The following is a 230,686-nucleotide window of genomic DNA, read 5'->3' on the forward strand; positions in this document are numbered from 1 at the left end:
ACCTGGTAGGAATAAAAGTTATCGTATTCAATACCATTGTTGTCAACTACTATGGTCATGATCTTTGTTTCGGGGTTGAAAGACCAGCCACCTTTTTCCAGTTTGCTTACTGTCTGTGTGCCATAATTCAGTTTATCGCAGGTCGAATTGTCCATCACCACACGGGAGAGTGTAGCAGAGAATAACTCACTGTATTCATTCTGGTCTGTGAACATCAGGTCATATTTGGTTACCGCCGTTATAGCTGCAATGCCTTCAAAACAGCTCTGCTGGTTATTCAGGCAATATTGCACCTTACCGCTCTCGCAGGCAAAATGGGTACGGGATGTATCGGGAACGTAATAGTTCTGCCATACGCCATTTGCATCCGTTTTCCTGTTCACTTTCCAGCTTCCCACAAAGTCCTGGTAGTCAGCAATGCCGTTCTGGCTGTGAATACGTACATGCGCCAACACCTTGTTGCTGATATGGCCCAGTGAGTCGTATGCGGCGTAGGAAAGCGATAATGTGTCTCCTACAATATACTTGGGGAGCTTAACGATAATAGAGGAATCTACATAGTCTCCCTCACGGAAAAGGGAGTTTTGCACCTGGGGCGCCTGTCTGTAAAAACCGCGACCATTGGAATAATCCACTTCAAAATGTACGCTACTTCCAACGATGGATACATAATAGCCCTTGATCGTCGACTCATAATAACTGAAGTTTGGTTTGATAACGATGTAGCGGCCGCTGATAGCGTCTACAATGTTTTTGTTTTCAACCAGAACAGGGGTGCCGCTTGCAGTTGTTGCCGCAGGTATCATTCCCGGGGTGGAAATACCGAAGGCAACCTTTACTTTGGAGGCCAGTGCCACTCTGTCGTTCAGATAAACGGTGTCGATTTTTACCGGTTCCTCGGTGTCGCCGCCCTGGTCGTCCGAGCTCTTTTTACAGGCGTTGAATGCAAGAATGCATGCCAGTATTCCGAAAAATAGAATTTTTTTCATCAGGTATCAGGGTTTGAATTAAAGATCAGATATATAATTACTGTTATTTAAAATAGTATGATCTAATGCTCATCGTTCGTTTACAAGTGTCTTTTATGCTCTAAAGTATTGCCACCCATTTATCTCATAAGTATAATATGATTGATTAATCATATTAATATACGGCGGTATCCTTCTTCGGGATTTAGCCACACTATTCAGGAATTAAGTTTTTTCATACCGGGTAGAAAAAGCGCAATAACAGTTTCGCCATAAATATATGTGTTTTTCGGGATATGTGAGAGGTCTCCTTACAGAAACATGGAAGCGTCAGGAAATATGTGTATTAATATTATTCGTCGGGCTAAGGGCTTGTCAGTAAAGGATTTGCAGATTTGACCTTCGGAAGGCGTTAAATTTTATTGCAACAATAAACTTTGAAACCCTTAATTTTGCACGATTTTTTTGTCTGGTGAATGGTATTAAAATCAGTTAGGTTTTAAATTTTTCAATAGAATACGCAAATGCCGAAAGATTCTTCTATCAAATCTGTTCTTATTATTGGTTCTGGTCCTATTATTATTGGCCAGGCTTGTGAATTTGACTATTCCGGTTCCCAGGCAGCCCGTTCGCTGCGTGAGGAAGGTATCAGGGTAGTATTGATCAATTCCAATCCGGCTACTATCATGACTGACCCTATGATGGCCGATAAGGTATACCTGTTGCCGTTGACGGTAGAAAGTATAGAACAGATACTGGAAGAACAGCAGATCGATGCCGTACTGCCTACCATGGGTGGACAGACAGCCCTGAACCTCTGTAAAGAAGTGGATGAGCTGGGAATATGGCAGAAATACAATGTTCGCCTGATCGGTGTGGATATCAAGGCCATAGACAAGGCTGAAGACCGTGAACAGTTCCGTCAGTGGATGATCCGGCTGGGTGTGCCCGTAGCGCCGGCCAGAACTGCCAACTCCTTCCTGGAAGGAAAAGAGTTTGCACAGGAAATAGGATTCCCGCTGGTTATCCGTCCGTCCTTTACCCTGGGTGGGACCGGAGGTGGTTTCGTACACAGTAAGGATGAACTGGACGAAGCACTCCAACGTGGTTTACAGGCGTCTCCGATACATGAAGTACTCGTAGAAAAAGCGGTACTGGGATGGAAAGAGTTCGAACTGGAACTGCTGCGCGACGCCAATGATAATGTGGTGATCATTTGTACTGTAGAGAACCTGGACCCAATGGGCGTCCATACTGGTGACTCTATCACCGTGGCGCCAGCGATGACCCTGAGCGATACCGCTTTCCAGGACATGCGTAACAAGGCCCAGATGATGATGCGCGACCTCGGTAACTTTGCCGGTGGTTGTAACGTACAGTTCTCATTGAACCCTGAAAACGAAGAGCTGATCGCCATTGAGATCAACCCTCGTGTAAGCCGGTCTTCTGCACTGGCATCCAAAGCTACCGGTTATCCTATCGCGAAGATCGCTGCGAAATTGGCTATCGGTTACACACTGGATGAACTGGAAAACCAGATCACCAAAACTACTTCCGCTTTCTTTGAACCTGCGCTGGACTACGTGATCGTAAAAATGCCACGCTGGAACTTCGATAAATTTAAAGGTGCTGACCAGACACTGGGACTTCAGATGAAGTCAGTAGGTGAGGTAATGGCTATCGGCCGTACCTTCCCTGAAGCTTTGCAGAAAGCCTGCCAGAGCCTGGAGAATGATGCACTGGGTCTCGGTTACTACGGTAAGTCTGCCATGAAGAGTGAGCAGCTGCTGGAAAGACTGAAAACGCCTACCTGGGACCGTATCTTCCGTATCAAGGACGCCCTGATGGAAGGTGTTTCTGTGAAACACATCCACCAGATGACCTATATCGATAAATGGTTCCTCAACCAGATCAACGACATCGTGACCATGGAAAAGCAGCTGCAGGAACACGATCTGGAATCTGTACCTGAACAACTGCTGAAAGATGCCAAGAAAATGGGCTTCTCCGATATGCAGCTGGTACACCTGTTCGGTAACTGCGAGGAACACGAAGTATACGAAAAACGTAAAGCCCTCGGCATCACCCGTACTTATAAAATGGTAGATACCTGCAGCGCTGAGTTTGAAGCTATCACTCCTTACTTCTATTCTGCATTTGATACCGTAAACGAAAGCAAACCGTCCGACAGGAAGAAGGTGATCGTACTGGGTTCCGGTCCTAACCGCATCGGTCAGGGGATTGAATTCGATTACTGCTGTACGCATGGCTTACAGGCTATCCAGGAAGCAGGTTTCGACGCTATCATGGTGAACTGTAACCCCGAAACCGTATCTACCGACTTCGACATGGCGAACAAGCTGTACTTCGAACCGGTATTCTGGGAGCATCTGTGGGAGATCATCGAGCTGGAAAAACCAGAAGGTGTGATCGTACAGCTGGGTGGGCAGACAGCCCTGAAGCTGGCTAAACGCCTGGAAGAAAAAGGGATCAGGATCATCGGTACTTCTTTTGATAACATGGATATCGCTGAAGACCGTGGCCGTTTCTCAGATCTGCTGAAAGAACTGGGGATCCCTTATCCAAACTACGGTACTGCCTATAATACAGATGAAGCAATAGAAGTAGCGAAAGAAGTAGGTTATCCTGTACTGGTTCGTCCTTCTTATGTGTTGGGTGGTCAGCGTATGCGTATCGTGATCAACGAAGAAGAACTGGAATCGTCTGTACTCAGCCTGCTGAAGCACCTGCCGGGCAATAAGATCCTGATCGACCACTTCCTGGATCGTTGCCAGGAGGCGGAGATCGACGGTATCTTTGACGGAGAGAACTTCCACGTAATGGGCGTAATGGAGCATATCGAACCTGCTGGTATCCACAGTGGCGACAGTAATGCGGTATTACCTGCGTTCAACCTGAGCCCACTGGAGGTGACCACTATGGAATATTACGCAGAGAAGATCGCCCGTGCGCTCGATATCCGCGGTCTGATCAATATTCAGTTTGCTATCAAAGGCGGACAGGTATACGTGATCGAGGCTAACCCACGTGCTTCCCGTACTACGCCGTTCATTGCAAAAGCATACCAGGTGCCTTACCTGAATATTGCTACCAAAATAATGCTGGGTGTGAAGAAGCTGACAGATTTCAAGATAGAGAAGAAACTGAACGGTTTTGCTATCAAGGAGCCTGTGTTCTCCTTCAACAAGTTCCCGGGTGTGAACAAAGAGCTCGGTCCTGAAATGAAATCTACCGGTGAAGCTATCCGTTTTATCAAAGATCTCAGGGACCCATACTTCAGAACCCTGTATAAGGAGAAAAGCATGTATCTGAGTAACAAATAAGGGCAACCTTTTGGTATACTAAAGAGGGCGTCGCGCAGTAGCGGACGCCCTCTTCCTATATATTATATTAGCCAGTTCCTGTTCGAATCAATCCACTTCAGGTCCAGCTTAAATCCATGTCAAAGGCACTGTAAAGCTCTCTATGGTAGAGGGGAACAGCAGTTTTCTGCCGATGAAGGGCCTTCCGAAATCCTCCTCTGCTAAAGGGACATCATTTTCAGAATGCTGGTTCATGGCGCGCGTCATGGTACCGGTATCATCTGTGAAAAGCCAGGCTATCAAACCAAACATCCGGACTGTCACGGCAAGCCCTTATTCAGCTCTTACGGGTCCGTTTGGCTTCTTCACAACGGGAACATCTTTTATCTCCTTCATCAGCAATTCCACCGTCTTTTCCAGCTGCGGATCTTTGCCTGCAATCACATCAGCCGGGCTCATTTCCACCTGCACATCGGGCTCTACGCCTTTGTTTTCGATGATCCATTTGCCGTCTTTACTGAAGATGCCTAATCGCGGCGCAGTCACAAAACCGCCATCCATCAGCTGCGGATAATTATAGATGCCCACGAGGATGCCCATGGTGGTAGTGCCTACCAATGGTCCCAGCTTCTTTTCATGGAACATGAATGGCATCAGGTCTCCGCCGGAGCCGGCATAGCCATTTATGATCATGGCTTTGGGGCCGAATATGGCATTGCCGGGAGTGGTCATAGGCTGACCTTCGCGAGTACCCCAATAGTTCAGCAGGTCGCGATTCAGGAGGTCAATCACATAGTCAGCCGCCGATCCGCCACCATTAAAGCGCTCGTCTATGATCACACCTTTCTTGTCCAGCTGTGAGAAGTAATAACGGTTGAAATAATTATAGCCATCGCCACCGGTATTAGGCATATAGACATATGCCAGTTTACCATTGCTCAGTTGATCTACCCTTTTACGGTTACCTTCTACCCAGTTCATATGACGAAGCATTACCTCATTGGTAACAGGCACCACCGTATATTCTTTTGCGCCGGTGGTATCGGCCCGCTGATTCACCAGTATGCGTACCTGTTTGCCCGCAGTGGCCTGAAACAGGCTGTAAAGATTGGTCCTGGCATCCAGGGGTACGCCATTCACCGCCAGCAGATAATCTCCTTCTTTCACATTGATGCCTGGCTGTGTAAGAGGAGACTGGAACTGTGGATTCCAGTTCAATCCGGAATAGATCTTCGCAAAACGGAAACGACCATTTTCAATGCTATAATCTGCACCGAGCAAACCTACAGATTCAGTGATCGGTTTTGGAAAATCGCCCTGACTTACATAGCTATGACCTATCACCAGTTCTCCCATCATTTCGCTGAAGAGGTAGTTGAGGTCTTCCCTATGGCCCACATAAGGCAGAAAGCGCTGGTATTTCTTTTTCACGGCCTTCCAGTCGGCGCCATGCATATTGTCTACATAAAAGAAATCGCGTTCGATGCGCCATAGTTCGTCAAACATCTGGTTCCATTCTGCAGCGGGATCTACGAGGGTACGAATATTCCCAATATTCAGCGTGCCTTCGCCTACATTCGATTTACTGGCAGTACCTACAATGCCGGCAGCTATAGCGGTGACATACAATAGTTTCTCACCATTCTGGCTCACGGTATAGCTATTGATCCCATTCAGGAGTACATCACTTTTACGCTTCGCGATATCGTAACTGTAAAGGATATTGTCTGAGCGGTATAACAATTTGCCGTTTACAAGGCCATTCAGCTGGCTATAGTTTTGTGCCGGCAAGGGAAGCGCTACTATGCGCTGGTCAATGTTCTCCAGATCTATACGGGTCAGCTTTGAAGTGTCTTTTGCAGGAGCCTCTTTTTTCTCCTGTTCGTCATCACTCTCAGGTGAAAGTGGGGAAGGGAGGTTGTTGGCCAGTACCACCGCATAGATATTGCTAAGCGTGTTACGCTCGAAGGAGGTCATATCCAGCCAGCCTGTGTTCTGTGCATAGTTAGTGCTGGCATAGAAGAAGAGGTATTTGCCGTCCCTGCTGAATACCGGCTCATTGGCTTCACTGCGGCCATCAGTGAGTTGATAGCTTTTCTTATCAGCAAGATTGTACAGGAAGACTGCCTGCAGATTGTTAGGAAGCCTTTTGTTGTATGTAATCCAACGGGAGTCAGGGCTCCAGTTGGCATCGAAGTTCTGGTCAGGGCGATCGTAGGTGTCTTCATCTATCTGGGAGATCTTTTTACTGTCGACATCCACATACAGCAGGCGCAGACGTTTATCCCGGAATACGATCTTTTTACTGTCCGGCGACCACACTGGGCTATAGTAAAAGCCGGGATCCAGGGGAATGATAACTGCAGGTTTCTCCGCTTTCTGATCGCGGATATGCAGGGCATACTCACCGCTCGCATCAGAGAAATAAGCAATAGATTTCCCATCGGCAGACCATGCCGGCGTGCGTTCGTGAATACCGGGTGTTGCGGTAAGATTACGCATATCGCCCTTTTCAAGGGGCAGCGTCAATACATCGCCTCTGAACTGTACCACAGCCCTTACGCCGGTGGGAGAAAGGCTGATCCCGCCAAGTGTATTGAGAGATGCATTGACATAGTGGGGGCGCTTGTAAGGCAGATCTGCCTGCAGGTTAATACTGAGCGCTGTGCTTTTGCCTGAAGCGGCGTCCCATTTGTTGATGCGGCCACCTTGCTCATATACCAACGTTTTTCCGTCAGAGAAAAGCGTCTTTACATCAAAGTCTTTGTGATTCGTTAGCTGTGTAACTGTCTTGGTAGAGAGGGAATACCGAAACACATTCATGGTGCCGTTACGGTCGCTCAAAAAGCATACATCATTGCCAAGCCACACCGGACGGATGTTGTTGGAGCCTGCATCGGGGATCTCTGTCACGGCATTTGTCTGGTTATTGAATATCCAGATACGTGGCATATTACCGCCCCGGTAGTGTTTAAATGGATGATATGTACCGCCTCTTTCTGTTGGATCGGGTTGTTTAATATAGGCAGTATATAATCCGTCAGGCGAGATGTTACCCTGGTGAGCTTCCGGCATTTTCAACTTTACCGGCATACCTCCTGCTATATCGGCTTCATACAGCTGTTGAAAACGGGGCGAAATAGATTGACGTGTAGAGGCGAAAATGATCTTATCGTTACCGTGCCATCCGCGTATAATATCAGCATCCGGATGGTAGGTGATACGGCGAGGAATGCCGCCATTTGCGGCCACTACATAGATGTCGACATTGCCTTCATAGTTGCCGCTGAAGGCGATCCATTTGCCGTCGGGCGACAACATAGGCTCAAGTTCCACGTCTGGATTGACAGTGATACGCTGTGGGTGCTGCCCGTTTTCATCCGTGGTCCATATGTCGCCTGCATAGTTAAATGCGATCTGATGTTGGCTGATAGATGGGGAACGCAGTAACAGGGTTTCTGTTGATTGTGCCCTGGCCGTCAGGCAGGTTATGCCTGTCAACATAAGCAGGGTAATAGGTCTTCTGAGCATTTTGTTGGTGTTAAGCAGTTTGAAGAGTATGTACTAATTTATACTTTTTAGCCGGGAATAAAGGGGGAAATAGGTTTACCTATAGTGTTGGTATTCGCTTCGGGTTCGGTGGAAGTTCCTACCTACAGGCACTCTGCTATAGCATTATAGGCACTGTTCTATAGCGAACGCTATAGAATAGTAGGTGAAATGTAGGACCATAGCGCCTATAGGTAGGAATCGGTAGTATAGCTGAAGCGAATACATACCGAAGAGATGACCCGGTCCCGAATCATTTTAAGCCCGGATAAAGGCGTACTTAATACCGAAACGTCATTAACAAACCACAATAGGACTCCGCCAGGAGTCACTGTGTTAATAACCCCGGGTTTTAAACCGGGGGATCAGCGTTTGTAATGCGGGATAACCCCGGGAGCAACTTTTGTAGCGCGGGTTTAACCGGGTAACGATGTTTATAACGCAGAGGTAATTCCCAGGCAGATACGCCCGATATATATGTAATACATTAATTAAAGCCAGAGAAATCTACAGGGCTTCCACCTGTGCATAATTGCCTTGAAGAAGTATAGGAAAGTCTTAAAATAATCAGAGCCTGATGAAGATCAGGCTCTTTCTTTTCCCTCAAAATAACCATTAAAGACACGACTATTTATGTGTATAAATAGCGTGACCGGTAATGCAGTTTACTATAAATATTAAATATTAAAAAGATGTTAACTAATCAATAACAGATGTGGAAATGTGTAATTTATTAGTTGGTTCAAAATCAATGATTTAACAATTATCGAAAAATATGAATATGTAAAAAGCATCCTATTTTAAAAATATTTTTTGCCTGCTAAACTTATCAAGGGGGTAGATATTTATCATACCTTAAAAACATATTTCATGTGTGAAAGCCTTACTTTCACTACTTGAATTCGTTAACCATATAAAGTTGTCATGTTTGTAGCCTTTCTTAAACGTGCGCCATTTCTGCGCCTGATTTTATCCTTATCCGCCGGTATATCAGTACAGTTATATATACCGTTTAATCCGCTGATACTTCTTACTGCAGCGGGTTTGCCAGGATTGGTACTACTTGCGTTCAAAAAACTGCCTTTTCGTATCCGCTATCAGTACGATTGGCTACGCGGTGCAGCACTGCAATTGTTGGTTGTTTGCTGTGGAAGTTTACTGGTGTATTACGCTGACATCCGCCATAGCAGCCATTATTTCGATACCCTGGCAAGGCCGGGAGACCTGCTGCAGGTAACAATACGGGAACCATTACAGCCCAAAGCGCGGTCGTATAAGACCGTTGTCAGTGTAGATCATATAATACGCAATGACAGCAGCATACCGGCGAAGGGTAAATTGTTAGTATACCTAACAAAAGACAGCGCAGCAGGGAGTTTACAATACGGGGACCGATTACTGATACGATTGCAGACAACACCGGTGCAGTACAGTGGTAACCCCGGTGCCTTTAACTACAGGCGTTATTGCGCGAGCCAGCAGATATACCATCAGGCTTTCCTGTCATCAGCGGAATGGAGGCGCCTGCCGGAAGGGGAGAACCAGGTCATCATGCAATGGGTACTGCAATGCCGCGCATATTGTCTGCATACGTTGCAGCAATACATTGGCGGCCGGGAAGCAGGACTGGCAGCGGCTTTACTAATAGGCTACCGTTATGATCTGGACCGGGCAATGGTGCAGGAATACACCAACACCGGCATCGTGCATATCATCGCTATTTCAGGAATGCACCTGGCGCTTATCTACGGCGCATTACTATGGATACTGCGCTGGTGGCCAAAGCACCGTTTTTCAGAGGAGCTCAAAGGAGTTCTTATCATTCTCTTATTATGGGCCTTCACCTTATTGACCGGAGGCGCTGCATCTGTATTACGTGCAACCGTGATGTTTAGTTTCATTACCCTTGGGAAATTTATGCTGGACCGCTATACGAACATCTACAACACACTGGCGGCATCTGCTTTTCTGCTGCTGTGCTATGAACCGCGGTTGCTTGTTGATGCAGGCTTTCAGCTATCTTACCTGGCGGTATTAAGTATTGTCATTTGTTACCGGCGAACATATCATCTGTTCCAGAGCAGCAGGAAGTGGGTGGATAAGTTGTGGGATATGATAGCACTCACAATTGCAGCACAGGTAATGACCTTGCCGCTTTGTCTTTATTACTTCCATCAGTTCCCGGTTTTCTTTCTTCCTGCCAATGTGCTCGTCGTGCCGCTATCGACTATTGTATTGTATGGTGAGATCCTGCTGATGATAGTTGGAGGTGTACCAGTGCTTGCACATGGTACAGGACTGGCCTTACAGCTGCTGATGCAATGGATGAACAGGGCCGTTAGCTGGATAGGGCATCTGCCGGGCGCATTGATCACAGACATCAATATGCATCCGGTGAGTGTTGGCTGCCTGTACATCTGCATTGCCGGCCTGCTCGGCTACTGGCTGCACAAATGGCGGCGGGGATGGCTGGTGGCCCTGACAGGGGCCGCGGTATGGAGTATCAGCAACATGTTATGGCGGGTGGATGAACTGTACCAGCATAAAATGGTTGTCTACAACATACCGGAACATACCTGGTTAGATATCGTTGAGGGACGTAGGATAAGCATGACCGGCGATAGGGAACTGATGAACAATGATTCTTTATACAATTACTATTTGCGGCCAGCCCAAGTGTTGTATGGTATAAAACAACGCGTGTATACAGACATTGATAGTGCTGCATTTGCCGGTTTACGTATCCTTTCTTTAGGGCAAAAACGGCTGGTTATTGTGGACAGGGTACTTCCAGGGGCTCGTCTGCAGAAAAAGTTGCGGACAGATTATCTTTTACTATCACATAATCCACACCTGGATATCAGACAATTGGAACAGATGTTCGTTGTAGGGTGTTATATTTTTGATGCTTCCAGTACACTGCGGAACATTCGACAATGGAAAAGTGATTGTTACATGCTAACTTTGCGCTTCTTTTCGGTTCCGGACCAGGGAGCCTATGTTGTAAATTTCTAATGATTTCCATACATGCAAAAGCAAATTAAATCAGCATTGATCTCCGTTTTCTATAAAGATAACCTGGAGAACATTGTAAAAAAGTTAGGTGAACAGGGAGTAACTATTTATTCGACTGGAGGTACCCAGAAGTTCATTGAGGACCAGGGTGTGAAGTGTGTAGCGGTGGAAGATTTGACAGCGTATCCATCTATTCTGGGTGGACGTGTAAAGACCCTGCATCCGAAGGTATTCGGAGGTATTCTGGCGCGTCGTGAGAACCCGCAGGACCTTGAGCAACTGCAACAGTATGCTATTCCTGAGCTGGACCTGGTGATCGTAGACCTGTATCCTTTCGAGGAAACTGTAAAGAGCACCAAAGAAGAACAAACAATAATTGAGAAAATAGACATCGGCGGTGTATCCCTGATCAGGGCGGCAGCCAAGAACTACAAAGATGTAGTGATCGTTGCTTCCAAAGATCAGTATGCTGACCTGGAAAAAGTGCTGACAGATAATAGCGGCGCTACCAGCATAGAAGAGCGCAGGGCGTTTGCTGCAAAAGCGTTTGAAGTATGTGCTAACTACGATGTGGCAATTGCACAGTATTTCCTGAACAATGAGCCTGCTGCCTACTTCCAGGTATCCGCTCCACAGGGCCAGGTAATGCGTTATGGAGAGAATCCTCACCAGAAAGGCGTGTTCTACGGTGACCTGTCTGAGATCTTCAACAAACTGCACGGTAAGGAACTGTCTTACAACAACCTTGTAGATGTAGACGCTGCCTGCCAGCTGATCCAGGAGTTTACAGAAACCACCTTTGCAGTGATCAAACACACGAACGTATGTGGTATTGCCAGCCGTTCTACCTTAAAGGCGGCATGGGATGCAGCACTGGCGGGTGATAAAGAAAGTGCCTTTGGTGGCGTATTGGTAACCAATGCTGTGATTGACAAAACCACCGCGGAATCTATCAGCGAGATCTTCTTCGAAATATTGATCGCTCCCGGCTTTGATGCAGATGCGCTGACAGTACTGCAGGCGAAAAAGAACCGCATCCTGCTGCAACAATTGCAGCCGGTGAAGGCGCCTTATGTATACAAGAATGTCCTGAACGGCGTACTGCTGCAGGAAAATGATAAGGGTAACTACCAGGAGTGGAATGAAGCCGGTGCAAGACCAGCAACGGCTGCTGAGAAGGCAGACCTCGAATTTGCCAACATCGTATGTAAACACCTGAAATCCAATGCTATTGCTTTGGTAAAAGATAAACAGCTGATTGGTAAAGGTTGTGGCCAGACTTCCCGCATTGATTCATTACGTCATGCCATCGCCAAGGCCAACCAGTTTAGCTTCGATCTGAAAGGCGCAGCAATGGCTTCTGATGCATTCTTCCCATTCGATGACTGTGTGCGTATTGCCCACGAGGAAGGTATCACGTCAGTGATCCAGCCAGGCGGTTCTGTAAGGGACAATGATTCAATAGAATTCTGTAAGCAGAACGGTATGGTAATGGTGATGACCGGTACCCGTCACTTCAGACACTAAGCCTTTTGGGTATTAAAGTATAAAAAAAGCACTGGCAATACGCCAGTGCTTTTTTGCTAAAAATTCTTTACTATTGTTCATCTAAGCTATGGCATTTTTACACCATAATATCATGAAGGATGCAGATGATGCAGTGTTGATACAGGAGTTCAAACGCTCCGGTCAGCTGGATTATCTGGCTGCGCTATACCAGCGCTACATGAATCTGGTGTATGGAGTATGCCTGCGTTACTTTGATGAAGAGGCCAGCAAAGACGCTGTCATGCAGATCTTTGAGGAGTTGATCGGAAAGTTACAGCAGCATGAGGTGCAGAACTTTAAGAGCTGGTTGCATGTACTTACCAGGAACCATTGCCTGATGAAGTTGCGTGCTATGAAGAACAGGGAGGGAAGGGAAATTTCTCTCGAAGGACTGCCCGTTATGGAAAATGACTCTTTTGCACATCATGAGAACGGAGTAAGCATAGAGATACATCTGCAGGGCATGGAAAAATGCCTGGAAACTTTGCCGGAAGAGCAAAAGCGTAGTGTAGACCTCTTTTACCTCAAGGAAAAAAGTTATCGTGAAGTAGCTGATATTACAGGATATGATATGAAGAAAGTGAAAAGCTATATTCAGAACGGTAAGCGAAACCTGAAAATTTGTATGGAACAACAAGATGCCTGATAAGCACAGTCATATGAACCGTAATGTGGATCCTGAGCTGATCCGCCGGTATCTGGCAGGAGAGCTGGATAACAAGGCGATGCATGCCCTGGAGAAACAGGCCCTGGACGATCCCTTCCTGGCCGATGCACTGGAAGGCTTTGCTGAGCGCAGGCCGGACCAGCGCGTTCATCTGGCTGATCTGAACAGGCGCCTTGAAGCGAGAGTGCAGGGTAGGGATGAAAAGAAAGGAGGGCTGTTTGTGCTCAATTACCGCTGGCTGGCGGCAGCCGGTGTGCTGTTGCTGGTCTGCACCGGATTGATCTGGCTCCTGCAGGTAAACAAAGGAAAGTATAATAGCATTGCCTCTCAGCTGCCTAATATTTCTGACAGCTCTATTACAGATACATTACAATATTATAACCGGGAAGAACCGGTAGCCTGGGGAAAAGCCACACCCGAGAAGCCGCTTGCAGTATCCATTCCGGCAGATACCGGCTTGCTGGCAGCCAGGGAACCCAGAGCAGGTGCATTTGCCGCTGAAACGCCTCTGGCAAGCGTAATGAGAAGAGACGATTCTATCAGGCCTATGGCCGCAGCGCCTTCAATGGCCGATAGTCTGGAGGGAAGAGTAACTGAAGTTGCCGCTGTCCCGGCTTATAAAGCAGCCGCGGAGGAAATGGCTACCAGGAATGCTGCTGCCACTGCCCCCGCTGCAGCGCCCACAGTAACAACCCGCCTGATCCAGGGAAGGGTGAAAGCATTGAGCAACGCAGAAGGAATGCCAGGCGTAGCCGTTAGTGTTGAAGGCACCGGTAAAGGTGTAATAACGGATAATGAAGGTAATTTTTCTATCCGCGTAGCCGATACTGTAAAAGATGTAAAACTGGTGGTAGCTGCCGTCGGCTTCAAATCAAAGAAGCTGGACCTGAACCAGGCAGACGCTAACCTTGATATCACATTGAATGAACAGACAAGTGCATTATCAGATGTGGTCGTAACTGGTTACGGCAGCGGAAAAAAGGCGATCCACTATAGTCAGGACAGAGTTGTTTACCAGCCTCCTAGCCCGGTGAACGGGTACGAACAGTACAGGGAATACCTGGCTAAAAATGTCCAGTATCCTGCATCGGCGGCCGCCGCGAACATCACCGGAAGGGTGCGGGTATCTGTACGAGTGATGCCTGACGGTACACTGGAAGACATCAAAATAACAAGAAGGCTACAACCGGACTGCGATGCGGAAGCATTAAGAGCAGTAAAGGAAGGCCCGGAATGGAAACCCGCTTCCGATGGGAGGGCCACCCGCGTTCAGATAGATGTACCTTTCGGCCCTAAATAAGATAACTATTTTTCTTTCATCGCCCTGATCAGTTTCCTGGTCCTTTTATCTTCCCGGGCGTTCTGTAATGATATACAAGCCCAGACAGCTGCAGGTATCCAGCCGATCAGCGTGATCTGTAAAATGAGGCATAGAAGGCCCGTGAGTATCCTTCCCCTTAGTATAAAGGAAAGCCAGGGCAACAGTATAGCGATAAGTGTCATATTAAAAAGATACTATTTTTTTCTCTCTTTCCACAGCTGGTTGAAAGATTTGGGTGCAAACACCGGCAATTCCCTGTTGTCTCCCCATGCCCTGGCGAAGAACTTCTTCATGAACAGGTTTTTGGTCCTGCCGCCCACAAGGTTCATCATCCTGCGGCTCAGACTAGCCTGTTTCCAGCCAAACCAGGACATTTTTTCGCCGCCGGAGGTATAGTTCTCCTCAACGGCTTTATGGCGATTATGGAGCAGTAATTCGTGGATATTGATCCTTACAGGACATACCTCTGTACAGTTACCACAAAGGGAAGAGGCATAGCTGAGGTGCATAAAGTTGTCCATCCCCTGCAGATGAGGGGTAATAACAGCGCCAATGGGGCCGCTGTAAGTAGTTCCATAACTATGGCCGCCGATATTTTTATAAACAGGACAGGCATTCAGGCAGGAGCCGCAGCGGATGCAATAAAGGCTCTCTCTGGCTTCTGTGTCTTCCAATATGTTGGTACGGCCGTTGTCCATCAGTATCACATACATTTCTTCCGGACCGTCTATTTCGTTTTCCTGGCGCGGGCCACTGAAGATGGAATTGTATACCGTTACCTGCTGACCGGTACCATAAGTAGCCAGCAATGGCCAGAACAGCGCCAGATCATTGATAGAGGGCAGCATCTTTTCAATGCCGACCAGCACGATATGGGTTTTGGGGAATGCGGTACTGAGCCTTGCATTGCCCTCGTTCTCAGTCACCGCTACGCCTCCGATATCGGCAATGATAAAGTTGGCGCCGGTAATGCCTATTTCGGCATCCAGGTATTTCTGCCGCAGCTTTTCCCGCGCTACCATGGTTAGTTCCTGAGGTGTCAGGTTTGGGGGGGTGCCCAGTTTGTCGGCAAACAGTTGAGCTACGTCTTCCTTGCTCTTATGCATGGCCGGCGTAACAATGTGATAGGGAGGCTCGCCGTCCAGTTGCTGGATATATTCACCGAGGTCCGTTTCTACACATTCAATATTATGCTGTGCCAGGAAGTGGTTCAGGTGTACCTCTTCCGTGGCCATAGATTTGCTCTTTACGATACTTTTGCATTGTTTGGCCTCACAGATGGCCAGGATCTCGTCCAGTACCTGTTGTGCATTTTCTGCCCAGATCACTTTACCGCCACGGCGGGTGAAGTTTGACTCAAATTCTTCCAGGTGTTTATCGAGGTTCTCCAGCGCCCGCCACTTGATGTTCTTCGCCCTTTCCCGTGCAGTATTCAGATCGGAAAACTGTTGTTTCCCCGCTTTAACAGCCGTGTTATACTTACCAATGTTATAATTGATCGTTTGGCGATGACTGAGGCTTGTCGCTTTCTTCTCACTATTTTCAAGAAAAGTGGAGGCATTCTGGTGCATAAGTTGTCGGATTGCTGATTCGGAATTACAAAACCCATACCGGCTTTGCTATACGCCGGAAATGATTAAACAACAATTAGTACTGGTAAAGATAGGGAAATGAAGGGATAGCATCAGCAGATACTATTTCTCCGCCTTATATTGCTTTGTGGCGATCTTGTCCAGCACCTGGTAGAACTCCTCACCATACTTCCGGATAAGCGCATCGCGCAGGAAACGGTACACCGGCACGCGCAGGCTTCTTCCGTTCTTGCAGGCGGGTTTGCACACGTCCCAGCGGTCATAGTTCAACGCCTCAAAAGATTCGTATTTCTTAACCCTGATGGGGTAGAGGTGGCAGGAGATTGGTTTCTTGTAGTCAATTACGCCGTCATTAAACGCTTTTTCGATACCACAACCTACAATACCATGGGCGTCGATATTGGCGTAGGCGCAGATGCCTTTATTGACAATGGGGGTAACATACCCATATTCATCGTCTATGGTGTTTGTACCGGTTTGCTCTATTTCAGCGATGCCATCGGGACGGAGGTAAGACTTGATTTTCGGATAGATCTTCTTCAGGATCTTTACTTCCTCCTTATCCAGCGGCGCCCCGCAATCGCCCGCAACGCAGCAGGCGCCTTTACAGGCCCCCAGGTTGCAAACGAACTGTTCCTCAATTAATTCGTCGCTGATGTACTTGTCGTCAATGATGATCATATAAAAACGATGACCGGCCGGGTGTGTTGGCATGAGTGCCCCGGGCCGGGTATTCCTTTAAAGACGCAAAGGTACGAAAATAGTAAATGGTCTATCTCCACTTCAGTGTTTCCACCAGGTGCCACATGTCCTGCTGCAGGAACTGTTGTACCGGGGCGAGGGAATCGGCATTGGGGGTGGCGTCAAAATAAAGGGCGCCCCTGAGGAAGTGCCGGACAGAGTCGGTGGCATAAAATTGCTTTGCGGAGGCCGCATTGCCACCTACGTCATAGAACTGCCCTGTTACATGGAATGGCGTATTGATGGCCTTTTCTTCTATATATTCTGCCTTATAGGTGTGTTTATAGGTCATTTTGAAGGCGTCGTTCACCAGCTGCTGGAAATTGTTCTTCCCGCCTTTGCCGATCTCTTTATAGCTCATATAGATCTTGCCATTCAGAGACGGGAACTCCACGTTGATCCAGTAGGGATTTTCCGTTTTCTCACCGAAGAAGAGGCTATCCTTTACGACATTGGCATATACAGGGTACTCGAAGGTGTATGGATAGCCGGGAACATCAAACAGGCGGTATTCCCGTTTGGGAAAATTGATCTGGAAGTAGCCGCGCGGCTTGGGTGTATAGGTTTGCTGACAGGCGGAAAACGCCAGCAGTAAAAGCAGACAAAGAGTATTCCCGGTTAATTTCATAGTAGCTTCTTGTAATTAAAAGTGCTGCACTAGTTCTCGTCTTCCACATTCTGCCTGATGGTCACCTGTACCTTCTGGATACGCATCTTGCTTACTTCCAGCACAGTGAAATCATAGTCCTCGTGGGATATGACGCTGTTCTCCTCCGGGAATTTACCCGCCAGTTCCAGGATCAGGCCCCCGATAGAGTCACTTTCGCCCTTTACGACCTCGAAGGTATCTGGTGCGATGTTCATGATACGGCAGACGTCATTGAGCATGGTCTTGCCTTCAAATACGTAGGTATAGTTATCTACTTTACTGTAGTTGAACTCTTCTTCGTCAAATTCATCTTTGATATCGCCGATCACTTCTTCCACAATATCTTCCAGGGTCACGATACCGGAGGTACCCCCGAATTCGTCCACGACAACCGCAAAATGCATACGCCTGGTCTGGAATTCAGACAGCAGGTCTTCGATCAGTTTATGACCGTGTACAAAGAAAGGCTGCCGCATTACGGTATGCCAGTCGAAGTTTTTGCCTTTGTCGAGGTGGGGCAGGAGGTCTTTGGTGTGGATGACGCCCACGATATTATCAAGGTTGCCTTTGTAGACGGGGAGGCGGGAATAATGAAGGTCGGCCACCCTTTTTACAACGACGTCAAAGGAGTCTTCATACTCTATACCTGACACATCCAGGCGGGTATGCATGATCTGTTTAACGGTGATATTGCCAAATTTGAGGATGCCTTTCAGGATGTTCTTTTCTTCCTGGGAGGCGGTAGGATCTACGCTCATTTCAATGGCCTCGTCTATCTCCTGGTAGTTCACGGCGCCGCTGCCCCGGTGGAAGAAACGGGCCTCTATACTTTCGCTAAGGCTTACATAGAAGTCGCTTACCGGTTCCAGGGTAGCATGTACGATGCTTACAAACCAGGCAAAGTAGGTGGCAAACCGGATATTATTCTGGGCCGCCCATACACGGGGAAGTACCTGCCCGAAGAAAAGCAGCACAAAAATGATAATGGCTATACGTACTACCAGGGACACCACCGGGAAGGTCTGAAGGTCTTCCATCTGGGTGATGAGGTAGCTGGTTACCATAATAAATGCCAGGGACAGTAGGATACCAGCTATCTGGAGGGAAGCCAGCAGGGAGCGGGGCTTTTCCAGGAGTTTGGTAATCAGCTTACCACTGGTATTTTGCCTCGTTTTCAGGGCATTCAGGTCTTTATAGTTCAGGGAGAAGAAAGCCACTTCGGCACCGGAAACAATAAAAGCCATGAGTAGGAGTATGAATATTACAAGCAGATAAATAACCACGTTCGGAGTGGCGATTGGCGCCGCTGCTTGCAACAGGGTAAGCTTACCAGGTAGAATGCTTGCCGGATAGGTGTACAAATTGTTCAACTTTGACGTGAGAAATATTAGAACTCCCAGCTTATAGCAAAGTAAGTTCCAAAAAAAGGGGAAAGTAATTCAGGTCTTACATTGAATCGCTTTCCCTATATGCAAATATAAGTAATGTCCCATAATGGGATTATCAATCAAAAAAGAATTAGTATTTTTTACCGGATAGTTAAAAAGGAAGATCGTCCGCTGTATCGTTTAATTGGGGGGGGATTTCCATATTGGGGAAATTGTCACCAGTGCTACTACCTGTATTGCTATGATGTATGGCGTGTTCAGAGTTGTTCAGATCCATACGTTTGTCCAGCATAACCAGGTTGTCGCCCACTACTTCTGTGGCAAATTTCTTATTACCCTCTTTGTCTTCCCAGCTGCGTGTGCGGAGGCGTCCTTCAATATAAACGAGACTTCCTTTGTGCAGGTACTTTTGAGCCAGTTCAGCCAGTCCGCGCCATAATACTACCGTATGCCATTCTGTTTGGGATATAAGCTTGCCAGCCCGGTCTTTGAATGTTTCTGTAGTTGCCAGAGAGAATTTGGCTACAGCAATATTACCTTCTAAGAACTGTACGTCTGGATCTCTGCCCAAGTTGCCAATCAGGATTACTTTATTAACACCTCTCATTGTTGCAGGTTTTAATCTATTGATTTTAAACTATTGAAAATATACGCTTCTTTTAAATGAACAACCTTTCTAAAGTTAATGTTTTTTTCAAATCGACAGTGAAAATTTTAACGTATACTTTAGCTCAAATACCTTGCCGCAGCAAGTTGGGCGCTGTTGGTAAACAGCAGGTTTTCGTATCAGAACAGGGTAAGTTCCCTGTTCCCGAGGAAGTCTGTGATGGTTTTAGGGAATGCGTAATGATCCAGTTGATTCCGTGGAACGGCCATATAGCCGGGCATTTCAGGCTTTTTACTCACCGATAGCATCAGGAACTGGCTATAGATCGTCTGGTGTGTAAGCTGTTGTTTGAATGTCCCGGAAACCGCATCTGTGTTGTAACGTATATCTTTCATAATATTTTTAAAGGCGGCTGTAGACTGTAACGCTGTTACGTCTTCCGGAGCGGGAGCTTCTATCAGAATGAACTCGTGGAGGTTCTGCCAGATGTCACTTTCCGTGCGTTTGCGGATGAATACCTGGTCTTTGTACTGTAATACAAGGTAGTAGAAATAGCGCTTTCTGATGACCAGTTTCTTTGCCTTGACAGGCAGCAGGCCGGTGAGTCCCAGCTGGAAGGCTTTACATTTACCGGCAAGAGGACAGGTATGGCAGGCGGGTTGCTGATGCTTACATACTACGGCGCCAAAATCCATAATGGACTGGTTATACGAAGCAGACAGGCCATGAGGCAACAACTCCTGAGCCAGTTCAGCAAATTGCTTTTTGCCGGCGGTACTGTCTATAGGCGTGTCTATATCAAAGAAGCGGGACAGCACACGGAATACGTTGCCGTCCAGAACGGCATGTGGCAGGTTGAATGCGAAGGAGGCAATAGCTGCGGCTGTGTAGGGGCCAATACCTTTGAGCGATTGTATGGTTTCGTATGTATTGGGAAAGTGGCCGTGATAGGCAGACACGATCTGCCGTGCAGCAGCCAGCATATTTTTACAGCGTGCATAGTAACCCAGTCCCTGCCACAGGCGGAATACCGCTTCTTCCGGCGCTGCCGCCAGTTCTTTTACTGTCGGGTAGTTCAATATAAACTTCTCGTAATAGGCCCATCCCTGTTCTACACGTGTTTGTTGGAGAATAATTTCAGACAGCCATATCCGGTAGGGGTCTTTCTCACCTTTCCATGGCATGGAGCGGGTGTTCTCATTTTTGTTCCATTCCAGCAAGGTGTTCGTAAAAAACTGCTTCATTTCTGCAAATATAAAGGGATCAATGAAAAAGGGTGCATCCGGGTAGAGGGCACCTTTTTGTATATGCCGGGTGATGAAAAAATTGTAGTGGCAGGACTGTTGGAAAAATAACAGGATTGCATTAGATTTATTTTTGATAATATTCAGCTGTAGCGATTTAGCAGTGAACATTAACAGAACTTGTTGATCAGTAGACGAATATGCCGGAAAATGCGTTATAATAGGCAAAGACCTTTTATCTGTTAGTGCCTGATCCCGATGGATCTTTTTTCGTTAAGTGAAGAAAAAAAAGACTAAATGAATATTATTTTTTGTATATTCGTTAATGAGTGGTTTAGTGAAATATTGTGATTACCCTAATGAAAGTGTACTTGTACTGGGTTAGAGCATGGTGTCCCTCTCTTTTTCCGGTTGCCCGTTACTAGCGTTTAGAGATTATTACTAAGTGATTTACAGATAGATATATTATATAAAACCTTGGTATAAGAAAAAAAGATAAAATTTATTTGCTTAAAATTCAGCAATTAAAAAAAATTAAATAATTTTGGGACAAGTAATCCTTCGCTTCAATTATGAGAAAAGCTGACTTAATTAACAATATTGCTGAAAAAACCGGCATACCTAAAGTAGATGTGTTAGTAACACTAGAGGCCATGTTTAAGGAGGTCAAGGAAGCGTTGGCTAATGGCGAGCATATCTATATAAGGGGCTTTGGTAGCTTCATTACAAAAAAGAGAGCTGCTAAAATTGGCCGTAACATCAAGAAGAACGTTGCCGTTGAGATTCCGGAGCATTTCATTCCTGCCTTTAAGCCGTCTAAAGAATTCGTTGCAGAAGTAAAGAAGCTTAAAAGTTCGTAATTTTGCAGCCTAATATTTAAGGCGTGCAAAAATCACAGATTCTCCTGGTCGGTGCCGCGACGGCAATACTTATTGTATTGGTAGCGTTTGGCCGCACCGTACCTCATTCGGATAAAAAAGCGATGCCAACTGCCACTCATATGCATGAGGGTCAGGAGGGAAAAACTATTGCCTTCGACGAATTGCTGGCTTCCGCCAAGCAAAAGGTCCCAGCTGATAAATTAATTTCTATTGCCCGCCTGGAGAATATTGTCCGGGGCGATGTTAAGAACCAGCAGATAGCCGCTTACAAAGAATTATATGCCTCCTGGGATAGCCTTAACCAACTACCCATAGCTGCGTATTATCTTGGCGAATCCGCCAAGTTGGAAAATTCCGAAAAAAGCCTCACCTTTGCAGCCAATTTATTTTTAGAACATCTGGAACACGCAGAGGACCCTGCTGTAATGAACTGGGAGACCAAACAGGCCATTACCCTACTGGATCAGGCAATAAAGCTTAGTCCGGGTAATGATTCCCTTAAAATAAAACAGGCCCTTCTGTATATGAATACAGAGCCTATGGTAGGCGTCCAAAAACTCAGGGATGTGGTGGCAACCAATCCTGACAATGCAGAAGCTCAGATCACATTGGCAAGTCTTGCTATTCAGTCAAACCAGTTTGATAAAGCCATAGACAGGATGGAGTCATTCACTCAGAAACATCCTGAGGAGGCTAAAGCGCTATTTGTGCTGGCCGAGGCCTACAAGGGCAAAGGCGATTTCAAAAAGGCTGTTGAACTGGCTGAAAAATGTAAGGCGCTCGTGAAGGATCCTTCACTGAAGGCCGAAATAGATGATTATATCAAGAGTATTAAATAATATTCATTTTTTAAACATTTAAAAACTTATTAGCGTATGCCTTGCGGTAAGAAAAGAAAAAGACATAAGATTGCTACTCACAAACGTAAAAAAAGACTGAGAAAGAACCGGCATAAGAAGAATAAGAAATAATTTTCTCCTGTTTCCCGCCATTTATACTAACCAGGTTTTATTTGCGGCGCGGTGATCGGACAAAAATTTTTATATATCCTGCATGATTTTGGCGATTATTATTAAATTGCTGGAGTCATGCAGGTTTTTCCACAAATCCCGCTTAGAATTCCGGATATTACCTGCTGATCGCTAAACCCTTAAGCAATCCATCATCTACGTAGGCTGGCGTTTCGCCAGCTGTAATCTGGTATGCAGTAAGCTGTTATTAAATAGCCGTGCATAACTCAAGGTGAAGTTATAATGGTTAAAATTTTGGACGCTTGAACAAGGAACTTATTATAAATGCGGCACCAACTGGTGTGGAAATAGCGTTGCTGGAAGATAAGAAACTGGTGGAATTGCATCACGAAAGCGGCAATCCCAACTTTTCTGTAGGGGATTTATACCTGGGGCGGGTGAAAAAGTTGATCCCGGGCCTTAATGCGGCTTTTGTCGATGTAGGATTTGAAAAAGATGCCTTCTTACATTACACAGATCTTAGCCCATATATACGTTCTATACTAAAATTTACCCAGCAGGCTATTTCAGATAAAACCCCGGAGGGGTTTGATTTTACAAAGTTTAAGAATGAGCCGGAGATTGTAAAGACCGGCAAGATCACAGATGTGCTGGGCGGAAAGCCCAACATCCTGGTGCAGATACTAAAAGAGCCTATTTCTTCTAAAGGTCCCCGTCTTAGTTGCGAAATTTCTCTACCCGGAAGGTTTATCGTGTTAACACCCTTTAATGACATTGTTGCTGTATCTAAAAAGATACATTCTTCCGAAGAAAGAAAAAGATTGCAGAAGATCGTAGAGGCTATCAAAACACCCAACTTCGGTGTTATTGTCCGTACGGCGGCTGAAGGAAAGAAAACGGCAGAACTGCATGAGGATCTGACCACTCTCGTTGAAACCTGGAAGAATATACAGGCTAACCTGCGCGCGGCACAGCCTCCGCAGAAAATATTGAGTGAACAGGCAAAAACAACCAGCATACTGCGTGACCTTCTTAACGAGAGCTTTAACAAGATCGTTATCAATGACAGGAATATGTTCACTGACACGAGGGCCTATATACAGAAAATAGCCCCCGAGAAGCAGGACATCGTTCAGCATTACCATAACGGCGCTCCTATCTTTGATCACTATGGCGTTACCCGCCAGGTGAAAGCTTCCTTCGGGAAGACCGTCAACCTGGACAGCGGCGTATACCTGATCATAGAAGCTACTGAAGCATTGCATGTCATCGACGTCAACAGCGGTTATAAAAGCTCCAGCAATAACCAGGAACAGAATGCCCTCGCATCCAACCTGGAAGCTGCAGCAGAAATAGCCCGCCAGCTGAGGCTCCGCGACCTGGGAGGTATCATCATCATCGACTTCATTGACATGAAGTTGCCGGAGAATAAGAAGGTAGTCTACGAAGCCATGGAGAAATTCATGTCGCAGGACAGGGCCAAACATACCATCCTGCCTATCTCTAAATTCGGTTTGATGCAGATCACCCGCCAACGGGTGAAACCTGAAGTGACCATCTCCGTAGCAGAAGATTGCCCTACCTGTCATGGTACCGGTAAGATCGGAGCCTCCGTACTGATCATCGACGAGATCGAAAAGAACCTGCAATACCTCATTAATCACCAGCATAAAGGGCTTACCATCAGGGTACATCCTATATTTTATGCCTACCTGGCTAAAGGCTTCCTGACCTCCCGCCGGTGGAAGTGGTACTTCCAGTATAAGAAATGGGTGAAGATCAAAGCCGACTCTAACTACCACCTTACTGAATATCGTTTCTTTGACGCCAACGAAGAAGAAATCAAATTATAATTCCAGCCTCACTGCTTTATCTAAAACGCTTAACACAAAATCGTGTTAAGCGTTTTACATTTGTGCCTTCAAACATTTTACCGGGATCGCTGTTGTTCTACAAAACAACGACCTACAGGGGAACAATCAGACTGCTTATTAAAACTCCGTTGCGTTTATGTCTTTACGTTACATGTGCCTTTTTTTGTTGTTAGCGACCGTATTACTCTCCTCCTGTGGTGAGAGCCACAGACGAAGGAAAGGACGGGACAGGGATACCAGCCATTACACCGGACAGGAATACATCGATCTTAAACTGGACAGTAACCAGGTGATCAGTTTTCTGCAACACGATACCGCCTATGCAGAATATATCCGTGATTTCTACCGTCAGCGCGACTTCCACTATGCCTGGATCGGAAACGATGGCCGGCTGACGGAGCAGGCAGGTAACTTTATCAATATGATGAAAGCCGATGCCGACTATGGCCTGAACGACAGTACCATCATCAGTAAACCACTGCGGGCCCTGTATGATACGCTGGTAATGGAAGGAGAGAAGTTCCGCAGGAATGACAAGGCTATGCCCAGGGCGGAACTGCTGTTGACTGCCCAGTTTTTTGCCTATGGCAATAAAGTATGGAGCGGCCTGACCTCAGACAGCGCCAAGTCGCTGGAGTGGTTCATTCCCCGGAAGAAGATCAACATGCAAAGCCTGCTCGATACTATGCTGAGCCGCCCGGCCAACACTTTTGAAGAGCCGGTGAACAAACAATACAAACTACTGCGGGACCAGCTGAAAAAACTGGCCGCGCTGGAGAAAGCGCCCTGGGATTCACTGAAAGCATCCCGCAAGCTTTATAAACCGGGCGAGCGCGATACCATTGTTGCCGCTGTAAAACAGCGCCTGCATATACTGGGCGACCTGGCAATTGCCGATACTTCGCAACTCTTTACGCCGCTGCTCGACACAGCAATACGCAATTTCCAGGACCGTATGGGGCTGAAGAAGGATGGCACCATCCAGCCTTCCCTGCTCAATGCGCTGAATGTGTCTCCGCAGAAACGTATCCAGCAGATCCTGATCAATATGGAGCGCATCCGCTGGATACCGGCAGAATCACCGGCCGAATACCTGCTGGTAAATATTCCTGCGTTTAAGCTGTATGTCTACGACAATAATAAACTGGACTGGAGCTGTAATGTAGTAGTGGGAAAACCGGGCACAAACACGGTCATTTTCAGCAATGAGATGAGGTATATCGTGTTCAGTCCCTATTGGAATGTACCTCCCGGCATATTGGTACACGAGGTATTACCAGCCATGAAAAGGAATGCCGGTTATCTTGCCCACCAGAATATGGAAGTGGTGACAGGCAGCGGTAGTCCTGTGAATACAGGCTCGCTCAACTGGGCTAAATATTCCGGCGCTAATTTCCCATATATTATTCGCCAGAAGCCGGGTGGGAAAAATGCGCTGGGTAAGGTCAAGTTCCTGTTCCCGAACGAGTATAACATTTACCTGCACGATACGCCTTCCAAAGGGCTCTTCGGAGAAAGTAAACGTACTTTCAGCCATGGCTGCATACGCGTGTCGGAACCACAGCGCCTGGCGGAATGGCTGCTGCGTAAGGATTCTGCCTGGACGCAGCAGAAGATAGTAGCAGCAATGAACGCGGGCAAGGAGAAGTTCATCACTCTGAAAGAGAAGGTGCCTGTATATATAGGATATTTTACCGCCTTCGTGGACAGTGAGGGCAGGCTGAACTTCCGGGATGATGTGTATGGACACGACGCAAGACTGGCGGCTACATTATTTGGAACCAGATAGCCGCTTAACGCGATGGAAGGGGCTGACCAAAAAGGCAAATAAGTGGTGGAGAAGGAAGATCCCTTTTAGTCAGCCTCCGGAAATTACTTGCTGGCGATCACGGAGATCTCCACATTCACACCTTTGGGCAGCGCAGCTACCTGAACGGTTTCACGGGCAGGATAATCGCCGGTAAAATAAGAACCGTATACTTCGTTGATCTGTGCGAAATCGTTCATATTCATAATGAAGATGGTCGTCTTCAGTACATTATCGAAGTCCATACCCGCCTCGGAAAGAATACCTTTCAGGTTCTTCATTACCTGGTGGGTTTCGGTTTTGATATCATCCAGTACCAGTTGGTTGGTGTCCGGATTCAGTGCTATTTGCCCGGATACAAACAGCAGGTTGCCTTTCTGTATGGCCTGATTGTAGGGGCCGATCGGAGCAGGCGCATTCTTTGTGTTGATGATCTGTTTTTCCATGACCGTAAAAATAGGGTCTTATTATTAGTTATTAATTAATAGGTTTGCGAAAATTTTGCACATGAATATCCTCGTTATAGGAGAAGAGCAACATTATGCTGCTTTCCTTCAAAAGGGTGGTTTGAGTGGGCACCGGGTGCAGCAGGTTAGTACAGCAGAGCGCATAGGGACGCTGGAAGATTACGGGCTGGTAATAGACCTGGATTTTGATGAACATACCGACCGTGCACGTATCTATGCAAAATATCCGCAGGTGCCTGTGCTGGCGGCCATTGTAAGAACTTCCCTGGCAGACGTAATGAATAATTACGCTTTTGAACAGGGATTTAACCTGGTGGGTTGTAACTGGCTGCCGGGATTTGTGGCGATGCCTGTTACAGAAGTTTCTGTAATGGAAGAAGAGCAAAAGCCTTTGCTGGCAGACATTATGAAGGAATTGGGCTGGGAGTATGAAATAGTGGAAGACAGGGTAGGGCTGGTCACCCCGAGAGTTGTTTGCATGATCATCAACGAAGCATACATGGCAGCTGAAGAAGGTACTGCATCGCGTGAAGATATTAATGTTGCAATGCGGCTGGGGACCAATTACCCGAAAGGACCTTTTGAATGGTGCGGGGAAATTGGCGTCACAAGGGTATATAAGGTGCTGGACGCCGTGTATAAGGCTACGGGGAATGAACGGTATAAAATAAGTGCGCTGCTGGCACAGGAAGCAGGCATAGATATGAAAATTGTGAGAAAAAATTAAACTATATACATTGCCTCTGATACTGCATATCGATACTGCTACTACGATCGGGTCTGTTTGTCTGTCGAAAGACGGGCAACCTTTACAGACATTGGTAAATGATAAACAACAGGACCATGCGGCCAGTATGGTATTGTTTGTACAGGAGATCATGCGGGAGCAGCAGGTGAAGCCTGAAGATCTCGATGCTATTGCTGTCAGTGCAGGTCCCGGTTCATATACAGGACTACGTGTAGGCGTGGCTACAGCAAAGGGGCTGTGTTATAGCTGGGAGAAACCATTGATCGCTGTATCTACCTTACAGATGATGGCACAGGGCCTGCTATCGCGGGTGGAGGATACGGATGCATTATATTGTCCTATGCTGGACGCAAGAAGAATGGAAGTATACACCGCCGTATATGATGCATCCTTACATACAATAGTAGCTCCCCATGCGTTAATACTCAGCCCTGAAGCATTCAGCGAACAGGTATCAGCAAAGAAGACATATTTTTTCGGTAATGGAAGCGATAAATGGCAGCAATTAATGCCTCCTCATTCCAACGCCTTATTCGTTCCTTATATATTAAACGCTGCGGATATGGTGCCGCTGGCAACAGCAGCCTACGAGCGCAAAGCTTTTGAAGATGTAGCCTATTTTAGCCCCTTTTACCTCAAACCCTTTCATTCTACAATGAAAAAATAGGTCGTTTGTAATGTAAAAAATGACCTCCATCCCCATGATAACGGGCTTTTTATGTCTTATTAAGAAGCGTAATCCTTACACTTACCTCAGTTTGTGTCATGAAACTGTCAAATTATGTTTATTTGGCAAGTAAACGGCATCCATATATTAAAAAATAAGGTATAGAAGTTTTTTTTATTACGACTAATATTATATTTTTGTATAAATCGATACCCGGTTATTGTTTTCTAACAAGTTATGGGTTTACTGTCCGTTGATCCCTTTCATTTCATCATTTTTTAAAACTATTATGCGATGGAAAAAACATTATTAACGACCTCTTCTAATACTCTTATTATTTCTAGAGGTACCAATGAAAAAGACCAAATTAAATTGGATTACATTGCCGTTAAGAAGGCTGCTATGGTTTTGCGTGCAATAAACCATAAGCTGCGCCAGCAAATGATTAAGTTGCTGGAAGATCATAAGAAAATGACAGTAACTGAAATCTACGTTAAGCTGCGTCTTGAGCAGTCAGTAGCGTCACAGCACCTGGCTATTCTGCGCCGTGCCGGCATTGTGATTACAGAGAGAGATGGTAAATTCATCCACTATACGATCAATAAACAACGTATAGCTGAAGTTGCCAAATTCGTGGAGGAGCTGGTTGGCTAATCTGGTTTTGGAGTACTGGTCAAACAGAGTACAAAAAAATATTCGGGCCTAACTAAGAGTATATTGAAGAAACTTTTAGTTAGGCCCTTATTTTTCCGGAGGTATTTGCATGTACGTGCCTAAACGTATATCAAATACTTGCGTGCGTTGACTGGTTCTGCAGATATCGGGGGTAATAAAGACATGCTAACGCTATATATATATGGCTATTTGTCAGACGTTCCTCCTGCGGATAAATCCGTAAATTTGCAGAAATCAAAAACCATGTTCGTCAAGCAACTTTATACCAATTGCTTATCAGAAGCTGCCTACTTTATTGAGTCTGAAGGAGAAGCTGTTGTGATAGATCCCCTGAGGGATATAGACGCTTACCTTGACCTGGCCAAAGAGCGCAACGCTACCATTAAGTATATTTTTGAGACACACTTCCATGCTGACTTTGTGTCTGGTCATCTTGACCTCGCTGCTGCTACCAATGCTCCCATTGTATATGGTCCTGAAGCAGTTACCAACTTCCCGATATATCTTGCTAAGGACAGGGAGAAATTTACGATTGGTAAGCTCACACTCGAAGTATTACATACTCCAGGTCATACACTGGAATCTACCTGCTACCTGCTGAGCGATGAAGCAGGACAGCCACATAGCCTCTTCACCGGCGATACGCTTTTTGTAGGTGATGTAGGCCGTCCTGATCTGTTCAGTGGCAACCTTACAAAAGAAGAACTGGCAGGATACCTGTACGATTCTCTCAATAACAAGATCAAAGTATTGCCCGATAATGTGATCGTATATCCGGCCCATGGTCCGGGCTCTTCCTGTGGTAAAAACCTGGGACCTCATACCTATAGCACACTGGGTGATGAAAAGAGCTCCAACTATGCGCTGAAGGCCGCCAGTAAAGAAGAGTTTATCAAAGAAGTAACAGATGGCCTCAACACACCGCCTTCTTACTTCCCTATCAATGCCCGCATCAACAAAGAAGGATACGATGCTTTGCAGGCGGTGATGGAAAAAAGTAACCGTCCACTGTCTATAGCTGAATTCAAAGAGAAAATGAAGGAAGAGGTGCTCATCCTGGATACACGTCCGGCAAACGAATTTGCGGAAGGATTCGTACCAGGCTCTCTCAGCATAGGCCTGGAAGGACGTTTTGCGGAATGGGCCGGCAGCCTGCTGCCTTTTGGTGAAGAGATCATACTGGTGACCAGCCCCGGGAAAGAAGAAGAAACCATCGTACGTCTGGCCCGTGTTGGATTCGACCATGTAGCAGGTTATCTTAAAGGCGGTTATGAAGCCTGGGTTGCTGCCGGTGAAGAACGTGACCTCATCATCACTGTGGAAGCTGATGAACTGGCAATGGACCTGCCGCACGATGAAAACCTCGTCATTGTTGATGTACGCAAGCCTGCAGAGTATGCAGACGGTCATATTGAAGGGGCAATGAACATCACCCTCAGCGATATGACAGACCCCGGGAATCTGGCTGATTTTGACGATAATCACAATCTGTATGTACACTGTCAGGGTGGTTACCGTAGTATCATAGCATGTTCTATCATGAAACGGGAAGGTATCCATAACCTTCGCAATGTGGAAGGCGGTTTCAACGCCATGAAAGCACAGAAAGGCCTGAAGGTGGTAAAGGAAAAGAACGTATTAAACTAAGGTTACAGATACTTAAATAAAGACCCCGTGGTTCTACCACGGGGTCTTTTTGTTTTTGCAGGTATGCTTTTTGACCGCCTAAAGGAAAAACCTTGCAATGGGAAAATTCTTAGACGGACAAATAGCACTTGTTACCGGCAGCAGCAGCGGCATAGGGGCCGCCATTGCCCGGGCATTTGGCGAAGCTGGCGCTAAAGTAGTGGTGAACCACCACAGCGATAAAAGCGTGAAAGACGCCGAACAAGTGCTGGAAAAGATCAGGGCGGCCGGCAGCGATGGCTTTATCCGGCAATGCGACATCAGTAAGGAGGAAGAGGTAAAGGCGATGTTTGCGGAAATCTTTTCCCGCTTTGGTACGGTGGATATAGTGGTTGCTAATGCAGGCATTCAGCAGGATGCTTCCCTGTTCGACATGACTATAGAGCAATGGAATAAGGTGATCAATACAAATCTTACCGGTCAGTTTATCTGTGCAAGGGAAGCCGCACGTGAATTCAAAAGAAGAGGTGTTGTTGCGGAGCGCTCAAAGGCTGCGGGAAAGATCATCTGTATGAGCAGTGTTCATGAAGTAATACCCTGGGCGGGACATGTGAATTATGCCGCCAGCAAAGGCGGGGTGAAACTCCTGATGCAGTCCATGGCGCAGGAACTGGCCCCACATAAAATAAGGGTCAACAGCATCGCTCCCGGGGCCATTAAAACCCGCATTAACGAAGATGCATGGGATACCCCGGAAGATGAGAAAAAGCTGCTGGAACTGATCCCATACGGCAGGGTAGGCGTGGCCGAAGATGTGGCCAAAGCCGCGGTATGGCTGGCCAGCGACGAAAGTGATTATGTAACAGGAACCACTCTTTTCGTGGATGGAGGCATGACATTATATCCCGGGTTTGCAGATAATGGCTGATTAACAATCTTTTGTGTCCGAACAATCCCACAGTTTAGCATGTTATTTGTTTTAAATTGTTAAACTTTTAACCATGAAATGTAAAACTTTCCTGATGGCGGGAATGATGTTCCTGGCCGTATGCTTGTTTGCCTGTCAGCCTAGCGATAGTAATGTTCAGCAGGCAGTAAATGAAAAACTAACGGCTACTCCGGGAGTAAGTGCTGAAGTGAAAGAAGGGGTTGTAACCCTTAATGGTGAAGTGCCGGATGAAGCAGCGAAAATGGCTGCCGAAGATGCCGTTAAAGGCGTGAACGGGGTAAAGGCCGTTACGAATAACATTATGGTGCAGGCAGCAGTACCTCCTCCACCGCCCCCACCGGCAGCCACTGATACTACAATGAAGAAAGACAGTGCTGCTGTGAAATAGATTGACAGGCTGAATTGATCAGGAACACCTCAGCAGTTACGCTGGTCAGTTCAGCCTTTTATTGTTCCCCTTTGTACTCATGTTTCCACCTTCTGTGGCTCCATACCCATACTTCGGGTTGTTCCCGGATATTCTGTTCCAGATATTTTACAAATGATTCCGTAATTGTTCCCTCCGGCACAGCGGATGGTTCCTCAAACGCCAGTTTTAAGGTGGCATGATAATATCCTCTCTTTGTTTTCCTGATATCCACAAATACCACAGGTATATCACTCCTTCTTGCCGTCATTTCCGGTCCCTTATAAAAAGCGGTCATCCTGTTCAGGAAGGGATACCAGTAGCTGCGGCGCGGATTGCCGGGATTCTGGTCTGCTACCAGCGCTATCAGGTACTGCCGGTTGATCCATGGTTGCATACTCTCCTTAATGTCGTTGGCCGGCAGTAATATACTGCCCGACTTTTCACGGAAATGCCTGAACATACGATCGCCTGCTTTATTGGTCAGCGGCATATAAACTACAAGAAAAGGATATTTAACGCCCTGCATACAGAACAGGTTGGCCCACTCCCAGTTGAAATTATGGCCCAGGTGCATCTGGCAGCTTTTGCCTTTGGCATATAGCTCATGTAATACGGTAAGGTCGCAGGTGAAGCGGCGCTGCAGTTCTTTGGGTCGCATGGTCAGCAGTTTGACGGTTTCCACCATCATATCTGTCAGGTTGAGATAGTATTTCTTTGCCAGCCGGGTGATCTCTTCTGATGTCTTTTCCGGAAATGCCTGGCGCAGATTATCAAACACTACTGCTTTCCGGTAACCAACAATGTGATAAACGATCAGGTATAAAACATCACTTATGCGATATAATAACCATAACGGCAGTATTGAAATGCCGTACATAAATACCAGTAACAAATAATACATGTCATCAATTTCTATAACACAATATTCTGTACCAGGGAACTCTTTTCAGGATAGTCAGTATTAAAGTGCAAGCCACGGCTTTCCTTACGGAAGGCGGCGCCTTTTACAATGAGGTAGCCAACGGTGATCAGGTTTCTTAATTCACACAATTGCGGCGATACCTCTGTTCTTTCGTATAATAATTCAGTTTCTTCATGCAGGATATCCAGGCGGCGGATAGCGCGTTGCATACGTTCATTGGTACGCACAATACCCAGGTAATCGCTCATGATCTGTTTCAGCTCTTTAAGGCTCTGTGTAATGAGGATCATCTCTTTTGGAGCAGTGGTACCTGCCGCATTCCAGTCCGGTACATTGACCTTGTGGGAGGTGCTGTCAATTCTGTTCACACCATCCAGGTAACAACGATGCGCAAATACCATCGCTTCCAGCAGGGAATTGGAGGCGAGCCTGTTGGCTCCATGCAGCCCTGTGCTGGAACATTCCCCGCAGGCATACAGGTTATTGATGGATGTACGGCCAAACTCATTGACCTTGATGCCTCCGCAGCTGTAATGGGCGGCCGGGGCCACCGGGATCATATCCTTCTTCACATCGATACCTACAGAAAGGCATTTCTCATAGATGTTCGGAAAATGATGGACGAACTTTTCCTGGTCCATATGCCGGCAGTCGAGGTACACATATTCCGTACCCGTGATCTTCATCTCACTGTCTATAGCTCTCGCTACAATATCGCGTGGCGCAAGGGAAAGGCGTGGATCATACTTATGCATGAAATCCTCCCCGTGGATATTCCGGAGAATACCCCCATCGCCGCGTACTGCTTCCGTGATCAGGAAGGCATTGTTAACCCCTGGCTGATATAGCGCAGTAGGATGGAACTGGATAAACTCCATATTCTCTATCCTTCCCTTGGCACGGTACACCATTGCCACCCCATCGCCGGTAGCAATGGTGGGATTGGTAGTACTACGGTATACCTGTCCGTTCCCGCCTGTTGCCAGTACGGTAATGCGGCTGAGGATCTTTTCAATCTTATTGGTAAGGAGGTTCAGTACGTATACACCATAACACTCTATATCCGGTGTCGCCTTTGTAATAAGATAACCTAAATGGTGCTGTGTAATGAGGTCTACCACGAAGCAGTGGGTAACCAGCTCAATATTCGGGTTTTTATGTACAGCATCCAGCAGGGCGCGTTCTATTTCCTTCCCGGTAACGTCTTTATAGTGGATCACCCTGAACTCGGAATGGCCTCCTTCCTTACCAAGGGAGAAGTCTCCCGCTGCGTTCTTGTCAAAGTTGGCGCCCCATTCTATGATCTCATTGACACGTTCCGGTCCTTCCTTCACGACGATCTCCACGATCTGCTCATTGCACAGGCCATCGCCGGCAATCAGCGTGTCTTCAATATGCTTTTCAAAGCTGTCATTCTCAAGATCGTTCACTACAGCTACTCCACCCTGTGCGTATTTTGTATTGGTCTCGTCCTCACGTGTTTTCGTGATGATGGTAATTTTTTTATCAGGACATGCGGCTGCCACTTTAAGGGCATAAGTAAGTCCGGCAATACCAGAACCAATCACTAAGAAATCTGTCTGTTGCATAAGTACTCAAGCGAACACCAAATGTACGGTTTAATTTGTTCCCATTCATTGCGGACTGGCATAGCCCCGGCGCATCTGCAGGTAACGGAGCCCGCCGGTCACCAGTCCCCATTGTGCTATCCCGTACGTCAGCATAATAAAGAACGTACCCATCTCCAGGTGATGGTAAAAATAGTGGATGGCAATCAGCATACAGGAAACAATATAAACACCGGCGCCTGCCAGTGCGTACCAGCCGGATGGCTGATCCGCGAGCCGGAAGGCATGCATGACCGATTGCAGCATGATATAGGCAATGATGGCAAAAAAGAGTATCGGCAGCGTCATCCGGCCCAGGTAAGGCAGCATCACGAAAATGAACGCGATGATACCGGCTGCCGCCACTAGAATGAAGGGCCATTTACATAGCGGAAGAGGGTAATTCGTATACCTGATCTTCAGGAAAAAGGCAATATAGAAAAGCAATGAGAGCATGAAGGTGAACAGTCCGCAGGCAAAGAAAAGCGGGCTTTGTTCGGAAAATAACAGGAACATATCACCAAAACCTGAAAAGAACAGGGCGCCCAGCAATGATATACGGAAAATAGCAGGAATGCCCTCCGTACCTGTAATGAAATAAGCTTCTAAAATGAATGGCAACAGGAACTTGGAAACGTAACTAAGAATGTCCAGGTGGAAAAAGACGGCAGACAGGTGAACAAATAAGGTAGTAGCATATAGCAGATGAAAAGAGCTTGCTTTGCGCATAGACTAACATTAATGTACTTAAAGTACGATTTCTGTGTCTGAATGGTTTCATGCAACAGGCAGTAAAACGGAAAAGGTGGTGCCATTGTTGCCGGATCGGCTCACTTTCAGTTGTCCGCCATGGGATTGTATGATCTGCTGCGACAGGCTTAACCCGATGCCACTGCCTTTCTTCTTGGTGGTATAGAATGGGATGAAGATCTTATTCATAGCGTCTGCATCAATACCCGGGCCATTATCAGTGATCTCAATATGCACCTGATTAGGATTGTTCATGCTGGCCTTCACCTGTATGGATGGTGTTTGCGTCTGCTCAAGTGCATCCATGGCATTTTTGATGAGGTTGATAAGCACCATCTGCAGCTGGGCTACGTCTGCATGTATCTCTGTACTGGCAGATTCAATCTCATAATGATAATAAATACCGGCCTGTTTCAGTTCTGGCAACAGCAGGCTGCTTACCCCCGTCAGCAACTCTTTGATATTCACATGGGTAAACTGCGGTTTGGGCAGGGTGGTATAGTCACGGTATGCATTCACAAAGTTCATGATCCCCTTACTGCGGCTCTTGATCGTTTCCAGCGCCTCCTGCAGGTCGGCGATGGCCTCTTTCTGTGCTGCTTCCGGCGAAATGTCCTGCTCCACAATATCCTGCATGGTGCCAATCAGCGATACAATTGGCGTAACGGAGTTCATGATCTCATGACGGAGTATTTTGGTAAGGTTCTGCCACGCTTCCAGCTCTTTCTGCTGCAGCTCGGCATGGATGTTCTGGATGGATATGAGTTTGACCAGGCGGCCCTGCAGGCGTACGCTGGCAGCATGAATAGACAGCTGCTGTTCCTGCCGGGTGCGGTACAGCAATTTGTTGCCCGAGCGTATTTCCATCAGGTATTCCGGCAGGGCGGGATGACTGGTCTTCAGCTCTGAAATATTCCGCAGTCGGTATATGCCCAGCAGGCGAAAAGCTGCCGGGTTGATCAGCTCTATCCGTCCCTCGGCATCGAACGACAGGACGCCGATGCTGATATGCTGTACGATGGTATCTATGTATTTCAGATTTGCTTCTTTTTCAGCCCTCGTCTGGCGGAAAGCTTCCAGTACTTCATTGAACTGATGGTTCAGCGCCTGGAAACTTTTCCCTAATTTATTATCGGCGCTGAAGCGGATAGAAAAGTCTTCATAGCGGATAGATTCCAGGAATAAGGTCAGCTTCCTGTTCACCCGGTTGATATAATAGTACATGCCATATATCTGCATACAGATAAGAATGCCCATGGCTACTCCCGGAAAGGCGCCAAGTGCTGTCCATACCCACACACTGGTGATGGTGCTGAGCGTGAGTAAAATGATACGCAGTAATATATTGACACTGAACCTGTTCATTGTAAGCGCTAAATATTATACTTTTCCAGTCTTCTGTAAAGGGCGGCCCTGCTCAAACCTAGTTCCCTGGCGGCTTCTGTAATATTGCCATTACATTTTCTCATGGCCTGGGTAATGATGTTGCGTTCCATTTCCTCCAGGTTGTAGCCGGTGTTAAGGGATTGATCCTGTACGGGATTTTTCACGAATACATCTTTGGGCATGAGCGTCTTGCTTTGCGAAAGGATCACCGCTCTTTCCATGGCATGCTGCAGCTCACGGATGTTGCCCGGCCAGTCGTACTGGCGCAGTTGCTGTATCAGCGATTCGTGGAGGGCAGTTACCGGCCGTTTATACTTCGCAGCATATAGATGCAGGAAGTATTCTGCCAGCGGAACGATATCCTCCTGGCGCTCTCTTAGCGGAGGCAGTTGAATCTCAATAGTGTTGATACGATAAAGAAGGTCCTGCCGGAATTGATACTCGGCGGCCATACGTTGTATGTTCCTGTTGGTGGCGGTGATCAGACGCACATCTATCGGGATGGCTTTATTGCTTCCTACCTTAGTCACGGCCCTGTTCTGCAACACTGTCAACAGTTTGGCCTGCAGGGGCAGGGAAATGTTTCCCAGTTCGTCGAGGAAAATAGTGCCTCCGTTTGCCTCCTCAAAACGGCCGCTCCGGTCTTCACGGGCGTCAGTAAAAGCGCCTTTTACATGGCCGAACAGTTCACTTTCAAACAGCGTTTCGCTGATGGCGCCCAGGTCCACACTCACGAAGGGCTTTTTACTCCGGAGTGACAGCTGGTGGATGTGCCGGGCCAGCAGGTCCTTTCCTGTACCGTTCTCCCCCAGTATCAGCACGTTGGCGTCTGTGGCGGCAACCCTGGTCACGGTGTCGAGCACCTGTAGCATGGCAGGGCTGTTGCCGATAATATGTACATCCGACTGTGCTGCCGCTGGCGCCGCGTTGATCTTATCCTTATTGCCATGCTTCTTATTGTAAGCCCCCTGCATGGTAGCCAGGAGTTTTTCATTTTCCCAGGGCTTGAGTACAAAGTCTACTGCACCGGCCTTAATAGCCCTTACCGCCATCTCAACATCGCCATAAGCTGTAAACAACACTACCGCCACCTCCGGACGGATGTCCAGGATGCGGTCCAGCCATTCAAATCCTTCCTTGCCGCTACTCAGATCGCGGGTGAAGTTCATATCCAGGAGAATTACATCATACTCGAAATTGGACACCAGGTAGGGGATCTTTTGCGGATTACGTTCAAAGTCTACCTGTTCGAAGTGACGTTTCAATAACAGCCGGGCGGCTCGGAGCACGTCCATGTCATCATCTACAATAAGAATTTTACCGGGCAACGGTGTAGTCATAATAAGATCTTGTCTATTGTTTTTGCAAATGATCCGCAAACAGTGTTCCTGACAGGCGGAGTGGAATGACAGCCCTGGCGGATGCGGCCACTGGCAATATTATAAAAAGATTTCGGTTTTACTGCGGTCCGGAAAAGGCCTGGGAGAAATTGTCCGGAAATGAACGTCCTGTGTGCGCTACAGGACGATAAAAATCCGCATACTTGCCGGAATCCCTTTGTGGTATTGAGTTTCCCGCTTTGGCATGCCGGTTGTCTTACCTGGGACAGGAATTTAGTTTAACCTATGGACAGAAAAATAGAAAAGAAGTACTGGTCAAAAAAAAGGATCTCCTTTATCAGCGGGGGGGCCATTGTCGCGATGTTACTTCTGTATAACCTGATATTTGCTGATCACCGCTCGAAACTCAATGTCGAGAAGGATAAAATCACCGTGTCTACTGTTACAAAAGGGACCTTTGATCAATATATCGCCGTAACGGCAGTAGTATTGCCATTGAAAACCATCCGTCTGGATGCCATCGTAGGGGGATATGTGAGCCAGAAATACCTCGAAGGGGGTAATATGGTCAAAAAAGGAGACAGCATCCTCCTGCTTGAAAACCAGAACCTGATGATGGACTTCGTGAACCATGAGACAGAGATCTACCGCCTGATCAACGAGTTGCAGAATACCAGGCAGTCCCTCAAACAGAATCGTTACACCATGCAACAAACGGTGGCCGACCTGGATTACCAGATAGAGCAGGCTAAAGACCTCTACGATCGTACGAAGCAACTGGTGGACGACAAGATCGTATCCCGCCAGGAATTCAATAAGAATAAGATTGATTATGAGCGCCTTGTAAAGAAGCGCCAGATAGAGATAGAAAGTCAGCGCTTCCAGGAAGAGAACGCCATGATCCAGATAAGCCGCCTGGAATCTACCATCGCCCGCACACAGCGTAACCTGCAGATGATGAAAGATAACCTGAGCAACCTGGTGTTAAGAGCTCCTATTGATGGACAATTGTCCTCTGTGGACGCGGAAGTAGGCGGTAGCATCACCGCTGGTCAGAACATCGGCCAGATAGATGACCTGAATGGGTTTAAGATGCGCGCTGAGGTAGATGAACATTACGTTTCCAGGGTATTCCCCGGATTGAAAGCTACTTTTGATTTCAATAACAAAAGTTATCCCCTGTCTATCATCAAAGTATATCCGGAAATAAAGAATGCCCGTTTTAATGTAGATATGCGCTTTGAAGGGGAAACACCGGAAGGCATCCGCCGCGGACAATCTTCTCCTATCCGCCTGGAGCTGGGCAAGTCTTCATCGGCTATCCTGCTGCCGGTAGGCGGTTTCTTCTCTGACACCGGCGGTAACTGGGTATACGTGCTGGACAAGAGTGGTAAGAGAGCGGTGAAACGTAATATTTCCCTGGGACAGAAAAACCCTCAGTATTTCGAGGTGTTGGAAGGCTTGCAGGAAGGCGAACAGGTGATCACCTCATCATATGAGAATTTCGGAGACAAAGAGGTTTTAGTATTTTAAGCCGGCAGTTACAGTTGTTTTAGTTCCGGTGCCAACCTCTGCAAGCAGGCAGAGGTGGCGCCATGGACAATCACCTGAAAAAATATATACAGCATGACAGGCATGTACATCACTATAGCATTGAGGCACCTGGCCAAGCGAAAGCTGTTTTCTTTCATCAATATTGCCGGTCTGGCCATTGGTATTACCTTCTCTTTGCTGATAGCTGTATACATCTGGGAAGAGAAGCAGGTGAACAGTAACCTGAAAGATCTGCCCCAACAATATTATCTGCAATCCGCCTCGAGGGAAGAGAATATGTACATGCCCCTGGTTACGCCCGCGCCACTGGCCAAAGCGCTAAAGGATGATTACCCGTCCCTCGTGGCCAATTACTACAGGACTTTCCCCTGTAGCGCAAATGCTTCCTATAAAGACCGCCATTTCCGTATGTCGCTGCAGCCGGGCGATACGACAGCGATAATCGCTTTTGGACTGCCTCTCATACAGGGTGATCCTGTGCATCCCTTCCGGGATAACAATTCCATTGTGATCACGGCCGAAACGGCAATGAAATTTTTCGGCAGAACGGATGTACTGGATGAAGTACTGACTATTGATACCCGTAAAGATGGCAAAAAGAACTATGCTATTACCGGCGTGCTGAAAAGGGAAACACGTCTCAATACCGTAACCACCATCAATGGTTTTAAGACAGACATTTTCCTGCCAATGCAGAATGTGGCCTACTTCCTTGCTCCCGACGTTGACAAAGACTGGAACAGTGTGAGTATGGCTTCTTACATAACACTGCAACCAGGTGTAAAACCCGAACAACTGGCTGCTCCTATCAAAAAGCTGATGGCCATGCATTGCAATCAGCAACTGAAAGATAACCTGAGTATTCAACTGGTAGGAATGGACACCTTCTACCTGGATACGAATAACGGACTGGTAAGAAAGATGTGCTACATCCTGGCTGTAATTGCATTTTTCGTCCTGCTGATGGCTGTGATCAATTATGTGAATATCAGTATAGGTACCTCTGTATACAGGTTGAAAGAGATCGGTTTGCGGAAAGTGTTTGGTGGCAGACGCCAGCAGCTGATAACTCAATTTCTCGCAGAATCACTTGTACTTACTTTTATAGCGGCCTTTCTTTCCATTGTGTTCTTTGAACTGTTGCGCCCACTGTTCGGACAGGTGCTGAATAAAACCCTACCTCATGTATGGTCCTTTTCGGGAACGATGGTTTTATTTTACCTGTTGCTGGTAGCACTTGTAGGAATAATTGCCGGTGTCTATCCTGCTTTCGTACTCACAGCCAGTCATCTGTTGAAAATTCTGAAAGGGAAAGTCTCTGTAGGCAAAGGCGAATTATTGTTTAGAAAAGGCTCACTTATCATACAGTTTTCCCTGGCTGTGCTGGTGTTCGTATGCACATTGTACATCTCCAGGCAGGTTGATTATTTCTTCAAAAAAGAACTGGGATATAACAAGGAACAGGTATTGGTCATCTCTTCCGTACCGAGGCAGTGGGATACCGCAGGTTTAAAACGTGTAGCGCAGGTAAGGGATGAAATAATGAGAAATGCCGCAGTGAAGAGCGCTACCATTTCCTATGAAGTACCGGATGGGATGAATGGAGGAGGTTTACCCATTATACCTTCCGGCGGAAGCAGCGATGCTCCGGTGAATGTGGGAACCCTGGTTACTGATGGGAATTATGCAGCCACCTTCGGACTCAGGATGCTGGCTGGTTCTTTCTTTACGGACCAGGACAATCCTCAGGATGTGGTGCTCAATGAAGCTGCTGTGAAGGCTTTACATCTGAAAACAGGCATAGGAGAGGAGATAGTAGCTGCGGGTCCCCAGGGTGGTACCTTCACGGTAAAGGGCATTGTGAAGGATTTTCACTTCACAAGTATGCAGCAGAAAATTGCGCCTATGATATTCTTTTCCCAGAATACAGGGGCACTCTATCGCTTCCTCAGCATCAAACTGCAGACTACTGATGTCAGGAAAACCATAGCCGGTGTCGAATCTGTGTGGAAGGCCCGCTTTCCGGACGCCCCGTTTGAGTATTTCTTTATGGATGATAAGTTTCAATCAATGTATGACACTGAAACCCGTCTGAAACAGGCGGCCAATGTGGCAACTGCACTGAACTTTGTCATTATCCTGCTGGGAGCTGCCGGCGTGGTGGCATTCAGCCTTAACCGCCGCACCAAAGAGATTGGTGTAAGAAAAGTGTTAGGGGCCGATACCCGCAATATTATTTACCTCTTTCTGAAAGAATATACATCAGTTATATTGATCGCCAATCTCATTGCCTGGCCGGTAGCCTATGTGGTAGCCGATCGCTGGCTGGATGATTATGCTTATCGCACCAGTATGAGTGTAGTGCCATTTATAATTGCAGGTATCATTACCTTCAGTTTAACCTATATTCTGATTGCTTTACAATGCTTCCGAACCGCCAGTGCAAACCCTACCGGGCTGTTGAGAAGTGAATAATAAACACCCGATTTAAAAATTATTAAACCGAAGTCGATGATACGTACAGTCAATCTGCAAAAGATTTTTACAACAGAAGAAATAGAAACTTCTGCCCTGAATGGGATCAATATGGAAGTGAAAGATGGAGAATTTGTTGCCATTATGGGCCCCTCAGGTTGCGGGAAATCTACTTTACTGAACATCCTCGGACTGCTGGACAATCCCAGTGGCGGAGAATACCATTTCTGGGACCACGAAGTAGCCAAAATGAGTGAGCGGCAGCGTGCACAACTCAGAAAAGGGTCTATTGGTTTCGTATTCCAGAGTTTTAACCTGATCGACGAGCTGACCGTATTCGAAAATGTGGAACTACCCCTGCTGTACCTGAAAGTGCCTGCCAGTGAAAGAAAGGAGAAAGTGGAGAAGGTACTGGAACGTATGAACATTATGCACCGCCGTAATCACTTCCCGCAACAGTTGTCCGGTGGTCAGCAGCAACGTGTGGCCATTGCCCGTGCCGTGGTAGCAAACCCTAAAATGATCCTGGCGGATGAGCCTACAGGTAACCTGGATTCTACCAATGGTGAAGAAGTAATGAAACTATTGCAGGAGCTGAATGAAGCAGGCACCACCATGATCATGGTAACACACAGCCCTTATGATGCAGGTTTCGCTCATCGCGTGATCAACCTGTTCGATGGCCGCGTCGTAACTGAGAACATCAAGGAGCAATTTCATGTCTGATCATCTGTGCTGATATTAATCGTCATTCAAACTTAATCATATGCTTAACAACTATCTGCGGATTGGCTGGCGTAACCTGCGCCGCTATAAGATGTACAGTAGTATTAATATAGGCGGCCTCGCTATTGGCCTCGCAGTCGGTATCCTGATACTGGTATGGGTGCAGGACGAGTTAAGTTATGACAGGTTTCACGAGAAGGGAGAAAGCCTGTATAAACTGAGTGTGAGCTTTAGTTCGGGTACCGACGTGCAAACCTGGAGCGGTATGCCGGGGCCCATAGCAGTACATGCCGTGAAGGATATTCCTGGTGTGCAGGCAGCAACGCGCATGAGAGATAACTGGGGCAACATCGGGAAGTTTACATACAATAACAATGACTTTTTCGATGTTAATCTGGCTTATGTCGAGCCTTCCTTTTTTACCATATTTACATTCCCCCTCCTGAAAGGGAACGTACAGCATCCATTTCCTGACAACAACTCCGTGATTGTGACACGGAGCGCTGCCCTGAAATATTTTGGTACTGCTGATGTAATGGGCAAGGTGATACAGGGAGATGGAAAAAATTATGCGGTCAGCGGTGTCGTGGAGGATTTCCCGGAACAATCAAGTATCAAATATGATTTTCTGATGCCCTTTAGTATACTCCAGGCCAGCTTTGGAGGAAACGGGCTTTGGAAGACCGTGGATGAAGATTGGGGTAATTTTTATTACAATACCTATCTGCAGCTGGCGCCAAATGCGTCACCGTCAAAGGTAGCAGCTGCAATAGCCAAATTACGTCCTGATGGGAACCAGGAGCCAGGCATCAAGTATAACGTACAGCCATTGCATGACATACATCTGTATAACGCTGACCTGAGTGAGGGTGGTATTAAAGTGGTACGGATATTCCTGATCATTGCAATTGTGATACTCCTGATAGCTTGTGTGAACTATGTGAATCTTTCCACTGCAAGAGCCATGCAAAGGGCTGCTGAAGTAGGCGTCCGTAAAATAGTAGGTGCCAGCAGAAGGCAGCTGTTCATCCAGTTTGTATGGGAATCGGTGCTGGTATTTATGCTGGCATTGGTGCTTGCTATAGCGATTGTCGTGGTAATGATCCCCTTCTATAACAATCTTACTGAGAAACACCTTTCTTTCGGCCTGCAGAACCTGCAAATGGTGTTTGCAATAGGCTTGTCCATGCTGGTGACCCTAATAGTAGCCGGTATTTACCCCGCAGTCATATTGTCTTCTTTTAACCCCTTGAAAACATTAAAAGGAGGACTGAACCTTTCAGGCAGCAACATTTCGTTTCGTCGCGCTTTGGTAGTGATACAGTTTGTCATTGCTACGGTACTGATCGTCAGTACGCTGGTAGTAGGACAACAGCTTCGGTACATAAAATCAAAGGCACTGGGGTACGATAAGGAGAATATCTTTTTCTTCTACTCCGGCCAGATGTATAATCACCTGGAAGCTGCCGTACAGGAGTTGGCAACCTCACCAGGGATAGCAACCGCATCAACCAGCAACCAGAAGATGACCAGCATCGATAATAGTACAGGAGATACCTACTGGGAAGGTAAAGAAAAGGATGAAACGCTGATTGCACACGCATTCTCCGCGGACAAGAACTTTTTGGAAATGATGAAGTTCAAGTTTGTCAGAGGCGGCAACTTTAGCAATTCAAGGGCTGACTCCGCACATTTCATCATTAATGAAACGGCAGCAAAAATGATGAGAATGGAAGACCCTATAGGAAAGAAATTCAGGCTCTGGAGCATGGAGGGTACCATCATTGGCGTCGTAAAAGATTTTCATTACGCCTCTCTCCATGAAAAGATCGGTCCACTGGTGATTCATTACCGTCCCAGCAGCGATATCGTGTATGTGAAAACAAAGCCTGGTGAAATAGACAAGGCTGTGGCATCGGCAGAGCGACTCTACAAACGCTATAATACGGGCTTTCCGTTCAGATATGATTTCATCGATGATAACCTGAATAAACTGTATAAACTGGACAAACGCACGGGTAAACTATTTAACTATTTCGCCGGTATAGCCATCTTCATCAGTTGTCTCGGACTGTTTGGCCTGGCTACATTTGCCACAGGACAAAGAGTGAAGGAAATAGGGGTAAGAAAAGTGCTGGGCGCCTCAGTGACCAATATTGTTACATTACTGACCAGCGATTTCCTGAAGATCGTAATAGTATCGATAGTGCTGTCTGTTCCCATTGCCTGGTATATTATGAACAGGTGGCTGGAAGACTATGCTTATCGTATCACCATCAACTGGGGGGTCTTTATACTGGCTGGTGGCCTGGCTGTAATAGTCGCGATACTGACAGTGAGTTTCCAGGCCATTAAGGCTGCATTGGCAAACCCCGTACGCTCTTTAAAAACTGAATAGCCAACCATAAAAAGAATTGTATGATCAAGAATTATCTGAAGATAGCCTGGAGAAATATCAGAAAGCAGAAATTCTATTCCTTTATCAATATACTGGGCCTGACAATAGGCATGACCTGCTGTTTCCTGATATTTATGTATGTGCGTTTTGAGTTGAGCTATGATTCATTCCACAAGAATAAAGACAGGATCTATAGGGTCGTGACTGATGTGAAGACGCCAACCGAACTGATAGAAGCAGAGATCACGTCGGCTCCTATGGGCCCCAATATTAAGGCTGATTTCCCGGAAGTCGTGTCTGCTGTCAGGCTCAATTTGTCAAATACCCTTGTCACCATCGGTACTAACAAGTATGATGAGGATAAACTGGCAATGGCTGATTCTACTTTATTTGAAGTATTCTCCTTCCCGCTAACGAGAGGGACGGCAAAACAGGCATTGACAGAACCTTTCACCGCTGTGTTGAGTGAAAGTAAAGCAAAGAAATATTTCGGTTCGGCAGATCCTTTAGGGAAGACTTTTCAGATAGACGGCGGAAAAGCTACAATCCGGGTAACAGGCGTGATGAAGGATGTCCCTGAAAATTCCCATCTGCCTTTTGATATGGTCCTCTCCCTGGCGACAGCCGAAAAGATGGGGCAGAACCTCACCGAATCATGGGGCAATTTTGGTATGATGACATACCTGCTGCTGGCGCCGGGTACTGATGCTTCCAAACTGGAGAAGAAACTGCCTGGCTTTATGGAAAGGCATGTAGGAAGCACGATGAAGAAGAATAACATGTATTACACCTTACACCTGGAACATCTGAAAGATGTATACATGAACTCCAAGCGGAATGCACCTGTAAAGGGAAGCATTACCAATGTATACATATTCTCCATCGTGGCTATTTTCATCCTCCTGATAGCAGTTATCAACTTTGTGAACCTGGCTACAGCCAGGGCAACAGAGCGGGCGAGAGAAGTAGGCGTGCGGAAGTCGATTGGGGCTTATGAGTCGCAACTCACATTTCAGTTCCTGTGCGAAACGCTCTTACTCAGTTTATTCGCTTTTATATTGTCAGTAGCCTTAAGCCAGTTGCTGCTACCAGGATTTAACCTGTTGGCCGGAAAAGAAATAGCATACAATATATTCAGTACAGGCGCTATCGTATGGTTCCTGCTCATATCTATAGGCGTTGGGTTACTGGCAGGTATTTATCCTGCAATCGTCTTGTCCTCCTACAAACCCGTGGTTGTGTTGAAAGGTGCTTTCAGCAGCAGTAACAAAGGCTTGTTACTGAGAAGGGGATTGGTGGTGTTCCAGTTTGTTATCACCATCGTGCTGATAGCAGGTGTAATGATCGTTTATTACCAGTTATTATACCTGCAGGGCCGTGACCTCGGGTTTAAAAAGGAGCAGCAGCTGGTAGTGGAGTTTGGTGGTATGCCCAATATGAAAGAGAAATGGTTTGACATCAGGCAGCAGGTATTGAATATACCAGGTGTTGAGGGCGCCACCTTCTCGTCTGCTATACCGGGCCGGTTCCAGAACTCTGCATATAGTCATATCGAGATGAAGAATGGAGAAATGCAGGCGAGCAATATTAACCTGTACTTTGTAGACTACGACTTCATTAAGCAATATGGCATTAAATTGTTGGCAGGACGAGCATTTTCGCCCCAAATGGCTACTGACAGCACACAGGCAATGCTGGTAAATGAAGCGGTTGCATCCTCCCTGGGTTATAGCAAGCCGGAAGAGATCATCGGAAAGAAGTTTGACCAGTGGGGAAGAAAAGGGACCATTATCGGGGTGATTAAGAATTTTAATTACCGTTCACTGAAAGAGGCGGTATCTCCGCTGACAATGCGTATCGAACCCGAAGCGTTCGCCCCGCTGACAATGACTGTTGATCCGAAAAATGTCAAAAAGGTGATTGCCGGTGTAGAAGCTATATACAACAGGTATATACCGGAAGGAAGGTTTAACTACTTCTTTGTAGATGATGATTTCGATCGCCAATACAGGGGCGACTTCCGTTTCGGCCAGCTGGTACTGACCTTCGCTATCCTGGCTATTTTCCTGGCCACATTAGGATTGCTGGGACTGATCTCCTACATCGTGATCCAGCGTACGAAAGAGATTGGTATCCGGAAAGTATTAGGAGCTTCCGTTAATAATATTCTTCTGTTGCTGTCTACAGATTTCATTAAACTGATAGCCATTGCCCTGCTGGTAGCCACGCCATTGGCCTGGTACCTGATGTACCGGTGGCTGCAGGATTTTGCATATCGTATCGATGTGCCATGGTGGGTATTCCTGGCAGCTGGTTGTGTGGCGGTATTCATTGCGCTGGTTACGGTCAGCATCCAGACCATGAAGGCAGCAATGACAAACCCGGTGAAGTCATTGAGAACCGAGTAAGAAAGTTTCTTTAGTAGTTACGTTTAAATATGACAAGTGAAATGTGTCATGGGCAGGTGTCTACCCGCCCATAGCTTTTAATTACTTACAAAAAGGGAATTTTATGATAAAGAACTATCTGAGAATGGCCCGAAGGAATATATAGAGGCGCCGTGTGTTGTTGCGATAATGTTTGCTGATGGCGGGTATGCAGTTGCTAAAGCAGCGGCAATGAATCCGGTAAAAGTATTAAGAAGAGAATAGATTATATTGAAATAATAAACGACCGGCAACCGGGGAGGACTGGACCGGGTAAACAAATAAAACAGTATACAGTAATGATACAGTTAAGACATATCTCCAAGTATTATCCCGTAGGATTTGGTAAGAATGAAATATTAAAAGATATTGATCTCAGGATCTTTGAAGGAGAGTTTGTATCCATTATGGGCCCTTCGGGTTCAGGTAAATCCACCCTCTTACATATTTTGGGATTGCTGGAAGAACCTTCTCAGGGAGAGTACCTGTTTGACGGGGAGCCGGTACATAAAATGAATGAAAAGAAACGTACACAGTTGCACCGGGGCGCAATAGGATTTGTTTTCCAGGCTTACCACCTGATAGACGAGCTGACGGTGTATGAAAATATCGAGACGCCTTTATTGTATAAGAACATGCCGGCAGCTGAACGGAAAAGTCGTGTAGCCGACATCCTGGACCGCTTCAATATTGTGGCCAAGAAAGACCTGTTTCCCAACCAGTTATCAGGCGGACAGCAACAGTTGGTGGGCATCGCCCGCGCATTGGTAGGCGAACCGAAGGTGATACTGGCAGACGAGCCGACAGGCAATCTCCATTCAGACCAGGCAAAGGAGATCATGGAACTGTTCAAGCAGTTGAATGAAAAGGATAAGATTACGATAGTGCAGGTAACACACTCCGAACTTAATGCAACTTATGGTCACAGGATCATACAGATCCGTGACGGGAAAATCGCATAATTTCTTACAGGTAATTCCCGACGTCAGGTAATCTTATCAAGCTGTTGTGCGCAGGCACGGGGTCTGATAGGGATCCCGGTGTCGGGAATTGTTTGTTTGCGAATATTTTACGCCATTCATAAAGAATTTATTTATGTTATCATCACAATTATTATATTTTTGGAAGGTCATGAAAATATCCAAAATCCCGGGATGTATCCTGGCACTGTGCATCTTGTTTGCTAACTCTGCGACCTTAAAGGCGCAGGACACCTGGACACTGCAACGTTCTGTTGATTACGCGCTGGCAAACAACATATCGATCAAGCAACAAGACGTGCAGAAACGTTTTGCGGCACTGACATACCAGCAGAGTAAGTTGGCGCAGATCCCTACCCTCAGCACAGGCGTGCAGGCTACATATGGTTCCGGCCGTAACATTGACCCGTATACCAATACGATCATTACCCAATCTTACTTCAACGTTGGCGCGGGGGTGAATGCCAATGTTAATATCTTCAACTGGTTCTACCGCCGTAACCTGATAGCTGCCAACAGCTACGAGGCGAAAGCACAGGATAATTTCCTGGAGAAGGCCAAGAATAACGTGGCGTTCAATATTGCTGCCGCCTTCCTTCAGATCCTGCTCAATATGGAACAGGTACACATCAGTGAGCTACAGGTAAAACTGACCGCGTCTCAGCTGGAGAACACCAAAAAGCTGGTGATCGCCGGTTCCAAACCGGAGAGTGACCAGGCTGACCTGGAAACCAAACTGGCAAATGACAGCGTGAACCTGATCACCGCACAGAATAATGTGATCATGTCCACATTGGAAATGAAGGCCTATCTGAACCTGGGATTTGACGTACCATATGTACCGCAGGTGCCCGCCAATATTGCTGAAATTCCTATTCCCCGCCTGGATGAAGTAGACCCGGAAATGGTCTTCAGCGCGGCGCAGAACAATAACCCCGGCATAAAAGGAGATCTGTTAAGGATAAAATCCATGGAACGTACATACGCTTCCCAGAAAGGCCTCCTGTATCCGAGCCTGTCAGCATCCGGTAACCTGAATACCAGTTATGCCAACAGTGCGAAAAACCAGGTGATCACAGGATATACTCCTTTTACACAGGATATCGGTGAGGTTGCTATAGGTGGAAACACCTATACGGTAAAAGCTACCGGTCAGACACCCAGTTATAAACTGGTAACTATCCCGTTCAGCGATCAGATCAACAATAACTTCCGTCAGTCCGTAGGTCTTTCTCTGAATATTCCTATCCTGAACGGATGGTCACAGAGAACGGCTGTAAAGCAGGCTAAACTGAATATTGAAACACAAAAGCTGACTTTAGACCAGGACCTTCAACAATTACGCAGGGATATTTATACCGCTCATGCGAACGCAATGGCCGCTATCCAGAAGTTTTCAGCCTCCTCAAAAGGAGTGGAGTCTTCTCAGCGTGCATACGATTTTGCCACGAAGCGTTTCGATCTGGGTTTAATGAATACAATTGACTATATTACTACCCAGAACAACCTGTTCCGAGCGCAGATCGATAAGGTATCAGCCCAATACGAATATATATTTAGAATGAAACTACTGGAGTTTTACAGGGACCAGAAGGTCTCGCTGTAGCAGCTCCCTTCCTTTTGAAATACGCCGTTTTATATGAAGAGAAAGACACTTTTCTGGATCTTGGGGATCATTATTTTGCTGATTGTCATTGTGGCTGTAAGCAGAGCTGGCAAAGACGACAGCATTAAAGTGGCGGTAGATAACGCCGCTGAAAAAACTATTATAGAGGTAGTTTCTGCCAGTGGTAAGATCTACCCTGAAACAGAAGTAAAGGTCAGCTCTGACGTATCCGGTGAAATCGTAGATCTTCCCGTACTGGAGGGAGACTCTGTACAGAAAGGCCAGGTGCTGGTACGCATCTATGCCGATGTATATGGCTCCGTGCGTGATAAGGCAACAGCCTCCCTCAGCCAGGCACAGGCCCAGCTGGCTAATACCGCCGCTTCACTGAATGCATTTAAAGCCAAACTGGAACAGAGTAAAGCTGCTTACGACCGTAACAAGGAACTGCTGGCACAGAAAGTAGTGTCGCGTAGTGAATTTGAAACCGCCGAAGCCACTTACCGCTCTGCCCTGGCAGATTATAACGCCGCTGCCGAGCAGGTGAACAGCAACCGTTATGCTGTACAAAGCGCAAAGGCCGGGCTGACAGAAGCCAACACTAACCTGAAACGTACTACTATCGTAGCGCCGATGAGTGGCGTGGTATCACTGCTGCCTGTTAAAAAAGGGGAACGTGTGGTTGGTACCGGTCAGATGAGCGGTACAGAAATCATGCGCATCGCTGACCTGAATGTGATGGAAGTGCAGGTAGATGTAGGCGAAAATGACATTCCCCGTGTAAAATATAATGACACAGCTATCGTAGAAGTAGATGCTTACAGCGATCGTAAATTCAAGGGAATTGTAACCCAGATCGCGAGTTCAAGTAAAGGTGCGGCTACCAGCAGTGCATCCACATCAACTTCCTCTGCAGAACAGGTGACCAGCTATATTGTCCATATCCGCATTCTGCCGGATAGTTATAAAGATCTGATCGATCCTACACATCCGAAGAATTTCCCTTTCCGTCCGGGTATGAGCGCCAGCGTAGATATTCAGACACGCAGGAAGAACAATGTACTGGCAGTGCCTATCAATGCAGTGACCACCCGCGATATTGTTGACAGCTCCAAAGCAGTAGGCGCCAAAAAAGAAGACCTGGCGGCTGCAAAAGAAAGTGGTAAAGACCTGAAGGAAGTTGTTTTTGTATTGCAACCGGATAAAACAGTGAAACTGGTAACAGTTACTACCGGTGTGCAGGATGATACCAACATTGAAGTATTGTCAGGACTAAAAGCGGGCGATCAGGTGATCAGCGCTCCTTATTCCGCAGTGTCAAAAGATCTCGACCAGGGGAAAAAAGTGAGAGTGGTTCCGAAGAAAGAGTTGTTCGAGAACAAAGGCAAATAAAGATATTCCGGTATAAAGGAGAGGAGGGTGTATCATTGTACGATGCACCCTCTTTTTATTTGAGTATCTGATAGCGTCAGGTAGTCATTTAAGCAATTCTCAGCGCCTGTTTTTACTTCTGAGCCTACCCATTTTGGGTTTTTTAGGATGTAAACAGGACTATCACGATTAAAAAATGATAAGTAGTTTATGCATCAACGCCTGTGCTTTCCGATAAGCGCTGTTTAACTGGTTACGTACGGTTTGTTCCGCTGTCCCCGTCTTTGACGCTATCTCCCGGATGCTTAACTCATCAAAATGTGACCAGGTAAATACCTGCCGTTCCTTTTCAGGAAGTGCCTGCAGATCATCCTGTAACTGGGCTATGATGTCCCTGTGTATGATCATACTCATAGTAAGTTCAGAACCCTGTTCTTTATACTGTTCGTACTTCTCCAGGTATCTCTCTTTTACACCGTCATCCCTGAACTTACGGAGTATCATTTTCCTGGCAGCGCTGAACAGGTAATAACGGATGTGGGAGTTAATGTGCAGGGTATGCCTTCTTTCCCAGAGATCAGTGAACAGGTCCTGAATCAGGTCCTGTGCGTCTGCCTCGTTACACAATACGCGGGTTGTATACTGGTATAATGAATCCCAGTAAGTGTTAAATAGCTTCTCAAAAGAAAGAGACTCTCCGGTATGAGGGATGTCTGACAGTCTCTCGCGTTGATCTGTTGTCATATGTCCAGGCGGCTGCTAAAAATAGAATGTTGAAGCGAGCTGAAAGAAGGGTCTGTCAAATTATCATGAAGACTTAACATTGGAGGCCGGTGGGTAATTATACACAACGGGGAAATTGTTGTCGGGATCATCGTACTGCGAAAACTTAACATTGGCCTATGTTAATTTAAGATTAAATTTATGTTATCATATTTAACCAACGTTTAATAAGTTATGTCAAGTACAGATACAGCGAAGACCGCTAAGCCTGCCAAGGCATCCCGCAAAGAAGCACGCACCACCATAGAAAAGAAATTAGACCTGTTATTAGTAGACCTGAAGAAAGAACTGGGAGAAACAAAGTTCAAAAACAGGATCAGGAAAGCTGCCAAACTATTGAGTAAAGGTCTGGACAAGCCTAAAAAGAAAGCCCTTGCCAAGAAAAAGGTAGCTAAGAAAGCCGCTAAACTCGCAAAGCCTGCAAAAGTGGAATCCACAACAAAAGCAGCAGAATAAATACATTTCATCAGGAACAAATACTGGTAATATATATTTAACAGCCCGCCTGTAACAGTTAACTGTTATATGCGGGCTGTGTGCTATATATTTAAGGCTTTTGTATGAAAAAGAGTCTTATATATTTACTGGGCCTGCTCTCTTTGTCAGCAGCCGCTCAACAAACTGGTCAGGTGAATGTGTTCCTGGGTTCTTCCGGGGATCATGGGCAAATGTCGCCCGCCGCTTGCTATCCTTTCAGCATGTTAAGCATTGGCCCGGAAACCTATCCTGATACCCATACGGGCTATGAATACCTGGCCAAAGAATTCCTGGGCTTCACCCACAACCGCATGGAGGGAGTGGGTTGCCAGGGATGTGGCGGTAACCTGCTGGTGCGCCCTTTTCTCGGTGATGGTCCTGTAAAGGCAGACCTGATCAAATATGAGGAACAGGCATCGCCGGGTTATTATCACGTTGGGTTTACCAATGGTATCAATGCCTCATTCACAGTATACAAAAATGGCGGCCTCCACCAATACCATTTTCCCGCAGGTAAAAAAGGTCTGCTTGTTGACCTGGGACATGCACACGTGGGTCGTTTTGTGGCAGAGGAACATGCTATCGACGGAAATGCCGTTAGCGGCTGGATCGAGTCAAAAACTACCTGTAGCGCCGGTGTATACAGGATCTACTATTACCTGGAAACAGACCATCCCGTAAAATGGACAGCGACTCAGGCCCATGAACTGGTAGCAACTACTACAGACAACGATCTTGGGGTGCGGGTAGGATTATCGTCTGTGGGTACTTCCTATGCCAAAGCGGCCATCACCCGCGATGCTTTTGATGTAGTAAAACGGCAAAGTGAACAGGACTGGAACAAGGCGCTGGGCCATATCAAAGTGAAAGGAGATCCCGCCAGGGAAAAGTTATTCTATTCCCTGTTTTACAGGTCTATACAGTCGCCTTACGTGGTATCAGCGCCTGATGGCGCTTATATAGCCACCGATGGTACCCTGCAGCATACCAGTACTAAGATCTACAATGGTTGGGCCATCTGGGATAACTATAGGACACAATTGCCTTTGCTATCTATCGCCTTCCCTCAGGAGTACCAGGATATGACCACTTCTGTCGCCGGACTATACCGGCATGGAAAAAAAGATTATGCCACCCTGCATGAGCCTTCTATTACCGTAAGAACAGAACATGCCATCGTCGTGCTGCTGGACGCCATGAAAAAGGGTTACAAACTGGATTTTAAGGCCATTGCCGATTCAGTTGAAAAGGAAATAAAGAACCTCGACTATGCACATCCTGATAAGGCATTGGAGTCCTCTTACGATGCCTGGGCATTGTCAGAGATCTATTACGCGTTCAAGGACAACGCCCGCGGCGACCAGTACAGGCAACAGGCAGCGGAATATAAAAAGTACTGGCAGAAAGATTTCCAGGACCTTACCCGCAAGGACGTAGACCGTATGCAGGCCAGGGGATTATACCAGGGTACCATCTGGCAATACCGCTGGTTCGTGCCGTTTGATCTGAAAGGTTTGATGGAGCTGTGCGGCGGTGAGCAGGCTTACATTTCTCAGCTGGATGAATTTTTCGGGAATGACTATTACTGTCATGCTAACCAGCCGGACCTGCAGGTGCCCTTCATGTACAATGTGACCAGCCAGCCATGGAAATCGCAGGCCCTGGTGCACAAGATCGCTGTAGACACCATGGTTCAGCATTATTTTAACGATAATAGCCGCGGTATCGGCTCAGAGATAGATGTCATTTATAAGAACCAGCCGGCAGCCTATGTCAGAACGATGGACGATGATGCCGGAACGATGTCGTCGTGGTTTGTACTGGTATCCACCGGTGTCTTCCCTGCCTGTATAGGATCGCCGATATACTACCTGAATGTTCCCCTGTTTGAGTCAGTAGAGTGGCAATGGCCAGGCGCTAAACCTTTCTCTGTGCACGTAAAGAACTTCGGCGACTGTAATGTGTATATCCGCGAGGTATGGTTGAACGGGAAGAAACTGGATCGTAACTGGATCACACATGCTGAGATCTCCAATGGCGGAAAACTGGAAATTGTGGCGACCGGCAAACCAGCTGAGGAGCAGGGGCCGGGTAATAAATGGATCTCAGCAATTGGTAGCCAACAATAGATATAGCACATTCCTGGATATAAGCCATATATGACGCATATTATAACCCATACTTAGAAGATATGGGTTATAATAGGTCGTATATGGCTTATATATGAGTAACCTCAGTATCCCGGTCCTTTTAGAATCAGTTGATCCCTTTATATTGGTTGTAAATATAGGTCAGATCGAATGTACCGAGGTTCTTGTAGTAGATGTTGAACATCTTGGCAGGATCGGTTGCGATCTCGCCCCCCTGAACATCTCCATCATCTCCGTCGTTCCATGCCCATGGAGCATTGGCGCCGCCATCGCCGTAACTGCTAACCAGACCGCCTGAAGGGCTGTTAAACAGCTGCGTGTTGTTGCGCTGTTCCCATAAGCCACCGGCAGTGAATACGTCCACCAGTTTGTAGGATACGTTACGGTCGTCCGGATTGGTTGGAACTCCGGCAGTACGACCCGGCACATAGCGGATACCATCGCCGACAATGTTTACATAAGGATAGGCTTTCAGGCCATGACCTTTCGCCTCATGACCGGTAGTTGGGTGAGATTCGTTGTTGTAGTTTTCCATTGTGATGGTACCGTCGTTGGTTTCGTGGTTGTTCTGCCATGAGCTGCCCGATACGGTATAACTATAGAAATCTTTGTGGAAGGTGGTTACCATTGCCTGCAGGGCGCCGTAGGTAGTACCATCCTTTCTTACTACCACCTCCATGCCTTCGAAGTCGTTCTCGTGCTGGTCCAGGTAATAACCGAAAGGGTTATCTGTCCAGTCGCGTGGGTGGAAGAAGGCATAGTTGATGAACCAGTGTGTGCTGGTTTCTGCTACTGAATAGTATACGTGGGCAGCAGCTGCATAGTTACCTGCAATGTTGTTCCAGTTGTTGGTACCAACCCAGTCGCCATCGAAATTGATCGCGGTGATGTAATCGGCTTTGCCGCCAACAGCATAGTCGCCGGTCTGGTCAACGTCCTGGTAATGAACAGGCGCCCAGCGGTAGGCCAGTTCTTCATTGAAGTTTACAGCAGCGGCTTGTGTGGCGCCGAGCGTTTCAGGTTTCATTTGCTGTACATCTTCTTTGCTACAGGAAACGAGGATCGTGGATGCCAGCAGGAGCATGAGCGCTGGCAGGCTCAGTTTGTGGAAGAGCGTCTTCATAGGTCCGTAATTGTTGTCTTTTAATAAATAGTGCCGGGATAATAAGCGACTACGGAAATAAGTTTCGCTGAGGGGGCATTTTAACCATTGGGGGGTATGGGCTTAACGATATGGTAATATTAGCCTGTAAATTCCTTACTTTGCGTGAAAAAGACAGATACGTGAAAGCAGGTATTATCGGTAGCGGCAGTTGGGCAACAGCGTTGGCCAAGATTTTAACGGATAATGGGAACAGGATCTCCTGGTGGATCAGGAATGAAGATACGATCCGTTATATGCAGCTGCGTCATCATAACAGGCATTATCTCACTTCAGTATATTTTGATACCACTTTGGTAGACCTGAGCAGCAACCTGGAACAGGTCGTTGCCGCCAGTGATGTACTGGTGCTGGCAGTACCTTCTGCTTTCCTGGAAGAAGTGATGCTGCAGTTGTCGCCGGAGGCGCTGAAAGGTAAGAAGATCGTTTCCGCGGTAAAAGGACTGGTGCCGGGCAGCAACCTGTTGATCAATGATTACCTGTCTGAAATGTTCGATTTTCCACTGGAGCAGTACTTTGCGATCACGGGCCCTTGTCATGCGGAAGAAGTAGCGAATGAAAAGCTGTCTTACCTGACCTTTTCCGGGCAGCAGGAAAAGTCAGCACAGGGCATAGCAGATATGTTCACCAACAGTTACCTGCAGACAATCGTGAACCGTGATGTGATCGGTGTGCAGCTGGCGGCAGTGCTGAAGAATATTTATGCAATGGGCGCAGGTATTGCCCATGGCCTGGAATACGGAGACAATTTCCTGAGTGTATATATCACCAACTGCTTCCGGGAAATGCAGCAGTTCCTCGATGCCTATGGCAAAGACCATACAGAAGCAGGCACCCATAATTATAACGCGAGCGCTTATCTGGGCGATCTGTTGGTAACCTGTTATTCCCTCCACAGCCGTAACCGCACTTTCGGCAATATGATCGGTAAAGGGTATTCTGTAAAAGCGGCCCAACTGGAATTAAATATGGTGGCCGAAGGATATTATGCCAGCAAGTGTTTATTTGAAATGAACATGGAGGTCGGCGCCTATATGCCTGTGGCTCAGGCAGTTTATACAATGCTATGGCAACATTTAAATCCACGGGAGGTCTTCCTCTCCCTGGAGAAGGGATTTATTTAACTGATTGTTAACTCTTTGTTAAAGCCTCGATAAGATTGGATTGTAACCTTCGCAGCAGATTTATCAACTTACTAAAACCGATATTCTGCTATGACCGCAACCAGTCTGCGCCTGAAGACATTTCTTGCAGGTATTTTCCTCCTTTTATTTTCCTTTGGTGCGATGGCCCAGCAGGTCATCACCGGGAAAGTAATATCCGGAGATGACCGTCAACCATTACCTGGCGCCACTATTCAAGTTAAAGGGGGGAACAAGAAAACAATTACAGACAATGCCGGCAATTTCAGCCTCTCCGCCGGCAATGAAGACATCCTTATTATCAGCAGTATTGGCTTCACTACGCAGGAAGTAAAAGGTAGCGCTGCGGCCAGTATCGTACTGGCTACAGATACCAGGGGCCTGGGGGAGGTTGTTGTAACCGCCCTGGGCATCAAAAAAGAACGTAAAAAGCTGGGATACGCCTTACAGGAAGTGAAAGGTGAAGACCTGACCGTGGCCAGAGAATCCAATGTCGTGAACCAGCTGGCCGGCAAAGTGGCTGGTGTAACGGTGATCGGCAGCCCGTCGGGAGTAGGCGGCTCGGCAAGGGTATCCATCCGTGGCGAGCGTTCGGTAGATTTGAATAAGAACCAGCCGCTGTACGTAGTGGATGGCGTTCCTATCAGCAATGCCATTAACGGTGGATCTGGCAGTAACAATACCGAAGTGGATTTCGGTAATGGCGCCAGCTTTATCAATCCTGATGATGTGGAAAGCATGAGCGTACTGAAAGGCCCTGCCGCTGCTGCGTTGTACGGTTCTCGTGCCGCAAACGGTGTTGTAATGATCAAAACCAAATCGGGCCGTAAACAGAAAGGGCTGGGTGTGGAAGTGAACAGTAACGTTACTTTTGAATCGGCCTTAAAGCTACCTGAGTATCAGAAGACATATGGCCAGGGTAATGCCAGCGGTAAGGATTTTGCCTTCGTAAACGGCGCTGGTGCTGGTGCATCCGATGGTACTGACGAAGGCTGGGGACCAGCATTCAAAGGACAGCTCTTCCCGCAGTTCAATTCTCCCCGTACCCTGAATGGTCAACCCATTCCTTTTACCGGTGGTGATATGAATGCGCCGGCAGGTAGCGCGATCACGCCTTCCAAATGGGAGCCTGACAATGATAACCTGAAGAACTTCCTGCAAACCGGCAATACTATTACCAATAATGTAGCCCTGGTAGGCGGTAATGATAACGGTGATTTCCGTCTGAGTTATACCAACCTGCATCAGAAGGGTATCGTACCAAATACTGGTCTTGACAGGCATACCACCAGTTTCTCTGCAGGTTATCACCTGACGCCAAAGTTCACCGCAAGGGCTTTTGTAAGTTATATCAAAGGAGAAAGCGATAACCGTCCTTCTATCAGCTATGGTACAGAAAGCATCATGTACCTGTTCAACTGCTGGTTGCCCGCCTCAGTGCGTGTAAGCGATCTGAAACGCCTCTGGCAGCGTGGCCTGGAAGGCAAGCAGCAGTACAACTGGAACTACAATTATCACGATAACCCATATTTCACCGTTTACCAGAATACCAATGGTCAGTATTATGACCGTATCATCGGGAATATCATCTTAAGATACGACCTGACTAACTGGCTGAACCTGCAGGTACGTACTGCTACAGACTGGAGCAGCGAGCGAAGGGAATACCGCAGGGCATTCAGTACCCAGCGTTTCCCATTTGGTGAGTACCGCGAGGTGAACATCATTAACCAGGAGCGTAACACAGATTTCCTGTTCACGGCGGATAAGGAGATCAACAGTAACTTCTCTGTGAATGCCACTTTGGGTGGTAACCAGATGCGCCAGACTTCCCGCTTCAATGAAGACGTAGCAGGACAATTGAATCTTCCTGGTATCTATCGTCTGACCAACGCCAGGATTGCACTGGTCAATAACCAGAACAATGTTGGTAAACGCATCAACAGTTTCTATGGATCAGCAGGTGTTTCCTATAAGAACAGGTTGTTCCTGGACGTAACCGGCCGTAACGACTGGAGTAGCGCCCTGACCCTGCCGGAAGATCTGAAGGCTTTCGGTGATGAGCAGAATTCTTATTTCTATTCTTCTGTAGCATTGAGCGGTATTATCAGTGATATGGTAAAACTGCCGGCTGTGATCAGCTTTGCTAAATTAAGGGCCAGCTTTGCGCAGGTGGGTAATGACACCGATCCTTTTGCATTTACACAAACCTTCAACCGTAGCGATCCGTATGGCGCATACCAGGTATATGAAGAGACTAACCGTTTATCTAACCTGAATCTGAAACCAGAGATCAGTTCTGCATTTGAATTTGGTGCAGATATCCGCTTCCTGCACAACAGGATCGGTTTGGATGTGACCTATTATCAAAGTAATACAAAGAACCAGATCCTCAATATTCCGCTGTCTAATACCAGCGGTTACGAAAGACGTGTGATCAATGCCGGTTCTATCCGTAACAATGGCTGGGAAGTGATGCTGAACGTTACACCTGTGAAGACCAAAGACTTCGCCTGGGATGCTTACGTGAACTTCTCTGCTAACCGTAGTAAAGTCATTGAACTGACTGATGGTCTGAAGAACTATGTAATGGCAGACAGGAGCGTATCTGTAGAAGCGAGGGTAGGAGAGCGTATGGGAGATCTCTATGGTATTGGTTTCGCAAGAGTCCAAAGCTCAGATCCGAAGGCAGCGTATTATGATCCAAGCGGTAAGTTCACCGGTCAGATGGTATTCGCGGCAAATGGTCGCCCGGTAGCTACTACGGAAAGGATCAGGTTAGGTAACTATAACCCCGATTGGTTAATGGGTGTTGGCAATAGTTTCACTTACAAAGGTGTAAAACTGAGTGCGCTGTTCGATATCCGTCACGGTGGTAAGCTGTATTCCCATACACAGACAGTAGGTCGTGAAGGGGGGATCATTAAAGAGACGCTGGAAGGCCGGGCAGACGGTTACGACATGAGTAAGCCGGGTAATGGCGTAATTGGTAATGGCGTAGTACAGACTGCAGATGGTGCTTTCGTTCAGAATACTACCAAGGTGGGTGTGCGCGAATGGCACAGTGCCTGGACCGGAGGCCGTAATATAGCCGAGGGAGTAATGTACGATGCTTCTTTTGTGAAGCTGCGTGAATTGCAGATCGGTTATTCTTTCCCGGGTTCTTTCAAAAAGGGGATCATTAAAGGTATGAACGTATCGCTGGTGGGCCGTAATCTCTTCCTGTGGGATAACGTACCACACGTAGATCCTGAGGTAATGTCCTATTCCGGAGGAACTGCATTGCCAGGTATTGAATACATGAGTTTACCGAGCAGCCGTAGTTATGGTGTGAACCTGAGCTTCAAATTATGATGATCATCCAAAACAAGCAATTATGAAATTCTTAAAGATATTTTTACTGGCCGGCCTTTTATCTGCCTGCACGCATGATTTCAGTGAGACGAACACGAACGAGAACAGCCCCACTAACGTAACGCCGGACCTGCTGCTGAGTGGTGTGATCAGGAATATGATGAATCAGCAGGTGAACTCCGCCTGGGGCATTGGTAATATCGTTGCGCAGCATCATGCGAAGATCCAGTTTGTGAATGAAGACCGTTATCTCTGGGGAGAACAGAATGGTACCTGGGACGCGGTGTATAATAACTATCGTAACCTGCAGAACATCTTTACGGCGGTAGGTACTGACTCCACAAACCCTTACCTGGGCGTTGCCCTGGTGCTGAAGTCCTGGATGTTTGCCCAGGTAACAGATGCTTATGGTGATGTGCCTTTTTCACAGGCAGGAAGGGCAAAACTGGAAGGCATTTATCAGCCGGAGTATGACAAGCAGGAAGACATCTATGCAGGTATCCTGAAAGACCTGAAGCTGGCCAATACTGTGCTGGCAAAGGCCACACCTAACCTGGAGGGAGATGTCCTGTATGGTGGTGGCGCTAATGCAATCGCGAAATGGCGTAAACTGGCAAACACACTACGCTTGCGCTACCTGCTGCGTTTGTCAAAGCAGAAGGATGTAAGTACGGAAATGGCCGGTATTGTTGCTGATCCTGCTACCTATCCTGTATTTACCGGGAATGAAGACAATGCGGAATTGAAATACCTCTCCGCAGCGCCTAACCAATGGCCGATGTATACTGCCCGTGTAGGTTCATTTGATGAGTTCAGGGTAAGTAAGACCTTGGTTGACCGTCTGACAGCATTGGGCGATACCCGTCTGAAAGTGTTTGGCCGTCCTACGCAGAAATCAGTTGCAGAGGGTAATCCGGTAATTGCCGGTATTCCTAACGGACTGAGCGACGCTGACGCGTTGAACTATAACGGTGGTGTACAAAGCGTCTCAAGGGTGGGTTATACCTTTGCCTGCCTGGTATGTAATGACATTGGCCAGGCTCCACCAGACCCCGCAGCGCCAAGAGCCTTACTCATGACCTATGCTGAGTTGCAGTTTACACTGGCAGAAGCAAGAGAGCGTAATATGATAAATACCGGAGATGCTGCTACTTATTACGCCAATGGTATTACTGCTAACTTCAATTACTGGAAGAGCATCGTGCCATCTCAATATGGCATTGATGTGACCATGCCTGCCAACTACCTGACGCAGGCGGCTGTAGCCTATACCGGCAGTCAGGCGGAGAAACTGGCCAAGATCGCATTGCAGAAATGGATCGCTTATTACTTCAACGGGCTGGAAGCATGGTTTGACTGGAGACGGACGGGGATGCCGGAAATTGTTCCGGGACCTTCCAACCTGAATAATGGCAAGGTGCCTGTAAGATTTATTTATCCTCAGAAAGAGCAATCATTGAATGGCACTAACCGTACCAAAGCCGTTGAACGGCAGGGTGCGGATGACCAGAACACGCGCCCGTGGATCGCGAAATGATTTCTTTTTGCATTGTCCGGCCGTTCACTTGTTAGTGAGCGGCCGGATTTTTTATTTCGCTACGTCGATCTTGACTTTTTTATTCTTGATCTTTTCTTTCTGGATGAGTGCAAGCGTGTGAGCGGCCTTGCTTTTACGGATGGCTACGAAGGAGAAGAAGTCTTTTACTTCAATGAGGCCCACATCTTCTTTTTTTAGCTGTCCTCTGTTGGTGAGGAAGCCGACGATGTCAACCTTGTTCACTTTGTCCTTTTTGCCGGCGCCGATGAAGAAGGTGGTCCATTTTGGTTTTTCCGGCAGTTCGTAATTGTCTTCCAGTGTAATTTTTGTTACTTCTTCTTCTACATAGGCCGGCATTTTTTCATCTGGTCCGATGATCAGGATAGCGGTACCACTGGCGTCCATTCTGGCGGTACGGCCATTACGGTGGGTATATGTCTCAGCTGTATGTGGCAGGTGGTAATGGACAATATACCTGATGTTCGGAATGTCCAGTCCGCGGGCGGCCAGGTCAGTAGTGACAAGTATATTCGAAGTGCCGTTCCGGAACTTGCACAATGCAGCGTCTCTTTCCTGTTGTTCCATGGCGCCGTGGTAGAATACTGTTGTCAGGCCTTTGTCTTTCAACAGGCCATTTGTCCGTTCAACTGCTTCTCTGTGGTTACAGAAGACGATCGTTGAACGGTTGCCCAGGTGGCAGATGAGCCTGAACAGGGTGTCTATTTTATCCTTGTCTTCGCTCTCTACATATTGAATAGCCAGTGCTTCAGACTTTTCTTCTGTCAGGAAGTTCAGTTTTACCGGATCTTGTAGTCCAACAAAATCGGGAATGTCTACCGTTTCTGTAGCTGAGGTCAGGATACGTTTTTTCAGGTTGGGCAAGGATTCGATGATGAATTCGATCTCTTCCTGGAAGCCGAGCTCCAGTGATTTGTCAAATTCATCCAATACCAAAGTTGTGATACCAGCTGTTTTGATATTTTCCCTGCGGATGTGATCCCCCAGTCTGCCCGGCGTACCCACTATCAATGCAGGCGCCTCGAGGAGGTTGTTTTCTTCAGTTTCTCTCAGATGTCCGCCATAACAGCAGGTTACTTTGTACCCTGTGCTCATGGTCTTCCAGACTTTTTCGATCTGTATGGCCAGTTCGCGGGAAGGAGCGATGACGAGTGCCTGGGTGCCGGGCGTATTTTTATCGAGGCCTTCCAGTACGGGGAGGAGGAAACCAAGGGTTTTTCCAGAGCCGGTATTGGAAAGGAGAATTACGTTGTCAGCCTGTTGATTGGCTTCAATACTCGCGAGCTGCATTTCGTTGAGCGCGTCGATTTTGAAGGCGGAGAGTATGTTAGCGTATTTTTGCATTGGGGCAAAAGTACGGAATTCTTCGGGGAGAGATGAGATTGACGGGTTTCCGTGTTATCAGTGGATATGTAAAACGCCATTTTTATAGTAAGATTCCGCTCCGGTAGTTAACTTAATTGCGTCGAGAAACTCCTGGATGGGCTCTGATTTCAGTATAGTTCCTGTAAAGCGTTTTTCAGCTATTTCCTGGTTGTCGATTACCACCTGTACTCCATACCAGCGGGGTAACACCTTAGTAATTTCTTTCATGGGAATATTATCCAGCTTATATCGTCCCCTGATCCAGAGCAACTCATTTTCATTTAAAGCGGATACCGTAGCTCCTTCCGTTTCGATATAGGTAATAGCCTGGCCCGGTCGAAGGATTGTCTTTTTATCAGCAGATTCGAAAGAAACAGCGCCGTCTACCAGGGAAACTCTTACTGTCCCTGAGTCGTAGGTGTTCACATTAAATGTAGTGCCCAGTACATGTACACTGCCGTTGCGGGTGTGAAGTATAAAAGGTCGGTTAGGATCTTTGGCAACTTGCAGGTAAGCTTCTCCGTCCACGGTAATCTCTCTGGTGTTGCCGGTAAAATTGAATGGGAATTTAAGACTTGTAGCACTGTTTAGAAACACGAGGGTGCCATCAGATAACTTGATGTGATAATCCATGCCTGGAGGTATCCATAGGTTATTTACCTGTTCTTCTGATGCTGTATTGCCATTGATGGTATATGTCAGTGCCTTGTTGGTATTGTTGAGTTGAGTGCCACTATTCAGCGTAATACTGTTTTGTTTGGTTGAGAGATCTATTATTTCTCCGTTTGACAATTGCAGTTGAAGAGTTCTGTTAAACGTCAATTTGGGCACTGAACTTGATCTGCCGGATTGGTTTATAAAAAGAGGATATACAAAGAATATAAGTAGTACCACAGTCGCTGCTACAGAAAGGGCACTATAGGTAATCCATCTCTTTTTACGAAGTTGTTTTCTTCGTATCAGTTCATCCTCTATTAAAGCGAAAGCGGCTTCACTGTTTATTTGCTTTATGGCAGGCTGATCTAACCAGCTAGTGTATTCCAGTTCGAGCTTATCTAATTCGGCTTGTAGTTCCGGATACTCTTTTAATGCATTTTGAAGGTGTTGCTCATCAGTTTCGCTAATAACCCCCATCACCTTTTCATTCATCAGTTGATGAATATGGTCCCTGTCTAATTCCATCGAGTGATTATTAATTCAAGTATAAGAGTATCTTGCTCTCCAAATGGGTGAGATAATAATATGAGATTATAACAATTTTTCCCGAATTGTTTTAATAGCAGTGGCAAGATGTGTTTTCACTGTATTGTCGCTGAGCCCCATGACATTGGCTACTTCTTTTCTTTTCAGTCCCTGTAATACGTAGAGTTGGAATGCTTTGCTTCTCTGTGCTGGCATACATTGTAAAATATCGTTCACTTTTTTGTCTATCAAATCGTAAATGCTTGGTTCCTGTTCTTCCTCCAGGTGTACGGTTGGCTCTTCCTGAAAGTTAAAGTACTCCTGTATTGTCTTATGCAGGCTTTTCTGCCGCTTTAAGATCAGCATGCAGTTATATCTTATGGACATGAACAGGTAACCCTTCAGATTTGTATGTATGTTCTTATATCGCTGTTTCTCAAAAAAGTCGATAAAAAAATCCTGGACTACGTCTTTGGCTTCTTCCAAATTGCCAAGAAGCCGATTTGCTTCAAACAGCAATGGTTTTTCAAAACGCATATATATCGTTTTGTAAGCCTTTATGTCTCCGGATTTCAGCTCTTTTAACAGCAGTTCTTCATTCGCATCGATGTGCATGCTGGCTGAAAAGTTCAGGTGTGAAATTAATATGGTAAAAGCACGTGTAAACTTAGCCCCCTTTAAGTTAATATCATAGCATTTTCCATTAATTTATTGTTGCGAGTCCTGACATTATGATGCTTTAATTTACACAGTTTCTTTGGTTTTTTTTCTTAATAATCAGTTAACATAGCCCGGAGTCCCACATTTTTCAAGGGGTTCAGAGAATAGCCGGCCTCCCTGACAGATTTTTTTAGCACAACGACTCACCCAATGACTGGTGTTTATAATCATTACGGGTATAAAGGGTATCAGCTATGTCTTACCTAAAATTCATTACCAATAAAACGTCAGGTGACTGTAGTTGTAATTAACTAACCATTTTTAGTCTTGTCCTTATGCAACAAAACTTTACTCACTGCTATGCGAGGCGTAGCTTAATGGCCTTGCTTTGGCTGTTACTTCCCTGTATTTACTTGCATGCACAGAAGAGTGCGCAACCTGGTCGTAATGTGACTATTACGAACAGCCATATTTCATTGAGAGACGTGTTTAATGTTATTGAGAAACAAACCGGAGTTGTATTGTTTTTCGGCGATCTGAATATAAGTCAGCTTGTTGGTGTTAAGTTTGTTGCGACGCCGGTTGAAGAAGCGTTAGCAGAAATGTTGCCGCCACTGGGGTTGACGTATGAGTATGTGAAAGGGAACAGGGATAAGATATTTATCCGGTCGATTGTTGGGGAGAGAAAGAAGGATACTGTGATGGTGATAAGCGTAAGTGGTATAGTAACAGATGACAAAGGTGCGCCATTGCCGGGCGCTACTGTGCGTGTAAAGGGCACCCGGTTAGGGACCGCGACAAAAGCTAATGGGATGTTCACATTAAGTCGCGCGGGTGCGGACGATGTGATACAGGTGAGTTATACCGGTTTCATAATGGCGGAAGTAGCGTTGGATGGACGGGCGAGTGTAAGGGTACAGCTGAAGCCGGGAGATAACAATTTAGACGAGACGGTAGTGACGGCATATGGAACATCAACGCAGCGGGCATTGACAGGAGCCATCTCAATTGTGAAGGGAGAGGAGATCCAAACATTGCCTAATAGAAGTTTTGATAAAAGTTTACAGGGACTCGTTCCTGGATTGCTGGTTACAAGCGGAACAGGACAACCCGGTGGAGGTGTAAGTAACTTTGTATTAAGGGGAATAGCCACTGCCGGCGATTTTCAAAACGGCAGTACGGTTCGTAATCCATTAATAATAATAGACGGTATACCGATTTCACAAGACCAAAATCAAATATACATTGATGGTACCAAAACCCCAATTAATAATCCCCTGGCCCAAATAAACACATCTGACGTTGAAACCATAAACGTTTTGAAGGATGCATCCGCCATTGCCTTGTATGGTTCGCGAGCCAGCAACGGAGTAATTGTCATCACAACGAAAAAAGGGAGAATTGGTAAGCCGGTATTTAGTTTTCGCACGCAGGTTGATATCGCGACCAGATCACAGGGAAAGGTGAAGCCCTTAAATCAAAGGCAATATCTTGAGTTATTGTATGAAACGTACAGGAACTCGAATCCCGCTTCCTGGACTGATGCAGCAATTAAGGCAGACCTGTTAACCAAATTCCCCTATTTGATAAATGCGGCAGGGGACTCCAGTTTTTATCCGGAGCAGGACTGGAACAAAGAACTTTTTTCAAGTCATGCATTGACAACTTCAAATGAATTGTCAATGTCCGGAGGGAATGAAAAAAGTAATTATTATCTGAATCTCGAATACACCAAACAGAATGGTGTTGTCAGGAAAACCGGGTACGACAGGAAATCTGTCCGTTTCAATTTTGAGAGCTATCCGGAAAAGTGGCTGAAGGTAGGGATTAATACGAGTTTGTCTTACAATGTCCAGGATTATCAGGGTGCATTAAATGGAAGTGCCGGGGGGCCGCTCAGCATGATGATGTCGCCCTTAAACCCTGTAAGGTTGCAAGATGGAACACTTATTATGAATTATAAATGGGGAAATGTGTATTCAAGTCCCATGTTTGCCAATCCGGTTGCCGAAATGCAATACAACCTATATAATAATACGTCCTACAGGGGAATAAGTAGAGTATATGGAGAAGTAAGCCTGTTAAAATATTTCAAGTGGAATTCCAGTTTAGGGGTGGATTACACAATGACGGAAGCAAAGGAAAAAATCGATCCGCGTTTGTATGACATAAGCTTGAATGGAATGGGGGGAAGGATCGAGGAAAGGGATGCCCGCAATGCAAACATCATCACAACAAATATCCTGAGGTTTGAGAGGACTTTTAATGCTGATCATGTCATCAGTGTATTATTAGGTCAGGAAGCCCAGATCCGGACACAAAAAGTCTTAGCGGTCGCAGTTACCGGTCTGGCGTTTCCTTTTTACGATCAGATAAATAGCCCCGGGGTAGTTCCGTTAAGACAAAGTGGTTATACAAACAAGGAGACATTGCAGTCGTTTTTCGGACAGGCCAATTACGGGTTTAAGAATAAGTACTTTCTTTCGGCAAGCACCAGAACAGACGGCTCTTCCAGATTTGGAGACGATAGACGCTACGGTTTATACTGGTCCGCGGGAGCAGGTTGGTTAGCAAGTTCTGAACATTTTATGAAGAAAGCGCTTCCTGTTATAAGTTATCTGAAACTGCGGGGTAGCATAGGGGCTGCGGGTAATGCAGGTGCTATCAATGCAGTGACACGGTTCGATGCTTTGCAGGCGGGTAAGTATAATGGTGGGACTGCGGTTTTCCCTATAACAACGCCGGGGAACCAGGACGTGCGCTGGGAACAGACTTTTACCTGGGATGCTGGTGTGGACGCTAAACTGTTGAATGACAGGTTTAGTGTTGCAGCCGATTTTTATGAACGTAATACCTCTGACCTTCTATATACTATACAACTGCCCCAAAGCAGCGGCTACTATCAGGTATTGGCCAACATCGGGAAAATGAGAAACCGGGGAGTAGAATTCGCGTTTGCGGTGGACATTATCAAGCGGAGGGATTTTACATGGAGTATCGCCGGGAATTGGGCGACCAACAAAAACTTGCTGGTAAAAGCAAATACTAATACGGAGTCCTTTTCTACAGCTGAACTTTATAATAAAGAGGGCGAGAACTTTAACTCATTCTACCTCCGGAAATGGGCGGGAGTTAACCCTGAAAATGGGTTGCCGCAGTGGATTGATTCAACGGGGAAACCAACTGAAGACTATAACGCAGCCAAACGGGAATTTGTAGGAAAGCCCCAGCCGGATGGTTTTGGGTCTGTTACCAACAGTTTCAGTTATAAGGGAGTAGAGTTGTCGGTGAATTTCTATTATCAGTATGGGTATCAGATTTACAATGCCGATCGCATGGTGGGGGACGGGTATATTCCCTACATGAACCAGGATGTCCGGGCATTGGACCGATGGAGGAGAAAAGGTGATATCGCAAGTAACCCGCTAAGGAAACTGAACAACAGTGCAGGTCGCAGGGCCTCCAGCCGCTATTTGTATTCAGGAGACCATATTCGCCTGCAAAATGCAACTATCGCATATAGTTTCCCTAAAACAGTTACGGAGCGTTTGCATATAAATATGCTAAGAGTGTTTGTTCAGGGATATAACCTGGCTTTGTGGAGTAGATACCCGGGACAGGATCCGAACAATGTAAATAGCGGAGGAACCACAGGCTATGCGTACCCTATGCAGCGATCTTATTCGGCTGGATTAAACGTGAATTTTTAAGAAGTTATGAAATCAAGGAAAATTAAGAATATGAGACATTATTTACATATAGCCCTGGTCCTGGCTTTACTAGGCACTGTTTCCTGCAGGAAGGACTTCCTGGATGTGCAGGATAAAACATCTATTCTTCGGCAGGCATATGTGAAAGATTTGGCAACTACAGGTGAATATCTAAACGGGATTTATATCGAATTGTCTTCTAATTTTTATAGTGCCGCTACCATTATTTATCCAGACCTGGTAGCTGATAATATTAAACCAGTGGCAGGCGGATCACTGTTAGCATCGCATTACAGCTGGAATCAGCTTACAGATAATGAGCAAATGCTGCGATTCGATGTTGGGGCGCAGAATGCTAACGGGTTATGGCTTAGTGGTTATAGGATAATAAGGGACTGTAACTTTATTATTGAGACAATTGACCAGTACAGATCACAGAATCCTGCAAGAGCAGACGATTTTAAAGGACAGGCTTTCGCATTGAGGGCACTGGTGCATTCTGTGCTGGTTAACACTTTTGCGCAACCATTTAGTTATACAGCAAATGCATCACATTTGGGTGTTCCTTATATTGTGAGTTCCGATTATAGGCAGACGATCTCAAGAGCATCAGTAGCGGAAGTCTATTCAAAAATGATTGAAGACCTTGGCAGCGCCATACAACTGTTGCCTGCTGTATCGGAAAATACTTTGTTTGTCAGCCGAAATGCTGCAATGGCATTATTGGCGCGGATAATGCTTGCAAAAGGTGATTTTTCTGCTGCCAAGAACCTGGCTGCTGGTCTGGCTACCCATGTGCCGGCAATGAAAATAGAAGAAGGATATCCTTCCAGGCTATTTACGTTGGAAGAAAAAGAGGCGCTATTCCAGCTCCCCCCTGCGGCGTTTGGTCATGATGGAGCAACATATACATCTCTTTATGCGGCATACTATTTTTCGTCTTCCAGTTACTTTTTTATGCCTACAGATGATGTTGTCCGTCTTTTGACGGAAGATGCAAGGGATGTAAGATCTGCCTGGGTAAATCAAAGCAATGGATCATGGAGCATTACAAAATATCCAGCGGGAGTTGTGGAAGGATTTCCCATACCTGAAATAGCATACTATCAGACAGTTCTCAGATCTTCAGAGATGTATCTGGTTGCAGCAGAAGCGTACGCTCAGTTAAGTAATGAGGATAGTGCAAGGTTTTATCTGGATGCCATTAGGATGCGGGCTAACTCATATGCTTTGCCAGTTAATGCAACCGGAGCTTCATTGTTGGACTCAATATATAAGGAACGGCGAAAAGAATTTGCATTTGAAGGAAATAGGATGTTTGATCTCCTCAGATGGCAAAGGAAGGTTTTTCGATCAGATGAATCAGATCCCTCTGTTAAAGAGTTGCCATTTCCCAGTAATAGGGCTATCTGCCCGATCCCTCTCTCCGACGTCACCACGGCAGGCTTACAGCAAAACCCTGGTTATTAAGTCAGATGCCGGGCATTAAAGCATCTTCCTTCCGGAGCGTTGCCTGGCAGAACGTAATGTGAATGGTCCTGGGGCCAGGCCTGTAGCACTGATGGGGGGAAATCTATACTAAGTAATTAAAAATATACGATGATAAAAATGAGATACAGTATATTATCTGTCTGTTTTATGATGTATTGTTTGTCAATCGTTGCACAGAAAAAGCCTTCCGTTAAAAGGAATCCGCCTGGTAATTTAAACCGGTACATTTCGTTGCATGTTCAGGTTGATACCTTAAGTAAATCAGATTCTTTAAATCTCCAATACACGTCCTTTGCATATATGGTTCCACCACGTGTTTGGAAATTCTCTGCTCAGAAAATAAAAAATGGAGTGGCAGGATGGACAATACCGGCTGACGATTTGATGTACATTTATTTGGGTAGTTTAAGCAGGAAGCAAAGAATCTATATGATTGCGGAGCCCGGAGATAGTATCATAGTTGCCTTCAAGGGCGACAATCTTTTATTTGCAGGCGCGGGCAGTTCGAAATTCGAGTTGCAATACAAACTAAAAAAATTATTACGCGCAGAACGACTACCCCTTGATTACGTGAATAAAATATCGCCCGGATTTTTTTTAGAGCGGAACCAAAAACTAAACCGGTTAACAGAGAATGCCCTGGTCCTGCTGGATATCTATAAGGAACGAATTACGCCCCTGGCTTTCCGCGCAATAAAAGCATTGACTATTAGTTCTATTGAGGAAGATCGCCTGGATCTTTTCTGGGCGCTTCGCGCCAATGCTGAAAAGTGGCATATAACGTCCAAAAATTTAAGTGAAATTTTCGATACCTGTTTCTACAAGCCCTCGGCGGTTTGGATGAGATCACAGCCTGATGGTTTTATTACAGGGTCTTATTCATTTATCCGGGCTGAAGTCTTTAGAAAGTTTGAGTTTAAGAACGATATTGATGTAATACAATCGCAAAGTGCCAGGAGGTTCTTATATTATGATCAGGCCAGGCGGACCTACAGTGGCTTGACCCTGCAAAAATATTATATTGACTTAATGACATCTCAGACACTTAAGGAGATAGGGCTTACTAAGGAAACCGAAGAGTTGTTGGCTAAATATTATTCAGAACCAGGGCACGAGGAGTATAAACAATACGTTAGGACCTATGAAAGTAAGACAAGGGAATTGAGGAAGAATATGGATGCACCTCCGTTTACATTGACTGATGTAAATGGAAAAGCTGTGACAAAGGAAACGTTTAAAGGCAAAGTAACGTTAATAGATTTCTGGTTTAGCGGTTGCAAGGGCTGTGCTCAGCTTACTCCCTCATTAAGCATAATAGAGCAGCAATTCGGACAATCTCCGGACGTACAAATGGTTAGTGTTTCTATAGATGATGAAAAGGTGAAATGGCTAAAGAGCCTCAATGAAAAGAAATATACAACCGGGGCCGGAATCAACCTGTATACGAGTGGTAAGGGAATAAATCATCCAATGATGAAGGCTTATAATATTTCATCCTTTCCAAGCCTGGTATTGTTGGATCCATATGGTCGAATCGTGGAGAATCCGATACCAGATCCGAGAGAAGATAATGGGAAGAAAGTGATTGATCTGATTAACAGGGAATTGGTGAAAATGATCGATGGGCCTTACGTTTTCTATAAGGACGATTCAATAATTACATACTCTATCCATGGGTCATCTGTCATAAGTAAGAGACAAGGTAGAAAAGATAACATAACGCTTGAAACTCAGGGAATAAATTATGGGAACAGGTTTGGATTCAGATTAAAGCCGCAGTTGAAGGTTGAGCCGTCTGAATTCGCTGCGGTTGATAAAATCTTTGCCTTATCAGATATAGAGGGAAACCTGGAGGTATTGATAAGATTATTGAAAAATAACAATGTTATCGACAATGATCTGAATTGGACTTTTGGAAAAGGGCATATGGTGTTCGTGGGCGATATATTTGACCGGGGGGAACAGGTGACGGAGTGTTTATGGTTGCTATATGCCCTGGAAGGAAAGGCCAGGGATGCGGGAGGATACGTACACTTTATTTTGGGTAATCATGAGATTATGAATTTGAGTGGAAATATGTCCTATGTAAAAGAAAAGTATAAGCAGAATGCTGCTCGCCTGGGAAAATCGTATAAAGAGCTTTATGGTAAAGATTCCGAACTCGGCCAATGGCTAAGGACCAAGAACATTATTGAGAAGATAGGGGATAAACTATTCGTTCACGGAGGTGTAAGTAAAGAAGTGAATGATTTACCCCTTTCAATCGCCCAGATAAACGAGTTGGCGCGACAATATTACGATAATGCAGAAATCGCATCAAAATCTCCTGATAGCGTCGTAAATGTTTTATATAATGTATCCGATAAATTGTCCCCTTTCTGGTACCGTTCTTATTATTTAGACCAGGGGATGAAGTTAAAGTATGATAATATCAAAGGGCGGTTGGACACAATTTATAAAGCATCAGATGCATTAGTAGATGACGTATTGGGTAATTTAGGTGTAAAGAATATTATAACAGGACATACTATTGTGAGCGATACAATTAGTGTTCATTATGATGGTAAGGTTATAAATACAGATACTAAACACGCAGAGGGAAAATCGGAAGCTCTTTTGATCGAGCATAATAATTTTTATCGCGTTAACGATTATGGTAAGCGCGTATTTTTGTTTGAGAGAAGCCAGGGTGTTGCGGGGACGGGGCGTAAACAGGCGGTATCCTACAATTGAAAGCTTTTTTTGACACTTCATTGTTTGTTCGGTAGTATAATATTGGAGCAGTTATCTGGTACAGATAACTGCTCTTTTTTTGGGATTACATTCCTAAGATGCACAACTGGGAATAGTGCAAATTTTTTGCATTCGAGCCATGTAATTTAGTATAGCGACTAAATGATCATTAGTGCATATCGTTCATAATTAAAAAAAAGTACTATGCAAAAGTTATCAATTCAAAAAATTTCCCTGTTGGGATTAGTGTTAATGGCTGCCTCCGCTGTAACCGCAGCTGTATTGCCCTCACACTCAAAGTCAGATAAAGTACGTCTGGAAAACGGTAGCCTTACAAATAGCACAACTGCTGCCGTAGGTGGTGTTATTCAACAGACTTGTACTCCAACTGCTGTAATCGACGAAGGCGCCTGCAACGACACCGCCATTGGTACAGCTTCAGGAACAACATTGAACGGTGGTACAAAAAGTGATAATACTACTGTTGGGGATGCCTGATCACGGTAGTTGACCATTAAAGCAACTTTAACAAGGTTGCTTTAATGGTTATTCAAGGCAGTTAACTCACTATATGGCAATAGAATTATCACATCTGAATCTCAATTCCAGAATTTGTTGGATGAAAATGTATAGATCGTATACGCTTGAAAAGGCCTTTTGGGCCATTCTCCTTTTGTTGGCAATGGCAGGCTGTAATTCTTCTTATTCCTTTCCGGACCCTATCTTTAAGGATACAGCCCCCGCCTCTTATACCACAGAAATTTATGTAACGAGTGATAGCCTGTATTTTCCATTAGATGAAAATACCTATAATGATATTAAGTCATTTAACTTATTTGCGGAGCATGGAACTGAGTATATATCTTTTTATGATCGTCGCTCTGAGGCTATCGTTATTTACGAGTTTGCCTCAAGAAAGATAATAAGGCATATCTCCCTGAAAAATATATTCAAGCAACAGCGGGCTTACAAAACATCTGTTTTTGTAAAGACATTTGATAGCATTTTCATGACGAATCAAATGACTTTATATCAGCTGGATGGCAAAGGCAGAATAAAGAGGAAGATAGACTTTTTGGAAGAACCACGATATGAATGGGCATATTTTGATAATGTAGTGCCCCCTGTCTTTAAAGACGGTTATTTGTACACGGGAATCCGTCCATACGTAAACGGTGTCTCTTTTAAGGCCTTACGGCAATGGAGAGTGCTATACGCGTTTGATTTGGTGAGAGGCGAGGCGAGTCTTCACTATTTACTTCCAAAAAACTACAGAGAAAACCTGTACGGCGATAATTTCCTTGCCTATAATTACTGTTTGAATGACCGGGGAAATTTTGTCTTTAATTTTCCTGCCGATACAAATATTTATGAAACCGACCTGCGGGAGACGCATTTTGCTTACAAAGCAAAAAGTGCGTTTCAGGCCAATCCTATTACACCCGTTTCAAAGGAACTATTAGAGACAGATAAGGGGTCTCTTGAATATGCATTTAGACATGCATATAGTAGTATCTATTTTGATCCGTACAGCAAAAGATACTGGCGGATAAGTAAGCAAAAGATAAATCTGGAGGAATATAAGAACAGGCAGAGGAAACTTAGCATTATTATTTTGGATGAGGCAATGAACGTAATTGGCGAGTCGGAGCTTAATGAACCGATTGTTATTAATTCGATTTTCTTTACACCCGATGGTGCCATTTATGCACGTGTGGAACCGCAGAATGAATATGCGATAAAATATATACGACTAAGGTATAGGGAAAGAGTACATGAACCAGGTAAAACAGGTAACACATGAAAGCAAATAATTCAACTTCTTCTTTTTTTCGAATCGCCTGTATCTTTTTGTTATTAGCATGCATTGACATTTCCTGCAGCAGGTTTAAAAGAGAAAAGGCAACTTCTACTTTGTCAATCGAACCCGGTAAAGAGGATTCCATTTTTTTAAATCTTTTGGCCCTTACCAAATATACTATTGCAGATAGCTTACGGGAGGATTCATTAGGGTTTCTTATATTGCCACTACATGCAAGTTGTCCTGCCTGCCGCGATAAGACGATCGATAGTATTTCCAGCCATACACAAGATCTTCCCGCTAATCGTTTCATTATCCTCTCCACCTATGGAGGACGAAAAACCTTCAGAAGCTATTTTCGGGAACACGATAAGGATTTGCCGGTTATCAATGGGCAACTATTTCTCGATAGCACGAATGAAGCGGGTAAATATTTACTCTATGATAAGAAACCTACTTTTTATTATACCTCTCGACGCAGGGCTTTTAAAAAAATCGGGGCCTTGCCGGCTACAGTCAGAAAGGATCTGAATGATTTTTTTTCCAAGAAATAATTGAGTGATGAAAAGGCCCAAAATATCAATGTTGGTACCAGGTAAAAGCAATGCCAACAAATTTTTTTCCATAGTTCTGAAAAAGGAGCTGCTTAAAATGCCGGAATACTTTACAACCTGGAGTAAGATATTTGTTGTTTCTGGTATCAATGGCGATTTTCATACCCTAAAGAAAATCTTGATAAAAAACGGAATCATAAATACTAAATACCAGTGGACATTTGAAGATGGGAGATTGGTCATATTGGGTAACTGTTTTGATGAGAAGAAACTGGAATGCCTTTGGTTGATCTATTCACTTGAAGAGAAGGCTGAGAAGTTAGGAGGGCATGTTCATTTTATACCTGGTAAGAAGGAACTTGAAAATTTAAATGGCGGCTGGCGGGATAAGCACCCACGATATGCCATGCGGGCCAGCAAGTATGGTAAAAGATTATGTGTGTTGTATGATGGGAATGGTGAGTTATACCGCTGGCTCAGGGTAAAAAATGTAGCTGAAAGGATTGGTGACTTCCTTTTTACTCATGGTACACTGGATCCTTACGATCTGGCAGCTGAATTTCCTGACCGGTTAGAAGAGGTTTTACGCAGTTCCGGTGCAAGGTTGATTGTCGCTGGAAATGTCTCATATCCGGGTGTCACCTGCTTTTTGAATGGAAAGTTGATAAATGTCAACACTGGCAGAAATGAAGGTATATCAAGAGGTTTACTTATTTATCCCGAAAGTTTCTGTATTGCTGATTCAAATGGGACGATGGAAGAATTGGGCCTCCGATAACAAGAGGAGAACTCAAAAGTAAAAATAAGCGCTGAGAATCGCTTACAGGACTACCTTACTCAATCAGGTATCCGAATAAAACCAGGGTGTATCATACTTTTGATACGCCCTGTTGTTTTACGGAACCATCAGAGGAAGTCCCAGCTTATTATTGCAGTATCTTACCAAGAAATGGATGACGCCTGCATTGCCCGTCATAAAACTGCTTATCGGTTGCTTTTCATCCTGAACGAGCCAGTAATTACCATATTTGGGGTGCGTCTTTTTGAGTTGCATAACTACCTGTGCAATCCAGCTGGCCCGGTTTAGCCAGCATTGATCTTCAAGCACTTTGTATGCTTCCAGGTATATTTCTCCAAGGCCGCTTAGGCCTTCCTGCTGGCTTAGATTGTCGTCGACTATTTCGATAGGATTAGCATTTAGCGCCTTGATGGCAGCATCTTTATACATGGTATTACGGGTGATCTCATAACCCTTGATGAACGATAACGCGATACCTGGGCTTCCCTCACTGAACCAGTCGGCTAGTGGTTGGCCAGATGCGGACTTCCATCGTAAGATGTCATTTTTACTAACAGCGTTTTTCATGAGCCAGTTAAGTCCCTTTTTCCCGGCTTCAAGTGCATTGGTGTCTTGATAATGCTGGGCATACGTGAGAAGAAAGTGAATAATTCCAGACACTCCATTGATGTAGCCTTTTGTAATTCTTTGCTTTCTGCCTTTATAGGAACGTACCCAGCTGCCGTTATCTTGCTGTTCGTTGATAAGGCGACTGGCGTATCGCCCGAGCCTGGCTTGTGTTACCGGCATAGCTAAGATTTCGTTACAATACATATTGGCAAATCCCTGGCCTGCGATACCCGAAGCGTAATTATGTACCTGGCTTTCTTTTTCAAGCAACTTCCCAATCCATTCAATAGGAAATACCGGTAATAGCTGGGTGCGATATCCTTCACTCAATGCGGCCGCGATACCGTCTGCACCTCTGTGTAAGCCACTTGCAGCCTGGTCTGGTCTTGAAATGTATTTTAATTCAATCCTATCCAGCGCCTTTTGCACCTGCTCAGATACGCATGAAATGTCGAAGCCTGAGCTTTTAGCTTTGGCGAGGGTATATAAAATACCACTATCACCGAGGCTAAAACTGGCGTATCGGGCCTTTAATAGTTTGTTTTTTTCATCGAACGGTGTTTCAATATTTGCCGAGAACCAGCCTTCGTCATCTGAGAATAAAGGGGTTGAGAAAGCATTGATACCTGATTGCACCACCTTGCGAATGTCATCTTTTGTGAAGGTGTGATATGTTGACGTGCCTTTGTTGCGTTTAATATGCTGTCGGAACATTAACAGTTCGCTCCGGATGTGGCTGAGGCCTGGCCGCTTCTCTGGTATAGGATCGAGGCATTGCGCAATGACTTCTCCAAGGCGTTTGTCGGGTATGAAGAAGTTAATTCGATTTACAATGTCTTCATATGGGCCTTCAGTAAGTTTCATTGGGTGTATTCCTCCGAATATCTGCGATAATATGGCTCCGGCAGAAAAAATATCTTCATAGATGGTGGGAATGTTCACTGCTATCTGCTCGGGCGACATGTAGCCATAGGTGCCAAGTGTGAACGCGGGAGTAGGATATTGATGCTTAATCGAATAACTTAGTTCCAGATCAATTAACGCTAATTTGCCATTGGGCATAATCATAAAATTGGCGGGGGTTACATCCCTATGTACTACTTGTTGCTGATGGAGATTGTCGAGTAATGAAATCATTTGTATCATATAATCAATGATCTTATGCGCTCCTTTCCTTCCGGTCATAAGCATCTCCCGTGTGTCTTTCCCCGTCGATTTGATGAATTTACTCAAGGAAATACCTTTGATTGTCTCAACCACAAGGTAATAGTTTCCATTTTCCTCAAAACTGCCGACCAGCTTTGGTACCCTGACCTTGCCCTGTAATTCTTCATGTAGTCTGTACTGCCATTTAAGACGATCTGTAATGTCTCTTCCATGTTTATCTTTGCTATCACCCGGCGAGCCTTCCTTGATTACACAAAGGCCAAAATTTAATAGTCCCTTGATATAAAAGCATTTAACAACGTCATTTTTCTGGCTTTGTTTCAGGCTTTTATATATAACATAGTAATAACCGATTCGTTGTCCACTCTTCTTGCTTGCCTTTTGATTAGGAGTTATTTCCGGCGAAGGAATGACTGTTTTTATTGTCGTGATTTGCATAAGTACCAATAAATTATTGTTATCAATAGACTTTATCGAATCTGCTGGAAGACCTGGAAAGGCCCCTTTCAAGTAAGGACGCTTGCGTTGCACCAATCCACAAATAATGTCTTATAGATTGATAATACATCGGCAATTTCCTGGTCCACGGAATCAAATGTTGCAAGTGCAAGCCTTCTGATTAATCCGTTATCCTGAATTCCATAATAAATATGATTTTCGGACTGGAGGGAAAATCCGCTTTTTATGAAACATCCATTCGATAAAGCAATATTCCCCTTTCCTTTAATGTTTAACAATGAGCAGAAATTGGGGAGATCGATTTCAAGTAAATGATATAAGTTGTCTCTTGTGTGCTGAATGGAATATCCCAGCAAAGCGTTCTCATCATCTGCTGTATTTATAATTGAATCTATTATTGCAGCAGTTTTTTGAACAGTAGCTATATTTTCAAATGCCAGGAATTCCAATTGGAGCCAGTCTTCACGCTTGATCCGTAAATTAAAATCGTTAAATGCAGGTGGTTCGTTAGTTATTTCAAGCTCATTCAGCGCAGCCAGTGTAGGCAGGAAGAATCTGCCCCGACTCTCAAAACTATCATCGGGAACAACATGTAGTGAAATTCTTGCGCTTTTGAAATAATGACCAGCCCTTCGATGTTCTGCTTTAACAATCCGCCATTTGATGCTTTCAATCTCCAGTATCGTTGGTTTGTTAAATGCTTCAGGCAGTTCGGAGTACTTGAGTACATGGGTTGCAATATGATGCCCTGTCTCTCCGTGGATCAATGTTACGGTAACTTTTTCTGGGAATAAACCTGATGCTGCATTCAGGACCTGTAATATATTCATGTGGTCAGAATATTTGATAGATCAGTGATGAATATTGGTATTGCAGTTTACATGGTGAGTTCTTGTGCCTCTTCTTTAAAGGCACACATCGCCATAAAACGACCTTCTGTTTCATAGTAGTAACTTTGGCGCTGTGAGCAGTATTTAATTGGCGCCCCATATTCCTTCATCAGGTTCAGATAATCGAACAGGCTCCTTCTTGACATGCCTAACCTGTGCGCTAATTGATCAGGAGTCCCTGTCCCTTTAATGCGAATGAGATTGTCTATATGTTTCAGGCGATATAAAATGTCGATTGTCATATGCTTGATTGGATTATTATAATGGAATAGGTTTTATGAAGGTCAGTTATGGTAACTCAAAAGGGATTTTAGTAGTACAGCGTTTACACAGCTTTTCTCATAACAGGATAGCTGGCTGGAACATAGCTATATACATGTTGATCTATATCGTCCCTCCTTACAAGGCGATCTGGTATCTGGGTTACCATATAAAGAATGTATGGTTAAACAAAAAGGAACAACGTCTGATGATGTTGCGGGCTAACGGGGTGGAAATACTATTCCCTGCCCGGTGGGCTTTGCATGAATATCATAAGCTGTTACTTATTCCGGTTAGAAATATACAATGGTACTATAACAGGGTTAAAATGCTCTTTCGTTGGGTTCTGAATTCGTCTATAGGCTGAGTACAATACTGTCGCAATATTAAAGTTAGGTTAATAATTGTTCGCTAAATTATCCGGGGAGGCATATTTACTTATCCTCAGTAGCAATTTCCGCAGTCGTTTGTTGTTGAGATTATTTAATTACTAATCCATTCTTTCTCGTCTCACTAGGTGTCTCTCCATAATAATTCTTATACACCTTGGTAAGTGCTGATGGGTTCTTATACCCCAGTACATACGCAATATGTGCGATGCTCACTTCATTCTCCAAACACAGGGCTCTGGCTCTTTCCATCCTTACCTTTAACTGATAGTCGCTAAACGACATACCGCAGTACTTAATAAAGCTTTGCCGTAGTTTGGATGCACTGACAAAGTACGTAGCCGCCAATTGGGAGATGGTCAGTTCCTTGTCTACATTATTACGGATAAACGTTTTAATAGTATTAAAGGTCACATCATGCGAGGAGGATATGGTGTTATTATCCTGTTGTTCGAGAATCAGGATTAACAGCTCCTGTAGTTTACCTAATAGCCATGTCTTGCGTAAGCCCGTATTTACAACAGAAAATTTCAGCTCATGATTCAGGTGATGCAGGCCTTCCCAGATGATCCCCGGGGTAGGAGTGAGAAGCATGGGCATGCCCATATCCATCTTATATAACCATAATTTGGCTAGTTTGGAATGATGGGTATAGATTGCCAGCATGTCCCGGCTGAAGCCGTAATATTGTATTTCGTAGATTCCCGGACTGAGCAGGACCGCCTGTTGTGGCCCGACAATATGAAAGCAGCCATACTGCCCCTGAAGCAGGGGGACGGTTGTCATATCTGTATGAGAAAGATTGATACTGCCTTCTATCATGCAGCACACCACACTCAGACCTTCTTGGACCTTCGGCAACAGTTGCACAGGCTCTCTTACGATGAAAATGTTATTACTCAGGCTGGAGCCATCAGCTACCGTTGTATGGTATATAATATCTACCGGCGGACTGGTCACAAGCACAGGCTCCGCGAAATCACAACGGTAAGCGGCATACTGTGGGGGCAACTGGTGGGTGATTTTAATATGGTGCTCAGGAATACCGACTATACCATATTCGATAGTCACGTTCATATAGGTAACATTTACTTTGAGGGATGTTGGCTCGTTTGGCTTCAGGTCAACATACGGGCTAATTGATAGACAACTAATATTAACTGTAATAAAAAGGAAAGCAAAAAAAAGCAGGTTAAGAAATTATTAAGAATAAAAGGAGCCAGGCTAAACAACCTGGCTCTTCACTTAAAACAAGAAAACAACCTGTTAAATATTTGACATCTGCACTTTGCAGATGCGTTGGATTAAACATTGGATGATCAAATGTAGATGGTTGAAATAAGAAAAGTGTGAATGAGATGTTAATGAAAAAAAATTGTCCCGGGAATCGCTACCCGGGACAATAACTAAAACAACAGCTATGAATGAAAAAATCTTTATTCAATGAGAAAGATTCAATTACCATACCATCTGACTATAGCCGGGGCAACGATGACAGATCTTATCGCATTTAGGGGAGTGTCTACAAATAGTGTGGAAATTATTCCACAATTTTGTGATCGGGTGGGATATAACACCTATGGAAATCATGTGGTTGGTCATGGATTGATATTTGACAGCATAGTATCTGGGTATTTTGGACGAATTAGGGAGGATCTAATATTGATATAGAACCGGTTTTTGTACGAATACATCTTCAAGCATTTGATAATCAATTTAATGGTACAAGTGAACGCATGGCACAGCATATAAAAACGGACGTGGACCGTCCGTCTGACAAAATATTGACAACCGAGGGGGAAAAAGGGTCGTTTATTTTGATCATTGACGATGAACCTGATATTTGTCGACTATTGCAATTAAGTCTGGTTAAACATGGATATAAAGTAAAATATGTTCACGCACTGACAGAAGGGATGCAATATTTACAACAGCAACAACCGGATTTGCTTTTCCTGGACATACACTTGCCAGATGGCTCCGGCCTCGAGGCATTGCCAGCAATCAAAAAGAAATGCCCCGCCCTGCCGGTGATAACGATTAGTGCATATGACAACGGCATGGAAAAGCAAAAAGCATTGAATGCCGGAGCCAGTTATTTTATGGCAAAACCATTTAATGTGACGAACCTGGATGAGCTAATGAGCGATATGTTAAGACGAAAATAAGATCGGTGATAAATTTGTAAATTTAATTTAGCAGTTGTCAAACACCACATATAAATATTATGAGAAATATTCTGATAATTGACGATGAGATCAATATTTGTACGTTATTAAGCAAGTTTTTAGGTAAACATGGCTTCAAGGTGGATACTACCATGAGCGGTGCAACTGCTTTGAAGATGATGAAGGAAAAAACTTTCGACCTGGTGTTGTGCGACTACCGGCTGAAAGACACAGATGGTGCGCAGTTGCTGCAGGACATTCTTCAGATCAACCCACGTACTATCGTAATCATCATTACCGGGTATACCGATGTCAGAGTTGCAGTGGATATGGTGAAGAACGGGGCTTACGATTACCTTTCCAAACCGCTTTATCCGGACGAAATATTGAACCTGGTACACAAAGCATTTGCACACATGGACGCTGAGCGCGAACGCGAAGAATCTATGCCAATACGTACAGTAAACGGAGCCTCCACAGGCAACGGGTCTGTACAGGATTCCCGGGATAGTGACCCGGACGGTGAGATGCTGGACAAAAACCATAAATACGTATACGGTGAAAGTAATGGCGCAAAGGAATTGTTCCGCCAGATCAAACTGGTGGCGCCCACTGACTACAGTGTGATCATTTTCGGGGAAACCGGTACAGGTAAAGAGTCTGTAGCACACCTCATTCACCATCATAGTAAACGGCAAAACCAGCCTTTCGTAGCGCTGGACTGCGGCAGCCTTTCCAAAGAACTGGCTGCAAGTGAACTGTTCGGTCATGAGAAAGGATCTTTTACAGGCGCTATCAATACTAAGATAGGCGCCTTCGAACAGGCCCATGGCGGTACCCTGTTCCTGGACGAAGTAGCAAATCTCTCTTATGATATCCAGGTAGCTTTATTGCGTGTCATCCAGGAAAAGGTGATCCGCAGAGTAGGCAGCCTGAAAGAAATACCGATAGATGTACGCATCATCGTAGCATCCAATGAAAAACTTTCTGAATCTGTAGCGAAGGGCCGCTTCCGTGAAGACCTGTTCCACAGGTTCAATGAGTTCACAATCTATATTCCGCCATTACGTGAAAGGGTCGAAGACCTTCCGCTGTTTGTAGATGCATTCATGCGCCAGGTGGAAAGAGAATTGCAAAAGAATTGTGGTAAGATCACGAACGAAGTATGGGAATGCTTCAGCAGGTACAACTGGCCAGGCAATATCCGTGAACTGAAGAACGTGATACGCCGTGCCTGCCTGCTCACTCCGGAACATGAAGACATTACCTTGTCAACATTGCCGCTGGAAATGAAAGAGTCGTTTGCACAGCAACCATATGAGGAAGATCACCAGGTGAATATGTCGGGTGAACTGATCTCCATCACAAATGAAAATGACTTAAAAACAGTAGCGCTACAGGCAGAGTACAATAAGATCATTAATGTGCTCAAAGAAGTGAAATATAATAAGACGAAAGCAGCACAGCTACTGAACATAGACCGTAAAACCTTATACAACAAACTAAGGTTACTCAATATTAATTACTAGCGATATCAATATAATGTTTGTTTATACTCAACACAGGCCCGTTATCCAGCGGGCCTTTTCTATGCGGTATACTATTTGCACTTTTAGACACTATAAAACCTTGCATTTATGGATCCGCAAAATAATCAACAACAAACAGATAACGGAGAAAAGAAAACCGCCGGTTTCTTTGAGCGCTTTTCCTCCAAAGTGGCCCAGGCTACCGGATCGCAATGGGCCTTCTTTATCGCCCTGGCAGCGATCATCGTGTGGGGCGCTACAGGCCCTGTGTTCGGCTATTCGGATACCTGGCAGCTGGTGATCAATACGGGTACAACTATCATCACTTTCCTGATGGTATTCATTATCCAGAAATCACAGAATAAAGATTCAAAATCTGTACAGCTGAAGCTGAATGAATTGATCGCGGCTAATAAGCAGGCCAGTAACCGCCTCATTGTAGTGGAAGATCTCACAGAAGAGGAACTTGATACACTGCATAACTACTATACAAGACTGGCTGAAGAAACGAAGAAACGACTGGCCATGAAGGAATCCCACTCTGTGGAAGAAGCCATTGAAAATACAGATGAAAAGCTGGAAGCCAGATAATATAAAATCAGGAAATGAATGCTATGGCATGGTATACAGCATCCATTTCCTGATGATTAATAATGCGCTTAGTTCAGCGGCAATACGATCGTAAACACACTTCCTTCCCCGATCTCACTTTCCACGTGCACAGTACCTTTGTGGTTCATGATGATATTCTGTGTACTTGTTAATCCTAAGCCTGTTCCTTTCGGTTTATTGGTGAAGAATGGATCAAAAAGCCGTGTCCTGGTCTCTTCGGGAATACCCGGGCCATTATCGATGATGGTGATCACGGCTTTGTCCCGCTGTTTGGTTGTTTGTAAGGTTAGCAATCCTTTACCCGGCGTCATCGCCTCCACTGCATTGATAATGATATTCAACAGGGCTATGACTACCTTATCTTCATCCGCAGGGATCATTACATCCTGTTTGATATAATCTTTCTTTACATTGATCTCATTGAGCTGCAGCCGGTCCTGGGCCAGCGCAAGGGCTTTGTCTGTCAGCTCATTGATGCCGTGAGGGCGGATGTTCAGTTCTATCATTCTCGTGGAGTGCAGCAGCTCTGTGATCAGCTGATTGATGCGGGTACAGTTCCGTTCAATAATATCGACATATATCTGGCTGTCTTCCACGCTGACAGGCTCTCCCTTGAACTGGCTGACTGCCAGCAGAATATTGGTTAGCGGATTGCGCACTTCGTGCGCTATCACACGCGCAATGCGGCCGGTCACCACAAATTTCTGCTGTTGCTGTTTCTCCAGCTCTTCCCGTTTCCTTTCCGTAATATCCTGTACTACGCACAGGAATATCTGTTCCTGCTCATCCAGCATTACTGCGCTGACCATCACATCGAGTTTTTTTCCATGCTTGGTCACGAAGTTGTATTCCGTGCGCAGGCTGGATTCTTCCCCGCAGATGTGATCGAAGAAATGTTTACACTGGTCTTCCTGGAAGAAGAGTTGCTTGAGGTTCAGTTGTAACATCTCTTCCTTACTGTATTGTAAGGTCCTGATAGCAGAAGGATTGGCGTCAATCACATTCTTATCGCAGTCTGCCAGAATAATGAGGTCATGTGCCTTTTCGAACACGCCGAAATACTTCTTCTCATTTTCCTCTATGATGCGAAGATGGCGTGCTTCGTCCAGCGCATAACGGATGGAGCGTTCCAGCAGGTCGGCACTGATCTCGCCTTTTACCAGGTAGTCAGAGGCCCCGGCCTGCATCGCTTCCTTATCTATCGTGTAATCGCCCTTACCGGTAAGCATGATCACCGGTGCTTTGTAATCCAGTTGCTGGAAGTGGTGAAGGATGTCGATACCTGTATAAGGTCCCAGCCGGTAGTCGGCCAGGTAAATGTCATGTACCTTCCTGTCTATTTCCTCTACAGCTTTGGAATAAGTAGGCGCCCAGTCCAACTGGTACTGGCCAGGGGAAATGTCCTGCAATAACTGGCTAACGAGAAAGAAGTCATCCTCGTCATCGTCTATCATCAATATGTGTACTGGTTGATCTGTCATTCTTAAGCATTTGGCAGTTTCATGTTTGAACCAATATTCCCCAATGTGCGGGTAAATTCAACTCAGCAATAAGAATGCTAATTTTTCCGGCGCTCTATTTTTCTTCATTGTAGAGGGTTTGGGTAAGCGGCAATGTGACAATAAATGTAGCGCCCTGGCCGGGTGTTCCCAGCGCGCTGATATGTCCGTGATGGCTATCCACTATTTTCTTGCAAATGGCCAACCCTATACCAGTGCCGGAATATTCGCTCATACCGTGTAGCCTTTGAAATAATAAAAAGATGCGCTCGGCATATACCGGGTCAAAACCTATCCCGTTATCTTCTACATAGATCCTGCAGGTGTTATTTTCCTGCTCCGACCGGATATTGATCACCAGCTGCCTCTCAGGATGGGCAAATTTGATGGCATTGGCAATAATGTTCTGAAACAACTGGTGAAACGAGGTAGGCGTTCCATCAATAGTTGGAAGGGATGAAATATTGACCACCGCCCTCTTTTCCTGCAGGCTTACTTCCAGGTCGCCGACCACCTCCTGCAAGAGCTGGGTCATATCCACTTTCACAATATTCTCAGGGGTGATACGGCCTGCTCTCGAAAAAAGCAGCAGGTCATTGATCAGTACCCGCATCCTCCCTACGGCGCCCACCATACGGTGTATCAGATCAGTGGCGTCGGGAGGCAGCTGGTCGCCATATTTGGTCTGCAGGCGGTCGCTGAAGGTGGATATCTTCCGCAAGGGCTCCTGCAGGTCATGAGAAGCCACATAGGCAAACTGTTCCAGTTCCTCGTTGGATTTGTTCAGCAACTTGATGTTCTGCTGCAGGTCGTGCTGATAAGACTTGAGCCTCGATTCAATATGCAGTTGCAGCCGGAATTCCCGCGTAAGGGTGACGTATGAATAAATGCCAATGAGGATCGCCATGAGCGAGGAAATAAAGATCACCGGTATCCAGATGGCCGAAAAGAAGCTCTGTAGCCTCGATTTCTGGCGCAATTTGGTGTTTTCTATGTTTAACATGTCCTGGACCTTGCGGTCTATCTTGTCCATAGATTTTTCCCCTTCCAGTACGGCCGAGGCGTCTTTCTGGAGAGAGGTCAGTTTTGCCTCTCCGGTTATCAGCTGCTGGTATTTTGTGTCCAGCAGTTTTTTCAGAGTGTCCAGGTGCAATTGCTGCTGCCGGTTATCCGCAGTTATCCTGCGGAGCATCATATATTCCTCTTCTATCTTGACACTGCGTTGCTGCATGGTAGGGCGCAAAAAGGCAGTATCCCGGGTAATATTGTACCCCCGGATAGCCGATTCCGCGTCCTTTAGCTGTTTCGTGATCACCTCCAGGCTTTTGGAGATCTCAATGGTGTGATTTAGCCACCGGGCATTGTCCAGCAGGTTCTTTGTTACCAGGAACGAACAAATAGAGGCAACTATGATAACAGTAAAAGCAATGAAGAATCCTAATCTTATCTTCTTTTGTACAGGTATGTGCATTTTTCCCGCTGATTGTAGTAAGTCTTCGAATTTACAACTATCCAACAATTTCCACACAGTGAAATGCATATTCTACACGCATTCCTGCCGTGGCTGCTAAATCGCTTCATATACTCATTACAGTAAGTGTTGAGTGTGTGAAACGCTTTACAGTAAGGCGTTTCGACATAATAGAGCTATGTCTGATATGTATCTTACAGGTATGCCGGCAGCTCATGGAATGAACTTTGTCTTTTACATGAAACAGCACATTGTTGAAAAAACGTTCCGGCTACTACTGCACATTGTAAAGTAATCATTCACGAAAAAAATCAGACTATGCAATATTATCATATGTCGGCCGGTAATCCTTCTCCAGGTGGGGTGCCCGAAAAGCAGCCCCCTCCGAAAGAGGAACCGCCAAGACCAACAGGTCCGGAAATAACACCTCCTCCGTCACCGCCGGGGCCTCCGCCTCCCGTGCCGAACGAGGTTCCTGATCACGATATCAAACGTTCCCCTCCTAATCCGAAAGCTAAGAAAAAGAGACAGGAAGAAACGATAGAAGAAAGAGCGGAGCTCATAGCGGAACAGGACAGGGAAGATGTACAGGAAAGGTCGCCCGATCTCTTCCCCGACAAAACGATCATGGAAAGCTTCAATAGTTACGACGAAGAAGATTCAAGGGTCATTCCGGAAGAATAAATAATCACTATTAAACTCCAAATAATATGGCAACAAGAACCCAATCCAAATCACGGACAGGCAGCCAGTCCAGAACATCAGGTAGAAGCGCTGCAGGTAGTAAATCCATGTCCACCTCCCGTACTGCCGCTAAAACAAGCAACTCTTCCCGTTCCAGGGGAAGCAAAAGCCAGAATGAAGATATGCCTAACTCCAAGTTTCATCAACTGTTTGTAGATCAGTTAAAAGACATATACTGGGCGGAAAAAGCGTTGGTGAAAGCCCTGGGTAAAATGCAAAAGGCTGCTACTTCAGAAGAACTGGCAGATGCCATCACTACTCACCAGGAGCAAACAAGAGAACATGTAGCCCGCCTGGAAAGGGTATTTGAATCAATTGGTCAGACTGCAAAGGCTAAAAAATGCCCGGCTATGGAAGGATTAATAGAGGAAGGACAGGAAGTTATAGATGACACAGAAGAAGATAGCGCTGTAAGAGACGCAGGCCTGATCGTATGCGCTCAGAAGATCGAGCACTATGAGATCGCCACTTACGGTAGTCTCCGTACACTGGCAAACAGAATGGGCCATGAAGAAGCAGTACAGTTGCTGGAACAAACACTGAATGAAGAAAAGGAAACAGACGTATTACTTACCCAACTGGCAGAATCTTCAGTAAATGAAGAAGCTGCTGCTGAATAGGAAAGAACATTTAGATGGGAACCCGGAAGGCCTCTGCATTGCAACATGTAAGAGGCCTTTCTTACATCCGTTGGCGTTTGGCAAAATAAACCAAACCACGGGGAAGGGAAAGATATTGTGAACAGACAGAAAAACGGATTGACGATGGACCTGATTGCTGAAGCGATGGCTACCGCAAAAGCGGTAAAACTACGATATGTGAAGTCTGGTACTAAAGGATATAGCCGGGAAAGAGTGAAAGACGGCTTTCAGTACCGCGATCAGCATGGAGATATAATTACGGATGAAGAGGTGCTGGCAAGGATCCGGGGCCTTGTACTGCCGCCTGCATGGGAAAACGTATGGATATGCCCCTATGCCAATGGCCATTTACAGGCTACAGGCACCGATGCCCTGGGAAGAAGGCAGTACCGCTACCATTCCACCTGGGCGCGGGTGCGTAACGAAACCAAATACGACCGCCTGCTACATTTTGGGGAGAAACTACCGCAACTACGCAGGCATATTGCAGTTGCGCTCCGTAAGAAAAACCTTGATAAAGAGAAGGTTACAGCTATCGCGCTCAGCGTTATGCAGGAAACCCTGATCCGCGTCGGCAATGCTTCCTATGAAAAATTATATGGGTCATACGGACTTACGACATTGCATGTGCAACACGTCAAAATAGACGGAAATACGGCCTTTTTTAAGTTCAAGGGGAAGAAGGGCGTCCTGCATAAAATAACGCTAAAACACGCCCAATTGGCCAAATTATTACAGAAGGTCAGGGATATTCCGGGGCAGGAATTATTTCAATATTATGAAGGGGAGGAGCATAAGAGCCTGGATTCGGGGGATATTAACGAATACCTGAAACTATGGACGGGGGAGGACTATACCTGTAAAGATTTCAGGACATGGTCCGGTACCGTGCATGCCCTTAATTTGCTCGCTGATCTTACTCCTTTCGGCTCTGCAACAGAATGTAAACAGAACCTGGTGCAGATTATCGACAGTGTGGCCGGGAAACTGGGCAATACAAGGGCTGTCTGCAAAAAATACTATATTCATCCGAAGATACTGGAAGCCTATGAACAATGTGAACTTGAGCCCTACCTGGAAGAATTGCGGGCCGGAAGGAACAATGCCTCCAGCGGAGGCTTGCATAACGATGAAAAAATACTCCTGAAATTCATGAAATCACAACAGAAGAAAACTGTTAAAATGAAGGCAGGGATCAGGAATTAAGCCGATATCACCCTGTTGCTTAATTCTGATCCCTGCTTCTTTTAATAAGTTATGTCATGCGAAGATCAGCTGATCTTCCCTGTCTTCCACTGGTATCTTCTGAAGAAATTCGTCAAATCCGGATTCCTCATGGGTACTATAAGCACCGTAAGCATCCAGTACATAGCCTATCTCGCCTTCCTGGTCTTCTATCAGGTACAGCACTGACATGTCGGCCGGATCAGATTCCCCTTCAAAACGGTAAGTTTTAATGATCTTTAGTTCTTCCGGATTGTATATTTTTTGTTTTTCGACATTCTGCATTCTGCCATGGTCACTCATCTTTAATTCATGATCAAGGCCTTTTTCATGTAGTTTTTGCATCACCCGGCTGAGGGTGGTCATTTCGCCTGGCTTTTCCATAAACAAAGGTTTTAGTTATAGCGTATAAAAAACCAAATCGCGTGCCATGGCATGTAGTTTGGTTTTCATTCAACATCACCCTTAAATTAATTTTTTATGAGAGCTGTTTGGTCAGGAACAATCGGTTTTGGGTTGGTGAATATACCCATCAAATTGTACAGCGCAGTACAGGACAGCAGACTGGACCTGGACATGCTGGATAAAAAAGATCACGCCCATATTAAGTTTAAACGTGTGAATGAAGACACGGGAAAGGAAGTGCCCTGGGAACAGATCGTGAAAGGATACCTGTACAACGATGAATATGTTATCCTGGAAGACGAAGATTTTCAGGAGGCCGCGCCAGAAAAAAGCAAGATCATCACGATTGAATCTTTTGTGGATCAGGCGGAGATAGATGACATTTATTTTGAGACGCCTTACTATATAGAACCGGACAAAGCGGGCGTGAAAGCATATGAACTCTTGTTAAAAACTTTGCAGAAAACAGGTAAGGCCGGACTGGGGCGTTTTGTACTCAGAACGAGTGAACATCTCGTCATTATCCGACCGCGTGATAATTACCTGATGTTGCAACAATTGAGGTTTGAACAGGAAATACGTTCGCCCGAAGAATTATCTCTTCCTTCCGATAGCAAGATCAGCAAACGAGAACTGGATATGGCCGTGCAACTGGTAGACAGTTATACTACTGAATTTGACATCAGCCAGTTTAAAGATACTTATCATGAAGAACTGTTGAAGATCATTAAAGCCAAGGCCAGCGGTAAGCGTCGTACTGTAAAGAAGATGAAGATCGTACATACGAAAAGTTCTGACCTGTTCGACCAGCTGAAGGCCAGTCTTGGCGGTAACGGCCGCAACGGCAGCAGTAATAAAAAACGTGCATCATGAGCCTGAGAACCTACGATGAGAAACGCAATTTCAATGTCACTTCCGAGCCTAAAGGCGCGAAGAAAAAGAGTGCGGGCAAACAGCACATCTTCGTCATCCAGCGGCACCATGCTTCCCGCCTGCACTACGATTTTCGCCTGGAAGTAGATGGCGTGCTGAAAAGCTGGGCAGTACCTAAAGGCCCCTCCATGAACCCGTCCGATAAAAGACTGGCCATGCAGGTGGAAGACCACCCATACGATTATAAAGACTTTGAAGGCGTCATCCCCGAGGGAAATTACGGCGCAGGCTTCGTCTATGTATGGGATAAAGGGAATTACGAACTGCTGCATGAAGATGGAAAAGATTTCGATAAAGAAGCTAATAAAGAGATCAGGGAAGGCAATCTGAAAATACGCCTGAAGGGAAAGAAAGTGAAGGGAGAATTTGCCCTCGTCAAAATGAAGAACTCAGACGATAATGCCTGGTTGTTGCTGAAACATAAAGACGACTACGCTGTAAAGGAAGCGTACGACAGTGAGAACTATACGCCGCAGCGTATTAAGGACAGAGGCCTGAAGGAAAAAGAAAAGATGAAGTCCACTAAAAAAAAAGTATCACCGGCAAAAGTAAAGGCAGCGCCCACTAAGAAAGAGCAGTTTACGCCCATGATGGCCACATTGGTGGATAAACCCTTCAGCCGGGAAGGCTGGCTGTTTGAAACCAAGTGGGATGGTTACCGGGCTATTGCTGACGTGCGTAAAGGGAAAGTGGAACTGTATTCAAGGAATCATTTGTCTTTTAATAAAGACTATTCCAAAATAGTAAGTGCGCTGGAAGACCTGTCGCACGATGTTGTACTGGATGGTGAAGTGGTGATCCTGAAGAAAGACGGTACTTCCGACTTCCAGTCATTACAGAACTATAAGAACGACGCTTCCGGCAACCTGGTGTACGTGGTTTTTGACATGCTGCAGCTGGATGGGCAGGACCTGAAGGCCTTGCCGCTTATTCAGCGTAAAGAGCTGTTGAAGGATGTGGTTAAACAGCTCGGCAGCAAAACGGTGATCTACTCAGAGCATGTGCTGGACGATAGTGAAAAATTGTACAAAACGGCACAACAGAAAGGCTGGGAAGGTATCATTGCCAAAGAGGCTGAAAGCCTCTATGCCGAAGGCCGCAGGTCTTTGTCATGGCTGAAGATTAAGATCGTGGATGAACAGGAAGCTATCATCTGTGGATATACAGATCCGCAGGGTAGCAGAAAGAAAATAGGATCACTGGTGCTCGGCGTTTATGATGATAACAACGAACTGAAATATGTCGGTAATTGTGGTGGCGGACTAAATGGTGCACTGATCAATGAGCTGTATGATAAGATGCAGCCTTACCGGCAAAAGACTTCCCCGTTCAGGGAAAAGGTAAAGACGAACACGCCTGTTACCTGGATAAAACCGGAACTGGTATGCCAGGTGAAATTCTCGTCCTGGACGAGCGACAGGCACCTGCGTCAGCCAATATTCCTGGGACTAAGAAAGGATAAACCGGCAACAGAGGTGCATAAGGAAACTGCAAAATCTACCAGGATGGCCACGAAGAAAGCCGCAGCGCAGGCTGCTCCCCCTCCCGCACGTACACATGAAAAGGAACGTGTAGTAACGCTGAATAGCAAAAAGGTTACATTGACCAACCAGCAGAAAATATTCTGGCCGGATGAAAAGATTACGAAAGGTACGCTGCTGGACTATTATATTGAGATGGCCGATTATGTACTGCCTTTCCTGAAAGACCGGCCATTAAGCCTGCATCGTTTCCCCAATGGTATTAATGATCCCGGCTTCTATCAAAAGGATATTGATACGGCAGCGGCTCCCGACTGGCTGAAGACGGTACAGTTGCATGCGGCATCTGCCTCACGGGACGTGGATTACCTGGTATGCAACAATGCTGCTACACTGGCGTATATGGTCAACCTGGGATGTATAGAGATCAATCCCTGGTTGTCGCGGATAAAAAATCTCGACAACCCGGATTACCTGGTATTAGACCTCGATCCTGAAAATATCGCTTTTAAACATGTGGTGGAAACGGCACAGGCTATTAAGGCCCTGCTGGATCAATTGGGGCTGACTGCATTTTGTAAAACATCAGGCGCCTCAGGCCTGCATGTTTATGTGCCGACAGGGGCTAAATACAATTATGACACCTGCCGCCTGTTTGCCGAATATGTAGCAAAGCAGGTACAGCAGGAGTTGCCAGACATCACGAGCGTGATCCGCAATAAATCGAAACGGAATAAAAAAGTGTATATAGACTATATGCAGAACAGCCGCGGGCAGACCATCGCCTCTCCATATTCCGTACGTCCGAAGCCGGGAGCTACCGTTTCCGCACCGTTGAAATGGGATGAGCTGACCGATGATCTTGCCATTGCTGATTTTCATATCGGGAACATGGCAGACAGGATCAGGGACGTGGGCGACTTATGGAAAGACATAGACAAAACAAAGAATGATCTGCGTAAAGTGATCCAGCAGATTGAGGCTGCCGCACAATGATTTTCTCACCTTTAAAACGGAACCGTTATGCAAACAGCAAATCATCGTCACCATGTTAACCTGGGCCCTGTTTATGGAATCATTATAGCAGTTGTATCCATTGTATTCACTGTTATCTTTTATTTCACGAACATGGCAGGCGCCTTATGGACAGGATATTTTGGGAATCTGCTGATGTTCCTGGGAGTATTATTCTCCGTTATTCATTACAATAGCCAGCATCATGAAAGAACATCTGCTATGGCATTATTTGCTATGGGATTCAGGACAACGCTCTGGGCGGTGCTTATCGTTACCCTGTTTACAATAGCGCTGCACTTCATTTCCGGATCGCAGACGGAAGATAATTTCTGGATCTACCTGTTCGGTAATGTATTTTTCACGAATGGTATTGTCGGCTTGCTGGCAGCTGTCCTGGCTGCAATGGTCTTCAAAAGGAACCAGACAACGACCAGGCCCAAATAAGACGTTACATCAGCCAGCCTAAGAGCAGGCAGGCAAGTACAATAAAAGGGGATGGTATACGTGATGTGCAGAGTATTACGAGCGTTGCGATGGTAATGGTAACGTTATACCAGGTAAGTGGGATGGCCAGGAACAGGATGATCGTGGCCGCCCACATGATCCCTACTACAGTGGCATTAATACCTTCCAGTGCCCGGTAGATGACCACGTATTTCTTCAGGTTGTGCCAGATGGGGAAAAAGAAAAGCACCAGCAGCAGGCTGGGTAGAAAAATGGCAACAGGCGCCAGCATACATCCCAGCAACTGATAACCCGGCCCCAGGTTGCGCATTACCATGCCACCCACATATGCGGTAATAGAAAAAGTAGGACCAGGTAAAGCCCGCATGATACCCGCTCCCGTCAGTAGCTCTTCCGCATTCATAAAGCGTGTATTGGAACGCGATACATATTGTTCCAGCATCATCGCTATCAGGATATCTCCTCCGCCAAACACCAAGCTGCCGAAACGGTAAAAGTTCTCAAACAGGTTGAAGGGGCGGCGTGTGATCCAGTCGTGCGTACGCGCCAGCTCGGAAAAGAAACCCGCCAGGATGAACAGCAGGGCAAACAGCCAGATGTTCGTCCATTGTATCTTTTTAGGCTTATCTTGAATGTCGGGAATACGCTTATTGCTGAAATTCGATACGATCCCTCCCAGGATGATCAATAGGGGAAAGGTCCACGGAGACTTGAAAAAGTAAGCCGTCAGCAGGGACACCGCCATAATGATGGCAGTAGCCAGGCTGCGAATGCTGATCTTAAATGCCCGCAAACTGCCATATATCAGAAAACCAACGGCCATTGGCTGTACGTACTTAAATATATCGGTGTTCAGGGCTTTTTGATCAAAATATTGCAACAGGAAGCTGAGCGATCCCATTAAGAGGCAGGCGGGAGCTATCCAGATAAGGAGTGTGGCCACGGCCAGTGTTACACCGCCCCGCTTGTAGCCAATGAGTGTCAGCGTCTGTGAGGAAGACGCGCCGGGTAAAAGCTGGCAGAAAGCGTTATATTCCATCAGCTCCTGCTCGGTAATATCCCTTCTCTGGTGTACGAATGTTTTCAACATCATGGCCAGGTGACCCTGGGGTCCCCCATACGCGGTGATGCTGTGCATAAAAACAGCCCGTAAGAAAGGAATGTGACGAAGAAACACTTTATGACAATTAAACGGCTGCCCGAATTTCAATAAATTCCTGACAATATCAAACAGGAAAACGACAAACCATTGATTTTCTTCTGTTAAGCCGAAAGCGTACAGGCATAATCCTTGTTGTAAATAAACAATACTTTCAGGTCAATCAATATTCCCACCCTAGTATGATAGCCTTTAAGGAGTTGGTATTGAATGGTTTAATAACACAATAGTTTATGAGAAGATTCCTCATTCTCCTATGCATAACAATTTCATTCGGCGCACATGCACAATTGTCTTACTACAACAGTGATGCTTATTGGGGCAACTTTTGCCTGCAGACCGATTGTATAAAGCCAGCCTTGACAGACACCTGTCTCGTATTTGTGACTAACAGGCACTTCTACAAGGATAGTTTACGCTTTGTGGATGAATTTGTAGATACGGCAGGGCTAAAATACTTTGTACTGCAAAAGCAGGCTGACAAATGGAATGTGTTCCAGGTACGAACCCTGGCAGACGCTATGCAGCTGATGCCCGAAAAGCGGGATATAGTCGTATATGCGGAAGGGATGGGAAAGATCTTCACGTCTAATGTGGAACGGGCTTTATTAATGCGTTCACAGTACAACGTGAATGTGGTGATGTTTGACTATGCCAGCATTAATACCACTTATAAGCCTTCCAGGAACTTCAGGTTTGCCCGTACCAATGCCCGCCTGTCGGCCCCGCAATATTTCCGGCTGCTGCAGCTCATCCAGCAGGCCCGCCGGGACAGGCAAGATTGGGTGGAACACATAAAAGTCTCTACATTCTGTCACAGCATGGGAAACATCATTTTCATGGAAATGATGAAACACCAGCCTTATGATCAGTTGAACAAAGAGCCTTTTATCGACAATGTGGTGCTGAATGCCGCGTGCGTGCCCTCAAAAGGGCACAAGGAGTGGGTAGAGCGTATCCGCTTTGCGAATAAGATCTATATCAACTACAACAGGTCCGACTGGCAGCTGAAGGGGGCTCACCTGCTTACCCTGGCGCCACAGCTGGGAGAGAAGGTAAAACGCCCCCGGGCTATGAATGCGAGTTATGTCAATTTTCGTGAGCAGGTAGGCGGGCAGCATAGTTACTTCCTGAACTTCCCGCAAAATGAATATCGTATGACGCAGGAAATGAAGGATTATTTTACGCAATTGTTCAGTGGTAATAATGCCGTACTGGAAGAAGAAAAGACCCTGGCTAAAAAACAGCCGGGAGTGCAGGAAAGCGTGAATTAAAAAGATAGGATGTATATGAGTATAAACAGGGCTGAAAAAAGCAGATGATCTGTCTTTTCAGCCCTGTTGCTATTTTTGAGCGCCTATTATTTCTTCAGGCCTATCTCTCTCAGTCTTTCATCCAGGTATTCACCGGCCGTGATCGGTTCGTATGCCAGCGGATTATCTTCCGTTACACAGCTTTCCAGTGCGTTCAGCGGCATCTCTGATTTAGGATGCAGGAAGAATGGAATAGAGAAGCGGCTCGTATGCCACATGTCGCGCGGTGGGTTCACTACACGGTGTGTGGTCGATTTCAGGCGATTGTTGGTCAGTCTTTGCAGCATATCGCCTACATTCACAACGATCTGCTCGGGCAATGACGTGACAGGTACCCAGTTGTCCTGTTTATCCAGTATCTGCAAACCGTCAGCAGAAGCGCCCACCAGCAGGGTGATAAGGTTAATATCCTCATGTTGCTCCGCACGGATAGCAGAAGCAGGTTCCTGCGTGATAGGAGGGTAGTGAATGGCCCTCAGTATGGAGTTGCCATTGTGTATATACTCGTCAAAATAATGCTCATCCAGTCCCAGGTAGAGCGCGATCGCCTGTAGCAGTGCTTTACCGGATTTTTCGAAGGCACGGTACGCATCGTAAAAGGTCGGTGAAAAAGCCGGAATCTCTTTTACGGCTACATTTGGCGGATACTCGTTGCTGATCGGATCTTCATCTTCAACAGTTTGTCCGAACTGGAAGAATTCTTTCAGATCAGGGGCATCATATCCTTTCGCATGTTCTTTACCGAAAGATGTATATCCGCGCTGGCCGGCCAGTTCCGGGATCTCATAGGAACGCTTGATATCTGCCGGTAATGTGAAGAACAGTTGTACGTATTTGTACAGTTTTGCGATAAGGTCGTCGGAAATACCGTGATTTTTTACCGCCACAAAACCTACTTCTTCGTAAGCTTTACCAAGCTGCTCCACAAAAGCGGCTTTACTGGCAGCGTCGCCCGAAGTAAAGGCGGCGAGGTCCACAACTGGAATGGATTGAGTTAGTGCCATAGTAATGAGTTTTACCTTACTAAGTTAACTCATTTTAAGTAAGCTGCGTCTTCAGGGGTGATGTCTACCATGGCATATCTTTCCACATGATTGATCAGCATCTCATCCATGATGTCCACCACGTTTTTATAATTGGCAGATTTATCTGCTTTGATCAGGACCATCAGGCCATCTTCCCCATGTTGTTTGTTGACGCGCTCACGTTTATCTATAATGACGTCACGTATACCCCTGTTGTTGGCAAAGGATGAACGCTTCACCACCGGAGGATGCAGCGGATCATTACCTATACCTTCGTAGTAACTGACACTGTTGTTAGCTCCCAGGAGGATGGTGAGAGATTTACTTTCAGGCAGCGCCTGTGGGTGTTCCTTATCGTCTGCAGGCATCTTCAGGTCCATTGTCTGAGGTTGTGTCAACACAGTGGTGAGCATGAAAAACGTAATGAGCAGGAAGCCCAGGTCTACCATAGGTGTCATATCTACACGGGTACTTAATTTCCTGGAACGGGTTCCTCTTTTGTGGCCGCGATCAGAGCTGCCGGTATTTATTTCAGCCATTGTGAATAGGTTTTGCGGGTATAAGAATATATGACTGAAAGCGCTTTCATAGATATAGATGCGGAGGAGGAGAATTTCCATAAAGGATATTTTGTCGCATTGGGACTATATCATCGTTTTAATAGCATACACAATCAACAAAACACAATAGGACTCCGTCAGGCTCCCTATGTTTGTAACCCCGGGTGCAACGCACCCGGGGCACGTAATATTCACCACGGCATGTGATAATCCCCCGGAAACGCATGACAATCCTGACAATATGCGATATTCGGTGATGGCATCCTCCATAACCAACAAAACATAATAGGACTCCGTCAGGAGTCCCTGTGTTTGTAGCCCCGGGTGCAACGCGCCCGGGGGCACGTGATATTCACGACGGCGCGTGATATCCACAACGGCACGCGATAATCCCCGGGAACATATGATATTCCCGGCACATGATATCCACAACGACACGCGATAATCCCCGGAAGCACATAATATTCCCCGACATGCAATATTCACGACGGCATGTGATAATCCCCTGCAAACACATGATATCTCCAACATACGATCGGATAACACGCGATGCCGCCGGGAACATATAATATTCCGACGATGACACCCAATATTTCCCTCAACCACATACCCTAAAAAAAAAAACGCCGTCCCTGTCGAGACGGCGTATTATATCATGACGCAATAAGTTCAGAATTCCTTTAGAATTCAGCGCTCTTAGGTGTTCTTGGGAATGGAATGACGTCCCTGATATTACCCATGCCGGTTACGAACAGCACAAGCCTTTCGAAACCAAGGCCGAAACCTGCATGTGGCGCAGTTCCGAAACGGCGGGTATCGAGGTACCAGCTCATTTCTTCAACGGGCAGATGCATTTCCTGCATGCGGGTAACGAGTTTATCGTAGTTCTCTTCACGCTGTGAGCCACCTACTATCTCACCGATGCCAGGGAAGAGGATATCCATTGCCCTTACAGTTTTGCCATCTTCATTCTGCTTCATGTAGAAGGCTTTGATAGCCTTTGGATAATCCGTCAGGATCACTGGTTTCTTGAAGTGTTTCTCTACGAGGTAACGTTCGTGCTCGCTCTGGAGGTCAGCGCCCCAGTCTTCTATCAGGTAGTTGAATTTCTTGGTTTTGTTAGGTTTGCTGTTCTTCAGGATGTCGATGGCCTCGGTATAGGTAATGCGTACGAACTCGTTGTTCAGTACGAATTCCAGCTTTTCGATCAGTCCCATGTCACTGCGTTCCTGCTGTGGCTTCTGTTTTTCTTCGTCTGCCAGGCGTTGAGCCAGGAATTCCAGGTCTTCCCTGTTGTTTTCCAGCGCATAGCCTATCACATATTTAATGAATGCCTCTGCCAGGTTCATGTTGTCTTCCAGGTCATAGAACGCCATTTCCGGCTCTATCATCCAGAATTCCGCCAGGTGACGGGCGGTGTTGGAGTTCTCTGCACGGAAGGTAGGGCCGAAGGTGTAAATATCCCCGAAGGCCATGGCACCGAGTTCTCCTTCCAGCTGACCGGATACGGTCAGGTTGGTGGCACGGCCAAAGAAGTCTTCTTTATAGTCAATTTCGCCGCTTTCTGTCAGTGGCGGATTTTTAAGATCGAAGGAAGTGACATGGAACATTTCTCCCGCACCTTCTGCGTCAGAAGCCGTGATGATAGGCGTATGCAGGTATACGAAGCCCTTTTCGTTGAAGAACTTATGTACTGCAAATGCCAGGGAATGACGGAGACGGAAGATGGCGCCGAAAGTATTGGTACGGAAACGGAGATGCGCTATTTCCCGCAGGTATTCCAGGCTGGGGCGGTTTTTCAGCTGCAGCGGATATTTTTCCGGATCACAGTCGCCCAGTATTTCCAGTTCTATTGCCTTTACTTCCACACGCTGACCCTTGCCCAGGGAAGGGATCACCTGTCCGGACACGCTGATAGCAGCCCCGGTGGTCAGACGTTTTAATAATTCAGGTGTAACAGATTCCATATCCAGTACTACCTGGATATTATTATTGGTAGAGCCATCATTCAACGCTATGAACTGATTGTTACGGAAAGACCGTATCCAACCTTTTACCACAACAGGATAATCTGTTTTTTCGTCCTGCAGTATCTGCTTGACTTTCACTCTTTGGCTCATATTAATATAAATTTTGGTGTGCAAATTTAAGAGATATACAGCATACTGCATAGTGACGAATTGGGTAATAGCCCCCGGGTACCAAATAAAATGTTAAAATAAATAGCGACCTGTTAAGCGCTGTTTGGCAGGAATGTTGATAGATATTCTGCGCCAAGACCATAAATAGGCTATGGGACGGGGTTCTATAAGGGGAAGTACCGCATGGAAGCTTATCTGGCTGCTGTTGTAAGGGGTTAGAGCAGTGCATTTTTTTTGGATAATAGCGAAACTTGTTTTAATCTTGCGTTATAATCTGCCTGATTAAGTTCTAATTTCCATCTTCATCGGCAGTCCTAAACTCAACATTCCCTATCAGATTTAATAACCAGATTAAATTTATTGGACTCAAAAAACAATTATTTGTAATTGGTGTATGTTGGTATGTAGTGGTACCCACCTCACAACACTTTTAAATTTGACAACACACGATGATGTACGACATCTTACAATTGAACGACATGCTCGTTCCTGAGCTGCTTGACATTGCAGAGAAACTTGATGTGCCAAACGCCAAAAAACTGAGCAAACAGGATCTTATCTACAAAATACTCGATAAGCAGGCAGTAATGGCCTCTGAAGGTAACCCGGCAAATGGAGAAGAAAAGAAAACACGTAAGCGGAAATCAAAGAAAGACGAAGAAGCTGAAGAAGCACATGTAGCAGAAGCCACAGCTGCAGACGAAAAACCCAAACGCGGCAGGAAACCAGCTGCCAGCGGCGTAAAAACCAAAGAGTCTGAATTGGAAGAACCTAAAACACAGGAAACCAAACCAAAGAAAAAGAACTTCGATATAGACCTTGACATCCCCTCTCTTACTTTCGATGACGATGACGATGTGATCATTCCACAATTCACAGAAGATGCTGAAGAAGAAGAAGAGGAAGATGTAATTACAGCTTTACCAGTAGCTGAAGAAGAAGAGGAAGAAGAGGACGAAGATGATTTCGTAATACCGGAAGAACCGGTACTGGCGCAGAAACAGCGCTTCCAGTCAAATAAGAAAGAACCTGCTTTTAATATAGAATTTGATGGTATAATTATCAGCGAAGGCGTGCTGGAGATGATGCCTGATGGCTACGGTTTCCTGCGTTCCTCCGACTATAACTACCTCAGTTCACCAGACGATATCTATGTTTCTCCTTCACAGATCAAGTTGTTCGGACTGAAAACAGGCGATACTGTGAAAGGTTCTGTACGCCCGCCGAAAGAAGGTGAGAAATACTTTGCGCTGCTGAAAGTTGAAACTATCAATGGTAAGTCTCCTGAAGAAGTTCGCGACCGTGTACCGTTCGATTACCTGACGCCTTTGTTCCCTTTCGAGAAATTGCGTTTGACCACTACTTCAAATAACTACTCAACCCGTATCATGGACCTGTTTACCCCAATAGGTAAAGGTCAGCGTGGTTTGATCGTAGCACAGCCTAAAGTCGGTAAAACGATGTTGCTGAAAGAAGTAGCCAATGCTATCGCAACAAACCATCCTGAAGTGTACCTCATGGTAGTACTGATCGATGAACGTCCGGAAGAGGTGACCGATATGGAACGTAGTGTGAAAGCGGAAGTAATTGCTTCTACCTTCGACGAACCGGCTGAAAAACACGTAAAAGTATCTGCTATTGCGCTGCAAAAAGCAAAACGCCTGGTAGAATGCGGGCACGATGTAGTGATCCTGCTGGATTCCATCACCCGTCTGGCCCGTGCACACAATACCGTTGCTCCTGCTTCCGGTAAAGTATTGAGCGGTGGTGTGGAAGCAAACGCTATGCAGAAACCTAAACAGTTCTTTGGCGCTGCCCGTAAAATTGAGAACGGTGGCTCTTTAACAATACTTGCTACCGCATTGATCGATACAGGTTCCAAAATGGATGAGGTGATCTTTGAAGAGTTCAAAGGTACCGGTAACATGGAACTGCAACTGGACCGTAAACTGGCCAACAGGCGTATCTTCCCTGCTATTGACGTATCTGCTTCCTCCACCCGTCGTGATGACCTCTTGCTGGAAAAAGATATCCTGAAGCGCATCCACATCCTGCGCAATCACCTGGCAGACATGAACACAGAAGAATCTATGCACTTCATGCTGCAACACATGAGGGGCACCAAGAACAATGAAGAGTTCCTGATCTCCATGAATGGATAATATCTCCTTCAACAGATAAAAGAAAAGAGGCTGTATCGCAAGTGGTGATACAGCCTCTTTTTGTTTGGATAGCGGATGGAAACTATCTGTACTGCTTCCAGTGACTGACAAGATCTTTCTTCCTTCGGTCGGCCACCTCCAGCTTAACGCCATTTTTCAACAACACTTTGTTGCCGTCATGTTCAATACTACTGATCTGAGATAACTGCACCATCTGGTGATTATTGATCTGGTAAAAACGTAATGCGCCAAACAGATCGGTATAGTAACGGAATGAACGCTCAGCCTGCAATTGCTCTTTATCCACCAGGTGAATAGTACACTTTTCGGTGTTCGCCTCGAGATAGGCGATCGTATTCAGCGGAACGATCATGTCATCCTGCTGTGTAAGCGGGATGACGAGGTCCATATTGATATTTTTCCCACTGTTGAAGTTTTCGAGGAGCACCTTATAGCGGGTGGTGCTGGCATTTGCATGAATACGGCCGGTGATCTTGCTGACGGCCGTCATCAGGCTCTCCCTGTCAATAGGTTTCAGAATGATCTCCACTTCGCTGAAGCGGATAGTGTGGAGGAATTTCTTCTCAAAGGCAGTCACAAACACTGCTTCAAAAGGGGGCACGTCTTTAGTGCCAAGCAACACGTCAAAGCCGGTTCCGTCGGGCATTTCAAGATCGAGGAATACCAATTGCGGCTGATGTTCGCGGATGGTGGCAATACCGTCCGCACAGTCAGAAGCAGTCGCTGCGATCTGCACATCGGGGCAATATTTTTCCAGCATCAGGGATATGATGTCCCGGCTATTGCGTTCATCATCTATAATAACAGCTTTTATCATAGTCCAATATGCTTGTATGGCTAGAGTTGGGGAATCAGGATCCTTACAATAGTACCACTTTCTGTATTATTATTTTCTGATTTGTCTATGACATCGATATGTATACCCGTGTTGTACATCTTGTTCAGTAGTTCGGCCCGGTTAAAGCTGATCTCCATCCCGGACGACTGATGATGTTTGGGGAGCGTACGTAATGTTTTAGAGCGGATGATGCCAATACCATTGTCTTCTATCAGGCATTCCAACATATCCGGGTCTGTCTGGTTGAATTGGATCAGCAGTTTGCCGATCGGATAATTACTGTTGGTCATCCCATATTTCACCGCATTTTCTACATAAGGTTGCAGCAGCATGGCAGGTACTTCCAGCTCTGAAGTGGCAATGGCAGGATCGACAATGATCTCGTATTCCATCTTATGCTCAAAACGCATCTTTTCTAACCCAAGATAAGTATTCAGATAGGCAATTTCATCTGCCAGGGAAATAAAGTTGCGCCTTGAGAAGTCAAGTGTTTTGCGGATCAGGTAAGAGAAGTCCGACAGGTATTTCTGTGCGTATTCAAAATCCCGCTGCATCACAAAGAGCTGAATGGAGTTCAGACAGTTGAAAATGAAGTGGGGATTGATCTGCGCACGGATAGCCTTTAGTTCGATCTCTGTCAGCTTTTTATCGTATTCCGTTTCCAGGTGCATCTTGCGTTGCTCTTCCAGCTCCTGTTTCTTGCGTAATATTTCAGTGGTCTGCTCTTTCACCAGTTCTTCCAGTTGCTCATTCAGTTTGTGTTGCAGCTCTTTATTCTTATTCAGTTGTTTGATGAGCAGTTCCTGTGTACGGGTCCTTTCATGGTGTACCAGCTTGTTCCGGTAGCTAAGACCGGCCAGGAAAAACATGGATTGCAGCAATACACCTGCCACGATGAGCAGGGAAGGGGCAGACATCTCTCCCAATGCATTGATCAGCCCCAGCGGACGGATAAGCATCAGGAAGGAGCCAAAACTGGCCATATAAAAACAAAGAGAGCCAAACAGGAAAAAGCGAACCAGCGGATGATGCCGGGAGCGCCTGGCCAGCGCTATGAATACCACCAGCAGTGGTAATAAGGTGGAAATATATACATAGCTGTAGATCATTGCCGGTACCTGGTATTGTTCCTGGGCAATGCAGTAGAAACAGATAATGATGATACCACCGATAACGGCGGAAACCGTTGTAAACAGTTTCTCCATGAAAGGATACCGCTCCTGCAGGTTCAGGAACGTATTCCCGAATGCCAGGTACATCAGGTAAAAGCAGAACAGCAGCGCCGGAACATCCCAGTAATATTTCAGCATGGGCCAGCGATAGAAGACAGACAGCTGGTAAGGCTGACTTTCCAGTCGCAATGTGAAGAAAAAGATCAACCCCAGCATGTATGCCGCAAAATACATGTACGACTTGTCCGGCAGCTGTATGTAGTTGATAACGGCAATAGCCAGGCATACCAGCAACATACCCATCAAAACATGGATCAGGATGCTTTCTCCACGGAAATACTCCAGTTGACCGCTGCGGAACTCACTATATTGAAGGGCATTGAACAGTACGGGCATCAACCCGTTCTCGTTGTAATACTTGTTATTGATATGAAGATAGAAAGTGCGGGTTTGCCCTGGAGGCACCATCAGGTTGAACCCATAATGCTCCCAGCGGCGTACATCGCCACGGTCTTTCATCAGCCCTGTTTGCATCAGCAGGCGAAGGCGGTTCCTGCCGGAATCCTGTACATACCAGCTCATATCGTCATGCCAGCCGGTGAAGAGCGTCAACACAGAATCATGGCTGCCTGCATTTTTTACATGCAGTTTCAGCCAGCAATTATTGCCTTTTCCAATATGCTTTTTCTCTACATGGAACAGGTGATAGTTGTGGTTAAAAGATGCCGGAATAATCTGTTGTGGTGTCAGTAATCCCCCCTTATCCTCCAGGCTCATAACGTATGGCCGCAAATCAACAGTTGAAGGCAGATAGTCGAAATCTGCTACCAGTGTATCTTTTGCGGGTGTATTCGCCGAAGCATTAATGGAGTAACAAAACAACAGGAAAAGTAAATAAATACGAATCACTGTTTGCTAATATATTTTTACAACAAGCCATCTATGGCTTTCGCCAGCTTATGGTCCTTTTCTGTGATCACATCTCCCGCGTCATGTGTACATAGGTATATTTCTACCTTATTATAAACATTTGTCCAGTTAGGGTGATGGTCCATCTTTTCAGCAACAAGGGCAACTTTTGTCATAAATGCGAACGCTTCTCTGAAGTTTTTAAATTCGAAGGAACGGTACAGTTGGTTCTTTTTTTCTTCCCACATAACAAAAGGATTTAATCATGAAACAAAGCCTTGTTCACGGGTGCAATTCGGTGAAGGAACGGACCGGGGTATACCGGTCAAAAGATGAGATTCATCTTATTTTTAATCTCTCTAATATCCAATAAAGATACTAATTGTACAAGCTCTACGTGGCGTAATTGATCTATTAATTTCTTAACGTCATCTAACTGGTAATAATCGCCTTTGACCATCCAGAGATAGTTTACATTCTTTAATTCTGGCAACAGGTACTCTGCCTGGCAGTGATTATTATAGAAATAGTGAACAGACGATTTTGTCGGTTCTTCAAACTCAAAAACGCTGAAATAGAAAGCCCTGTTGTTTTTGGACAGGTTAATTTCCAGGGAATTATTCACCCGGAAATCAAGGTGCATGTAGTTATTAATCTGCCAGCACAGTTGGTAGTCGCGGGCGGAAGACACAATACCAATAACGTGGGTCGATTCGAAAAAATCTTCCAGCAGTTGATCCTGGTCCAGCTTTAACTTTAATACCGACATATAATAATTTCTAATACAGTATGCGCCAGGGGCTTAGTTTTTTAGTCTGTTTGTTGCCTGTTGCTTTCCTGGAAGCCAAAGTACGGCTTTAAAATTTAATATTCTGCCCTCCTTTATTAGTGCCTTCGGTTTCGTCCATTCCTTATCAGGAATCCGACCCCTCCCGGTTTCCGGCCTGCCGGCTGGCAAGAAGGTCGCTACGCCTGGGTTCCGGTACTTTTTCATACCCATACGGGCAATGCTTGCAGCCATTACCACAGCAAAAACCCCGTTCGAGGAGGAAATGTTCGGTGAGCACCATGTAGCCGTGCTCATTATAATAGAAATCAATCCCCTCCTTCAACGGCTTCGGCATCGGATGGTAATTTTATAGCGCGCCAGTCGAGCGGAGCTTCCGGCAGTCTGAATTTCAGGTACCGGATGGTACGGCCGTCTTCCAGGTGCATGCCTTCGTAAAAGGTCTTGATCTGCAGCAGGGCAGGTACTTCCGTCATGGCATAGATGTCCGGAATATCTTCCACTAAGGTACAGCCGCTCGCTGCGATCACTTCCTGCGTGAAGGCATATAATTCCGCCGAGTCTGTTTTCAGGTTGATCGTCCCGTCTTTTGCCAGCAGTGGTTGGTACAGCTGCAGGAACCTGGGATGCGTCAGGCGCTTTTTCGACTTGGAATTGCGCAGGAACGGATCGGGAAAGGTGATCCATATCTCTGATATCTCGCCGGGGGCGAAATAGTTGGCTAGTTTGTCTATCTGGGTGCGGAGGAAGCCGGCATTGGGTATTGGCTCCTCCAGGGCAGTTTTGGCGCCACGCCAGATGCGGTTACCTTTCAGGTCCACACCGAGAAAGTTCCTTTCAGGGAAGCGGCGGGCCAGCCCCAGTGTATAATCTCCTTTACCACAGGCCAGTTCCAGCGTCAGCGGATGGCTATTCCTGAAGAACGTATGCCATTTTCCGGGCATGCCTTCCGGGTATATCAATACATTCGGAAACGTCTCAATTTCTGCAAAGCGTTGTAATTTCTTTTGTCCCATCGCTGCAAAAATAATGTTTTCCCCGGACGCCCTAAAATCCCCGGGAACAGGGAACCACTTCACTTGCTGTTCGGTGCGCTCTTCTGTCACCCAGGCAGGTACCGGACACAATAACAAATAAAGTAATGGAATGAGATCGCCGTCAGGTGATGCGTACAGCCCTGGCATGCCTTCCCACCGGTTGTTACACCTGTTCATTCTCTGTAATTATCCTTTTATAAGCCATACTCCTCTCATATATAACCCATATATAACCCATATCTCTTAAATATGGGTTATATATGGGTCATATATGGCTTATATATGGGTTATATATGGGTTATCTCGGGTAATACGCTATAGTAGTGGCTTTACAATGACTGTTTAATTAATCTATTATGTACTAACCTATACCAGAACAAAAATTATAGTAAATGAAAATGATATATCAGACAATGCGCTGGCAAAATGCAAGGAACCTTCGTTGAAACAGGTTTTAACCTGAAGGTGCAGCAGGGATCATTTTCAGATTGGAAAGGGTAGTACTGGATGCCAGGAAGGGATGGCAGGGGGAGAGCGGACATCATAAAAACAAAAAAGCCTGCTCCGCTTTAAACGGAACAGGCTTTTAATTTCGCTGTAGGGGAAGGAGTCGAACCTTCACGAGGCAGTTAGCCGCAACACAAATAAGATTAGTGGTCAACCCATTATGTTGTGTTTATCCTGTGATCCCCACCCCCGAGACAAGAGGGCATGTCTGCCAGTTTCATCACCCCACAATTTAAAGAGCTAGTTATTCAATAATTTGCAGTGGTTTTTTAATTATATTCAGTTTTTTAGGCTGAGTGTTTGTTGAAAAACGCCGTTTGAAGAACTATTATGATGCAAATCTAAAGACATAACCGTTTTCTTGCAAATTTTTTAAGAAAAATTTTTGAATTTTCGAAATTTTTCAAATATTTGCATATAGGTTTAAAACATTCCAAAACAAATTGTAAAAATGAGCCACAATTTGAATATTGACAAACTAGATTTGCAGATCATCAGTGAAATGATGCATAATGCAGAAATCTCCTACGCTGACCTCGGGAAGAAGCTTTTCGTTTCCGGTGGCACGATCCACGTTAGAATGAAGAAATTGCAAGAACTGGGTATCGTTAAAGGTACAAAATTGCATGTAGATTTAAAAATGATTGGTTATGACGTCATTGCCTTCATCGGAATCTACCTCGAAAAAAGTTCCATGTATGACACTGTGGCTAAAGAATTGCGCAAGATCCCTGAAATGGTTCGTCTGAATTACACCACCGGTAGTTATAGTATGTTTGCAGAGATCATTTGTAAGGACATTACCCAGCTGAGAAGGATACTACACGACGAGTTACAGAAAATAAAGGGTATAGAAAGGACCGAGACGCTGATATCACTGGAAGAAAGCTTTTACCGCACCATCAACGTTGTGGAATAAGGGGATCCCCCGCAACCCCTTCCTGTCTGCTTATCTTGTAGTGTAGCATCTGATGATCTGGCGGCCGGGAAGGGATCACTAATTTTATTACTATGGTTACAACAGAAATTGCCGATAAAATAAAGCGGCTGGAAGAGAAGTATGCCGCTATGGGTCAGGATCTATCCTCTTATCTTGACGGGCTCCTGTATGCGGATTACCTTACCTATTGGGATTATATTCAACTGGATGTTTTATTAAACCTGCAGCATCCCCGTACGCCTATACCCGATGAGAACATTTTCATTATTTACCACCAGATCACGGAACTGTATTTCAAGCTGACCTTACAGGCTATTGAGCAGGTATGCCAGGCGCCGGTGTTAACGGCCGACCTGTTCAAAACACAGCTGAAGCGTATCAATAACTATTTCCGCAACCTGATCAACTCTTTTGAGATCATGGTAGATGGAATGGACAAACAGCAGTTCCTGCAGTTCAGGATGGCGCTGTTGCCGGCCAGTGGCTTCCAGAGCGGCCAGTTCCGTAAGATAGAGATCTGTTCCACCAGCCTGGTAAACCTGGTGTATGAACCGCAACGGGAAGGCCTGAAGGGAAAAGAACTGTCTGAAGTACTGGATAACATCTACTGGCGGAGCGGGGCTACTGAGCTGGCTACCGGCAAGAAGACGCTGACCCTTCGACAGTTTGAGCAGAAGTATATGCATGAATTCCTTTTCCTGGCAGAGCGTTACAGGGAGAATAACATGCAGCTGCGCTACAAGCAACTGGCACCCGAAGTGCAACAGGAAGTAATGCCTTTGCTGAAGGAATATGACCTGAACATTAATGTGAAATGGCCATTGATGCATTATAAATCCGCTGTGAGATACCTCAACCGCAAGCCGGAAGACATTGCCGCAACAGGGGGAACCAACTGGCAGCAGTACCTTCCTCCCCGCCATAAACGGATTGTGTTCTTCCCTGAGATCTGGACAGAAGAAGAGCTTGAGAACTGGGGGAAACTGGCGTTCGAATAATTCTTAATTAGTATTTTTTTTGGTATGTTTGCATAGAACGGTAGCTTTCACATTAAAAGTCATTCCGTCCTGGAAGAAGACCAGGTACAAAGATGTTCTCCAATCAGCTTTTTGTTGCTTTGTGAATGCGCAAGCAGATCTTACCTTTCAAAATTTACACAGATATTATTTTTTTTAATTAGCCATATGGAATACAATACAACCCGTAACCATTTGATAATGAAGGAGTACGGAAGGAATATCCAGAAGATGATAGAATACGTGCTGAGTATCGAGGATGTAGACCACCGTCAAAGGAATGCCATGTCATTGATCGAGCTGATGGGTACGCTGAATCCTCACCTGCGCAATGTGGAGGACTTCAGGCATAAATTATGGGACCATTTGTTTTTAATATCCGATTTCAAACTGGATGTGGAATCTCCGTATCCAATCCCAACCAGGGAAACCCTGAGGGCAAAACCAGAGCGTTTGGCCTATCCTAAGAAATATCCCCGTAACCGTCACTTTGGTAAAAACCTGGAGATGGTGATCGATAAAGCGATCAATGAGGATAATCCTGAAAAGAAAGAAGGGTTCACCCAATGTATAGGCAACTACATGAAACTGGCTTATAGCAACTGGCACAAGGAAAGTGTGCATGATGATGCTATCAAGGCGGAATTAAACAGCATCACAGACGGCAAGCTGGAATTCCAGCCGGGTTATACCCCTCCTCCAAGTGCTGCTGCAATTGCCAACGCGCCTAACTTCAATACAAGCGCTGAGTTCCTGCCACGCACCGGCGGCAGCGGTGGTAGCGGCGGTGGAAGTAACAAACGTAAGAACTTCCAGCAGAACAAGTTCAAGAACAACAGCGGTAAAAGCAGTAACAAGCACAGTAACAACAAATACAATAAAAACAGGAACAAGTGAGTAGTGCTTTTGAAGTAAGAGGCGGCAACCGTCTGAAAGGGGAAATTGTGCCCCAGGGTGCCAAGAACGAAGCTTTACAGATTATCAGCGCTGTCCTCCTGACAGCCGAAAAAGTAACCATCAGCAACATACCCGATATCCTTGACGTGAATCTGCTCATCGAGTTGCTGGGAGACATGGGAGTGAAAACCAACAGGATCAGCCGCGATACCTGCGAGTTCCAGGCTGACCAGATCAATCTTCCTTACCTGGAGAGTGCAGAATTCAAAAAGAAATCAGGCCGGCTGAGAGGTTCGGTAATGATAGCGGGGCCTTTACTGGCGCGCTTTGGGAAAGCATATATCCCCAAACCGGGCGGCGATAAAATAGGACGTCGCAGGCTGGATACCCATATCATCGGTTTTGAGAAGCTGGGTGTCAGATTTGTATACGATAATGATGATAATTACTTCCGCCTGGAAGCCGGAGACGGTGGCCTGAAAGGAGCTTATATGCTGCTGGACGAGCCTTCAGTGACCGGAACTGCCAATATTGTAATGGCGGCGGTTATGGCCAGCGGAGTGACCACTATTTATAACGCAGCATGCGAGCCTTACCTGCAGCAGTTGTGCAAGATGCTGAACAGCATGGGCGCCAACATTACAGGTGTAGGGTCAAACCTGCTGACCATCCAGGGAGTACCATCCCTGAAAGGATGCAGCCATGCTATGTTGCCGGATATGATCGAGATCGGTTCCTTCATCGGGCTGGCGGCCATGACCCAGTCTGAGATCACCATCAAGAACGCCGGTGTACAACACCTGGGCATCATTCCTGAAAAGTTCCGTCAGCTGGGTATTCAGCTGGAGATCAGGGATAATGATATTTATATCCCCGCGCAGGACAAGTACGAGATCCAGACTTTCCTGGATGGATCTATTCTCACCATATCCGACCATCCGTGGCCCGGATTCACGCCAGACCTGCTGAGTATTGTACTGGTAGTAGCTACCCAGGCAAAAGGCAGCGTGATGATCCACCAGAAGATGTTTGAAAGCAGGTTGTTCTTCGTGGATAAACTGATAGATATGGGTGCACAGATCGTATTGTGCGATCCGCACCGTGCAGTAGTGATAGGCCTGGGAAGACAGCATGCCCTGAGAGGTATTACCATGTCATCACCGGATATCCGTGCAGGTGTATCCCTCCTGATCGCTGCATTGAGCGCAGAAGGAAAGAGCACTATTCAAAACATTGAACAGATAGACCGCGGTTACCAATATATCGACGAACGATTGAGAAAACTGGGTGCAGATATCAAAAGAGTCTGACAATATTAAGGAATACTGCAAGCTGCAAGAGATTGGCGCGAACGATCATATTTCATATGGTAATGCCCGCACCAATCGCTTGCAGCTTGTGATTTATAGCGGAACCAGGATAATTAGCAGCAGAACATGACCAATAAGATCATCATTATCACTGCTCCCTCCGGAGCAGGTAAAACCACCATTGTAAAGAAGCTGTTGTCTGAACTGCCACAGCTTGCATTTTCTATTTCAGCTACTACCCGTACTGCCAGGGAAACAGAAGTACATGGGAAAGATTATTATTTCCTGTCCCTGGACGATTTCCATCAGAAAATAGACGATAACGCTTTTGCGGAGTATGAAATGGTGTATGCAGGGAAATATTATGGTACCCTGAAAAGCGAGTTACAACGTATATGGGATGAAGGGAAAGTTCCTATGGTGGATATTGATGTGAAGGGCGCCTTGTCAATAAAGGAGAAATACCATAACGGCGTACTCACTATTTTCATTGCACCGCCAACGTTGGACACCCTACGGGTACGCCTCAGCGAACGCGGCACGGAAACGCAGGCCTCCCTGGAGGAAAGGCTGGGAAAGGCACGGTATGAGATGTCTTTCTCCCATGAATTTGACGAAATTGTAGTGAACGATGACCTGGAAACGGCATATACTGCTGTAAAGAAGCTGGTAACAGGATTCCTGCAGTAACAGGTAATGTTCCGGTGCAATCTTTGTATAAGGAATGACCGTACTTATTATGTGGAATCTATAATTCCTTATTTTTGAACTATATTATGGATACTTATACACTCCTGATCCTGGCTATACTGGTATTGCTGGCAGGTTTCTTTGCCGGGTTGGAAACGGCTTTCGCCAATGTGAACAAGTTGAGCATTGAGCTGAAAAAGAAACAGGGCCGTGCTACCGGTAAAATACTGGCCAGCTTCAATGACAACCCCTCCCGCTTTCTGGCCACCAGTCTGTTGGGATTAACTATTGTTGTGGTGATATACGGGATTATGTTCCATAGCTTCCTGCAGCCAATATGGAACCTGATGTTGCCCCCACAGCAGAACACTATCCAGCAGCCAATATTCCTGTTTATTGACGTGATATTTGGTACGCTGATCCTGCTGACGTTTGGCTTCTTTATTCCCCGTGCTATTTTCCGTTCCCGCCCGGAAGGATTACTAAGCTTTTTTGCCTTACCCATTTCCGTGATCTCCAAACCACTGTATGTGATAGGCAGTCTGCTCGTATCTATTTCGGAGTGGATCCTGAAGTACCTGTTCAATGTGCGTATCGTGGAAAGCGCTACCAGCTTCCCACGTGTCGATGTAGAGCATTTCATCCGCCAATCGCAACAGCATGTAACGGAGAACCAGGAACTGAACACAGAGCTGTTTGAAAATGCATTGTCGCTCGCACATGTGAAGATCCGCGGATGCCTGATACCCCGTAAGGAAATTGAAGCGCTGGAGATCAGCAGCCCGATCTCAGATGCACAGCGAAAATTCATGGAGACCAAACTCTCCAAGATCATCATTTACGAGAACACGATCGACAATATCCTCGGGTACATTCATCAGCTGGACATGTTTAAAAGTCCTGCTGAAATATCAGCCATTCTTCACCCGATACTGGCAGTGCCTGAAACGATGAGCGCCATTGACCTGCTGAGCAAATTCAACAAAGAGCGCAGAAGCATTGCCTGGGTAGTGGATGAATTTGGTGGAACGGCCGGTATTGTAACTATTGAGGACGTTTTAGAGGAGATCTTCGGAGAGATCAAGGATGAGCATGACGTAGAAGAATTCGTGGAAAAGCAGATAGCTGAAAAAGAATATATTTTTTCCGGAAGGCTGGAGCTCGATTACCTGAATGAAAAATACGGTTTTGATTTTCCGGAAGATGAGAGTGAAACTTTATCCGGGTATATCATCAATCACCATGAAAAAATTCCCCGCCTGAAGGAGAGAATAATCATCGACGATTATGAGTTTGACGTGCTGAATGTGACAGAAACGCGGATAGAAATGGTAAAAATGAAGGTTCTCTAACGAAATTCAGGATAAATTAACTTTTTATATCTTCGGATTGCATTTTTTAGTTGCTTAAATGTCAACTATTTAGGAGAACTTACTACTTTTTATAAAAGAAAAGAAATCAAGAATTGATATTCTTATTATTTTTTTAATATATTTGCAGTGTCGTTAAACATCGCGCCTGCTAAAACGATTTAAAAAAAGTAGTAGGTAATTAACACGAATTTTATACATTTGCTGCAGATGATGTAACACAATGATTTGATTTTTGTTAAAAGGATGTAAAAAAAATTGTTACAACATTGATAATAACATATTTCTTTCTATTTTTGTGATAGAAATTTAAAAGTAACCAGAAACACTAACATCTTGAAAGCTTGCCATCAATCGGATGCAATGTGAATCTGGAAACAAAGACATTCTCGAATTCAACTTTTTTGGGGTTAACAAACAATGGATGAAAGGCCGGCTCTTGATTCTTCTCGGGCTGGCTCTTTTTTTTGCCCTATTCGGAACAAATGCGCTTTTTGACCCTCCCCTGAGTTTTCAACCTGATCACCTTTTTTGCGTTGCAACCCGGGCTAGAATACATCCGCCGGTAGGCGAGCGGTATCCAACCTTTCCGGTTTACAATTTAATGCACTGTTTTACAGAATTGTCCCTTGTTGTTTTGAGCCCTTTATCCCCTGCATTTTATCATTGATGTGGCATAACTGCCGCTTACCTTTAATTTCCCTTAAAACTTTCTACTAATAGGGGTACTTGCTCTGTTTTGTTGGATGCAACAGCTATATTTGTGCCCTTAGGATAAAACATTCAGCCCGACTAAAGATATGTTCAAGAAAATTTTTGCAAATAATGAGGAGAAAGCAGAGATGTCTTTCTTTGACCACCTGGAAGACCTGCGCTGGCATATAGTGCGTTCGATCATTGCGCTGATAGTAGTAAGCATTTTTGGATTTGTATATACCAAAGAAATACTGGATGATGTGATCTTTGGCCCCACAAACGCTAATTTCCCTTCATATGTGGCGCTATGTAAGCTGGGCCACCTGGTTGGATTAGGCGATAAACTGTGTATCACTCCTGTACCCATCGTCTTCCAGAACCACGTGCTGGTAGGCCAGGTGATGTTGCAGTTTAAACTGGCCTTTATATTCGGCCTGGTAGTGGCATTCCCTTATATTTTCTGGGAGTTCTGGCGCTTTATAAAACCTGCGCTGAAAGAGCGTGAACTAAGAGGGGCGAGAGGGATCATTTTCTGGGTATCTTTCCAGTTCTTCCTGGGTATTGCCTTCAGTTATTTCCTGATGGCGCCTTTTACCATCAACTTCCTGGCAGGATATACTGTTACAGATAAAGCGGTCAACCAATTCTTCATTGACGATTATTTCGGCTTGATGACCCAGATCGTATTAGGGATGGGTATTTTATTTGAGTTACCGATCCTGGTTTTCTTCCTGACGAAGATCGGTTTTATCACACCGTCTTTCCTGCGTACTTACAGAAGACATGCGATAGTGGTGATACTGGTGCTGGCTGCTGTTATTACGCCTCCGGATGTAATAGACCAGCTGATCGTATTTACACCTTTGTATCTTTTATACGAAATAAGTATTTATATTTCGGGCAGAGCGTTGAAAGGAATGGAGAAAGCAGAGAATGAAGTAGAAGAATGGTCTTGATCTGACGCGTGTTAATGAGGCATAACGCGGAATGTCCCTTGTAACATACATAGGATATTCCGCGTTGGGCTTTCAGACTTTGCTTCACTTTTTAAATTTTTGATTTATGTCATCACAACCATTATTTAATCTTACGTTGCCGGTAGCCATAGGCTCTGACCATGCGGGATTTGAACATAAAGAAGAGATCATCTCTTACCTGGAAGGGAAGGGGCTGAAAGTGAAAGATGTCGGAGCGCATTCGGGCGATTCGGCGGATTATCCTGATTTTGCGCATCCGGTGGCTACACTCGTGGAGAGAGAGCAGGCTGCTTTTGGTATCCTGGTATGTGGCAGTGGTAATGGAGTTGCTATCACGGCAAACAAACACCAGGGCATAAGGGCCGCTATCTGCTGGGGCGAGGAATTGTCGCGCCTGGCGCGTGCTCACAACAATGCAAATGTGCTGTGTATCCCTGCACGTTTTGTTGATGATAGTGTTGCAAAACAAATTGTAGATGTATTCATCGGGACGCAATTTGAAGGTGGCCGTCATGAGAACAGAGTAAGAAAAATAGCCTGTTTGTAGGCATAACAAGGTCAGCCTTACAAAGAAATAAACGCTGATTACCGCTATATAGAAAAAGCGATAATCAGCGTTTATTATTTATATGTTATACCCCCTTGTTTTTTTGGTAAATACAATTGCTTTCATTAAATTGTGTTAAGAGTCAGTCAGTTGGATGTTTTTCGTTCGTATTTTATCTAGCATTTTCGATGTGTGTGTTTAAGTATTTGATTACCCAATAAAGTAAAACTAAGAGATCAATTTTCGTCGCTAACCATCAGATACTTGCAAATCGAAAAAAGGAAATCAATTAACAATTAAGAAATAAGAAAACAATTCAGGAACCGTAAGAGAGAGTCACAGTATTTCCCCAGTACACTAACCAAAAAACAAATTTATGGAAACACCTCTATTCACCAGGTGGCGTAGTCCCGACTTTTCCGGAAAGTTGAGGGTGGGTCATGTTCGAACGGGATCGCAGTTGCAACCTATTCTCTGTATTACTTAACATGTGAACAATGTAGCAAAGTGTACTATTAGTTTGAGAAAGCAGCCTTTTTTATACCCCCAGGTATCATTCGAATGTTCATTTCTGCGCACATGAATAACTAACTGTTTGTATCAACTGTTTGTAACATTTAACACCCTTACATATGATAATCGACATTTACAACAATAACTGTTTCCCTTAAAGCAGGTTTATCAGCTGAATCAACAATTATTTCAGATGCTTAAACTATCACCATTATGTCATCCACAGAATTTAATACGTTGCTCCTTGGAAATGCCGATTTCCTCAGACCGTATGCAGTTACCTTGACAAAAGATTCGGAATCTGCGAAAGACCTTTACCAGGAAACGCTGTTCCGCGCGCTGGCCAACCGTGACAAGTACCTGGCGGGTACCAATATCCGGGCATGGCTGTATACCATTATGCGCAATATCTTCATCAACAATTACCGGCGTGGTAACAGGCAGTTCCGTTTGCTGGACAATTCCGCCGGAGAATACCTGCTGCATCAGCAACAACCATGCATCGGCAATTCCGCAGAAACCAACCTGCGTATCAAAGATGTACATATGGCGGTGTATAACCTCCCCGTAATATTTAAACAACCTTTCATGCTTTATTTTGAAGGGTATAAGTATTATGAAATAGCTGCTATGCTGAACGAGCCGCTGGGAACCGTAAAAAGCCGCATTCACTTTGCCCGTAAAATGCTGAAATCCCGTATTGCAAGATATTGACCCCTTCCGGAAAAAGGGGAGAGGATATGCTCGCGGAAACCACGCGTAGCGGCAGGTCCATGTCCTTTCTCCTTTTCCTTTTCTCCCTTTATGCTTTCTTTCGTAATTTTATGCCTTCCCTTTTAAATATTCAAACATCATTTCCCGGGTGAAAGACAGGGATCTTTAATAAATCGAATGAAGGCAAATTATTTAGACGAATTGAATGAGCGGCAACGCGCAGCGGTAGAACATATCAACGGACCGCTGATGATCGTGGCGGGCGCCGGCTCCGGTAAAACCAAAGTGCTGACTACCCGTATCGCACACCTGTTGCGCAACGGCGTGGATGCGTTTAATATTCTCTCGCTTACATTTACGAATAAGGCCGCCCGCGAAATGAAAGAGCGTGTGGAAAAGATCCTTGGAGGTACGGAAGCCCGCAATCTCTATATTGGTACATTCCACTCCGTGTTTGCCCGCCTGCTGAGAGCGGAAGCACACCGCCTCGGTTATCCGAACGATTTTACCATCTACGACTCTGACGATGCTAAAAGCGTGCTTAAAACCATCATAAACGAGCAGAATCTGGACGATAAGCACTATAAGCCTGCCCTGGTATATAACCGCATTTCCGCGGCTAAAAACAGCCTTATGGGGCCTGAGGAGTATCAGCATGACTATGCCGTTCAGCAGGAAGATATGAGGGCTAACAGGCCGCTTACCGGAAAGCTGTACGATATGTACGCCAAACGCTGCTTTAAGAACGGCGCAATGGACTTTGACGACTTGCTGTTCAAAATGTATGTGTTACTGAAGAGCTTCCCGGAAGTACTGCACAAATACCAGCACAAGTTCAAATATATCATGATCGATGAGTACCAGGATACCAACCCTGCCCAGTACGAGATCATCAAACTGTTAGGTGCTGCCCACGAAAATATCTGCGTGGTGGGAGACGATGCCCAGAGTATCTATTCCTTCCGTGGCGCTACCATCCAGAATATCCTCCAGTTCGAAAAGGACTATGAAGATGCCAAGGTGGTGAAGCTGGAGCAGAACTATCGTAGTACCAAGTCCATCCTCAATGTGGCCAACGAGGTGATCGCCAACAACAAGGGCCAGATCGAAAAGAACCTGTGGACAGACAATGCCGATGGGGAAAAGATCAAGCTGGTGCGTACCATGACGGATAATGAGGAAGGTAAGTTCGTTGCCGATACCATCGCCGAGCAAAAATTGCGCAACCATTACGCCAACAGGGATTTCGCCATCCTGTACCGCACAAATGCCCAGAGCCGTGCATTTGAGGAAAACCTGCGCCGTAAAGCCATCCCTTACCGCATCTTCGGAGGCCTGTCCTTCTATCAGCGTAAGGAGATCAAGGACTTCATCGCGTACCTGCGCATCGTTACCAATCCGCAGGAAGAGGAAAGCCTGAAACGAATCATCAATTACCCTGTACGTGGTATCGGTAAAACTACGCTGGACAAAGTATCTGTCCTGGCCAATGAACATAATATCACGTTCTGGAATGTGCTGGAAAGGGCGCAGGAGTTCGGGTTTAAGTCCGGTACCCTGGAAGCGATCGAGAATTTCGTGATGATGATACGCAGTTTCCAGGCCATGCTCGGTAAGCATAATGCTTATGACATCGCTTTGCAGGTTGGTAAATCTACCAACATCGTAAAGGAACTGTTCAATGATAAAACAACAGAGGGCCTGGCCCGTTACGAGAATATCCAGGAATTGCTGAACTCCATCAAGGAATTTACAGAAACACCTACTGAAGATGGTGAACTGGTGGAAGCAGAGAAATCACTGGGTAGCTACCTGCAGCAGATCACGCTGCTGACGGATGCCGATAAAGGAAACGATGAGGACAGCGACGTGGTGAAACTGATGACCATCCACGCGGCGAAGGGACTGGAATTCCCGGTGGTATTCTCCGTTGGGCTGGAAGAAAACCTTTTCCCCAGCGGCCTGTCTATCAATTCCAGGGAAGAACTGGAGGAAGAACGCCGCCTGTTCTACGTGGTGATCACCCGCGCAAAGTCCCGTCTGTACCTCACATATGCCAACAGCAGGTACCGTTTCGGACAGCTGGTGAACAATGAGTCCAGCCGTTTCCTGGAGGAGATGCCTGAAAAGTACATCGACCGCAGCTATGCAGGCGGCGGTAATGTGAACCGTAGTCCTATCAACAGCGGCAACGGTTTATGGGGTAACAATGGCGGCGGCAACATGTTTGACCGCATGCAGAAGAAGTCGCCCCAGGCAACGCAACAGCCTTCAGGTCCGCGTCCTGCGCCAAGACCAGTGCCTAATGCGGCGCCCGGCAACCATGTACCTTCTCCGAACTTTACCCCCGATGATCCGGCTACTATGGAGCCAGGTATGGAAGTGGAACACCAGAAGTTTGGTTTTGGCACCATCCAGACGCTGGAAGGGCCTATGAACAACCGCATTGCTACGGTGAACTTCCCTAAGGGCGGTGGCGAGAAGAAGATCATGCTGAACTACGCCCGCCTGATGATCGTTAAAAAATAACCGTACTATAACTGGCTGCAAGAGAAGGAATCCCCGTCTCTTGCAGCTTTTATTTATACTGATATGTCTTCCGCCATACTGAAACTGCGTCATTACTGTGCTTACCAGGAGCGCTGCCACAGCGAGGTAAAATACAAGTGTATCGAGCTGGGATTGCGTGGTGAGGAGATTGATGCAGCAATTGCCGACCTGATCTCGGAGAACTTCCTGAACGAGGAACGCTTTGCCCGCGCCTTTGCCGGCGGGAAATTCCGTACAAAGCAGTGGGGACGAAAGAAGATCGTACAGGAGCTGAAGCAGCGGCAGGTGTCTGAATATTGTATCAGGAAGGGCATGACGGAGATCGATGGTGACGATTATGACAAGACCTTAAACAATCTGGCGGCAAAAAAATACGCATCTCTCAGAGGGGAACAGTATCTCAAAAGGAAGTATAAGACGATGCAATACCTCCTGCAAAAGGGGTATGAACCCGAGCTGATACAGGAAATAGTTGAACAAATTGCAAAAGAACCCGGATAGATAGCGGATAATTTTCATAGTTTTTAAACGAAGTCATCGTAATTTGCGAGAAGGAATTTAATTAGAAAAATATGTCAGATCTGAAGGTAACGCTTATACAGACCAACCTGCACTGGGAAAATATAGAGGAAAATCTTCGCATGTTCGATGAAAAGATCAATGCTATTCAGGAACGGACAGAAGTAGTGGTATTGCCGGAAATGTTCAGTACAGGCTTTAGTATGGCCCCGGAAAGACTGGCACAGACCATGGATGGCAGCGCTGTACAGTGGATGAAGAAGAAAGCGGCCGAGAAGAATATAATCCTGACCGGAAGCCTGATCATCGAAGAGAACGGACAATACTGGAACCGCCTGCTCTGGATGCAGCCTAACGGTGTATACGGCACCTACGATAAACGTCACCTTTTTGGTTATGGCGGAGAGCACGAGCATTACCAGCCGGGCGATAAACGCCTGATAGCCCAGGTAAAAGGCTGGAAGGTCTGCCTGACTGTTTGTTATGACCTTCGCTTCCCGGTATGGTCGAGGAATGTGATCTCACCGGAAACCGGCGAGCCGGCATATGATGTGCTGATCAATGTAGCCAACTGGCCGGAGCGGAGAAGTACCCCATGGAAGACCTTAATCCATGCCCGCGCCATTGAAAATCAATGCTATACCATTGGCGTGAACAGGGTTGGCAATGACGGCAACAATATTTACCACAGCGGCGACTCCAGCCTGATCGATCCCCTGGGAGAGATCATTTACAGGAAATCGCACGATGAGGATATTTTTACTACTACACTAGAACGCTCCCGCCTGGAAGAGGTAAGGAAGAACTTTCCTTTCCTGAAGGATGCAGATAAATTCCAGGTATTTTAATTAATGTTGAACGGTATACATCATATTGCTATCATTTGCGCTGACTATGAACGAAGTAAGCGTTTTTATACAGAAGTGCTTGGACTGAAGATCATCCGTGAGGTATACCGGCTGGAACGCCGGTCGTACAAGCTGGACCTGGCTCTCAACGGGCACTACGTGATAGAATTGTTTTCTTTTCCCGACCCGCCGCCAAGAGTAAGCGGTCCGGAAGCCGTTGGATTGAGGCACCTGGCCTTTTCAGTGAGTAATATTGAACAGGTGGTAGCTCATCTTAAAACCCATAATGTAACTCCCGAGCCTATACGCACAGATCCTTACACCGGCAGGCGGTTCACCTTTTTCACGGACCCTGACGGCCTGCCGCTGGAATTATACGAAGTGTAACGCAGTTCATAGCGCTTGCCGGCTGGTATTGACTATGGCTGTTATCATAGATACTTAAAACATTGTCAATGCTTAGGGCTTACATTAACACTCGGATTTTCACAGGCGATTTATGGCTGGATGGTTATGCTGTTGTTACAGACGAGGGGCGTATACAACAGGTATTACCACAGGCGCAGATACCAACAGACGCTGAACTGACCGATCTGAAAGGCGCTATCCTGGCGCCGGCTTTCATTGATCTGCAGATCTATGGCGGCAATGGCAAACTGTTCCCTTTTACACCCGATAGCGCTACTTTAAAGGCTACCTATGAATATTGCAGCGCCGGTGGCGCCGCTTTTTTTCTGCCAACCATTCCTACACATTCTCCCGAAGTGATACGGAAATCTATCGAAGCCGTACGGCAGTACTGGCAGGAAGGCGGTAAAGGCGTATTGGGCCTCCACCTGGAAGGGCCCTTCATTAATCCCGAGAAAAAAGGAGCACATCTCTCCCGATATATCAAACAACCTACCGCGGCAGATATCGATGAACTGCTGGCTGTAGGCAAAGGCATCATTAAAATGATGACCCTTGCGCCTGAATGCTGCGATCCCGCGCTGGTAAAGCAATTACAGGATGCCGGCGTGGTGGTTTCCGCCGGCCATAGCAATGCCGATTATGCTACTGCGTACAAATCGTTTGATGATGGCATTACTACCACCACACACCTGTTCAATGCCATGTCTCCCCTGCAGAGCCGTGCCCCTGGCATGGTGGGCGCTATTTACGACCATCCGGCAGTACATGCCAGCATCGTAGCAGACGGGATACATGTGGACTTTAATGCGGTCCGCATCAGTAAAAAAGTAATGGGGGAACGCCTCTTCCTGATCACGGACGCCGTGGTGGCCTGCGCGGAAGGCGACTATATATACGTGGAAGAGCCGGACCGTTACGTGAATGCCCAGGGTGTACTGGCTGGTTCCAGGCTTACCATGCATAAGGCTGTAAAGAATTGTATAACGAAGGTGGGTATCTTACCTGAAGAAGCGCTACGAATGGCTTCTACCTATCCTGCTATTGTTGCCGGCGTATCCCATGAGTTGGGTAAAATAGCACCCGGCTACCTGGACACAATGGTAGTTTTGGATACTGACTGGGAGTTGAAACATTTAATTGGGTTATCTTAGCGGTTTCAACCTGTAATTTTCATGGGCATCATACATTACTTTAAAAAAGACCAATACAAGAATTTATTTCTCCTGGTATGGCTTTTACTGGCGTTGATACAGGCTGGGTTTACCGAGTTGATGGATGATGAGGCCTATTACTGGGTGTACTCCCGCCATCTTGACTGGGGCTATTTTGATCATCCGCCGATGGTGGCGCTGCTGATCAAAATCGGGTATGGATTGTTCCATAATGAGTTCGGCGTTCGTTTGTGCATGGTAATCCTTAATGTGCTGACACTGGTTATTACGGACAAGCTGATACCACGCAGGGATAACCGCTTATTCTACCTGTTGCTCTGTGTGATGGCGGCGATGCAATTAGGCGGTATGTTGGCTGTACCTGATGTGCCACTGGTCTTTTTTGCCGCCCTCTATTTTCTCTTCTACCGCGATTTCCTGGAGCAGCAGAGCTGGAAGAATACCTTGTTGCTGGCCCTGAGTATGGCCCTGATGTTCTACAGCAAATACCATGGTATTCTGCTGGTAGCCTTCACGGTTATCTCTAATCTGAACCTGCTGCGGGTGTTTAAGTTTTATGTTGCCTGTATCATTACCACCATATTATTCCTGCCGCATCTTTACTGGCAGTATGCACATGACTTTCCTTCCCTGCAGTACCACCTGGTGGAAAGGAATGCCAGCACTTACCAGTTTAGTTTTACCATTGAATACATCCTGGGGCAGTTAGCTTTATTCGGCCCTGTTGCCGGATGGCTGGTGTTATACTATGCTTTTGTTTGCCCTATCCAGAGCGCTTTTGAAAGGGCATTGAAGTATTGTATGATAGGTGTACTGGCCTTCTTCCTGTTCAGTACTTTTAAAGGCAGGGTGGAGACCAACTGGACAGTGATGCTGTTTACACCGGTAATGGTGCTGGCACATCAGTCGGTGCGCCGTAAGCGGTCCCTGAAATGGTCGCTCAAAATACTGCCCTATCTGGCTGCATTCACACTGATCCTTGTACTGGCTACCCGCGTTTATATGATATGGGATTTTATGCCGGGTGTTGAAATACGTCCGGAAATACATCACAATAAGCCCTGGGCTGAAGAGATCAAAAAACATGCGGCTGGCCGTCCGGTGGTGTTCATCAACAGTTATCAATGGCCTTCAAAGTATATGTTCTATAGTGGAGAACAGGCTTACGTGGTGAACAACCGCTATACCCGCCGGAACCAGTACAACTATTGGGATACGGAAAAACAACTCTGGGGCAAACCGGCGCTGATCGTTTTTACGCCAGATAACAAGTTGCCGGTAACGGATAGTTTCAATACCGTTAAAGGGCCCTGGAGTGCTTACGATGAGGATCATTATTATTCCTATTCACTGATCACGCTGGTGCCTGCCATGAAATATGTAAAGGTGAAACGGGGTGAACGCATGCCATTCATCCTGCAGTTGAAGAATGGTTATCATGTACCGGTACCGGTCGATAAGGAACATGAGGCTGTAATAGGGTATGGATTTGCAAAGAAGGAGGAAGTATTGGGGGGAGTGAAGTCAGATCTGTCTTTAAGCCGTGCAATTGAGCGGCGTATTATCCGTATGGAGGTGATCATGCCGGACAAACCGGGCACCTATCAATTAAAATTCTGTGTATTTGCCGGCATATTTTTTCCAACGCATAACAGCCAGACAGTAACAGTAGTGGTAGAATAAAACCATAAAAAAGGATCAGGGATTGAATGAATGCGAATACCGCAACACTCAATCCCTGATCTTTTTTACTTTTATTGCTTACTGCTGGAAGGCATTCCAGCCCTGTGCTACAAGTTTGAATTTGTTACCACCTTTAGTATGGATATGCGCGCCCTCACTGATATCTGTCATATACCCGATCACACTGATCTGCTCAGATAGAACGATCTTATCATAGTCCGCCTGTTTCATGGTAAAGAGCAGCTCATAATCTTCGCCACCGCTAAGCGCTGCCGCTGTGGGGTCGAGAGAGAATTTCAGTGCCATTTCCTTCGTCTCACTGGCAATAGGGATCTTCTCTTCGTACAACACCACACCGAGGTTACTCTGTTTACAGATATGCAGGATCTCCGAACTGAGGCCATCACTCACATCCATCATCGCCGTGGGCTGGATATCCTGTTCCTGGAGGAATTCAATGATATCGCGACGGGCCTCCGGTTTTAACTGGCGACCGATAATATAGGTCTGATCTTCCAGGTCTGGTTGCAGCTGCGGACTTTCAAGGTAGATCCTCTTTTCTCTTTCCAGCAGCGTCAGTCCGAGGTAAGCGGCACCCAGGTCGCCCGATACGCAAAGCAGGTCTCCTTTCTGAGCGGTGGAGCGTTTTACAAATTTGTCAGGCGCCACTTCACCGATAGCTGTTACGCTGATCACGAAGCCTTTCTGGGAAGAAGTGGTATCTCCCCCGATGAGGTCTACGCCATATTTTTCGCAGGCAGCATATACGCCTTCATAAAATTCGTTGAGCGCATCTACGGAGAAGCGGTTGCTGAACGCAATACTCATAGTGATCTGAGTAGGGTTAGCGTTCATGGCATATATGTCGGAGAGGTTTACCACCACTGATTTATAGCCGAGGTGTTTCAGCGGCGTATACATCAGGTCAAAGTGAATGCCTTCCACCAGCATATCGGTGGATATGACCGTCTGGCGGCCAAAATGGTCAATGACAGCAGCGTCATCACCTACACCCAGGATCGTGCTGGCCTGCTGGATCTCAATATTTTTAGTAAGCAGTTCTATTAGTCCGAACTCGCCAAGCGAGTTGATCTCTGTTCTTTCTTCACTCATGGTGTATGATATTAGATCAGTATTTTCCATTTACAATGTCCACCAGTGGCTCATGAATAAGTCCATTGGTAGCGATCAGCGTACGCTGGTAAGGAGAGTAGCGGTGGCCTTTGAAGTCGGTTACTTTACCTCCTGCTTCCTCTACAATAAGGAATCCTGCGGCAGCGTCCCATGCATTGAGGCTATGTTCGTAGTATCCGTCAAAGCGGCCGGCAGCTACCCAGCAGAGATCGATAGCGGCAGATCCGAGCCGGCGTACCGGTTGTCCCCGTTTTACGAAGTACTCAAATACATCGATGGGGCTATGAGTATATTCCTTCCAGGTGTAGGGGAAACCCGTTACCATACAGGCTTTTTTCATATCGTCTTTAGTGGATACCCTGATACGTTTGTCGTTGAGGGTAGCGCCCTGTCCCTTTTCTGCAAAGAAGAATTCGTCGAGGAAAGGGTTGTATACAGCACCCAGGATCATCTCTCCATCCTGCTCGATACCAATAGAAACGCAGCAGATGGGAATGCCATGGGCAAAGTTCACGGTGCCGTCCAGGGGATCAATGATCCATTTGATGTTGGAATCTGAAGTGATCTCGCCAGACTCTTCACTGAGTATAAAGTGATGCGGGAAGTTTTCCCTTATCACGCTGAAAATGGCAGTCTCTGCATTCTTATCAGCTTCTGTTACCAGATCATTCACGGAACTTTTGCTGGATATCTCGAAAGAGCCGTTAAAGTATTGCTTTAGAACATCTCCGCCGGCTTTTGTTGCTTTGAGTAGGGTTGCTTTTAACATGTGGCAAAGGTACGCGGGAATTTTTTTTCTAACCATATCGTTTTTAGTAATATGTTTGTGTAAGATTGCCAGAGGTAAGGTACCTGTAATTCAAAATCAAACCGTAGCAATCCGAAATTCGGCGTATTTTTGCAGCTAATAAATGAGAAGGTAAATTAATGGCCATTTTAGGAAATCTTATATCCAGGTCACTGCGCATCAGGAAGAAATTTACATTTAAGTTAGGGACACCTCGCCAATATCAGCTGCAGGTATTACACAGACTGCTGGCGAAGGCAAAGGACACGCAATTCGGACAACATTATAAATTTCAGGAGATCCTGAACAGTCCGAATGTAATGGCTCAGTACCGGGCTATAGTGCCTGTACATAACTACAATAAAATGCATGCGGAATGGTGGCATAAGTGTCTGGAGGGGCAGGCTAATGTCAGCTGGCCGGAAAAAATAAAGTACTTCGCGCTTAGCTCCGGCACATCGGAGTCGGCGAGTAAACACATACCCGTTACCCGGGATATGCTGAAAAACGTCAAGAAAGTGGGCGTGAAGCAGCTTTATTCCATGGCTAACTTCAACATCCCTCCTAAATCCTTCACCAAGGGGATCCTGATGCTGGGCGGTACTACTGCCCTCTACGAGAAAGGAGACTACTATGAGGGAGATATGAGTGGTATCCAGGCCAAGAACATTCCCCGCTGGTTCAGACGTTTCTACAAACCGGGCGGTAATATCTCGAAGAAGCCAAACTGGGAGCAACGTATCAGGCTGATCGTGCGTAAGGCGCCTCAGTGGGACGTTGGTACCGTATGTGGTGTACCTGCCTGGGTACAGATCGTGCTGGCCGAGATCATCAAATACCACGGCGTTAAGAATATTCATGAAATCTGGCCGAACCTGGCCGTATATATCCATGGTGGGGTGTCTTTTGAGCCTTACCGGGATAGCTTCCAGAAATTACTGGGAAAGCCGATCAATTTCATTGAAACCTATATGGCCTCCGAAGGCTCTTTTGGTTTCCAGGCAAGGCCTGGCGTAAAGGGCATCAAGCTGGTGCTGAACACCGGTATCTTCTATGAGTTCATTCCCTTCAATGAAGAGAATTTTACATCTGATGGTGAAGTAAAGCCTAATCCGAAGGCATATATGATCCATGAAGTGGTGGAAGATGTGGAATATGCAGTGATGCTTTCTACCTGTGCCGGTGCATGGCGTTACCTGATCGGCGACGTGGTGAAGTTTACTTCCGTAAAGGAACACGAGATCGTGATCGTAGGCCGTACAAAGCAGTTCCTGAGCCTGTGCGGGGAGCATATGAGTATCGACAATATGAACAAGGCGATCGATATGGTGCAGAAGAAGATGGGTATTACCATCAAGGAATTCACCGTAGCGGGTTTCCCTTACGAAAGCCTGTTTGCGCACCGTTGGTATATTGGTACTGACGATGTGAATGTAGACGCTGGCCGTGTCCGTGAGATCATTGATCAGACATTGTCTGAAGTGAACGACGATTACGCGGTAGAAAGGACTTCAGCCCTGAAGGAATTGTTTGTGGAAGTACTGCCTAATGAGGTGTTCATCGATTATATGAGGGCGAAAGGAAAAGAAGGCGCTATGAACAAATTCCCGCGTGTATTGAAAGGCGACAAGCTAAAAGACTGGGAGCAGTTCCTGAGTGTAAAATCAGTCTGAGAAATTTAACGATTCTATAAATAAAAAGAGGGGTAACTTCAGCAACTAAGGTTACCCTTTATTTTTTACATAAAGATAGCCGTGGCAGCAACGGCGACGGAATTTTGTAGCGCATGATAACAGCACTGGCACAGGGTATGGCGTTGGGCTTATTTCTATCAATTTCTGTAGGTCCCGTTATCTTCGCCATCATAAAGTACAGCATTAATAATGGATTCAAGGCAGGCGTGAGCTTCGCTTTAGGAGTATCTTTCAGCGATATATTTTTTGTATTGACCGGCAACCTGGCAACGGCTTTCATTACCGGTCTTGAAGAATATAAAAAGTACATCGGCATCGTGGGTGGTATCATGCTTGTATGTATGGGCATATATGGGCTATTTTTCAAGAAGGTGATGATCAGCACAGGCGATGAACGACCGGAAATGTTCCGTACGCACGACTACCTGAAGATCTGGCTGGCCGGCTTCCTGATGAATACACTGAACCCTGGTGTGATCATCTTCTGGCTGGGGGTTTGCGTATCGTCCAGTTCTACTACGGTAGGGCACCGTATCATGATGTACGCCACGGCGCTGGTCTGGGTACTGTCTACAGATATTCTGAAAGTGTTTGTGGCAGATAAGATCAGGCACAAGCTGACCTTAAGCAATGTGGTATGGCTGAATAAGATAGCAGGGGCGAGCCTGATCCTGTTTGGGGTGATCCTTTTGTATAAGGTGCTGCTCGACCCGGGAAGCATCACACATTGATGAATAAAGCAATTACAGATAAAAGAAAAGCCATTCATTGCGAATGGGCTTTTTCTTTTTATTGGTGGTGATAAATTTCCTATTTAATAGTCCAGGTCTCTCTGCCTGCCAGGAGCTTGTCCAGATCGCCAGGGCCTTTTTGGGAAATGGCACTTTCTACCTGGAAGTTCAGTTGTTCTTCGTAAGTAGGACGGAAAGCCTGGTAGAACACACCGAAAGGACGGGGAAGATGACCTTCTATACGTGGATCGTCAAACATACGGGTCAGGATCTGCGCTTTATAGAAGTCTTTCTCGTCATGGATCCAGAGGTCGCTGGCGCTGTATTCTCCACCCAGTTCCACTACTACCGGCTTTAAGCCGTCGAGGCGGATACCTTTATTCTTCTGGGCGCCGAATATCAGCGGCTGACCTTGTTCCAGGAAGAGAGTTTCTTCCATTTTGCTGCCCTTCTCTGTAAAGATCTCAAATGCACCATCGTTGAAGATGTTACAGTTCTGGTATATTTCCAGGAAGGAAGCGCCTTTGTGAGCATGGCTGCGTTTCAGCAGTTCCTGCAGGTGTTTCGGATCGCGGTCCATACTGCGGGCAATGAAGGTAGCATCTGCACCTAATGCCAGCGCGAGTGGATTGAAGGGATGGTCGATGCTGCCGAAAGGAGTGGATTTGGTCACTTTGTTCTCTTCTGAGGTAGGAGAGTACTGGCCTTTCGTCAAACCATAGATCTGGTTATTGAACAGCATAACATTGATGTCGAAGTTACGGCGCAGCAGATGGATGGTATGGTTACCACCAATGGAGAGCCCGTCACCGTCGCCAGTTACTACCCAAACGCTGAGCTCGGGGCGTACGGCTTTCAATCCGGAAGCAATAGCGGTAGCACGGCCATGGATCGAGTGCATACCGTATGTGTTCATATAGTAAGGAAAACGCGACGAGCAGCCGATGCCGGATACGATCACGATGTTTTCCTTTGGAATGCCCAGACCGGGCATGATAGTCTGTACCTGTTTTAAGATCGAATAATCTCCGCAACCCGGGCACCAGCGTACTTCCTGGTCCGTTGCAAAATCCTTCGCCGTTAACGCCTGCGGAGCTATAGTAGCTGTTGACATTTGAATGTTTTAAAGAAAAAGTGAAAAACGGTTGGCAAAGTTACGAATTGTTTGTCCTATGCGGTTTACGCAATAAGGAATACTTCTAACTGTTCCCTTTTAAGCCTGTTCCTGCTGCAGTAACGCCTCCCAGTATTCGGCTGCTCTCCTGGTGTGTGGGATCACTATTGTACCGCCAACGATGTTGGCTACAGCAAAGATCTCATACATTTCATCGGTAGTAACCCCCTGTTCATGGCATTTTCCCAGGTGATATTTGATACAATCATCGCAACGAAGCACCATGGACGATACCAATCCCAGCATTTCCTTCACTTTGGTACTTAATGCCCCTTCTGCGTAGGTGTTTGTATCAAGATTAAATAAACGGTTAATGACCTTGTTCTGTTTACCCAGGATTACCTCGTTCATTTTGGCCCGGTAATCATTAAAAGCTTTTATCTCGTCTGCCATTTTATTGTTTGTTTACACACCTTAAAGCTATGAAACGATTCCCAAATATAAATCAATCTACTTGTTCAGTAGACTATGGCTCAGGGGGACTAAAGCACTGGTTTATTTATTGTCTGTATATTAATGAGTTATGTGATGTGGGATAACCCCAGGTTATTGCTCATAACAAGAAGTGATGAGGACCGCGGCGCTGCACCGGCCTTTGATAGGCTGCGGGATATCCGGATTGCTGGCTCCGGTTAACAGTAAGATAACATTAAACCCTTTCCTTTGCGCTTTACCCGTTGATTATGTTTGTGATGCGTTCTCTTTTACTGCTGATATTAAGTGGGCTGCTGTCTGGCGGACTGTTTGCGCAAAGCGATAAACTCACTAAACTGCAGCTGCCTGATCAGGACGACTATGAGCAGATAGCGCCGGATTCTACATTCCTGGCCTTAAAGGAAGCCTACAACCGGGCCGTGGAGAAAAAAGAATCCCTGGCGGCTGCCCGGTGTCTTGTTCAGATGGGACAGATCTGTTTCCATCTGGGGCACTTTCCCCAGGCACTGGAATACCATCTCCAGGCCGGCAACATTTTCCGGAAAGAAGGGGCGCAACAGCAACTGGCTGACAATCTGAACGATATAGGGATGCTGTATTATTACAACAAACAGCCTGAACTGTCCCGCAGGCAATATGAAGAGGCCCTCGCCATCTTCCGTCAGCTGAACAATAAGACGGGGGTGGCGCTGACCTACGGAAAGATCGGCCACCTCTATGAGAAGCAACAACAATACGATAGTGCCTTCCTGTACCAGCGCCGCGCATTGGCCGCTTACCTGTCTGCAGACGATAAGGCGGGTATGTCTAAGATCTACGAAAATATCGGCAGCATTTATGAAGACCTTGCCCGCTATGATTCAGCATCTTTCTATTTCAACAAGGCCCTGGAGCTGAACATACAGGGTGAGGATAAGATAGCCCGCATCGAGATCCTGAACAACCTGGGCGATGTGTGCCGGAAAACAGGGCAATATGCCGGGGCGCTTATGCAAACCCGCCGCGCCTTGCTGCTGGCACTGGAGCTGCATGAGCAGCGGCAGCTGAGCGGCGCCTACCGGGATATTGCCAAGGCGCATCACCTGGCGGGAGCTAACGATAGCGCTTTCTATTACCTGGAGCTGAGCCGCCAATACCTCCTGGAAACGTATTCTGAAGAAAATAGCAAGCAGGTGGCTCTGTTACAAACGGTCTATGATATTGAAAAGAAGAACAATGAGATAGAACGGTTGCAGAATGCCCGCAAAACAACGCGTATAATTACCGCTGCAACCGTTATCGTCATCCTGTTACTGGTTGCCCTGGGGATCCTGGTTATTAGCCGCCAGCGACTGAAGCTGCGCAACGAGCAGATACTCCGGCAACAGCACCGCCAGATATTTGAAACGGAGAAGGAGCTGATGGAGGCGGCTTTGCAGAATAAGCAGTTACAGGAGGGAAAACTGAAGGAGGAATTGGAAGTCCGGTCCAGGGAGCTCACCACGCATACGCTACATCTTATTCAGAAGAACCAGTTGCTGGAAGAGTTGCGTGTCAGGCTGGATGAAATGGTGAAGGACGAGAAGCGGGATCAGAAGAAACAGCTCAAACAGTTGCTCGGCCAGATCAATCATAGTTTCAATCATGACCAGTACTGGGTCGATTTCAGGAATATCTTCGAACAGGTGCATCAGGCTTTCTTCGATAACCTGAAAAAATATTGTGATACACTTACCTCCAACGACCTCCGGGTTGTAGCCCTCCTCAAAATGAATATTGAATCGCAGGATATCGCCACTTTGCTGGGGATATCGCAGGATAGTTTGCGTGTGGTGAGATACCGTCTTCGCAAAAAGCTAAATCTTCAGCAGGGGGAGAGCCTGACGGCGTTTATCCAGAGTTTGTGAGTTGCCGTCAACCCGGCGTTATAACTACTATTCGCTCTGGCGACTTGATATTCTGTGAGATATATTATATAAAATGACTATGTCAACTAAACACTTGACTAAGTCAGAAATTAAAATATTGGCGATGTTATGTTCAATGATACAGATAAATCTGGCGACCCTATAAGGCCAAAGGGGAGAAGTTGACATAGATAATGATCGCCCAAAAAAGACGAAATCAATTAAGCACTTGACTAAGTCAGGGTTAAAATATTAGCTATGTATGTTCAATGAGACAGGCAAATTTTGCGACTTAAAAGGCCCAAAGAGGAGAAGTTAACATAGTTAATGATCGCCAGAAAAGAAGAAATCAAAGCAGCAGACGAATGGGTAAAAGCACAAACAGTGGCACTTAACATTCCCTTAATGTTACGGTAATATTTTCTTAACTGACATTCTGTTACGCTAGTGTGTATTGATAATCACGTCGTTATGCTCGTTTTGTTTCGCATGTTGCCTTGTTGTTTACGCTCTTTGTAACGGTGTATCCTTTTTGTATACCCCACTGATTTGGCTTCAGGAACTCCCAAATGCACCTTTGCGGAACAAACGGATTAACTCTCTACCAATATGCAAAAACTGTTATTCACTGTTTTCTTTTCCTGGCTAAGCATCATCTGCTTCGGACAGACTACCGGGCTGGTGACCGGTAACATTGTTGACAAAAACCAGCAATTGTCATTACCGGGTGCAACACTAAAATTGAAACCGGGCAATCATTACACAGTCTCTAATCAACAAGGTAAATTCGAATTCCTAAGCGTACCTGCCGGTACTTATACCCTGGAAGTAACTTATATCGGTTATCAGACCTTCAGCCAGGAAGTTATTGTAGCTCCCGGCAAGGCAACTGATCTGAAACTGAAAATGGAAGCCGGCGGCGTAGCCGGAAAAGAGGTGCTGGTGATCGGGGACCGTCTCCGCGGACAGGCAAAGGCCCTGAACCAGCAGCGGAATAATCCTAATATTACCAATATCGTATCGGCCGACCAGATAGGTCGTTTCCCGGATGCGAACGTGGGAGACGCTATCAAGCGTATCCCTGGTATCACGATGCAGAACGATCAGGGGGAAGCCCGTAATATTATTATCCGGGGGCTGGCTCCGGAACTGAACTCCGTAAGCCTGAACGGCGACCGTATCCCCTCTGCGGAAGGTGACAACCGTCGTGTACAAATGGACCTCATCCCTTCAGATATGGTCCAGACCATAGAGGTGAACAAGACCCTGACACCCGATATGGATGCAGATGCGATCGGTGGATCCGTAAACCTGGTAACCCGCGCCGCTCCAAACGGTCCTCGTGTTTCTGCCACCCTCTCCGGTGGTGTGAACCCCATCCGTAACAAGGCATTGTATACAGGTAGCCTCGTACTGGCTAACCGTTTCTTTGACAGCAAACTGGGTGCTGTGCTGAGTGCTTCCTACAATAATAATGACTACGGTTCCGATGACATGGAAGCTACCTGGAGTAAAGATGATTTCGGGCATATCTACACTTCCGAATCAGAGGTACGTAAATATAATGTACAGCGTATCCGCAGGAGTATGTCTGCTGCACTGGATTATAAGATCAATGCTAAAAATACCCTTTATGCAAATGCTATGTACAACTGGCGCGATGACAGGGAAAACCGCTACCGCCTGCGTATTACAGACATAAAGCCTGAATATGATGATAATGACGCTATCACCGGTTATGGGGGTTCTGTACGTCGCCAAACAAAAGGTGGTATCGACAATGGCCGTAATAAGAACCGGAGGCTGGAAGATCAGCGCGTGCAGAACTACTCTCTGCGTGGTGAGCACCTGCTGGGTAGTAAGGTAGACCTGGATTGGGCGGCAAGTTTCTCCACAGCCAGCGAAGACAGGCCTCATGAGCGTTATATTGAATACAGGGCAGGTAAGAGTCCGCTGAACCTGGATCTGTCGGACGCCCGTTTTCCCCTGGTAACTGCCAACTCGCTGACCGACCAGGATTTCAGTTTTAAATCACTGACAGAGAATCATGACTACACCCGTGAAAATGAACTGGGGTTGAAAATGAACCTGCGTTTCCCTTTCAGCGTAGTGCCGGGGCAGAAAGGCCGTTTGCGTGTAGGTGGAAGACTGCGTCTGAAAGACAAAAAGAGGGAGAATAACTTCTTCGAATATGAACCGATCACCGAATTCAGTAATCTCGCGGAGATCTCCAATATCCATATCAGCGGAAAAGGATATCAGCCAGGTGAAAAATATACGCCGGGTACATTTGTGATCAACACGTTCCTGGGCGCCCAGCAGCTGGATGACGCTGCAAAGTTTGAGAAGAGCGACAATCCGGCTGAATATCTCGCCGTTAACTTCAATGCAAAGGAAAGGATCACCGCAGGTTATATCCGCTGGGATCAGGACCTGACAAAACAGTTGTCAGTAATTGCCGGTGTGCGTATTGAGAATACACATATCGATTATGAAGGTAACATTGTAGCGGAAGAAGAAGAGCTGGAAGGATCCCGTAAGGTGCAGAACAGCTATACCAATGTATTGCCTGGTATCACTTTTAAATACAACGTGAATAATGACCTGGTACTGCGTGCGGCCGCTACTACTTCTATAGCCCGTCCTAATTATTATGACATCGCACCGTATGTCAGCAGCGTTGCCGACGATGCAGCATTGAGTGCAGGTAATCCGGATCTGAAAGCTGCACGTGCACTGAACTTTGACCTGATGGCAGAGCAATACTTTAAGTCAGTAGGTATCCTGTCGGGTGGTGTTTTCTACAAGCGTATCAGTGACTTTATCTATACTTACAGGGATAATGCCTATACACTGGAAAAATTTGCAGCAGACTATAAGGATGTAGCTACCAATCCTATTCCTGCAGGAGAAGAGTGGACTTATAAACAGGCCCGTAACGGCGATAACGTCAAAGTATATGGATTTGAAGTAGCCCTGCAACGGCAGCTGGATTTCCTGCCAGGCTTCCTCAAAGGATTTGGTGTATATGTGAACTACACTTATACCAAATCCAAAGCAGATGGTATTTACAATGCGGATGGCGACAAACGTACTGATGTAACTTTACCGGGAACAGCTCCGCACATGTTCAATGCCTCTCTTTCTTATGAAAGCAGGCGTTTCACAGGAAGATTGTCTGGTAACTACACCGCGTCTTACCTCGATGAACTGGGTGGTGATAATTTCGACGACCGTTTCTATGATAAACAATTCTTCCTGGATCTGAATGCTTCCTTCAGGCTGACAAAACAGTTAAGGGTATTCGGTGAAGCCAATAACCTGACTAATCAGCCACTGCGTTATTATCAGGGTATATCCTCCAGAACGATGCAGGCAGAATACTATCGTCCAAGGTATAACTTCGGTCTGAAGTTCGATCTGTAATCACCCGGGGTTTGTTGTTTATAAAAGGATAAAATACATGTTAAAAAATATATTGGCGCCATTAAGTGGTCTGGTGTTGTTCTCTGCCTGTCAGATGAACCCTGCAAAGACTGTGGTAAGGCAGGATGGTTTAAAGCCCGTAATTATTACACAGGAAACAGGATACGATACCGATGATCCTGCCATCTGGATCAACAAGGCAGATACTTTAAAAAGCCTGGTCATTGGTACCGACAAGAATAGTGAAGGCGGATTGTATGCCTTTGACCTGGAAGGCAAGATCGTCAACAAAGTATTGGGGCTAAAGCGTCCGAATAATGTGGACATCGCTTATGGATTTAAATTGAATGGTCAGCCGGTAGATATTGCTGTGCTGACAGAACGGGAAACAAACAGTATCCGCGTGTTCCGTCTTCCTGATCTTACCCCCCTGGATAATGGCGGTATACCCGTATTCACAGGAGAAAAAGAAAGATCGCCTATGGGCATCGCCGTATATACCCGTCCTGAAGACGCCGCGATCTTTGCCGTGGTAGGTCGTAAAAATGGGCCTGCAGATGGTTATCTCTGGCAATACCGCCTGACAGATGAAGGCGGTGTAGTGAAAGGCCGGCTTGTACGCAGGTTTGGCGCTTACAGTGGTAAGAAGGAAATTGAGGCTATCGCAGTAGATAATAAGCTGGGGTATATCTATTATTCCGATGAAACAGTAGGTGTACGTAAGTATATTGCAGACCCTTCAAAATGGGATAACACGGAACTGGCGCTGTTTGCAAAGGAAGGATTTGTGTCAGATCATGAAGGTATTTCTATTTATCCCGCTACTGATTCCACTGGTTATATACTGGTGTCCAATCAACAGAACAACTCTTTCATGATATACAGAAGAGAAGGAGAGAATGGGCATGCGAATGAACATACACTTATCGCTGAAGTGCCGGTATCTACGCTGGAAAGCGATGGTTCAGATGTGACAGCGGTACCGTTGGGGAATAAGTTCTCAAAAGGTTTGTTTGTGGCAATGAGCAATGGAAAGGTATTTCATTATTATTCCTGGGAGGATGTTGCAGGGAAGATTGAAAGGAAATAACAGGCAGGGGGAAATATAAAGCAAAGAGCCGTCTCATATTTGAGGCGGCTATTTCTTACAGCATGTGTTATTAAGAATAGCGCGTGTAACCTCAATTACATCATCTTCAATCTCATGGTAGAAGGAGCCGAATGTTCTATCTTAAATATTTTTTCTGTGGTAGCCAGGAAGGTTCTCAGAGAAATAATATGCTTCCATTCTCACAGCATACAATCTATTCCCCACGCCATAGCTTTCAACATCGCTTATTGTAAAATAAGCCTGATCGCGTCTAGGCAGATTTGATGGGGTATAAAGTCACTCGAGAGATGGTAGTTCGTTGGAGCTAAAGTGTAATATCATTTACAAGCTCGGGTGAAGAGATATGGGAAATTGACCTGTATTCTTGCGGTTTATTATTGTTGATTAGGTAGGGTAAACTGGGTAGGTATTACTTTAGTGGATCCCTCCTTCACAGTACCAACCTGTACCTTAATCAGCTTGTTATTATCAACACCAGGGAACCTGTTCACTGTGCTGGTAGCTTTTTTGGCATGGGCGGGTTTCTTATTACTATTTGTTTTCATTTCTTATTGGCTTTTAGTTGCGATTTTAGAGTTGAATCAATATGAGAACTCACCTCTAACACTTTAACTGTATCTATGACTAAGATACTACTTTTATTTGAGTCTACAATTTTGACAGAAGTCGGCTCGTCGGGTTTTAGCAAATGGAATACCATGCAAACGAAGAAGGGGAATATACAAAATATTGCGAATTTGAAGGCTTTGAAATAATGGGCTTGTTTTTTAGTGACGAGGTCGGTGTTTATGTCTATAGCGTCCTCCAATTCAGTGATATATGCGGTTTTAAGCTGGACATCTATCTGCTCTTTCTCCGCTTGGGTAGGTGCTGCTGGGTGAGTTGGCAACGCCGCTTCAAGCTGTGACCGTAAATCAGTATAGTATTCTTTAGGTGGGGCCAGTACAGGCGTATTTTTGGGATATAGGAATAAAATTGTATATGCGAATGAGATTATAAAGCAAAGGACGAATATTCCTAAGGAAAGAAGATACCAGCCATTGACAGGCGGAGTGAAAAAATCCTTACAAATCGCAATCAAAAAAACGGAAACACCGGAATAGACGATCAGGATATTTGAAACCTTTCCAAGAATTTTATCGTATTCCTCTTTCAGGCTTGCGTCTCTTTTCTCATTGACCTCGATATCATAATCAAGATCATAAAATGATTTTGGCATTCTTTAGAATGTTTTGGTGGTTAACTCTGCTCAGTTTCAGAAGACTGCAATATACATTTTTCAGGTAGATAATGTGTGCGTAATAAAACATGCTTAGTAAAAAAGCAAAAGTCATTTTGCTCAAGTACTGCCGGGAGTATAATATCAGTTGCCATGCAAGTACTTGTTTTTAATTTTTTCAGCTGTTTCCCAGGTACGGCTATCTGTGCCCGCCAGTAATTCCGCGTAGATAATTAGCGGAGGCGCAATACCTTCAGGAAGATTATAATCTTTCAGCAATGAGTCGTCCCAATACTGTTCAAGTACTTCTATATTACCCTCGATATCCGGAATTAATTTTAGTTGTTTTATCAATTCATTAGTGATCCGGGTTGAATATATAGTGAAGGTCTCTGGCTCAAGGTAGTTTGTAAGCAGATCCGCTCCTGCTTCTCCACTCCAGCAGAATCCTGTGGGCGGAACACTTTTCCATTTACCCTGTTGTTCTTTATCGAAAAAGCGGAATCTGCCTTTGATGAGTTTAGGCCTTAGCGTTACATGAAACAGTTCGATCCAACGGCGAATCAGTTTTTCTTTGTCAAGCAATCGTGGCGAGTCGTCAGTACTTTCAATGTATCCACCTTGTTTTAGTTCCTCCAGCAGCGGACCAATGTTACCTAATGCAATGCCGGCAGCCTGCGCAATTTGCCTGTAGGATGCCCTTATCAGTGCGTTTTTAGATAATATGGCAAACAGAAATTTTAATCCCGTAGCGCTCCATAATTTACCGCTATCTGTTTGTCTGCTTGGAGTGACTTCTTTATCGTTTATATAAATAAACATGCCCGGCACGTTGATATAACAGTTACCTGCCGTCTCGAGATAGTTGATAGACGCTGCCCTCAGACGTTCCTTTTGTGTAACAGGAATATATCTCGCTATCAACAGCCATTTTTCTTTGTCGCGGCCAAATAGCTGAATAATGGCAGGAAGATGAGTTTGACGGATCTCGTTTTTCAACTCTACCAGGAAATCACAACGCTGATCACCAAGGGTAATTTGAACATATGCGTCTGCAAACGGATTGGGGGAAGGCTTTGTTTTTATTTTCCCTCCGGTCAGCTTGCTGAAATTGGACGTAGTATCCTTTAATACACTATGTTCAGGTAGTTTGTTCATATTTAGTACATGTTCATGAATCATGAACAATCAAATTTATTGAACAAAAAAGGAACTACCAAATTTTGATTTGCAACGATTGTTGTTGATAATGAATTTGTTGTGGATTTTCAAGAGTCTCCTCAGGTGATTGGGGCGGCTCTTCCAGGTAATAGCTGTCGGTTGCGGAGAGAATGTCATTTAAAACAAAACGCCGCCTCGAAATGATCGGGACGGCGTTTCTTTATATACCTAGTGAGGGTATTAGAATTTAAAAGCAATACTTCCGGTAATGCTTCTTGTCTTCTGAGGATTCATGGTAGAATAACCGATCCAGTAATGTTTATCTGTCAGGTTATCTACTTTGGCGCCGATGCGGAACTTGTTAGTGTCATAAGATACGGTTGCATTCAGCACAGTGTATTCAGGCAGCGTGAAAATACCGGTGGAAACCGAGTTCACTACTTTGGTCTCGCTCGCATAGTTACCACCGAAGCCGAAGTTCACTGCGCGGGTAGCACTGACAGGCAGGCGGTAGTTCAACCAAAGGTTGGCAAGAACCGGAGAACCTGCGGTAGTCGGACGACGGCCTTCTACATCAGCAGATGACTTTTCATATTTGGAATCATTATAGGCAAAGCCAGCTATAATGTTCAGTCCCTGGATGGGATTTGCGATGATCTGTGCTTCAAAGCCCTTACTGAGCTGTGTTCCATCCTGGATACTGCGGAGTGGATGTTCAGGATCTGTACGTACGATATCTTTTACCTTGATGTCGTAGTAGCTGAATGTACCGGTCAGTCTACCCTCGAAGAGGTCCATTTTTACACCACCTTCGATCTGGTTGGCCTGCTCAGGTGTAAAGGCTTTTCTCTTGCTGGAATCATATCCCGCTACATTTTTGAAGCCGTTCTGATAGTTACCGAATACAGACAACTTGTCTTTAATGATCTGGTAAACAACACCAAATTTCGGAGATAAAGCCGTCTGTGTATAACCATCGTTTCCTGTCTTACCTGAAGTATTATCATACGTACCCTTACGATCGAAATGATCGATGCGTAATGCTGCCTGTACCGCCAGTTTATCTGTGATGTTCAGTACATCAGATGCATAAGCGCTGTAAGTATAAGCTTTGTAGATGACAGGATATGTAAAGGTGTAACCGCCATTCTGATAGATCTTATCCATATTGGCGCGGTTGAAGCCGTTGTAATCAGCAATAGTTCCGTGAGAAGGAACGATGTCATAAGTACCGCCGGAATAGTATTCATCTTCATTCAGGAAGAAGAAGTCCAGACCACCAACAAAACGATTTCTCATGTTACCGATCTTAAAATCGCCGCTGAAATTCTGCTGTATTTCGGTTACACCTACTTTGCTGTTGTCGGTGAACTGGTCATTGCGGGAGATTGAATCGCCAGGCAGCAGGTAAAAATAAGGACCTGCGCCATCAGAATAACTGTTGGTGTTGGTAAAGATTGTCTGGGATGTCCACTGACCGGAGATCTTATAGTTCATCGTAGCGAAGAAGTTCATGTTCCTTGACTTCTGTATAAGATCTTCATTGAAGAAAGAGCGTTTGTAGTCGATGTTCAGCTTATCAGCGCTCTGGCCACTCAACCTGGACATGTTCAGGCCCCATGGGAAGAAGAAGATAGTGTTACCTGTTCCTTCTCCGCTATAGTATTCAGCATCAAATTGGAAAGAGAGCCTGTCACTTACTTTGTAGGAAACGCTTGGCGCGAACGCAATGGTTTTATTGAAACCATTATCCTGCCAGCTGTTTTCATAAGTATATGCGGTATTGAGGCGCAGGGCTACTTTGCCGGTGGAGTCAAGGGGAGTGTTGATATCTGCCTGAAGTCGGTTGTAGGAAAAGCTACCACCGGCGTAGGTGATCTCTCCACCAAAATGATCATAAGGCTTTTTAGTGACACGGTTGATCAGGCCTCCATAAGAGGTGAGTGTGCTACCGAAAAGTGTTGCGGAAGGGCCTTTGATCACCTCAAGCCTTTCCAGGTTGGCAGCATCGATCTTGGTAGCCACATTACCGGCTACACCGTTGCGTAACTGGCTCTGTACGATAAAGCCGCGAGAGCTGTAATAAGAACCTCCATCACCGCTGCGGCCGGTAGATTCCCATAAGCGGGCAATACCAGGAGCATTCCTCATTGCATCGTCTACGGAATATACCAGCTGGTTAGCCATCAGGTCTTTCGTGATGGTAGTATATATCTGTGGGTTCTCGATATTGGCCAGTGGCAGTTTGGATACATATTCACTGCTGCGTTTCACCAGTTTATTCTGAGTACCGGTGATCACCACCTCGTTCAGCTCCTGGCGGGAGATGTCCAGCTGGAAGTCCAGCGTAATAGTCTGTCCTGAGCTTACAGTAACCTCTTTTATAATATTCGCGAAGCCTGGTTGTGAAATGATGATCTGGTAATTGCCTGCCGGAACACCACGGAAAGCGAAGCTGCCTGCCCCGTCTGTAGTGGTGGCCTGAGCCGTTCCCTGCAGGATCACCGGTACATCTGCAGCCGGTTTCCCGTCAGAGGTTTTTACCTTTCCTTTGATGATACCGTTATTATCTTCATTAAAAGAAGACGCATTGGCTGTGGTAAAGAAAGAAAGCAGCACGACAAAAAATAGTAAAGTTGCTCTCGTATAATGGCCTGTAAACTTCATCATAGTGTTTGCTAGTTGAAAATCAGGCGCAAATTTGACGTAGTCAGCTTTACTTGTGATGTCGCATCGGGAAAAGTTTTTACTCAAAAGGGAAAAATTACTGTCCCTGCCTGCCGGCTTCCTGCAGAAAGTCTTTAATACCCTGTACGATCTTGTCTGCCAATACCAGCCTGAAGTTCTCATCAAGTATCCGCATCTCATCTTCCGGGTAACTGAGGAAAAGTGTTTCTATGAGAGCCGTGGGCATCTCCGTAGGCATGTTCAGGATGAAGTTAAAATTGGCATTATTCTTAAAATCTGCCAGTCCGGTTTCCAGGAGCCGGTCGTGAATGTGCCGGTTCAGCGGCTCGCAGAAGGGATATTTGTAGTAATTGGCAGTGCCTTTCACATCTACCGGGTTGATGGAGGAATTCATATGAATGCTCAGCAACAGGTCGGGGGCCAGCTGACGATAATTATATAAGCGGGCCTGGTTGTCCACAAATACATCGCTTACCCTTGTGGTGATAACATGGGCGCCCTCTTTTTCCAGTGCCACCTTCACCAGCATGGCCAGGTTGAGGGTTAACTGTTTTTCGGCCACTCCCATGGCGCCGGCGGTGCCGATATTACCACCTCCATGACCGGCATCTACTGCAATGGTCAGGTCTTTCAGCTGAAGGCTGGCGGGCTGGTGTTTGATCCGGATGGTCAGCCGGTTACTGTCTGCATAAAATATCTTGTAGCCCCAGGGCTGGTTATGCGTCAATGAAACTGCTATACGGAATACATCAGGGCCTACCTGCTGCCAGTCTATCCGGCTGATCTCTCCCGTGCCTTGCGTTTGCGGCAGAAACCCCGGCTCTGACAAGGCGCCGTGAATATCTACAATGAGCTTACCCGGATTCACTTCCTGCGTAGAGAGGTAAGGCAGTTTGTCGGCCAGACCAACGGAGATATAGTCGAATTGCTTGTCGCTCCACACCCGCGCCTCGTTCACAATACTCTGAGGGGCCGGTTCTGTTGCCGTCATCGTATCTACCAGGCTTTCAGGAATGTAGGCAAACTGGTTAGCGCTGAGTTTTACCCGGAAGTGACTGCCTTCTTTACCGGTCACATGCAGTAGTACGTCGCCGTCGAGATAGCCCATTTTTTCCGGGCCCAGGCGGTCTCCTTCAGGAGATATGGTCAGATAGGTCTGATCGTCAATCGTGCGGGCTGTCAGTTGGGTATTGCGTTGGTAGGTATAACGGAATGTACCAGGCAATACCGCTGTCTGCCCTTTATATTTCAGGAAGACGTTGATCTTGCCATCCAGGAGCGAATCGGCTTCTGTCAGCACATAATACCCCTGGTAAAAGCCTGCGATCCCGCTTGTCTGCGCTGCAGGCAATTCCGGGATGGGGGTACCATTGAACCAGCTGGCTTGTCCGCCGGGATAGCCTTTCATACGTACCCGTAGGGTATCACCTGCGGAAAGGATCGCATTGGCTTTGGGCGATATCGTTACATAGTCGATACGGAAAGACGGCGTCACCCGCAATGGTGGCGGCGGATTATAGTAGAAATGGTATGTACGCGATACAAATTTGCCGGAACTGTCGGTAGCTGAAAGTACCATCGTCGTTTTCCCTGGTTTCAGGTCGCGTTTCAGTGCGAATACACCATTGGGGTATACATAAATGCTGTCATTGTTCAGCAATACCTTACAGCCTTCGCATGTGCGGCCTGAAAAATATTGTCTGGCGCTGCTGGTATTGATCTCTGTCCTGAGTGGTTGAGCCATTTTCAGGAATGCCTGTGCATGCAGTTGTAGACCTGTATACGCTGTTTGTATCAGTAATAGTAGTGCGAATCTCCTCATAGTCCCACGACAAAGTAAACAAAAAAAATGCCATCCGCTCTTACGGATGGCACTCGAAAATATTGAAAAATTGCGATGGTGAAGCTTACCAGGCGTATTTATTTTCTGCGATCAGTTTATCAGCGATGCGCCTGCGTGCATCCCTGGTATTAAAAGGAGCTGTTTTGGTGAAGCGTTTGATACCGAGTAACATCATACGTTGTTCATCACCACTGGCGAATGAATTGATGGCATCTTTCGCGTATTTATTGATGCGGTCAGCCGTATCGTTGATATAGGTACGAACGATGTCTGCCTGAAGGGCATTGACGCTTTCGCCTTCCAGTTCCACTCTTTTCAGCAACCGGAGCAGGGCGCTTTCTGCGGTGAATGTTTCGATGGCCATGTCTGCAATGTTCATCAGTATTTCCTGTTCGTTCTGCAGGTCCTGCATCAGTTTCTGAACAGCGCCGCCGGCTACCAGCAGAATAGCTTTCTTGAAGTTAGCGATCGCTTTTTTCTCGGCGCTGAAAGGCGTTTCATCTTCATTGCCGAAATCAGGAATGCTCATCAGCTCTTTCATGACATTCATAGCAGGCGTCATGAGGTCCAGGCGGCCTTTCATGGCGCGCTTTAATGTCATATCCAGGGCCAGCAGGCGGTTGATCTCATTGGTGCCTTCGAATATACGGTTGATGCGGCTGTCGCGGTAGGACTTGGAGATGACATATTCATCGCTGAAGCCATTGCCGCCATGTATCTGCACGCCTTCATCCACAGCAAAGTCCAGTGCTTCAGAGCCGTTCACCTTTAGGATGGCGCATTCTACGGCATATTCCTCAGCAGCGCCCAGCAGGGCTTCTGCAAATGGTTTGCCGGCTGCTACCAGTTCTTTTTCCTTTTCGTCAATGAGCTGGGCGGTGCGGTAGAGGGCTGATTCACATACCCAGTTCCGGATCACCATTTCACCCAGTTTATGTTTAATAGCGCCGAAATTGGCGATAGGCTGCTTGAATTGCTCGCGGGTATTGGCGTACTGCACAGTGATAGTGGTAACCTGCTTGGCTGCTCCAATAGCGGCTGCACAGAGTTTCAGACGGCCAATGTTGAGGATGTTGAAGGCAATGAGGTGGCCCTTGCCGATCTCGCCCAGCACATTTTCTGCCGGCACTTTAGCATCCTGGAAATAGATCTGCCGGGTGGAAGACCCTTTAATGCCCATTTTATGTTCTTCCGCTCCCAGCGTGAAGCCCGGAGTGTCTTTGTCTACGATGAATGCCGTGAAATGCTCGCCGTCAATTTTGGCGAACACGGTAAATACATCTGCGAAACCAGAATTGGTGATCCAGCATTTCTGCCCGTTCAGGAGGTAGAACTTACCGTCGTCCGACAGTTTTGCAGTGGTTTTAGCGCTCAGCGCGTCTGAACCGGAGTTGGGCTCCGTCAGGGCATAGGCGCCTTTCATTGCTCCGCTGGCAAGGGAAGGTATATATTTCTGTTTCTGCGCTTCTGTACCGAAGTACAGGATAGGTAAGGAACCGATACCGGTATGCGCGGCCATGGCAACAGAGAAAGAGTGGCCGGCACCCAGGGCTTCATTGATCAGTGTAGCGGTAACAAAATCTTTTCCGAGCCCGCCGTATTCTTCCGGAAAAGCAGCGCCCAGCAGTCCCAGTTCACCTGCCTTGTCCAGCAGGGAGGGCATCAGGCCTTCTTCCAGTTTATCAATACGGTCAAGCACCGGGGTCACTTCTTTGCTTACAAACTGCTCCGCCATTTCTCTGATCATACGTTGCTCTTCATTGAAATCTTCGGGTGTAAAGACTTCGTTGGCAGGGGTTTCTTTAACGAGGAATTCCACGCCTTTCAGTGCGTGTTTGTTATCAACTGTAGCGTCCATCCTGAATTTTTTTGGTCCTATTGTAATTTACTTAGTTTAGGCCAAACGGCAAAAGTTGATACATTTGTGCCATGTCTTCCTTTTTTTTCCCATATCGGAAAAGCCGTTTCCATACGATCAGTGATGGAACAGGGGAGGAATTGCTTATCTGCCTGCATGGCTTTGGTGAAAATGCCGGCAGCTTTGACCGTCTGCATTACACACTGGGACAGCACTTTACTATTGTAGCGCTGGATATGCCCCTGCATGGACAGACGGACTGGAAGGAAGAACGGGCATTTGAAATGGACGATCTGAAAGCAGTAATACTACTCATTCTGGAGCATTATGGTTTTTCCACTTTCTCCCTGATGGGTTACAGTATGGGGGGACGGGTAGCTTTATGTATTGTGCAGCTGCTGGCGGAAAAGGTGGACCGTTTATACCTGCTGGCGCCGGATGGACTGAAAGATAATTCCTGGCATATGTTTGCCACCCAGACGCGCACGGGCAATAAACTGTTCAAATACTGCACTTATCATCCGCAATTGTTCTTCGGGCTGTTGCATACCTGGCGGGGACTGCGTTTTATCAGCAGAGGCCTGCACAAGTTCACTTTCAACAGCATGAACACGCTGGAGAAACGGGAACGGGTGTATTTCGTGTGGACCTGTATGGGTAAGATGATGCCGGATAGAAAACTATGTAAAGAGCTGCTGAAGAAATATAAGATCCGGACGCTGCTGCTGTTCGGCAAATATGACCGCGTAATACCTCCTGTGCTGGGCGTGCGCTTTATGGATGGCAGTTTCCCATGTGAAATGCTGGTAATGGAAAAGGGACATCACCTGATCGGTGAAGATGCGGCGGAAGCCATAAAAAATCATAGTTTTTAAAGTAACAACAACATACAATCATCTGCAGATAGTGATCTGCAGCCTATCGTCTCAGCTATGTATATCATTCTATCGATCCTGTTCGGCTTAGGTCTTGTTTACGGTTATTTAATGTTTCGCTATGGACAGGGATGGAAAGGTTTGCCGGCTTTCAGGCCTGTAAAGCCGGTAAGCGGTCAAACGAAGGTAACAGTGATCATTCCCGCCAGGGATGAGGAATCAAATCTGCCGCCCCTTCTACAGGCATTAAAGGCGCAGACGTATCCCGCTCATTTGTTCGAGGTGATTGTGATCGACGATTTTTCTACGGATGCTACGGCTGCTATTGTAAGGAACTTTCCTGCATCCAACGTACAGTTGTTACAGCTGAGCCAACACCTGAGTGCAGAACAGCGGCTGAATTCCTACAAAAAGAAGGCAATAGAGATGGCGGTGGAACGCGCTACCGGCGATATCATTATGACCACAGATGCTGATTGTGTAATGGGCCCGGAATGGATCACGCGGATGGTGCAATTCTATGAAACCTATCAGCCAAAGTTCATTGCTGCACCGGTTAGTTTTTACCAGGAGCATAACTTCTTTAAAGTGCTGCAGTCGCTGGATTTTATGACAATGCAGGGCATCACAGGGGCACTGGCAGCACTGGAATCGGGCACTATGTGCAATGGCGCCAACCTGGCTTACGAACGCAAAGTGTTTTATGAGGTAGGTGGTTTTAAAGGAATAGATAACATTGCTTCGGGCGACGATATGCTGCTGATGTTTAAGATCTACCGGGCTTACCCGGCAGGTGTATTGTATATGAAAAGTGAGGAGGCGATAGTACGTACCTTACCGGTAGATACATTTAAGGCATTTATGCATCAGCGTATACGCTGGTCGTCCAAAGCAGATAAGTATGACGACAAGCGGCTGACCTGGGTATTGGCCCTCGTATATTTCTGGAATGCAGGGATGCTGCTGGCCGGGATAGCAGCCCTGTTCCTGCCGGCATGGCGTATGTGGGTCCTCGGATTGCTGCTCTATAAGATCCTGGTGGAGTTTTATTTCCTGATACCTGTAGCGCGTTTCTTTGGTAAAACAGCTTTATTATCAAGGTTTATTCCCGGACAGTTCTTTCATATTCCTTACATTGTAGTGGCAGGTTGGTTAGGTAAGTTTGGCTCTTACCAGTGGAAGGGACGAAAAGTTAAATAAGCATGATGGCAGACAGCAACAGCAGAACCTCATTTGGCGGTAATGCCTGGAAAAGGTTACGGCGTAATACGGGCGCTGTAGCGGGCATGTTGTTGATCGTTTTGGCAGTGATCGTTAGTATACTGGCCTATGTACTGGCGCCCGACGGCACTCCTTATGCCAACAGGATGATGCTGGAGACCAGCGGGCAAAAGCCGGGGTTCCGTATGCATGTACTGGCGCTGCAGCAGGACCGGCAGATAGGCCAGGTTGGTTTTTTCTCCCGTTTGATGAATGGCCAGCCTGATACAGTAAGCTATATCCCTGTCCGTAATTGGCATTTTTCCGGCAATGACATCATTATAGCGAGATACCTGGATGAAGAAGAAACGGTGACGGAGCGGTATAGCCTTGGACGCGTATTATTTGCAAAGGAAGTGCCTCCCGGCGGCAGGTTGAAACAATGGCAACAGGAGATTGCCGCTAACAGGATCAAAGAACGCATTTACTGGCTGGGAACAGATAAATTCGGGAGGGACATTCTGAGCCGCCTGCTGGTAGGCACAAGAGTGAGTCTGAGTGTAGGCTGTATAGCGGTGATCATTTCCCTGACCATTGGCATCCTGCTGGGAGCAGTAGCGGGTTATTTCCGGGGAGTGACGGATGATGTGGTGATGTGGCTGGTGAATGTGATCTGGTCTGTACCTACCTTGCTGCTGGTATTTGCCATTACGTTAGCGCTGGGCAAGGGTTTCTGGCAGGTATTCATAGCTGTGGGACTGACCATGTGGGTGAATGTGGCCAGGATCATCCGGGGGCAGGTGCTGGCATTGCGGGAACTGCCTTTTATAGAAGCTACGCGGGCCCTGGGCTTTGGTCATACGCGCACGATAGTAAAACATATACTGCCCAACATCCTTGGCCCGGTAATGGTGGTAGCCGCAGGTAACTTTGCCACCGCTATAGTTGTAGAAGCCGGCCTCAGTTTCCTGGGGGTGGGGGTGCAACCACCGCAGCCTTCCTGGGGCCTGATGATCAAGGAGAACTATAACTTTATTATCACCCACAATCCTATGTTAGCGTTAATTCCGGGTCTGGCCATTATGGTGATGGTATTGGCCTTTAACCTGTTAGGGAACGGGCTGCGGGACGCCATGGACGTGCGGCAGTAAACACTTGGATCGCATTAAAAAAACGACTAATTTTACCCTTATCCATAATTCTTTACTATGCCTTTGAAATCATATCTTTTTACAGCCTTAGCCCTTTTCGCCATCACATTTTCCGCCTGCAAGAAAAAAGGAGCCATTGAGCCTAAACCTGAAGAGGAAGGCCTGAAGGTAGCCCTGGAAAATGTTGCAGAAGGACAATATACCGCCGCTCCTGGAAGCAGTTATACTTTCCAGGTGAAGATCAATTCTGTTATGCCTGCAGCAGGTGTAAACATAAAGGTAGATGCTATTACTGATCCTGGTGGTATTGTTTTCCCCCAGAATCCTGTTGCACCCTCCAAAGACAGTGTTATTAATATTACCCTGGTGGGGCTGGAAAGGCTCCGTACGGTAAAGGTGACGGTTACCATTACTTCAGCCGGTAACGAGAATAATAAGATTACGAAGACATTCTGGATTACGAATAAATCGGACGGATGAGGCTAAAATAGTATCACTTCAGATGCTGCCCGTTCATATAATTTCAAGCCAGATCCTTACTGATAAAGGATCTGGCTTTTTTTATGGACTTCATCCTCCTCAATTCTTATTTCTCCATAGCTTTGCACCTGCAGAATAAGCAGCCAAACTATGCGTATAGGAGTGAATGCCTCCTGTGTATTGCAGGATACGCCTGCGGATACAGGTAACATCATCAGGGATCTACTGTCAGGATTATGCCAGTCACACCCGGAGCACCATTTCGTTTTCTTCTTTGATCAGACACCGCCGGCAACCTTACAATGGCCGGAGAATGTAAGAACAGTGGTAGTACCTGCTACGGGCTTCCGTAACTGGCAGCAGTACCTGTGGCTGGAATGGAAACTGGTGAGCGCCATTAAGAAGCAGCAGCTGGATCTTTTTCTGGGTATGGACGGGCAAATACCTTTACGCAGCAAGGTGCCTGCTCACCTGGTGATTGGTGATGCGGGCTTTTTGCATGGCCTGGCTGGCATCCCGGTTTCGAGGCAGCGCCTGCTGAAAAAGAATCTGACCAGGTATATCGCTCAGGCAAAAAAAGTGATTGTGTTGTCGCATACCCTGGAGCAGGACATATTACAGTATGCACCTGATGCAGCCGCAAAACTCCAGGTGTTGCTGCCGGCTGTTGACAATAGTTATAAACCCTTGCAATGGGAGGACAGGGAGGAAGTGAAAAGCACCTATGCCGGCAGTGTCGAGTATTTCGTGGCCGTAGGCAACATCCACCCGAAAAATAACCTGATGCCGCTGCTCAAGGCATTCTCCGCTTTAAAGCGCAGGTTGCACTCCAATATGAAATTGTTGCTGGTAGGCTCAGAGACGCCTGCCGGTGCAGAAATTACGGGCTCTTTACCCTCCTATAAATACAGGAATGACGTGGTGCTGATACCAGATGCCGATCAGGCCACACTGGCGGGGATAGTAGCAGGAGCTTATGCGCTGCTGTATACAACCCGTTTTGCAGGCGTTGCCATGCCGGTATATGCAGCCATGCAGTGCGATGTACCGGTTATTGCCCTGGAGGGCGCTGCAGCAAGGGAAGCGGGGGGAGATGCGGTATTGTATGCTGATCCGGAGAGCCTGGAGGACCTGGCAGATAAAATGTGTCTGTTGTATAAAGATGAGGAACTGAGAAGCCGGCTGCTGGGTAAGATAAGGAAAGCGGGCCCGGGCGGGGCATTTGACACACTGATTATAGATTAGCCAATTAATACTAAATTTGCGGTTCTTAAAATTTGGGAACAAACAATATCATGGGAAAGACATCTACCATACAAATTCAGGTGGGACTGGACAATGACAGGATACCTGAAAAGATAGAATGGAGGGCAACTGACAGCTCTGAAGCAGACCGTTTCCAGCAGGCAAAGGCCATGCTGATCGCCTTTTGGGATGGTGGTGACAAAACCGCCCTGCGCATAGACTTATGGACGAAACAAATGATGGTGGATGAAATGGCCGATTTCTTTTTCCAGACATTAATGACCATGGCTGATACTTATCAGCGTGCTACGCCATATAAGGACCAGGCGGATGATCTCCGTGCTTTTGCCAAGGATTTCTACAAGAAATTCGAAGAAAAGCAGAAACAGGAACAATAGGCCATAACCTTAAAACATCCACATATGTCATTAGAATTAAATGTTAACGCCGCAATCAAGGCTGCAATGCTGGCAAAGAATGAAGCCGAACTGCGTGCCCTGCGCGCAATCAAGGCTGCAGTATTGCTGGCCAAGACAGCAGAAGGTGGTGGAGCAGAACTGACCGGCGACGATGAGATAAAACTCCTCCAGAAGCTGGCAAAACAAAGGAAAGACTCCCTGGAGATATTCCGTCAGCAGAACCGTGAAGACCTCGCTGTAAAAGAAGAAGAGGAACTGGTGGTGATCGAAAAATACCTGCCGAAACAGATGGATGAGGCAGAATTGAGAGCTGCTATAACTGAAATCATTGCTGCAACAGGCGCCAGCTCACCTGCCGATATGGGTAAGGTAATGGGTGTAGCCACCAAACAACTGGCCGGCAAGGCCGATGGTAAGGCTATTTCCGGACTGGTAAAAGAGCTGTTGGCTAAATAATCTGATACCGGATGACTGACCAGATCCTGCATCTGCCGGCTATCCGGTATTTCCCTTTTATCCTATTGAAATCATGGGCATAGATATAGTTTTCGCCATCCTGATGGTATTAGCCATATATAAAGGATATAGCCGGGGGCTTATCGTAGCCGTTTTTTCCTTTATTGCAGTCACCCTTGGACTCGCCGCCGCGTTGAAACTATCCACAGTGACTGCCCTGTACGCACAGGAGCATTGGGGCATCCATACCCGTTGGTTACCGGTATTAAGCTTTATTGCACTTTTTGTAGGAGTGGTATTTGCCGTCAGGTTCGGGGCTACCCTTATCCAGAAGATGGTGGAAGCAGCAATGTTGGGCTGGTTAAACAAATTAGGTGGAATTATATTATATAGTGCTATCTTTATCATTGTATACAGCATCCTTTTATGGATCGCCAATCAACTGTACTGGTTAAGTCCGGAGCTCAAGATGCAGTCGGTAGTCTATCCCTACATAGAACCTCTGGGGCCGGCAGTTATGAATTTGTGGGGCAAAATTGTTCCTGTCTTTAAAAATATGTTTGAAAATCTACAGTCATTTTTTGACAACGCAGCGAAAGAAATACAATCTACTTAGCTCGCTTCAAAGATTATTTGAATTAATAAAAAGAATTATTTTAGCGCAAAATTGACTTTCAAGCTTTGGCAATGGTTTACGAAATTAAAACACAGGGAAAGTTTAAATTTATTGAGGAAGGTGAGGGGGAGCCATTAGTACTGTTGCATGGGCTATTCGGTGCGATGAGCAACTTCGGTGGTTTGATAGATTATTTCCGCCACTATAACAAAGTGGTGGTTCCACTTTTACCTCTGTTTGATCTGAATATACTGGATACGTCTGTGGCAGGGCTGGCAAAATACGTGCACAGGTTTATCGAAGCAATGGGATACACCAATGTGCACCTGCTGGGTAACTCCCTGGGAGGACACGTGGGACTTGTATACCTGCTGAAGCATCCCGAAGCACCTGTTAAATCATTGATACTCACAGGTAGTTCAGGCTTGTTTGAAAATGGAATGGGGGAAACCTATCCTAAGCGTGGCGATTACGAATACATCCGTAAGAAAACAGAACTGACCTTCTACGATCCGGCAATGGCTACCAAAGAGCTGGTAGATGAAGTGTTTGATATTACCACTAACCGCCTTAAGGTGATCAAGATCATCACCCTGGCGAAATCTGCAATCCGGCACAACCTGGGTGAAGAACTGCGTGATATCAAGATACCTACTCTCCTTGTATGGGGACTGAACGATACTGTTACGCCACCAATGGTTGGCGAAGAGTTCAAAAAGCTCATACCAAATTCAGAACTGCATTTCATCGACAAATGCGGCCATGCACCAATGATGGAGCGGCCGGAAGAGTTCAACAAGATCCTGCATCCGTTTCTTGATAAATTGAAAAAACAGTAACAGCGCAGAAGAACGATAATACTAAACCTTGGCGAATAAAGATTTTAGAGAGGCTGTTTCTGCAATGGAGACAGCCTCTTTCTATTGAAAGAAAAAAGATTCCCGGTCTCTCATGTAACAAACCCGAACAAACCGGCGTTTCGTATATATAAACAGTGTACCCGCTTATCACAAATCTTTCGCGTAAAGGTACTGTTCGCGATTCTTTTCTTATTATTGTATCATAATAGCGTAATACACAATGCTGGCAAGAGATCTGATATCAACGGTTGTTCCTATTCTGCATCCACTGGATCCGGGATCTAGGGCACTGCGCCTGATGAATGAATATCATCTTACGCAACTGCCGCTGGTATTGGAAAACAAATACCTGGCGCTGGTTGAGGAAGATGATATACTTGACCTGGAAGATCAGGAAATAGCGCTGGAGAATATGGAATACAACGGCCCTAAACCGGCTATTGCAGAGAATGCGCATTTCTTTGACGCAATACGTCTCTTCCATGAAATGAAACTTGCCGTATTGCCGGTGATCAGCCAGGAAAAAGAATATATCGGTGTTGTTACGAAAGACAGCCTGCTGTCCGCTCTTGCGCAATACAACGGTGTAAAGGAACATGGAGGTATATTGGTGCTGGATCTTGATCCGCGTGACTATAGCCTCAGTGAAATAGCCCGTATCGCAGAATCAAATGACGTAACACTGCTGAGCGTAAATACAATGACCAACCCTGTGTCCGGCAGATTTGAAGTGCTGCTGAAGACGAACAGACAGGAATTGCAGGGATTGGTGGCTACTTTTGAACGTTTCAATTATATTATTAAATATACTATTACTGAAGAGCAGGAGGAAGATCTGCTGAAAAAGAATTACGACCTGTTGATGAATTATATCAGTATGTAATAATTGACCAGGTTAGATGAGAAAGCGAAACACATAGCATGTGTTTCGCTTTTTTATTGGTATATATAGACGTCGGCATTTCCTTGTAAATATCCATTGGTATGGAACGCACATAAATTGCCCGGATATGCATTTGAAATATCCCGGGTTGTATTCGACGTCCCCGGGTTGCACCCCGCGCTACAAACACGGGGACTCCTGACGGAGTCCTATTGTGTTATGTTAATGGCGTTTTTTATAAACACGCGTATGGGCGCTAATGATAATCGTCCCGATTTTGTGCTGTCATATATTACCTTTACATTAACTCCCTGTAACCGACAACTGTTTCTGCTGTTCTCAATGAAGCTTATCCGATATTGTTTAATATTTGCCGTCATTACGCTTAGCACAACGCTCTCCTGTATAGGGCAGGAGCCGGTGACGGTCACTAAATCGCTCGACAGCGCTTACCTGGTGATCCGCCAGGTGACGGTGCAGGGAAATAAGAGAACCCGTACAAATGTGATCCTGCGCGAATTCGGGCTGGTGCCGGGAGATACGATCCGCCTCAGGAATTTGTCCACAGAGCTGGAGTTCAGACGGAAACAGCTGATCAATACCTCACTTTTTCTGAGTGTAAGTGTAAATGTGATGAACTGGCAGGCTGATTATGCGGATATTATGATCACTGTCTCGGAACGATGGTATACGTTTCCAATTCCTATTTTCAGGCTGGCAGACAGGAATTTCAACCAGTGGTGGGTAGAACAGCGGCGTAGCCTGAACAGGGTGAACCTGGGCGTCCGCCTGTTCCAGGACAACCTGACCGGCCGCAACGACGAGGTCAGGGCGGAATTCCAGCTGGGGTACACCCAGCGGGTGGCCCTGAACTATGATCTGCCCTATATTGACAAGGCTTTCAGGCATGGCGTAGGGCTGGTATTCTCCTATAGCCGTAATCGTGAAATCAATGATAGTACGACGGAGAATAAACAGCACTTTTTCCGGCAGGATAAATTTCTGAGGCAGGTATATACCGCCGGTTTTAGCTACAGTTACCGGAAGGCGATCAATACCCGGCACCAGGTGTTCCTGACCTTCAATGCAGAAAAAGTAGGCGATTCCGTTGCGATCCTGAATCCGGCTTACCTCGGGAGCGGACGTACGCGGGTAAGATACCTCAACCTGATGTACAGATTGAGCTATACAAAGGCCGACAGCTGGACCTATCCATTGAAAGGAGTGTTGTTGCAGGCAGAAGCCGAAAAAATGGGCATAGGGCCGCTGGATGATCTAGACCATGTGAGATTGCGGTTGAGGATAGCGCGTTACTGGCATCTTTTCTACAAAACATACGGCTCGCTGGGCCTGCGTACACAGGCTAAACTGCCTGTCGATCAGCCCTACCTGGACCAGAAAGCAATGGGATACCAGGAAGATTATCTCCGGGGGCTGGAATATTTTGTGGTGGATGGTACCAGCTTTTTTATTGTCAGGTCTGCGATGAAAAGAGAGGTCATGAATTTTAAGGTACATCTGCCCCTGGCCCCTGCCAAATTCAGTTCCGTACCTTTCCGTGTGATGCTGAAGGTGTATTCGGATGCCGGTTATTCTTACAGCAGGCAATACGGGCATGGCATGCTGAACAACCGGTTTTTATATACCGGGGGAGTGGGGATGGATATTGTTTCTTTTTACGATTCCTGTCTGCGTGTAGAGTACAGTATAAACCAGTTAGGGCAAAAAGGGCTATTTTTACACACTAAACTGGACATGTAATAGCTGCTTTAGCTGCAGCGATATTAAGAACGATTATGCAAATTGCTATTTACAGCCGAGGATTTGTACCAGAAGACCTGCCCATCATCCAGTTGTTGCTGGACGAGTTAGCGCGGGAGGAAATGGAGCCCGTCATTTATCAACCTTTCTGCGAAGCGCTGCAACCACACATCCGGTACAGCAAATCACCTGCTACATTTTGTTGTGCAGACGACCTGCACGGACAGGCAGACATTCTCGTAAGTCTGGGAGGGGATGGTACCCTGCTGGATACCGTATGTTATGTACGCGATACGAATGTACCGGTACTGGGTATCAATTTCGGAAGGCTGGGATTTCTGGCCAGCATAGGAAAGGACGCGATCAATGCCGTAGTACAGGCATTGAAACAACGTACCTATGTGGTGGATAAACGCGCATTGCTGCACCTGGACTCGAATGTAGGGCTTTTCGGAGAGGTGCCTTATGCGCTCAACGACTTTACCATTCACAAAAAGGATACCTCCAACATGGTGAAGATCCATACCTACCTGAATGGGGAGTTCCTGAACACTTACTGGGCTGACGGCCTGATAGTAGCTACGCCTACCGGCTCCACGGGGTACTCCCTCAGTTGCGGCGGACCGGTGGTATTCCCGGACGCCGGCAGTTTTGTGATCACGCCGGTAGCGCCCCACAACCTCAATGTAAGGCCGATCATTGTGCCTGACAATCATGTGATCTCATTCGAAGTGGAAGGCCGTAGCGACCAGTTCCTGTGTACCCTGGATTCCAGGATGGAGACGATTGATAATACTGTACAGCTGGCAATTAAGAAAGAAGCTTTCACAATCAGCCTGTTACGTCTGGACGACAGCAATTTTCTGCATACTTTGAGGAATAAGTTATTATGGGGGATCGATACGAGGAATAGATTAAAATAAACATATTTACTCAGTTTATTGTTAATTAGCACATTAAGTTTTTTCATTACATTTGTTTGATTTATTTAATACCAAAAGCAGGGATAATCGCGTTTAAGGAATTATCGTCGCGTTAAGCAGTACCGATCTATGGGCAAACCTTACCTTTTTTTCAAGTGTTTCTTAAAGTCCGGCCTCGTAGCAGTGATATCCCTGTTCCTGACGCCCGCCTTTGCGCAGAATGAGCTGACATACACCGGGGAACTGGGTTTTTCAGTAGGCGCGGCTCATTATTTTGGGGATCTCAATACGAGAGGCGCACTTAATGCTCCGAAGCCTTCTATTGGGATTTACTACCGGAAGTACATGAACGACTATGTGGGCGTGAGGGTCCATGGCCGTTTCATGCAGCTGGGGTATTCCGATATTTACAACAACAATGATTTTCAGCGAAGGAGGAACCTGAGTTTTAATACCAACCTGTTCGAGCTGGGAGTACAGGGTGACTTCAACTTTTTCCGGTTTGAACCCGGCTCTCAATATTACCGTTTTACGCCTTACTTCACTGGCGGAGGGTCTCTCTTCTACTTTAACCCTTACGCTTATCTGAATGGTCAGAAATACCGCCTGCAACCCCTGCGTACAGAAGGACAGGGAAGCGCTATGTACCCGGACAGAAAACCTTACAGCCTGGTCTCTTATGCATTTACGCTGGGAGGCGGTTTTAAGTATAATCTGTCCCGCAAGGTGAACCTTGGCCTGGAAGTCCTGTACCGCTTTACACAGACAGACTACCTGGATGATGTAAGCACTACCTATGCGGGGTCCGCTGTCTTTCCGCCTGATGCTCAGGGACATAGCACCGTGGCTTACCTGTTGCAGGACCGTTCTTATGCCACTGGCGACCGTATCGGGGTAGCCGGCAGGCAGCGGGGCAACAGCCGGGATAAGGACCAGTTTGTTACCGCAGAATTGACTCTTGCCATTTTATTTACCTCTTACAGATGTAAATTCTAGTTTCGCAGTCATGGACAGCCTGTTTGCAGTTCAATAAGGGCAATTTGCCTATTTTGTGAATTTTCTATAACAGGTTTTTGGCGTCAAACTGCGATCAGTAAAGGATTTCGCTGTTAAAACTACGTTAAAACCCCCCATCCCCCTTTGCCGGGAAAGGCATAATTCTATTTTTGTATCTTTGCAAACTTTACTAAAAATCTGTATCGATATATAATCCGCCGGAGATACTCATGAGTTTGAAGGACAAATTAGACTTGCAACGGTTACCACGACATATTGCCATCATTATGGATGGAAATGGCCGGTGGGCAAAAGAGCGTGGCCAGGACAGACTTTTCGGACACCATGAGGGGGTCGAAAGTGTCCGTAATATTACCGAGGCCTGTGCTGAATTAGGTATCGGGTATCTTACCTTATATGCTTTTTCTACAGAAAACTGGGACCGGCCCGTTTACGAAGTGAACGGGATCATGGAATTGCTCGTAAATACCATTCGCCGTGAGGTAGCTACCCTCATGAAGAATAATATCAGGCTGCATGTGATCGGGGACATGAACATGCTGCCGGGCAACTGTAAAACGGAGATGGAGGAGGCGATGACCATGACAGCCCAGAATACCGGGCTGAATCTTGTTATGGCGCTCAGTTACAGTGCCCGCTGGGAAATAGTGAATGCGGCAAAGAATATTGCCCAGGATGTAAAAGACGGCAAACTTGCACCGGAGGCAGTAACCCCTGAAATGTGGCAGCGATATCTGTGCACTGCCGCACTGCCGGATCCGGAATTAATGATCAGGACCAGCGGAGAATGCAGGATCAGTAATTTCTTATTATATCAGCTGGCCTATGCGGAACTCTATTTCACGGACACGCGTTGGCCGGATTTCCGCAAAGAACATCTTTACGAAGCCATCCTAAATTTTCAGAACAGAGAAAGGCGCTTTGGCAAAACAAGCGAACAAATACAGCAGAATGAAGAAATTATTTCCTAAGAGCCTACTGGCCATAGTATTATGTTGCAGTGCCGGCATTCGTGTGTCCGCTCAGAACAAGGACACCGTTGCTCCTGCTCCTGACCAGCTACCGGCGGCGGGATTAAGTTTACCACTGGGAAATTCGCAACCACAGCCATATGAAATTGCTGATATCACCATCACTGGTACCCAATACCTGGATAAATCGTTGCTGGTGTCCCTGTCTGGCCTGAACGTGGGTGACAAGATCGTTTATCCCGGCGGTGACCAGTTTGCAAAAGCTATACAGGCTCTCTGGGGCCAGCGTTTGTTTGCTAACGTAGCCATTTATGTTACTAAAATAGAAGACGGAAAGATCTGGCTGGAAATAGACCTGCAGGAACGTCCCCGTCTGAATAACTTCGTCTTCAGAGGCGTTAAGAAATCTGAAACAGAAGAACTGATCAAAAAAGCTGCGCTGCGTAAAGGTTCTGTTGTAACTGAAAGTATGAAGCAGAACGCCATCGGCATAATTTCCAAACATTACGCTGATAAAGGTTTCCGCAATGCTGTAGTGACTATCAACGAGAGAGTGGATACCGCTCAGGTGAATGCTGCCGACCTGGTGATAACCGTGGTGAAAGGCGGTAAAGCGAAAGTGAACGATATCTTCATCATAGGCAATAACAATATCGCCGATTCAAAAGTGAAGAAGAAGATGAAAGGTACGAAGGAACGTACCCGCTTCACGCTTTACCCAGATTCCGAGCCGGTATGGAGTGACTCAGCCGAGCTGCAGGAAAATTACTGGAAGACCTTTGGTTTCCTTTACCCGTCCCGCACACTCGATCAGTTAGATCCTTATTTCCGCTTTAAACTGTTCTCTTCTGCGAAATTCAATGAAGGAAAGTATACAGAAGATAAAGAGAAAGTAATTGCTTATTATAATACACAGGGTTACCGCGACGCGGTGATGGTAAGAGATACTACCTACACTTCCCGTAATGGTGGTGTGAACGTAAGCATGGAGATCAATGAGGGTAAAAAATATTACTTCGGTAATATTACCTGGAAAGGAAACTCCCGCTACAATGACTCCCTGCTGACGCGTGTACTGGGTATCAAGAAAGGAGATGTTTACAACCAGGAGATGCTGTCTAAACGTCTGTTGTCTTCCGAAGGCGGCGACATCGGCGGTATGTATATGGACTATGGTTACCTCTTCTTCCGTGCTGACCCTGTGGAGATCGGTATCCATGGCGATACCATCGACTACGAGATCAGAATTTCCGAAGGTCCGCAGGCAACTATCAAAGAAGTCCGCATCGCCGGTAACGAAAAGACCAATGAACACGTGATCCGTCGTGAGCTGCGTACCCTGCCAGGTGAGAAATTCAGTCGTACAGACCTGATCCGTTCCAACAGGGAGATCGCGAACCTCGGTTTCTTCAACCCTGAGAAGATCGGTATGGATCCTGTACCGAATATCCAGGATGGTACCGTGGATATCAACTATACCGTTGAAGAAAAAGCAAACGACCAGCTGGAACTCTCTGCCGGCTGGGGTGGTTATATCGGTCTGACCGGTACACTGGGTGTAACGTTCAACAACTTCTCCCTGCGTAACATCTTCAGAAAAGAAACATGGGATCCGTTACCAAGTGGTGATGGTCAGAAATTATCTGTTCGTGTGTCTTCCAACGGTAAGGCATATCGCTCTTATAACTTCTCCTTCACAGAACCATGGCTGGGCGGTAAAAAGCGTAACCAGTTCTCTGTGAGCTTCTACAGCAGCTACCAGAACCCGAATGCTTACTCTGCATATATATATGGTAGTACGCTTTCCAACAGCGCTTACTTTAAAGTATTGGGTGGATCCGTGTCCCTCGGTAAACAGCTGAAATGGCCGGATGACTATTTCACCCTGATCTACTCGCTGAACTATCAACAGTACAAACTGAAGAACTATAACTACTTCAATATCCCAGGTTTCAACAGTGGTACTTCCAACAACATCAACATTAAGCTGACACTGGCGCGTTCATCTGTGAACCAGCAGATCTATCCGAGCAGTGGTTCCAACTTTATGTTGTCCGGACAGTTCACACCTCCTTACTCTGTGTTCAATCCTTCAAGGGATTACAAACTGGAGGCTATCAGCGAACAGTTTAACTTCATCGAGTACCAGAAATACCGCTTCAACGCAGAATGGTATGTACCATTGACCAGACCGAAAGGAAGCGACAACAAGGTGTTTGTAATGAAGGTAGCAGCTAAATTCGGTTATATCGGCCGCTACAACAGCCGTACAACATTATCACCATTCGGCCGTTTTGAGCTGGGTGGCGATGGTCTGAGCAACTTCGCTATCTACGACCGTGATATCATCTCCCAGAGAGGTTATCCGGTATATTATACATCCGATCCAAAGCAGAACCAGGAAAGCGGCCAGCCAACAGGTTACGAAGGCTTCACTGTTTTCAACAAGTATGTTATGGAGTTACGTTATCCTTTCAGCCTGAACCCAAGTTCTACCATTTTCGGTCTGGCGTTCATCGAAGCAGCTAACGGTTACAGGGATGTAAAAGACTACAATCCGTTCAGATTGCGCCGTTCTGCGGGTCTGGGTATGCGTTTCTACCTGCCAATGTTTGGTCTGCTTGGATTTGACTATGGTATTGGTTTCGACCGTATCAGGCCGGGCAGTGGTATGAAGGATGCTGCGAAGTTCACTTTCATGCTGGGCTTCGAACCGGAATAATAGATGCCTGCTCAGCCGGCATTACTGCAACGTGTTGAATGACTGATTGGTAGTCAATACCTAAGAAGAGGATGAAAAGTGTTAAGATATGGACATAAAGTAGTAGGTGGGGATGGTGTTTGAATAAATTTTAAATTATATATTGCAAATTCGAACATTGGTTCCAAATTGGCAGGTATTTTGAAAACGAGACATTATGAAAAAAATATCCCTCATTGCCGCCGTTCTGTTTTGTAGTACAATCACGGCTTTTGCACAGCGTTACTGTGTCATAGATACGAAATACATTCTGGACAATGTACCTGACTACAAGGAAGCCCAGACCAAACTGGATGCAGTAGCAGAACAATGGCAGAAAGAAATAGATGCCAAGTTCCTGGAAGTAGATAAGATGTACAAGTCTTACCAGGCGGAACAGGTGATGCTGACAGAAGAGCTGAAGCATAAACGCGAAGAAGAAATAGTAGCCAAGGAAAAAGAGGCGAAGGACCTGCAGAAGAAACGGTTCGGATATGAAGGAGATCTTTTCAAGAAGAGAGAGGAACTTGTAAAACCGATTCAGGATAAGGTCTACAATGCGGTACAAAAGCTGGCTGCACAGAGAATGTATGATTTCGTACTGGATAAATCGGGAGGTATTACGGTGATCTTCTCTGACCCTAAACTGGATAAGAGCGATGACATTTTACGTTCCCTCGGAATAAAGAAGGGCACAGCGGGCGAGTAAATCTTTTAAACCATTTTATAACCTTAGTTTTAGTATTAAAAGTTTTTTAAACACAGACAACATCATGAAGAAGTATGTAATTATTGCTTTCGTGGCAGTTTCAGGATTGTTCAGCGTAAATGCAATGGCTCAGTCCAAGGTTGGACATATTAACGCACAAGCGCTGATAGAGGCTATGCCGGAAGCGCAGACTGCACAGAAAACACTGCAGCAGTTTGCTGAGGAACTGGATAAAGATGGTAAAGGGCTGATTGAAGAATACCAGAAGAAACTGACTGAATTCGATAAAAGTGCAGCAACAATGACTGATAACATGAAGGAGATCAAAACAAAAGAGATCCAGACTGCTCAGAAGAACATCCAGGACTACCAGGAATCTGCACAGCAGAAGATCGAAGCAAAACGTGCTGAGATCCTGAAGCCGATCTACGACAAAGCGCGTAAGGCAATCGAAGATGTAGCTAAAGAAAAAGGTTATGGCTACGTACTGGACAGCTCAGCAGGCGTATTGCTGGTATCACCGGCAAGCGATGACCTGGCGCCGGCTGTTAAGACCAAACTGGGTATCAAATAATTGAATTATACCAAGGTATTAACTTTAACAGATCTGCCCCGGTGCATCCGGGGCAGATTTTTTTAGAAAACACTTTACTATTTGATATTTTTCCCTACCTTTGCCTTCCGTTTTAAAAAACAGGATTCCGCAATCCGGGATAGTGTTTAGTATAGTACAGGTAAAAACAAAATATTAAAATGAAACGTACTTTTCAACCGCATAACAGACGCAGAAAGAGCGTTCATGGCTTCAGAAAGAGAATGGAAACTGCTAACGGCCGTAAAGTATTAGCTTCCCGCAGAGCTAAGGGACGTAAGAAATTAACTGTTTCTGACGAGCGGAAGCTGAAATAAGAAAGAGAGCCACTGCATAACTGCATAGCATTTGTGCTCGCAGTGTTTAAGGCTGGTTCTTGATAGAACAGAATGTATCGCTATTGGGATGATAAATCAGACTTGCCATAAAAACTTATTCTTTTAACAAGGAAGAAAGGTTAAAAAGCAGAAAACTCATTGAAACGCTTTTTCGGGAAGGAAAAGCGTTTTCTGTTTTTCCCTACCGGGTAATTTATATGCCGGTAGATCAGCCCTTGAATAAATACCCCGTACAGGCCGGTTTTAGTGCCTCTACCAGGCGTTTCCCCCATGCGGTGGACCGTAATCGTGTGAAACGTCTTACACGCGAATGCTGGCGCCTGCAAAAGCAGGGATTATACGATGTACTACAGCAACACTCCAAACAGCTGGCCCTCTTCTTCATCTATACCGATAAGAAAATAGCTCCCTATGCTACCCTGCACCACAAAATTTCGGTAATTTTAAAGAAACTGGAAAAAGAGGTAGTGGAATAATGAGAGTCTTTCAATATTTAGGTTACCCGTTTATATGGCTTATCAGGATCTATCAATGGGGTATTTCCCCGCTGCTGGGCGCTAAATGCCGCTATACCCCCACCTGCTCACAATATGGTGTGGAAGCCCTGCAGAAATATGGGCTCATCAAAGGGGGCTACCTGACCATTAAACGGATCTTGTCCTGCCATCCCTGGGGCGGACACGGACACGATCCCGTACCCTGAGTGAACGGGGAGGATAAACTACCTATAGTGGCCAGCCCGAAAAGGGCGCCATGGGCAATAGATAGCGAAGGCAGGCATTACCGCCAGGAAAAGTTCCCCATAGCCGCTGCGACACCAGGAAGACGCTTCATTTATTAGGATAGATCCCAATGTTTAACAGTTTATGTGTAATAGATTAAGTAAATTTCACACCGGAAGAATATTCTCACTCTAACTGAATGACCTATGCGTGCATTTTTTCGCAGAAAAAGAAGAATAGTGCTGGTATTGGTGCTGCTGGTGGCTGGCAGTATGAGTATCATGGCTTATTATAACGAGAAGGACAAATACTTCGAAATAGCCAAGAACCTCGACATTTTTGCCGCCTTTTTCCGGGAGCTGAATACCTACTATGTGGATGACCTGCCCCCCGAAAAACTCATGTATAAGGGCATTGACGCTATGTTGGAAGAAACAGATCCTTATACTGATTTTGTTCCGGAAGAGAACCTGGATGAGCTGAAATTTATGGCCACCGGTAAATACGGAGGCGTAGGGGTGTCTGTCAACACCGATAGTGAACGTACCGTCATCACCGACGTGTATGAAGGCAGCCCGATGGATAAAGCCGGCGTAAAGCCGGGAGATATCATCCTGTCCCTGGACGGTAAACCGACCAAAGGCATGGACCAGGAAGAGATCAGCCGTATACTGAAAGGCGCCCCCGGTTCCACCCTGGCAATGGTGACCAAACATCCCGTTACAGGCGCTGAAAGCAATAAAAAGATCATCAGGGAGGAAATAAATGTAAGGGCTGTAAGCTTTTCCGGTATTACAGGTAGTGATATCGGTTATATCCGGATGACCCAGTTCACAGAGAATAGCGGGCAACTGGTGCAGAGCGCTTTTGAGGAGCTAAAGAAACAATATCCTGCCATGAAAGGGCTGATCCTCGACCTGAGAGGCAATCCCGGTGGTCTGCTGGACGAAGCCGTATCTGTAGCCAATATTTTCGTGGATAAAAATAAACTGATCGTCAGTACCAAAGGAAAAGTAAAAAGCTGGGACAGAGAGTATAAAACAGAAGAACCTGCTGTGGATGCACACATCCCGCTGGTGGTACTGACTAACCGCTCTTCTGCATCGGCGTCAGAGATCGTGGCAGGCGCCATCCAGGACCTTGACAGAGGCGTTATTATCGGTCAGCGTTCATTTGGTAAGGGATTGGTGCAGACTACCCGTCCGCTGCCTTATAATGCAAAACTGAAGGTAACTACTGCCAAATACTATACGCCCAGCGGCCGTTGCATACAGGCTATCGATTACTCGCACCGGAACAGTGAGGGGGAAGTGGAATCGATGCCGGACTCACTTCGCCGTTCATTTACTACCATATCCGGCCGTAAGGTGAAAGACGGAGGCGGTATTGAACCGGATGATGCCGTAGAGCCGACCATGCTCAGCCAGGTAGCCATCACATTACTGCGCAAACAATACATTTTCGACTACGCTACCCAATATTATTATAGTCACCCGAAAGTATCGCCGGCCACTAACTTTGCGCTCAGCGAGGATGACTTTGCAGACTTTCTTAAATACCTCGATGGCCGGAACTATAGCTATAAAACACGTAGCGAAGAGGCACTGGAAAGCTTCCAGGCCACTGCCAGGAAAGAGAAGTATTATGATGCCGTAGCAAAGGAATTTGAGGCCCTGCAGGTAAAAATGAAACATGATAAGAAACAGGACCTGCTCAAAAATAAACAAGAGGTTAAACGCCTGCTGGAAGAGGAGATCGTGAACCGGTATTACATGCAGCGCGGACGTATAGAAAAATCATTGTCCAGCGATAATGAAGTAAATGAAGCCATTGCCGTATTGCACGCACCTGAACGTTACCAGCAATTGCTGAAATAATATTATCTTTTTAAATTAATATAGTAGTCTATAGACAGGAACGCCATGTACCTGTCTGTAGACGTTTCGTTTTTTCCACGGATATATACTACAGAAGAGCCATTATTTTTTAATCGAATGATAACATAACAAGCAGGTCATTATCAATAATTTTATGCCTTCCCGTCAAGAATGTTAGATGTATGAAAGCCAATATATAGATCCTGCTTTGTGGGAAGCTTGCAAAGCCGGAGATAAAGGGGCCTATGCGGATATCTATAAACTGTACTATCCCCGTTTATATAACTACGGATGCAAGTTGACAGAGAATGTTGTCCTCATCGAAGACAGCATACAGGAGATCTTTGTGCTTTTCTGGATGAACCGTGAGCGAATGGCTGCTGTCAGGGAATTCAGAAGTTACCTGTTTGTTTCTTTCCGTCACTGCCTGTTGAGATTATTATCTCAACGTAAACAGGAAGATCTGCTGAATGAGGAACAATATCCTTTCGCACTTGAAATATCTACAGAGCAACAACAACTCGCAAGAGAAGAACAACACGAACAGCTCCAGGCATTGAAGAATGCTATGGAGCGGCTTACCCCACGGCAAAGAGAAGCGATATTCTTCCGCTTTTATGAAAACATGGAATATGAAGAGATTGCAGGCATCCTGCAGATCTCGGTAAAAGCTACTTATAAACTAATGGCCCGCGCCATTGATGTATTACGCGATGCTTATCATGCAATGCCGCTGGTACCGGCTGTGATGACACTGGCTACGCTTGCGGTCGCTTTAGGCAGTCTGCAGTTATCGATCGCTATACTTGGAACGCCGCCAGTACCCAATATTTAACTTTTTTTAAAAAAAGTGTGCTCTCCCTGGGGTAAAATCTCTATCCCCCTGCTCCTGTAATTGTAACAGGCAAAAATGGAGCATCCTACAGACTACACACTTTTTACAACAGAAGATTTTATTAAAGACACAGCCTTCCGGCAGTGGGTAAAATATCCTGATGCAGTAAATGATGCATGGTGGCAGGCATGGCTACAGGCACACCCGCATAAGCTGCAGCAGGTGGAGGAAGCGCGTGCTTTCATCAACAATCTGCAATTCAAAGCGCACATTCCTGATCAGCGTGCAATAACAGCGTCACTGTCGCGTAACCTGTTGTTGATAGAAGCTGCAGAGGGGCAAATTGTCCCCCAGGTAAAAACAGGTGCTGTGAGAAAGCTGTTGTGGTGGGCAGCTGTGGCTGCTGTTATGGTCGGTATCGTAGTGGCAGGTAAGTATTTCGTACCGGGTGCTACCAAAATGACAGTAGTAAAAGGATACGCAGCAGGCGTAAGAAGGGTATGGCTGCCCGACAGTTCATTGGTCAGACTGAATGCCGGCGCCGAACTCTCATACCCTGCTGAATGGAAACCCGGGACCAACCGTGAGATCTGGTTGAAGGGGGAAGCCTTTTTTGACATTAAGCCCTCAGCCACAGGTATGCGTGCCGCAAATGAATTCGTTGTGCATAGTAATAACCTGCTTATTGATGTATTGGGTACATCTTTCAATGTAAGAGAAGGTGCTGCTGCCACAACGGTGACCTTAAATACCGGTAAGATCAAACTCCGTTTCAAAGAGCTGCCGGAAACACCACTCATTCTCAACCCCGGCGATTTTGTACAATACCGGGCCGCCAGCAATAAGATCATCAGAAAGAAGGTAAACCCATCACTATATGCCGTCTGGAAAGAGGAAAGACAACACCTCGAGAAAGTGAGCCTGCAGGATATAGGTCATTACATTGAAGATACCTATAACTATCATGTGAAGATCAGCAGCGCCCGGCTCGCTAAACAGCAGGTATCGGGCAGCCTGAGCGTGAAAGACGAAGTCTCTCTGCTGGAAACGTTATCATTTGCACTAAACCTGAAAATAGAGAAGAAGGGCGATACACTTTTCATACAATCCAGTAACCAATAAAATAATCAGAAATGCTCACAAATCTACCTCTCAGGACCCTGAGCAGCTGTGCCTTATTCTGTGTGTGCCTGATAGCAGGACCTGCCGATGCACAGGACTTCGCGGTATTTAGCCAGCGGGCTGATAACATCAGCGGCTATACGTCCGGGCAGCGCCAAATGCAGACACTGAGACAGATATTGCAGGACATTGAGAAGACGCATGGCGTCAGCTTTCTCTGCAGATCAGAATTATTGGAGATGAAGATTAATAAGGGCAGGGAAACTTTCCGCGAGAAATCTTTCGCACGCATCCTGCTATCATTGATCAAACCTTATGGCTTGGAAATGAAGCAGATCACGCCACGGCAGTTTGCTATTTCCAGCGATGAACAGCCGGGGAATACAAAGGCGCCAAATGCAGACGCATCCAATGTCGCCATGCAGCTTAATAGTGTATGGAGCGGCAGTGACGCTATCAATAACATGCACTGGAAGCGCATACAGGTAATGCGTGTGAGCGGTACCGTAAAAGGCGCCGGCGGTGTTCCTTTACCCGGTGTAAGTGTAGCTGTAAAAGGAAAAGGCAATGGTACCGTTACAGATGTGAACGGACATTTTGAGATCAGTGTTCCGGGCAATGACGCAGTGCTGGTATTCTCTTATGTGGGTTATTTTCAAAAAGAGGTGATCGTTGACGGAGAACAATCCGTGGATGTGGTATTGAACGAAGATACCCGCCAGTTGAACCAGGTGGTGGTAGTGGGATTCGGTACACAGAAGAAGGTAAATCTGACCGGTGCGGTAAGCATGATAGGAGAGAAGGACCTGGCCGGCAGACCGCTAACGTCCATGTCTACCGCCTTACAGGGCCTGATGCCGGGATTGACGGTGGTCAGTAACACGGGCTTTCCCGGCGATCCAAAATCGACCATCAGGGTACGTGGTGTAGGTACAACCAACAATGCGAATCCTTTTATCCTGATAGACGGTGTACCGGGTGATATCAACTTCCTGAACCCTGCAGATATTGAAAGCGTATCTGTACTGAAAGATGCGGCTTCTGCCTCTATCTACGGTTCACGTGCCGCCAACGGTGTGATACTTGTGACCACTAAAAAAGGCAAACTTAACCAGGCGCCAACTGTGAGTTACAATGGCTACTATGGTTTACAACGACCATATGCCATACCTAAGATGATAGGTGCTGCAGAATATATGTCAATGCTTAACGAAGCGCAACGTAATGTCGGTTTGCCGGAGACTTATACTGAGGCTGATATTCAGAAAGCAAAGGATGGCACTGATCCGGATTATTTTGCCAATACTAACTGGCCTGAAGCATTGATCAAAGACCATGCACCCTTGCAGGATCATAACATCAGCCTTAATGGAGGCGCGCAGCATATGTCTTATTACCTTTCTTATGGAAGACAGGACCAGAAAGGATTGGTGGTAGGCGATCAATATAAGTTCCTGCGTAACAATGTCCGTGCAAGAGTGGATGCTTATTCCTTATTTGATATTCTCGACATTGATGCTAATATCGGTTATATAGATCGTACACAGAACCAGCCGGCCGGTGGCACGGACTATAATTCCGGGCCAGTCTATAGCGCGCTGACCATGTCTCCACTGAATCCTGTGAAATTCAAAAATGGTACCTGGGGCTATGGTGGCGGTTCCAGTAATCCGGTGGCGATGGCCACGGATGGCGGGTTTAACAATTTCAAATCGCAGGAGCTGACTGGAAATATTTCCGGTAAACTACACCTGCTTCCACACCTCGATGTTACAGGGCAATACGGTACAAATATCATCAATCAGAAACGCAGTACATTCAACCGCAAGCTGGATTATTATTACCCCGACAGCGGTGAGTTCTGGTATACCAACTCCACCAGCAACAGCCTGGAGATGAGAGATTATACCAGCCGTATGAACAATCTTTCCCTGTTGATCAATTATAACTTCAGTATTCATCAGCATCATGTGAAAGTATTGGGAGGTTATCAACAGGAGACTTTCCGTTACGAATCTTTTTATGCAAGCAAACAGAACTTTGTGAGCGACGATGTACCGGTCTTTAATCTCGGATCCGACAATCCTAACGCTACAGGCGATGCATATCAATATGCTTTACGTTCCTGGTTTGGCCGTGTGAATTATGACTATAAAGAAAAGTACCTGCTGGAATTCAACTTCCGTTATGATGGCTCTTCCCGTTATGCAGCCGGCAGGCGTTACGGCGCCTTCCCTTCAGCTTCAGCAGGCTGGCGTTTTACACAGGAGGAGTTTCTGAAAGGAAACAAATGGCTGAATGAAGGCAAGCTGAGACTCTCTTACGGTAATCTCGGTAACCAGTATGGTGCAGATGGTACTGCTTATTCAGAATGGTATCCGTACCAGGAAGTATTGACAGGTGTATCTACCATGCCTATTGGTAATACGCAGACCCGTGGATTAGCGCAGACAAACCTGGCCAATCCGTTCTTAAAATGGGAAAAAGTGAATATGTTCAACGTAGGTGTTGACCTGGCTTTCCTGAACAACCGTCTCGCTGTTACCGCCGACTGGTTCAACAAGCGTACTATGGACATACAGCTGAAAGTACCACAGCCGGATGTATTAGGCCTTGAAGTACCCGATCAGAATGCTGGTAACGTATCCAATAAAGGATGGGAACTGAGTGTATCCTGGAATGATCATGTGAAAGATTTTACGTACGGTCTTGTTGCACAGCTATCTGATGTAAGGAACAAACTGGAAAACCTGGGAGGAGCGCCACCCGTACTGGACGACAGGATCCGCCAGGTGGGTTATCCTATCGATGCTTTCTATGGATACAGAACAGATGGACTGGCACAGGAATCTGATTTTACAAAAGATGCGGTGACCGGAGCGCTCACGCCCAAATTCGCCATATTCGATGCAGACAGGGGGAAGGTAGGACCTGGTGATATCAGGTACAGGGATCTGAACGGCGACAATAAGATCACGGCAGATAAAGACCGTGAAGTGATCGGTAATGCGTTCCCGCGGTATACCTACTCACTGAGAGGTAACCTGGGCTGGAAGAATATAGATTTCTCCTTCTTCCTGCAGGGCGTAGGCAAGGGGAACGGCTATGTAGCGGGGATAGGCATGCATACTTTCCAGGCATATGGCTCTTATCCGCAGGAAGTGCATAGGGACCACTGGACGCCTGAAAACACAGCTGCCTGGTATCCTCGCTTTACTTTCCTGGATACCCGCAACAGCGGGCGTCTGTCTGACTACTGGTTACAAAATGCGGCCTACCTGCGCCTGAAGAATATCCAGCTCGGCTATACATTTCCAGCACAATGGTTCAGTAAAGCAAGAATACAGCGGATCAGGGCTTATGTATCGGCAGACAATCTGCTGACGAAGACTAAATTCTTTTATGCCTATGATCCTGAAACCATCTCTACCAATGGTGGTGAATATCCACAGGTGAAATCTGTGGTGTTTGGTTTAAACGTCAACTTCAAATAAAAAAAGCCATGCGTCGTAAACATATTTTATACGGTATCCTGATAATAGTGACAGGCTGCGTTGCAGGCTGTTCGAAAGATTTCCTGGATCGCCCGGCACTCGATGCCATTACCAGCGGGCAGTTCTGGAAAACGGAAGCGCAATTGAAACTTGCAGTGAACGGTTGTTACGATTATCTGAAAGGAAAGAATGTGGTCGATATGGAGAATATGGGAGACAACACGATTTATCCTCCTCTGAGTGACTACCTGAATATCTCCACTGGTAATTTTGACTTTACGCTGGGCACGCTCAATTCAGAATGGGTGAATCAGTATAAGGGCATCCGCCGTTGTAATCACTTCCTTGAAAATTATCAGAAGGCACAGGGTGTTAAGGAAAGCACCCTTAAGCAATACGCAGGGGAAGTACGTTTCCTGAGGGCCTTCCTCTACAGCTATCTCAGTTTCTTTTTTGGAGACATACCGCTGGTAACAAACACCCTGAGCATTGGTGATGAACAGGTCTACGGCCCGCGTACACCAAGGGCAGAAGTGGTAGATTTCATATTGCAACAGCTGGACTCTGCCGCAGCAGAACTGCCGGCTACATATGGAGCTGCCGATGCAGGACGTATTACAAAAGGTGCGGCATTGGGCTGGAAGTCGAGGGTAGCATTGTTCTATGGCAAATATGACGTAGCTGAAGCAGCAGCCAGAGCGGTGATGGACCTGAATGTGTATAAACTGTACACTAATGGCAACCCCGCTACGAGTTACAATGAACTGTTCACACACAAGGGGAAGCTGGCCGCAGGGGCTAATAAGGAAACGATGCTGGCTCGTTTATACCTCATCGATATCTCCATGCATAATATGAGCCGTGAAGCGCAGGTGCCCGATCAGACATCCCGCTTCAATCCTACGAGATCGCTTGTGGATGCTTATCTCTGTGCAGACGGTATGCCTGTTGAAAAATCTCCTTTGTATAATGAAAGCGCACAGACTGCATATGGTGATGTATTCCGGAACAGGGACCCGAGGATGACGCAAACCATCCTGGCGCCCGGCGCCACCTGGGGAGGAAAGGATGATGGTGATGCAGATGCAAGTCCTTCAGATATTTACAATCTTCCGAAATTCAATTCAGACAAGAAAGGTTGTGTAACCGCAACAGGCTATTATTTTACCAAGTATGTACAGGTATCTGCAGTAGGTACTTACAATAAAGATCCTAATGATATCCACATTATGCGTTACGCAGAAGTGCTGCTGAACTATGCAGAAGCCAGGGAAATGCAGGGGAAGCTGACGCAGGAAGACCTGGACATCAGTATCAACCTGCTGAGAGACCGTGTCGGTATGCATCATATGATCATCTCCGAACTGGCTGCCTGGGGAATGGACCTGCGTGAAGAAATTCGCCGTGAGAGACGTGTGGAGCTGGCACTGGAAGGGCAAAGGTACTTCGACCTGCTGCGCTGGAAAAAGGGAGACCTGCTGGCACAGGATGTGAAAGGTATGAAGAAGGACTTTGTACCCGATTACATGAAGCCTTATGTAGCCAGCGTACCGGTGGATGCCAGGGGATATATGATCATCAATACCAATCGTCGTTTTGCTGATCCTAAGAATTATCTCTGGCCCGTACCATTGACGCAATGGCAACGTAATCCCGCGCTGGGGCAGAATCCGGGATGGGAGTAATGACAAATATGATTTAAATAATGAAGCGTTTATTAGTTACAATGACTGCGTTCATGCTTGCGGCATGCGGCGGAAAGCAGAAACTGACAAAGCATACAGGGAAACAACCGGATACACTGAAGGTATTAAGTTACAATATCCATCATGCCAATCCACCTTCCCGCCCGGGATTGATAGACCTGGATGCCATAGCGCGTGTGATCAATGAGCAACAACCTGATTTTGTTGCCTTGCAGGAAGTAGATGTGTATACCGGGCGTTCAGGTAAGGATGTACACGAAGCAGACGTGCTCGCTGCAAAAACGGGTATGCGCGCTTTCTTCGCGAAGGCCATTCCCTACGATGGCGGGGAGTATGGCATCGCTGTACTATCCCGCTACCCGTTGAAGGAAACACATGTATACGCTTTGCCATCCGTTCCGGGTGTAGAAGCAGAACCACGCGCATTATGTACTGTTACCGTCACATTAGCTGACGGCAGGCAGCTGATGATGGCCAGCACTCATCTCGATGTGACAAAGAGCGACAGTAACAGGATATTGCAAACGAGGGAGATCTCACACATACTGGGGCAGGCAGCAATGCCGGTGATCCTGGCGGGAGATATGAATGCAAAAGAAGAGAGTAAGGCGATCAGTATACTTGACAGCACCTTTACCCGTACCTGCAAAACGTGTCCCTTCACGATACCAGTGGAAGCACCCAGGAGTGCTATTGATTTTATCATGTATAAACCTGCATCGGCATTTCGGGTAGTACAGCACAAGGTGATCCCTGAGCGTTATGCATCTGACCATTTGCCCGTACTGGCCACGCTGATATTTTAAGAGAAAAGCGGGAAAATTATGATTTCCCGCTTTTTAATTATAAATTATACTCCTCTTACACAGCAACACACGTTATTGTAAAACAAAAATGAAGAACATGCCTGAAAATTCTAACAACAACTCGCGCCGGGGGTTTATCACCAAATTGGCCAAGAGTGTAGTAGGCGCATCTTTGTTGCCCAACATCATCACCGCTGCAGACAGGCAGCGTAATATTCAGTCACTGTACCGTACCAACGAAAAGTACAGCGCCAACGATCAGATACAGATCGCGCTGATTGGTGCGGGCGGTATGGGCACAGCAGATACGAATACGGCTATCACCGTACCAGGCGTTAAACTCATTGCAGCCTGCGATCTGTACGATGGCCGGCTGGCAGATGCGAAGAAGAAATGGGGCAATGATATTGCTACCACGCGCGATTACCGCGAGATCCTGGAACGCAAGGATGTGGATGCGGTGATCATTGCTACGCCCGACTTCTGGCATAAGGACATCTCTGTGGCCGCAATGAATAAAGGCAAGTCTGTTTATTGTGAGAAGCCCATGGTGCACGACATCACTGAAGGCCCTGCTGTTGTGGAAGCACAGCAGAAGAACGGCAAGGTAGTATACCAGGTGGGAAGTCAGGGCATGAGCTCATTGGGAAATGAAAAAGCAAAGCAACTGTTAAAGGAAGGAGCCATTGGCAAGCTCAATTATGCAGAAGGCTTCTGGGCCCGTATGTCGCCATTTGGCGCCTGGCAATATCCTATCCCGGCAGATGCCTCACCGAAAACCGTTGACTGGACCACCTACCTGGAACATGCTCCCAAACGGGATTTTGACCCTTTACGCTTCTTCCGCTGGCGTAATTACAGAGACTATGGCACAGGCGTGTCCGGCGACCTGTTTGTACACCTGTTTTCCAGCCTTCACTTTGTAACCGGCTCTATCGGTCCTGAGAAAGTAATGGCCACCGGAGGCTTACGTTACTGGAAAGACGGACGTGAAGTACCCGATATCATGCTGGGGATGTTTGACTATCCTGAAACGGAAGTGCATCCCGCATTTAATCTTTCACTACGCGTGAATTTCGTAGATGGTACCGGTGGTACTAACTATCTGCGTATGGTGGGCAGTGAAGGCTCTATGACAGTGGAATGGGATAAGGTGACATTATACCGTAACAGGAGCAATGTAGATGCATCTGATCCATTAACACAGGGTAAGAAGGATGCAGACCCGGGCAAACAGTATGTCTACCACCGCAAGGATATGTTGCCTCCTGAAAAGATGGAGTATACAGCAGAAGAGGGCTATAAAGGCGCACACTTCGATCATTTTTACAACCTGTTCAATGCTATGCGTACAGGCGGTAAAGTCAGTGAAGACGCCTTGTTTGGCTACCGTGCAGCAGCGCCTGCATTATTGTGCAACGACAGTTATTTCCAGAACCGTATTATTCAATGGGATCCCAAGGCCCTTAAATTGATAAACAAATAAAAAAGCAATCATGATGAAGAAATTATTTGTTCCCGCATTGTCAGTGATGACTATCAGTGTAATGGCATGTAATAATGGAAGCAGCACTGCCAGCAAAGATTCCACGGCTGTATCCGCAGATAGCAACACACAGGCGACTGCAGCACCTGTAACAGATTCTGCGCAGAATGTATTGTCAGATGCAGAAAAGTCTGAAGGCTGGGTACTCCTTTTTAATGGCCAGAACCTGGACGGATGGCATATCTATAAAGGGAAACCATCCAACAGCTGGGTAGCGGAAAATGGAGAATTGCATTGCCTGGGTAGTGAGAAAGATAAGAGTGATAAACGTGCAGACCTGACAACGAATGATACATTTGAAAACTTCGAGTTCCAGACTGACTGGAAATTAGCTCCGAAAGGTAATAGCGGTATCATTTATCTGGCTTCTGAAGATGAGGATGCAGCTTATCTGAGTGGTCCTGAATATCAGTTGATAGATGATGACAACTTCCCTGAAAAACTGGAAGATTGGCAGAAGACCGGTGCCAACTATGCGATGGGCGCACCATTGGTAAAGGCGGCGAAACCAATAGGTGAATGGAATCATACACGTATTGTTGTGAACAAGGGACATGTAGAGCATTGGCTGAATGGTCAGAAAACCGCAGACTACCAGATCGGTTCTCCTGAATGGAAGAAAGCGAAAGCAGAAGGAAAGTGGAAAGATGCAAAGAAATATGGGGAAACAAAGAAAGGCCATATTGATCTGCAGGATCACGGCAGCGAAGTGTGGTTCAAAAATGTAAAGATCAAGCAGCTGTAATCGTAAAGGTATTGAAGGTTACTTATGTAAGTAGTCTATGCGAAGAGGCCGTATCATAAGCATGATACGGCCTCTTTAATTTTATAGTAAGCTGTTGAATTAGATAGCAGCTTCGTAGTTTTTAGCAACTGCATCCCAGTTTACAACATTCCAGAAAGCTTTCAGGTATTCCGGACGACGGTTCTGATACTTCAGGTAGTAAGCATGTTCCCAAACGTCGATACCCAGTACAGGTGTACCTTTTACTTCAGCAACATCCATCAGCGGATTGTCCTGGTTAGGAGTAGAAGTGATTTCCAGTTTGCCATCCTTAACGATCAGCCAGGCCCAGCCTGAACCGAAACGGGTAGCACCTGCATTCGCAAACTTTTCCTGGAATTCAGCGAAAGAGCCAAAAGTGCTCTTAATAGCATCAGCCAGTTTACCTGTAGGTTCACCACCAGCATTAGGGCCGATCACTTTCCAGAAGAAGCTGTGGTTCCAGTGACCACCACCATTGTTTCTTACAGCAGGGCTTATTTTACCTGCGCTCGCTACCAGTTCTTCCAGGGATTTATTTTCATTTTCAGTACCGGCAATTGCTTTGTTCAGGTTGTCTACATAAGCCTGATGATGCTTACCGTGGTGAATTTCCATTGTCAGTTTATCGATATGCGGTTCCAGTGCGTCGTGTGCGTACGGTAAGCTCGGAAGTGTGAATGCCATAACTTAATGTTTTATTGCGTTAATGAATATGTACCTCAAAAAGAGTTTCCAAATTTACTGCCTAATATCAGAAATAGCAAAACGTGTCATTTTACGTCTGTTGCAGATATCATGGACGAACTAGGTAGTTCCGCCCAATTCGCATACCAATTGTGTTGGATATATGCTTTTTTATTTTATATTTACGTTAAGCGTTGTAACAAGTTTTCATATTACATTCCTGTTCGTATAAACGTGAAAGTTACAATACTATACAAATCCTGCGCTGATGCATAGGAGGTGGGATTTTACGCCATTCTCGACCTATTGGTTTCAGCTATTGTTTGTATAAAACTTAATGTATGTTGACAGATTCGGACATGGGCCATGACTATTCCCTCAACGCCTTACAGAAGGAGAATGAACTATTAAAGACACGGATCCAATCGCTGGAAGGTCTTTTAAACAATGTACCAGCCATGCTTTATACGCACCAGAACAGTACAAAGACGATCAACTGGTGTAACCGCTATATGGAAGATGTAACAGGATATACCATGGCGGAGATGAACAGCATGGGATTGGATTTCTTTAAGGATATTATGCATCCGGATGATTTTGAACTGGCTGTGATAGCCCAACAGTCGTTCAAAGAGAATAAAAATGTTTTCGGGGGAGTATTAAGATTTCGTAGACGGGGTACCGACAACTGGTGCTGGCTGGCAGGGATTGCTATTCCATATACCCGCGATGAACAGGGAAATGTGCAGGAGGTGATCTGTGCTTTTGTGGATATGACCATGGCCATGGATACAAATGACCAGCTGACCGAGGCCATGCTGGACGTTATGCGGCGTAAGCACGAAGACCTGATCAGTAAACTGACGCCCCGGGAGAAAGAGATCCTGAAACTGAGCGTTAAAGGATTGAATAATAAAGAGATAGCTGCGACACTGAACCTGAGCCGGTATACCATCGAAACCCACCGGAAGAATATAAGGATCAAGCTGAAGGTGCGTAACACTACTGAACTGATAGCCCTGGCAAGAAAGGTTGGTTATCAGTAATTTATATAATATTATCAGGAAAAGGCAGTACAAAAATACCCAAGCTTGGGTATTTGAAGCCAAAACAAACTCGACTAATTTAGTGGCATTAACCGAAACAGATTTAAAACGTTAGAAAGACATTCTGAAACCCCTATTGCCATGATTACAAAGGAAAATGCGTTGAGTATACTGCAGCTTGACGGTTCAGCAACAGCGGAGGAGATCACTGCAAGATATGAGACGTTGAAATTTCAATATAAAAAGATTAAAGACGAGACGGGAGATCTTAAAACCCGCCTGGCTTATCAACTGAAGCAGATTGAACTCGACGATGTTTACATTTATTTCAGAAGACAACAAAGGATATAAATAAAGCGATTTGTTCTTCATTCGTTGTGTTTTTGACCCGGCTTTCGTCCGTTGTTTGTATCTTCTGTAAATATTAACTTTCTCATCTAAAGTCATTTCCATATTGTCGTCTTTTATCATACATTTATACCCATAAACTCCAATATATGGGTACTGTATACATTATCGTTGCCGTATTGGTTGTACTGATCATCTTTTCAAGCTTCGTGACAGTACAGCAGGGTACAATCGGCGTCACCACAATTTTCGGAAAATACAACAGAGTGTTATTCCCCGGACTGAATTTCAAGGTTCCCCTGATTGAGAAAGTCTTCAAGCGTATCTCTATCCAGAACCGTTCTGTAGAACTGGAATTCCAGGCTATTACCATTGACCAGGCGAATGTTTATTTTAAGGCCATGCTGCTGTATTCCGTATGGAACCAGGATGAAGAGACGATTAAGAACGTAGCCTTTAAATTCCTGGATGAGCGCAGCTTTATGCAGGCGCTGATCCGTACCATTGAAGGGTCGATCCGTGGTTTTGTTGCGACTAAGCGCCAGTCTGAAGTACTCGGACTGCGTCGTGATATTACCGAGCACGTAAAGGAGCAGATTGATAAAACCCTGGAAGACTGGGGATATCATTTGCAGGACCTGCAGATGAACGACATTACCTTCGATGATGCCATCATGAAATCCATGGCTCAGGTAGTGGCTTCGAACAACCTGAAGGCGGCTGCAGAAAACGAAGGGCAGGCATTGCTGATCACCAAGACGAAGGCTGCGGAAGCGGATGGTAACGCTATCAAGATCGCTGCGGAAGCAGAACGCCAGGCAGCTCAGTTACGCGGTATGGGTGTGGCCCTGTTCCGTGAAGAAGTGGCTAAAGGTATGACCATGGCGGCCAAGGAAATGCAACAGGCTAACCTGGATACTTCGGTGATCCTCTTCTCTATGTGGACAGAGGCAATCAAGCACTTTGCAGAAAACTCCAAGGGCAATGTGATCTTCCTGGACGGTTCATCTGAAGGTATGGATCATACCATGCAGCAGATGATGGCTATGAATAAACTGATGGAGAACAAAAGCCAGCGATGAGCTGCTGATATATAATGTAAACCGGCGTTGTCTTCAGGAGGCAACGCCGGTTTTATTTTATAATCTTCTTTGTTCGAAAAAGGTCTTGACAAGCTGGAGGCTTTCTTCCTCACAGGGGCCTTGTTCCACTTTTGTTTTAGGATGGAAGGGAGAGGTGTCGCCGGCCACCTTGCGGTAGCTGTGCTTATCATCTTTTGCCGCATATACGATCCTTCCGATCTTGCTCCAGTAAAGCGCACCTGCACACATCAGGCAGGGCTCCAGTGTAACATATAATGTGGCTTCCATCAGGTATTTGCTACCCAGGTAATTGAACGCAGATGTCAGCGCGATCATTTCTGCATGTGCCGTACAGTCGTTCAGTCTTTCCACCTGGTTATAACCCTTTCCTATTATTTTATCGCTCATCACTACAATAGCGCCAACAGGAACTTCTCCGTCGTCAAAGGCTTTCCTGGCTTCCCGGAGCGCCTGCTGCATATAATATTTATCGTCCATATTCCTGTTTATTGTGGGGTGGCCGGCGATTGGATCAGGTTCAGAAAATCGTCTTCGCTCAGTATCCTGATGGTATTGATCTTTTTTGCTTTTTCCAGCTTACTGCCGGCGTCTTCGCCTACAATGAGGAAATTCAGTTTACTGCTTACGCCACTGAGTATCTTACCGCCTTGTTCTTCCACCATCGCCTCTGCGTCACTGCGTTTCAGTTTGTTTAATGTACCGGTGAATAAGAAGGTCTGTCCATCCAGGCTGCCGCCCGCAGGGTGATCTGCCCGGGTGCTCTTCAGGTTGACGCCAAGTGTTTCCAGCTCTTTCAGCATGTCAATATTGTCATCCGTCTGGAAGAACTGTTTGATACTACCAGCCACCTTCGGACCGATATCTTCCAGCGCCAGCAGCTGTTCTTCTGTCCAGTCCCTGAAGTCCAGCAAATGATTTACGGCGTTTGCCAGTGTTTTGGCCGTAGTCTCTCCCACATAGCGTATGCCCAGTCCAAACACCAGGCGGTGCAGCGGTTGCGTTTTTGACTGTTCTATAGCACTTTGCAGATTGGTGAGCGATTTCTTTCCAAAACCTTCCAATTGTTCCAGTTTGCCGAAGTCCATTTTGTAGATGCCGGGAATGTCTTTCATCAGGCCAAGGCTGTAAAATTTACGCACGTTGCTTTCTCCCAGGCTACGGATGTCCATGGCGTCTTTGCTGACGAAGTGGATCATCCTTTCCACTACCTGCGCCTCGCAATTCAGGTTAATGCAGCGCCATACACTTTCTCCTTCCGGCTTGAACAGTTTTTCTTTACAAACCGGGCATTCAGTGGGGAATCTGATCTCTTCCTCAGTGCCATCCCGCAGGTCAGCCAGTGATTTTACGATGTAAGGGATCACGTCGCCGGCCCTTTCCACCAGCACCATATCCCTTTTCTTCAGGTCTTTTTCACGGATGACGTCTTCATTGAACAGGGAAATGGAACTAACTGTAACCCCACCAATATGAACGGGTTCTATTTTGGCAACAGGTGTAATGGAGCCGGTTCTTCCTACCTGGAAATCCACATCTATTAAACGGCTGGTAGCCTGTCTGGCTTTGAATTTATATGCCATCGCCCAACGGGGGTGGTGGGTGGTCATACCCAGCCGGTCCTGCAGGGCATAGTCGTTCACTTTGATCACCATGCCATCTATTTCATATGGCAGGCTGTCTCTTTCCTTTTCAAACTCCAGCACATAGTCGATCACGGCCTGGATACCTTTTACCACTTTCATTTGCTTTGCCGGAGAGCGGAAGCCCAGGGTAGAAAGCAGTTCAAGGGTATTGCTGTGCGTTCTGATCTCTTCAGGTTCAGCCTTTCCGTCTGTCATGGTATGATAGCTCATATGGTACAGGAAAGCTTCCAGTCCGCGCTTGGCCACTTCACGGGGATCTACCATGCGGAGGGAGCCGGATGCAGCATTGCGTGGGTTGGCCAATGGTGGCAGGTTGTCTGCCGCACGCTGTTCATTATAGGCTTTGAAGGTATTTTTATTGATCAGGACTTCCCCTCTTATCTCGATGGTTTGAATGCCATGGGCGGCGAAACTGGCGCCCAAAGGGATGGAGCGGATCTGCCGGATGTTGGTGGTGATATCTTCACCAGATACGCCGTCGCCGCGGGTGGCTCCCCTCAGCAACCTGTCGTTTTCATATATAAGGGAAATACTGGCGCCATCAAATTTGGGCTCAATACAATATTCTATCTCACTAAGACCACTGATTTCCCTGGCTTTCCGGTCCCAGTCATCCAGGTCGTCCGCATTGTAAGAGTTTTCCAGGCTCAGCATAGGCACAAGGTGCTGTACAGTGGGGAAGGCCTTGGTAAGACCCTGAGCTACCCGCTGGGTGGGAGAGTCTGCGCTGACCTTATCGGGATTGGCGGTTTCCAGTTCTTTTAACCAGGCATACAACTGATCGTATTCGTAATCACTTAAAACGGGGTCGCTTTGCACATAATAGCGCCAGTCGCTATATATAATGACCCGGCGCAGGCCATCCAGGGTTTCATCCAGATCCTGAATGGTTTCTTTTTGCTGCAATTTTCTTAACAGGTCCTTTGCTAATTGTAGCAAAGTGATTTCTATTTCTTTCGTATACATATGAAAATACTATCAGAACGTAAAATACAAATACTTTGAAAGTTATGGGAGAAAAATGATTAAAATCCTTTGTGGTGGCTTGTTTTAATGAAATGGCGCACTTCTCATGGCTATTTTTTTTTAGAAAAAGATGTTAAAAAAGTTTTTTATTAACAAAAATTTAATTAAGATTGTGTAACGAAACGAAAGTATCTGAAAGGACCAAAATTTAAATCGGAATTTCTGAGGTAGCAAGTGCCAATTTGAAAACCCGCTACACTGAAATCCAAAAGAACGAAGAAATGTAGATTTTGACCGTATTGCTTTTATAGTATTTCCATGTTACGTTAAAATTGCTTTTATAAATTTCCATGTTAGCGCTTTTATAATTCTACGTTAATGCTTTTATGTAATTCCATGTTAGAATATTAGCCTTTATAAGTTCCACGTTTTATAGATTCCACGTAAAATATTATCTAATTCCACGTCAATGAAATCTCGCAGTGTGCAATAAACCAGTGAGATTTTCTTCCCCTGCATAAATTATTTATGCAGGGGCATTTTATTTTAGGCCGGTTGTCACGAATGTTAAAAGTACAAGGCCTGCCCGGGCAAAACTGATTTCTCTTTTCTTCTTCACATTGCGTCATTGAATGCCGAACAATAGCCAGTGTCCCGCACGCAACCGAAAATATATCGATCAAAAAAATATCAGGAAGGCTTCGCTTTGAGCTTGCACCTGTAACGTTTCCTGTACAGGATGGTCGGCGGTATGTTCGATTGAGATTCGTTTGAGATTCGTTTGAGATGGCTTAATCTTACGTTGATCTTCCGTTTAAAAGGTAAGATCAACGTAAGATTAAGCCATCTCAAAGCCTATCCAAAGCTTTCTCAAAGCTTTATCAATACCCGGAGCCGGGGTAACCAAAACCAGGATTTATCTGGTATTGCTCCTACCGGATCTCAAATGAACGTCAAACGAATCGGGGCACACTATTTCCATTCCCACGTTTTGGCGTCCTGCGGACATGATTTTGCGTCCTGTGGACAGGGCCCGGAATGACGGGAATAATTGCGCTAATATTGTGTCAGCAAACATCATCAATGGAGCTGCACTAAAGCAGGATAGGGCGGCTCCTGCAATATAGAAGTCTGGCGTTGAGGTAAAGTGTAGTCTGATATAGGGTATAAAGCAGCCCGTACAAGTATGACCAATGTACGGGCGCTATTCTGGTATAACAGGGGAAATTCCCGCAATAAATGCTTACATGTTCCTCCTGTACTGGCCGCCAACTTCATACAGTGCATGCGTGATCTGTCCCAGGGAGCAGTGTTTCACCGTTTCCATCAGGGCCTCGAACAGGTTCCCGTTATTGACCGCCACTTCCTGCAATTGCCGGAGGGCCGCCGCACTGCGATGCTGGTGTCTTTTATGGAAAGCCGCCAGGGTACTGATCTGGAACTCTTTTTCCTCCTGTGTGGAGCGGATCACTTCACCGGGGATGACAGTGGGAGAGCCTTTTTTATTCAGGAAGGTGTTCACGCCCACAATAGGGTATTCACCGGTATGTTTCAGCATCTCGTAATGGAGACTTTCTTCCTGGATCTTGTTCCGCTGGTACATTCTCTCCATGGCGCCCAATACGCCGCCCCTTTCTGTGAGCCGGTTGAACTCGGCCAGTACGGCTTCCTCTACCAGGTCGGTCAGGTCCTCTATGAAAAAGGAACCTTGTACCGGGTTCTCATTTTTAGCGGTGCCCAGTTCCCGGTTGATGATCAGCTGAATGGCCATGGCCCTGCGTACGCTTTCTTCTGTGGGCGTTGTGATGGCCTCATCGTAGGCATTTGTATGTAGTGAATTACAATTATCGTAAATGGCGTAAAGTGCCTGGAGCGTAGTCCGGATATCGTTGAAATCAATTTCCTGGGCATGGAGACTGCGCCCTGAGGTCTGAATGTGATATTTCAGTTTCTGGGAACGGTCATTGCCTTTGTATTTGTACTTAATAGCCTTGGCCCATATACGTCTTGCCACGCGGCCAATAACTGCATATTCCGGGTCCATGCCATTACTGAAGAAGAAGGAAAGGTTAGGGGCGAAATCATCTATATGCATCCCACGGCTCAGGTAATATTCCACATAGGTAAAACCGTTAGCCAGTGTAAAGGCAAGTTGTGTAATAGGATTGGCGCCTGCTTCGGCAATGTGGTAACCGGAGATGCTGACAGAATAGAAGTTGCGTACTTTTTGGGTGATGAAATACTCCTGTACGTCTCCCATTAATTTCAGCGCAAATTCCGTAGAGAAGATGCAGGTATTCTGCGCCTGGTCTTCCTTCAGAATATCTGCCTGTACGGTCCCCCTGGCGGTACTGAGCGCATGTGCCTTTATCTTTTCATAGACATCGCGTTCCAGTACCTCATCGCCGGAGATGCCCAGCAACTGCAGGCCAAGGCCTGTGTTGCCTGCCGGAAGCTCTCCATTGTAATGTGGCAGCGGATGGTCTTTGAATTTCTCTTTGATGATGGCGTTCACCTTGTCTGTCAGCCCATGTTGCGCAATATATTTTTCACATTGCTGATCGATGGCGGCATTCATGAAGAAGGCCAGTAATATTGGAGCAGGACCGTTGATGGTCATGGATACGGAGGTCTTGGGATCACAGAGATCGAAACCGCTGTACAGTTTTTTAGCATCATCTACTGTAGCGATGCTCACGCCGGAGTTGCCTACTTTGCCATAGATGTCTGGCCGGTGGGCAGGATCTTCGCCATAAAGCGTCACACTGTCAAAGGCGGTGCTGAGGCGTTTGGCCGGCTGGTCTACTGATACGTAGTGAAAGCGTTTGTTGGTACGCTCAGGGCCGCCTTCACCGGCGAACATACGGGTGGGATCTTCACCCTCGCGTTTCAGCGGGAATACGCCGGCTGCATAGGGGAACTCTCCCGGTACATTTTCGGTCAGCTGCCAGCGCAGGATGTCTCCCCAGTCCTTATAGCGGGGAAGGCTGATCTTAGGAATGGAGGACTGTGACAGGCTCTCACTATAGAGAGGCTGTTTGATGACTTTATCCCTTACCTGGTATTCATAAAATTCGGCGCTGTACTGTTGCTGTAGTTTTGGCCAGTTGTCGATCAGCTGCTGGCATTCGGGGTGCAGTTGTGTACGCAACTGGTCAGCGATGTCTGCCAGGGCCGGCCGTTGCGATTCATTTAACAGGGCTGCGGCTCCCTGCAGCTGGTATAAACGGGAGGCGATACCACATTGTTCCTCCACCCAATTGCCATATTCAGCAATGGTTTCGCTGATCTCCGCCAGGTACCGGGTGCGGGCCGGCGGAATGATCTGGGATTTGGTGGTGGTAGCGTCAGGTGTTTCATGGGTAATGTCGCCAAAGCGGATGCTGGTCTTTTCCCCGATGACGGTCAGCAGTTTTTCAAACAGCTGGTTAATGCCATGGTCATTGAACTGGGAGGCGATAGTACCGATGACGGGCAGCTGGTCGTCGGCCGCTGTCCATAGTCCGTGGTTACGTTTGTATTGTTTGCGCACATCATGCAGGGCATCCAGTGCGCCGGCTTTATCGAATTTATTAATAGCGATGACATCGGCATAGTCCAGCATATTGATCTTTTCCAGCTGGGAGGCAGCACCATATTCCGGTGTCATGACGTAGAGTGAAACATCGCAATGATCGGTAATAGCAGTATCGCTCTGGCCAATACCGGAAGTTTCGAGAATGATGAGGTCAAAGCCCGCAGTTTTACAGATATCGATCGCTTCCTGTACATGTGCGCTGACGGCCTTATCGCTCTCCCGGGTGGCAAGCGAGCGCATATATGCCCGGGGATGGTGAATGGCATTCATCCGGATACGATCTCCCAGTAATGCGCCGCCGGTCTTCTTTTTGGAGGGGTCTACAGAGATGACAGCAATCGTCTTCCTGTCAAAATAGTGCAGGAACCGGCGTACAATTTCATCCGTTACGCTGCTTTTACCTGCCCCGCCTGTACCGGTGATGCCCAATACTACGCTCTTGCCTTCTTTGGCAGGGGGGAGAGGGGCATCCAGCCGATCATTCTCGGCAACAGTAATAGCCTGTGCGATCAGCTTATCACTGCGGGAGGGCAGTTCATGCAAATGTCCGTTCAGACCAGTGGTGGTAGGAAAATCACACTGGCGGATCACATCTTCTATCATGCCTTCCAGGCCCATGTGGCGACCATCGTCGGGCGAATAGAGGCGGGTGATGCCATAACGGTGTAATTCTTCGATCTCAGAAGGAAGGATGGTACCTCCACCTCCGCCGAATATCTTAATATGACCACAACCCTTCTCGCGGAGGAGGTCATACATGTACTTGAAAAATTCAAGATGGCCACCCTGATAAGAGGTGATGGCTATGCCCTGGGCATCTTCCTGGATGGCGCAGTCCACAATCTCCGCTGCCGAACGGTTATGTCCCAGGTGGATCACTTCCGCACCTTTTGTCTGCATAATGCGCCGCATAATGTTAATAGCTGCATCATGGCCATCAAAAAGGGAAGCCGCCGTAACGATACGGATCTTATGAGATGAATTGTCAGTCATATTGTTCTGGTGTTTGTACGTATTATGGCAACGTGGAGCCGATTAAGTCCGTAATTTACGAAAATCGTAACTGTGGAATATTCACACATTTTTTTATTTTACACCCTATTATTCACGTTTATGAGTTGCATTTCGTAGAAACAAAGGCAATCGTAATAGAAAATCTATATCAGAAATGGTGGCAAGACGAGATTTTATCAGGAACAGCAGTTTGCTGGCAGGCGCTGTGGCGCTGGGTTTTCCTAAATCGGTACTGAGTATGGCAACAGGGTATGTGTCCCAGCGACCGCCGCTGGCGCAACGTAAATTTACCAGCCAGGCCGTAGAAAAAACAATCGCTGCAATTAAGAAGGAGATCGCAGATCCGAAACTGGCCTGGATGTTCGAAAACTGTTTCCCAAACACACTGGACACTACCGTACAGTTCAAAGTGGAAAACGGCCGTCCGGATACCTTCGTGCTGACCGGCGACATCCACGCGATGTGGCTGCGCGACTCCACTGCACAGGTATGGCCTTACCTGTCACTGATAAAGGAAGATGATAAACTGAAACAACTGATTGCCGGGGTGGTGAACAGGCAGACGAAATGTATCCTGATCGATCCGTATGCGAATGCCTTCAATGAAGGCCCTACCGGTAGTGAATGGGATTCCGACCTGACAGAAATGAAGCCGGAGCTGCATGAGCGCAAATGGGAAATAGATTCCCTGTGTTATACTGTGCGCCTGGCTTATAACTACTGGAAAGAAAGTGGCGATGCCAGCGTGCTGGACGACAATTATAAAAAAGCGGCTAAGCTGATCGTTAAAACATTTAAGGAGCAGCAGCGTAAGGAAGGTAAAGGCCCTTACAAGTTCCAGCGTAAGACGCCGATCCAGTCCGACACTGTTCCAAACGGAGGATATGGCGCACCTATGCAGCCTGTAGGACTGATCGTGTCCATTTTCCGTCCGTCCGATGATGCGACCGTATTCCCTTTCCTGATCCCCTCCAATATGTTTGCTGTGGTATCACTGCGCCAGCTGAGTGAGATCAGCGAGGTGGTGTTCAAAGACGCTGCCTTTGCAAAAGAGTGCCGCGACCTGGCAGAGGAAGTGGACAGGGCGATCAAGGCATACGCTATCGTAGAGCATCCGCAGCTGGGGCATATGTATCCGCTGGAAGTGGATGGTTATGGTAACCGCCTGTTCCTGGACGATACGAATGTACCAAGCCTGTTGTCTATTCCTTACCTGGGCTATACCACGGCAGACGATCCGTTGTACCAGAATTCCCGTCACTTTGTGTGGAGCACTTTCCATTGCTGGTTCTACAAAGGTAAATATGGTGATGGCGTGGGTAGCCCGCATACCGGACCTGATTATATCTGGCCAATGAGTATCATTATGAAAGCGTTGACCAGCAGCAATCCTGAGGAAATTGCAGAATGTCTGAAAACACTGCGTAACACGGATGGTGAGACTGGCTTTATCCATGAGTCCTACCATAAAGACGATCCGACCAAATACACCCGTAAATGGTTTGCATGGGCCAATACCCTGTTTGGTGAACTGCTGATGAAAGTGAGCAAGGAGCATCCGGAACTCCTGAAAAGGCAATATGCTTAATTGATTGTATTTCTATAATATCTTGTAGTGCTCATCCTTCGTATCCATGCGAAGGATGAGTATTTTTAGGACCGTTTTAACCTTAATGCAATAACCCATGTCCCCTATAGCTAATTACGAACAGCAGATCAACGATTATAAATCAGCAATATCAGCCGTGCAGCAGCGATTGAGTTTGCTGGGCTGGATAAGATTGCTGTGTTTTGCAGGGGTCTTATTTTGCGGATATGCATTCTTTCGCAATAATTTTGACTACACCTGGTTGCTGGCCGGATTGCTTCCGCTGGCTGCATTCATCGTTGTGCTGGTGCGTTATCTATCGCAACAGGACAAGCTTACCCTGCTTAAAACACTGCTCTCGCTGAACGAAAAAGAATGGCGGCTGGCGGCTACGGGACAATCGGGTTTTGATAATGGAAGCAGGTTCGCGGATGAGCAACATCCCTATACAGGCGACCTTGATGTATTCGGACCAGCCTCTCTTTATGCACATATGAACCGTACAGGTACGCTGATAGGAGCTAAAGCCCTGGCGGAGACGCTGAAACAACCCCTGACGGATGCGGTGCAGATCAGGCAGCAACAGGAAGTAGTTCGGGAGCTTGCTCCGCGCTTTAAATTCCGTCAGTTGTTCTCGGCGCATGCCATTCTCACAGATGAGCAACCGGATGATATAGCGGGCTTGTATAAATGGTTAGCTATGCCATTGGAGTTTGCCGACAGGAAATGGGTGAACATTACACGCTGGTTAATGCCATTATTGTTATTGGGTGGAGCGGTATATTATTTTATAACGGGTCAGTATTACCTGTTTATATTGTTTCTCTGTCTGAACTGGGGGATATTGGGGATGCTGATAAAGAAGATAAATGGGCAGCACCAGCTGATCTCCAATAAGGAAAAGATATTCGGCAAGCTGGCCTGGCTGCTGCATCTGATCAGCATGGAAAAGGTTGAAAGCGCCTCTTTGCTGAAAGCGCAGCATGAACAAGCCCTGGCCGCAAGAACCGCTTTGCGGCAGCTGGCGAGGATCTGTAACGCCCTGGATCAGCGTTTGAACCTGCTGGTGGGAATGGGCTTGAACTCATTTATATTATATGATCTGCATTGTATGATAGCCCTTGAAAGGTGGAAGTCACGCTATAATGAGGACTTGCCTGGCTGGCTGGATGTGATCGGAAAAATGGAGGTCTGGAACAGTATGGCCACGTTTGCCTATAATCACCCCGACTATATTTTCCCATTGATTAATGAAGAGGGTACCCGGCTGGTAGCTGCAGGAGTTGGGCATCCGCTGATACCGGCGGAAGAATGCGTGCGTAATGATATCGGTATCGGCTCGCCGCAACAGTTCCTGATCATTACCGGGTCTAATATGAGTGGCAAGAGCACCTTTCTGCGCAGTGTAGGCAGTAACCTGTTGCTGGGCTTACGTGGTATGCCGGTGTGTGCAGACAGTTTCACCTGCAGCCCGATGCAAATCATGACCTCCATGCGTATCAAGGATTCCATCGCTAAACATACATCTTATTTCCAGGCGGAGTTATTGCGCCTGCAGCAGATCGTGGAAGTGCTGAAGAGCGGTGAAGCGGTGTTTATCCTGCTGGACGAAATATTGAAAGGCACTAACTCCGAAGATAAGCTGGCGGGGTCCCGGCGGCTGATAGAACATTTCCTGCAGTACCACTGCCTGGGAATGATCGCCACGCATGACCTGGAACTGGGGCACATGGAGGAAACGTATCCACAGCGTATCCGTAACTATTGTTTTGAAAGTACGATCAAGGATGATCAGCTCTTCTTCGATTACCGCATCCGTGAAGGTGTTGCGCGTAATAAGAATGCGACGTTCCTCATGCAAAAGATGGAAATAATATGATTTGGTAAATAGCTAATTAATTTAGTATTTTTACTAAAAATATTAGCTGTATGACCTTGCCATTTCAGGAGGGGATTCCTGAAAATCCCTATTACAAAGGACGTGGAGCCCAGTTAAATCCAAAGAACAAGTATCTCCGGAATGAGTATGCGCAGGAGCATGTAGAAGGTATCGATGAATGGTGGCAGGCAGATGTGCCCACCCAGATACTGGAAGAGCATGCAAAAACGCTGGTCAATAAAGTGGACAGCCCGGATGTGGGCATGTGGTATTCCATGAATCCTTACCAGGGCTGTGAACATGGCTGTATCTATTGCTATGCACGTAATGCCCATCAGTTCTGGGGTATGAGCGCCGGACTTGATTTTGAGCGGAAGATCGTGGTGAAGCGGAACGCCCCGGAATTGTTGAAGAAATTCCTTGATAATAAGAACTGGGTCCCCAAACCTATTTCTCTTTCCGGCAATACGGACTGTTACCAGCCGCTGGAAAGAAAGATGTTCCTGACCCGCCAACTGCTGGCCATCGCGCTGGATTATAAACAACCTATCGGTATTATCACCAAGAACTCGCTGGTGCTGAGGGATAAATATATTCTGCAGCAAATGGCCCAAAATAACCTGGTATGTGTATACGTATCCATCACGACCATGCAGGAGGACCTGCGGCAGAAGATGGAGCCCCGTACTACCACAGCAGCGCAGCGTCTGAAGATCGTAAAAGAGTTGAGCGATCTGGGTATTCCCGTGGGGGTGATGACTGCGCCGATGATACCCGGACTGAACGATCATGAGATGCCGGCTTTATTGGAGGCAGCCGCAGCAAATGGTGCGAAGTTTGCAGGGTATACGGTCGTTCGGCTGAACGATGCCGTGAAGATCATCTTCAACGACTGGTTGTATAAGAATTTTCCGGATAGGGCTGACAAGGTATGGCATCAGATAGAGAGTATGCATGGTGGCCAGGTGAATGACAGTGATTTCGGCAGGCGGATGAGAGGAGAGGGGAATATAGCCGATATGATCCGCCAGCAGTTTAAGGTGCATACGAAAAGACTGGGAATTAACCAGGAGCGCTTCGAATTTAACACCTCGCTGTTTGAGCGCCCGCAGGTGCAATTGAAATTGTTTTGAGATGTGATAAAGAACGTGGAGAGGATGAGGGGCCTGAAATGCGGATTGACAATAGTAGATAATATAAGTATCTGTTTGTCATATGAGTAAAATAGGATAATACTGAAAATGCATCAGCAGTTGGAATCAATTGGAGCAGCGATGCTGTGTGAAGGGGAGGATATATAGGATGGATATTGAAAATCAGCGGGAATGCCAGCAGTTGTACGGCTAAGGAGGGTAGGGAGTATTAATACTGTATCTGTTGATAGGCGGAAGTTTGTGGACAGCTATCTGGTAAGTGATGTTAGAAATATTATATAGTGAGAAAGTATTGAAGGTCAACCGTAATATAAACGGCGTATGGGGACTGAGACCAGGGGATATTAATACCGAGATGTATTGATAGCCATAATGCGAATAGACGTTGGGCAACCAGGAGAAAGAAATTAGTTTATTGCAACACAGGGTATATTATGATGAGGATCAGTTTTTAACGGTAGGAGCCAGGGGTGGGTGTTCATGGAAATCAGGAACATACTGATATAAGGGTATACCTGCCAGTTAACAAAAAATTGATGTGGATATAGAAAAGTTTTATAGTTAAAATGCGGAAATAAAAAAAATAAAAAATACCTTTGTGTTAGCAATAAAAAAAATGAAACGCAATCCAGAATATACTATTTCGGCGATGTCCTGTAAGCAAAAGCAGGCCAGAAGTAGGTTGCGGGTATGTTGCACCAATTGTTAACGAATTTCAAGTTATCAAATGATATAACAAAGGTCCCGCAGAGATTGCGGGACCTTTTGCTTTAGAAGAATCTAAACGATGATTGAGCAAGACAACTGTGGGATAACTGTAAGGTATATATATCGTCCGGTAAAGCCGGCGGTGATTGTACGAAAGGATGGCTTCGCCTTAAGGAAGCCTAATGGGTATGGTATGTAGCCAACATAGAACTTATGTATATGCTACCCGGCCCATTTGATGGAGCCGGGTTTTTTTATAAATATTCAATAAATACTGTTATGTGCCAGAGCCGTACAGAAAGTGGAGCTGGTCAGGTGCATAACCCCAAACCGACAGATCATGAGAAACGTAATTCAATCAGTAAGAGAGGCTTTGCTTACCAACTTCAGGGAGTTAGACACCTGGTTCGAAAAAGATTTCGACCTGCTACACTTTAAACCGGATACTAACCAGTGGAATATCCGGGAGGTGCTGGAGCATATCAGCCTGACCAACTATTTTCTGTTGCTTATTATTAATAAGAGCACGCGGAGAGCGCTGGAACGTAAACGCGCCACCAATGCGATTATCTTACCGGCAGATTATCAGGACAAGTTCGATAAGATCGATGTGATCGGCAGCCGTTCATTTGGCTGGATCAGGCCTGAACATCTTGAGCCAAGCGGCCTGCAGGACATGAGAGACATCAGGGTATTGCTCAAGCAACAGTTTGCACAATGTATGTATAATCTTAGTTTGCTGAAGAACGGCGAAGGTATGCTGGTGCTGACCAACATGTCTGTGAACCATTTAGGTAAACTGGATATCTATCAATATATCTATTTCCTTACCAAGCACATTGAGCGGCACATCCGCCAGATGCAGCGTTTGGCAAAGCAATATGAAGGAGCAGCAGCGGAAGATGATGCGGTTATAAATAATACGGTGAGTGCTCCTGATGAAGAAGCAGAAAGCATGTTATTGATATAATAGGTCGACCTCTCATCGTCTGTTGTTTTGTGGCACCCTTCTTAGTAAAGTAAATGCCGGTGGCTGAGTGCCGCCGGTATTTTTATTGTGTCAGATAGAAAGTGTGATAAAAATCTTTAAATAAAAAAGTGCAAAAAAATTGTTAAAGTTCCAATATTCGATATATATTTGCACTATCATTAACGAATAAACTATTTAGAACATGCTCAATACACAAATTCACATGAACACAACGCCAGCATCCTTTGAGAAGGGTGGTCGCAGCGGGTTCCGGGCATGTTATAAGTTTAAATGAGAATAACTTATTAGCATATATAAAGCCCCGGGACCAAGGCCCCGGGGCTTTTTCTTTTCAGTTAAACTGAATGAAAGGCAAACGGATAAAACAACATACTAACCAGGGCCAGTCTGCGGATTGGAGCATAGTGCTGACAAAAACAGCATTAATCAGACCAGGTATGCGACGACGTAGTATATACGTTGACGTTATTAACCCGGTCTGTGCAAACTGACCGGGTTTTTTTATGATATTTTGGATTGAGTAGGTACAATTAGTTAACGTAAAGCGGGGTATTCTTACCCCGCTTAAATTGAACCTTCGCCAGTCATCAACATATTGGTTTCGTCTTAATTTGCATTAACCCCACGTTGTCATTGCCGGACGCCAGGAGCGCGTTCCGGTATATGATAACCAACATGTACATTTGCATACTTATTTGAAAAGCATGGAGAACATTTTACAGCAGCGGGTGATTGGAGGAGATAATATTTTCGGGAACGGATTAATGGAAAGCAGCTCTTTATACTATTATTATTTTAATGCTTTACCTAACGTTAGTTTTATTTATTCAATAAATGGAGAAAAGGCGCTGGAGGCATTCAGAAAAGCATTCGCAGACCGTATTTTAAAAGTTTATCTCAGAGAGGAGATCGGTGATAAAGACAGGGAATATAAACACGATCTTGCCCTCGTCGTCATGAATAATGAGAGCGTGATCGAAATTGGTGATGATTATTGTGAGATCCTGCATAATGGAACATCTCAGGAATTTATCACAGAAATAACGACGCTGGTACGTAAGTACCGCACCCGGGAGAAGCGCAGGAAATATGAGATCAATCTTATTACAATGGGAGAGCGGGGGCTGAAGCTGAAAGCAATGGAGTTTAAAAAGACGAAGCTCGATCTCTCTTTATTTTATGAAGATGATTTTAAGGAAATAGATGAGCTGATCTATAAACGGCTTAACACCAATGATGACAAAGGTATTGTACTCCTGCACGGATTGCCGGGCACTGGTAAGACCACATACCTGCGTTACCTGATCGGGAGGTTGAAGAAACGTGTAATGTTCCTGTCGCCCTCAGTGGCAAGGAATATCATGTCGCCGGATTTTATAGACCTGCTGATCAGTAATCCTAATACCATTTTGATCATTGAAGATGCTGAAAACATCATCATGGACAGGAAAACCACGGGCAATTCATCAGTGTCCAACCTGTTAAACCTGTCGGATGGTCTGCTGGCCGACTGTATCAATGTACAGATGGTCTGCACCTTCAATAGCGATCTTTCCCAGATAGACAGTGCCCTGATGCGTAAAGGCAGGTTGATCGCCAAATATGAATTTGGTAAACTGTCAGTACATAAAGCACAGCAACTATCTGGCAAACAAGGGTTTAATACTGTTATTACCCGCCCTATGACCATCGCAGAGGTCATGAATCAAAATGAGCCTTCTTTTGAAAAGAAGGAAGTAACAATTGGTTTTCGCGCCCAATTCTAACACCTGATACCAATTGCAGACGTGTGATTTATTTGCACGTTTGTAATTGGCTTTTTTATTTGTCTACAAAAATGATGGACTAATATGTGAGAAAAATTGTAATATTGTTTTGATTTCGCTCCATTGGCCACCAAGCAATAGAGATTACCCGTAATTCGAAACTATATCACGTGCATTTAAATCACATGGCTTGGGCCGTCCCGCTATTCCTTGGATTGATGGGAATAGAATACCTGGTGGCGCGGAAAACCGGGAAGAACTATTTCGGCTTCAGTAGTTCAGTCAGCAACATTAACATTGGTATCGCAGAGAGACTGCTGGATACCTTTACTGTAGGCATTTTCTATTTTATCTATGATTACCTGCAGCATCATTTTGGCGTGTTCAATATCAGGTCCGGTGTTTTGCTCTGGGTAGCATTGCTGATCCTGACAGATTTTATCTGGTACTGGTATCATCGCCTGGCGCATGAAGTGAACCTGCTTTGGGCGGCTCATGTGGTGCATCATCAGAGTGAAGACTTCAACTATACCGTATCAGCGCGTATCACTGTATTTCAGGCATTTTTCCGGATGTGCTTCTGGTCGGTACTGCCGGTGATAGGTTTCCCTGCAGCGATGATCATCAGCGTACAGCTGGTACATGGCATTTATCCGTTCTTTATCCATACCAGGACCATTGGCAGGCTGGGGATCCTTGAATACATCTTTGTAACACCTTCTCATCACAGGGTGCATCATGCATCCAACGATAAATATCTCGATAAGAACTATGGAGATGTTTTCATCATATGGGACAAGCTGTTCGGTACATTTGCCGCGGAGGAAGAAGAACCTGAATATGGGTTGACAAAGCCACTGGACAGCCATAGCTTTCTCTGGCAACATTTTCATTTCATCCTGGAAATATTTTACACCTTAAAACAGACCAAAGGCTTTCGTGCCCGCTGGAAAGTTGTGTTCGGCAGACCTGATCACATAAACCCGGACATCCGCCCGAAGCTGGAAGAGCGTTTCCTGTTTAGAAATACTACTGTAGGGGCTTCAAGGAAATTGCAGCAATACGTAGTCTGGCAGATGGGAGCTATTCTGTTACTGTTATTCCTCTTCCTGTTGTTTGAAAACTATGTGCCTGCTTTTGCACAGGTATGCGTTACCCTGGTCATTTTACTGACACTGGTGAACAGTGGCGCTATTATGGAGCAACGGCGCTGGGTATTTTACCTGGAATATGCCCGGCTGGTGATCACCTTTACGGCACTGTTCTACATATGGCCGCATCCGCTGTTATTGTTGCTTTTTGCCATTGTACAGCTGCCATTTTACCTCTATAGGTCCAGTATTGAAAAACGGTATCTGCAGCTGGTGTACGGAGGAAAGCGCTAATGGCGGGACATCGTAGTACCTAACAGTTTGCGGGCCAGGTGAATCCTGCTTTTGACAGTGCCCATAGGCTCATGTAACATTTCCGCGATCTCATGATATTTGAAGCCGTCGCAATACAAAAGAAGCGGCTTCTTAAAGGATAAAGGGAGCTTGTACAGGGTTCCCTTTATTTCTTTTGTACGCATCATGTTTTCTGCGTTCACGTCTGCCAGTGTATTATTGGTGATGTTTGGGGTCAGCTCTACGGAACTGGCGTATTTTGCAGACCTCCTGTAGTCGTTGATGAAGAGATTACGCATAATGGTATATAACCAGGCCCTGATATTACTCCCTTCGAGATATTTGTCTTTGTTTTTCAGTGCTTTATACAGCGTTTCCTGGTAAAGGTCCTTTGCCGCCTCAGGGTCTTTGGTCAAAGCCATTGCTACAGGCTTAAGGAATTCGGCATTTTCTAATAATTGTGCGTGGAATGTCTCGAAGCTCATGGCCTTGGGGATGTTAGTTGTAGATTTGGGATTGATGTCTTTCGCTCAGGCGTCGGGGCCTGTTAATTTAAAATACAAACGTAGAAACAGCCGCGACTGGATTGAGCGGGCGGAAAAAAATAGCATATTCAGGTTATTGCGGGTCAATATGGCTGGTTTTCATTATGTTAATATTTATATGTTATTTTTAATAGCTTTGCAGCCGGATATTTTAGACTGTAGTTCATTAGTACCAGCAGATGACAATTTTTCAACCAGACCTATACCAGCGAAACTTAGTACAGTGTATTGATATTCAATGTAAGATGTAACGCTTAAACTACAGCCGGTTACACAATAAATTTCCATCGGGATAGATAGTCCCTCTGTACGTTGCAGTAGCAGGACACAAAACTGAATGAATGACTGAATTTGATGTTTTAATTGTGGGGAGTGGATTGTTCGGGGCGGTATTTGCGCACGAATGCAGGAAGGCCGGGAAAAAGGTGCTTGTGATAGACCGGCGTCTGCATAGTGGCGGTAATGTTTATTGCGAGGATGTCAATGGTATTAATGTACATAAGTACGGTGCCCATATCTTCCACACCAATGATAGGCCCATCTGGGACTATGTCAATTCCTTCGTTGAGTTCAATAACTACGTGAATTCGCCATTAGCGGTGTATAAGGATGAGTTGTATAACCTGCCGTTCAATATGAACACCTTTCACCAGCTGTGGAAAGTGAAGACCCCACAGGAGGCGAAGTCCATCATTGACAAGCAGGTGGCAGAGCTGAAAATCAACGAACCCCGGAACCTGGAAGAGCAGGCGCTTTCCCTGGTTGGAGTGGACATCTATGAGAAACTGATCAAAGGATATACAGAAAAACAATGGGGGAGGAAAGCCAGTGAGTTGCCGGCATTTATTATTAAACGCCTGCCTTTAAGGTTTACTTATAATAATAATTACTTTAATGATAAGTACCAGGGTATCCCTGTGGGAGGATATAATAAGCTGACACAAGGATTGCTGGAAGGTATAGAAGTAAGGTTGGGCATTGATTTCTTCTCTGCAAGGGAGGAACTGTCTGCCCTGGCAGAGACTGTAGTGTTCACAGGCCAGCTCGACGAGTTCTACCATTACCGGCATGGGATGTTGCAATACAGAAGCCTGCGTTTTGAACATGAGCAGCTTGCTACTGATAATTACCAGGGCAACGCGGTGGTCAATTATACAGAAAGGGATGTGCCATATACGAGGATCATTGAGCACAAACACTTCGAATTCGGCCAGCAATCGCACACTGTTATTACGAGGGAGTATCCACAGGAATGGAGCCGGGGACTGGAACCCTATTATCCTATCAATGATGATACTAATGCCCGCGTCTATAAGCAGTACAAAGCGCTGGCAGACCAGGAAACCAATATCATATTTGGAGGCCGCCTGGCAGAGTACCGTTACTATGACATGCACCAGGTGATAGGATCAGCGCTTTACCAGGTAAAGCAATACTTAAAAATATCTAAATAACAGAAAGGGAAACGTCTGACATGATCCAGATCCATGAAAATACCAGGATATATATAATGTGTCCTCCGCGGATAGCCTCCGGCGGGCCTGAATTGCTTCACCAGCTGGCCTATAAATTAGGGAAAAGAGGCTTTGACGTAGCGATGTACTATTATCCTAATGATGTCGAGCAGCCTGTTAGTGAAAACTATCTTAAATACAATTGTAAGTATGTGACGGAGGTAGAAGACAGGGAAGAGAACCTGGTCATCATCCCTGAGTTGTACTTTTATTTTGCCGATCAGTTCAAAAACATACGGAAATGCGGCTGGTGGCTGAGTGTCGACAATCTGTTTAAAGCTATTGAGGCGCCGGCGCATTACCGGATGATCCGGAAGCTGAAGATAAAATGGCTGCACCGTGCGGTGACGATCAATGGGAAAGTAAGGGGTAAATTCAATTATCACCTTGCACAATCTGAATATGCCGTTGACTTTTTAAGACAATGGAAGATAGATGCGGTTTACCTGTCAGATTATCTGAATGCCGATTTCCTGAAGGCCTCCAGGGAGGTGGATGTAAGAGAAAAAAAGCCGCAGATCCTTTATAATCCGCTGAAAGGGTATCGGTTTACCAAAAAGATCATGGCCGCTATGCCGGAGGCCAGGTGGATACCTTTGCAGAAACTGACTCCAGCCCAGGTGGGTGAGCTCTTGAAAGAATCAATGGTCTACATCGACTTCGGTCACCATCCTGGCAAGGACCGTTTCCCCAGGGAAGCAGCTATTTATAAGTGCTGTGTGATCACAGGAAAGAGAGGCGCAGCCGCCTACCAGGAAGATGTGCCTTTGCCGGAGCAGTATAAGATTGCCGACAGGAGGAGTAACATTCCGGCAATCGTGAAGCTGATCAAATCCTGCCTGGCAGACTATGACAAGCATATCGATAATTTTGCAGCTTATCGCGATTGGATCTACAAAGAGGAAGAGGCGTTTGAGAAGGATATCACACAGATCTTTGTGAAGGTGTAATTGGCTGTAAATTAATTAAATATCGTACCGTGGCACGGTTTCTGAATAAAGAAGGGGTCTTTAACAAGGATCCCTTTTTTATTGATACCGGCAGCTGGAGTCCTCCGGCTGTAACTGTTAAGACAAAAGTTCGTTACATATATATGTAAACGTTTGCTAATTGTTGATGATTGAATATAAGGTGATAACAGGCGCGTTTGCCAATTCGGAGCCATGTTACCCTTCATATGATAATTATTTAATTGGTTTCCACTATGTTAATATTTATATGTTATTTTTAATAGATTTGCACCTGATTTTTCCGAAGAGGAAATTCCGGACAATTGAGGGGAAATGGTTGATATTATATTAATCCGAATATTTGTTATCCAATAAATTCATGTTGAAAAAAGTATTACTGCTGCAACTGTTATTGATGGCCTTTGGTTATTGTGTTCGTGCGCAGTCAGTTACGCAGTCGCAAATAAGCCAGATAAAGGTGGATAATCTCTCAGATGATCAGATCAGACAACTGGTAGCGAAGATGAAACAAAATAATATCAGCTATTCCCAGATAGATGACTATGCAGCCCAAAGGGGGATTCCCAATGATGAAGTGGTGAAACTGAAGGCGCGCATCACGCAGTTAAATCTTGACAAGGAACTTTCTTCTTCCGGCAGTAGTGGTAATTTGTTCAGCCAGGACACATCCGGCAGGAAATATAGCGACCAGTCGGACACTATTTATTACTGGCGTGAAAAATACAAGCAGATAAAGGATAAGGAAGACTTTGAAAAAGAGCAACGTCGCAGGAGGATATTCGGTACAGAATTGTTTAGTAACCAGAACCTGACATTCGAGCCTAACTTACGTATGGCAACCCCTCCCAATTATAAGATTGCAACGGACGATGAACTTGTGATTGACGTCTATGGCTACTCAGAAGTACAACATACTTTAAAGGTAAGTCCTGAGGGATATATCAGGATCCCCTACCTGGGGCCGGTTTATGTGAACGGTCTTACGATGGAAGAGGCAAAAACGCGTATCACCAAACAGCTGAGTACTATTTATTCCGGTATCAGAACGGGTAATACATCTGTTCAGGTTTCCCTGGGAAATATACGTAGTATCAAGGTAACGCTCATAGGAGAAATTACCCGTCCGGGTACTTATACATTGCCCTCACTGGCCACTGTGGCGAATGCCCTCTATGTTTCCGGCGGGCCTAATGAAAATGGTTCTTTCAGAAGTATAGATGTGATCCGTAACGGGAAGGCAATTGCCACCTTTGATTTGTATGATTTCCTGCTGCACGGAGACCTTACGAACAACGTGGTATTGCAGGACCAGGACATCGTGAAGGTGAATCCTTATAAAATGAGGGTAGAGCTTTTGGGAGAGATTAAACGTCCGGCTATTTTCGAAACAAAAGAAACAGAGACCCTGCAGCAGGTGATTGACTTTGCAGGTGGATATACTGATAATTCTTTCCGGGATGTGATCCGGGCTTTACGTGTTACCAGCAAGGCCAGGGAGTTTGTGAACATACCGGCAGATTCGGTAGCGCTGTTCCGCCTGAAATCAGGTGACAGGTTCTATGTTGATTCAATAGTAAACCGCTATACTAACCGTGTAACTATTTCCGGTGCTGTGTTCCATCCGGGAGAATATGCGCTGGAGGATAAAATGACTGTCGGAGATCTCATCAAACGTGCCGACGGGATCCAGGAGGTGGCGGCAACTTCCCGTGGTGTGATACGCAGATTACAGGAAGATTTTACACCAGCCTTTATCAACTTTAATGTACTGGATGCCATAGCAGGAAGGAATAACCCGTCGTTACAGCGGGAAGACAGCGTAATAATATTTTCCAAGCTGGGCATCCGGGAACCATACCTGGTGAAGATTGAAGGAGAAGTTAATCAGCCGGGATATTTTAGCTACGGAGACAGTATGCACCTGGAAGATCTTATCCTGATGGCAGGAGGTCTCAAGGATGCAGCAAGCCTGAAGCATGTGGAGATCTCCCGCCGTATCCGTACCGGGGGTAAGTATGATTCCACAGATGTGAGAATGGCCATCACTGAGCAGTTTGATATTAATGCAGACCTGTCTGGTAATCCGGCGGCAACAGCTTATGTGTTGCAGCCATTTGATGAGGTAATGGTGCGCAGGTCGCCGTCTTATAGTCAGCAGGCCAATATACTGCTTGACGGAGAGGTAGTGTATCCCGGACTGTATGCCATCAATACGAAGAAAGAACGTATATCTGATGTTATCAAAAGAGCGGGTGGTCTGCGTCCGGAGGCATCAGCGGAAGGTGCTTTATTATTGCGCAGGACTTTCACCAACGAGCAGGACAGTACTTTCCTGCTGAGCAAGCTGGAAGTGTTCAATAACAAAGTGAAGGATAGTATCGATGTGGCCAGGACCCGTGCAACAGTGGAGCGCAACCAGCAGCTGTTAGGTATACAGCTGGACGAGATACTGGAGCATCCGGGTTCCAAATATGACCTCTACCTGGAAGAGGGCGATGTAATCAGGATCCCAAAGAAACAGCAGACAGTACAATTATTTGGAGAAGTGTATTTCCCAAAGAAGGTACGGTTTGACAATGGCTTTTCCTTCAGAAGCTATGTACGTGGGGCCGGTGGGTTTACGTCCCAGGCATTAAAGAGAAGAAGTTATATAGTATATGCGAATGGTGAAGTGAAAAGCACAAGGAAGATGTTATTCTTTAACAGTTATCCGAAAGTGAAACCAGGAGCGGAAATATATGTACCTACCAAACCAGACAGAAAGGGATTGACAGCGGCTGCTACTGTAGGGTTGGCGAGTGCATTGGCGTCTTTCGCATTGATAGTGGTTACAATTATCAATTCAACAAAGTAGTGGATCAACGCATTCTGATAGGGATCATATATTCTTAACGAATTAATTGTATGGAACATTCAAAACAGGACGCTGTTAATAATAATGCTGAAATATCCCTGAGGGAGCTGTTGATAAAGTTGGGGGAATGGTGGCGGTTTCTGCTTAGTAAGTGGCTGATCATATGTATATGTGGGATAGTGGGGGCCGGCTTGGGATTGACGCTGGCATTGATTAAAAAGAAAAGTTATGTAGCAGAGCTGACTTTCGTCATGGAAGACAGCAAATCAAGCTCATTAAGCGCATATGCAGGTTTAGCCAGCCAATTCGGAATTGATCTGGGAGGTGGGAGTGGAGACATAGGTGTATTTTCCGGGGAAAATATGCAGGGGTTCCTTAAGACCAGGCTGATGGTGGAAAAGACATTGCTATCGCCGGTAACAGTGAATGGTAAGCAGATCTCCCTGGCGGATCTGTATATTGACTTTAACAAGCTGCAAAGTAATTGGAAGGACAAACCGATCGCCGGATTACATTTCCCTTACGGACTGGATCGCAAGCAATTTACCTTACAGCAGGACAGCGTACTTAATACTATCCAGGAAAATATTGTCAAGTACAATCTTGAAGTGGCAAAACCAGATAAAGCATTAAGTTTTGTATCGGTAAAGGTTACATCAGGCCATGAGCTTTTCTCAAAAGTTTTTACCGAAACATTGGTAAACAAAGCGATCGACTTTTACGTAGATACGAAGACCAAGCGCTCAAAGGCCAATGTGGATAAACTACAGGCCACCGCCGATTCATTGGAAGTTTTGCTGAATAACAAGTCATACTCTCTGGCTGTTACACAGGACATGAATGTGAATCCTATCAGGCAGGTCTCTAATGTAGGTACACAGAAGCAGGCGCGGGAGAAACTGATGCTGGAAACCATGTATACAGAAGTGGTTAAAAACCTTGAGATAAGTAAAATGTCAATGGCCCAGGAAACGCCATTGATACAAATCGTTGATTCGCCTATTCTGCCTTTGAAGATAGAAAAGCTGGGTAAACTGAAAGCACTGCTGATAGGAGGAATTCTGGCGGGCTTTTTATGTCTTGTGTGGTTGATCGGGCGAAGGATCTTGAGGGAAGTGATGCAGGAGGAAAACTAATAAGTAAATAATACCCATTTTCATGTTGGACCTAAATAACAAAAGCATTTTCATTACAGGAGGTACAGGATCTTTCGGTAAAGCATTTACTAAGATCGTTCTTGAAAAATGGCCTAATGTAAAAAGGCTGGTGATCTTCTCAAGGGATGAGCAGAAACAATTCCAGATGGCACAGGAATACCCTGCTGCCAAATATCCCATGATCCGTTTCTTTATCGGAGATGTCAGGGATTACGACAGGCTGAAAAGGGCTTTGAAGGGTATTGATTATGTGATTCATGCAGCCGCAATGAAACACGTACCTATTGCTGAATACAATCCTAGTGAGTGTATCAAGACCAACATCATGGGTGCTGAAAACATCATTAACGCTTGTCTTGAGTCTTCCGTTGAAAAGGTAGTAGCGCTTTCAACCGATAAAGCCGCCGCGCCTATCAACCTTTATGGAGCCACCAAACTGGCATCAGACAAATTGTTCATTGCAGCCAACAACATCAGGGGATATAATCCGATCACCTTCTCAGTAGTACGTTATGGTAACGTAATGGGATCTAACGGATCAGTAATTCCATTTTTCCTGAATAAAAGGAAGGAAGGTGTATTGCCGATCACAGATACGAGCATGACAAGGTTCAATATTTCACTGGAAGATGGTGTAGCGATGGTGTTGCATGCATTGGAAACCGCGTGGGGAGGAGAACTTTTCGTACCAAAGATCCCTTCTTACAAAATCACTGATGTAGCTACAGCAATTGGCCCTGATTGTAAACACCAGGTTGTGGGTATCAGACCGGGAGAAAAGATCCATGAGGAAATGATCACTACTTCAGATTCATTCTCCACTTATGATCTTGGTAAGTATTATGCAATACTTCCCCAGGTACCGAGATGGTCGCTTGATGAATTCATTGCAAAATTCAATGCAAAGAAGGTTCCGGAAGGATTTAACTATAATTCCGGTCAGAACACTGAGTGGCTATCTGTTGAAGAGTTGAGGAAATTGATTAGGGAGCAGATAGACCCGACATTTTCAATTTAACCTATGCCCATAAAAGTTGTAATTGCCGGTGCAACCGGTATGCTTGGCCAACATTTATTTAGAGTTTTTTCCGGAAACCCGGTATATGACGTCTATGCAATATCAAGAACGGGCGCTCATATACCGGCAGACAGGCATATTCAGCTGGATATGACTGACACTGCACAACTTAAAAAATCGATGCTGGCCCTTAAGCCGGAGATAGTAATATATGCTGCGGCGCAGGTGAATGTTGATCTTTGTGAAAAGGATAAGGACTATGCATATGCATTACATGTGACTGCCGCGAAGGTGCTCAGTGAGCTGCCTTCCGTGAAGTCATTTGTATATATATCTTCAGATGCTGTCTTTGATGGTCAGCGGGGCAACTATGTTGAAAAGGACAGTTGTAATCCGCTGAACTATTATGCGACCACCAAAATGCTGGCGGAGCAGGAGCTGCTGAAGAGATCAACAGATATTTATGTAATTAGGGTCAACATCTACGGCTTCCACGCAACACCGGGAAATTCCCTGTTTGAATGGGCCTGGAATGCTTTTGATAAGGGAGAGAAAATAACTGGTTTCGACAACGTTTATTTCAATCCATTATATGTTGGTACGCTGGCCCGGCTGGTACTTAAATTATTGGAGAAGAAGGTGAAGAAGGGGGTTTATCATTTTGGCACGTCCGATACATTGTCCAAGTATGATTTCCTGCTTAGCATAGCAAATGCGTTTAATTTTGACAGATCACTGTTACAGAAAACGGAGCTGGATCAGTCAAAGTTTAAGGCGCCAAGGCCTTTGAATACTACATTGTGTACAAATAAGATTGTGGCAGCAGGGATAAGGATGCCGGCTTTTGAAGAAGGCATGGCTGAATTGGTGAACGACTTCAAAAAAAAATTTGCAAATGAATACAACCTTTAAGATAGGAAACAGGTGGATAGGGCAAGATCATGTCCCTTACTATATTGCTGACATTGGCGCTAACCATGATGGTAGCCTCGACAGGGCATTACGCCTGATAGAACTGGCTAAGGAAGCTGGTGCAGATGCTGCAAAATTCCAGAACTTCAAGGCTGCAAAGATTGTCAGCAAACATGGTTTTGAGACATTGGGCGGCCAGTTGTCCCACCAGGCCAACTGGAAGAAAAGTGTGTATGAGATCTACGAAGATGCAAGCATCAGCCAGGACTGGACTGCTATTCTGAAAGCAAAATGTGATGAAGTAGGTATCGAATATTTTACCAGCCCTTACGATAAAGAATCAGTTGATCATGTTGACGATTTTGTAAATGTATATAAGATAGGATCCGGTGATATCACATGGCTGGAGATGATCGAATATATTGCTAAAAAGGGCAAGCCGGTGCTGCTGGCAAGTGGTGCTGCTGATATGAAAGATGTAGAGCGGGCAATGGATGTATTGTTGTCTGTTACAGATAAGGTTTGCCTGATGCAATGTAACACCAACTATACTGTTGATCCTGACAAGTACAAGTTTGTTAATCTTAATGTATTGAACACATTCAGGGCAAAGTATCCTGGTGTTGTATTGGGATTATCCGATCACACTACAGGACATGCCACCGTTGCCGGTGCTATAGCGCTTGGTGCAAGAATGATAGAAAAGCATTTTACCGATGACAATGGCCGTGAAGGTCCTGATCACAAATTTGCCATGAATCCGCAATCGTGGGCAGAAATGGTAAAAGTGGGTAACGAGATCTTTTATGCAATGGGCGATGGTGTGAAAAGAATTGAAGAGAATGAAAAGCAGTCTATCGTTGTACAGCAGAGAAGCCTTAGAGCTGTAAGAGACATCCCTGCAGGAACAGTACTTACAAATGATGATCTTGAATCCCTGCGGCCGATGCCGGCTGGATCATTACCGCCGTACAGGCTTCCGGAACTGATCGGTAAGAAGCTGGCGAAAGGTATCGTTAAGGGCGAACATATTACATTAGACCATATACAATAAACGATGATAAAAGGTAAACTGGTAGGTTTAAGGGCGCTTGAGAAACAGGATCTGGGCCTGTTGAGAGACTGGCGTAATCTGCCTCATTTCAGAAGGAATTTCAGAGAGTTCCGCGAGCTGGGAATGGCTAACCAGGAAATGTGGTTTAATAAGGTGGTGAGCAGCAGTAATGACTTCATGTTCCTTATAGAAAGGTTATCCGATGGGATGCCGCTGGGAGCAGGCGGTTTGTTGTACACCAACTGGATCATCCGATCAGCGGACTTTTCTTTCTACATAGGATATAACGAATCTTATATCGATAATGAAGGTTATGCGCTGGATGCGGCTTCCCTGCTGATCGATTACGGATTTAAAAATCTTAATCTGAACAAGATCTGGATGGAGTTGTATGAATTTGATAAAGCGAAGATCGATTTCTTCACCAATGAATTTTCCTTCAAACAGGATGGCAAGCTGAGGCAGAATTGCTTTGAAGATGGGAAATATCATGACTCATTAATAATATCCCTGTTAAGTAGTGAGTATGCAGGAAGGAAATAAACTCGTTGCCATTATCACTGCCAGAGGAGGCAGTAAGCGGATACCGCGAAAGAACATCCTGCCGTTTCTCGGCAGGCCGATCATAAGTTACTCTATTCACGCTGCGCTTGAATCGCAATTATTTGCTGAGGTAATGGTCTCAACAGACGATGAAGAGATCGCCAGGATGGCAGAGGCAGAAGGCGCCATTGTCCCTTTTTTCAGAAGTAAGGAAAATGCAGACGATTTTTCAGGGACGGCGGATGTAATAGCGGAGGTGATAATGCGTTATAAAGAAAGAGGAATGACATTTGAAACAGGGTGCTGCATATATCCCACAGCACCTTTTGTCAATCCGGGGATTTTAAAAGAAGGTTATAAGAAATTGGTAGACGGGAAATTCGATGTAGTATTTCCCATGGTGAAATATAGTTATCCCATTCAACGATCCATACATAAAGTGGAGAACGGAAAGGTGGCCATGCTCTGGCCGGAAAATTACCATAAACGTTCACAGGACCTGGAGCCTGTATATCATGATGCCGGGCAGTTTTACTGGTTCAGAAGTGACTACATTTTATCGCACAAAAAATTGTTTGGAGATAACGTTGCCGGATTGGAGGTAGAGGAAAAAAGCGTACAGGATATTGATACATTGTCAGATTGGGAATTGGCTGAAATAAAATATCAATTATTAAATAGAAAATAATACCCGAATTTTAATAGAAAGTAATACTATCACTAGTTTTAGATTTTATTCAAAACTATATCTATGCCTCTGAATCGTATGCACCTGCTAACAGTATTAATGTTAATAATACTCGGGTGCGGCAAAGACAAAAACAAGAAAGACAGCAGAATACTCTCGTACCAAAAGATCTGGTCGAACAGCACATATAGTGCATTTACCGATCTTACCAAATATGGCGGCAGATGGTACTGCGTTTTCAGGGAAGGGAAAGCCCATGTTGGAGACGAAGGGAAAGTTAGATTAATATCATCTGATGATGCCATAACGTGGAGCAGTGATACATTGTTACGGGTGCCAGGTTCTGACCTCCGTGATCCTAAACTGATTATCGGTTTTGATCATAAACTGTATATCACCGTTGGAGCGTTAAGGCCTGGTAATGTAATTAATGTAGTGTATGCCTATAATGATACTACCGGACGATGGAAGGGACCAATCAACACAAACGTGGATAAGGATTGGTTATGGAGGGTACAGAAAAGAGGTAACACTGATATGTATACAATGGCATATGGTGTTGCCAGCAGGCAGCCAATGAAGACTACTATTTCTTTATATGGCAGCAACCCTGACATCTTTCCAAGATTCAGACTTCTGAAAAAAGATGTGTCCAGCGATGGTTGCCCCACAGAATGCGCTATGTTATTCACGCATACGAAAAAAATGGTGATCGTGGCGAGAAGAGATTGTGATAGTAAGACCAGTTGGTTAGGTTTGTCGGATACGCCATATAATGTAATAGAATGGCACGACATGGGAAGGACGATCGAATCGCCCAATATTATTGAGGTGAAGAACCGGTTTTACCTTGCGGGACGGGCATATGACCCACCGTACTTCGGGCCGGTGACTGCCTTGTTTGATCTCGATATTGAGCATAAGAAAGTAACGAAACTGGAGAACCTGCCATCAGGCTGGGACACTGGTTATCCAGGTCTTTATTATAATGATGGTAAACTGTGGATATCGTATTATGCCAAAGACGTTGATGAATCAAGATCGATTTTTTTATGCACTTACAAAACAGATTGATAAATGTCTGAGAGGAATGAGGCGTATTTATTAGCATATCTGTCGGAGACGGCAGATGGAGCGTTAAAGAGGCATATTGATCTTCTTAAGCTGGAATTAGACTGGCATATATACCATTATGGCGCCCATTTTAGCCGTCCTAAAGGAAGCATCGCAAAGTCAAAAACGCCTTTACGGAGCCGTTTGCTAAACTGGTATTCCGCAAACTATCAGCATCATTTTAGTGCAGATAAAAGCAATATCTTATCACTTATCTACTTCAGCGGCTTCAATAAACACCTGGAAGACGAGGGTTATAACCTGGTGAGCCCCTATTGGGCACCGCATGGCAGGAAGGTAGCAGGGAATGCTGCTATTGTAAAAGCTTATCACGAAATTGACAGGCATTTGCGTGACAGCAGCTTCAGTTATTTGATCGGCGAAGAGTTTCAGCAGCAGGTGTCCTCTTTCGAGCAGATAGTAGACAGTTACCTGCGTGAAAAAGACCTGAAGGCAGCTTTACTATATACAGGACAGCTTTTTTACTCCAAGATCGTTATAGCATGTTTCCGTTCAATGAGGCGTCCGTCCTTCATTTTATCTCATGGTCTTCCTGCTTTTTATCATAGGGAAGCTGAAACTAACGGCGATTACCTGGTAGTGTGGGGAGAGCAGGTACGGCAGAATTATCTGAAAGCCGGTGTAGACCCTGCAAAGGTATTGGTTGCAGGGCACCCCTCTTATAACAGCATTGTAAAAGACAGGAAAATACGTTTTGATTTATCGGATGTGCTGGTATTGCCTAAGGCAATGTCCCCGCATCAGCATACTTATGAACCTATACTGGGAGACCGTGGCAACATTATTGTATACCTGCTGAGGGTAAAAGCGGTCTTACAAAAGGCAGGTGTAAAGAAGGCCCGTCTGAGACCTCATCCATCTATGAGTGGAAGCTGGTTATTACAATTCCTGGGTACGGATTTCTATTATCTGGATACCTTATCGTTAAGTGATTCGTTGCAGACGGCATCATTGGTGGTAGGCCCTACATCAACACTGCTGCTTGAATCAATAGGACATGGTGTTAATTACCTGGTATATGAGCCGGTGACAGCTGAAGGCAAAGACCTCGGCGGTTATGAGATCGTTCCTCCTTTCGATGGATCAGACGAAGATATTCCTGTTGCAAAAACGGATGATGCTTTGTATGACCTGATCAAAAATAAGGTTGTTGTGGATAAGAAGGCGTTGGATAAATACCTGCGCCCTTTTGATGTGTCTGTTATAAAGAATAAACTATAGAAGAGAATGGCGGAAACTGTAAGTTATATTAATAACTATGTGAAGATATACGTATGGAAGCTGGCGGCTTATATTGCAGGTTTTGCTTCCCTGGCAATTGTTACTCCCCGTGTTACCAGCTCCGCCGCACTGTTTGGGATATTTTCTTTTTGCATGTCCCTGAATATCTTCTTTCAGTATGCAGACCTGGGATTTATTAATGCCGCACAAAAGTATGCATCAGAATACTATGGCCGGCGGGATCAGGATGGAGAAATAAGGGTGACCGGTTTTTGCTGTTTCATCTTTACCTTGTTTATTGTGCCCGTGAGTTTGTTTATACTGTGGATCTCTTTTTATCCGGAGCTAATGATAAAGGGCATCTCCTCTTCACCTGAAGAACTGCAGCTGGCATCCAGGTTATTGTTGGTATTATTCTTATTCTCTCCGGTATTAATTGCACAGCGCATTATCCAGATCATTTTCGCAGTGAGACTGGAAGACTACTATCCGCAGCGTATCAATATCATTGTGTCATTGATCCGTATCGCTTCAGTATTCTATTTTTTCGGTAATGGACGATATCTGTTGTTCGAATATTTCCTGTTCTTTAATCTGCTGACCATAGGCGCCATTCTGGCCAACATCATCATTGCGAAGAAACGATATAACTATAGTTTTTTGTACCTGCTGAAATGTTGCCGGTTTTCAAAAGAGCTTTACAACAAGACTTCAAAACTGGCTTATAATTCTTTCTTCCTGTCTCTGTCCTGGATCATTTTCTACGAACTGGACCTCTTATACATAGGTTATTTCCTTGGAAAAAACGAAGTGGCTTATTACGCCATCGGTTTGACCTTACTACGTTTCTTCAGGGATGCATTCGGAACGTTCTATTATCCTTTCGTTATCAGGTTTAATCACATGGTGGGCAGGAATGAAAATGATGCACTGTCGAACCTGTATAAAACTTTGTTGAGAATCGGGGCGCCTATTACGGTGATACCTTCAGTGGCCATGATCGTGTTGATGAAGCCGTTGATCCTTTCCTGGGTAGGTCCGGATTATGAGAACTCGATCTTTGTAGCACAGGTATTGGCAACTTCTTTCTTATTGAGCTTTATAACTTATCCTGCGGGGGCGTTACTGACTGCCAGGGAACAGTTGCGTAAGTTATACCTGAATGCTACTATACAACCATTGATCTTTATGATAGGTGTACTGGCCACGCAGCATTTTCTGGGTATTTCATCTTATGCATTGTTCAAGAGCCTGGCAATCCAGGTAAATGTATTCCTGTTCATACTGTACTCAGCCAGATACCTGAATATGTCTTTGGTTAGTTTCTTTAACAGGTACATGAGGCAGTTAATACCGTCTGTATTATTTATTATCGGGTTCGGCTACCTGGCTGGTAAGCTGATACACGCACAAAAAGGATTATATTCCCTTATTACTGTTGGCATCTGTTTATCTGTTTCTGTTCTTTGTGCGTTTACTATTTATTATTTTGTAGATGTTGAGTTCAGGAATTTCCTCAAGTCAACTTTGGGAAGACTGATGAAAAAAGATAAGCAACAGATAGCATAACCATATTTTTTTATAACATGAGTGATATTGCTAGATTAATCGCATTTTATTTGCCTCAGTTTCATCCGATACCGGAGAATGATGTTTGGTGGGGGAAAGGGTTTACAGAGTGGACAAATGTTGGCAAGGCTAAAAAGCTGTTCCGTAATCATTATCAGCCACGTGTGCCTGCTGACCTGGGGTATTATGATCTGCGATTGTCTGAGGTAAGGGAAGCCCAGGCTGAAATGGCGAGGGAAGCAGGGATAGAGGGCTTCTGTTATTGGCATTACTGGTTTGGGAACAAAAGGCGTTTGCTCGAACGGCCTTTTAATGAAGTACTTGCATCCGGCAACCCCGATTTTCCTTTCTGCCTGGGTTGGGCAAATGAAACCTGGAGTGGCATATGGCATGGTGCAGAAAAGACGATCCTGATAGAACAGTTATATCCTGGTATAGAAGACTATAAAGCGCATTTTTATGAAGTGCTGCCGGCATTTCTTGACAAACGATATCTGACAGTAGATGGGAAGCCCATCTTTTTCATTTACCGTCCTTTGCAATTTAAGGAGGTAGGCGTTTTTATTGAACTCTGGCAGAAACTGGCGCAGGAAAACGGTTTGCCGGGAATATACTTTGTCGGGCATACCTACTTTTCCAGTGACATACAGACGATACTCGATATGGGATATGATGCCGCCAATGTAATCAGGATGCATGATTATGAGCGCAGTAAAAAGACGCTGCCGCTGCGTATGTTCAGGCGGGCTTTCGGCGGTCTGCGTGTATTTGACTATGCTAAAGCATCCAAACATTTTATCGGCGAAGAGGAGAAAGAACTTAATTGCATTCCCACTGTTATACCTAACTGGGATCATTCTCCAAGAAGCGGAAAACGCGCTTTTATTCTACACAAGGCCACTCCTGAATTGTTTAAGGAACATCTGGAAACTGCGGTAAACACAATAAAGCATAAGCCGGCACAGCATCGGATCGCATTTGTGAAATCGTGGAATGAGTGGGCAGAAGGTAATTATCTTGAACCGGATATTGTGTATGGCAAGAAATTCCTTGATGCAATAAGAGAGGTAGTGGGAAACAAAAAAAACGCTTAATGAAGATAGTTACTATAAGGCATCGTTTCTCTCATATGGGAGCTCATAGCGGGTATGATAATCTTTTTATGCATCTGGAGAAGATGTATGGGAATGATTTTACTACTATCTGGAGGAAAGATGCCACTTTCATGCAACGGGTATCCGGCAAGGTGTTGCGGCCTGTGTTCAATCGTATGAAACTGGGACCTTTTTATACCGTACCAAGTATGCTGGCCGAATGGAAGGGATGGCGACTGCTTAAAAAAGAAGGAGGCATTTTGCACATTGCCTACCTCGAAGATAGTTTTGGCCTGTTGGCCTATCTGAAGAAAAATACCGCTAAATACAAGCATATTAAAATAGTGGCTACATCCCATCAGCCCGTTAGCTGGTGGGAGAAGCATCCGGAAAGAATGAAATTGCTTCATGCACTGGATGCTGTCATTGTATTATCTACCCGGGAACAGGCTTATTTTGATAAGCAAATGCCAGGTAAAGTGCATTTTGTGAGACATGGTATTGACATAGATTTCTTTACGCCCGGAAAGGAATATGAGCCAAGCAAAGCCTGTATTTTCAGCGGCAACTGGTTTAGGGATATACCTTGCCTGATCGATGTTGTAAAACGTGTAACTGAGAAAGATAATACGATCAGGTTCGAAATAGTAAATCATTTTGTAGATGATCCGACTCACCCTATCAGTCAGCTCCGTGCATTCAAAAATACCGTCTTCCATCGCAATATTTCTGATGAAAGCCTGCTTGGATTGTACAGGAGTTCAGATCTTTTACTGCTACCGCTGATTGAAAGCACTGCTAATAATGCCATGCTGGAAGCTACTTCCTGCGGCTTGCCAATTGTAACCACAGATGTTGGCGGCGTAAGAGACTATACGAGCGGTAACTTTTGTGACTATGCAGAAAGAGGGAACGCAGTTCAGCTGGCCGACTATGTTTTACGGGCAGTACAGGCGCCCTTGCAATTGAAAGAACGACGCCTGAATGCAAGGAATTATGCAGAGCAGCACCTGGACTGGCAGGTGCTTGCTAAAGAAGTGGCAGGTATTTATCAGAACCTTCTGGCCTGATTGGAAGACCTGTTTACTTTCAGGTTTGCCGGCAGCGTCATCATCTGGTTCGCATCCGTCACATTTTTCGCAGCGAAGGTGTTGCCGGTAATATTGGTACCCTGATATGTTGTAGTAGGTTTACCGGTAAGCATGATGAATTTTCTGTCTCCTACAATTGTCTTAAGATTGTATTTCGCAATCTCGTCATTGTAAGAAAACTGGTTGTCTTTAATAGTTGTTGAATTGGTAGCCCAGTCGTTTGAAAGCCAGAAATAAATACCCACATTACTACCTGATAATTTGTTGTTGGTGATCAGATGTCCGCCTTTATCAGTTTCAATATGAATATTCCTGTCATATCCATTAATAGTATTGTTGGTTATCTTCGAATTAGCGCAATCATTCTCTAATACAATGCCTGCCCTTCCAAAATGCCGGGTTTTGGCAAGATCGTTATAAATATAATTGTTATCGATCACGGCATTCCGGTATCCCCATACGGCAATACCATCACCATAATTATCGTACGCAAATTTACTCTTGTCTTTCGGGTCATAAAAGTCCTTGGTTGGATTCAGGCCCCAGCAATTGAGGATCTTATTATTGCTGATGGTTACTGATGTTTCCAGCGAGCTGTCATTGATATCTTTCATCAGCACGACCCATATCGCAGAACCGTAGATGTTGGCGAAAGTGTTATTGACGATTTTAATATTTTTAAGATTAGTGGTGAAGATACCATAAGCCCCGGAAGGGTCATCATAGTATGCTGCCTGTGGTTTTGGCAATCTGCTGCCATCGATCTTCAGTCCTTCAACGGTAAGACTGCCGAATGGCTTTTTGCTTTTATCGCCGTTATTGCAATAAATATAGTATCGCTTTGCATTGGGATAGATGGTGGCGCCTGCATCCCCTCTGAGTTTTACCGGCACATCTGAGGCATAATACAGGTAGAGGTTATTGCTGATCTTATAGTCTCCGGCAGGGAAGTAAACAGTACCTCCCGTTCTGATAATGGCGTCCAGGGCGCTTTGAATAGACCTGGTATCATCTGTATTGCCATCGCCTTTAGCACCATATGATTTGACACTGACCTCTCTGTCGGATTGTGCTGACACAGTAAAAGCATTTGCCAGAATTAGAAATATCGCTAAAGCGTATCTCGCTGCCATGGGTTTATAATTTAGTGATTATAAATATACCTAAATCGTGCCAACTAATAATTGGTTAAGTACGCTGGTTTTACGATTTTTGATGAATCTTTAACTTTCGTAGTTTATTGACCATTACATGGCTATATATATAGTTTTCTATGTCGTAATGTTAATTGCAGGCGCTTGGGCAATCATTAAGAAGCCATTATGGTTACATAAAGCATTACTCGCCTTCATGTTTCTGAGCTTGTGGATTTTCTGCGGATTCAGGAATGAGGTGGGGCCAGACTGGGACTCATACAAAGAGATCTTAACATTCGATTTTAGTTTATGGAAGATTATTAGCCTGCAGGCCGTGAAAGAATCGACCGTGGAGCCGTTGTTTTTGTTACTTGAATGGGTGATAAAACTGCTGCACGGTGGGATCAATGAACTGAATATCGTTCTTTGCCTGATCACCCTGATACTGGTGTTTAAGACATTGCGCAGGCTGGAATGTTTCCCTTTACTGGGTGTGCTTATATTCATGGCACATGGGTATTTCTTCCTGTTTTCACAGTTAAGGCAGGGAATAGCTATTGGCTTGTTTTTTTATGCCGTTCCTTATATACAGGAGGGCAATTTCCGGAAGTACCTGATCTGCATGCTCCTGGCAACAGGTTTTCACTTTTCCGCACTGATACTGATACCCCTCTATTTTATACTCAAAAAGCGTTTCCCATATTTTTATATCGGACCATTTATCCTGTTGTCAATCATTTTTCAGCAGATACATGCTGTAAGTCTTATCGTCAGTGTGTTGGTAAACCTGACGGGAAACCCGATCCTGGTGAAATACTATGAGCTATATATTGTGAAGAAGCTGTTCTCGGGTAATTCAACATTGACTACGCTGATGGTGGAATGGCTGGGATGGCTGGTTGTGCTGACTGTATTCAAGAAACGGTTACTGGAAGTCAATCCGTATTTTAATGTTTTCTATAATATCTGTTGGATAGGTTTGTGTCTGTATGTTGCATTTGCAGATATCGCAGTTTTTGCCAGGATCGCGGGATATTTCAGGGTGTCGTTTATGATACTTTTGCCTTGTATCCTGTACCTGATGAAAGACACCATGCATAAAGTATTCTTTTTTATTATAGTTACTATTTTTATCTTTATCCGTTGGTATACACCGATAAAGACTGATGAATCGAGCGATGGCACAAACAGATTTGTCCCCTATCGCAATATTATACTCGGAACATGAAGATAGCTTATATAATTACAACATTGGGGTATGGTGGGGCTGAAAAAATGTGTATGGACCTTTGCAATGAAGTAGCAACTTACCCCGATTGTGAAGTTTATCTTATCTCTCTTTTTGATCACACATCAGCGCAGCGAAGCTTATCAGAACTCAACAGAAAGATAACATTTATTACGGCAGGTAAGAAGCCTGGTATTGATATCAGCACTTTCTCCAGATTAGATAAGATTTTGTCGGATATAAAGCCTGATGTAGTACATACCATGCTTACCGGTTTGTTCTATGGCGCAAAGTATATCTGGAAAAACAGGAATAATCCCAATATTCGCTTTATTCATACTGTTCACAACGTTGCGAAAGAAGATGTGCATTATGCGCTGAATTATGTACAGGGTTTGCTGCTTAGAAAAGTAAATATTGTTACTGTCGCATTGACACAGGAAATCAAAGACACTATCCGGGAATACTACAAAATAAGTGACGCTCATGTCATTTTCAACGGAGTACCCGCGCCTGTACTTTCTGAGAAGCTGAAAGAAGCCGGTGACGAAATTGGTCAATATAAAAAGGATGAGCATACCCGGGTATTCATTAATCTCGGAAGGATCCATCCGCAGAAAAACCAGCAGATGCTGGTCCAGGTATTCAAACGGCTTGAAGAAAAGAACGTGGTGGCGCTGATACTGGGCGACTGCACTGAACAGAACAAGCCTTTGCTGGAAAAGCTAACAGCTGCCGCCGGTAAGAACGTACATATATTGGGCAGGAGAAGTAATCCGCTGGATTACATTTATCACTCAGATGTGTTTGCTATGACCTCCGTCTTCGAGGGATTGCCTATTGCGTTACTGGAAGCTTTGTCCCTGGGTAAGGTATCCATCTGTACCCGTGTTGGCGGTATTCCCAGTGTAGTGGAAAATGGGGTGAATGGTATTCTTACTGATGTTGATGAAGAAGCATATTACCAGGCTGTTCTGGAATACCTGCAAATGAAAGATGACACAATAAAGGAAATACAGCGTAAAGCGAAAGAGACATTTGAACAAAAGTTTACGATGGCTTCCTGTGCCAGGGCATACATGCAATTATATACTAAGCAGTAGAGGTATGAAGAATATCGAAGATATCTGTGTGACTATCGCCATCCCGGTTTATAATTCAGAGAAAGTGATCGCTGATACTGTCCGGTCTATCTTTGCCCAGACACATAAGAACTGGAAACTGATATTGGTCAATGACGGATCTACTGATAAAACCGCAGAATGGCTGAGCAGGATTCAGGATGACAGGGTTACTTATATAAATTCTGAAAATAAGGGGTTAATACATTGGTTGAATTACTTTATCGATGTTGCTGACACGCCTTATTATGCCAGGATGGATGCAGATGATATCATGCATCCCGAGCGCATAGAAAAACAACTGCGTTTCCTGGAAGAGCATCCCGCTGTGGACCTGATCGATTCTGCCATTTATACTATGGATCTTGAGACTATACCAGTTGGGATCAGGAACATGAAAGACATTGACTTTACACCCGGCGTAATGCTGAATAGCGGTGTACTCACGCATCCCAGCGTAATGGGTCGCACTGCATGGTTTAAAGCAAACCGCTACGATCCCGCCTATTACAGGGCGGAAGACCAGGAGCTTTGGTGCCGTACCTTTGAAACATCAACCATTTCAAGGATAAAGGAGCCCCTGTTGATATACAGGGAAGGAAAGGTATCTATCAGGAATTATGTTGGGAGTATTGAAAGTACCAAAAAGATCATCCGTAACTACGGACCAAAGTACTATTCGCCTTCAACTGTAAGGACCATGTTGCTGAAGCAAAATATGAAGGTGCTTATTTACAGGGTGTTCACTTTCCTTTCCAGACAGGATATGCTTACCAAACGAAGGAATCAGCCCTTAACAGCAGCGCAGCACGAGCATGTGATGAGCATCATAACGAACAACAGAAAAGTGATTGTTCCATTACGTGATTAACATACAACTGAGTTTAAAATATGAGTACTTCTGATCTGAAGATTTTATTTGTGGGAAATACCTCCTGGAGTATGTATAATTTCCGGAGAGGAGTTATGAAAGATCTTCAGGAAAGAGGATACAACATTATCGTGGCTGCTCCCCCGGACGAATATTCGGATAGATTGGTGGCGATGGGATTTCGTTTTATTCCCTTGAAGAAACTGAACTCAAAGAGCTACAATCCCCTGAACGATTACTTCCTGTACAGAGAATTGTATGGCATACTAAAAGAACACCGGCCTTCTATCGTATTCAATTATACCATCAAGCCTAATATCTATGGTGTTTATGCGGCCAGTCGCCTGAAAATACCCGCTTTTGCAGTTGTAACGGGATTGGGGTATGTATTTACACATAAGAATCTCATTTCAGTGGCGGCACAACAGCTTTATAAACGCATTTTAAACAAGGCAAACGAGATCTGGTTCCTGAATGCCGACGACCAGCGGACTTTCATTGAAACGAAGATCGTACCGGAAGAGCAGACCTTTTTGCTGCCGGGAGAAGGCATAGACACAGCGCAGTTTAATAACACGACAGATACAGTCCGGGCCGCCGGTCAGCCTACCAGGTTTATCCTCGTTGCCCGTATGATATATGATAAGGGGGTGAAGGAATTTGTGGAGGCATCGCGGATATTGAAGAACAAGGGTCATAAATTTGAAAGTGCCTTATTAGGCTTTATGGATGTAGTTAATCCTAAAGCTATTTCACGCCAGCAAATGAATGAGTGGACAGAAGAAGGCGTTGTCAGCTATCTCGGTGTAACAGATAACGTATCCAGGTTTATTGAAGAAACGGATTGCGTAGTGCTTCCCTCTTACTACTCTGAAGGTATACCACGTACCCTCATGGAAGGCGCAAGCATGAAGAAGGTGGTGATCACAACTAATAATGTAGGTTGTAAAGAAGTGGTGGACGATGGCATCACAGGGTTCCTTTGTAACAAGAAAGATGCAGCCGATCTGGCGGAAAAAATGGAACGGGTCATTAACCTGGCTCCTCATGAACGGAGAGAGATGGGAGAAAAAGGTCGCGAAAAAATGATCAACTCTTTTGATGAAAAGATCATCAAAGCTATCTACTTAAAAAAGATCCAGGCAGTACAGCCGTCTTAATATAGCTACTGATACAAGTATATCTTACGCTAATTAAGATTGTATTGTTATATTCGTCAGGTAATAACTCCAACCATGAAGACTGCTCTCATTACTGGTATCACAGGACAGGACGGCGCTTATCTGAGCGAATTACTCTTACATCAGGGTTATAAGGTCCATGGCATAAAACGCCGCAGTTCCCTGTTCAACACGGACCGCATTGATCATCTCTACCAGGATCCACAGGATGAGGATGTCCGTTTCAGACTCCATTATGGCGATCTTACCGACTCCACGAATCTGATCCGCATTATCCAGCAGGTGCAGCCGGATGAAATATATAATCTCGGCGCCATGAGTCATGTGCAGGTTAGCTTTGAAACACCAGAGTATACCGCCAATGCAGATGGTATCGGCACACTGCGGATACTTGAAGCAGTGCGTTTACTGGGCCTGACACAAAAAACCAAAATATACCAGGCATCCACTTCCGAGTTGTATGGTTTGGTACAGGAAGTGCCACAGTCAGAAAGAACTCCCTTCTATCCACGTTCCCCCTATGCAGTGGCCAAAATGTATGCGTACTGGATCACGGTGAACTACCGGGAAGCTTATAATATGTACGCCTGTAATGGTATCCTGTTCAATCACGAAAGCCCACTACGTGGTGAAACCTTTGTGACGAGGAAGATCACCCGTGGGGTAGCACAGATAGCCCTGGGCATGCAGGACAGATTGTACATGGGTAACCTGAATGCACAGCGCGACTGGGGGCATGCAAAAGATTATGTGGAAGCAATGTGGCGTATACTCCAGCAGGACCAGCCGGAAGACTATGTGATTGCCACGGGTATTACTACTCCTGTACGAGATTTCATCAGGATGGCTTTTGAAGAAGCCGGAATAGAAGTGGAATTCAGGGGAGAGGGGGTTAATGAAAAGGGGATTATCAGAAGTGTGGACGGTAGCCTCACAGCCGTACGGCCGGGGCAGGAAGTGGTTGCTATTGACCCAAGGTATTTCAGGCCCACTGAAGTAGACCTTTTGATCGGCAACCCGACCAAAGCGCAGACGAAGCTGGGATGGAAGCCCAGATATGATCTGCCGGCCCTTGTGAAAGAGATGGTACATGCAGACCTGGAATTGTTCCGCCGGGAGAAATTACTCAAAGAAGCAGGATTTAAGATATTTAGTCAATACGAATAATGTATGAAACAAACAGATAAGATCTATGTAGCCGGGCACAGGGGAATGGTAGGCTCCGCTATTGTAAGGCGCTTACAGAAGGATGGCTTTAATAACATTGTGACAAGGACTTCCGCGCAGCTGGACCTGCGTAATCAGGAAGCTACCGCCGCATTCTTCGCTGAAGAGCGCCCGGACTATGTTTTCCTGGCAGCGGCCAAAGTAGGGGGCATCGTAGCGAATAACACCTTCAGGGCGGAATTCATTTATGAGAACATCATGATACAAAACAATGTGATCCATCATGCTTATCTGAACAATGTAAAGAAACTGATGTTCCTGGGTTCCTCCTGTATATATCCTAAACTGGCGCCTCAGCCACTGAAGGAAGAATACCTGCTGACAGGGTTACTGGAGCCTACAAATGAACCATATGCTATTGCAAAGATAGCCGGTATAAAAATGTGTGATGCATACCGTGCACAATATGGCTGTAACTTCGTGTCGGTAATGCCTACTAACCTGTACGGACCGAACGATAATTATGACCTTAAAAATTCACATGTCCTTCCGGCATTGCTGAGAAAATTCCATGAAGCGAAGAAAAGCAATGCCGCAGAAGTGGTAGTATGGGGTACAGGTACACCCCTACGTGAATTCCTGCATGCAGATGATATGGCGGATGCATGTTTCTACCTGATGCAGCACTATAACGAAGAAGGATTAGTGAACATAGGCGTAGGAGAAGATATCAGTATCAAAGACCTGGCATTGCTGGTGAAAAAGATAACAGGCTATGAAGGAACCCTGGTATTTGATACCAGCAAACCGGATGGCACACCCAGAAAACTGATGGATGTAAGCAAGTTGCATGGTTTTGGATGGAAGGCTACCATAGGGTTGGAAGAAGGTATCTCCAGGGTATATGCAGATATTAAAGACACCGTGTTTTAGCAGGAATATCCCTGGATGTTCATGATTGGTTTCATCTTTGGCTTCGTAGAATATATGAGCTTAAACTGTAAAGTATACAGAACGGAGTTGATCTATAGAATTATACTACCATGGCCTAACTGCTAAACGCTTATATTTGCAACGGCAAGCAAATTCTTCCTTTATGTTCAAGAAATGTATCACCCCTGTGTTTGTTCTGGTTTGCTTAAGTATCCCTTTTAGCTATACTGCACATGCACAAAGTATCGGGCGCCAGTATTCACTGGGCTTTTATCAATCCGGATCAGACAGTCTTGGTTATCACTCTTCGCTGAGAGATTACTCTATTGAGCCCAGCTTCGATCTTCCGAAAGGAGATACGACGCGTAAACAAAGCTGGCTGTACAGGAAACTGTTCCGTGAACATCTGCTGGAAGTTCACGAAGACGACTACACATTTTACGCCAGCATCCTGCCTGATCTTATTGTAGGGCATAGCAATGACAATGGTACAACATGGGTAAATACACGTGGTGTGATTGCCGGTGGTACTATCGGTAAGAACCTCACCTTCCGGGCAGAGTTCTATGAAAACCAGGCTAAGATGCCAGCCTACCTCGATGCCTTTGGCAGAGCCAACAGGATCGTACCGGGGCAGGGCGAATGGAAAGGTTATTCCAACAATACCGCATTTGACTATGCATATTCTTCTGCGCTGATCGATTACAAAGCCGGAAAGCATTTTGTGTTCCAGCTGGGATATGACAAGAATTTCATTGGCGATGGTTATCGTTCGATGTTACTGTCTGATGCCTCTTTCAACTATCCTTTTCTGAAAATTATCGCAAATCTGGGACGCGTGCAGTATACCACCATGTGGGCACAGTTTATAGATATGCAATATCCGAAAGCCTCCTACGATAATGGCTACAGGAAGAAATGGGGGGTATTCAATTACCTGGACTGGAATGTAAGTAAGAAGATCTCCATCGGTTTATTCGAAGCTGTGATATGGCAGGATTCCGATTCCACAGGTAAACGCGGTTTCGATGCCAGTTACCTGAACCCGATCGTTTTCCTCCGTCCGGTGGAATTCTCTGTGGGATCTCCTGATAATGCATTGCTGGGGCTGAATGCGAAATATGCACCCTCCCGGAACACTACCTTCTACGGACAGTTCATCCTGGATGAATTTAAGTTCAGTGAAATAACTGCCGGTAAGGGCTGGTGGGCCAATAAATATGGCGGTCAGGTAGGTATCCGTTCCAACAATATCTTTAAAGTGCCTAACCTGAACTTCCTGACAGAAGTGAATGCCGCAAGGCCATATACTTATTCCCAGCGTACCACGCTGAATAACTATGGTCACTATAATCAGCCATTAGCCCACCCTATGGGAGCTAACTTCGTGGAATGGGTGAATATAGCAGATTACCGGTACAAACGACTGTTCCTCCGTGGCCAGATCACCCTGGCTAAGTACGGGTTGGATACTGCAGGTGTGAACTATGGTAAAGACATCAATAAATCCTATACCACCCGCACAGTGGATTTCGGCAACCATATTGGCCAGGGGCTTAAGACCAACCTGGTATATGTACAGGGAACAGCAGCATATCTGCTGAACCCGAAATATAATCTGAGGGTGGAAGCATCTGTTACCGCCAGAAGGGAAAGTAACAGTCAGTGGAAGAACAGTGAGCTGATTTTCCAGGTGGGCCTGAGAAGTTCCTTCCGTCAGTTGTACTATGATCTGTAACTAATTGAAAAATACTTCTTTTAAAGCCTCCTGCTCAGCCGGGAGGCTTTTTTATTTCCGGCTGCCAGGCGTCCTGACATTTTACTAACTTCGCGCCATGCATTATGTTACGGTAGAAGGACTCACAAAAACTTTCGGCGCAGGGCCGCTTTTCAAGGACATTTCTTTCCATATTGAAGAAGGAGATAAGATCGCGCTGGTAGCGCTCAATGGCGCCGGTAAATCTACATTGCTCCGTATCCTTTGTGGACAGGAATCGCCTGATGCCGGTACCGTCTGGATCCACAAGGATGTAACGGTGGTAATGCTGGAGCAGCAATCTGCTTTTCAGGCGGAAAAATCAATCTCTGAACATATATTCTCCCAGTCCCATCCTGTACTGGCGGCTATCCGGGATTATGAAATGCTGACCGACGATGAAGAACAGGAGCCGGACATCGATAAGCTCACTAAGGCTATTGAACGTATGGATGAGCTGAACGCATGGCATTTCGATTCCAAAGTGAAGCAGATACTTGGGAAACTCAATATCCACCACCTGGATCAGAAAATGGGTAACCTTTCGGGGGGACAGCTGAAACGTGTGGCACTTGCCAAAGTGTTGATTGATATAGGGTTTGAACACCGCCACACCCTCCTGATCATGGACGAACCGACCAACCACCTGGATGTTGGTATGATCGAGTGGCTGGAAAATTATCTTGACCAGGAGAATGTGACGTTGTTACTGGTAACGCACGACCGTTACTTCCTGGACAGCGTCTGCAATGAGATCATGGAAATTGATCAGCAACAGCTGTTCATATATAAAGGAGATTACGAGAACTACCTCGAAAAGAAGGCCATCCGTGAAGAACAGGACAGGGCTAGTGTGGAAAAGGCCAGGAATGTATTCCGTAAAGAGCTGGAATGGATCAGGAAACAACCCAAGGCCCGTACCACAAAATCCAAATCACGTATTGATGCTTTTGAAGATGTAAAGGAAAGAGCCAGTGTGCGGCTGGAAAAACAGCAGCTGGAACTGAACGTCAAGATGACCCGTCTGGGCGGGAAGATCATTGAGCTGAAGAAAGTATATAAATCCTTCGGCGACCTGAAGATCCTGAAAGGGTTCGATTACACCTTCAAAAAGGGAGAACGGGTAGGTATAGTAGGAAAGAACGGGGTGGGTAAATCTACCTTCGTAAATATGCTGCTTGGGCTGGAGCAACCCGATTCCGGAAAGATCAATACTGGCGAAACGGTCGTGTTTGGTAACTATGACCAGCGGGGACTGATCGTAAAAGAAGACATGCGGGTAATAGAGTTCGTTAAGAACATTGCCGAAAACTTCCCCCTGGCAGATGGTACAAAGGTTAGCGCAGCACAGTTCCTTCAGTTATTCCTTTTTACGCCTGAGAAACAGTACACCTACATTTCAAAGCTGAGCGGAGGTGAAAAAAGAAGGTTACACCTGTTGAGCATCCTGTTCCGTAATCCGAACTTCCTGGTGCTGGATGAGCCTACGAATGACCTTGATCTGCCGACCTTAAGCATCCTGGAGGAGTTCCTGATGTCTTATCAGGGTTGTATCATCATTGTTAGCCACGACAGGTATTTTATGGATAAGCTGGTAGATCACCTGTTTGTATTTGAAGGTGATGGAGAGATACGTGATTTCCCGGGCAACTATACACAATACAGGGACTGGGAAAAGGAACGCTCTGAAAAAGACAAGGAAGAGGCGCGTGCTGAAAATAAAATTCCTGAAAAGCCGGTAGCGGTGGCAGCCACGGTAACGGAGGCCAAAAAAATGTCTTTTAAGGAAAAACGCGAGCTGGAGCTGCTGGAGAAAGATATAGCGGCTCTGGAGGCGGAAAAGAAAGAGATAGATGCGAAAATGAATGCGGGAGACCTGCCGTATGAGCAACTGGAACCATTATCCCACCGTATCGGAGAGATTATCCGGTTGCTGGACGAAAAAGGTATGCGCTGGCTGGAGCTCAGTGAGATGAGTTAACTGATTAATAATAAAATGGTAAAAGGGACGTCGATACCGGCGTCCCTTTTACCATTTTATTACTTTTCCTGCTTATCGCGTATCTCGGATGCCTTCAGGTAAACTTTTTTACCCTTGTCGTCTACGAAGTACTTTCTGTCATTTTTGTCGATATACACCGTTTCTCCATTCGGACCTTCCTTGCCTTTATAGGTCTTATCAGTGATCTTCATGGCCCCTTTCACGGCGACAGAAGCAGTTTTGTTGGCGGTTTTATTAGCCACTGCGGCTGTTTTCTTACCTATTTTTTTTGCTGTACTGTCTATGCCCTGGGCTATACCCTGCTGACCAAAGAATAGCGCTGATGCTGTAATAGTGACGGCCAATAGCCCTTTACGCAGTGTTATTGAGTTCATAGCATTAATTTAAGTTGTGTAAAGAATGTGAATCTTATTATTCAATTTTGATGCCAGCAACATCTTCCATATTTTTAGAGGCCACCATATATGATATAGTATAATTTAAAAGGTAATAGTTGGAGGAGATCTGGTATACCGACCTTTCGGATCAGGAGCTTTGGAGCAGGCTGATAAATGGGGATGAGGGCGCTTTGGCCTTCATTTATGATACATGGTTCCCGTCTTTATATAAATATGGGATGAAATTACATGCAGACAGCAGCCGGGTAAAGGACTGCATACATGACCTCTTTGCCACACTATGGCATAGCCGGGCCAATCTCTCCGTTACGGACAATATCAGGTTTTACCTGTTCGCCAGTCTCAAAAGAAATATTGCAAAACACATCCGGAAAGAAGGAATATTCAGCCTGTTTGGTAGTATGGGCCCTGATAATCATTCCCATATGCCTTCTCATGAGCAGAAAATGATAGATGACCAGGCCAACGATGAGCGCAAACGGAAACTGAGCAGGGTGATCGAAAAACTGCCCCGGCGCCAGAAAGAGATCCTCTACCTGCGATATTACGAAGGACTTTCCACACAGGAAACCGCCGATATTATGTCACTAAGCGTTAACTCCACATATGTATTATTATCAAAAGCACTTAATTATCTCAGGAATCATAGTGGAGAATTGATGCTTTTGATAATGTATTGGGGGCATCAGCACAACAGTTTCTAAATATTTTATAGAATTTTTGAAAAAAGATCGAAAAAGACGCTAAGATTTTTCGATTCTCTTGCTTTACTATTTAAAGCTTAGCTGAGTAGCGCCCGATTATGGATTACAAAGATTACACAGTAAGGGATTTTTTGCATGATGAGTTGTTCCGTAAATGGATCGAAAATCCGGACCACGGCACTAAGCTTTTCTGGGAAACCTGGATGCGTGAAAACCCTGATCAACGTAATACCGTGGAGCAGGCCCGTGATGTACTGTTGCTGATAGGAACAGATGAGTATACACCTACTGCAGAAGATCAGGCAGAAGTCTGGAGCAGGATTGCCTATACCATGCGGGAAGCTCCCCGAAAGACGCCTGTTTTTACAATGTGGCGCTATGCCGCAGTTTTCCTGGGTCTACTTACTGCCGCCGCAGCCGGTTGGGTTTTCCTGCATCAGGGAAAAGCTGTTGAAACCACCTATGTCACAGCTTATGGTGAAACTAAGAGAATAGTATTGCCGGATAGCTCAATGGTGAGACTGAACGCTAACTCTACGCTCAGGTGCCGCATAGACAGGAATGGCCGGCGTGAAATATGGCTTGATGGAGAAGGGTTTTTCTCCGTTGTGCATGATAGTCACAATACGCCTTTCCTGGTGCATACTTCAGATGTAGACGTCCAGGTAATAGGTACCGAATTTAACGTAAACACAAGAAGGGTGATGACGCGTGTGGTATTAAATAATGGAGCTGTACAGTTAAAACTGAATGGCGATGGGCAGGAAGATATTAAAATGAAGCCGGGTGAAATGGTGAGTTATTCTACTACCACCCATCAGATGTCCCGCAGGAATGTAAACCCTGCCGACTACAATGCATGGCTTGACAACATGTTGGTTTTTAATGAAACGCCTATCGCGGAAGTCGCCACAATATTACAGGAGAATCTGGGAATTAAATTGAATATAGAAGATCAGGAATTACAGAAAGAGTTATTTACAGGTAGCATACCAATGTCGGATGTAGAAATATTTTTCAAAACTTTGTCTCGTTCCTTACATGTGGTTATCGAAAAAAAGGACAATAACAGTTATAGCATCAGGAGAAAGAAAACCTAGTCTAGTTTAGTTTATAAAAATCAACCAACCTTAATCTATTGCTTATGCCTGGAAATTACTTTAGGTGTATGGGGAGTCGTGCTGCCCTTTTTTTACTATTGCCTGCCATGGGCTATGCAGGGGATAGGAACCATAATAGTCAACAGCAACAGCTGTTTTCGTCGACCAGTACTTCTCAGCACGACGCCGGACGGCTATCGCTGAAAGAGGTCCTTGTTTCATTAGAGACCAGGTATAAAGTAAGAATTAACTACATCGGTCAGAATATCGGTAGCATTCAGACAGAAGCGCCTGCAGCGAAAGCAACATCGGAAAAATTCATACAGTACCTGAACCGCTTTCTGAAGCCACTGAAGCTGGAAGCGGAAGAGGCAGGGGCAAACGTGTATATTATATACAAACAGGAAGCACCGGCTCCTGCGCCAAAGCCTGTAGCGCCGGTCGAAAAAAAAGAAGCGGAGGAACAGCAAAAGCCGGTAACAGTTACCATTAAGGGAACCGTTACAGATGACGCAGGTGTGGCGCTGCCAGGTGTAACGGTTGTTGTGAAGGGAACTTCCAATGGTGTACATACAAGCAATGATGGTAAGTATGAACTGAAAAATGTTCCTGAAGACGCTCATATACTTTTCAGCTTCATCGGGTTTAAGTCACAGGAGATCGTGTTGAGAGGACAGACAGTGCTCAACATCCGCCTGAAGACAGATGTACAGGCAGTAAAAGATGTGGTGGTAACGGGTTACTATGAGATTAAAAAGGAAAGCTTTACAGGTATTGCCACTGTATTGACAGCTGATGATGTGAAAAGAGTGAATCCTCAGAATGTGCTCAGCAGTCTGCAGGCCTATGACCCTTCCTTTAAACTTGTAGAAAATAATATCCTGGGATCTAATCCTAACAGGATACCGAATATTAATGTAAGAGGTACAACGGCGCTTCCCAGTGCCGATGTTTCCAAGTTAACCAGGAACAGTATGCTGACAGGTGTGACGAATCAGCCTACTTTTATATTAGATGGTTATGAAGTGAATGTACAAACCATCTTTGACCTTGATCCCAACAGGATCGCTTCCCTTACCTTGTTAAAAGATGCTGCCGCGACTGCTATCTACGGTTCCAGGGCAGCGAATGGTGTTGTGGTGATACGTACCAAGACGCCAAAGGAAGGGAAGCTCACAGTAAACTATGGTTATGAGATGACCGTGAATGCGCCTGATCTTTCTGACTATCATGTATTGAATGCCGCAGACAAACTGGAATATGAGCGCCTGGCAAAATTGTATGTGTCTGATGAAGTAAGCACCCCTCTTGATCTGGAAATGCAGTACTATCAAAAAAAGAAGAATGTACTGAGCGGGGTGAACACTTACTGGTTATCTCAGCCGCTGCAGGTAGATCTGGGACATAAGCATTCCCTGTATCTTGAAGGAGGAACCCCGGTTGTAAAATATGGTATTGATGTACGATATCAGACCAACAACGGCGTGATGAAAGGCTCTTACAGAAAGCGTTACGGACTGGCCGCTTCCTTGTCTTATAATGTACAGAATAAGATACAGTTCAGGAACCAGATCTCCATATCGCAGGTAGATGGAAGGGAGTCTCCTTACCGGGAGTTCTCAAACTATGTAAGAATGAATCCCTACTATCCGATGACGGATTCCACAGGCCGGCTGATGCGTGAAATAGATAAATGGAGTTACCGCACAGGAGCTGCGGCTTCACCAAAGACCGACCCTGTATTGAACCCGCTGTATGAAGCTACTACGGGAAGCGTTGAGAAATCTGAATATGTGGAATTCATGGACGCTTTTTCCGGTGAGTGGACCATTAATCCTGCATTGAGATTAAGAGGACAGATCAGTCTTACGAAAAGAAGATCTACGGCCGATAAGTTTGTATCGCCTCTGAGTAACGAATACTATACTGTGACCGGCGATGGACTGAAGGATCGCGGTAAATACACCTTTTCCGATGAAGATTTCTGGCAGGCAGATGGAAGTCTGACGCTAAGCTACTCAAAGCAGATCCGTCAAAGCTTCCTCAACTTTTCACTGGCTACCAATATTCAAAACAGGTCTAATGACAGGAAAACATTCGTGGCACAGGGTTTTTCCAATGACAGGTTTTCCCAGATAGGATTTGCACGCCGTTATGAAATAGATGGCTCTCCCGATGGCGAATTTGCCCAGGACAGGCTGGTAGGTTCTTTCCTTTATGCCAACTATTCCTATAAGAACAAATTTCTGATGGATGGTACTATTCGCCTGGATGGTTCTTCCAAGTTCGGTACTGATTCAAGGATGGCCAGCTTCTGGTCTTACGGTATCGGGTATAATGTTCATAATGAAAAGTTTATTAACCGCAATGTGATCTCCCAGCTTACATTAAGGGCCACTACCGGTATAACCGGCGACGTATCTTTCCCGTCCTATTTATCCAATACCACTTACCAGTATTACAGCAATGACTGGTATTCTACAGGCGTGGGTGCCATATTCAAGGCATATGGCAACTCAGCACTGAAATGGCAGCGTACAAAGAACTATGATGCCAGCGTTGAACTCGACCTGTTCAACGGAAGGATTTATGTTAATCCACGTTACTACTATAAATTAACCAAAGACCTGCTGGCGGATATCATTGTACCTCCGTCTGCCGGTTTTACTGAATACAAAGCCAACCTGGGTGAAATGATCAACAGGGGCTTCGAGTTAACTATTCGCAGCACTGTACTGAGAGGAAAGGACTGGTCTTTCAACATGTTTGCTAACCTGGTAACGAATAAGAATAAGATCACCAAGATCTCCAACGCGCTGAAAAGTTACAACGATAAGGTGGATGATAAACAGGAGTCTGATGCTAACCTGAATTCTGTTCCATTACTGCGCTTTAAAGAAGGCGAATCCCTCAACACTATTTATGCTGTAAGATCACTGGGAATTGATCCCGAAAATGGTAAAGAGATCTTCGTTAAAAAAGACGGCACTTATACACATACCTATAGTGTGAAAGACCAGGTGCCCGTAGGAGATATGACAACGAAGGTAGAAGGCACGTTCGGTGCCGGTATGTACTATAGGAACTGGATAGCAGAAGTAAGGTTCTATGGCAAAGGAGGCGGGGACCTTTATAATCAGACCCTGGTAGACCGTGTGGAGAATGCCGATCCCCGTTACAATGTTGACCAGCGTGTACTGGATTCCCGCTGGAAGAACCCGGGCGATCACGCATTGTATAAAGACATAGCAGATCACGGTTCTACCCGTACATCTTCCCGTTTTGTGCAACGTGACAATGTAATAGAACTGAGATCAGTCTATCTCGCTTACAATGTTCCCTCGTCAGTGGCCAGACGTTATAAAATGAACAATCTGCGTTGCGCACTGAACCTGAATGATGTGTGGCGAACCTCCACCATACAGGCAGAAAGAGGTATTGATTATCCGTTTGCGAGAACATTCACCTTCTCATTATCCACTCAGTTCTAAAAAGAAACAAGATGAAGAAATATTACTTACTCATAATACTGGTGGCGGGCCTTGTTTCGTGTAAGAAATGGCTGGATGTAACACCACAATCTGAAATAGCACAGGGCGTGCTGTTCAGCTCACAGGCGGGTTTCGAAGAGGCGTTGAATGGTGTATACAGCCGTTGTGCGAGAGAAGATAGTTATGGCAAAGAGATCACCTGTGGTTTCCTCGATGTGCTGGCACAGAACTATGTTATCACAAGCAAGGATCCGCAAGGCTATAAGCAGACATCAATTTACAATTATGATGATGACCTTTTTATCAACAGGAGGGACGATGCATGGAAAGCGTTGTATGCGGCAATTGCCAACAGCAATCTGATATTGTCGCATATAGACGCGAAAAAGAGTGTTTTCACAGGCAGGGAATACGAACTGATAAAGGGCGAGGCGCTGGCATTGCGCGCCTATCTTCATTTTGACCTGCTGCGCTTATTTGGTCCTTCTTATGTAAGTGATCCAAGTGCACTGGCTATTCCCTACGTAACAG

At 45.8% G+C, this 230,686-nt stretch carries 183 protein-coding genes (2 of these 183 running past the window's edge); 129 read left to right on the forward strand and 54 right to left on the reverse strand.

The annotated features are described in order from the left end of the window. A protein-coding gene (locus tag MYF79_RS04610) for a hypothetical protein (RefSeq protein WP_247812769.1) crosses the window boundary here: on the reverse strand, positions 1 to 989 show its 5' portion. It extends 85 nt beyond the left edge of the window; 989 of the gene's 1,074 nt are visible here — the first part of the coding sequence; its start codon is at positions 987 to 989; its stop codon lies beyond the left edge, outside the window. Positions 990 to 1,492: 503 nt separating this feature from the next. Between MYF79_RS04610 and carB the strand changes: the two genes are divergently transcribed. Beyond that, positions 1,493 to 4,312: a carbamoyl-phosphate synthase large subunit gene (carB, locus tag MYF79_RS04615; protein ID WP_247812770.1), complete on the forward strand. Its 2,820-nt coding sequence runs from the start codon at positions 1,493 to 1,495 to the stop codon at positions 4,310 to 4,312. Positions 4,313 to 4,624: 312 nt separating this feature from the next. Here the strand turns inward: carB and MYF79_RS04620 are convergent, their stop codons facing one another. Beyond that, positions 4,625 to 7,822 (reverse strand): S41 family peptidase, encoded by a 3,198-nt coding sequence (locus MYF79_RS04620; RefSeq protein WP_247812771.1) that lies wholly within the window; start codon positions 7,820 to 7,822, stop codon positions 4,625 to 4,627. A gap of 942 nt (positions 7,823 to 8,764) precedes the next feature. Here MYF79_RS04620 and MYF79_RS04625 point away from each other — a divergent pair. From MYF79_RS04625 to MYF79_RS04640, 4 genes are all read left to right on the forward strand, one after another. Further along, positions 8,765 to 10,855 (forward strand): ComEC/Rec2 family competence protein, encoded by a 2,091-nt coding sequence (locus MYF79_RS04625; RefSeq protein ID WP_247812772.1) that lies wholly within the window; start codon positions 8,765 to 8,767, stop codon positions 10,853 to 10,855. 12 nt (positions 10,856 to 10,867) lie between these two features. Continuing rightward, entirely contained in the window at positions 10,868 to 12,382 is a 1,515-nt protein-coding gene (gene purH, locus MYF79_RS04630) for a bifunctional phosphoribosylaminoimidazolecarboxamide formyltransferase/IMP cyclohydrolase (RefSeq protein WP_247812773.1), read from the forward strand. A gap of 112 nt (positions 12,383 to 12,494) precedes the next feature. Beyond that, entirely contained in the window at positions 12,495 to 13,049 is a 555-nt protein-coding gene (locus MYF79_RS04635; RefSeq protein WP_247812774.1) for an RNA polymerase sigma factor, read from the forward strand. Positions 13,050 to 13,062: 13 nt separating this feature from the next. Then, entirely contained in the window at positions 13,063 to 14,370 is a 1,308-nt protein-coding gene (locus MYF79_RS04640) for an energy transducer TonB (protein ID WP_247812775.1), read from the forward strand. A 5-nt stretch (positions 14,371 to 14,375) separates the two neighbouring features. Here the strand turns inward: MYF79_RS04640 and MYF79_RS04645 are convergent, their stop codons facing one another. The 7 genes from MYF79_RS04645 to mutY all read right to left on the reverse strand — a co-directional run bounded on the left by MYF79_RS04645 (position 14,376) and on the right by mutY (position 20,612). After that, positions 14,376 to 14,573, reverse strand: a complete 198-nt coding sequence (locus MYF79_RS04645; RefSeq protein WP_199654571.1) for a YqaE/Pmp3 family membrane protein — start codon at positions 14,571 to 14,573, stop codon at positions 14,376 to 14,378. Positions 14,574 to 14,585: 12 nt separating this feature from the next. Continuing rightward, a complete protein-coding gene (locus tag MYF79_RS04650) occupies positions 14,586 to 15,962 on the reverse strand; it encodes a LutB/LldF family L-lactate oxidation iron-sulfur protein (protein ID WP_247812776.1) in 1,377 nt (458 codons plus the stop codon). A 123-nt stretch (positions 15,963 to 16,085) separates the two neighbouring features. Continuing rightward, positions 16,086 to 16,697, reverse strand: a complete 612-nt coding sequence (locus MYF79_RS04655) for a DUF3109 family protein (RefSeq protein WP_247812777.1) — start codon at positions 16,695 to 16,697, stop codon at positions 16,086 to 16,088. Positions 16,698 to 16,755: 58 nt separating this feature from the next. Beyond that, on the reverse strand, positions 16,756 to 17,352 hold the full coding sequence (gene gldD / locus MYF79_RS04660; protein ID WP_247812778.1) for a gliding motility lipoprotein GldD: 597 nt from the start codon (positions 17,350 to 17,352) through the stop codon (positions 16,756 to 16,758). A gap of 29 nt (positions 17,353 to 17,381) precedes the next feature. Next, positions 17,382 to 18,617, reverse strand: coding sequence for a gliding motility-associated protein GldE (gene gldE / locus MYF79_RS04665; RefSeq protein ID WP_247812779.1), 1,236 nt, complete (start codon positions 18,615 to 18,617; stop codon positions 17,382 to 17,384). A gap of 295 nt (positions 18,618 to 18,912) precedes the next feature. Next, complete coding sequence (locus MYF79_RS04670; RefSeq protein WP_199654575.1) at positions 18,913 to 19,368, reverse strand: single-stranded DNA-binding protein; 456 nt, start codon at positions 19,366 to 19,368, stop codon at positions 18,913 to 18,915. 179 nt (positions 19,369 to 19,547) lie between these two features. Then, positions 19,548 to 20,612, reverse strand: coding sequence for an A/G-specific adenine glycosylase (gene mutY / locus MYF79_RS04675; protein ID WP_247812780.1), 1,065 nt, complete (start codon positions 20,610 to 20,612; stop codon positions 19,548 to 19,550). Between the two features lie 572 nt (positions 20,613 to 21,184). Here mutY and MYF79_RS04680 point away from each other — a divergent pair. From MYF79_RS04680 to MYF79_RS04700, 4 genes are all read left to right on the forward strand, one after another. Then, positions 21,185 to 21,472 carry an HU family DNA-binding protein gene (locus tag MYF79_RS04680; RefSeq protein WP_073084475.1) on the forward strand — a complete coding sequence of 96 codons (288 nt, stop codon included), beginning with the start codon at positions 21,185 to 21,187 and terminating at the stop codon, positions 21,470 to 21,472. A gap of 23 nt (positions 21,473 to 21,495) precedes the next feature. Continuing rightward, positions 21,496 to 22,332: a tetratricopeptide repeat protein gene (locus MYF79_RS04685; RefSeq protein WP_199654577.1), complete on the forward strand. Its 837-nt coding sequence runs from the start codon at positions 21,496 to 21,498 to the stop codon at positions 22,330 to 22,332. A gap of 434 nt (positions 22,333 to 22,766) precedes the next feature. Further along, a complete protein-coding gene (locus tag MYF79_RS04695; RefSeq protein ID WP_149693929.1) occupies positions 22,767 to 24,317 on the forward strand; it encodes an Rne/Rng family ribonuclease in 1,551 nt (516 codons plus the stop codon). Positions 24,318 to 24,474: 157 nt separating this feature from the next. Then, positions 24,475 to 26,127 (forward strand): murein L,D-transpeptidase, encoded by a 1,653-nt coding sequence (locus MYF79_RS04700; protein ID WP_247812781.1) that lies wholly within the window; start codon positions 24,475 to 24,477, stop codon positions 26,125 to 26,127. A gap of 83 nt (positions 26,128 to 26,210) precedes the next feature. Here MYF79_RS04700 and MYF79_RS04705 read toward each other — a convergent pair whose 3' ends face one another. Further along, a complete protein-coding gene (locus tag MYF79_RS04705; protein ID WP_247812782.1) occupies positions 26,211 to 26,591 on the reverse strand; it encodes a RidA family protein in 381 nt (126 codons plus the stop codon). A gap of 61 nt (positions 26,592 to 26,652) precedes the next feature. Here MYF79_RS04705 and MYF79_RS04710 point away from each other — a divergent pair, with 61 nt between their 5' ends. From MYF79_RS04710 to MYF79_RS04735, 6 genes are all read left to right on the forward strand, one after another. Continuing rightward, positions 26,653 to 27,339, forward strand: a complete 687-nt coding sequence (locus tag MYF79_RS04710) for a 3-hydroxyacyl-CoA dehydrogenase family protein (protein ID WP_247812783.1) — start codon at positions 26,653 to 26,655, stop codon at positions 27,337 to 27,339. Between the two features lie 10 nt (positions 27,340 to 27,349). Then, positions 27,350 to 28,027 carry a tRNA (adenosine(37)-N6)-threonylcarbamoyltransferase complex dimerization subunit type 1 TsaB gene (tsaB, locus tag MYF79_RS04715; protein WP_247812784.1) on the forward strand — a complete coding sequence of 226 codons (678 nt, stop codon included), beginning with the start codon at positions 27,350 to 27,352 and terminating at the stop codon, positions 28,025 to 28,027. Positions 28,028 to 28,321: 294 nt separating this feature from the next. Next, entirely contained in the window at positions 28,322 to 28,681 is a 360-nt protein-coding gene (locus MYF79_RS04720) for an ArsR/SmtB family transcription factor (protein ID WP_012788619.1), read from the forward strand. A 264-nt stretch (positions 28,682 to 28,945) separates the two neighbouring features. Further along, positions 28,946 to 30,349, forward strand: a complete 1,404-nt coding sequence (locus MYF79_RS04725; RefSeq protein WP_247812785.1) for an MBL fold metallo-hydrolase — start codon at positions 28,946 to 28,948, stop codon at positions 30,347 to 30,349. A 97-nt stretch (positions 30,350 to 30,446) separates the two neighbouring features. Then, positions 30,447 to 31,256 carry an SDR family oxidoreductase gene (locus tag MYF79_RS04730; RefSeq protein WP_247812786.1) on the forward strand — a complete coding sequence of 270 codons (810 nt, stop codon included), beginning with the start codon at positions 30,447 to 30,449 and terminating at the stop codon, positions 31,254 to 31,256. Between the two features lie 73 nt (positions 31,257 to 31,329). Further along, a complete protein-coding gene (locus MYF79_RS04735; RefSeq protein WP_247812787.1) occupies positions 31,330 to 31,665 on the forward strand; it encodes a BON domain-containing protein in 336 nt (111 codons plus the stop codon). Between the two features lie 58 nt (positions 31,666 to 31,723). Here the strand turns inward: MYF79_RS04735 and MYF79_RS04740 are convergent, their stop codons facing one another. The 5 genes from MYF79_RS04740 to MYF79_RS04760 are packed head-to-tail and all read right to left on the reverse strand — an operon-like array spanning position 31,724 to position 37,691. Beyond that, positions 31,724 to 32,587 carry a lysophospholipid acyltransferase family protein gene (locus tag MYF79_RS04740; RefSeq protein ID WP_247812788.1) on the reverse strand — a complete coding sequence of 288 codons (864 nt, stop codon included), beginning with the start codon at positions 32,585 to 32,587 and terminating at the stop codon, positions 31,724 to 31,726. A gap of 11 nt (positions 32,588 to 32,598) precedes the next feature. Further along, a complete protein-coding gene (gene nadB, locus MYF79_RS04745; protein ID WP_199654585.1) occupies positions 32,599 to 34,197 on the reverse strand; it encodes an L-aspartate oxidase in 1,599 nt (532 codons plus the stop codon). A gap of 45 nt (positions 34,198 to 34,242) precedes the next feature. Then, the gene (locus MYF79_RS04750) at positions 34,243 to 34,944 is read right to left on the reverse strand and encodes a lysoplasmalogenase (protein WP_247812789.1); all 702 of its coding nucleotides are present in this window, start codon (positions 34,942 to 34,944) and stop codon (positions 34,243 to 34,245) included. 48 nt (positions 34,945 to 34,992) lie between these two features. Beyond that, complete coding sequence (locus tag MYF79_RS04755; protein ID WP_247812790.1) at positions 34,993 to 36,330, reverse strand: sensor histidine kinase; 1,338 nt, start codon at positions 36,328 to 36,330, stop codon at positions 34,993 to 34,995. Between the two features lie 8 nt (positions 36,331 to 36,338). Then, a complete protein-coding gene (locus MYF79_RS04760) occupies positions 36,339 to 37,691 on the reverse strand; it encodes a sigma-54-dependent transcriptional regulator (RefSeq protein ID WP_247812791.1) in 1,353 nt (450 codons plus the stop codon). Between the two features lie 285 nt (positions 37,692 to 37,976). Here MYF79_RS04760 and MYF79_RS04765 point away from each other — a divergent pair, with 285 nt between their 5' ends. The 8 genes from MYF79_RS04765 (at position 37,977) to MYF79_RS04800 (ending at position 51,248) form a co-directional block, all read left to right on the forward strand. After that, the gene (locus MYF79_RS04765; RefSeq protein ID WP_199654589.1) at positions 37,977 to 39,224 is read left to right on the forward strand and encodes an efflux RND transporter periplasmic adaptor subunit; all 1,248 of its coding nucleotides are present in this window, start codon (positions 37,977 to 37,979) and stop codon (positions 39,222 to 39,224) included. 93 nt (positions 39,225 to 39,317) lie between these two features. Further along, a complete protein-coding gene (locus MYF79_RS04770; RefSeq protein ID WP_247812792.1) occupies positions 39,318 to 41,720 on the forward strand; it encodes an ABC transporter permease in 2,403 nt (800 codons plus the stop codon). Positions 41,721 to 41,756: 36 nt separating this feature from the next. After that, the gene (locus MYF79_RS04775; RefSeq protein WP_199654591.1) at positions 41,757 to 42,446 is read left to right on the forward strand and encodes an ABC transporter ATP-binding protein; all 690 of its coding nucleotides are present in this window, start codon (positions 41,757 to 41,759) and stop codon (positions 42,444 to 42,446) included. A gap of 40 nt (positions 42,447 to 42,486) precedes the next feature. Next, positions 42,487 to 44,844: an ABC transporter permease gene (locus MYF79_RS04780; RefSeq protein WP_247812793.1), complete on the forward strand. Its 2,358-nt coding sequence runs from the start codon at positions 42,487 to 42,489 to the stop codon at positions 44,842 to 44,844. A gap of 20 nt (positions 44,845 to 44,864) precedes the next feature. Then, positions 44,865 to 47,252, forward strand: a complete 2,388-nt coding sequence (locus MYF79_RS04785; RefSeq protein ID WP_247812794.1) for an ABC transporter permease — start codon at positions 44,865 to 44,867, stop codon at positions 47,250 to 47,252. Positions 47,253 to 47,569: 317 nt separating this feature from the next. Then, positions 47,570 to 48,232, forward strand: a complete 663-nt coding sequence (locus MYF79_RS04790; RefSeq protein ID WP_199654594.1) for an ABC transporter ATP-binding protein — start codon at positions 47,570 to 47,572, stop codon at positions 48,230 to 48,232. 169 nt (positions 48,233 to 48,401) lie between these two features. Beyond that, positions 48,402 to 49,856 (forward strand): TolC family protein, encoded by a 1,455-nt coding sequence (locus MYF79_RS04795; RefSeq protein WP_247812795.1) that lies wholly within the window; start codon positions 48,402 to 48,404, stop codon positions 49,854 to 49,856. A gap of 33 nt (positions 49,857 to 49,889) precedes the next feature. Further along, positions 49,890 to 51,248 carry an efflux RND transporter periplasmic adaptor subunit gene (locus MYF79_RS04800; RefSeq protein ID WP_247812796.1) on the forward strand — a complete coding sequence of 453 codons (1,359 nt, stop codon included), beginning with the start codon at positions 49,890 to 49,892 and terminating at the stop codon, positions 51,246 to 51,248. Positions 51,249 to 51,416: 168 nt separating this feature from the next. Here the strand turns inward: MYF79_RS04800 and MYF79_RS04805 are convergent, their stop codons facing one another. After that, a complete protein-coding gene (locus MYF79_RS04805) occupies positions 51,417 to 51,971 on the reverse strand; it encodes an RNA polymerase sigma factor (protein ID WP_247812797.1) in 555 nt (184 codons plus the stop codon). 213 nt (positions 51,972 to 52,184) lie between these two features. On the opposite strand from MYF79_RS04805, the gene MYF79_RS04810 reads away from it, so the two are divergent. Both MYF79_RS04810 and MYF79_RS04815 read left to right on the forward strand, forming a co-directional pair. Continuing rightward, complete coding sequence (locus MYF79_RS04810) at positions 52,185 to 52,466, forward strand: hypothetical protein (protein WP_247812798.1); 282 nt, start codon at positions 52,185 to 52,187, stop codon at positions 52,464 to 52,466. 104 nt (positions 52,467 to 52,570) lie between these two features. Next, positions 52,571 to 54,616: a glycoside hydrolase domain-containing protein gene (locus tag MYF79_RS04815; RefSeq protein ID WP_247812799.1), complete on the forward strand. Its 2,046-nt coding sequence runs from the start codon at positions 52,571 to 52,573 to the stop codon at positions 54,614 to 54,616. A gap of 127 nt (positions 54,617 to 54,743) precedes the next feature. Here the strand turns inward: MYF79_RS04815 and MYF79_RS04820 are convergent, their stop codons facing one another. Next, positions 54,744 to 55,760, reverse strand: a complete 1,017-nt coding sequence (locus MYF79_RS04820; RefSeq protein ID WP_247812800.1) for a hypothetical protein — start codon at positions 55,758 to 55,760, stop codon at positions 54,744 to 54,746. A 140-nt stretch (positions 55,761 to 55,900) separates the two neighbouring features. On the opposite strand from MYF79_RS04820, the gene MYF79_RS04825 reads away from it, so the two are divergent. The 3 genes from MYF79_RS04825 (at position 55,901) to MYF79_RS04835 (ending at position 61,832) form a co-directional block, all read left to right on the forward strand. Next, entirely contained in the window at positions 55,901 to 56,923 is a 1,023-nt protein-coding gene (locus MYF79_RS04825; RefSeq protein WP_247812801.1) for an NAD(P)H-dependent glycerol-3-phosphate dehydrogenase, read from the forward strand. A gap of 90 nt (positions 56,924 to 57,013) precedes the next feature. Further along, on the forward strand, positions 57,014 to 60,295 hold the full coding sequence (locus tag MYF79_RS04830; RefSeq protein ID WP_247812802.1) for a SusC/RagA family TonB-linked outer membrane protein: 3,282 nt from the start codon (positions 57,014 to 57,016) through the stop codon (positions 60,293 to 60,295). A 22-nt stretch (positions 60,296 to 60,317) separates the two neighbouring features. Then, positions 60,318 to 61,832 carry a SusD/RagB family nutrient-binding outer membrane lipoprotein gene (locus MYF79_RS04835; protein WP_247812803.1) on the forward strand — a complete coding sequence of 505 codons (1,515 nt, stop codon included), beginning with the start codon at positions 60,318 to 60,320 and terminating at the stop codon, positions 61,830 to 61,832. Positions 61,833 to 61,883: 51 nt separating this feature from the next. Here MYF79_RS04835 and MYF79_RS04840 read toward each other — a convergent pair whose 3' ends face one another. From MYF79_RS04840 to MYF79_RS04850, 3 genes are all read right to left on the reverse strand, one after another. Further along, on the reverse strand, positions 61,884 to 63,194 hold the full coding sequence (locus MYF79_RS04840) for a DEAD/DEAH box helicase (RefSeq protein WP_247812804.1): 1,311 nt from the start codon (positions 63,192 to 63,194) through the stop codon (positions 61,884 to 61,886). Between the two features lie 57 nt (positions 63,195 to 63,251). Then, a complete protein-coding gene (locus MYF79_RS04845) occupies positions 63,252 to 64,397 on the reverse strand; it encodes a FecR domain-containing protein (protein ID WP_247812805.1) in 1,146 nt (381 codons plus the stop codon). Between the two features lie 66 nt (positions 64,398 to 64,463). Continuing rightward, positions 64,464 to 65,012 (reverse strand): RNA polymerase sigma factor, encoded by a 549-nt coding sequence (locus MYF79_RS04850; RefSeq protein ID WP_247812806.1) that lies wholly within the window; start codon positions 65,010 to 65,012, stop codon positions 64,464 to 64,466. Between the two features lie 458 nt (positions 65,013 to 65,470). Between MYF79_RS04850 and MYF79_RS04855 the strand changes: the two genes are divergently transcribed. From MYF79_RS04855 to MYF79_RS04885, 7 genes are all read left to right on the forward strand, one after another. Further along, positions 65,471 to 68,767 carry a SusC/RagA family TonB-linked outer membrane protein gene (locus MYF79_RS04855; protein ID WP_247812807.1) on the forward strand — a complete coding sequence of 1,099 codons (3,297 nt, stop codon included), beginning with the start codon at positions 65,471 to 65,473 and terminating at the stop codon, positions 68,765 to 68,767. 30 nt (positions 68,768 to 68,797) lie between these two features. After that, on the forward strand, positions 68,798 to 70,237 hold the full coding sequence (locus MYF79_RS04860) for a RagB/SusD family nutrient uptake outer membrane protein (protein ID WP_247812808.1): 1,440 nt from the start codon (positions 68,798 to 68,800) through the stop codon (positions 70,235 to 70,237). A gap of 129 nt (positions 70,238 to 70,366) precedes the next feature. Beyond that, a complete protein-coding gene (locus MYF79_RS04865; protein WP_247812809.1) occupies positions 70,367 to 72,991 on the forward strand; it encodes a thioredoxin-like domain-containing protein in 2,625 nt (874 codons plus the stop codon). Positions 72,992 to 73,195: 204 nt separating this feature from the next. Next, positions 73,196 to 73,489 carry a hypothetical protein gene (locus MYF79_RS04870; RefSeq protein ID WP_247812810.1) on the forward strand — a complete coding sequence of 98 codons (294 nt, stop codon included), beginning with the start codon at positions 73,196 to 73,198 and terminating at the stop codon, positions 73,487 to 73,489. A 73-nt stretch (positions 73,490 to 73,562) separates the two neighbouring features. Continuing rightward, complete coding sequence (locus MYF79_RS04875; RefSeq protein ID WP_247812811.1) at positions 73,563 to 74,795, forward strand: DUF4221 family protein; 1,233 nt, start codon at positions 73,563 to 73,565, stop codon at positions 74,793 to 74,795. After that, positions 74,792 to 75,346, forward strand: coding sequence for a hypothetical protein (locus MYF79_RS04880; protein ID WP_247812812.1), 555 nt, complete (start codon positions 74,792 to 74,794; stop codon positions 75,344 to 75,346). The genes MYF79_RS04875 and MYF79_RS04880 overlap by 4 nt, the downstream gene beginning before the upstream one ends. Before the next feature lie 7 nt (positions 75,347 to 75,353). Next, positions 75,354 to 76,124, forward strand: coding sequence for a hypothetical protein (locus tag MYF79_RS04885; protein WP_247812813.1), 771 nt, complete (start codon positions 75,354 to 75,356; stop codon positions 76,122 to 76,124). A 117-nt stretch (positions 76,125 to 76,241) separates the two neighbouring features. On the opposite strand, the gene MYF79_RS04890 is transcribed toward MYF79_RS04885, so the two are convergent. The 4 genes from MYF79_RS04890 to MYF79_RS04905 form a co-directional block, all read right to left on the reverse strand. Then, on the reverse strand, positions 76,242 to 78,359 hold the full coding sequence (locus MYF79_RS04890) for a protein kinase/lanthionine synthetase C family protein (RefSeq protein WP_247812814.1): 2,118 nt from the start codon (positions 78,357 to 78,359) through the stop codon (positions 76,242 to 76,244). Positions 78,360 to 78,427: 68 nt separating this feature from the next. After that, positions 78,428 to 79,210, reverse strand: a complete 783-nt coding sequence (locus MYF79_RS04895) for a hypothetical protein (RefSeq protein ID WP_247812815.1) — start codon at positions 79,208 to 79,210, stop codon at positions 78,428 to 78,430. Positions 79,211 to 79,257: 47 nt separating this feature from the next. Next, positions 79,258 to 79,512 (reverse strand): helix-turn-helix domain-containing protein, encoded by a 255-nt coding sequence (locus MYF79_RS04900; protein WP_247812816.1) that lies wholly within the window; start codon positions 79,510 to 79,512, stop codon positions 79,258 to 79,260. Positions 79,513 to 80,010: 498 nt separating this feature from the next. Then, a complete protein-coding gene (locus MYF79_RS04905) occupies positions 80,011 to 80,997 on the reverse strand; it encodes a helix-turn-helix transcriptional regulator (protein WP_247812817.1) in 987 nt (328 codons plus the stop codon). 659 nt (positions 80,998 to 81,656) lie between these two features. On the opposite strand from MYF79_RS04905, the gene MYF79_RS04910 reads away from it, so the two are divergent. The 3 genes from MYF79_RS04910 (at position 81,657) to MYF79_RS04920 (ending at position 84,208) form a co-directional block, all read left to right on the forward strand. Further along, a complete protein-coding gene (locus MYF79_RS04910; RefSeq protein WP_247812818.1) occupies positions 81,657 to 82,088 on the forward strand; it encodes a response regulator transcription factor in 432 nt (143 codons plus the stop codon). A gap of 59 nt (positions 82,089 to 82,147) precedes the next feature. Then, entirely contained in the window at positions 82,148 to 83,617 is a 1,470-nt protein-coding gene (locus MYF79_RS04915; RefSeq protein WP_247812819.1) for a sigma-54-dependent transcriptional regulator, read from the forward strand. Positions 83,618 to 83,725: 108 nt separating this feature from the next. Next, positions 83,726 to 84,208 (forward strand): low affinity iron permease family protein, encoded by a 483-nt coding sequence (locus MYF79_RS04920; protein ID WP_247812820.1) that lies wholly within the window; start codon positions 83,726 to 83,728, stop codon positions 84,206 to 84,208. Positions 84,209 to 84,276: 68 nt separating this feature from the next. Here the strand turns inward: MYF79_RS04920 and MYF79_RS04925 are convergent, their stop codons facing one another. Beyond that, positions 84,277 to 85,710, reverse strand: coding sequence for a hybrid sensor histidine kinase/response regulator (locus MYF79_RS04925; RefSeq protein ID WP_247812821.1), 1,434 nt, complete (start codon positions 85,708 to 85,710; stop codon positions 84,277 to 84,279). Positions 85,711 to 85,804: 94 nt separating this feature from the next. Continuing rightward, positions 85,805 to 87,199 (reverse strand): sensor histidine kinase, encoded by a 1,395-nt coding sequence (locus MYF79_RS04930; RefSeq protein ID WP_247812822.1) that lies wholly within the window; start codon positions 87,197 to 87,199, stop codon positions 85,805 to 85,807. Between the two features lie 318 nt (positions 87,200 to 87,517). Between MYF79_RS04930 and MYF79_RS04935 the strand changes: the two genes are divergently transcribed. The 3 genes from MYF79_RS04935 (at position 87,518) to MYF79_RS04945 (ending at position 89,790) form a co-directional block, all read left to right on the forward strand. Further along, entirely contained in the window at positions 87,518 to 87,883 is a 366-nt protein-coding gene (locus MYF79_RS04935) for a hypothetical protein (RefSeq protein WP_247812823.1), read from the forward strand. A gap of 26 nt (positions 87,884 to 87,909) precedes the next feature. Then, positions 87,910 to 88,563: a ferritin-like domain-containing protein gene (locus tag MYF79_RS04940; RefSeq protein ID WP_247812824.1), complete on the forward strand. Its 654-nt coding sequence runs from the start codon at positions 87,910 to 87,912 to the stop codon at positions 88,561 to 88,563. A 144-nt stretch (positions 88,564 to 88,707) separates the two neighbouring features. Further along, positions 88,708 to 89,790, forward strand: a complete 1,083-nt coding sequence (locus MYF79_RS04945; RefSeq protein ID WP_247812825.1) for a DNA topoisomerase IB — start codon at positions 88,708 to 88,710, stop codon at positions 89,788 to 89,790. Positions 89,791 to 89,844: 54 nt separating this feature from the next. On the opposite strand, the gene MYF79_RS04950 is transcribed toward MYF79_RS04945, so the two are convergent. Then, positions 89,845 to 90,192: a hypothetical protein gene (locus tag MYF79_RS04950; protein ID WP_199654613.1), complete on the reverse strand. Its 348-nt coding sequence runs from the start codon at positions 90,190 to 90,192 to the stop codon at positions 89,845 to 89,847. Between the two features lie 96 nt (positions 90,193 to 90,288). On the opposite strand from MYF79_RS04950, the gene MYF79_RS04955 reads away from it, so the two are divergent. Genes MYF79_RS04955 through MYF79_RS04965 form a run of 3 tightly spaced genes read left to right on the forward strand, consistent with a single transcriptional unit; the run spans position 90,289 to position 94,088 of the window. Continuing rightward, positions 90,289 to 91,086: a Ku protein gene (locus tag MYF79_RS04955; RefSeq protein ID WP_247812826.1), complete on the forward strand. Its 798-nt coding sequence runs from the start codon at positions 90,289 to 90,291 to the stop codon at positions 91,084 to 91,086. Further along, the gene (gene ligD / locus MYF79_RS04960) at positions 91,083 to 93,623 is read left to right on the forward strand and encodes a DNA ligase D (RefSeq protein ID WP_247812827.1); all 2,541 of its coding nucleotides are present in this window, start codon (positions 91,083 to 91,085) and stop codon (positions 93,621 to 93,623) included. The genes MYF79_RS04955 and ligD overlap by 4 nt, the downstream gene beginning before the upstream one ends. 27 nt (positions 93,624 to 93,650) lie before the next feature. After that, positions 93,651 to 94,088 (forward strand): hypothetical protein, encoded by a 438-nt coding sequence (locus MYF79_RS04965; protein WP_247812828.1) that lies wholly within the window; start codon positions 93,651 to 93,653, stop codon positions 94,086 to 94,088. Between the two features lie 4 nt (positions 94,089 to 94,092). Here the strand turns inward: MYF79_RS04965 and chrA are convergent, their stop codons facing one another. Beyond that, positions 94,093 to 95,247, reverse strand: a complete 1,155-nt coding sequence (chrA, locus tag MYF79_RS04970; RefSeq protein WP_247812829.1) for a chromate efflux transporter — start codon at positions 95,245 to 95,247, stop codon at positions 94,093 to 94,095. A gap of 254 nt (positions 95,248 to 95,501) precedes the next feature. Between chrA and MYF79_RS04975 the strand changes: the two genes are divergently transcribed. Beyond that, the gene (locus MYF79_RS04975; RefSeq protein WP_247812830.1) at positions 95,502 to 96,542 is read left to right on the forward strand and encodes an alpha/beta hydrolase; all 1,041 of its coding nucleotides are present in this window, start codon (positions 95,502 to 95,504) and stop codon (positions 96,540 to 96,542) included. An 86-nt stretch (positions 96,543 to 96,628) separates the two neighbouring features. Here MYF79_RS04975 and MYF79_RS04980 read toward each other — a convergent pair whose 3' ends face one another. From MYF79_RS04980 to asnS, 3 genes are all read right to left on the reverse strand, one after another. After that, positions 96,629 to 97,585 carry an isopenicillin N synthase family dioxygenase gene (locus tag MYF79_RS04980; RefSeq protein ID WP_247812831.1) on the reverse strand — a complete coding sequence of 319 codons (957 nt, stop codon included), beginning with the start codon at positions 97,583 to 97,585 and terminating at the stop codon, positions 96,629 to 96,631. Between the two features lie 29 nt (positions 97,586 to 97,614). After that, complete coding sequence (locus MYF79_RS04985) at positions 97,615 to 98,226, reverse strand: ExbD/TolR family protein (RefSeq protein ID WP_247812832.1); 612 nt, start codon at positions 98,224 to 98,226, stop codon at positions 97,615 to 97,617. 620 nt (positions 98,227 to 98,846) lie between these two features. Next, positions 98,847 to 100,286, reverse strand: a complete 1,440-nt coding sequence (asnS, locus tag MYF79_RS04990; protein ID WP_247812833.1) for an asparagine--tRNA ligase — start codon at positions 100,284 to 100,286, stop codon at positions 98,847 to 98,849. Between the two features lie 500 nt (positions 100,287 to 100,786). Between asnS and rho the strand changes: the two genes are divergently transcribed. Further along, positions 100,787 to 102,469 carry a transcription termination factor Rho gene (gene rho, locus MYF79_RS04995; RefSeq protein ID WP_247815077.1) on the forward strand — a complete coding sequence of 561 codons (1,683 nt, stop codon included), beginning with the start codon at positions 100,787 to 100,789 and terminating at the stop codon, positions 102,467 to 102,469. 82 nt (positions 102,470 to 102,551) lie between these two features. On the opposite strand, the gene MYF79_RS05000 is transcribed toward rho, so the two are convergent. The 6 genes from MYF79_RS05000 to trmB all read right to left on the reverse strand — a co-directional run bounded on the left by MYF79_RS05000 (position 102,552) and on the right by trmB (position 107,410). Continuing rightward, on the reverse strand, positions 102,552 to 103,307 hold the full coding sequence (locus MYF79_RS05000) for a LytR/AlgR family response regulator transcription factor (protein ID WP_247812834.1): 756 nt from the start codon (positions 103,305 to 103,307) through the stop codon (positions 102,552 to 102,554). 20 nt (positions 103,308 to 103,327) lie between these two features. After that, complete coding sequence (locus MYF79_RS05005; protein WP_247812835.1) at positions 103,328 to 105,409, reverse strand: histidine kinase; 2,082 nt, start codon at positions 105,407 to 105,409, stop codon at positions 103,328 to 103,330. A 17-nt stretch (positions 105,410 to 105,426) separates the two neighbouring features. After that, positions 105,427 to 105,657 carry a 4a-hydroxytetrahydrobiopterin dehydratase gene (locus MYF79_RS05010; protein ID WP_089834574.1) on the reverse strand — a complete coding sequence of 77 codons (231 nt, stop codon included), beginning with the start codon at positions 105,655 to 105,657 and terminating at the stop codon, positions 105,427 to 105,429. A gap of 77 nt (positions 105,658 to 105,734) precedes the next feature. After that, positions 105,735 to 106,178 (reverse strand): IPExxxVDY family protein, encoded by a 444-nt coding sequence (locus tag MYF79_RS05015; RefSeq protein WP_199654623.1) that lies wholly within the window; start codon positions 106,176 to 106,178, stop codon positions 105,735 to 105,737. Positions 106,179 to 106,323: 145 nt separating this feature from the next. Continuing rightward, a complete protein-coding gene (locus tag MYF79_RS05020; RefSeq protein WP_317233105.1) occupies positions 106,324 to 106,533 on the reverse strand; it encodes a DUF5522 domain-containing protein in 210 nt (69 codons plus the stop codon). Beyond that, a complete protein-coding gene (gene trmB / locus MYF79_RS05025) occupies positions 106,505 to 107,410 on the reverse strand; it encodes a tRNA (guanosine(46)-N7)-methyltransferase TrmB (RefSeq protein WP_247812836.1) in 906 nt (301 codons plus the stop codon). Before trmB ends, MYF79_RS05020 begins: the two co-directional genes overlap by 29 nt. A 781-nt stretch (positions 107,411 to 108,191) precedes the next feature. On the opposite strand from trmB, the gene MYF79_RS05030 reads away from it, so the two are divergent. The 15 genes from MYF79_RS05030 (at position 108,192) to MYF79_RS05100 (ending at position 124,593) form a co-directional block, all read left to right on the forward strand. Beyond that, positions 108,192 to 108,659, forward strand: coding sequence for an Lrp/AsnC ligand binding domain-containing protein (locus MYF79_RS05030; protein WP_012788686.1), 468 nt, complete (start codon positions 108,192 to 108,194; stop codon positions 108,657 to 108,659). A gap of 92 nt (positions 108,660 to 108,751) precedes the next feature. Further along, positions 108,752 to 109,678: a tryptophan 2,3-dioxygenase family protein gene (locus MYF79_RS05035; RefSeq protein WP_247812837.1), complete on the forward strand. Its 927-nt coding sequence runs from the start codon at positions 108,752 to 108,754 to the stop codon at positions 109,676 to 109,678. Positions 109,679 to 109,864: 186 nt separating this feature from the next. Next, positions 109,865 to 110,593 (forward strand): DUF4290 domain-containing protein, encoded by a 729-nt coding sequence (locus tag MYF79_RS05040; RefSeq protein WP_247812838.1) that lies wholly within the window; start codon positions 109,865 to 109,867, stop codon positions 110,591 to 110,593. After that, complete coding sequence (gene murA, locus MYF79_RS05045) at positions 110,590 to 111,903, forward strand: UDP-N-acetylglucosamine 1-carboxyvinyltransferase (RefSeq protein WP_247812839.1); 1,314 nt, start codon at positions 110,590 to 110,592, stop codon at positions 111,901 to 111,903. The genes MYF79_RS05040 and murA overlap by 4 nt, the downstream gene beginning before the upstream one ends. 126 nt (positions 111,904 to 112,029) lie before the next feature. Next, complete coding sequence (gene gmk, locus MYF79_RS05050; RefSeq protein WP_247812840.1) at positions 112,030 to 112,593, forward strand: guanylate kinase; 564 nt, start codon at positions 112,030 to 112,032, stop codon at positions 112,591 to 112,593. Positions 112,594 to 112,667: 74 nt separating this feature from the next. Next, positions 112,668 to 113,945: a hemolysin family protein gene (locus MYF79_RS05055; protein ID WP_247812841.1), complete on the forward strand. Its 1,278-nt coding sequence runs from the start codon at positions 112,668 to 112,670 to the stop codon at positions 113,943 to 113,945. A gap of 818 nt (positions 113,946 to 114,763) precedes the next feature. After that, a complete protein-coding gene (gene tatC / locus MYF79_RS05060) occupies positions 114,764 to 115,615 on the forward strand; it encodes a twin-arginine translocase subunit TatC (protein WP_247812842.1) in 852 nt (283 codons plus the stop codon). Between the two features lie 106 nt (positions 115,616 to 115,721). Continuing rightward, positions 115,722 to 116,183, forward strand: coding sequence for a ribose 5-phosphate isomerase B (rpiB, locus tag MYF79_RS05065; RefSeq protein ID WP_247812843.1), 462 nt, complete (start codon positions 115,722 to 115,724; stop codon positions 116,181 to 116,183). Between the two features lie 726 nt (positions 116,184 to 116,909). Continuing rightward, on the forward strand, positions 116,910 to 117,410 hold the full coding sequence (locus tag MYF79_RS05070; protein WP_089834563.1) for an RNA polymerase sigma factor: 501 nt from the start codon (positions 116,910 to 116,912) through the stop codon (positions 117,408 to 117,410). A gap of 177 nt (positions 117,411 to 117,587) precedes the next feature. Further along, complete coding sequence (locus tag MYF79_RS05075; RefSeq protein ID WP_247812844.1) at positions 117,588 to 119,939, forward strand: ATP-dependent helicase; 2,352 nt, start codon at positions 117,588 to 117,590, stop codon at positions 119,937 to 119,939. Between the two features lie 63 nt (positions 119,940 to 120,002). Then, positions 120,003 to 120,461: a regulatory protein RecX gene (locus MYF79_RS05080; RefSeq protein WP_247812845.1), complete on the forward strand. Its 459-nt coding sequence runs from the start codon at positions 120,003 to 120,005 to the stop codon at positions 120,459 to 120,461. 71 nt (positions 120,462 to 120,532) lie between these two features. Further along, positions 120,533 to 121,327, forward strand: a complete 795-nt coding sequence (locus tag MYF79_RS05085) for an amidohydrolase (protein ID WP_247812846.1) — start codon at positions 120,533 to 120,535, stop codon at positions 121,325 to 121,327. A 3-nt stretch (positions 121,328 to 121,330) separates the two neighbouring features. Then, positions 121,331 to 121,714, forward strand: a complete 384-nt coding sequence (locus MYF79_RS05090; protein ID WP_199654635.1) for a VOC family protein — start codon at positions 121,331 to 121,333, stop codon at positions 121,712 to 121,714. A gap of 68 nt (positions 121,715 to 121,782) precedes the next feature. After that, entirely contained in the window at positions 121,783 to 122,889 is a 1,107-nt protein-coding gene (gene nagA / locus MYF79_RS05095) for an N-acetylglucosamine-6-phosphate deacetylase (protein WP_247812847.1), read from the forward strand. A gap of 21 nt (positions 122,890 to 122,910) precedes the next feature. Further along, positions 122,911 to 124,593, forward strand: a complete 1,683-nt coding sequence (locus MYF79_RS05100; RefSeq protein WP_247812848.1) for an ArnT family glycosyltransferase — start codon at positions 122,911 to 122,913, stop codon at positions 124,591 to 124,593. A gap of 78 nt (positions 124,594 to 124,671) precedes the next feature. On the opposite strand, the gene thiL is transcribed toward MYF79_RS05100, so the two are convergent. After that, positions 124,672 to 125,706 (reverse strand): thiamine-phosphate kinase, encoded by a 1,035-nt coding sequence (thiL, locus tag MYF79_RS05105; RefSeq protein ID WP_247812849.1) that lies wholly within the window; start codon positions 125,704 to 125,706, stop codon positions 124,672 to 124,674. Between the two features lie 16 nt (positions 125,707 to 125,722). Then, the gene (locus MYF79_RS05110) at positions 125,723 to 126,496 is read right to left on the reverse strand and encodes an inositol monophosphatase family protein (RefSeq protein ID WP_199654639.1); all 774 of its coding nucleotides are present in this window, start codon (positions 126,494 to 126,496) and stop codon (positions 125,723 to 125,725) included. Between the two features lie 158 nt (positions 126,497 to 126,654). On the opposite strand from MYF79_RS05110, the gene MYF79_RS05115 reads away from it, so the two are divergent. Together MYF79_RS05115 and MYF79_RS05120 are read left to right on the forward strand one after the other, a co-directional pair. Continuing rightward, positions 126,655 to 128,187 carry a GH3 auxin-responsive promoter family protein gene (locus MYF79_RS05115; RefSeq protein WP_247812850.1) on the forward strand — a complete coding sequence of 511 codons (1,533 nt, stop codon included), beginning with the start codon at positions 126,655 to 126,657 and terminating at the stop codon, positions 128,185 to 128,187. Between the two features lie 113 nt (positions 128,188 to 128,300). Then, positions 128,301 to 128,939: a LysE family translocator gene (locus MYF79_RS05120; RefSeq protein ID WP_199654641.1), complete on the forward strand. Its 639-nt coding sequence runs from the start codon at positions 128,301 to 128,303 to the stop codon at positions 128,937 to 128,939. 79 nt (positions 128,940 to 129,018) lie between these two features. Here the strand turns inward: MYF79_RS05120 and MYF79_RS05125 are convergent, their stop codons facing one another. Both MYF79_RS05125 and MYF79_RS05130 read right to left on the reverse strand, forming a co-directional pair. Continuing rightward, entirely contained in the window at positions 129,019 to 130,053 is a 1,035-nt protein-coding gene (locus MYF79_RS05125) for a 2-oxoacid:ferredoxin oxidoreductase subunit beta (protein WP_247812851.1), read from the reverse strand. Positions 130,054 to 130,152: 99 nt separating this feature from the next. Further along, complete coding sequence (locus MYF79_RS05130; protein ID WP_199654643.1) at positions 130,153 to 130,506, reverse strand: carboxymuconolactone decarboxylase family protein; 354 nt, start codon at positions 130,504 to 130,506, stop codon at positions 130,153 to 130,155. Positions 130,507 to 130,796: 290 nt separating this feature from the next. On the opposite strand from MYF79_RS05130, the gene MYF79_RS05135 reads away from it, so the two are divergent. From MYF79_RS05135 to MYF79_RS05145, 3 genes are all read left to right on the forward strand, one after another. Beyond that, on the forward strand, positions 130,797 to 132,434 hold the full coding sequence (locus MYF79_RS05135; protein ID WP_247812852.1) for a tetratricopeptide repeat protein: 1,638 nt from the start codon (positions 130,797 to 130,799) through the stop codon (positions 132,432 to 132,434). A 609-nt stretch (positions 132,435 to 133,043) separates the two neighbouring features. Further along, entirely contained in the window at positions 133,044 to 135,860 is a 2,817-nt protein-coding gene (locus MYF79_RS05140) for a TonB-dependent receptor (RefSeq protein WP_247812853.1), read from the forward strand. A 37-nt stretch (positions 135,861 to 135,897) separates the two neighbouring features. Further along, positions 135,898 to 136,950: a phytase gene (locus MYF79_RS05145; protein WP_247812854.1), complete on the forward strand. Its 1,053-nt coding sequence runs from the start codon at positions 135,898 to 135,900 to the stop codon at positions 136,948 to 136,950. 395 nt (positions 136,951 to 137,345) lie between these two features. On the opposite strand, the gene MYF79_RS05150 is transcribed toward MYF79_RS05145, so the two are convergent. The 6 genes from MYF79_RS05150 to MYF79_RS05175 form a co-directional block, all read right to left on the reverse strand. Then, entirely contained in the window at positions 137,346 to 137,516 is a 171-nt protein-coding gene (locus MYF79_RS05150) for a hypothetical protein (RefSeq protein WP_247812855.1), read from the reverse strand. After that, complete coding sequence (locus tag MYF79_RS05155) at positions 137,513 to 138,190, reverse strand: hypothetical protein (RefSeq protein ID WP_247812856.1); 678 nt, start codon at positions 138,188 to 138,190, stop codon at positions 137,513 to 137,515. Before MYF79_RS05155 ends, MYF79_RS05150 begins: the two co-directional genes overlap by 4 nt. A 144-nt stretch (positions 138,191 to 138,334) precedes the next feature. Beyond that, positions 138,335 to 139,348: a type IV toxin-antitoxin system AbiEi family antitoxin gene (locus MYF79_RS05160; RefSeq protein ID WP_247812857.1), complete on the reverse strand. Its 1,014-nt coding sequence runs from the start codon at positions 139,346 to 139,348 to the stop codon at positions 138,335 to 138,337. A gap of 243 nt (positions 139,349 to 139,591) precedes the next feature. Further along, positions 139,592 to 142,021 (reverse strand): TonB-dependent receptor, encoded by a 2,430-nt coding sequence (locus MYF79_RS05165; protein ID WP_247812858.1) that lies wholly within the window; start codon positions 142,019 to 142,021, stop codon positions 139,592 to 139,594. Between the two features lie 94 nt (positions 142,022 to 142,115). Further along, positions 142,116 to 143,861, reverse strand: coding sequence for an N-acetylmuramoyl-L-alanine amidase (locus MYF79_RS05170; protein ID WP_247812859.1), 1,746 nt, complete (start codon positions 143,859 to 143,861; stop codon positions 142,116 to 142,118). An 85-nt stretch (positions 143,862 to 143,946) separates the two neighbouring features. Continuing rightward, the gene (locus MYF79_RS05175; RefSeq protein ID WP_247812860.1) at positions 143,947 to 145,740 is read right to left on the reverse strand and encodes an acyl-CoA dehydrogenase family protein; all 1,794 of its coding nucleotides are present in this window, start codon (positions 145,738 to 145,740) and stop codon (positions 143,947 to 143,949) included. Positions 145,741 to 145,811: 71 nt separating this feature from the next. Between MYF79_RS05175 and MYF79_RS05180 the strand changes: the two genes are divergently transcribed. From MYF79_RS05180 to MYF79_RS05315, 28 genes are all read left to right on the forward strand, one after another. After that, a complete protein-coding gene (locus tag MYF79_RS05180) occupies positions 145,812 to 146,615 on the forward strand; it encodes an alpha/beta fold hydrolase (RefSeq protein WP_247812861.1) in 804 nt (267 codons plus the stop codon). 57 nt (positions 146,616 to 146,672) lie between these two features. After that, entirely contained in the window at positions 146,673 to 147,815 is a 1,143-nt protein-coding gene (locus MYF79_RS05185) for a glycosyltransferase (RefSeq protein ID WP_247812862.1), read from the forward strand. 2 nt (positions 147,816 to 147,817) lie between these two features. Beyond that, positions 147,818 to 148,966, forward strand: coding sequence for an ABC transporter permease (locus tag MYF79_RS05190; protein WP_247812863.1), 1,149 nt, complete (start codon positions 147,818 to 147,820; stop codon positions 148,964 to 148,966). Between the two features lie 57 nt (positions 148,967 to 149,023). Next, entirely contained in the window at positions 149,024 to 149,446 is a 423-nt protein-coding gene (locus MYF79_RS05195) for a hypothetical protein (RefSeq protein WP_247812864.1), read from the forward strand. A 150-nt stretch (positions 149,447 to 149,596) separates the two neighbouring features. Next, positions 149,597 to 150,691 carry a glycosyltransferase gene (locus MYF79_RS05200; RefSeq protein ID WP_247812865.1) on the forward strand — a complete coding sequence of 365 codons (1,095 nt, stop codon included), beginning with the start codon at positions 149,597 to 149,599 and terminating at the stop codon, positions 150,689 to 150,691. 50 nt (positions 150,692 to 150,741) lie between these two features. Further along, positions 150,742 to 151,089, forward strand: a complete 348-nt coding sequence (gldC, locus tag MYF79_RS05205; protein WP_199654655.1) for a gliding motility protein GldC — start codon at positions 150,742 to 150,744, stop codon at positions 151,087 to 151,089. Between the two features lie 24 nt (positions 151,090 to 151,113). Further along, positions 151,114 to 151,566 carry a GatB/YqeY domain-containing protein gene (locus MYF79_RS05210; RefSeq protein ID WP_199654656.1) on the forward strand — a complete coding sequence of 151 codons (453 nt, stop codon included), beginning with the start codon at positions 151,114 to 151,116 and terminating at the stop codon, positions 151,564 to 151,566. A 73-nt stretch (positions 151,567 to 151,639) separates the two neighbouring features. Beyond that, positions 151,640 to 152,182, forward strand: a complete 543-nt coding sequence (locus MYF79_RS05215; RefSeq protein ID WP_247812866.1) for a CvpA family protein — start codon at positions 151,640 to 151,642, stop codon at positions 152,180 to 152,182. Between the two features lie 71 nt (positions 152,183 to 152,253). Next, positions 152,254 to 153,021 (forward strand): alpha/beta fold hydrolase, encoded by a 768-nt coding sequence (locus tag MYF79_RS05220; RefSeq protein ID WP_247812867.1) that lies wholly within the window; start codon positions 152,254 to 152,256, stop codon positions 153,019 to 153,021. 241 nt (positions 153,022 to 153,262) lie between these two features. Then, complete coding sequence (locus MYF79_RS05225) at positions 153,263 to 153,925, forward strand: CBS domain-containing protein (RefSeq protein ID WP_199654659.1); 663 nt, start codon at positions 153,263 to 153,265, stop codon at positions 153,923 to 153,925. 342 nt (positions 153,926 to 154,267) lie between these two features. Further along, complete coding sequence (locus MYF79_RS05230) at positions 154,268 to 155,686, forward strand: BamA/TamA family outer membrane protein (RefSeq protein ID WP_247812868.1); 1,419 nt, start codon at positions 154,268 to 154,270, stop codon at positions 155,684 to 155,686. 35 nt (positions 155,687 to 155,721) lie between these two features. Continuing rightward, positions 155,722 to 156,609 carry an NAD kinase gene (locus tag MYF79_RS05235; RefSeq protein ID WP_247812869.1) on the forward strand — a complete coding sequence of 296 codons (888 nt, stop codon included), beginning with the start codon at positions 155,722 to 155,724 and terminating at the stop codon, positions 156,607 to 156,609. 129 nt (positions 156,610 to 156,738) lie between these two features. After that, positions 156,739 to 157,605, forward strand: a complete 867-nt coding sequence (locus MYF79_RS05240; RefSeq protein ID WP_247812870.1) for a DUF6089 family protein — start codon at positions 156,739 to 156,741, stop codon at positions 157,603 to 157,605. Between the two features lie 230 nt (positions 157,606 to 157,835). Next, positions 157,836 to 158,597, forward strand: a complete 762-nt coding sequence (locus tag MYF79_RS05245) for an isoprenyl transferase (RefSeq protein ID WP_199654663.1) — start codon at positions 157,836 to 157,838, stop codon at positions 158,595 to 158,597. Next, positions 158,578 to 161,319 carry an outer membrane protein assembly factor gene (locus tag MYF79_RS05250; RefSeq protein ID WP_247812871.1) on the forward strand — a complete coding sequence of 914 codons (2,742 nt, stop codon included), beginning with the start codon at positions 158,578 to 158,580 and terminating at the stop codon, positions 161,317 to 161,319. Before MYF79_RS05245 ends, MYF79_RS05250 begins: the two co-directional genes overlap by 20 nt. Before the next feature lie 196 nt (positions 161,320 to 161,515). Continuing rightward, entirely contained in the window at positions 161,516 to 162,046 is a 531-nt protein-coding gene (locus tag MYF79_RS05255; RefSeq protein ID WP_199654665.1) for an OmpH family outer membrane protein, read from the forward strand. Positions 162,047 to 162,110: 64 nt separating this feature from the next. Beyond that, positions 162,111 to 162,620 (forward strand): OmpH family outer membrane protein, encoded by a 510-nt coding sequence (locus MYF79_RS05260; protein ID WP_199654666.1) that lies wholly within the window; start codon positions 162,111 to 162,113, stop codon positions 162,618 to 162,620. Positions 162,621 to 162,799: 179 nt separating this feature from the next. Next, positions 162,800 to 162,955, forward strand: coding sequence for a 50S ribosomal protein L34 (gene rpmH / locus MYF79_RS05265; protein ID WP_012788729.1), 156 nt, complete (start codon positions 162,800 to 162,802; stop codon positions 162,953 to 162,955). Positions 162,956 to 163,113: 158 nt separating this feature from the next. Further along, positions 163,114 to 163,452, forward strand: coding sequence for a ribonuclease P protein component (locus MYF79_RS05270; RefSeq protein ID WP_247815079.1), 339 nt, complete (start codon positions 163,114 to 163,116; stop codon positions 163,450 to 163,452). Next, complete coding sequence (gene yidD, locus MYF79_RS05275) at positions 163,452 to 163,679, forward strand: membrane protein insertion efficiency factor YidD (RefSeq protein ID WP_199654667.1); 228 nt, start codon at positions 163,452 to 163,454, stop codon at positions 163,677 to 163,679. Before MYF79_RS05270 ends, yidD begins: the two co-directional genes overlap by 1 nt. Positions 163,680 to 163,904: 225 nt before the next feature. Beyond that, complete coding sequence (locus tag MYF79_RS05280) at positions 163,905 to 165,575, forward strand: S41 family peptidase (protein ID WP_247812872.1); 1,671 nt, start codon at positions 163,905 to 163,907, stop codon at positions 165,573 to 165,575. Between the two features lie 178 nt (positions 165,576 to 165,753). Continuing rightward, on the forward strand, positions 165,754 to 166,410 hold the full coding sequence (locus MYF79_RS05285; RefSeq protein ID WP_247812873.1) for an RNA polymerase sigma factor: 657 nt from the start codon (positions 165,754 to 165,756) through the stop codon (positions 166,408 to 166,410). Between the two features lie 75 nt (positions 166,411 to 166,485). Further along, positions 166,486 to 167,532 carry a FecR family protein gene (locus MYF79_RS05290; RefSeq protein ID WP_247812874.1) on the forward strand — a complete coding sequence of 349 codons (1,047 nt, stop codon included), beginning with the start codon at positions 166,486 to 166,488 and terminating at the stop codon, positions 167,530 to 167,532. 11 nt (positions 167,533 to 167,543) lie between these two features. Next, the gene (locus tag MYF79_RS05295) at positions 167,544 to 171,026 is read left to right on the forward strand and encodes a SusC/RagA family TonB-linked outer membrane protein (RefSeq protein ID WP_247812875.1); all 3,483 of its coding nucleotides are present in this window, start codon (positions 167,544 to 167,546) and stop codon (positions 171,024 to 171,026) included. 8 nt (positions 171,027 to 171,034) lie between these two features. Further along, complete coding sequence (locus tag MYF79_RS05300; protein WP_247812876.1) at positions 171,035 to 172,711, forward strand: RagB/SusD family nutrient uptake outer membrane protein; 1,677 nt, start codon at positions 171,035 to 171,037, stop codon at positions 172,709 to 172,711. A gap of 20 nt (positions 172,712 to 172,731) precedes the next feature. Then, positions 172,732 to 173,538 carry an endonuclease/exonuclease/phosphatase family protein gene (locus tag MYF79_RS05305; RefSeq protein ID WP_247812877.1) on the forward strand — a complete coding sequence of 269 codons (807 nt, stop codon included), beginning with the start codon at positions 172,732 to 172,734 and terminating at the stop codon, positions 173,536 to 173,538. Between the two features lie 97 nt (positions 173,539 to 173,635). After that, complete coding sequence (locus MYF79_RS05310) at positions 173,636 to 175,024, forward strand: Gfo/Idh/MocA family protein (protein ID WP_247812878.1); 1,389 nt, start codon at positions 173,636 to 173,638, stop codon at positions 175,022 to 175,024. 10 nt (positions 175,025 to 175,034) lie between these two features. After that, on the forward strand, positions 175,035 to 175,829 hold the full coding sequence (locus MYF79_RS05315; protein ID WP_247812879.1) for a DUF1080 domain-containing protein: 795 nt from the start codon (positions 175,035 to 175,037) through the stop codon (positions 175,827 to 175,829). A 99-nt stretch (positions 175,830 to 175,928) separates the two neighbouring features. Here the strand turns inward: MYF79_RS05315 and MYF79_RS05320 are convergent, their stop codons facing one another. Beyond that, the gene (locus MYF79_RS05320; protein WP_247812880.1) at positions 175,929 to 176,534 is read right to left on the reverse strand and encodes a superoxide dismutase; all 606 of its coding nucleotides are present in this window, start codon (positions 176,532 to 176,534) and stop codon (positions 175,929 to 175,931) included. 341 nt (positions 176,535 to 176,875) lie between these two features. On the opposite strand from MYF79_RS05320, the gene MYF79_RS05325 reads away from it, so the two are divergent. From MYF79_RS05325 to MYF79_RS05335, 3 genes are all read left to right on the forward strand, one after another. Beyond that, a complete protein-coding gene (locus tag MYF79_RS05325) occupies positions 176,876 to 177,580 on the forward strand; it encodes a LuxR C-terminal-related transcriptional regulator (protein ID WP_247812881.1) in 705 nt (234 codons plus the stop codon). 141 nt (positions 177,581 to 177,721) lie between these two features. Continuing rightward, positions 177,722 to 177,931, forward strand: a complete 210-nt coding sequence (locus MYF79_RS05330; protein WP_247812882.1) for a hypothetical protein — start codon at positions 177,722 to 177,724, stop codon at positions 177,929 to 177,931. 146 nt (positions 177,932 to 178,077) lie between these two features. Continuing rightward, a complete protein-coding gene (locus tag MYF79_RS05335) occupies positions 178,078 to 179,010 on the forward strand; it encodes an SPFH domain-containing protein (protein WP_247812883.1) in 933 nt (310 codons plus the stop codon). A 57-nt stretch (positions 179,011 to 179,067) separates the two neighbouring features. Here the strand turns inward: MYF79_RS05335 and MYF79_RS05340 are convergent, their stop codons facing one another. The 3 genes from MYF79_RS05340 to MYF79_RS05350 all read right to left on the reverse strand — a co-directional run bounded on the left by MYF79_RS05340 (position 179,068) and on the right by MYF79_RS05350 (position 186,210). Next, entirely contained in the window at positions 179,068 to 179,508 is a 441-nt protein-coding gene (locus MYF79_RS05340) for a nucleoside deaminase (protein ID WP_247812884.1), read from the reverse strand. Between the two features lie 8 nt (positions 179,509 to 179,516). Beyond that, entirely contained in the window at positions 179,517 to 181,613 is a 2,097-nt protein-coding gene (ligA, locus tag MYF79_RS05345; RefSeq protein WP_247812885.1) for an NAD-dependent DNA ligase LigA, read from the reverse strand. Positions 181,614 to 182,883: 1,270 nt separating this feature from the next. Next, entirely contained in the window at positions 182,884 to 186,210 is a 3,327-nt protein-coding gene (locus MYF79_RS05350; RefSeq protein ID WP_247812886.1) for a methylmalonyl-CoA mutase family protein, read from the reverse strand. 175 nt (positions 186,211 to 186,385) lie between these two features. On the opposite strand from MYF79_RS05350, the gene MYF79_RS05355 reads away from it, so the two are divergent. From MYF79_RS05355 to MYF79_RS05380, 6 genes are all read left to right on the forward strand, one after another. Further along, positions 186,386 to 187,819, forward strand: coding sequence for a glycoside hydrolase family 125 protein (locus tag MYF79_RS05355; RefSeq protein WP_247812887.1), 1,434 nt, complete (start codon positions 186,386 to 186,388; stop codon positions 187,817 to 187,819). 97 nt (positions 187,820 to 187,916) lie between these two features. Further along, positions 187,917 to 189,698 (forward strand): MutS-related protein, encoded by a 1,782-nt coding sequence (locus tag MYF79_RS05360; protein ID WP_247812888.1) that lies wholly within the window; start codon positions 187,917 to 187,919, stop codon positions 189,696 to 189,698. Positions 189,699 to 189,748: 50 nt separating this feature from the next. Next, complete coding sequence (locus tag MYF79_RS05365) at positions 189,749 to 190,831, forward strand: PA0069 family radical SAM protein (protein ID WP_247812889.1); 1,083 nt, start codon at positions 189,749 to 189,751, stop codon at positions 190,829 to 190,831. 1,069 nt (positions 190,832 to 191,900) lie between these two features. Further along, entirely contained in the window at positions 191,901 to 192,530 is a 630-nt protein-coding gene (locus MYF79_RS05370; protein ID WP_247812890.1) for a DinB family protein, read from the forward strand. A gap of 725 nt (positions 192,531 to 193,255) precedes the next feature. Further along, positions 193,256 to 194,317: an AAA family ATPase gene (locus MYF79_RS05375; protein WP_247812891.1), complete on the forward strand. Its 1,062-nt coding sequence runs from the start codon at positions 193,256 to 193,258 to the stop codon at positions 194,315 to 194,317. Between the two features lie 185 nt (positions 194,318 to 194,502). Then, a complete protein-coding gene (locus MYF79_RS05380) occupies positions 194,503 to 195,702 on the forward strand; it encodes a sterol desaturase family protein (protein WP_247812892.1) in 1,200 nt (399 codons plus the stop codon). Here the strand turns inward: MYF79_RS05380 and MYF79_RS05385 are convergent. Next, a complete protein-coding gene (locus MYF79_RS05385) occupies positions 195,699 to 196,187 on the reverse strand; it encodes an RNA polymerase sigma factor (protein WP_247812893.1) in 489 nt (162 codons plus the stop codon). The genes MYF79_RS05380 and MYF79_RS05385 overlap by 4 nt on opposite strands. 401 nt (positions 196,188 to 196,588) lie before the next feature. Here MYF79_RS05385 and glf point away from each other — a divergent pair, with 401 nt between their 5' ends. The 14 genes from glf to MYF79_RS05455 all read left to right on the forward strand — a co-directional run bounded on the left by glf (position 196,589) and on the right by MYF79_RS05455 (position 213,046). Continuing rightward, on the forward strand, positions 196,589 to 197,701 hold the full coding sequence (glf, locus tag MYF79_RS05390) for a UDP-galactopyranose mutase (RefSeq protein WP_247812894.1): 1,113 nt from the start codon (positions 196,589 to 196,591) through the stop codon (positions 197,699 to 197,701). A gap of 20 nt (positions 197,702 to 197,721) precedes the next feature. After that, entirely contained in the window at positions 197,722 to 198,711 is a 990-nt protein-coding gene (locus MYF79_RS05395) for a hypothetical protein (protein WP_247812895.1), read from the forward strand. A gap of 379 nt (positions 198,712 to 199,090) precedes the next feature. Next, entirely contained in the window at positions 199,091 to 201,586 is a 2,496-nt protein-coding gene (locus MYF79_RS05400; RefSeq protein ID WP_247812896.1) for an SLBB domain-containing protein, read from the forward strand. Between the two features lie 50 nt (positions 201,587 to 201,636). After that, entirely contained in the window at positions 201,637 to 202,722 is a 1,086-nt protein-coding gene (locus MYF79_RS05405; protein ID WP_247812897.1) for a lipopolysaccharide biosynthesis protein, read from the forward strand. A 22-nt stretch (positions 202,723 to 202,744) separates the two neighbouring features. Next, entirely contained in the window at positions 202,745 to 203,761 is a 1,017-nt protein-coding gene (gene pseB, locus MYF79_RS05410; RefSeq protein ID WP_247812898.1) for a UDP-N-acetylglucosamine 4,6-dehydratase (inverting), read from the forward strand. 3 nt (positions 203,762 to 203,764) lie between these two features. Further along, positions 203,765 to 204,673: an SDR family oxidoreductase gene (locus MYF79_RS05415; RefSeq protein ID WP_247812899.1), complete on the forward strand. Its 909-nt coding sequence runs from the start codon at positions 203,765 to 203,767 to the stop codon at positions 204,671 to 204,673. After that, positions 204,657 to 205,727 carry an N-acetylneuraminate synthase family protein gene (locus tag MYF79_RS05420; protein WP_247812900.1) on the forward strand — a complete coding sequence of 357 codons (1,071 nt, stop codon included), beginning with the start codon at positions 204,657 to 204,659 and terminating at the stop codon, positions 205,725 to 205,727. The genes MYF79_RS05415 and MYF79_RS05420 overlap by 17 nt, the downstream gene beginning before the upstream one ends. A gap of 3 nt (positions 205,728 to 205,730) precedes the next feature. After that, positions 205,731 to 206,270 carry a GNAT family N-acetyltransferase gene (locus MYF79_RS05425; RefSeq protein WP_247812901.1) on the forward strand — a complete coding sequence of 180 codons (540 nt, stop codon included), beginning with the start codon at positions 205,731 to 205,733 and terminating at the stop codon, positions 206,268 to 206,270. Continuing rightward, positions 206,254 to 206,958, forward strand: coding sequence for a pseudaminic acid cytidylyltransferase (pseF, locus tag MYF79_RS05430; RefSeq protein WP_247812902.1), 705 nt, complete (start codon positions 206,254 to 206,256; stop codon positions 206,956 to 206,958). Before MYF79_RS05425 ends, pseF begins: the two co-directional genes overlap by 17 nt. A gap of 63 nt (positions 206,959 to 207,021) precedes the next feature. After that, positions 207,022 to 208,032: a hypothetical protein gene (locus tag MYF79_RS05435; protein ID WP_247812903.1), complete on the forward strand. Its 1,011-nt coding sequence runs from the start codon at positions 207,022 to 207,024 to the stop codon at positions 208,030 to 208,032. Between the two features lie 3 nt (positions 208,033 to 208,035). Beyond that, positions 208,036 to 209,313, forward strand: coding sequence for a hypothetical protein (locus MYF79_RS05440; protein ID WP_247812904.1), 1,278 nt, complete (start codon positions 208,036 to 208,038; stop codon positions 209,311 to 209,313). A 6-nt stretch (positions 209,314 to 209,319) separates the two neighbouring features. Beyond that, positions 209,320 to 210,882: a lipopolysaccharide biosynthesis protein gene (locus MYF79_RS05445; protein WP_247812905.1), complete on the forward strand. Its 1,563-nt coding sequence runs from the start codon at positions 209,320 to 209,322 to the stop codon at positions 210,880 to 210,882. A 50-nt stretch (positions 210,883 to 210,932) separates the two neighbouring features. Then, positions 210,933 to 211,976: a glycoside hydrolase family 99-like domain-containing protein gene (locus MYF79_RS05450; RefSeq protein WP_247812906.1), complete on the forward strand. Its 1,044-nt coding sequence runs from the start codon at positions 210,933 to 210,935 to the stop codon at positions 211,974 to 211,976. Next, positions 211,976 to 213,046, forward strand: coding sequence for a glycosyltransferase family 4 protein (locus MYF79_RS05455; RefSeq protein ID WP_247812907.1), 1,071 nt, complete (start codon positions 211,976 to 211,978; stop codon positions 213,044 to 213,046). The genes MYF79_RS05450 and MYF79_RS05455 overlap by 1 nt, the downstream gene beginning before the upstream one ends. On the opposite strand, the gene MYF79_RS05460 is transcribed toward MYF79_RS05455, so the two are convergent. Next, a complete protein-coding gene (locus MYF79_RS05460) occupies positions 213,028 to 214,146 on the reverse strand; it encodes a glycosyl hydrolase family 28-related protein (protein ID WP_247812908.1) in 1,119 nt (372 codons plus the stop codon). The genes MYF79_RS05455 and MYF79_RS05460 overlap by 19 nt on opposite strands. 271 nt (positions 214,147 to 214,417) lie before the next feature. On the opposite strand from MYF79_RS05460, the gene MYF79_RS05465 reads away from it, so the two are divergent. The 8 genes from MYF79_RS05465 to MYF79_RS05500 all read left to right on the forward strand — a co-directional run bounded on the left by MYF79_RS05465 (position 214,418) and on the right by MYF79_RS05500 (position 224,441). Then, positions 214,418 to 215,431: an EpsG family protein gene (locus MYF79_RS05465; protein ID WP_247812909.1), complete on the forward strand. Its 1,014-nt coding sequence runs from the start codon at positions 214,418 to 214,420 to the stop codon at positions 215,429 to 215,431. Further along, a complete protein-coding gene (locus MYF79_RS05470; protein WP_247812910.1) occupies positions 215,428 to 216,534 on the forward strand; it encodes a glycosyltransferase in 1,107 nt (368 codons plus the stop codon). Before MYF79_RS05465 ends, MYF79_RS05470 begins: the two co-directional genes overlap by 4 nt. A gap of 4 nt (positions 216,535 to 216,538) precedes the next feature. Next, entirely contained in the window at positions 216,539 to 217,423 is an 885-nt protein-coding gene (locus tag MYF79_RS05475) for a glycosyltransferase family 2 protein (RefSeq protein WP_247812911.1), read from the forward strand. Between the two features lie 95 nt (positions 217,424 to 217,518). Next, positions 217,519 to 218,583 carry a glycosyltransferase family 4 protein gene (locus MYF79_RS05480; protein ID WP_247812912.1) on the forward strand — a complete coding sequence of 355 codons (1,065 nt, stop codon included), beginning with the start codon at positions 217,519 to 217,521 and terminating at the stop codon, positions 218,581 to 218,583. Positions 218,584 to 218,658: 75 nt separating this feature from the next. Then, complete coding sequence (gene gmd, locus MYF79_RS05485; protein WP_247812913.1) at positions 218,659 to 219,771, forward strand: GDP-mannose 4,6-dehydratase; 1,113 nt, start codon at positions 218,659 to 218,661, stop codon at positions 219,769 to 219,771. A gap of 3 nt (positions 219,772 to 219,774) precedes the next feature. Then, positions 219,775 to 220,704 carry a GDP-L-fucose synthase family protein gene (locus MYF79_RS05490; protein WP_247812914.1) on the forward strand — a complete coding sequence of 310 codons (930 nt, stop codon included), beginning with the start codon at positions 219,775 to 219,777 and terminating at the stop codon, positions 220,702 to 220,704. 163 nt (positions 220,705 to 220,867) lie between these two features. Further along, positions 220,868 to 222,442, forward strand: a complete 1,575-nt coding sequence (locus MYF79_RS05495) for a hypothetical protein (RefSeq protein WP_247812915.1) — start codon at positions 220,868 to 220,870, stop codon at positions 222,440 to 222,442. A gap of 97 nt (positions 222,443 to 222,539) precedes the next feature. After that, positions 222,540 to 224,441 carry an ABC-F family ATP-binding cassette domain-containing protein gene (locus MYF79_RS05500; RefSeq protein ID WP_247812916.1) on the forward strand — a complete coding sequence of 634 codons (1,902 nt, stop codon included), beginning with the start codon at positions 222,540 to 222,542 and terminating at the stop codon, positions 224,439 to 224,441. A 59-nt stretch (positions 224,442 to 224,500) separates the two neighbouring features. Here MYF79_RS05500 and MYF79_RS05505 read toward each other — a convergent pair whose 3' ends face one another. Beyond that, positions 224,501 to 224,836 (reverse strand): hypothetical protein, encoded by a 336-nt coding sequence (locus tag MYF79_RS05505; RefSeq protein WP_247812917.1) that lies wholly within the window; start codon positions 224,834 to 224,836, stop codon positions 224,501 to 224,503. Positions 224,837 to 224,955: 119 nt separating this feature from the next. Here MYF79_RS05505 and MYF79_RS05510 point away from each other — a divergent pair, with 119 nt between their 5' ends. The 4 genes from MYF79_RS05510 to MYF79_RS05525 all read left to right on the forward strand — a co-directional run. Beyond that, the gene (locus MYF79_RS05510) at positions 224,956 to 225,564 is read left to right on the forward strand and encodes an RNA polymerase sigma factor (protein WP_247812918.1); all 609 of its coding nucleotides are present in this window, start codon (positions 224,956 to 224,958) and stop codon (positions 225,562 to 225,564) included. 98 nt (positions 225,565 to 225,662) lie between these two features. Beyond that, the gene (locus MYF79_RS05515; protein ID WP_247812919.1) at positions 225,663 to 226,664 is read left to right on the forward strand and encodes a FecR family protein; all 1,002 of its coding nucleotides are present in this window, start codon (positions 225,663 to 225,665) and stop codon (positions 226,662 to 226,664) included. Positions 226,665 to 226,732: 68 nt separating this feature from the next. Then, positions 226,733 to 230,155: a SusC/RagA family TonB-linked outer membrane protein gene (locus MYF79_RS05520; protein WP_247812920.1), complete on the forward strand. Its 3,423-nt coding sequence runs from the start codon at positions 226,733 to 226,735 to the stop codon at positions 230,153 to 230,155. An 11-nt stretch (positions 230,156 to 230,166) separates the two neighbouring features. Continuing rightward, a protein-coding gene (locus MYF79_RS05525; RefSeq protein ID WP_247812921.1) for a RagB/SusD family nutrient uptake outer membrane protein crosses the window boundary here: on the forward strand, positions 230,167 to 230,686 show its 5' end (the start). The gene runs 944 nt beyond the window's last position; 520 of the gene's 1,464 nt are visible here — the first part of the coding sequence; it begins with the start codon at positions 230,167 to 230,169; the stop codon falls past the right edge of the window.

This window comes from Chitinophaga filiformis (assembly GCF_023100805.1).
Classification (GTDB): domain Bacteria; phylum Bacteroidota; class Bacteroidia; order Chitinophagales; family Chitinophagaceae; genus Chitinophaga; species Chitinophaga filiformis_B.

Bases quoted from the DNA above. Each gene is read 5' to 3' on its own strand.
- carB (WP_247812770.1), top strand. From the start codon at position 1,493: ATGCCGAAAGATTCTTCTATCAAATCTGTTCTTATTATTGGTTCTGGT.
- MYF79_RS04620 (WP_247812771.1), bottom strand. From the start codon at position 7,822: ATGCTCAGAAGACCTATTACCCTGCTTATGTTGACAGGCATAACCTGC.
- MYF79_RS04625 (WP_247812772.1), top strand. From the start codon at position 8,765: ATGTTTGTAGCCTTTCTTAAACGTGCGCCATTTCTGCGCCTGATTTTA.
- purH (WP_247812773.1), top strand. From the start codon at position 10,868: ATGCAAAAGCAAATTAAATCAGCATTGATCTCCGTTTTCTATAAAGAT.
- MYF79_RS04635 (WP_247812774.1), top strand. From the start codon at position 12,495: ATGAAGGATGCAGATGATGCAGTGTTGATACAGGAGTTCAAACGCTCC.
- MYF79_RS04640 (WP_247812775.1), top strand. From the start codon at position 13,063: ATGAACCGTAATGTGGATCCTGAGCTGATCCGCCGGTATCTGGCAGGA.
- MYF79_RS04645 (WP_199654571.1), bottom strand. From the start codon at position 14,573: ATGACACTTATCGCTATACTGTTGCCCTGGCTTTCCTTTATACTAAGG.
- MYF79_RS04650 (WP_247812776.1), bottom strand. From the start codon at position 15,962: ATGCACCAGAATGCCTCCACTTTTCTTGAAAATAGTGAGAAGAAAGCG.
- MYF79_RS04655 (WP_247812777.1), bottom strand. From the start codon at position 16,697: ATGCCAACACACCCGGCCGGTCATCGTTTTTATATGATCATCATTGAC.
- gldD (WP_247812778.1), bottom strand. From the start codon at position 17,352: ATGAAATTAACCGGGAATACTCTTTGTCTGCTTTTACTGCTGGCGTTT.
- gldE (WP_247812779.1), bottom strand. From the start codon at position 18,617: ATGGCTTTTATTGTTTCCGGTGCCGAAGTGGCTTTCTTCTCCCTGAAC.
- MYF79_RS04670 (WP_199654575.1), bottom strand. From the start codon at position 19,368: ATGAGAGGTGTTAATAAAGTAATCCTGATTGGCAACTTGGGCAGAGAT.
- mutY (WP_247812780.1), bottom strand. From the start codon at position 20,612: ATGAAGCAGTTTTTTACGAACACCTTGCTGGAATGGAACAAAAATGAG.
- MYF79_RS04680 (WP_073084475.1), top strand. From the start codon at position 21,185: ATGAGAAAAGCTGACTTAATTAACAATATTGCTGAAAAAACCGGCATA.
- MYF79_RS04700 (WP_247812781.1), top strand. From the start codon at position 24,475: ATGTCTTTACGTTACATGTGCCTTTTTTTGTTGTTAGCGACCGTATTA.
- MYF79_RS04705 (WP_247812782.1), bottom strand. From the start codon at position 26,591: ATGGAAAAACAGATCATCAACACAAAGAATGCGCCTGCTCCGATCGGC.
- MYF79_RS04710 (WP_247812783.1), top strand. From the start codon at position 26,653: ATGAATATCCTCGTTATAGGAGAAGAGCAACATTATGCTGCTTTCCTT.
- MYF79_RS04720 (WP_012788619.1), top strand. From the start codon at position 28,322: ATGGAAAAAACATTATTAACGACCTCTTCTAATACTCTTATTATTTCT.
- MYF79_RS04725 (WP_247812785.1), top strand. From the start codon at position 28,946: ATGTTCGTCAAGCAACTTTATACCAATTGCTTATCAGAAGCTGCCTAC.
- MYF79_RS04730 (WP_247812786.1), top strand. From the start codon at position 30,447: ATGGGAAAATTCTTAGACGGACAAATAGCACTTGTTACCGGCAGCAGC.
- MYF79_RS04735 (WP_247812787.1), top strand. From the start codon at position 31,330: ATGAAATGTAAAACTTTCCTGATGGCGGGAATGATGTTCCTGGCCGTA.
- MYF79_RS04740 (WP_247812788.1), bottom strand. From the start codon at position 32,587: ATGTATTATTTGTTACTGGTATTTATGTACGGCATTTCAATACTGCCG.
- nadB (WP_199654585.1), bottom strand. From the start codon at position 34,197: ATGCAACAGACAGATTTCTTAGTGATTGGTTCTGGTATTGCCGGACTT.
- MYF79_RS04750 (WP_247812789.1), bottom strand. From the start codon at position 34,944: ATGCGCAAAGCAAGCTCTTTTCATCTGCTATATGCTACTACCTTATTT.
- MYF79_RS04755 (WP_247812790.1), bottom strand. From the start codon at position 36,330: ATGAACAGGTTCAGTGTCAATATATTACTGCGTATCATTTTACTCACG.
- MYF79_RS04760 (WP_247812791.1), bottom strand. From the start codon at position 37,691: ATGACTACACCGTTGCCCGGTAAAATTCTTATTGTAGATGATGACATG.
- MYF79_RS04765 (WP_199654589.1), top strand. From the start codon at position 37,977: ATGGACAGAAAAATAGAAAAGAAGTACTGGTCAAAAAAAAGGATCTCC.
- MYF79_RS04770 (WP_247812792.1), top strand. From the start codon at position 39,318: ATGACAGGCATGTACATCACTATAGCATTGAGGCACCTGGCCAAGCGA.
- MYF79_RS04775 (WP_199654591.1), top strand. From the start codon at position 41,757: ATGATACGTACAGTCAATCTGCAAAAGATTTTTACAACAGAAGAAATA.
- MYF79_RS04780 (WP_247812793.1), top strand. From the start codon at position 42,487: ATGCTTAACAACTATCTGCGGATTGGCTGGCGTAACCTGCGCCGCTAT.
- MYF79_RS04785 (WP_247812794.1), top strand. From the start codon at position 44,865: ATGATCAAGAATTATCTGAAGATAGCCTGGAGAAATATCAGAAAGCAG.
- MYF79_RS04790 (WP_199654594.1), top strand. From the start codon at position 47,570: ATGATACAGTTAAGACATATCTCCAAGTATTATCCCGTAGGATTTGGT.
- MYF79_RS04795 (WP_247812795.1), top strand. From the start codon at position 48,402: ATGAAAATATCCAAAATCCCGGGATGTATCCTGGCACTGTGCATCTTG.
- MYF79_RS04800 (WP_247812796.1), top strand. From the start codon at position 49,890: ATGAAGAGAAAGACACTTTTCTGGATCTTGGGGATCATTATTTTGCTG.
- MYF79_RS04805 (WP_247812797.1), bottom strand. From the start codon at position 51,971: ATGACAACAGATCAACGCGAGAGACTGTCAGACATCCCTCATACCGGA.
- MYF79_RS04810 (WP_247812798.1), top strand. From the start codon at position 52,185: ATGTCAAGTACAGATACAGCGAAGACCGCTAAGCCTGCCAAGGCATCC.
- MYF79_RS04815 (WP_247812799.1), top strand. From the start codon at position 52,571: ATGAAAAAGAGTCTTATATATTTACTGGGCCTGCTCTCTTTGTCAGCA.
- MYF79_RS04820 (WP_247812800.1), bottom strand. From the start codon at position 55,760: ATGAAGACGCTCTTCCACAAACTGAGCCTGCCAGCGCTCATGCTCCTG.
- MYF79_RS04830 (WP_247812802.1), top strand. From the start codon at position 57,014: ATGACCGCAACCAGTCTGCGCCTGAAGACATTTCTTGCAGGTATTTTC.
- MYF79_RS04835 (WP_247812803.1), top strand. From the start codon at position 60,318: ATGAAATTCTTAAAGATATTTTTACTGGCCGGCCTTTTATCTGCCTGC.
- MYF79_RS04840 (WP_247812804.1), bottom strand. From the start codon at position 63,194: ATGCAAAAATACGCTAACATACTCTCCGCCTTCAAAATCGACGCGCTC.
- MYF79_RS04845 (WP_247812805.1), bottom strand. From the start codon at position 64,397: ATGGAATTAGACAGGGACCATATTCATCAACTGATGAATGAAAAGGTG.
- MYF79_RS04850 (WP_247812806.1), bottom strand. From the start codon at position 65,012: ATGCACATCGATGCGAATGAAGAACTGCTGTTAAAAGAGCTGAAATCC.
- MYF79_RS04860 (WP_247812808.1), top strand. From the start codon at position 68,798: ATGAGACATTATTTACATATAGCCCTGGTCCTGGCTTTACTAGGCACT.
- MYF79_RS04865 (WP_247812809.1), top strand. From the start codon at position 70,367: ATGATAAAAATGAGATACAGTATATTATCTGTCTGTTTTATGATGTAT.
- MYF79_RS04870 (WP_247812810.1), top strand. From the start codon at position 73,196: ATGCAAAAGTTATCAATTCAAAAAATTTCCCTGTTGGGATTAGTGTTA.
- MYF79_RS04875 (WP_247812811.1), top strand. From the start codon at position 73,563: ATGGCAATAGAATTATCACATCTGAATCTCAATTCCAGAATTTGTTGG.
- MYF79_RS04880 (WP_247812812.1), top strand. From the start codon at position 74,792: ATGAAAGCAAATAATTCAACTTCTTCTTTTTTTCGAATCGCCTGTATC.
- MYF79_RS04885 (WP_247812813.1), top strand. From the start codon at position 75,354: ATGAAAAGGCCCAAAATATCAATGTTGGTACCAGGTAAAAGCAATGCC.
- MYF79_RS04890 (WP_247812814.1), bottom strand. From the start codon at position 78,359: ATGCAAATCACGACAATAAAAACAGTCATTCCTTCGCCGGAAATAACT.
- MYF79_RS04895 (WP_247812815.1), bottom strand. From the start codon at position 79,210: ATGAATATATTACAGGTCCTGAATGCAGCATCAGGTTTATTCCCAGAA.
- MYF79_RS04900 (WP_247812816.1), bottom strand. From the start codon at position 79,512: ATGACAATCGACATTTTATATCGCCTGAAACATATAGACAATCTCATT.
- MYF79_RS04905 (WP_247812817.1), bottom strand. From the start codon at position 80,997: ATGAACGTGACTATCGAATATGGTATAGTCGGTATTCCTGAGCACCAT.
- MYF79_RS04910 (WP_247812818.1), top strand. From the start codon at position 81,657: ATGGCACAGCATATAAAAACGGACGTGGACCGTCCGTCTGACAAAATA.
- MYF79_RS04915 (WP_247812819.1), top strand. From the start codon at position 82,148: ATGAGAAATATTCTGATAATTGACGATGAGATCAATATTTGTACGTTA.
- MYF79_RS04920 (WP_247812820.1), top strand. From the start codon at position 83,726: ATGGATCCGCAAAATAATCAACAACAAACAGATAACGGAGAAAAGAAA.
- MYF79_RS04925 (WP_247812821.1), bottom strand. From the start codon at position 85,710: ATGACAGATCAACCAGTACACATATTGATGATAGACGATGACGAGGAT.
- MYF79_RS04930 (WP_247812822.1), bottom strand. From the start codon at position 87,199: ATGCACATACCTGTACAAAAGAAGATAAGATTAGGATTCTTCATTGCT.
- MYF79_RS04935 (WP_247812823.1), top strand. From the start codon at position 87,518: ATGCAATATTATCATATGTCGGCCGGTAATCCTTCTCCAGGTGGGGTG.
- MYF79_RS04940 (WP_247812824.1), top strand. From the start codon at position 87,910: ATGGCAACAAGAACCCAATCCAAATCACGGACAGGCAGCCAGTCCAGA.
- MYF79_RS04945 (WP_247812825.1), top strand. From the start codon at position 88,708: ATGGACCTGATTGCTGAAGCGATGGCTACCGCAAAAGCGGTAAAACTA.
- MYF79_RS04950 (WP_199654613.1), bottom strand. From the start codon at position 90,192: ATGGAAAAGCCAGGCGAAATGACCACCCTCAGCCGGGTGATGCAAAAA.
- MYF79_RS04955 (WP_247812826.1), top strand. From the start codon at position 90,289: ATGAGAGCTGTTTGGTCAGGAACAATCGGTTTTGGGTTGGTGAATATA.
- ligD (WP_247812827.1), top strand. From the start codon at position 91,083: ATGAGCCTGAGAACCTACGATGAGAAACGCAATTTCAATGTCACTTCC.
- MYF79_RS04965 (WP_247812828.1), top strand. From the start codon at position 93,651: ATGCAAACAGCAAATCATCGTCACCATGTTAACCTGGGCCCTGTTTAT.
- chrA (WP_247812829.1), bottom strand. From the start codon at position 95,247: ATGCACAGCATCACCGCGTATGGGGGACCCCAGGGTCACCTGGCCATG.
- MYF79_RS04975 (WP_247812830.1), top strand. From the start codon at position 95,502: ATGAGAAGATTCCTCATTCTCCTATGCATAACAATTTCATTCGGCGCA.
- MYF79_RS04980 (WP_247812831.1), bottom strand. From the start codon at position 97,585: ATGGCACTAACTCAATCCATTCCAGTTGTGGACCTCGCCGCCTTTACT.
- MYF79_RS04985 (WP_247812832.1), bottom strand. From the start codon at position 98,226: ATGGAAATTCTCCTCCTCCGCATCTATATCTATGAAAGCGCTTTCAGT.
- asnS (WP_247812833.1), bottom strand. From the start codon at position 100,286: ATGAGCCAAAGAGTGAAAGTCAAGCAGATACTGCAGGACGAAAAAACA.
- rho (WP_247815077.1), top strand. From the start codon at position 100,787: ATGCTCGTTCCTGAGCTGCTTGACATTGCAGAGAAACTTGATGTGCCA.
- MYF79_RS05000 (WP_247812834.1), bottom strand. From the start codon at position 103,307: ATGATAAAAGCTGTTATTATAGATGATGAACGCAATAGCCGGGACATC.
- MYF79_RS05010 (WP_089834574.1), bottom strand. From the start codon at position 105,657: ATGTGGGAAGAAAAAAAGAACCAACTGTACCGTTCCTTCGAATTTAAA.
- MYF79_RS05015 (WP_199654623.1), bottom strand. From the start codon at position 106,178: ATGTCGGTATTAAAGTTAAAGCTGGACCAGGATCAACTGCTGGAAGAT.
- MYF79_RS05020 (WP_317233105.1), bottom strand. From the start codon at position 106,533: ATGCCGAAGCCGTTGAAGGAGGGGATTGATTTCTATTATAATGAGCAC.
- trmB (WP_247812836.1), bottom strand. From the start codon at position 107,410: ATGAACAGGTGTAACAACCGGTGGGAAGGCATGCCAGGGCTGTACGCA.
- MYF79_RS05030 (WP_012788686.1), top strand. From the start codon at position 108,192: ATGAGCCACAATTTGAATATTGACAAACTAGATTTGCAGATCATCAGT.
- MYF79_RS05035 (WP_247812837.1), top strand. From the start codon at position 108,752: ATGGTTACAACAGAAATTGCCGATAAAATAAAGCGGCTGGAAGAGAAG.
- MYF79_RS05040 (WP_247812838.1), top strand. From the start codon at position 109,865: ATGGAATACAATACAACCCGTAACCATTTGATAATGAAGGAGTACGGA.
- gmk (WP_247812840.1), top strand. From the start codon at position 112,030: ATGACCAATAAGATCATCATTATCACTGCTCCCTCCGGAGCAGGTAAA.
- tatC (WP_247812842.1), top strand. From the start codon at position 114,764: ATGTTCAAGAAAATTTTTGCAAATAATGAGGAGAAAGCAGAGATGTCT.
- rpiB (WP_247812843.1), top strand. From the start codon at position 115,722: ATGTCATCACAACCATTATTTAATCTTACGTTGCCGGTAGCCATAGGC.
- MYF79_RS05070 (WP_089834563.1), top strand. From the start codon at position 116,910: ATGTCATCCACAGAATTTAATACGTTGCTCCTTGGAAATGCCGATTTC.
- MYF79_RS05075 (WP_247812844.1), top strand. From the start codon at position 117,588: ATGAAGGCAAATTATTTAGACGAATTGAATGAGCGGCAACGCGCAGCG.
- MYF79_RS05080 (WP_247812845.1), top strand. From the start codon at position 120,003: ATGTCTTCCGCCATACTGAAACTGCGTCATTACTGTGCTTACCAGGAG.
- MYF79_RS05085 (WP_247812846.1), top strand. From the start codon at position 120,533: ATGTCAGATCTGAAGGTAACGCTTATACAGACCAACCTGCACTGGGAA.
- MYF79_RS05090 (WP_199654635.1), top strand. From the start codon at position 121,331: ATGTTGAACGGTATACATCATATTGCTATCATTTGCGCTGACTATGAA.
- nagA (WP_247812847.1), top strand. From the start codon at position 121,783: ATGCTTAGGGCTTACATTAACACTCGGATTTTCACAGGCGATTTATGG.
- MYF79_RS05100 (WP_247812848.1), top strand. From the start codon at position 122,911: ATGGGCATCATACATTACTTTAAAAAAGACCAATACAAGAATTTATTT.
- thiL (WP_247812849.1), bottom strand. From the start codon at position 125,706: ATGAGTGAAGAAAGAACAGAGATCAACTCGCTTGGCGAGTTCGGACTA.
- MYF79_RS05110 (WP_199654639.1), bottom strand. From the start codon at position 126,496: ATGTTAAAAGCAACCCTACTCAAAGCAACAAAAGCCGGCGGAGATGTT.
- MYF79_RS05115 (WP_247812850.1), top strand. From the start codon at position 126,655: ATGGCCATTTTAGGAAATCTTATATCCAGGTCACTGCGCATCAGGAAG.
- MYF79_RS05120 (WP_199654641.1), top strand. From the start codon at position 128,301: ATGATAACAGCACTGGCACAGGGTATGGCGTTGGGCTTATTTCTATCA.
- MYF79_RS05125 (WP_247812851.1), bottom strand. From the start codon at position 130,053: ATGTCAACAGCTACTATAGCTCCGCAGGCGTTAACGGCGAAGGATTTT.
- MYF79_RS05130 (WP_199654643.1), bottom strand. From the start codon at position 130,506: ATGGCAGACGAGATAAAAGCTTTTAATGATTACCGGGCCAAAATGAAC.
- MYF79_RS05135 (WP_247812852.1), top strand. From the start codon at position 130,797: ATGTTTGTGATGCGTTCTCTTTTACTGCTGATATTAAGTGGGCTGCTG.
- MYF79_RS05140 (WP_247812853.1), top strand. From the start codon at position 133,044: ATGCAAAAACTGTTATTCACTGTTTTCTTTTCCTGGCTAAGCATCATC.
- MYF79_RS05145 (WP_247812854.1), top strand. From the start codon at position 135,898: ATGTTAAAAAATATATTGGCGCCATTAAGTGGTCTGGTGTTGTTCTCT.
- MYF79_RS05150 (WP_247812855.1), bottom strand. From the start codon at position 137,516: ATGAAAACAAATAGTAATAAGAAACCCGCCCATGCCAAAAAAGCTACC.
- MYF79_RS05155 (WP_247812856.1), bottom strand. From the start codon at position 138,190: ATGCCAAAATCATTTTATGATCTTGATTATGATATCGAGGTCAATGAG.
- MYF79_RS05160 (WP_247812857.1), bottom strand. From the start codon at position 139,348: ATGAACAAACTACCTGAACATAGTGTATTAAAGGATACTACGTCCAAT.
- MYF79_RS05165 (WP_247812858.1), bottom strand. From the start codon at position 142,021: ATGATGAAGTTTACAGGCCATTATACGAGAGCAACTTTACTATTTTTT.
- MYF79_RS05170 (WP_247812859.1), bottom strand. From the start codon at position 143,861: ATGAGGAGATTCGCACTACTATTACTGATACAAACAGCGTATACAGGT.
- MYF79_RS05175 (WP_247812860.1), bottom strand. From the start codon at position 145,740: ATGGACGCTACAGTTGATAACAAACACGCACTGAAAGGCGTGGAATTC.
- MYF79_RS05180 (WP_247812861.1), top strand. From the start codon at position 145,812: ATGTCTTCCTTTTTTTTCCCATATCGGAAAAGCCGTTTCCATACGATC.
- MYF79_RS05185 (WP_247812862.1), top strand. From the start codon at position 146,673: ATGTATATCATTCTATCGATCCTGTTCGGCTTAGGTCTTGTTTACGGT.
- MYF79_RS05190 (WP_247812863.1), top strand. From the start codon at position 147,818: ATGATGGCAGACAGCAACAGCAGAACCTCATTTGGCGGTAATGCCTGG.
- MYF79_RS05195 (WP_247812864.1), top strand. From the start codon at position 149,024: ATGCCTTTGAAATCATATCTTTTTACAGCCTTAGCCCTTTTCGCCATC.
- MYF79_RS05200 (WP_247812865.1), top strand. From the start codon at position 149,597: ATGCGTATAGGAGTGAATGCCTCCTGTGTATTGCAGGATACGCCTGCG.
- gldC (WP_199654655.1), top strand. From the start codon at position 150,742: ATGGGAAAGACATCTACCATACAAATTCAGGTGGGACTGGACAATGAC.
- MYF79_RS05210 (WP_199654656.1), top strand. From the start codon at position 151,114: ATGTCATTAGAATTAAATGTTAACGCCGCAATCAAGGCTGCAATGCTG.
- MYF79_RS05215 (WP_247812866.1), top strand. From the start codon at position 151,640: ATGGGCATAGATATAGTTTTCGCCATCCTGATGGTATTAGCCATATAT.
- MYF79_RS05220 (WP_247812867.1), top strand. From the start codon at position 152,254: ATGGTTTACGAAATTAAAACACAGGGAAAGTTTAAATTTATTGAGGAA.
- MYF79_RS05225 (WP_199654659.1), top strand. From the start codon at position 153,263: ATGCTGGCAAGAGATCTGATATCAACGGTTGTTCCTATTCTGCATCCA.
- MYF79_RS05230 (WP_247812868.1), top strand. From the start codon at position 154,268: ATGAAGCTTATCCGATATTGTTTAATATTTGCCGTCATTACGCTTAGC.
- MYF79_RS05235 (WP_247812869.1), top strand. From the start codon at position 155,722: ATGCAAATTGCTATTTACAGCCGAGGATTTGTACCAGAAGACCTGCCC.
- MYF79_RS05240 (WP_247812870.1), top strand. From the start codon at position 156,739: ATGGGCAAACCTTACCTTTTTTTCAAGTGTTTCTTAAAGTCCGGCCTC.
- MYF79_RS05245 (WP_199654663.1), top strand. From the start codon at position 157,836: ATGAGTTTGAAGGACAAATTAGACTTGCAACGGTTACCACGACATATT.
- MYF79_RS05250 (WP_247812871.1), top strand. From the start codon at position 158,578: ATGAAGAAATTATTTCCTAAGAGCCTACTGGCCATAGTATTATGTTGC.
- MYF79_RS05255 (WP_199654665.1), top strand. From the start codon at position 161,516: ATGAAAAAAATATCCCTCATTGCCGCCGTTCTGTTTTGTAGTACAATC.
- MYF79_RS05260 (WP_199654666.1), top strand. From the start codon at position 162,111: ATGAAGAAGTATGTAATTATTGCTTTCGTGGCAGTTTCAGGATTGTTC.
- rpmH (WP_012788729.1), top strand. From the start codon at position 162,800: ATGAAACGTACTTTTCAACCGCATAACAGACGCAGAAAGAGCGTTCAT.
- yidD (WP_199654667.1), top strand. From the start codon at position 163,452: ATGAGAGTCTTTCAATATTTAGGTTACCCGTTTATATGGCTTATCAGG.
- MYF79_RS05280 (WP_247812872.1), top strand. From the start codon at position 163,905: ATGCGTGCATTTTTTCGCAGAAAAAGAAGAATAGTGCTGGTATTGGTG.
- MYF79_RS05285 (WP_247812873.1), top strand. From the start codon at position 165,754: ATGTATGAAAGCCAATATATAGATCCTGCTTTGTGGGAAGCTTGCAAA.
- MYF79_RS05290 (WP_247812874.1), top strand. From the start codon at position 166,486: ATGGAGCATCCTACAGACTACACACTTTTTACAACAGAAGATTTTATT.
- MYF79_RS05295 (WP_247812875.1), top strand. From the start codon at position 167,544: ATGCTCACAAATCTACCTCTCAGGACCCTGAGCAGCTGTGCCTTATTC.
- MYF79_RS05300 (WP_247812876.1), top strand. From the start codon at position 171,035: ATGCGTCGTAAACATATTTTATACGGTATCCTGATAATAGTGACAGGC.
- MYF79_RS05305 (WP_247812877.1), top strand. From the start codon at position 172,732: ATGAAGCGTTTATTAGTTACAATGACTGCGTTCATGCTTGCGGCATGC.
- MYF79_RS05310 (WP_247812878.1), top strand. From the start codon at position 173,636: ATGCCTGAAAATTCTAACAACAACTCGCGCCGGGGGTTTATCACCAAA.
- MYF79_RS05315 (WP_247812879.1), top strand. From the start codon at position 175,035: ATGATGAAGAAATTATTTGTTCCCGCATTGTCAGTGATGACTATCAGT.
- MYF79_RS05320 (WP_247812880.1), bottom strand. From the start codon at position 176,534: ATGGCATTCACACTTCCGAGCTTACCGTACGCACACGACGCACTGGAA.
- MYF79_RS05325 (WP_247812881.1), top strand. From the start codon at position 176,876: ATGTTGACAGATTCGGACATGGGCCATGACTATTCCCTCAACGCCTTA.
- MYF79_RS05330 (WP_247812882.1), top strand. From the start codon at position 177,722: ATGATTACAAAGGAAAATGCGTTGAGTATACTGCAGCTTGACGGTTCA.
- MYF79_RS05335 (WP_247812883.1), top strand. From the start codon at position 178,078: ATGGGTACTGTATACATTATCGTTGCCGTATTGGTTGTACTGATCATC.
- MYF79_RS05340 (WP_247812884.1), bottom strand. From the start codon at position 179,508: ATGGACGATAAATATTATATGCAGCAGGCGCTCCGGGAAGCCAGGAAA.
- MYF79_RS05350 (WP_247812886.1), bottom strand. From the start codon at position 186,210: ATGACTGACAATTCATCTCATAAGATCCGTATCGTTACGGCGGCTTCC.
- MYF79_RS05355 (WP_247812887.1), top strand. From the start codon at position 186,386: ATGGTGGCAAGACGAGATTTTATCAGGAACAGCAGTTTGCTGGCAGGC.
- MYF79_RS05360 (WP_247812888.1), top strand. From the start codon at position 187,917: ATGTCCCCTATAGCTAATTACGAACAGCAGATCAACGATTATAAATCA.
- MYF79_RS05365 (WP_247812889.1), top strand. From the start codon at position 189,749: ATGACCTTGCCATTTCAGGAGGGGATTCCTGAAAATCCCTATTACAAA.
- MYF79_RS05370 (WP_247812890.1), top strand. From the start codon at position 191,901: ATGAGAAACGTAATTCAATCAGTAAGAGAGGCTTTGCTTACCAACTTC.
- MYF79_RS05375 (WP_247812891.1), top strand. From the start codon at position 193,256: ATGGAGAACATTTTACAGCAGCGGGTGATTGGAGGAGATAATATTTTC.
- MYF79_RS05380 (WP_247812892.1), top strand. From the start codon at position 194,503: ATGGCTTGGGCCGTCCCGCTATTCCTTGGATTGATGGGAATAGAATAC.
- MYF79_RS05385 (WP_247812893.1), bottom strand. From the start codon at position 196,187: ATGAGCTTCGAGACATTCCACGCACAATTATTAGAAAATGCCGAATTC.
- glf (WP_247812894.1), top strand. From the start codon at position 196,589: ATGACTGAATTTGATGTTTTAATTGTGGGGAGTGGATTGTTCGGGGCG.
- MYF79_RS05395 (WP_247812895.1), top strand. From the start codon at position 197,722: ATGATCCAGATCCATGAAAATACCAGGATATATATAATGTGTCCTCCG.
- MYF79_RS05400 (WP_247812896.1), top strand. From the start codon at position 199,091: ATGTTGAAAAAAGTATTACTGCTGCAACTGTTATTGATGGCCTTTGGT.
- MYF79_RS05405 (WP_247812897.1), top strand. From the start codon at position 201,637: ATGGAACATTCAAAACAGGACGCTGTTAATAATAATGCTGAAATATCC.
- pseB (WP_247812898.1), top strand. From the start codon at position 202,745: ATGTTGGACCTAAATAACAAAAGCATTTTCATTACAGGAGGTACAGGA.
- MYF79_RS05415 (WP_247812899.1), top strand. From the start codon at position 203,765: ATGCCCATAAAAGTTGTAATTGCCGGTGCAACCGGTATGCTTGGCCAA.
- MYF79_RS05420 (WP_247812900.1), top strand. From the start codon at position 204,657: ATGAATACAACCTTTAAGATAGGAAACAGGTGGATAGGGCAAGATCAT.
- MYF79_RS05425 (WP_247812901.1), top strand. From the start codon at position 205,731: ATGATAAAAGGTAAACTGGTAGGTTTAAGGGCGCTTGAGAAACAGGAT.
- pseF (WP_247812902.1), top strand. From the start codon at position 206,254: ATGCAGGAAGGAAATAAACTCGTTGCCATTATCACTGCCAGAGGAGGC.
- MYF79_RS05435 (WP_247812903.1), top strand. From the start codon at position 207,022: ATGCCTCTGAATCGTATGCACCTGCTAACAGTATTAATGTTAATAATA.
- MYF79_RS05440 (WP_247812904.1), top strand. From the start codon at position 208,036: ATGTCTGAGAGGAATGAGGCGTATTTATTAGCATATCTGTCGGAGACG.
- MYF79_RS05445 (WP_247812905.1), top strand. From the start codon at position 209,320: ATGGCGGAAACTGTAAGTTATATTAATAACTATGTGAAGATATACGTA.
- MYF79_RS05455 (WP_247812907.1), top strand. From the start codon at position 211,976: ATGAAGATAGTTACTATAAGGCATCGTTTCTCTCATATGGGAGCTCAT.
- MYF79_RS05465 (WP_247812909.1), top strand. From the start codon at position 214,418: ATGTTTCTGAGCTTGTGGATTTTCTGCGGATTCAGGAATGAGGTGGGG.
- MYF79_RS05470 (WP_247812910.1), top strand. From the start codon at position 215,428: ATGAAGATAGCTTATATAATTACAACATTGGGGTATGGTGGGGCTGAA.
- MYF79_RS05475 (WP_247812911.1), top strand. From the start codon at position 216,539: ATGAAGAATATCGAAGATATCTGTGTGACTATCGCCATCCCGGTTTAT.
- MYF79_RS05480 (WP_247812912.1), top strand. From the start codon at position 217,519: ATGAAAGATCTTCAGGAAAGAGGATACAACATTATCGTGGCTGCTCCC.
- gmd (WP_247812913.1), top strand. From the start codon at position 218,659: ATGAAGACTGCTCTCATTACTGGTATCACAGGACAGGACGGCGCTTAT.
- MYF79_RS05490 (WP_247812914.1), top strand. From the start codon at position 219,775: ATGAAACAAACAGATAAGATCTATGTAGCCGGGCACAGGGGAATGGTA.
- MYF79_RS05495 (WP_247812915.1), top strand. From the start codon at position 220,868: ATGTTCAAGAAATGTATCACCCCTGTGTTTGTTCTGGTTTGCTTAAGT.
- MYF79_RS05500 (WP_247812916.1), top strand. From the start codon at position 222,540: ATGCATTATGTTACGGTAGAAGGACTCACAAAAACTTTCGGCGCAGGG.
- MYF79_RS05505 (WP_247812917.1), bottom strand. From the start codon at position 224,836: ATGAACTCAATAACACTGCGTAAAGGGCTATTGGCCGTCACTATTACA.
- MYF79_RS05515 (WP_247812919.1), top strand. From the start codon at position 225,663: ATGGATTACAAAGATTACACAGTAAGGGATTTTTTGCATGATGAGTTG.
- MYF79_RS05520 (WP_247812920.1), top strand. From the start codon at position 226,733: ATGGGGAGTCGTGCTGCCCTTTTTTTACTATTGCCTGCCATGGGCTAT.